Source organism: Corynebacterium aurimucosum (assembly GCF_046895345.1).
Taxonomy (GTDB): domain Bacteria; phylum Actinomycetota; class Actinomycetes; order Mycobacteriales; family Mycobacteriaceae; genus Corynebacterium; species Corynebacterium aurimucosum_G.
Genome location: NZ_CP160096.1, coordinates 625,142 through 855,827, shown reverse-complemented (window position 1 = coordinate 855,827; position 230,686 = coordinate 625,142). Strand labels below are relative to the sequence as shown.

204 protein-coding genes, 9 tRNA genes, 3 rRNA genes and 5 pseudogenes (2 of these 221 cut by a window edge) are annotated in these 230,686 nt (G+C 58.8%); 77 read left to right on the top strand and 144 right to left on the bottom strand.

Annotated elements, in window-relative coordinates; all coding sequences use genetic code 11:
• Positions 1-910, top strand: partial view of an MFS transporter gene (locus ABZS45_RS04170; protein ID WP_412100757.1) — the 3' portion only. The gene continues 461 nt to the left of window position 1, outside the view; 910 of the gene's 1,371 nt are visible here — the last part of the coding sequence; the start codon falls outside the window, past its left edge; its stop codon occupies positions 908-910.
• Positions 911-1,239: 329 nt separating this feature from the next.
• Here ABZS45_RS04170 and ABZS45_RS04165 read toward each other — a convergent pair.
• Positions 1,240-2,217 (bottom strand): annotated as a pseudogene (locus ABZS45_RS04165) (bile acid:sodium symporter family protein).
• Positions 2,218-2,326: 109 nt separating this feature from the next.
• Here ABZS45_RS04165 and ABZS45_RS04160 point away from each other — a divergent pair.
• On the top strand, positions 2,327-5,248 hold the full coding sequence (locus ABZS45_RS04160; RefSeq protein ID WP_412100756.1) for an FAD-binding and (Fe-S)-binding domain-containing protein: 2,922 nt from the start codon (positions 2,327-2,329) through the stop codon (positions 5,246-5,248).
• A gap of 69 nt (positions 5,249-5,317) precedes the next feature.
• On the opposite strand, the gene ABZS45_RS04155 is transcribed toward ABZS45_RS04160, so the two are convergent.
• The 6 genes from ABZS45_RS04155 to ABZS45_RS04130 all read right to left on the bottom strand — a co-directional run bounded on the left by ABZS45_RS04155 (position 5,318) and on the right by ABZS45_RS04130 (position 12,111).
• Positions 5,318-6,448 carry an ABC transporter ATP-binding protein gene (locus ABZS45_RS04155; RefSeq protein ID WP_412100755.1) on the bottom strand — a complete coding sequence of 377 codons (1,131 nt, stop codon included), beginning with the start codon at positions 6,446-6,448 and terminating at the stop codon, positions 5,318-5,320.
• Positions 6,449-6,474: 26 nt separating this feature from the next.
• Positions 6,475-7,785, bottom strand: a complete 1,311-nt coding sequence (locus ABZS45_RS04150; RefSeq protein ID WP_412100754.1) for an ABC transporter substrate-binding protein — start codon at positions 7,783-7,785, stop codon at positions 6,475-6,477.
• A 71-nt stretch (positions 7,786-7,856) separates the two neighbouring features.
• Entirely contained in the window at positions 7,857-8,828 is a 972-nt protein-coding gene (locus ABZS45_RS04145) for a carbohydrate ABC transporter permease (RefSeq protein WP_412100753.1), read from the bottom strand.
• Positions 8,829-9,803: a carbohydrate ABC transporter permease gene (locus ABZS45_RS04140; protein ID WP_070717805.1), complete on the bottom strand. Its 975-nt coding sequence runs from the start codon at positions 9,801-9,803 to the stop codon at positions 8,829-8,831.
• A gap of 234 nt (positions 9,804-10,037) precedes the next feature.
• Positions 10,038-10,760 (bottom strand): glycerophosphodiester phosphodiesterase, encoded by a 723-nt coding sequence (locus ABZS45_RS04135; RefSeq protein ID WP_412100752.1) that lies wholly within the window; start codon positions 10,758-10,760, stop codon positions 10,038-10,040.
• Between the two features lie 58 nt (positions 10,761-10,818).
• Entirely contained in the window at positions 10,819-12,111 is a 1,293-nt protein-coding gene (locus ABZS45_RS04130) for a class I SAM-dependent methyltransferase (protein ID WP_412100751.1), read from the bottom strand.
• A 186-nt stretch (positions 12,112-12,297) separates the two neighbouring features.
• Between ABZS45_RS04130 and ABZS45_RS04125 the strand changes: the two genes are divergently transcribed.
• Together ABZS45_RS04125 and thiD are read left to right on the top strand one after the other, a co-directional pair.
• The gene (locus tag ABZS45_RS04125) at positions 12,298-13,641 is read left to right on the top strand and encodes an NAD(P)/FAD-dependent oxidoreductase (protein ID WP_070730202.1); all 1,344 of its coding nucleotides are present in this window, start codon (positions 12,298-12,300) and stop codon (positions 13,639-13,641) included.
• Between the two features lie 98 nt (positions 13,642-13,739).
• A complete protein-coding gene (gene thiD / locus ABZS45_RS04120; RefSeq protein WP_412100750.1) occupies positions 13,740-14,576 on the top strand; it encodes a bifunctional hydroxymethylpyrimidine kinase/phosphomethylpyrimidine kinase in 837 nt (278 codons plus the stop codon).
• Here the strand turns inward: thiD and ABZS45_RS04115 are convergent.
• Positions 14,573-15,175, bottom strand: coding sequence for a class I SAM-dependent methyltransferase (locus tag ABZS45_RS04115; RefSeq protein ID WP_412100749.1), 603 nt, complete (start codon positions 15,173-15,175; stop codon positions 14,573-14,575). The genes thiD and ABZS45_RS04115 overlap by 4 nt on opposite strands.
• Positions 15,176-15,258: 83 nt before the next feature.
• Between ABZS45_RS04115 and corA the strand changes: the two genes are divergently transcribed.
• The gene (gene corA, locus ABZS45_RS04110; RefSeq protein WP_412100748.1) at positions 15,259-16,332 is read left to right on the top strand and encodes a magnesium/cobalt transporter CorA; all 1,074 of its coding nucleotides are present in this window, start codon (positions 15,259-15,261) and stop codon (positions 16,330-16,332) included.
• Between the two features lie 3 nt (positions 16,333-16,335).
• On the opposite strand, the gene ABZS45_RS04105 is transcribed toward corA, so the two are convergent.
• Positions 16,336-16,782 (bottom strand): PaaI family thioesterase, encoded by a 447-nt coding sequence (locus ABZS45_RS04105; protein WP_412100747.1) that lies wholly within the window; start codon positions 16,780-16,782, stop codon positions 16,336-16,338.
• A gap of 43 nt (positions 16,783-16,825) precedes the next feature.
• Between ABZS45_RS04105 and gndA the strand changes: the two genes are divergently transcribed.
• Positions 16,826-18,283 carry an NADP-dependent phosphogluconate dehydrogenase gene (gene gndA, locus ABZS45_RS04100; protein ID WP_412100746.1) on the top strand — a complete coding sequence of 486 codons (1,458 nt, stop codon included), beginning with the start codon at positions 16,826-16,828 and terminating at the stop codon, positions 18,281-18,283.
• A gap of 299 nt (positions 18,284-18,582) precedes the next feature.
• Complete coding sequence (locus ABZS45_RS04095) at positions 18,583-19,767, top strand: HNH endonuclease signature motif containing protein (protein ID WP_412100745.1); 1,185 nt, start codon at positions 18,583-18,585, stop codon at positions 19,765-19,767.
• A gap of 689 nt (positions 19,768-20,456) precedes the next feature.
• Here ABZS45_RS04095 and ABZS45_RS04090 read toward each other — a convergent pair.
• Entirely contained in the window at positions 20,457-21,266 is an 810-nt protein-coding gene (locus ABZS45_RS04090; protein ID WP_412100744.1) for a hypothetical protein, read from the bottom strand.
• Positions 21,267-21,381: 115 nt separating this feature from the next.
• Between ABZS45_RS04090 and ABZS45_RS04085 the strand changes: the two genes are divergently transcribed.
• The 3 genes from ABZS45_RS04085 to ABZS45_RS04075 are packed head-to-tail and all read left to right on the top strand — an operon-like array spanning position 21,382 to position 24,412.
• Positions 21,382-22,686: a DEAD/DEAH box helicase gene (locus ABZS45_RS04085; protein WP_412100743.1), complete on the top strand. Its 1,305-nt coding sequence runs from the start codon at positions 21,382-21,384 to the stop codon at positions 22,684-22,686.
• A complete protein-coding gene (locus ABZS45_RS04080; RefSeq protein WP_412100742.1) occupies positions 22,683-23,537 on the top strand; it encodes a 3-methyladenine DNA glycosylase in 855 nt (284 codons plus the stop codon). Before ABZS45_RS04085 ends, ABZS45_RS04080 begins: the two co-directional genes overlap by 4 nt.
• A 56-nt stretch (positions 23,538-23,593) precedes the next feature.
• Positions 23,594-24,412 (top strand): VWA domain-containing protein, encoded by an 819-nt coding sequence (locus ABZS45_RS04075; protein WP_412100741.1) that lies wholly within the window; start codon positions 23,594-23,596, stop codon positions 24,410-24,412.
• Positions 24,413-24,591: 179 nt separating this feature from the next.
• Here the strand turns inward: ABZS45_RS04075 and ABZS45_RS04070 are convergent, their stop codons facing one another.
• The 5 genes from ABZS45_RS04070 to secA2 form a co-directional block, all read right to left on the bottom strand.
• Positions 24,592-25,152 (bottom strand): MerR family transcriptional regulator, encoded by a 561-nt coding sequence (locus ABZS45_RS04070; RefSeq protein WP_412101135.1) that lies wholly within the window; start codon positions 25,150-25,152, stop codon positions 24,592-24,594.
• Between the two features lie 313 nt (positions 25,153-25,465).
• Positions 25,466-26,056 (bottom strand): bifunctional nuclease family protein, encoded by a 591-nt coding sequence (locus ABZS45_RS04065; protein WP_412100740.1) that lies wholly within the window; start codon positions 26,054-26,056, stop codon positions 25,466-25,468.
• A 136-nt stretch (positions 26,057-26,192) separates the two neighbouring features.
• Entirely contained in the window at positions 26,193-26,948 is a 756-nt protein-coding gene (locus ABZS45_RS04060) for a MerR family transcriptional regulator (protein WP_412100739.1), read from the bottom strand.
• A gap of 117 nt (positions 26,949-27,065) precedes the next feature.
• Positions 27,066-27,497, bottom strand: a complete 432-nt coding sequence (odhI, locus tag ABZS45_RS04055) for an oxoglutarate dehydrogenase inhibitor Odhl (protein WP_010186533.1) — start codon at positions 27,495-27,497, stop codon at positions 27,066-27,068.
• An 87-nt stretch (positions 27,498-27,584) separates the two neighbouring features.
• Complete coding sequence (gene secA2 / locus ABZS45_RS04050; protein WP_412101134.1) at positions 27,585-29,876, bottom strand: accessory Sec system translocase SecA2; 2,292 nt, start codon at positions 29,874-29,876, stop codon at positions 27,585-27,587.
• Positions 29,877-29,972: 96 nt separating this feature from the next.
• Here secA2 and ABZS45_RS04045 point away from each other — a divergent pair, with 96 nt between their 5' ends.
• The 6 genes from ABZS45_RS04045 to ABZS45_RS04020 all read left to right on the top strand — a co-directional run bounded on the left by ABZS45_RS04045 (position 29,973) and on the right by ABZS45_RS04020 (position 35,166).
• Complete coding sequence (locus ABZS45_RS04045; RefSeq protein ID WP_210386007.1) at positions 29,973-31,151, top strand: alpha/beta fold hydrolase; 1,179 nt, start codon at positions 29,973-29,975, stop codon at positions 31,149-31,151.
• Positions 31,152-31,158: 7 nt separating this feature from the next.
• Positions 31,159-31,557: a YchJ family protein gene (locus ABZS45_RS04040; protein ID WP_412100737.1), complete on the top strand. Its 399-nt coding sequence runs from the start codon at positions 31,159-31,161 to the stop codon at positions 31,555-31,557.
• An 88-nt stretch (positions 31,558-31,645) separates the two neighbouring features.
• A tRNA-Pro gene (locus ABZS45_RS04035) sits at positions 31,646-31,719 on the top strand.
• Between the two features lie 401 nt (positions 31,720-32,120).
• Entirely contained in the window at positions 32,121-33,239 is a 1,119-nt protein-coding gene (locus ABZS45_RS04030) for a FecCD family ABC transporter permease (protein ID WP_412100736.1), read from the top strand.
• Positions 33,239-34,333 (top strand): FecCD family ABC transporter permease, encoded by a 1,095-nt coding sequence (locus ABZS45_RS04025; protein ID WP_005325330.1) that lies wholly within the window; start codon positions 33,239-33,241, stop codon positions 34,331-34,333. The genes ABZS45_RS04030 and ABZS45_RS04025 overlap by 1 nt, the downstream gene beginning before the upstream one ends.
• A gap of 50 nt (positions 34,334-34,383) precedes the next feature.
• Complete coding sequence (locus tag ABZS45_RS04020; protein WP_019176090.1) at positions 34,384-35,166, top strand: ABC transporter ATP-binding protein; 783 nt, start codon at positions 34,384-34,386, stop codon at positions 35,164-35,166.
• Between the two features lie 10 nt (positions 35,167-35,176).
• Here the strand turns inward: ABZS45_RS04020 and ABZS45_RS04015 are convergent, their stop codons facing one another.
• Together ABZS45_RS04015 and rplE are read right to left on the bottom strand one after the other, a co-directional pair.
• Complete coding sequence (locus ABZS45_RS04015) at positions 35,177-35,815, bottom strand: DedA family protein (protein WP_412100735.1); 639 nt, start codon at positions 35,813-35,815, stop codon at positions 35,177-35,179.
• A gap of 210 nt (positions 35,816-36,025) precedes the next feature.
• A complete protein-coding gene (gene rplE, locus ABZS45_RS04010) occupies positions 36,026-36,598 on the bottom strand; it encodes a 50S ribosomal protein L5 (RefSeq protein ID WP_019176091.1) in 573 nt (190 codons plus the stop codon).
• Between the two features lie 6 nt (positions 36,599-36,604).
• On the opposite strand from rplE, the gene ABZS45_RS04005 reads away from it, so the two are divergent.
• A complete protein-coding gene (locus ABZS45_RS04005; protein ID WP_412100734.1) occupies positions 36,605-37,366 on the top strand; it encodes a siderophore-interacting protein in 762 nt (253 codons plus the stop codon).
• Between the two features lie 97 nt (positions 37,367-37,463).
• Here ABZS45_RS04005 and ABZS45_RS04000 read toward each other — a convergent pair whose 3' ends face one another.
• Entirely contained in the window at positions 37,464-38,480 is a 1,017-nt protein-coding gene (locus ABZS45_RS04000) for an iron-siderophore ABC transporter substrate-binding protein (protein WP_005291893.1), read from the bottom strand.
• A 65-nt stretch (positions 38,481-38,545) separates the two neighbouring features.
• Positions 38,546-39,490, bottom strand: coding sequence for a methionyl-tRNA formyltransferase (locus ABZS45_RS03995; RefSeq protein ID WP_412100732.1), 945 nt, complete (start codon positions 39,488-39,490; stop codon positions 38,546-38,548).
• 59 nt (positions 39,491-39,549) lie between these two features.
• Here ABZS45_RS03995 and ABZS45_RS03990 point away from each other — a divergent pair.
• Positions 39,550-40,248: pseudogene (locus ABZS45_RS03990) on the top strand (alpha/beta hydrolase-fold protein); the annotation flags it as partial.
• Positions 40,249-40,335: 87 nt separating this feature from the next.
• Here ABZS45_RS03990 and ABZS45_RS03985 read toward each other — a convergent pair.
• The 4 genes from ABZS45_RS03985 to ABZS45_RS03970 all read right to left on the bottom strand — a co-directional run bounded on the left by ABZS45_RS03985 (position 40,336) and on the right by ABZS45_RS03970 (position 44,372).
• Positions 40,336-40,527, bottom strand: a complete 192-nt coding sequence (locus tag ABZS45_RS03985; RefSeq protein ID WP_412101180.1) for a hypothetical protein — start codon at positions 40,525-40,527, stop codon at positions 40,336-40,338.
• Between the two features lie 79 nt (positions 40,528-40,606).
• Positions 40,607-42,277: an ABC transporter transmembrane domain-containing protein gene (locus ABZS45_RS03980; RefSeq protein ID WP_412100731.1), complete on the bottom strand. Its 1,671-nt coding sequence runs from the start codon at positions 42,275-42,277 to the stop codon at positions 40,607-40,609.
• A gap of 49 nt (positions 42,278-42,326) precedes the next feature.
• On the bottom strand, positions 42,327-44,144 hold the full coding sequence (locus ABZS45_RS03975) for an ABC transporter ATP-binding protein (protein ID WP_026022866.1): 1,818 nt from the start codon (positions 44,142-44,144) through the stop codon (positions 42,327-42,329).
• Positions 44,145-44,372 carry an MbtH family protein gene (locus ABZS45_RS03970; protein WP_011274127.1) on the bottom strand — a complete coding sequence of 76 codons (228 nt, stop codon included), beginning with the start codon at positions 44,370-44,372 and terminating at the stop codon, positions 44,145-44,147.
• Between the two features lie 359 nt (positions 44,373-44,731).
• Between ABZS45_RS03970 and ABZS45_RS03965 the strand changes: the two genes are divergently transcribed.
• Positions 44,732-45,924, top strand: a protein-coding gene (locus ABZS45_RS03965) for an IS3 family transposase (protein ID WP_412100657.1) whose coding sequence is annotated in 2 segments (ribosomal slippage) — positions 44,732-45,014 and positions 45,014-45,924 — 1,194 coding nt in all. Because the reading frame shifts where the segments join, the coding sequence is not laid out codon by codon here.
• 40 nt (positions 45,925-45,964) lie between these two features.
• Positions 45,965-46,213, top strand: coding sequence for a hypothetical protein (locus ABZS45_RS03960; RefSeq protein WP_412100730.1), 249 nt, complete (start codon positions 45,965-45,967; stop codon positions 46,211-46,213).
• A gap of 221 nt (positions 46,214-46,434) precedes the next feature.
• Here ABZS45_RS03960 and ABZS45_RS03955 read toward each other — a convergent pair whose 3' ends face one another.
• Together ABZS45_RS03955 and ABZS45_RS03950 are read right to left on the bottom strand one after the other, a co-directional pair.
• The gene (locus tag ABZS45_RS03955; RefSeq protein ID WP_412100729.1) at positions 46,435-47,844 is read right to left on the bottom strand and encodes a hypothetical protein; all 1,410 of its coding nucleotides are present in this window, start codon (positions 47,842-47,844) and stop codon (positions 46,435-46,437) included.
• A 240-nt stretch (positions 47,845-48,084) separates the two neighbouring features.
• Positions 48,085-48,291 carry an antitoxin gene (locus ABZS45_RS03950; protein WP_412100728.1) on the bottom strand — a complete coding sequence of 69 codons (207 nt, stop codon included), beginning with the start codon at positions 48,289-48,291 and terminating at the stop codon, positions 48,085-48,087.
• A gap of 572 nt (positions 48,292-48,863) precedes the next feature.
• On the opposite strand from ABZS45_RS03950, the gene ABZS45_RS03945 reads away from it, so the two are divergent.
• Entirely contained in the window at positions 48,864-50,069 is a 1,206-nt protein-coding gene (locus ABZS45_RS03945; protein WP_412100727.1) for a site-specific DNA-methyltransferase, read from the top strand.
• Positions 50,070-50,080: 11 nt separating this feature from the next.
• Here the strand turns inward: ABZS45_RS03945 and ABZS45_RS03940 are convergent, their stop codons facing one another.
• Complete coding sequence (locus ABZS45_RS03940) at positions 50,081-51,082, bottom strand: alpha/beta hydrolase family esterase (protein ID WP_412100725.1); 1,002 nt, start codon at positions 51,080-51,082, stop codon at positions 50,081-50,083.
• Positions 51,083-51,182: 100 nt separating this feature from the next.
• Here ABZS45_RS03940 and ABZS45_RS03935 point away from each other — a divergent pair, with 100 nt between their 5' ends.
• The 5 genes from ABZS45_RS03935 to ABZS45_RS03915 all read left to right on the top strand — a co-directional run bounded on the left by ABZS45_RS03935 (position 51,183) and on the right by ABZS45_RS03915 (position 55,594).
• Positions 51,183-52,025 carry a class I SAM-dependent methyltransferase gene (locus tag ABZS45_RS03935; protein WP_412100724.1) on the top strand — a complete coding sequence of 281 codons (843 nt, stop codon included), beginning with the start codon at positions 51,183-51,185 and terminating at the stop codon, positions 52,023-52,025.
• A gap of 106 nt (positions 52,026-52,131) precedes the next feature.
• The gene (locus ABZS45_RS03930; RefSeq protein WP_412100723.1) at positions 52,132-53,070 is read left to right on the top strand and encodes an ABC transporter ATP-binding protein; all 939 of its coding nucleotides are present in this window, start codon (positions 52,132-52,134) and stop codon (positions 53,068-53,070) included.
• A 13-nt stretch (positions 53,071-53,083) separates the two neighbouring features.
• On the top strand, positions 53,084-53,878 hold the full coding sequence (locus ABZS45_RS03925; protein WP_412100722.1) for an ABC transporter permease: 795 nt from the start codon (positions 53,084-53,086) through the stop codon (positions 53,876-53,878).
• Positions 53,875-54,969, top strand: coding sequence for a sensor histidine kinase (locus tag ABZS45_RS03920; protein WP_412100721.1), 1,095 nt, complete (start codon positions 53,875-53,877; stop codon positions 54,967-54,969). The genes ABZS45_RS03925 and ABZS45_RS03920 overlap by 4 nt, the downstream gene beginning before the upstream one ends.
• Before the next feature lie 16 nt (positions 54,970-54,985).
• On the top strand, positions 54,986-55,594 hold the full coding sequence (locus tag ABZS45_RS03915) for a response regulator transcription factor (protein ID WP_412100720.1): 609 nt from the start codon (positions 54,986-54,988) through the stop codon (positions 55,592-55,594).
• A 7-nt stretch (positions 55,595-55,601) separates the two neighbouring features.
• On the opposite strand, the pseudogene ABZS45_RS03910 reads toward ABZS45_RS03915, so the two are convergent.
• The 19 genes and pseudogenes from ABZS45_RS03910 to ABZS45_RS03820 form a co-directional block, all read right to left on the bottom strand.
• A pseudogene (locus ABZS45_RS03910) lies at positions 55,602-56,255 on the bottom strand (anaerobic C4-dicarboxylate transporter family protein); the annotation flags it as partial.
• A 213-nt stretch (positions 56,256-56,468) separates the two neighbouring features.
• On the bottom strand, positions 56,469-58,097 hold the full coding sequence (gene der / locus ABZS45_RS03905; RefSeq protein WP_412100719.1) for a ribosome biogenesis GTPase Der: 1,629 nt from the start codon (positions 58,095-58,097) through the stop codon (positions 56,469-56,471).
• The gene (cmk, locus tag ABZS45_RS03900; protein WP_412100718.1) at positions 58,090-58,800 is read right to left on the bottom strand and encodes a (d)CMP kinase; all 711 of its coding nucleotides are present in this window, start codon (positions 58,798-58,800) and stop codon (positions 58,090-58,092) included. The genes der and cmk overlap by 8 nt, the downstream gene beginning before the upstream one ends.
• Positions 58,800-59,717, bottom strand: a complete 918-nt coding sequence (locus ABZS45_RS03895; protein WP_412100717.1) for a pseudouridine synthase — start codon at positions 59,715-59,717, stop codon at positions 58,800-58,802. Before ABZS45_RS03895 ends, cmk begins: the two co-directional genes overlap by 1 nt.
• An 86-nt stretch (positions 59,718-59,803) precedes the next feature.
• The gene (gene scpB / locus ABZS45_RS03890; RefSeq protein ID WP_412100716.1) at positions 59,804-60,418 is read right to left on the bottom strand and encodes an SMC-Scp complex subunit ScpB; all 615 of its coding nucleotides are present in this window, start codon (positions 60,416-60,418) and stop codon (positions 59,804-59,806) included.
• A 16-nt stretch (positions 60,419-60,434) separates the two neighbouring features.
• Positions 60,435-61,232, bottom strand: a complete 798-nt coding sequence (locus tag ABZS45_RS03885) for a segregation and condensation protein A (protein ID WP_412100715.1) — start codon at positions 61,230-61,232, stop codon at positions 60,435-60,437.
• 9 nt (positions 61,233-61,241) lie between these two features.
• Positions 61,242-62,120, bottom strand: coding sequence for a ParA family protein (locus ABZS45_RS03880; RefSeq protein WP_201828169.1), 879 nt, complete (start codon positions 62,118-62,120; stop codon positions 61,242-61,244).
• Between the two features lie 164 nt (positions 62,121-62,284).
• A complete protein-coding gene (locus tag ABZS45_RS03875) occupies positions 62,285-63,400 on the bottom strand; it encodes a hypothetical protein (protein WP_412100714.1) in 1,116 nt (371 codons plus the stop codon).
• 45 nt (positions 63,401-63,445) lie between these two features.
• Positions 63,446-64,369, bottom strand: coding sequence for a site-specific tyrosine recombinase XerD (gene xerD / locus ABZS45_RS03870; RefSeq protein ID WP_412100713.1), 924 nt, complete (start codon positions 64,367-64,369; stop codon positions 63,446-63,448).
• Positions 64,366-65,004, bottom strand: coding sequence for an NUDIX domain-containing protein (locus tag ABZS45_RS03865; protein WP_412100712.1), 639 nt, complete (start codon positions 65,002-65,004; stop codon positions 64,366-64,368). Before ABZS45_RS03865 ends, xerD begins: the two co-directional genes overlap by 4 nt.
• Positions 65,005-65,964: a copper transporter gene (locus tag ABZS45_RS03860; RefSeq protein WP_412100711.1), complete on the bottom strand. Its 960-nt coding sequence runs from the start codon at positions 65,962-65,964 to the stop codon at positions 65,005-65,007.
• Positions 65,964-67,148, bottom strand: coding sequence for a putative cytokinetic ring protein SteA (gene steA, locus ABZS45_RS03855; protein ID WP_412100710.1), 1,185 nt, complete (start codon positions 67,146-67,148; stop codon positions 65,964-65,966). Before steA ends, ABZS45_RS03860 begins: the two co-directional genes overlap by 1 nt.
• 26 nt (positions 67,149-67,174) lie before the next feature.
• On the bottom strand, positions 67,175-68,851 hold the full coding sequence (gene recN, locus ABZS45_RS03850; protein WP_412100709.1) for a DNA repair protein RecN: 1,677 nt from the start codon (positions 68,849-68,851) through the stop codon (positions 67,175-67,177).
• A gap of 37 nt (positions 68,852-68,888) precedes the next feature.
• Positions 68,889-69,770, bottom strand: coding sequence for an NAD kinase (locus ABZS45_RS03845; protein ID WP_412101133.1), 882 nt, complete (start codon positions 69,768-69,770; stop codon positions 68,889-68,891).
• 26 nt (positions 69,771-69,796) lie between these two features.
• Positions 69,797-70,606: a TlyA family RNA methyltransferase gene (locus ABZS45_RS03840; RefSeq protein WP_412100708.1), complete on the bottom strand. Its 810-nt coding sequence runs from the start codon at positions 70,604-70,606 to the stop codon at positions 69,797-69,799.
• 39 nt (positions 70,607-70,645) lie between these two features.
• Positions 70,646-70,807, bottom strand: a complete 162-nt coding sequence (locus ABZS45_RS03835) for a hypothetical protein (RefSeq protein WP_412100707.1) — start codon at positions 70,805-70,807, stop codon at positions 70,646-70,648.
• Positions 70,798-71,781 (bottom strand): HAD-IIA family hydrolase, encoded by a 984-nt coding sequence (locus ABZS45_RS03830; RefSeq protein WP_412100706.1) that lies wholly within the window; start codon positions 71,779-71,781, stop codon positions 70,798-70,800. The genes ABZS45_RS03835 and ABZS45_RS03830 overlap by 10 nt, the downstream gene beginning before the upstream one ends.
• Positions 71,781-72,713 carry a hypothetical protein gene (locus ABZS45_RS03825; protein WP_412100705.1) on the bottom strand — a complete coding sequence of 311 codons (933 nt, stop codon included), beginning with the start codon at positions 72,711-72,713 and terminating at the stop codon, positions 71,781-71,783. The genes ABZS45_RS03830 and ABZS45_RS03825 overlap by 1 nt, the downstream gene beginning before the upstream one ends.
• Positions 72,714-72,852: 139 nt before the next feature.
• Entirely contained in the window at positions 72,853-73,437 is a 585-nt protein-coding gene (locus ABZS45_RS03820; protein WP_412100704.1) for a hypothetical protein, read from the bottom strand.
• A gap of 349 nt (positions 73,438-73,786) precedes the next feature.
• Here ABZS45_RS03820 and ABZS45_RS03815 point away from each other — a divergent pair.
• The 3 genes and pseudogenes from ABZS45_RS03815 to ABZS45_RS03805 form a co-directional block, all read left to right on the top strand.
• Positions 73,787-75,065, top strand: a protein-coding gene (locus ABZS45_RS03815; RefSeq protein WP_412100703.1) for an IS3 family transposase whose coding sequence is annotated in 2 segments (ribosomal slippage) — positions 73,787-74,070 and positions 74,069-75,065 — 1,281 coding nt in all. Because the reading frame shifts where the segments join, the coding sequence is not laid out codon by codon here.
• A 133-nt stretch (positions 75,066-75,198) separates the two neighbouring features.
• Entirely contained in the window at positions 75,199-76,041 is an 843-nt protein-coding gene (locus tag ABZS45_RS03810) for an IS3 family transposase (RefSeq protein ID WP_412100702.1), read from the top strand.
• A 566-nt stretch (positions 76,042-76,607) separates the two neighbouring features.
• Positions 76,608-76,892 (top strand): annotated as a pseudogene (locus tag ABZS45_RS03805) (transposase); the annotation flags it as partial.
• A 422-nt stretch (positions 76,893-77,314) separates the two neighbouring features.
• Here the strand turns inward: ABZS45_RS03805 and rrf are convergent.
• From rrf to ABZS45_RS03760, 9 genes are all read right to left on the bottom strand, one after another.
• Positions 77,315-77,432: ribosomal RNA gene (rrf, locus tag ABZS45_RS03800) — 5S ribosomal RNA — on the bottom strand.
• A 134-nt stretch (positions 77,433-77,566) separates the two neighbouring features.
• A 23S ribosomal RNA gene (locus tag ABZS45_RS03795) occupies positions 77,567-80,644 on the bottom strand.
• Positions 80,645-81,114: 470 nt separating this feature from the next.
• Positions 81,115-82,631, bottom strand: a 16S ribosomal RNA gene (locus ABZS45_RS03790).
• Together the 16S, 23S and 5S rRNA genes form the textbook arrangement of a ribosomal RNA operon.
• Positions 82,632-83,268: 637 nt before the next feature.
• A complete protein-coding gene (tyrS, locus tag ABZS45_RS03785; RefSeq protein WP_412100701.1) occupies positions 83,269-84,528 on the bottom strand; it encodes a tyrosine--tRNA ligase in 1,260 nt (419 codons plus the stop codon).
• Positions 84,529-84,578: 50 nt separating this feature from the next.
• On the bottom strand, positions 84,579-84,758 hold the full coding sequence (locus tag ABZS45_RS03780; protein ID WP_412100700.1) for a Trm112 family protein: 180 nt from the start codon (positions 84,756-84,758) through the stop codon (positions 84,579-84,581).
• An 11-nt stretch (positions 84,759-84,769) separates the two neighbouring features.
• On the bottom strand, positions 84,770-85,363 hold the full coding sequence (locus ABZS45_RS03775; RefSeq protein WP_412100699.1) for a hypothetical protein: 594 nt from the start codon (positions 85,361-85,363) through the stop codon (positions 84,770-84,772).
• Between the two features lie 36 nt (positions 85,364-85,399).
• Positions 85,400-86,965, bottom strand: a complete 1,566-nt coding sequence (locus tag ABZS45_RS03770) for a VWA domain-containing protein (protein ID WP_412100698.1) — start codon at positions 86,963-86,965, stop codon at positions 85,400-85,402.
• A 37-nt stretch (positions 86,966-87,002) separates the two neighbouring features.
• Positions 87,003-88,130: a hypothetical protein gene (locus tag ABZS45_RS03765; protein WP_412100697.1), complete on the bottom strand. Its 1,128-nt coding sequence runs from the start codon at positions 88,128-88,130 to the stop codon at positions 87,003-87,005.
• Between the two features lie 94 nt (positions 88,131-88,224).
• A complete protein-coding gene (locus ABZS45_RS03760; protein ID WP_412101132.1) occupies positions 88,225-89,235 on the bottom strand; it encodes an ornithine cyclodeaminase in 1,011 nt (336 codons plus the stop codon).
• A gap of 39 nt (positions 89,236-89,274) precedes the next feature.
• On the opposite strand from ABZS45_RS03760, the gene ABZS45_RS03755 reads away from it, so the two are divergent.
• A protein-coding gene (locus tag ABZS45_RS03755) for an IS3 family transposase (RefSeq protein ID WP_412099203.1) occupies positions 89,275-90,467 on the top strand; the annotation gives its coding sequence in 2 pieces (ribosomal slippage) (positions 89,275-89,557 and positions 89,557-90,467; 1,194 coding nt in all).
• Between the two features lie 127 nt (positions 90,468-90,594).
• On the opposite strand, the gene ABZS45_RS03750 is transcribed toward ABZS45_RS03755, so the two are convergent.
• The 19 genes from ABZS45_RS03750 to uvrA form a co-directional block, all read right to left on the bottom strand.
• Complete coding sequence (locus ABZS45_RS03750) at positions 90,595-92,022, bottom strand: amino acid permease (protein ID WP_412101131.1); 1,428 nt, start codon at positions 92,020-92,022, stop codon at positions 90,595-90,597.
• 302 nt (positions 92,023-92,324) lie between these two features.
• Positions 92,325-93,749 carry an argininosuccinate lyase gene (argH, locus tag ABZS45_RS03745; RefSeq protein ID WP_412100696.1) on the bottom strand — a complete coding sequence of 475 codons (1,425 nt, stop codon included), beginning with the start codon at positions 93,747-93,749 and terminating at the stop codon, positions 92,325-92,327.
• 32 nt (positions 93,750-93,781) lie between these two features.
• Entirely contained in the window at positions 93,782-94,996 is a 1,215-nt protein-coding gene (locus ABZS45_RS03740; RefSeq protein ID WP_010190050.1) for an argininosuccinate synthase, read from the bottom strand.
• Between the two features lie 75 nt (positions 94,997-95,071).
• Positions 95,072-95,557 carry an arginine repressor gene (locus ABZS45_RS03735; protein WP_412100695.1) on the bottom strand — a complete coding sequence of 162 codons (486 nt, stop codon included), beginning with the start codon at positions 95,555-95,557 and terminating at the stop codon, positions 95,072-95,074.
• Positions 95,558-95,561: 4 nt separating this feature from the next.
• Positions 95,562-96,479 (bottom strand): ornithine carbamoyltransferase, encoded by a 918-nt coding sequence (gene argF, locus ABZS45_RS03730; protein WP_412100694.1) that lies wholly within the window; start codon positions 96,477-96,479, stop codon positions 95,562-95,564.
• Positions 96,476-97,654 (bottom strand): acetylornithine transaminase, encoded by a 1,179-nt coding sequence (locus ABZS45_RS03725; RefSeq protein ID WP_412100693.1) that lies wholly within the window; start codon positions 97,652-97,654, stop codon positions 96,476-96,478. The genes argF and ABZS45_RS03725 overlap by 4 nt, the downstream gene beginning before the upstream one ends.
• Complete coding sequence (gene argB, locus ABZS45_RS03720) at positions 97,651-98,586, bottom strand: acetylglutamate kinase (RefSeq protein WP_412100692.1); 936 nt, start codon at positions 98,584-98,586, stop codon at positions 97,651-97,653. Before argB ends, ABZS45_RS03725 begins: the two co-directional genes overlap by 4 nt.
• Before the next feature lie 18 nt (positions 98,587-98,604).
• Entirely contained in the window at positions 98,605-99,762 is a 1,158-nt protein-coding gene (argJ, locus tag ABZS45_RS03715) for a bifunctional glutamate N-acetyltransferase/amino-acid acetyltransferase ArgJ (RefSeq protein ID WP_412100691.1), read from the bottom strand.
• Positions 99,763-99,844: 82 nt separating this feature from the next.
• Positions 99,845-100,888: an N-acetyl-gamma-glutamyl-phosphate reductase gene (argC, locus tag ABZS45_RS03710; RefSeq protein WP_412100690.1), complete on the bottom strand. Its 1,044-nt coding sequence runs from the start codon at positions 100,886-100,888 to the stop codon at positions 99,845-99,847.
• Between the two features lie 145 nt (positions 100,889-101,033).
• On the bottom strand, positions 101,034-101,486 hold the full coding sequence (locus ABZS45_RS03705) for a hypothetical protein (RefSeq protein WP_412100689.1): 453 nt from the start codon (positions 101,484-101,486) through the stop codon (positions 101,034-101,036).
• Positions 101,487-101,659: 173 nt separating this feature from the next.
• The gene (gene pheT / locus ABZS45_RS03700; protein ID WP_412100688.1) at positions 101,660-104,173 is read right to left on the bottom strand and encodes a phenylalanine--tRNA ligase subunit beta; all 2,514 of its coding nucleotides are present in this window, start codon (positions 104,171-104,173) and stop codon (positions 101,660-101,662) included.
• 29 nt (positions 104,174-104,202) lie between these two features.
• Positions 104,203-105,249 (bottom strand): phenylalanine--tRNA ligase subunit alpha, encoded by a 1,047-nt coding sequence (gene pheS, locus ABZS45_RS03695; protein ID WP_412100687.1) that lies wholly within the window; start codon positions 105,247-105,249, stop codon positions 104,203-104,205.
• Positions 105,250-105,345: 96 nt separating this feature from the next.
• Complete coding sequence (locus tag ABZS45_RS03690) at positions 105,346-106,146, bottom strand: TrmH family RNA methyltransferase (RefSeq protein ID WP_412100686.1); 801 nt, start codon at positions 106,144-106,146, stop codon at positions 105,346-105,348.
• A 117-nt stretch (positions 106,147-106,263) separates the two neighbouring features.
• Complete coding sequence (locus ABZS45_RS03685; RefSeq protein ID WP_412100685.1) at positions 106,264-106,716, bottom strand: NINE protein; 453 nt, start codon at positions 106,714-106,716, stop codon at positions 106,264-106,266.
• A 212-nt stretch (positions 106,717-106,928) separates the two neighbouring features.
• Positions 106,929-107,312 carry a 50S ribosomal protein L20 gene (gene rplT / locus ABZS45_RS03680; RefSeq protein WP_005323264.1) on the bottom strand — a complete coding sequence of 128 codons (384 nt, stop codon included), beginning with the start codon at positions 107,310-107,312 and terminating at the stop codon, positions 106,929-106,931.
• A 56-nt stretch (positions 107,313-107,368) separates the two neighbouring features.
• Entirely contained in the window at positions 107,369-107,563 is a 195-nt protein-coding gene (gene rpmI, locus ABZS45_RS03675; protein WP_039675593.1) for a 50S ribosomal protein L35, read from the bottom strand.
• Positions 107,564-107,599: 36 nt separating this feature from the next.
• Positions 107,600-108,121 (bottom strand): translation initiation factor IF-3, encoded by a 522-nt coding sequence (gene infC, locus ABZS45_RS03670; RefSeq protein WP_080550383.1) that lies wholly within the window; start codon positions 108,119-108,121, stop codon positions 107,600-107,602.
• Between the two features lie 252 nt (positions 108,122-108,373).
• Positions 108,374-109,354, bottom strand: a complete 981-nt coding sequence (locus tag ABZS45_RS03665; RefSeq protein WP_412100683.1) for an S-adenosylmethionine synthetase — start codon at positions 109,352-109,354, stop codon at positions 108,374-108,376.
• Entirely contained in the window at positions 109,354-112,191 is a 2,838-nt protein-coding gene (uvrA, locus tag ABZS45_RS03660) for an excinuclease ABC subunit UvrA (RefSeq protein ID WP_412100682.1), read from the bottom strand. Before uvrA ends, ABZS45_RS03665 begins: the two co-directional genes overlap by 1 nt.
• A 76-nt stretch (positions 112,192-112,267) precedes the next feature.
• Between uvrA and ABZS45_RS03655 the strand changes: the two genes are divergently transcribed.
• From ABZS45_RS03655 to ABZS45_RS03640, 4 genes are all read left to right on the top strand, one after another.
• Positions 112,268-112,870 carry an MBL fold metallo-hydrolase gene (locus tag ABZS45_RS03655; protein WP_412100681.1) on the top strand — a complete coding sequence of 201 codons (603 nt, stop codon included), beginning with the start codon at positions 112,268-112,270 and terminating at the stop codon, positions 112,868-112,870.
• Positions 112,871-112,965: 95 nt separating this feature from the next.
• Entirely contained in the window at positions 112,966-113,889 is a 924-nt protein-coding gene (locus tag ABZS45_RS03650) for a DoxX family protein (protein ID WP_412100680.1), read from the top strand.
• A gap of 180 nt (positions 113,890-114,069) precedes the next feature.
• The gene (locus ABZS45_RS03645) at positions 114,070-116,628 is read left to right on the top strand and encodes a HelD family protein (protein WP_412100679.1); all 2,559 of its coding nucleotides are present in this window, start codon (positions 114,070-114,072) and stop codon (positions 116,626-116,628) included.
• On the top strand, positions 116,586-117,335 hold the full coding sequence (locus ABZS45_RS03640; RefSeq protein WP_412100678.1) for an App1 family protein: 750 nt from the start codon (positions 116,586-116,588) through the stop codon (positions 117,333-117,335). The genes ABZS45_RS03645 and ABZS45_RS03640 overlap by 43 nt, the downstream gene beginning before the upstream one ends.
• 85 nt (positions 117,336-117,420) lie before the next feature.
• Here ABZS45_RS03640 and ABZS45_RS03635 read toward each other — a convergent pair whose 3' ends face one another.
• The 4 genes from ABZS45_RS03635 to ABZS45_RS03620 all read right to left on the bottom strand — a co-directional run bounded on the left by ABZS45_RS03635 (position 117,421) and on the right by ABZS45_RS03620 (position 121,111).
• On the bottom strand, positions 117,421-117,861 hold the full coding sequence (locus ABZS45_RS03635; protein ID WP_412100677.1) for a universal stress protein: 441 nt from the start codon (positions 117,859-117,861) through the stop codon (positions 117,421-117,423).
• Between the two features lie 139 nt (positions 117,862-118,000).
• Entirely contained in the window at positions 118,001-118,447 is a 447-nt protein-coding gene (locus tag ABZS45_RS03630) for a universal stress protein (RefSeq protein ID WP_412100676.1), read from the bottom strand.
• A 110-nt stretch (positions 118,448-118,557) separates the two neighbouring features.
• Complete coding sequence (uvrB, locus tag ABZS45_RS03625; RefSeq protein WP_412100675.1) at positions 118,558-120,651, bottom strand: excinuclease ABC subunit UvrB; 2,094 nt, start codon at positions 120,649-120,651, stop codon at positions 118,558-118,560.
• 97 nt (positions 120,652-120,748) lie between these two features.
• Positions 120,749-121,111, bottom strand: a complete 363-nt coding sequence (locus ABZS45_RS03620; RefSeq protein WP_412100673.1) for a DUF4259 domain-containing protein — start codon at positions 121,109-121,111, stop codon at positions 120,749-120,751.
• Positions 121,112-121,215: 104 nt separating this feature from the next.
• Between ABZS45_RS03620 and ABZS45_RS03615 the strand changes: the two genes are divergently transcribed.
• Positions 121,216-122,580, top strand: coding sequence for a DUF4185 domain-containing protein (locus ABZS45_RS03615; protein WP_412100672.1), 1,365 nt, complete (start codon positions 121,216-121,218; stop codon positions 122,578-122,580).
• Between the two features lie 14 nt (positions 122,581-122,594).
• Here ABZS45_RS03615 and coaE read toward each other — a convergent pair whose 3' ends face one another.
• Complete coding sequence (coaE, locus tag ABZS45_RS03610) at positions 122,595-123,197, bottom strand: dephospho-CoA kinase (protein WP_412100671.1); 603 nt, start codon at positions 123,195-123,197, stop codon at positions 122,595-122,597.
• A gap of 114 nt (positions 123,198-123,311) precedes the next feature.
• On the bottom strand, positions 123,312-124,772 hold the full coding sequence (rpsA, locus tag ABZS45_RS03605) for a 30S ribosomal protein S1 (protein WP_010190105.1): 1,461 nt from the start codon (positions 124,770-124,772) through the stop codon (positions 123,312-123,314).
• Between the two features lie 241 nt (positions 124,773-125,013).
• On the opposite strand from rpsA, the gene ABZS45_RS03600 reads away from it, so the two are divergent.
• The gene (locus ABZS45_RS03600; RefSeq protein WP_412100670.1) at positions 125,014-125,754 is read left to right on the top strand and encodes a class I SAM-dependent DNA methyltransferase; all 741 of its coding nucleotides are present in this window, start codon (positions 125,014-125,016) and stop codon (positions 125,752-125,754) included.
• Between the two features lie 60 nt (positions 125,755-125,814).
• Complete coding sequence (locus tag ABZS45_RS03595) at positions 125,815-126,285, top strand: RDD family protein (RefSeq protein WP_412100669.1); 471 nt, start codon at positions 125,815-125,817, stop codon at positions 126,283-126,285.
• A gap of 22 nt (positions 126,286-126,307) precedes the next feature.
• Here ABZS45_RS03595 and polA read toward each other — a convergent pair whose 3' ends face one another.
• Positions 126,308-128,959: a DNA polymerase I gene (polA, locus tag ABZS45_RS03590; protein ID WP_412101130.1), complete on the bottom strand. Its 2,652-nt coding sequence runs from the start codon at positions 128,957-128,959 to the stop codon at positions 126,308-126,310.
• 91 nt (positions 128,960-129,050) lie between these two features.
• On the opposite strand from polA, the gene ABZS45_RS03585 reads away from it, so the two are divergent.
• The 6 genes from ABZS45_RS03585 to ABZS45_RS03560 all read left to right on the top strand — a co-directional run bounded on the left by ABZS45_RS03585 (position 129,051) and on the right by ABZS45_RS03560 (position 133,015).
• Positions 129,051-129,124 (top strand) — tRNA-Leu (locus ABZS45_RS03585).
• Positions 129,125-129,191: 67 nt separating this feature from the next.
• A complete protein-coding gene (locus tag ABZS45_RS03580) occupies positions 129,192-129,467 on the top strand; it encodes a hypothetical protein (protein WP_412100668.1) in 276 nt (91 codons plus the stop codon).
• Between the two features lie 136 nt (positions 129,468-129,603).
• The gene (locus ABZS45_RS03575; protein ID WP_412100667.1) at positions 129,604-130,419 is read left to right on the top strand and encodes a DUF368 domain-containing protein; all 816 of its coding nucleotides are present in this window, start codon (positions 129,604-129,606) and stop codon (positions 130,417-130,419) included.
• 4 nt (positions 130,420-130,423) lie between these two features.
• Entirely contained in the window at positions 130,424-131,305 is an 882-nt protein-coding gene (locus ABZS45_RS03570) for an ABC transporter substrate-binding protein (protein ID WP_412100666.1), read from the top strand.
• Positions 131,298-132,251, top strand: a complete 954-nt coding sequence (locus ABZS45_RS03565; RefSeq protein ID WP_412100665.1) for an amino acid ABC transporter permease — start codon at positions 131,298-131,300, stop codon at positions 132,249-132,251. Before ABZS45_RS03570 ends, ABZS45_RS03565 begins: the two co-directional genes overlap by 8 nt.
• Entirely contained in the window at positions 132,251-133,015 is a 765-nt protein-coding gene (locus tag ABZS45_RS03560) for an amino acid ABC transporter ATP-binding protein (protein ID WP_412100664.1), read from the top strand. Before ABZS45_RS03565 ends, ABZS45_RS03560 begins: the two co-directional genes overlap by 1 nt.
• Positions 133,016-133,227: 212 nt before the next feature.
• Here ABZS45_RS03560 and nusB read toward each other — a convergent pair whose 3' ends face one another.
• From nusB to aspS, 16 genes are all read right to left on the bottom strand, one after another.
• The gene (nusB, locus tag ABZS45_RS03555; RefSeq protein ID WP_412100663.1) at positions 133,228-133,758 is read right to left on the bottom strand and encodes a transcription antitermination factor NusB; all 531 of its coding nucleotides are present in this window, start codon (positions 133,756-133,758) and stop codon (positions 133,228-133,230) included.
• Position 133,759: 1 nt separating this feature from the next.
• Positions 133,760-134,323 (bottom strand): elongation factor P, encoded by a 564-nt coding sequence (efp, locus tag ABZS45_RS03550; RefSeq protein ID WP_010190126.1) that lies wholly within the window; start codon positions 134,321-134,323, stop codon positions 133,760-133,762.
• Positions 134,324-134,417: 94 nt separating this feature from the next.
• A complete protein-coding gene (locus ABZS45_RS03545; RefSeq protein ID WP_412100662.1) occupies positions 134,418-135,509 on the bottom strand; it encodes a M24 family metallopeptidase in 1,092 nt (363 codons plus the stop codon).
• Between the two features lie 42 nt (positions 135,510-135,551).
• Positions 135,552-135,977: a type II 3-dehydroquinate dehydratase gene (gene aroQ, locus ABZS45_RS03540; RefSeq protein WP_412100661.1), complete on the bottom strand. Its 426-nt coding sequence runs from the start codon at positions 135,975-135,977 to the stop codon at positions 135,552-135,554.
• 18 nt (positions 135,978-135,995) lie between these two features.
• The gene (aroB, locus tag ABZS45_RS03535) at positions 135,996-137,066 is read right to left on the bottom strand and encodes a 3-dehydroquinate synthase (protein ID WP_412100660.1); all 1,071 of its coding nucleotides are present in this window, start codon (positions 137,064-137,066) and stop codon (positions 135,996-135,998) included.
• A gap of 75 nt (positions 137,067-137,141) precedes the next feature.
• A complete protein-coding gene (locus tag ABZS45_RS03530) occupies positions 137,142-137,651 on the bottom strand; it encodes a shikimate kinase (RefSeq protein WP_412100659.1) in 510 nt (169 codons plus the stop codon).
• Positions 137,648-138,859, bottom strand: a complete 1,212-nt coding sequence (aroC, locus tag ABZS45_RS03525) for a chorismate synthase (protein WP_412100658.1) — start codon at positions 138,857-138,859, stop codon at positions 137,648-137,650. Before aroC ends, ABZS45_RS03530 begins: the two co-directional genes overlap by 4 nt.
• 193 nt (positions 138,860-139,052) lie before the next feature.
• Positions 139,053-140,245 (bottom strand): IS3 family transposase gene (locus ABZS45_RS03520; RefSeq protein WP_412100657.1). Its coding sequence is split into 2 segments (ribosomal slippage): positions 139,053-139,963 and positions 139,963-140,245, totalling 1,194 coding nucleotides; the frame shifts between segments, so codons are not numbered across the junction.
• Positions 140,246-140,309: 64 nt separating this feature from the next.
• Positions 140,310-140,609, bottom strand: a complete 300-nt coding sequence (locus ABZS45_RS03515) for a prepilin peptidase (protein WP_412100656.1) — start codon at positions 140,607-140,609, stop codon at positions 140,310-140,312.
• Between the two features lie 59 nt (positions 140,610-140,668).
• Positions 140,669-141,475, bottom strand: a complete 807-nt coding sequence (locus ABZS45_RS03510) for a shikimate dehydrogenase (protein ID WP_412100655.1) — start codon at positions 141,473-141,475, stop codon at positions 140,669-140,671.
• A gap of 4 nt (positions 141,476-141,479) precedes the next feature.
• The gene (gene mltG, locus ABZS45_RS03505; protein ID WP_412101129.1) at positions 141,480-142,655 is read right to left on the bottom strand and encodes an endolytic transglycosylase MltG; all 1,176 of its coding nucleotides are present in this window, start codon (positions 142,653-142,655) and stop codon (positions 141,480-141,482) included.
• Between the two features lie 22 nt (positions 142,656-142,677).
• Positions 142,678-143,226, bottom strand: coding sequence for a Holliday junction resolvase RuvX (ruvX, locus tag ABZS45_RS03500; protein WP_070527428.1), 549 nt, complete (start codon positions 143,224-143,226; stop codon positions 142,678-142,680).
• A gap of 58 nt (positions 143,227-143,284) precedes the next feature.
• Positions 143,285-145,972 (bottom strand): alanine--tRNA ligase, encoded by a 2,688-nt coding sequence (gene alaS / locus ABZS45_RS03495; protein WP_412100654.1) that lies wholly within the window; start codon positions 145,970-145,972, stop codon positions 143,285-143,287.
• Between the two features lie 67 nt (positions 145,973-146,039).
• A complete protein-coding gene (locus ABZS45_RS03490) occupies positions 146,040-147,395 on the bottom strand; it encodes a replication-associated recombination protein A (RefSeq protein ID WP_412100653.1) in 1,356 nt (451 codons plus the stop codon).
• Positions 147,395-148,597 (bottom strand): phosphotransferase, encoded by a 1,203-nt coding sequence (locus tag ABZS45_RS03485; RefSeq protein WP_412100652.1) that lies wholly within the window; start codon positions 148,595-148,597, stop codon positions 147,395-147,397. The genes ABZS45_RS03490 and ABZS45_RS03485 overlap by 1 nt, the downstream gene beginning before the upstream one ends.
• 81 nt (positions 148,598-148,678) lie before the next feature.
• A complete protein-coding gene (gene aspS / locus ABZS45_RS03480; RefSeq protein WP_412100651.1) occupies positions 148,679-150,499 on the bottom strand; it encodes an aspartate--tRNA ligase in 1,821 nt (606 codons plus the stop codon).
• Positions 150,500-150,703: 204 nt separating this feature from the next.
• Between aspS and ABZS45_RS03475 the strand changes: the two genes are divergently transcribed.
• The 6 genes from ABZS45_RS03475 to ABZS45_RS03450 all read left to right on the top strand — a co-directional run bounded on the left by ABZS45_RS03475 (position 150,704) and on the right by ABZS45_RS03450 (position 157,694).
• Positions 150,704-151,597 (top strand): neutral zinc metallopeptidase, encoded by an 894-nt coding sequence (locus ABZS45_RS03475; protein ID WP_412100650.1) that lies wholly within the window; start codon positions 150,704-150,706, stop codon positions 151,595-151,597.
• Between the two features lie 315 nt (positions 151,598-151,912).
• Positions 151,913-153,523 carry an inorganic phosphate transporter gene (locus tag ABZS45_RS03470; RefSeq protein ID WP_412100649.1) on the top strand — a complete coding sequence of 537 codons (1,611 nt, stop codon included), beginning with the start codon at positions 151,913-151,915 and terminating at the stop codon, positions 153,521-153,523.
• Between the two features lie 135 nt (positions 153,524-153,658).
• Positions 153,659-154,381: a CBS domain-containing protein gene (locus ABZS45_RS03465; protein ID WP_412100648.1), complete on the top strand. Its 723-nt coding sequence runs from the start codon at positions 153,659-153,661 to the stop codon at positions 154,379-154,381.
• A gap of 45 nt (positions 154,382-154,426) precedes the next feature.
• Positions 154,427-155,533, top strand: coding sequence for an LLM class flavin-dependent oxidoreductase (locus ABZS45_RS03460; protein ID WP_412100647.1), 1,107 nt, complete (start codon positions 154,427-154,429; stop codon positions 155,531-155,533).
• Entirely contained in the window at positions 155,534-156,211 is a 678-nt protein-coding gene (locus tag ABZS45_RS03455) for an FMN reductase (protein WP_412100646.1), read from the top strand.
• 73 nt (positions 156,212-156,284) lie between these two features.
• A complete protein-coding gene (locus tag ABZS45_RS03450) occupies positions 156,285-157,694 on the top strand; it encodes an L-serine ammonia-lyase (protein WP_412100645.1) in 1,410 nt (469 codons plus the stop codon).
• On the opposite strand, the gene hisS is transcribed toward ABZS45_RS03450, so the two are convergent.
• From hisS to tpx, 3 genes are read right to left on the bottom strand one after another with little or no spacing between them, the layout of a single operon-like run.
• The gene (gene hisS, locus ABZS45_RS03445) at positions 157,691-158,968 is read right to left on the bottom strand and encodes a histidine--tRNA ligase (RefSeq protein ID WP_412100644.1); all 1,278 of its coding nucleotides are present in this window, start codon (positions 158,966-158,968) and stop codon (positions 157,691-157,693) included. The two genes, ABZS45_RS03450 and hisS, sit on opposite strands and share 4 nt — an antisense overlap.
• A 5-nt stretch (positions 158,969-158,973) precedes the next feature.
• Positions 158,974-159,618, bottom strand: a complete 645-nt coding sequence (locus tag ABZS45_RS03440; RefSeq protein WP_412100643.1) for an MBL fold metallo-hydrolase — start codon at positions 159,616-159,618, stop codon at positions 158,974-158,976.
• Positions 159,618-160,115: a thiol peroxidase gene (tpx, locus tag ABZS45_RS03435; RefSeq protein ID WP_412100642.1), complete on the bottom strand. Its 498-nt coding sequence runs from the start codon at positions 160,113-160,115 to the stop codon at positions 159,618-159,620. The genes ABZS45_RS03440 and tpx overlap by 1 nt, the downstream gene beginning before the upstream one ends.
• Before the next feature lie 107 nt (positions 160,116-160,222).
• Here tpx and ABZS45_RS03430 point away from each other — a divergent pair, with 107 nt between their 5' ends.
• From ABZS45_RS03430 to ABZS45_RS03420, 3 genes are all read left to right on the top strand, one after another.
• Positions 160,223-161,083 carry a peptidylprolyl isomerase gene (locus ABZS45_RS03430; RefSeq protein WP_412100641.1) on the top strand — a complete coding sequence of 287 codons (861 nt, stop codon included), beginning with the start codon at positions 160,223-160,225 and terminating at the stop codon, positions 161,081-161,083.
• Between the two features lie 288 nt (positions 161,084-161,371).
• Positions 161,372-161,758, top strand: a complete 387-nt coding sequence (locus ABZS45_RS03425) for a hypothetical protein (RefSeq protein WP_412100640.1) — start codon at positions 161,372-161,374, stop codon at positions 161,756-161,758.
• Between the two features lie 56 nt (positions 161,759-161,814).
• On the top strand, positions 161,815-162,069 hold the full coding sequence (locus ABZS45_RS03420) for a hypothetical protein (protein ID WP_412100639.1): 255 nt from the start codon (positions 161,815-161,817) through the stop codon (positions 162,067-162,069).
• Positions 162,070-162,210: 141 nt separating this feature from the next.
• On the opposite strand, the gene ABZS45_RS03415 is transcribed toward ABZS45_RS03420, so the two are convergent.
• From ABZS45_RS03415 to ruvC, 11 genes are all read right to left on the bottom strand, one after another.
• Entirely contained in the window at positions 162,211-162,786 is a 576-nt protein-coding gene (locus ABZS45_RS03415) for a DUF421 domain-containing protein (RefSeq protein ID WP_412100638.1), read from the bottom strand.
• A gap of 73 nt (positions 162,787-162,859) precedes the next feature.
• Positions 162,860-164,959 (bottom strand): bifunctional metallophosphatase/5'-nucleotidase, encoded by a 2,100-nt coding sequence (locus tag ABZS45_RS03410; protein ID WP_412100637.1) that lies wholly within the window; start codon positions 164,957-164,959, stop codon positions 162,860-162,862.
• Between the two features lie 171 nt (positions 164,960-165,130).
• Entirely contained in the window at positions 165,131-167,428 is a 2,298-nt protein-coding gene (locus ABZS45_RS03405; RefSeq protein WP_412100636.1) for a RelA/SpoT family protein, read from the bottom strand.
• Between the two features lie 34 nt (positions 167,429-167,462).
• A complete protein-coding gene (locus tag ABZS45_RS03400; protein WP_412100634.1) occupies positions 167,463-168,017 on the bottom strand; it encodes an adenine phosphoribosyltransferase in 555 nt (184 codons plus the stop codon).
• Positions 168,014-169,627, bottom strand: coding sequence for an ABC transporter substrate-binding protein (locus tag ABZS45_RS03395; protein WP_412100633.1), 1,614 nt, complete (start codon positions 169,625-169,627; stop codon positions 168,014-168,016). Before ABZS45_RS03395 ends, ABZS45_RS03400 begins: the two co-directional genes overlap by 4 nt.
• A gap of 3 nt (positions 169,628-169,630) precedes the next feature.
• A complete protein-coding gene (gene secF, locus ABZS45_RS03390; protein ID WP_412100632.1) occupies positions 169,631-170,794 on the bottom strand; it encodes a protein translocase subunit SecF in 1,164 nt (387 codons plus the stop codon).
• A gap of 2 nt (positions 170,795-170,796) precedes the next feature.
• Entirely contained in the window at positions 170,797-172,590 is a 1,794-nt protein-coding gene (gene secD, locus ABZS45_RS03385) for a protein translocase subunit SecD (RefSeq protein WP_412101128.1), read from the bottom strand.
• Positions 172,591-172,836: 246 nt separating this feature from the next.
• Positions 172,837-173,169, bottom strand: a complete 333-nt coding sequence (gene yajC / locus ABZS45_RS03380) for a preprotein translocase subunit YajC (protein WP_412100631.1) — start codon at positions 173,167-173,169, stop codon at positions 172,837-172,839.
• 39 nt (positions 173,170-173,208) lie between these two features.
• On the bottom strand, positions 173,209-174,294 hold the full coding sequence (ruvB, locus tag ABZS45_RS03375; protein WP_412100630.1) for a Holliday junction branch migration DNA helicase RuvB: 1,086 nt from the start codon (positions 174,292-174,294) through the stop codon (positions 173,209-173,211).
• A gap of 15 nt (positions 174,295-174,309) precedes the next feature.
• Positions 174,310-174,918: a Holliday junction branch migration protein RuvA gene (gene ruvA / locus ABZS45_RS03370; protein WP_412100629.1), complete on the bottom strand. Its 609-nt coding sequence runs from the start codon at positions 174,916-174,918 to the stop codon at positions 174,310-174,312.
• Between the two features lie 39 nt (positions 174,919-174,957).
• On the bottom strand, positions 174,958-175,569 hold the full coding sequence (gene ruvC, locus ABZS45_RS03365; protein ID WP_070446956.1) for a crossover junction endodeoxyribonuclease RuvC: 612 nt from the start codon (positions 175,567-175,569) through the stop codon (positions 174,958-174,960).
• Positions 175,570-175,709: 140 nt separating this feature from the next.
• On the opposite strand from ruvC, the gene ABZS45_RS03360 reads away from it, so the two are divergent.
• Positions 175,710-176,405: a nitroreductase gene (locus ABZS45_RS03360; protein WP_412100628.1), complete on the top strand. Its 696-nt coding sequence runs from the start codon at positions 175,710-175,712 to the stop codon at positions 176,403-176,405.
• A 5-nt stretch (positions 176,406-176,410) separates the two neighbouring features.
• Here ABZS45_RS03360 and ABZS45_RS03355 read toward each other — a convergent pair whose 3' ends face one another.
• Positions 176,411-177,166, bottom strand: coding sequence for a YebC/PmpR family DNA-binding transcriptional regulator (locus ABZS45_RS03355; RefSeq protein WP_412100627.1), 756 nt, complete (start codon positions 177,164-177,166; stop codon positions 176,411-176,413).
• Positions 177,167-177,270: 104 nt separating this feature from the next.
• A complete protein-coding gene (locus ABZS45_RS03350; protein WP_412100626.1) occupies positions 177,271-178,137 on the bottom strand; it encodes an acyl-CoA thioesterase in 867 nt (288 codons plus the stop codon).
• A 118-nt stretch (positions 178,138-178,255) separates the two neighbouring features.
• Here ABZS45_RS03350 and ABZS45_RS03345 point away from each other — a divergent pair, with 118 nt between their 5' ends.
• Entirely contained in the window at positions 178,256-178,738 is a 483-nt protein-coding gene (locus ABZS45_RS03345; protein WP_412100625.1) for a DUF3817 domain-containing protein, read from the top strand.
• Entirely contained in the window at positions 178,722-179,978 is a 1,257-nt protein-coding gene (locus tag ABZS45_RS03340; RefSeq protein WP_412100624.1) for a DUF2029 domain-containing protein, read from the top strand. The genes ABZS45_RS03345 and ABZS45_RS03340 overlap by 17 nt, the downstream gene beginning before the upstream one ends.
• A 13-nt stretch (positions 179,979-179,991) precedes the next feature.
• Here ABZS45_RS03340 and ABZS45_RS03335 read toward each other — a convergent pair whose 3' ends face one another.
• The 16 genes and pseudogenes from ABZS45_RS03335 to ABZS45_RS03260 all read right to left on the bottom strand — a co-directional run bounded on the left by ABZS45_RS03335 (position 179,992) and on the right by ABZS45_RS03260 (position 191,680).
• Positions 179,992-180,450 (bottom strand): hypothetical protein, encoded by a 459-nt coding sequence (locus ABZS45_RS03335; RefSeq protein WP_412100623.1) that lies wholly within the window; start codon positions 180,448-180,450, stop codon positions 179,992-179,994.
• Positions 180,451-181,551, bottom strand: coding sequence for a glycosyltransferase family 4 protein (locus tag ABZS45_RS03330; RefSeq protein WP_412100622.1), 1,101 nt, complete (start codon positions 181,549-181,551; stop codon positions 180,451-180,453).
• Positions 181,552-181,569: 18 nt separating this feature from the next.
• Complete coding sequence (locus ABZS45_RS03325; RefSeq protein ID WP_412100621.1) at positions 181,570-182,472, bottom strand: phosphatidylinositol mannoside acyltransferase; 903 nt, start codon at positions 182,470-182,472, stop codon at positions 181,570-181,572.
• Between the two features lie 63 nt (positions 182,473-182,535).
• Positions 182,536-183,171, bottom strand: a complete 636-nt coding sequence (gene pgsA, locus ABZS45_RS03320) for a phosphatidylinositol phosphate synthase (RefSeq protein ID WP_412100620.1) — start codon at positions 183,169-183,171, stop codon at positions 182,536-182,538.
• Positions 183,164-183,742: an HIT family protein gene (locus tag ABZS45_RS03315; RefSeq protein WP_070446786.1), complete on the bottom strand. Its 579-nt coding sequence runs from the start codon at positions 183,740-183,742 to the stop codon at positions 183,164-183,166. Before ABZS45_RS03315 ends, pgsA begins: the two co-directional genes overlap by 8 nt.
• Before the next feature lie 43 nt (positions 183,743-183,785).
• Positions 183,786-185,847: pseudogene (gene thrS, locus ABZS45_RS03310) on the bottom strand (threonine--tRNA ligase).
• Positions 185,848-185,940: 93 nt separating this feature from the next.
• Positions 185,941-187,212, bottom strand: coding sequence for a Dyp-type peroxidase (locus ABZS45_RS03305; protein ID WP_412100619.1), 1,272 nt, complete (start codon positions 187,210-187,212; stop codon positions 185,941-185,943).
• A 66-nt stretch (positions 187,213-187,278) separates the two neighbouring features.
• Positions 187,279-187,932 (bottom strand): copper chaperone PCu(A)C, encoded by a 654-nt coding sequence (locus ABZS45_RS03300; protein ID WP_412100618.1) that lies wholly within the window; start codon positions 187,930-187,932, stop codon positions 187,279-187,281.
• Positions 187,933-188,008: 76 nt separating this feature from the next.
• Positions 188,009-188,605, bottom strand: a complete 597-nt coding sequence (locus ABZS45_RS03295) for a copper resistance CopC family protein (RefSeq protein ID WP_412100617.1) — start codon at positions 188,603-188,605, stop codon at positions 188,009-188,011.
• A gap of 189 nt (positions 188,606-188,794) precedes the next feature.
• Positions 188,795-190,861: a vWA domain-containing protein gene (locus ABZS45_RS03290; RefSeq protein ID WP_412100616.1), complete on the bottom strand. Its 2,067-nt coding sequence runs from the start codon at positions 190,859-190,861 to the stop codon at positions 188,795-188,797.
• Between the two features lie 170 nt (positions 190,862-191,031).
• A tRNA-Gly gene (locus tag ABZS45_RS03285) sits at positions 191,032-191,107 on the bottom strand.
• A gap of 43 nt (positions 191,108-191,150) precedes the next feature.
• Positions 191,151-191,222, bottom strand: a tRNA-Val gene (locus ABZS45_RS03280).
• A gap of 32 nt (positions 191,223-191,254) precedes the next feature.
• Positions 191,255-191,325, bottom strand: a tRNA-Cys gene (locus ABZS45_RS03275).
• A gap of 31 nt (positions 191,326-191,356) precedes the next feature.
• A tRNA-Gly gene (locus tag ABZS45_RS03270) sits at positions 191,357-191,432 on the bottom strand.
• 39 nt (positions 191,433-191,471) lie between these two features.
• Positions 191,472-191,543, bottom strand: a tRNA-Val gene (locus ABZS45_RS03265).
• Positions 191,544-191,604: 61 nt separating this feature from the next.
• Positions 191,605-191,680 (bottom strand) — tRNA-Gly (locus ABZS45_RS03260).
• Between the two features lie 264 nt (positions 191,681-191,944).
• On the opposite strand from ABZS45_RS03260, the gene ABZS45_RS03255 reads away from it, so the two are divergent.
• The 4 genes from ABZS45_RS03255 (at position 191,945) to msrB (ending at position 194,402) form a co-directional block, all read left to right on the top strand.
• Positions 191,945-192,016: transfer RNA gene (locus ABZS45_RS03255), tRNA-Val, on the top strand.
• A gap of 117 nt (positions 192,017-192,133) precedes the next feature.
• Positions 192,134-192,784: a dihydrofolate reductase family protein gene (locus ABZS45_RS03250; protein WP_412100615.1), complete on the top strand. Its 651-nt coding sequence runs from the start codon at positions 192,134-192,136 to the stop codon at positions 192,782-192,784.
• A gap of 11 nt (positions 192,785-192,795) precedes the next feature.
• On the top strand, positions 192,796-193,992 hold the full coding sequence (locus ABZS45_RS03245) for a glycosyltransferase family 87 protein (protein WP_412100614.1): 1,197 nt from the start codon (positions 192,796-192,798) through the stop codon (positions 193,990-193,992).
• Positions 193,989-194,402: a peptide-methionine (R)-S-oxide reductase MsrB gene (gene msrB, locus ABZS45_RS03240; protein WP_412100613.1), complete on the top strand. Its 414-nt coding sequence runs from the start codon at positions 193,989-193,991 to the stop codon at positions 194,400-194,402. Before ABZS45_RS03245 ends, msrB begins: the two co-directional genes overlap by 4 nt.
• A 34-nt stretch (positions 194,403-194,436) precedes the next feature.
• On the opposite strand, the gene hemQ is transcribed toward msrB, so the two are convergent.
• Complete coding sequence (gene hemQ / locus ABZS45_RS03235; RefSeq protein WP_412100612.1) at positions 194,437-195,138, bottom strand: hydrogen peroxide-dependent heme synthase; 702 nt, start codon at positions 195,136-195,138, stop codon at positions 194,437-194,439.
• A gap of 176 nt (positions 195,139-195,314) precedes the next feature.
• Between hemQ and ABZS45_RS03230 the strand changes: the two genes are divergently transcribed.
• Complete coding sequence (locus tag ABZS45_RS03230; RefSeq protein ID WP_144656534.1) at positions 195,315-195,929, top strand: DUF3000 domain-containing protein; 615 nt, start codon at positions 195,315-195,317, stop codon at positions 195,927-195,929.
• A 1-nt stretch (position 195,930) separates the two neighbouring features.
• Positions 195,931-197,178, top strand: a complete 1,248-nt coding sequence (locus tag ABZS45_RS03225; RefSeq protein ID WP_412100611.1) for an HRDC domain-containing protein — start codon at positions 195,931-195,933, stop codon at positions 197,176-197,178.
• On the opposite strand, the gene dxs is transcribed toward ABZS45_RS03225, so the two are convergent.
• The 5 genes from dxs to dut all read right to left on the bottom strand — a co-directional run bounded on the left by dxs (position 197,175) and on the right by dut (position 202,717).
• Positions 197,175-199,067, bottom strand: a complete 1,893-nt coding sequence (dxs, locus tag ABZS45_RS03220) for a 1-deoxy-D-xylulose-5-phosphate synthase (RefSeq protein ID WP_412100610.1) — start codon at positions 199,065-199,067, stop codon at positions 197,175-197,177. The two genes, ABZS45_RS03225 and dxs, sit on opposite strands and share 4 nt — an antisense overlap.
• Before the next feature lie 114 nt (positions 199,068-199,181).
• Positions 199,182-200,474, bottom strand: coding sequence for a class I SAM-dependent RNA methyltransferase (locus ABZS45_RS03215; RefSeq protein ID WP_412100609.1), 1,293 nt, complete (start codon positions 200,472-200,474; stop codon positions 199,182-199,184).
• A complete protein-coding gene (locus tag ABZS45_RS03210) occupies positions 200,471-201,226 on the bottom strand; it encodes a DUF3159 domain-containing protein (RefSeq protein ID WP_412100608.1) in 756 nt (251 codons plus the stop codon). The genes ABZS45_RS03215 and ABZS45_RS03210 overlap by 4 nt, the downstream gene beginning before the upstream one ends.
• A gap of 54 nt (positions 201,227-201,280) precedes the next feature.
• Positions 201,281-202,195, bottom strand: a complete 915-nt coding sequence (locus ABZS45_RS03205) for a DUF3710 domain-containing protein (protein ID WP_412100607.1) — start codon at positions 202,193-202,195, stop codon at positions 201,281-201,283.
• 45 nt (positions 202,196-202,240) lie between these two features.
• A complete protein-coding gene (gene dut, locus ABZS45_RS03200) occupies positions 202,241-202,717 on the bottom strand; it encodes a dUTP diphosphatase (RefSeq protein ID WP_412100606.1) in 477 nt (158 codons plus the stop codon).
• Between the two features lie 113 nt (positions 202,718-202,830).
• Here dut and ABZS45_RS03195 point away from each other — a divergent pair, with 113 nt between their 5' ends.
• Positions 202,831-203,358 (top strand): DUF3093 domain-containing protein, encoded by a 528-nt coding sequence (locus tag ABZS45_RS03195; RefSeq protein ID WP_412100605.1) that lies wholly within the window; start codon positions 202,831-202,833, stop codon positions 203,356-203,358.
• An 81-nt stretch (positions 203,359-203,439) separates the two neighbouring features.
• On the opposite strand, the gene ABZS45_RS03190 is transcribed toward ABZS45_RS03195, so the two are convergent.
• Positions 203,440-203,730 (bottom strand): DUF4193 domain-containing protein, encoded by a 291-nt coding sequence (locus ABZS45_RS03190; RefSeq protein ID WP_070446770.1) that lies wholly within the window; start codon positions 203,728-203,730, stop codon positions 203,440-203,442.
• 335 nt (positions 203,731-204,065) lie between these two features.
• Here ABZS45_RS03190 and ppgK point away from each other — a divergent pair, with 335 nt between their 5' ends.
• Together ppgK and ABZS45_RS03180 are read left to right on the top strand one after the other, a co-directional pair.
• The gene (gene ppgK, locus ABZS45_RS03185; protein WP_412100604.1) at positions 204,066-204,863 is read left to right on the top strand and encodes a polyphosphate--glucose phosphotransferase; all 798 of its coding nucleotides are present in this window, start codon (positions 204,066-204,068) and stop codon (positions 204,861-204,863) included.
• A 201-nt stretch (positions 204,864-205,064) separates the two neighbouring features.
• On the top strand, positions 205,065-206,534 hold the full coding sequence (locus ABZS45_RS03180) for an RNA polymerase sigma factor (protein WP_412100603.1): 1,470 nt from the start codon (positions 205,065-205,067) through the stop codon (positions 206,532-206,534).
• An 89-nt stretch (positions 206,535-206,623) separates the two neighbouring features.
• Here ABZS45_RS03180 and dhaM read toward each other — a convergent pair whose 3' ends face one another.
• The 5 genes from dhaM to ABZS45_RS03155 all read right to left on the bottom strand — a co-directional run bounded on the left by dhaM (position 206,624) and on the right by ABZS45_RS03155 (position 211,259).
• The gene (gene dhaM, locus ABZS45_RS03175) at positions 206,624-207,334 is read right to left on the bottom strand and encodes a dihydroxyacetone kinase phosphoryl donor subunit DhaM (RefSeq protein ID WP_412100602.1); all 711 of its coding nucleotides are present in this window, start codon (positions 207,332-207,334) and stop codon (positions 206,624-206,626) included.
• Between the two features lie 3 nt (positions 207,335-207,337).
• Entirely contained in the window at positions 207,338-208,003 is a 666-nt protein-coding gene (gene dhaL / locus ABZS45_RS03170) for a dihydroxyacetone kinase subunit DhaL (RefSeq protein ID WP_412100601.1), read from the bottom strand.
• Between the two features lie 2 nt (positions 208,004-208,005).
• Positions 208,006-209,007: a dihydroxyacetone kinase subunit DhaK gene (gene dhaK, locus ABZS45_RS03165; protein ID WP_412101127.1), complete on the bottom strand. Its 1,002-nt coding sequence runs from the start codon at positions 209,005-209,007 to the stop codon at positions 208,006-208,008.
• Positions 209,008-209,114: 107 nt separating this feature from the next.
• Positions 209,115-210,905 carry a DEAD/DEAH box helicase gene (locus tag ABZS45_RS03160; protein ID WP_412100600.1) on the bottom strand — a complete coding sequence of 597 codons (1,791 nt, stop codon included), beginning with the start codon at positions 210,903-210,905 and terminating at the stop codon, positions 209,115-209,117.
• A gap of 102 nt (positions 210,906-211,007) precedes the next feature.
• A complete protein-coding gene (locus ABZS45_RS03155; protein ID WP_012715089.1) occupies positions 211,008-211,259 on the bottom strand; it encodes a DUF3039 domain-containing protein in 252 nt (83 codons plus the stop codon).
• 48 nt (positions 211,260-211,307) lie between these two features.
• Here ABZS45_RS03155 and ABZS45_RS03150 point away from each other — a divergent pair, with 48 nt between their 5' ends.
• From ABZS45_RS03150 to galE, 6 genes are all read left to right on the top strand, one after another.
• Complete coding sequence (locus tag ABZS45_RS03150) at positions 211,308-211,790, top strand: DUF3099 domain-containing protein (protein ID WP_412100599.1); 483 nt, start codon at positions 211,308-211,310, stop codon at positions 211,788-211,790.
• Between the two features lie 79 nt (positions 211,791-211,869).
• On the top strand, positions 211,870-213,411 hold the full coding sequence (locus ABZS45_RS03145) for a methyltransferase (protein ID WP_412101126.1): 1,542 nt from the start codon (positions 211,870-211,872) through the stop codon (positions 213,409-213,411).
• A gap of 99 nt (positions 213,412-213,510) precedes the next feature.
• A complete protein-coding gene (gene dtd, locus ABZS45_RS03140; protein WP_412100598.1) occupies positions 213,511-213,987 on the top strand; it encodes a D-aminoacyl-tRNA deacylase in 477 nt (158 codons plus the stop codon).
• A gap of 139 nt (positions 213,988-214,126) precedes the next feature.
• On the top strand, positions 214,127-215,122 hold the full coding sequence (locus ABZS45_RS03135; protein WP_046648202.1) for a sigma-70 family RNA polymerase sigma factor: 996 nt from the start codon (positions 214,127-214,129) through the stop codon (positions 215,120-215,122).
• Between the two features lie 287 nt (positions 215,123-215,409).
• On the top strand, positions 215,410-216,090 hold the full coding sequence (locus ABZS45_RS03130; RefSeq protein ID WP_412100597.1) for an iron dependent repressor, metal binding and dimerization domain protein: 681 nt from the start codon (positions 215,410-215,412) through the stop codon (positions 216,088-216,090).
• Positions 216,091-216,094: 4 nt separating this feature from the next.
• Positions 216,095-217,078 carry a UDP-glucose 4-epimerase GalE gene (gene galE / locus ABZS45_RS03125; protein WP_412100596.1) on the top strand — a complete coding sequence of 328 codons (984 nt, stop codon included), beginning with the start codon at positions 216,095-216,097 and terminating at the stop codon, positions 217,076-217,078.
• Here galE and ABZS45_RS03120 read toward each other — a convergent pair.
• Positions 217,035-218,183, bottom strand: a complete 1,149-nt coding sequence (locus ABZS45_RS03120) for a DUF4192 domain-containing protein (protein ID WP_412100595.1) — start codon at positions 218,181-218,183, stop codon at positions 217,035-217,037. The two genes, galE and ABZS45_RS03120, sit on opposite strands and share 44 nt — an antisense overlap.
• Before the next feature lie 352 nt (positions 218,184-218,535).
• Here ABZS45_RS03120 and ABZS45_RS03115 point away from each other — a divergent pair, with 352 nt between their 5' ends.
• From ABZS45_RS03115 to ABZS45_RS03095, 5 genes are all read left to right on the top strand, one after another.
• Complete coding sequence (locus ABZS45_RS03115; protein ID WP_412100594.1) at positions 218,536-219,555, top strand: PAC2 family protein; 1,020 nt, start codon at positions 218,536-218,538, stop codon at positions 219,553-219,555.
• 102 nt (positions 219,556-219,657) lie between these two features.
• Positions 219,658-222,231, top strand: a complete 2,574-nt coding sequence (locus ABZS45_RS03110) for a DEAD/DEAH box helicase (protein WP_412100593.1) — start codon at positions 219,658-219,660, stop codon at positions 222,229-222,231.
• 181 nt (positions 222,232-222,412) lie between these two features.
• Positions 222,413-223,438: a PTS sugar transporter subunit IIC gene (locus tag ABZS45_RS03105; protein ID WP_371325746.1), complete on the top strand. Its 1,026-nt coding sequence runs from the start codon at positions 222,413-222,415 to the stop codon at positions 223,436-223,438.
• Positions 223,439-223,466: 28 nt separating this feature from the next.
• Positions 223,467-223,844, top strand: a complete 378-nt coding sequence (locus ABZS45_RS03100; RefSeq protein WP_412100592.1) for a hypothetical protein — start codon at positions 223,467-223,469, stop codon at positions 223,842-223,844.
• A gap of 142 nt (positions 223,845-223,986) precedes the next feature.
• The gene (locus ABZS45_RS03095; RefSeq protein WP_412100591.1) at positions 223,987-224,697 is read left to right on the top strand and encodes a VIT family protein; all 711 of its coding nucleotides are present in this window, start codon (positions 223,987-223,989) and stop codon (positions 224,695-224,697) included.
• Positions 224,698-224,825: 128 nt separating this feature from the next.
• On the opposite strand, the gene ABZS45_RS03090 is transcribed toward ABZS45_RS03095, so the two are convergent.
• Together ABZS45_RS03090 and ABZS45_RS03085 are read right to left on the bottom strand one after the other, a co-directional pair.
• A complete protein-coding gene (locus tag ABZS45_RS03090) occupies positions 224,826-225,359 on the bottom strand; it encodes a carboxymuconolactone decarboxylase family protein (protein WP_070446750.1) in 534 nt (177 codons plus the stop codon).
• 44 nt (positions 225,360-225,403) lie between these two features.
• A complete protein-coding gene (locus tag ABZS45_RS03085) occupies positions 225,404-225,997 on the bottom strand; it encodes a peroxiredoxin (protein ID WP_010190254.1) in 594 nt (197 codons plus the stop codon).
• Between the two features lie 173 nt (positions 225,998-226,170).
• Here ABZS45_RS03085 and ABZS45_RS03080 point away from each other — a divergent pair, with 173 nt between their 5' ends.
• Positions 226,171-227,130, top strand: a complete 960-nt coding sequence (locus ABZS45_RS03080) for a hydrogen peroxide-inducible genes activator (RefSeq protein WP_412100590.1) — start codon at positions 226,171-226,173, stop codon at positions 227,128-227,130.
• A gap of 113 nt (positions 227,131-227,243) precedes the next feature.
• On the opposite strand, the gene ABZS45_RS03075 is transcribed toward ABZS45_RS03080, so the two are convergent.
• A complete protein-coding gene (locus tag ABZS45_RS03075) occupies positions 227,244-228,311 on the bottom strand; it encodes a hypothetical protein (RefSeq protein ID WP_412100589.1) in 1,068 nt (355 codons plus the stop codon).
• Positions 228,312-228,419: 108 nt separating this feature from the next.
• On the opposite strand from ABZS45_RS03075, the gene hrpA reads away from it, so the two are divergent.
• Positions 228,420-230,686 carry the 5' portion of an ATP-dependent RNA helicase HrpA gene (gene hrpA / locus ABZS45_RS03070; protein ID WP_412100588.1) on the top strand. 1,609 nt of this gene lie beyond the right edge of the window, so only the first 2,267 of its 3,876 coding nucleotides appear in the window; the start codon lies at positions 228,420-228,422; its stop codon lies off the right edge, out of view.

The window sequence follows — 230,686 nt, the reverse complement described above, 5'->3', positions numbered from 1 at the left end:
CTCCGAGACCGCGAAGGAAGGCAAACGAGCTTTTGCCGCCATGTGGCCGCAGTTTGGCGCACCCTTCGGCTTCCTACTGGCCAATGGCTTCTTCCTGACGCTCGTAGCCACCATGGATTACTCGCGCGGCGATACCACCGGCACCTTCATGGAATGGGGCTGGCGCCTGCCCTTCCTCGCCTCTGCTGTGATGGTGCTCATCGGCCTCTACGTCCGCTTGCGTCTGGAAGAAACACCGGTTTTCCAGCAGGCCGTTGATGAAGGCAAGAAGGTCAAGACCCCTATGGTGGAGGCTTTCCGCACAGCATGGAAGCCGATGATCATCGGTACCTTCGTCATGGTCTCTTGCTACACCCTGTTCTACCTGGTCACCACCTGGATCCTTTCCTACGGTATTGGCGATAAGACCAAGGGGCTGGGCTTGGGAATCCCCTACCTGGAGTTCCTGGAGATTCAGCTGATTTCCATCTTCATGTTCATCATCGGTATTCCGGTGTCCTCCATGCTCTCGGACAAGTACGGACGCAGGCCGATCTTGACAATAACCTCGCTTATCATGATTGCCTTCGGCTTCAGCTTCCCGTACTTCTTGGGCATTGCGCACGCTGACCGCAACTCCGTCCTTGGGTTCCTGGTCGTTGGCATGTTCATCATGGGCCTCATCTTCGGCCCTATGTCCGCCGTTCTCCCAGAGCTCTTCCCCACCAACGTGCGCTACACCGGCTCCGGCATCGCGTACAACGTCTCCTCTATCCTCGGCGCCGCCGTGGCCCCGTTCATCGCAACGTGGCTCGTAAGCACATACAACGTGAGCTACGTGGGCTACTACCTGGTTATCGTTTGCTTCATCTCCCTCATCGCTATCCTCATGATGCAGGAGCTGAAGGATCAGGATCTGTCCCAGGTTTAGGTCTTTAGGTACAAGCATCTCCCCGACTCTTTCTAGTGTGAAGCACCAAGGTCGGGGAGATTTTTATTGCGGCGTTGCGGGCTCTACTCACATCGCCTTCATCTGACACCGCCTGCGGGCGCCATTCATGGGCGGTTGTGCCCCACTGCTGCCAAAAGTGCAGACCTGGAAGTGCAGACACGCTGGTCGCCGCCAAGCACTGCCTGGCGCTTTACGACGCCCAACCTGCAAGTCTGCACTTCCAGGTCTGTACATATAGAAATAGGTGACCGGCAAAAATGTGCCAACCACCTATCACGAGCTCTTCATCCACTCAGCCTGCCTAGAAACTACGCAGTAACAGCAACTTCACCGGCCTTCGCATCATCCTCGATGGATTTACGGCGCACGATGGCGGAGAAGATCGCACCAGTAATGTTTGCCCACACCGCGGCGACCACACCCGGAATCGCTGCCTCAGGAGTGAAGAACTGCAGCGCCAATGCCGAGGCCAGACCGGAGTTCTGGGTCGCTACTTCAATGGCCGTAGTGCGTGCCGCTGCCTCGCGCTGGCGAGCAATTTTCGCCAGATAGTAGCCGAAAAGAAATCCGATGAGATTCTGGATAGCCACGCCCGCGAATACCACGAGACCAACGGTGACCAGCTTGTCCTGAGATTTCGACACCACCGCCATGACCACGCCGCCGATTCCGGCAATGGCCACCCACGGCAACGCCGGCAGAACCTTGTCCACAGCTTTAGTAGCAATCACGCGCAGCAACAGACCCAGGCCTACCGGAATGAGGACGGTCTGGACCAGCGACCACATCATGCCGGCACCATCGACCTCTGCGGTTTATCCCGCCAACCACAGCATGAGCACCGGCGTCATGATCGGCGAGACGAGGGTTGACACCGAAGTCATCGCCACCGACAACGCCACATCGCCCTTAGCCAGGTAGGCCATCACATTGGAGGCAGTACCGCCGGGCACAGAGCCAAGGAGGATGAGGCCGACAGTGGCGGCGTCGGAAAGCCCTAGCATTTTTGCCACGAGCACAGCACTCGTCGGCATGATGGCAAATTGACAGATAACGCCCAAGAAGATGGGCAACGGTCGCTTCGCCACCAGGGACAGGTCCGGAATAGTCAGGGTAAGGCCCATGGAAAACATGATGACCATGAGCAACTGCGAGGTGTACTGCCCCACCGGCTCAAAGGTGCTGGGGCTCACAAAGGCGACAATGGCGCAGGCAATGATAACGATGGGGAAGATGTAAACGGCAAGTTTCTCGCCGGTCTCCCCTTCTGTGCGCGGGTTCGTCATGGTGTTTCCTTTCCAGAATGTGTCTCATTATGTGAATTGAGTATCCCATATGATGAACCTCACGTACCCGGTTTGGCCGAGATTTACTGTCAAGCGATAGATTAGAAATATGTCCAAGCTTTTAAGCCCCGATTCCTCTCGTTTCTCCCGCCCAGCCGGCACCACGAGCCAGGCCGACGCAGTCCCCGCACGCTTCAAGAACGGCTCTCCCGCCGAGCTGGTTGCAGATATGGAAGCTATCGTCGGTCAAGAGAACGTGCACCGCCGACTGAGTGACCTCGTGCGCTTCTCCTCCGACGCCGGCCCTTACCGCTCCATCCCGAACATCGTGGTCTCCCCTCGCAACGCCGCGGACCTCGCTGCACTGATGAAGTACTGCGATACTCACGATCGCCACATGACCTTCCGCGCAGCAGGAACGTCGCTGAACGGCCAGGCCATGGGCGATGACATCCTCGTCGATATCAAAACCCACTTCGGCGGCATGGAGGTGCGCGAAGAAGGCCGCAAGCTGTGGTCGCGCCCCGGCGTCATTTTGGGCGATGCCCAGGCGGTACTCTCCCGCCACGGTTTCATGCTGGGGCCGGACCCGGGATCCACGTCCGTGTGCACCATCGGTGGCGTGCTGGCCGATAACTCCGGCGGCATGCGCTGCTCTTTAGAGCGCGATAGCTACCACAGCATTGAAGAGCTCATCTTCGTCTTGCCTTCGGGCACCATCGTGGATACATCGCGCGGTGATGAGGCCTTCCGAAAGAAGGAGCCGAAGCTCCACGCCGATCTACTGGCCTTCCGCGACAGGTTGCGCGCCAACACCGAGATAGTGGAGTTCCTGCGCACCAAGTTCTCCATCCGCAACACCAATGGACTGCGAATTGACGCCTTCCTCGATGAAGACGAACCCGTGCACATCCTCAAGCGCCTCCTCATCGGTTCCGAGGGTATCTTCGGTGCTATCACGGAATCCGTCATCCGCACGGTGAAGCTACCGCGTGTGAAGGCCACGACGTGGGTCGAGCTGCCTAACCTCCGCGATGCCGCAAACTACGTGCACCCCATCATGGAAACCGGCGCCGAGGCCTGCGAGCTTCTCGTCGCCCCCGTGATGCGCCGCTCGGCCGAGCATTATGCACACGCGCCAGAATCGTGGCGCAATCTCGACGATGACGCCGCAGCACTTCTCGTCGAGGTCGGCGGCAGCGACGAGGCGGATTTGGACAAGGCCATGGATCGCCTACGCACCGTGCTTGCCGACGCCCCACTACTCCGCCCCCTCGAATTCCTCACCACCGCAGAGGGTATGCGCGGTGCGTGGGAGCTGCGCAACGGCCTCTATGGCCTGCTGGGCGCGGACCGCCCGAACGGAACAGCGTATATCACCGAGGATGTCTGCTTCCCACCGTCCCAGGTTGGCGAAGCCGCAGCGGACCTGTTGGACCTGCAGGCTAAGTACGGCTACCCGGAATCCGTCATGGGGCACGCGGCTTTTGGCAACCTGCACTTCTTCTTCACTCCGCGCTTCGACGTTGAGGAGGAGCGCGAGTCCTATGCCGCGTTCTTGGATGAGTTGGCCGAGCTGGTCATCGATAAGTACCAGGGCTCGATGAAGGCCGAGCACGGCACGGGTGTGAACATGGCTCCCTTCTTGGAGCACGAATGGGGCACGGAAGCCTTCGAGCTGTTCTGGGAAGTCAAGAACATGATCGATCCCAAGGGCATCCTTGCACCGAACGTGAAGCTCACGCGCGACCAGACCATCCACCTACGCAACTTCAAGTCCTTCCCGAAGGTCGAGAATGAAATCAACCCGTGTGTGGAGTGCGGCTTCTGCGAGCCGGTCTGTCCCTCCCGCCACGCCACGGTGACCCCGCGCCAGCGCATCGTGCTGCGCCGCGAAATGGCCCGGCAGCAAGAAGGCTCGGAGGTCCTAGCGCAACTACAGAAGGAGTACCAGTACGACGCAGTCGACATGTGCGCTGCCGACGGCACCTGTTCTATCCCCTGCCCGATTAGCATCGATACAGGTGCGGTCATGAAGCAGCTGCGCGCGCAACAGGCTACCCCGGCCCGTGAGAAAGTAGCACTGACGACGGCACAGCGCTGGGAACTGGTGGAAAAGCTTGCCCGCGCTGGCATCATCTCCGCCAACAAGATCCCCCACAAGCCCCTCGAGCTGGGCGCCAACATGGCTCGCAACGTGGTAGCTCCCGACTTGCTGCCCACCGTCCCGGGGCCGCTTCCGAAGGCCGCATCGCGTCTTCCGGAAACCACGCGCGAGGGCGCTGGCGCACTCTACTTCCCGGCCTGCATCAACCGCATCTTCGGCCGTCCAGCGGGTGCGGCCAAGGATTCGGTGGATCTGCCGCGTGCCATCGTGGAGCTGGGACGCCGTGCTGGCCAGCCAGTGTGGATCCCCGACGATGTCGCGGGCGATTGCTGTGGCACGCCGTGGTCTTCCAAGGGCTACAAGGAAGGATTTGAGTACCAGGCTCAAAAGATTGTGCGTGACCTCTGGCACTGGTCGGAGCACGGCCAGCTGCCCATTGTGGTCGATGCTGCCAGCTGCACCCACGGGTTACTTGATTCCGTTCCTGAGGTGCTCTCCCCTGCTGACCGCAAGCTTTGGGAGGATCTGCGCATCCTCGATGTCGTGGAATGGCTACGCGATGAAATCGCCCCGCACCTGCCAATCGTGAAAAACATGGGCAGCATCGCCGTACACCCGACCTGCTCGACTGACCACATGGGGGTCAGCCAAGCGCTCGTTGACCTGGCAAACCTCTGTGGCTCTGCCAAGGTCCCGGAGGGCGCGATGTGCTGTGGCTCCGCCGGTGATCGTGTCATGCTGCACCCGGAGCTCGTCGAGTCCGCCACACGCGAGGAACGTGCTTCACTCGACGCGGAGCACTTCGACGCCTTCGTCTCCGATAACCGCACCTGCGAGATGGGCCTGGAGATGATCTCCGGGCGGACCTATGAATCAATCGCAGTGCTGTTGGAGCGGGCCTCCCGTCCGGTCGTCACTCCATAGCAACGCGCCGGTGGCAATACTCCTCGTCAGGAGCTCTGCCACCGGCGCAACAGATGTGGTGGAGCCGGTTTAGAGATAGTCGTAATTGATTTCGGTGTCCGGGGCGAAAAACACGCACCCGCCCTTCATTGGGCGCAGATAGATTGTGTCGCCCTGGTGCACGTCAATGCCGCGCGGCACCTTCACTGTGATCCGGTCACCGCGGACCACGGTTCCGTCATTGGCCGACTCTTCGCGGCCACCATAGACGTACAGCTCGGAGCCTAAGTGCTCCACAATATCCACCCGAACCGGTATCCCATACTGTTCACCTGGCTGGTTGACGCCAACGATGTCCCAATTCTCTGGGCGCACACCAACGAGGACGTGCTCCGACCCTACCTTCGCGGCCTGCTCCTGTGGCATGTAATAGTCCAGCGCGTGGTCTTTGCCGCTGACGACGCGGCCGTCAATGAAGGGGACGTTGTCGATGAGAGTCATAGCCGGCGAACCGATGAACGTCGCGACGAAGGAATTACCGGGGTTCTCATACAGTGTCTTAGGCGCATCGACTTGCTGAATAATGCCCTGTTTGAGAACACACACGCGATCACCCATGGTCATTGCTTCAGTTTGATCGTGAGTGACATAAACCGTGGTGGTGTTGAGCTCGCGCTGCAGTTGAAGGATCTGCGCACGCGTGGATACGCGGAGCTTCGCATCCAGATTGGACAGGGGCTCATCCATGAGAAAGACCTTGGGCTGGCGCACGATAGCGCGACCCATGGCCACACGCTGGCGCTGGCCACCTGACATTGCGGAGGGCTTGCGATCGATAAGATCTTCCAGCTCCAGCATTTTCGCAGCGAAGCTCACACGCTCTTCGATGGTTGCCTTATCCACCTTGGCATTTTGCAATGCAAACGCCATGTTCTGACGCGCTGTCATGTTGGGGTATAGCGCATAGGACTGGAACACCATGGCTACATCGCGGTCCCGCGAGCGGGTCTCGGTAACGTCGGCCCCGTCGATGAAGATCTGGCCTTCGTCGATTGGCTCAAGGCCAGCGAGCATGCGCAACGTCGTAGACTTGCCGCAACCAGACGGTCCGACGAGTACCAGAAACTCGCCGTCCTTGATATCGAGGTTAATGCGGCTGACCGCCGGTGGCTTCTTCGGATCATAAATCCTGGAAGCTTGACGGAATTCAACAGTAGCCATGGTGTCCTTTCAAACGATCCGAAGTGTTACTTGAGCTTCGGGGTGATGTCGCGGTCGATAACGCTCTGCGTCTCCTCTTGCAGGTCACCGAATGCGGACTCCACGTCCTCATTGCCCACAGTGATGCGGTCAAGAACGCCACCGATGCGCTGTCCACCGCCCGGTACGAAGACGCGAGCGTAATCCTGCGGCTTGGTGTTCTCGTTGAGCTGCTCGATTGCCGTCTGGGCGTTCGGATTCTCCTCCAAGAACTTCTTCTCCTCCGGATCATCCAGGGCGTCCTTGCGCACCGGCATGTAACCCGTCTTCTGGGAGAACTTGATGGTGTTCTCGGTGTTCGTCAGGAAGTCAATGAACTTGACCGCGTTAGCCTTGCGTTCGTCAGAAATTCCAGCCGGCACGGCCAGACCAGCACCACCGGTGGCTGCCGAAGGACCAGGGCCTGGCAGGTAGGTGGTGATGAATGGAATCGTCGCCGTCTCCTTCAGGCCGCCAAGGGAACCGGTGGACTCCAGCAGACCAGAGGCCTTGCCAGAGCCGAAGGCTACGGTCGGGTCAGTGGAGATTTCGATGTGACCGGCCTTGACCTGGTCCTGCAGGAATTTACCAGCCTCAATGGACTCCTTCGACGTAAAGTTCGGTTCCCACTCATCAGAGTAAGAGCCGCCGAAGGCCCAAATCATGCCCTGGAAGTACCAGTCGAGGTAGTTGGATCCATCCGGGACAGTGACGGCCGGCTTATCGAGCTTGTCCTTGATCTTGGTGGCCCACTCGTCGAATTCTTCCCAGTCCTTCGGGCCACGGTCGGTCGGAAGGCCAGCCGCCTTGAGGTCATCGGTGTTCCAGTACATCAGGTTCGTGGAGCGGGAGTACGGAACGCCGTAGTGCTTGTCCTTGTAGTTGTAGTCATCGCGCAGGGTGTCGACGTAGCTCTCATAGTCAATGTCGTTCATCTCCCACAGCTCATCGAGCGGCGTCGTGGCCTCATTCAGTGCAAAGTTGAACCACGTGACGTCAGAAGCAACGAGGACGTCGGGAAGGTCGCCACCTGCGAGGGCAGCGTTAAAGCGCTGTGCAACTTCCTCGTAGTTGGAGCCTGCGGTGACCAGTTCGACCTTCAGATCTGGGTTCTCCTTCTCGAATTCATCAATGAGCTCTTGTTCTATATCACGGGAGGAACCCGGGTGGTTGGACCAGAAGGTGATGGTGTTGGCGTCGCCGCCGTCCTTTGAGTCGTTCCCTGCGGTGGTCGAACCACCTGCACAGGCGGTCAAGGACATGGTGGTGAGAAGCGCCGCGCAAGCGGCAACGATACGAGTAGAAATCTTATGAGACATGGGGAGGTTCTCCTTGAGAAGTGAAGAGTTGGGTGGACTTGTTTGAGTTGGGCGTCGGTATGGCAGGCAGGCTAGCCCTTGACTGCTCCAGCAGTCAGGCCCTTAATCATCGGCTTCTGAAGTATGAGGAAGATGATGATCATGGGCAGGGTTGTCAGCACTGTGCCGGCCATCACCGGCGCCCAGTTGGTCACGCCTTCCGCATCCTGCAAGCGGGTCAGGCCCACCGGAAGGGTGGCTGCAGCCGGTGTATCCGTAATCAGGAAGGGCCACAGGTATTGGTTCCACTCATTGACCACGGTGATCAGGACGAACGCGGACAGCGTTGGCCACGACATGGGCAGGACCACTCGGAACAAGGTGGTGAAGAATCCTGCCCCGTCCATGCGCGCGGCCTCGAGAATCTCCGGCGGCAATGATTGGAAGTGATTGCGCATGAGGAAGGCACCGAACGCCACGCCCGCCAACGGGATGATGACTCCAGCGTAGGTGTCTCTCCAACCCCATGACGCAACCAACGAGTAATTGGAAATAATGGTGATCTGGTTGGGCACCATCAGCGAGGCGATGATGAGCAAGAAGAGCAGATTCCGGCCGGGGAAGCGAATGAATGCGAAGGCATAGGCAGTCAGCACTCCGAGGACTACCTCCACCACCGTGAGAATCAGCGTGATGATGATGGAGTTTCTCAGATAGCTCGAGAAGCCAGAAGTCTGCCAAACATAGGAATAATTTTCTGCCTTGAAAGGATTAGGCCAGAAGGAAATCGGGTCCGAGTACACATCCTGGAAGGACTTAAAGCTGGTGATGAAGATGAAGTACAGCGGCACCATAATCATCAGCACTGTCAGTACCAAGGCAATGTAGCCGACGACCTTCGTTGCTGGGTGACCATGATCAACCGGCTCACCTTTACGCTTGCGTTGGGCCTCGGTGATAACTGGTGCTGCGAGGGACTGCGAACCAGGAACCGGTGGCAGCTCTCCCTTCGCTTGCGGGAGCCCCACCTTGATGGAAGCCGGGGTTGCACGTTTTTCGGACATTTACTTGTCCATCCTTTCCTGCAACTTAATCTGCAACACCGTAATGACAAGCACGACGAGGAACATGATGGTGGCCACGGCAGCGCCATAGCCGGCACGGTTGTTGATAAACGTCTCTTGGTACACCTGGAAAACCATCGTGGAGGTTCCGTAACCAAACGGTCCACCGCCGGTCATCGCGTTGATGATGTCGAAAACTTGGAAAGAATTGAGCAGCACGGTGATTAACAGGAAAAACGTGGTTCCGCGAAGCTGCGGCAGGACCACGCGGAAGAAATGGCGCGCGGCCGGGGTGCCGTCAATCTCAGAGGCCTCATCGAGGTCGCGCCGGCGCCCCTGCAGGGCAGCAAGATAGATGACGAAAACGTAGCCGACGTTCTTCCACACGTAGGTCACCGTAATCATGAACAGTGCCCAGTTCTGCTGCTGGTAGAAGTTCGGCACATCGACCCCGATTAGGCCCAGGAAGTATTGGATAAGACCGTAGTTGGGATCGAAGACGAACTGAAAGGCAACGCCAATCGCTGCGCCCGCGATGACATAGGGCGCGAAAACAATTGAGCGCACAGCCGCACGGCCGAACAGCTTCTGGTCCAGAAGCAATGCCAGCGCTAGCCCCAGCACCATCGAACCGACCACCGCGAAGAAGGTGAAGACGACAGTGTTGAACACCACGCGTCCAGTATCTGGCGCCTGGAACCAGTCGATGTAGTTCTGCAGACCGACGAAGGTCATCGTCGGCGATGAAATATTCCAGTTAAAGAAAGAGATGCGGATGTTATCGACCAGTGGTCGATAGGTGAAAAGAATGAGAAGGAGAAGGTTCGGGCCAATCAGCAATGCCGCTAGGCCGATCTGGCGCCAGTCGAGCTTTCGCTTGCGTGGGTGGCGCGCGTACTCCTCGGAGACGATCGGCTTTTCGGTAACAGGAGGGATCGTAGCCGTTCGCCCGCTCGCGGGGATGGTTTTTGCCATGCAGAAGAAACTAGACCAAGGCAGTAAACAGAAAGTTTACTCAACGTTTTAATTGAATAAACAAAAAGCTAATTCCAGGGGCCTAGCCCTCCAAAAGCATTCCCTGCGCGTGGGGAACGTCACACGAAGCACGGCAGAAAGAACTCCACAGAAACTCCCGGGTGAGAGAGCGCCGCTATCTTTACAGCTAGACCTTTTTGCCATGAACACCACGGCTACGGGCGTAGTTGGGCGCTAACTCGCTGGGCACACAACGTCGAGTGCTAGCTCTGGCAAGTCCGTTGCCATGAGCTCTACCCCGTTGTTACGGCACCACTCCATGTCTTTCGGTAAATTCACCGTCCATACGTAGGACTGACTGTCGACGCCTGTAAAGAAGTCAGCTTCCAACCGCGCCTGGCGAATGGAAGGCCCGAAGCCCGAAGCGCCCTCGAGAGAATCTGGTAGTCCCGCATCCGGTTCCAAGAGAAGAAAGGATCGCAGGGATGGCAATAGGTTTCGGAATCGCACAATTGCCTCAGGGTTAAAGGAAATCAGGCTGAACCGTGGATCGGCATCGAGATGTCGGTTGCGCAGGACTTCGGCCACCGACTCTTCGAGTCGCGCCCCGAAAGGAGACGGGTGCTTCGTCTCGATAAGCAGCTGCTTTCCGGGGTACGACTCGATGAGGTCCACAAGTTCGTCGAGAAGCAGGATGCGTTGGGGATCCTCGTGGGTACCAAAGTTGAGTGTGCGCAGCTCCTCCAGTGTCATGTCACCGACAGAGCCGGTGCCATCCGACGTCCTATCCACAGTCTGGTCGTGGATAACCACTACCTCCCTGTCCTTGGTCAGGTTGACGTCGCACTCCACACCGGCCACATCAAGTTTGAGAGCCTCCTCGAAGGCACGATACGTGTTCTCCGGGTACCAACCGTTATATCCTCGGTGCGCGATAATTCCTATGCGGTCTGCCATGTTCTTTTCCTCCGGGCCGCAAAGTGGTTGTGCTTCTGGCACCGCCCAGTGTAGACCGCTAACGGCGGCCCCCGCGGTTGCGGTGGGTCGCCACCACGTGCACCGAATCCAGCATTCCTAAGGTGAGCAGCGCCTCACGGAGCGCAAATTGGAAAGTCCAGAGGCGGCGGAAGACCTGGTCAAAACCTGCCGCCCCGGCTTCGCGGTGCCGGCCGTCGAAGAAGCTGCGCTGGTAGCGAAGCGTCTCTAGATAGTGGCTTCCCGTGTGAGTTTGCGCCACGATCCGTAGATTGGAGCGTCTATCGAAAAGCTGGTGGGTCTCTTCCAACGTCGGATAGTCCAAGCCCGGCCAGATATACGCTCGCAGAACCTGAATCGCGGACCGGGCGGCCGGGGTCATCGCCTCGGTGGCAAAAAGCGAGCCCAAAGCCACTCGCCCACCGCTGACCAGCGAGCGATCCAGCATCTGCACGTAACGCCGGCGCTCGGGGGGCGATAGCGTCTCCAACTTCTCCACACTGACAATCGCGTCATAGCGCCCGCGCCACTGCTTCGGATTGGGCAACGCTGTTTCGATGCCCTGCACATGGACAGAGTCAGCGGCTCCTTCAAGGAGTAGTTGTTCGTCGAACAGCGCCTGCTGCTCAGCATCCCCCGTAAGGACGTCAACGGTGGCGCGCCGGGCAACGGCTTGAATTGCTACCTGCAGACCAGTCGCCGGATAAACCAGAAGATGTGTGCCGGCGCCGGTGCAGGTGGCGTCGAGAAGCCACTGTGCAGCGCGGCGCTGCGCATCGCCCAAGTCATCACGGTCGGTGTGCGTCGGCTCGGTCACGCTTGTCACATCGACGAAGTGCTCTTTGGGTTCTTTGCTCCCCACCCGCGCACTATAGCTGCGCACCGCTTCACGCACCGTTGTGGGAACACCGCTAGCAAAGATGCCGCCCGAATGGCTGAGGGAATCACCCGCGTACAGTTTCACCACATCAAGAGGCAGCTCGCCGGGGCTCGAAGTCTCCACCGCAAGCTCTTTCACTTTCGGCCGATAGCCCACCCCCAGCAGCCGCAGGAGAACCTTGACCAAACGATCGGAATCGGGCGTCGTCCACTCCCCTGCCATATAAGACTCGGCCAAGCCCAGCCAGCCTGAATCGGCGATGCGGGAGAAGAGGGCGTCATGAAGCACGGCTAGATCTGGGTCCTCGCCGTCCAACTCGACCCCAGCTTTGGAACACGCCTGCGCAAATTCCGCCTCCGACCGGTCGCTTTTGAAACGCAGCAAGCGTGGAGAAGGGACGGTGGCCACGCCCGGCCACGCCGCAGCGTCAATCGAAGCCAAGTGGGAATACACGCTCTAGCCAGCCTTCCTCATCGCACGCACGTATTTTCTTAGACTAAAACGGGCGGGCCACAAAAAGGTGGAGGCGCGGCCTAAAAAGCCAGTTAATAACCCATAAAGTATGCATGTACCGCTAGAAAGGTTTAGACTAACTCGGGTAAAATAATCTAGCTTTCTTAAGGAAGGTATTCAATCACCATGGCGCACACCCCCTACCGTCCTAGTAACGGCCGCCACCACGTCGTTGTTATCGGTGCCGGCTTCGGCGGCATCAACGCCGTTAAGAAGCTCAAGGACGCGGATGTTGAGATCACCCTGATCGACAAGAAGAACCACCACCTCTTCCAGCCGATGCTTTACCAGGTAGCCACCGGCGTTATTTCCGCCGGCGAAATCGCACCGTCCACGCGCCAAATCCTGCGCCACCAGGACAACGTCAACTTCGTCAACGGCGAGGTCACCGACGTCAATATCAAGGACCAGACCGTCACCGCAGAGCTTGACGGCGCGGTTCGCACCTACGGCTATGACTCCCTCATTGTTGCCGCCGGCGCTGGCCAGTCCTACTTCGGCAACGACCACTTTGCAGAGCACGCGCCGGGCATGAAGACGCTTGACGACGCCTTCGAGATCCGCTCTCGCATCATCTCCGCCTTCGAGAAGGCTGAACTGGAAGAAGATCCGGCAAAGCGTGAAAAACTGCTGACCTTCGTCATCGTGGGCGCTGGCCCGACCGGCGTTGAGCTGACCGGCCAGATTGCTGAGCTGGCACAGCGTACGTTTGCTGGCGAATACTCCAACTTCGGTTCCTCCTCCGCCAAGATCTACCTCTTGGACGGCGCCCCGCAGGTTCTTCCGCCCTTTGGCAAGCGTCTTGGCCGCAAGGCACAGCGCACCTTGGAGAAGCTGGGCGTTGACGTGCGCCTCAACGCCATGGTTACCGACGTTACCGCTGACGCCGTCACCTACAAGAACATGAAGACCGAGGAAGAGGTCACGATTGAGGCCGCGACCAAGATCTGGTCTGCCGGTGTCGCTGCTTCCCCGCTCGGCAAGCTTATCGCTGACCAGGCAGGCGTGGAGGCGGACCGTGCCGGCCGCGTCTCTGTCAACGAGGACCTCACGGTTGGTGAGTACAAGAACGTCTACATCGTCGGCGACATGATCTCCCTCAATCGCCTTCCGGGTGTGGCCCAGGTGGCCATCCAAGGTGGCAACCACGTGGGCAAGCTCATCGAGGCCAAGATTGATGAAGAGTCCACCGCTAACGAGGCCGAGCCGTTTGAGTACTTCGACAAGGGCTCCATGGCCGTCATTTCCCGCTTCAACGCAGTGGTCAAGCTGGGCAAGACTGAGTTCGCTGGTTTCCCGGCTTGGATTTCTTGGCTTGGTCTGCACATCTTCTACATCGTTGGATTCCGCAGCCGCACCCTCGTTGCGCTGCACTGGTTGCTCAACGCCTTCTCGCGCGACCGCGGCAATCTGGAGATCACCCAGCAGCAGCGCGTTGCTCGCAACGTGATTGACCGCGACCTCCACTAGGTCTTACGCGTCTTTTGAGGAGAGAGGAAATATCCTCTCTCCTTTCTCTTTGCCCATGTACGGTAGACGGAAGAAGAGCCTAGCTTAAGGAGAAAACCATGAGCCAACCTGCACTGCCTCGTGTCCTCAGCATTGCCGGCACCGATCCCACGGGCGGCGCTGGTATTCATGCCGACCTCAAGTCTTTTGAGGCCGCTGGGGCCTACGGCATGGCCGTGGTGACCGCCCTGGTGGCGCAGAATACGCAGGGCGTGCGCGCTATCCACACCCCACCGGTGGACTTTCTGCGCGAACAGCTGGAAAGTGTCAAGGACGACGTGACTATCGACGCCGTCAAGATCGGCATGCTGGGCTCTGTCGCCATTACTGAAACGGTGAGCGACTTCATTACTTCCCTCCCCGCGGGTGTGCCGGTGGTCTGTGATCCAGTCATGGTCGCCTCCAGCGGTGACCGCCTGCTCGAGCCGGAGGCGGAACGCGCCGTACGTGAGCTGGCTTGCCACGCGACAGTGGTCACACCCAACCTGCCGGAGCTTGCAGTCCTCGCGGGCGTAGCAGAACCGCGCACCTTTGATGATGCTCTTTCTGTCGCAACCAAGTGGGCCAACGAGAACGACACGTGGGTCGTAGTCAAAGGCGGGCACTTGGACGGTGCCCAGGCCGATAACGCGACCGTAAGCCCTTCCGGAGAAATCACACGCGTGCCCTGCCCGCGGATTGATACGAAGAACACGCACGGCACCGGCTGCTCGCTGTCCTCTGCCCTAGCGGCGCGTTTGGGCGCGGGCCAATCCCTCGACGAGGCACTGGTATGGGCAACTGAATGGCTCCACGAGGCGATCGAGCATGCGGATGCGCTCTACGTCGGGCACGGACACGGCCCCGTTGACCACGGCCACCGGCTCCGGCGCCTGGCCGCGGAGGCACAAGGTTAGCCCAGCAAATCGGCGCCTGGGCGGGTAAGCACAGCCACCATGAAGGTGGAATTCTCCTTAAAGACCTTCATGTCCCAGGATGCAAAGATGAAATCGACCCGATAACCCACTGAGCGAGCGAGGTCGAGGAAGTCCTCAAAGCCCCAGCCGCGGCCCTCACCAAAACCGACGACGAAGCGGCCGCCGGGTCGTAGCGCGTTACACACGTTGCGCAAGGCCGCCTCACGCCCTTCGGTAGCAATGAAAGTCATGACGTTGCCCGCAGCCACTGCGATGTCGAAGTTATCCTCCGGGATTTCCTCCTCGGAAAGATCACCTACCTCCCATCGGGCCTCCGGATAATCATTCACTGCATGCTCAATCAAAATCGGGTCGACGTCCACGCCCAAGACCGTATGCCCGCGTTTCGCCAACTCACCGCCAAGACGTCCGGAACCGCAACCGGCGTCGAGAACGCGGGAGTGGCGTTCACTCATGGCGTCGATAAGCCGGGCTTCCCCATCGATATCCTTGCCCTGGGCCCGTAGCGTCTTCCATTTCCGTGCAAAATTGTGGGAATGGGCGGGATTCGCTGCAGTTACTTCTTTCCAGGTAGGCATGACAACGAGTATAGGCCTTTAGCGGTGTAAGATTTAGCCGCTCTTATAAAACGCCTATACGAAGCGAAGGAGGCTGAGACACGATGCCATCTGTACCGTCACCATTCAAGCCACGCAAGAAAAACACCCCCGGCAATAGTACGCCGAGTTTTTCCGTGCCGGTCGAGCGCGCCATCGAGCACTGCCGAGTGTTTATCGACGGCGAGGCGCTGCCGGGTGAGTTCACTCCGCACAGCGCTCTGCAAACCGTGGAAGAATACGGCCGCGGCTTCGTGTGGGTAGGCCTGCATGAGCCTTTAGAGTCCCAGATGACGAAGGTGGCGGCTGAATTCCGTATCCACGAACTTATCGTTGAAGACACGGTCCAGGCCCACCAGCGCCCAAAATTGGAGCGCTACGATGACCAGCTCTTCGTGGTGGCACGATCCGTGAACTACCGCGACCACGATGAGGTTGCCGATAAGCGTCAAATCATCTCCACTGGTGAAATCCAGATGATCATTGGCGCTACGTTCATCATCACGGTGCGCCACTCAGCGAAGCTGCCCAACTTAGCCTACGTAATTCAGGATGAACAGGACCTCGTTGAGCAAGGCCCCATATCGCTGGCCTGGAAGATTCTGGACATGATGGTGGACCGCTATTCGGAGATCTGCCGCCTCATCGCCATCGAGGTCGACGAACTAGAAGAAGAAATCTTCACCCCGAATTCGCTGCCCAATATTGACCGTATCTACATGTTTAAGCGAGAGATTCTGGAGATGAAGCACGCTATCGTGCCGCTTTCCCCGGCGTTGCGCGCGATGGTCACAGACCACAAGGATCTCATTCCGAAGACGATTCGCTCCTATATCCGAGATGTCAACGACCACCAACTTGTGGTCCAAGACCACGTGGCGGGCTTCGATGAGCGCTTGACCTCGCTTATCGACGCCTCCGTGGCCAAAATCAGCATGCAACAGAACTCCGACATGCGCACAATCTCCGCGGTGGTTGGCATGTGGGCCGCTCCGACGCTCGTGGCGGGTATCTACGGTATGAACTTTGACGTCATGCCGGAGCTGCATTTTCCTTGGGGCTATTACGGGGCAATTGGCCTCATGGTCTTGGTCGTGGCCGGAATGTGGTGGTGGTTCCGGCGCAATAACTGGTTGTAGGGGCTACTGCACCACCATGGTGCGCAGTGTGGAAGCAGCGAGAAGTACATCGCCCTGGCTGATTTTTACTTCCCACAACTGCGTGCGGCGGCCCTTGTACAGCGGCGTAGCGACGGCGCTGACGGTGCCTTCGGCTACTGGCTTAAGGAAGTCTGTGTTGTTGTTCACGCCGACAACCGGCTTGCCCGCGAGAATGAGGCTGCCGACAGATGCAGTGGACTCCGTAATCGTGCAGAACAGTCCACCATTCGCCACGCCCCAAGGCTGGTGATGATCTGAAACGACATCAACCTCGGAGCGAATCTCATCAGCCGAGATGTGTGTGAAGCGCAGTCCGATGAGCCCAGCAAGCCCCTGTGGGTGAGAGTTGATGAGGTCGAGTTCCTCGGCGTTGAGCGGCCGTGTTTGGGATACCGCGACAAACTTTTCAAAGATTTCAGAGTGTTTCATGCCACACCAGGTTAGTGGATATCGGTGACGTAGGATGGTGGACATGACTCAAACTGCTGAAAAGACAGATCTTGCTCAGATCGGCGTTGTGGGCCTCGCTGTTATGGGCTCCAACCTCGCGCGTAACTTTGCCCGAAACGGAAACACCGTCGCGGTCTACAACCGCAGTCCGGAAAAAACCCGCGCGCTCATCAGTGAGCACGGTGATGAAGGTACCTTCATCCCGTCCGAAACTGTGGAGGACTTCGTCGCTTCGCTCGAGCGTCCCCGTAAGGCAATCATCATGGTGCAGGCTGGCGCGGCTACCGACGCCGTCATCAATCAACTCACCGAGGCGATGGATGAGGGCGACATTATTATCGATGGCGGCAACGCCTTGTTCACGGACACCATTCGCCGTGAGAAGGAGGTGGCGGCTAAGGGCCGTCACTTCGTCGGCGCGGGAATTTCCGGTGGTGAAGAAGGCGCGCTCAATGGCCCGTCCATCATGCCTGGCGGCCCAGCAGAGTCTTGGGAGACCCTGGGCCCAATCCTTGAATCGATCGCAGCAGAAGTGGACGGAACGCCGTGTGTGACTCACATTGGGCCGGATGGCGCGGGGCACTTTGTCAAGATGGTGCACAACGGCATCGAATACGCCGACATGCAGGTTATCGGTGAGGCCTACCAGCTTCTTCGCTATGGCGCGGGCATGGAACCAGCTGAAATCGCTGAGGTCTTCCGCGAGTGGAACGCCGGCGACCTGGACTCCTACCTCATTGAGATCACCGCCGAAGTGCTGGCACAACAGGATCCGGAGACAGGTGCCCCGCTTGTCGACGTCATCGTGGACGCCGCCGGCCAGAAGGGCACCGGCCGTTGGACCGCCATTAATGGCCTCGAGCTGGGCGTGCCGATCACTGGCATTGCGGAATCGGTGTTCGCGCGTGCGCTCTCCTCTGCCACCGCTCAGCGTGCAGCTGCCCAGGAGGGCCAGCTGCCCTCCGGAACCATTACCGAGCTCAACGTAGATAAGGCCGAGTTCGTCGAAGACGTTCGCCGTGCACTGTATGCTGCAAAGCTCATTGCCTACTCTCAGGGCTTCGATGAGATCAAGGCTGGCTCCGAGGAGTTCGGCTGGAACGTGGACCCACGTGACTTGGCTACAATCTGGCGCGGTGGTTGCATCATTCGTGCGAAGTTCCTCGACCGCATCCGTGAGGCCTACGACAACAATGCCGACCTGCCTGCCTTGATTTTGGACCCGTATTTCAAGGGCGAGCTGGAAAACCTCATCGACCCGTGGCGCCGCGTCGTCGTTGCTGCAACGCAGCTGGGCCTGCCGGTTCCGGTGTTTGCCTCTTCCCTCTCCTACTACGACAGCTTGCGAGCCGAGCGCCTCCCAGCTGCTCTTATCCAGGGCCAGCGCGATTTCTTCGGCGCCCACACATTCAAGCGTGTAGACCGAGACGGCACATTCCACATCGAATGGTCAGGTGACCGCTCCCTGACCGAAATGTAGCCGCCAAGCCCCTCCCCCCGAGGGGCTTTTTCATACCTGTTCCGCCGAACGTATTCTTCCCTTTCCGGCTGCGCCACCCTCACCGTTACTACGGAGCGCTCCTAGCCGCCACACGCCGCCGTTCCAGCCCATGGCTCACATCCTCCCGCCTGCAGCCGCTATTCGCCCAGCCCCCCCTTTCCCCTACCCTTAGTCAGCGTTAACCCCGCCTGTGGCCAACCTTCTTCCCGCACCCTTCTAAGCAGGAATTATGTTCTTCCGGTTGCGGGGTTGCGGGTGCTGTTTTAGTCTCTGTGGCCATGGGGGATATCGAAACCTACCTCCGCCTACGCAACTCGGGGATTGCGCTGGTGGAGCATATACCTGGCACACCCGATGAGCTCCGCGCGCTCGGCGCGGATCCTGCCGATGCCACCGAGCTTGCCGGCCTACACCAGGTGTACTTCGGCCCCACCCGCTTTACAGGTAAGCAGAAAAAGGCCCGCCAAGCAGCACTCGCCCAGAAACACAGCCTCGGCACCCTCACACTCATCGAGTCCTACACCGCACGCGTGAAAAAGACCCTCGATGCCTGGAACCTGCGGGTCAAACTCGCCGCCACCCCCGCACACCGCATCCCCACTGTGGCCGCCGCACGGCTAAAAGAACTCCGCGCCAAAAGAACCGCCAAACCAGGCGTGCGCATCACCTACAGAGCCGAAGGCCCCAACACCCTCTCCATTACTGATGACGCCACCACCATCGCCAACATGCGCGCAGTCTTAGAATCCACCAACACCACCGACCTACTTAAAGCCGCCAACGACGTCTTCTTCAAAGAAGGCACTGGTTCCACACCCGCGGTGCGCACCCAAGTCATCATCACATTGAATGAGCTCGACCAGATCATCAACGGCGACGGGGATGACATTGAGCTCAAGCTGACCAACGGCGCACGCATGACCGGCGCCGAGTTTCTCACCCACAAGTTTGCCGACATCGGCTACGCCACCATCGTCCACCCTCTTGACGGGCCCATCAACACCTGGCGCCTATCCCGTGGAGCAAACCTCAACCAACGCCTCACCCTCCACGCGGAATTCCACACCTGCTCAAGACCAGGCTGTAATAAACCAGCTGACTACTGCCAAGTCCATCATTTAGTCCCGTGGCAGGCTGGCGGATACACCAACATCAAGAACTTAACTTTCTTGTGTGCCTACCACAACGGCATTAACGACGATGACCCACACAGGCCTACCGGGCGCGGCTACATGTACCGGCTCAACACCGGGGTCAGCTTCATCCCACCCTGGGGAACACCAATTACCGCAATGCCGGAATACCAAGAAGCACTAGCCAGACTCAACACCGAACAAGCCTCCACACGAGGAGCTGAAAAGACACAGGCCACAGCCCAAGGAGCTGCAACAACACCGGGCACAGCCAGCCAAAGCCAAGCAGTACCAGAACAACCACCGGACCCACCACCCGACAGCAGCTAACACCCCCAGCCACCACACACAGCAACAGCAGAAAGGAAACGGCTCACTACCAGCGACAACACCGCCACCCGCCAACCGAGGGAAGGTTCGCGGGCACACCGGCGATCCTTCAAGACAACACCACCCACAAACCACAACAAGGTACGCGGGGATCCCTGACCACGGCTAATGGGCCACAACATGCTGCGGGGTGTACCAAGACTCTTAAGCACTTAAAGGAGAAACCCGCCACCCAGATGTAAGGCAGTGACAGTAAGGCCGGGTTTAAGCGCTTAAAGAGCGAAACCTGCCAACCGGATGAAGGTTTACGGGCACACCGGCGATCCTTCAGACAACACCACCCACAAACCACAACAAGATCTATAAGGAACTCAGCGATCCTGGTCGCGCTCCATGCGCTGCCGGCTACCGCAGGGACAGTGCACGGACAGCCGCGGCAAGACCCTAAAGACCTTAAAGAACGAGACCCGCCAACCGAAAGATTAACGGGATGCCCGTGGTGTGTGACGACAAGTCGGCCCACCGCAGCGAAACACTTTCAAGCCAGTTCTCGAAAGCAATCGACCTGAAGCAGGGGCGGCCGATAACTTTACTGCCCGCTATCCCGGCTATCCACACCGCCTGCGTATGACAGATGCGCACTCGCGGGTGTGCAGCCGGCGGATGGATGGGACGTGCGGAGCTAAAAGCTAGGCATCCAGCGGCGGGCCTCCCGGAGTCAGCTCAAGGATGCCCGCACCCACTAGATAGGTTGCTAGATCATTCAAATCAGCTTCGTCCCCATTGTCGTCATAACCATCCATGACGTACTCAATGACCGCGTCGCCATCCTCGAGAACTTCCGCAATCACGTACTCATCTGCCTCCCCAAAGGCAGCAATCTGCGAGCCACGGGCCGAAGTAATGTCCTCTACGGAATCGCTTAGCCCCACGCTTTCTGTATCGCGAATCGCATCCTTGTTCTCTGTGTACTGAGCCACGAACTCCCTGTCCGGGCCATAAATACAAGAGATCGTCGGAACCCACTGCACATCCAAGCTCAGATAGTCCGACTGCCCAAAGAAAGACGTGTCCTCATAGCACTCGTCCGAAAGCCCAGTAAGCGGTTCGGGCACCGGAGCAGATACCTCGGAGGCGCGGATCCTGTCGACATCATCAGCGTCGTATGTGCTATTCCAATACGCGTCATCAGAAGCCGCGACGTCTCGTGGTGCCTCGTCGAAGTCGGCTGCGACATCCTTGAAGAAGGAAACTGCAGCAAAGATTGCGACGGCTGCGATAATAGCGAGTACAAGGATTACTGCCAGTACAATCCACAGCACCTTCTTCGAGCTCGACTTCTTTTCCGGCGGCTGCGGCATTGCCGGTCCGCTGGCGTTAGGCCCTTGATTCTGATTGTTAAATCCAGGTGCTGCTTGGTTGTGCGCTGGGTGGCCTTGCTGTGGGTTCTGTCCAAATCCACCGGGCGGTTGTTGCGGGTTAGCGAAAGGGTTCGTCATGTCGATCAATCTAACAGAGAACCACGTCACAATATCGTGAAAAATGCAGGATGTGAGGCCCGTTCCCCGTCCTAGCTTTTCGGTCTGGCGGCGCAGCGCATTAGACTGCCATCCGATGAGTACTTTCGCCGATCTCGGCCTCCCCCGCGATGTTGTCCGTGTTCTAGAAAAGCAGGGCATCACGACCCCCTTCCCTATCCAAGAAGCCGCGATTCCCGACGCCCTCTCCGGCAAGGACGTCCTCGGCCGCGGCCCCACCGGATCGGGGAAAACCTTTACGTTCGGTCTTCCTATGTTGTCCCGGCTAGCAGAATCTGGTGTTTCCCGCCCCGCGCACCCACGTGGGCTCGTTCTGGCACCAACACGTGAGTTGGCAACCCAGATCCAGCAACGCCTGGAAGAACCGGCAGCTGCCCTCGGCCTGCGTGTGCTTGCGGTAGTCGGAGGCGTCAACATCAACAACCACATTCGCTCACTCGCGCGCCCGGTCGACCTGCTTGTTGCCACCCCAGGGCGAGCACAGGATCTTATCGACCAGGGCAAGCTCTTCTTCGACCACGTCGCCATCACTGCGCTCGACGAGGCCGACCAGATGGCGGACATGGGATTTCTTCCCCAAGTGCGCAAATTACTTAAGCTCACCCCACCAGACGGCCAACGCCTACTCTTCTCTGCCACCCTCGACGGTGAAGTCAACAAGCTGGTCGAGCAGTTCATGCACGAGCCCGTAACTCACTCCACCGCGCCTGTCGAGGCCGCCGTGGACACGATGGAACACCACCTGATATACATCGGCACCCGTGAGGCGCGCAACGACGTCGTCCTGCGCCTAGGTGCACGCAAAGGCAAGACCATCATGTTCATGCGCACTAAGCACGGCGTCGACAGGCAGGCCAAGAAGCTCCGCAGAGTCGGTATCAATGCGCTGCCCCTCCACGGCGATAAGGGCCAGGGCTCGCGGACGAAGGCTATAGAGGGCTTCGCCGACGGCAGCGTTCCGGTGCTCGTCGCCACCGACATCGCCGCGCGGGGAATCGACATCGCAGACGTTTCCCTCGTCGTCCATGTTGATCCGCCCGCGGAACACAAGGCCTACCTGCACCGTTCCGGCCGCACGGCGCGCGGTGGAGATTCAGGCACCGTTGTCACACTCGTCACTGATGAACAGCGCGATGAGGTGGCTAAACTCATCGCGAAAGCTGGGGTCAAACACACCGACCTCGACATCAGCGACCGCGCCAACCCTGCCAGCAGTCCTGAGCTTGCCCAGATGACCGGTGCACGCAAGCCAAAGGGCGAACCGCTCGGCCCACCACACCAGCAACCATCTAAGAAGCAGACATCGCGTCAGCGAGCGGGCAGCCAAGGCCAGCGCCACCGTAACTCGCGCCGCCGACGGGGCAACGCAGGTCAACGATGATTCTGCAGACCACAGACTGGCAAGCTCAGATGCGCAAGCATGAGGAAACAGCAGATGAGTTCCTCAAGCGCTTTCGGCACCCTGGTTCCTACCACCCTGTCTACGACTTTCTCTTCGAGTACTACCCTGTTCGCCCTTCGCATCTGCGGCGTTGGCACCCAGGGGTAGGCATCACCCTGGCAGGGGATGCTCCACACGGCGACTGGCGCTACTATCACCGCACTGCTGAGGGAATTGCGGTAGACACCGAGGCCTTCCTCGAGCGCCGCGGCGGTACCGTGCGCTACATCCTGGACCTACTGGAAAAGACCACAGGCAACCCCACCCAATTTGATTGTTTTGGGCTGCATGAATGGGCCATGGTCTACCGCACCGATTCTCCACGCCATGACCTGCCGTTGCGGTTAGGGGCGGAGGGGACGAACGAGGTCGTCGACAAGCACCGCATCAAGTGCACCCATTACGATGCCTTCCGTTTCTTTACGGAGCCCGCGCGTCCGCTCAATCTCACGGTGCTGAGCCGCGAAGACCAGCCGGAAAACGACCAGGCCGGGTGCGTCCATGTGAGCATGGATCTCTATAAGTGGGCGTGGAAATTGGGGCCTCTGGTGCCGGGTGAGTTGTTTCTTGACACCTTCCGTCTGGCCGTCGCCGCACGCACGCTCGATATGGAGGCCTCTCCCTACGATTGTCGCGAATGGGGCTTTGGTGTCGTTCCTATCGAAACGCCCGAGGGAAAGTCGGAGTACGTGCGACGCCAACGCGCGCTTGCCGACGCCTCCGAGCCACTCCGCGCGCGGCTTGTCTCCCAAATTAGAGCAGCGCTGAGGGCTACAATGAAAGACCATTGATGTGACCTGTCGGGACGCAGTGCGCGGCCCCGAGACCTCAGCGCGGAAGGAAAAAGATGGCCCGGCACTCGGATGGAAAAAATAACTACGCATTTGCACCGTGGGTCATCATCGTGGCCGTCCTGGCGGTGTTAGCGCTGGCCATCGGCGGTTTCTTCCTTTTCCGAGAGGGAGATTCCTCAAAATCTGAAACAGTGGCTGCGGACACAACCGCTGAGACTTCCACTGAGGACGCCCCCACCAGCACTGCTGCCAAGACTCCGGAATCCGCCACGTCTTCGGAACCAGAGCAGCCTTCTTCGGCCGCGCCCAGCTCGGATGACAAGGCCCCTGAAGATGTCGCGCCAAATACGCTGTTCCTGCTCGATACATCCGACAGCCTTGCGCCGTACTTCGATGCGGTCACTCAGGGCGTGGCGGAGGCGGCGACGGCGGTCGGCGCGACGGGAAGCCAGGTGGCTCTCTGGAACTATTCCTCCCCCATTTCCGCAACAGCCACCGTGGGCTTCCGTCAAAATGTGGCTTACGGCGACGCCGAGAACGTCGCCTTTGCCGTGGGGCAGTTCGGCACTGGCGGTGTTCCACAAACACGCAGCGCCGTCGTTGCGGCACTCAGTAATGCCACGGATCAAACAACTGGAAGCGGAGAGAACACTCGCGTCGTACTGATTACCACTGGGACCCAACAGGATATGGATGACGCAAGCTTTGCAGAGGCAGCCAAGAACGCTCGCGGTGAAGGCGTTAGTTTGAGTGTGGTCCATGTCGGTAATGCCGAAAAGGACACAGAATTGGAAAAACTCGCGGACGATTATTCCACTGTCTCGAATCCTTCCGATGCACAAGAGAGCATCGCGAGCGCCGCTGGGGCGTAATATTTGGGTACGCACCTGGAGGATGCGCGGCCTTGCTTGAAGCGGCGGTGTGCGGGCACGTGCAACCGCCATGTGGGTGCCGGGCTGCAGAGAAGAAAAGCCGCCGCATCCTCTACAGCACTGACGTGAGCTGCAGTGCGCAGGAGGAGGAGCGGCGGCGGCTTCCTGTAGCAGGCGTTCTAGGAGGTCTTGCGCTTGCGGCGAGCGGCCAGCTCGTCGAGGCCAATGACAACGTCGATGTCTTCTTCCTCTACAACACGCTCGGCCGGGAAGGAAGTAATGGTACCAGAGAGTTCCTTGAGAATACCCGGCACAGCGATGCCGAATACGCCTTGGCCGCCGGCCAGCAAGTCGATAACTTCGTCGTTAGATCGGCACTCGTAGACCGTGGTGCCATCCGACACCAAGGTGAGCTCAGCAAGATCGTTGACACCGCGGTCCCGCAAAGACTCCACGGCGAGGCGGATGTTCTGGAGGGAGATTCCGGTATCCAGAAGGCGCTTGACAATCTTCAGGACCAGCACGTCTTTAAAGGAGTACAGGCGCTGGGAACCGGAACCGCGAGCAGTACGGATCGAGGGCTTAACCAAGTCGGTACGCGCCCAGTAGTCCAGCTGGCGATAGGTGATTCCAGCTACCTGACACGCGATGGGAACGCGGTAGCCCAGCTCCTCATCAGGCCCTACATCGAAGAGAGATTCCTGAACGTAGGTGTTGGCGGCAACCTCGTCGAGCGGCAGGGCGCTGGACTCAGTACGATTATTCTTACTGCTCACGTAATTACTCCAGTGATACTTGAGGGGAGTTCTATTTTTCTATTAAAGGGCACGTCAGCGACGGCGTCAAGAGTCGTCCTCGGTGAACCTCTAGTAGAACTTTAGACTTTTTGATTCACTTTGTCATCATTAGTCACACGCGTGTCATTAAAAATTTTCACTGACAGCACGAGAAAAGCGGCGCCCGCAAGGGCGCCGCTCTGTCCATCAAAGATCGGTTTAGAACATATGTCCGCTATTGAACTACGCGGAACCTAGGCTCCTCGCAGTGAAGGGGCTAGTCCTCCTCTTCCTCTCCTCCGAGCAAGTCCTCCTCCGATATGCCAGAATCACGCATCATCTGCTCGAAGTCATCATGCTCCTGCGCATTCTGCTGAGCAGCTCGCTCCTGAAAGTCGCGCATGCGCTTCTCGGGAAAGGTTTCCGGGGATTCCGCCTCGCGCTCTAGGTCGTAATACTCTTTAAGGTCGTCGTCGCTAATGTAGATGGCCACCTCGTCGAGCACATCCTTGTCAAAATGGATGGGTAGCCCATAATGGTCTGCTAGGACGAGTGCATCGGACAAACGGGCATCATGCTCTTCGCCGGTTCCGTCCACAAGATCAACCATGAAAACGCCCTTGCGGTACTCGGAGACGCAGATGTGCTCGATGCCATCGAGCTGGTCCGCGAAGGCGATGAGCAGCTCGTAGGTACTTGGCCGCGCGTTGAAATGGCGCTCGAGGACTTGCAACACGCGCGCTCCATCAATCGGTGAGAGCCACACTGGCACGTGCCGGTCCGCTTCTTCCCAGTAGAAGAGAGCGCACAGATTGTTTTCGGGTCCGACGGGATGGATTCCTAAAAATTTCAGTACTTCAGTAGTCATGGGACCTACTTTTACACACTTTTCTTGCACATGGTTCTCGGGCCAGCTAGGCAGCGTAGAGATACGCGGAGTGACACGAGAAGTCGACACGAAACCTGGGCTATGCCACATCCCATCGCGAGCCAGACATCAGGTCTTAAGGCCGGAATTCGTCGCGAAGCTCGGTCTTGACCAACGTCCCGTGAAGCGATAGAACCAGGGCCGCCATCTGCTGTGACAGCTCCTCCGCCTGTTGCGGGGCGGTATCAGACTTCGAATGCGCAACCGGCGTTGCCACCTGCGAAATCATGTCCGCCTGGCGGCGGGCAGCATTGCGCAGCGATTTCAACTGCCGAGCCTCGAGCCCAAAGGACTCCAGCGCCACGGCCGCGGAGACAATGGACACGTCATCCGTGTCGAAGAAACCCGCCGGATCCGGCTTGATCAGGCCCACCGAGACCAGTTTCACGATGTTTTCCTGCGTTGTTCCGGCTTGGTCGGCCACGTCGGCGTCGGTAAGCCGGGTAACTACCGGCGCACGCAGCTGCTCAGCGCTGATAAGGGCCTCAGCCTGGGAGGAGACAATGGCGGTCACCTGCCCTGAGTCCATCGCATCCAGCTGCTCTCGAATGACCTTGAGCGGCGTGTAGTGATCACGCTGCGCCGTCAGAATGTAGCGCAGGCGGTCCAAGTCTTTTTGGTAATAGCGACGGTAGCCCTTTGCGGTGCGCTCCGGGGTAATCAGCCCCTCAGACTCCAAGAAGCGGATCTTCGACACCGTCACGTCGGGAAATTGCTTCTGAACGTGCTTCAGCGTTACGCCAATAGACATGGGCTTCTGCTTAGCAGGCTTGGTCTTCTTGGCCACGGAAGACGCTGCTGCGGCAGCGGCGGTGGACTTCTGCGCACTCACGATAGGACTACTACTGCTTTCTACACGGTTTCACTTGGACACAGCGGGAACGTGGGCAGGGTGCGAGATAAACCTACACCCCCTCGCACCCGTTAGTTCCTGCTAACTGGAACTGCTTTATTTAGGGGCAATAAAAACCAGGCGGAACTTACCGATCTGGATTTCATCGCCTACTTCCAGCACCTGCGCATTGCGCGGCTCACGGTTGACGTAGGTGCCGTTGAGCGATCCGACATCGACAACTTCAAATTGGCCGTCTTTGGCGCGGAACTCGGCATGGCGGCGGGACACCGTGACATCATCAAGGAAGATGTCTGCTTCTGGGTGGCGTCCAGCGGTAGTGGTCGGCTGATCCAGCAGGAAGCGTGCGCCAGCGTTGGGGCCGCGCTTTACGACGAGCAGCGCCTGGCCCTCTGCCAGGTTCTCAGCGCCGGCAACGGAGGCGTCAGAACCCGCCGCGGTGCCGTTTTCCATCTCCTTGAGAAGATCAGCGCGGAAGACAGAAGTAGTCTCTGCCTGCGGTTCCGGCGTTCCGGTATTCTCGCTCATTTTTACCTCCGAAGGGTCGGATCGATGTTGACTCATTCCATATTAGCGACTCCGCTGTCCGCGCGAGTCACCTCTGGCGCATTTACATTAGCGGAAAATGTTTCCTATGCCCTTGAGCACGGAGTTTCCGCCCCCAGATAGTGGGTTATCAGAGACCATATAGGTCCACGTGGCGCTCGGTCGGGCCAGCCCATGATCCTCGAGGTGGGCTCCCTCAGAATCAATAAGCACAGTCTTAAAAGTATCAAGAGCATCATCAACTGCCCGCTGCGCTAAGTCCTTAAATTCACGCACCGCGATGCGGTGGTATTCGTCGATGGGCGTCTCGCGAGCGATGGCGCGCAAGTGGATGGATTCACGAACGTCATCCATCAGCTCCAGGTGGTCGGCCCACGCCAAATCTAGGTGATACAGCATAATCTCGCGGGCAGCCCGCTCACGAGCTTCCGCGGGAACGTCTCCAAGCTCGGCTGCGCGTTCGGGCGCCCGTTCAGCCAGCTCCTGCCAGGCTTGGTCAGTGTCGAGCAGCTTGGCACGACGCTCATCGATAATGATGCGTTGGTCCGCGAGCAACTGGTTGTATTTCCAGGTTTGCGCGTGAATCTCCAGCAGTTGCCCTTCCGTCACGCGTTGGCAGTGTGCAATGAAGTCCCGGACGCGCTTGGAATCGATGAGCCCGTCGGCATCGGGGCGCGCGGACAAGGATTCATCTTCACCGCCCTGTTTGACCACGTCATCCTCCAAGGAAACGAAAAAGAGCGACATGCCCGGATCTCCTTGGCGGCCTGCACGCCCGCGCAACTGGTTATCCAAACGGGAGGAGCGGTGCCGCGAGGTGCCGAGCACTGCCAAACCGCCCTTTTCAACAACGGCTTCACGGTCAGACTCATCCGCGCCGCCCAGCTTGATATCGGTGCCGCGGCCCGCCATCTGGGTAGACACAGTCACTCGCCCCACGTCGCCTGCTTCCGCAACGATGCGCGCCTCGTCCTCATCATTTTTTGCGTTGAGGACGTTGACCGTAATCCCCTGTTCACGTAGGGCTTCGGCGAGGTCTTCTGATTCAGCAACATCGTGGGTACCCACGAGTACCGGCTGGCCAGTGCTATTGATTGCCACGATTTCATTGACGATGGCACGGGATTTTTCATCCACGGAGGCATAAATGCGGTCAGGTTCGTCGAAGCGCTGCAGTTCCTTGTTACGGTCGATGACCGAGACGTGCAGGTCATAGAACTGACGCAGTTGGTCTGTTGCCTCCACTGCGGTTCCGGTCATGCCGCACACCAGCGGATAGCGCCGCATGAGCTCCTGGAGCGTAATGGTGTCGAGGATGCGCCCTCCTTCTGACACCTCTAGGCCTTCCTTGGCCTCCACCGCGGCCTGGAGGCCATCCGGCCAGCGCTGCAGTTCCGCTACGCGGCCGCGGGAGGCGTCGATAAGCTGCAGTTTTCCGTCCGTGATGATGTAGTGAATATCGCGGATAAGCAATGCCTTAGCGTGCAGCGCTAAGTTAACTTTGACCAGCACGGAGCCGATGTTCTCCTCCGAGTAGAGCGAGTCGAGTCCCAATTCGTGCTCCACACGCGCCGCGCCCTCGTCGGTGAGCGCTACCGTGCGCCCATCCTCCGCAATAACGTAGTCCTGCTCCTCTCGCAGCCGGGACACCACGTTGGTGATGTGGCCCGTAGATTCCTCACCGGGGCGATTTCCGGCGAGGACGAGGGGGACGAGGGCTTCGTCGACAAGCACAGAATCCGCTTCATCCACCAACGCCACATCCGCGCGCGCTTGCACCGTTTGCTCGCGGGACGTGATCTGGTTATCCCGTAGCACATCGAAACCGAGCTCATTGACTGGTGCATAGATGATGTCGGATAAGTAAGCCGCGCGGCGTTCTTCCGGGCCGAGCTTCTCCGTTACCGGGGCCACCGTGAGTCCAAAGAACTCCACGAGCGGGCGCATCCATTCAGCGTCGCGCGCTGCTAGATAATTGTTCACTGTCACCAGGTGCACGCGCTTGCCGGTCAGCGCAAAACCCGTCGCGGCCATGGCTCCCACCAGCGTCTTTCCCTCACCAGTGGCCATCTGGATAACGTCGCCTTCAAGAAGACGCAGCACAGCTTGGGACTGGACAGTAAAGGGACGCATGCCAAGCTTGCGTTCGCTGGCCACGGCTAGGGCTGCGAGGAAGCGGGATTTATCCGCGATCTTGCCGTCCTTCACGCACTCCCGTGCGGTGGCGGCAACCTCTGCATCCGACAGGTTCGCGATATCCTCTACCGCGGAATCTGCGGCCGTCACAACGGCTTTCGACTTCTTGTTGTTGCGTTCGGACTGCGCGCCCATTGCCTTCCAGAACCAATCGAATGCGCCCATGAGCACTCCTCCATCCTTGTGCGTCATACAGGTCTTCTATCGACTCTAGTCAACCCCGGTTCGCAGGCGTGCGTTCGCCCTTATATCCTTATGGTCATGCAATCCGTGAACGTGTCGCTCCCCTCCAGCACCGGTACCACGATGGCCGGAACCATCGACTTCCCTGACTCCCCTCCGCAAGCCTTCGCCATCTTCGCGCACTGCTTTGCCGGCTCGCGCCATACCCCGGGCGCTGCCCGCGTGAGCAAACAGCTGACTAACTTTGGCATCGCTACCCTGCGCTTTGATTTTCCTGGCCTAGGCCAATCCGAAGGAAATTTTGCGGACACATGTTTCAGCCAGAATGTTGCCGATATCCAGGCCGCCGCTGACTGGCTAGCACAGAACTATTCCGCACCGCAGCTACTCATGGGCCATTCACTGGGCGGGGCTGCCGCTCTGGCCGCGGCCAACAACATTCGCTCCCTCAAGGCCGTGGCCACCATCGGCGCCCCCTTCGATCCTGCACACTCCGTGCTGCACTACGCCGACAAGATCGGCGAGGTCGACGCCAACGGTGAAGTCGAGGTCACCCTTGGAGGCCGGGCGCTGACCATTTCGCGTCTCTTCCTCGAAGACCTTGCTGAGACCAACCCGGAGGACTATCTTCCGCGTCTGCGCAAGCCCCTCATGGTGCTGCATTCCCCCATTGATCAAACGGTGGGCATTGATAACGCGCAAAATATTTTCCGGACCACGCGTTATCCCAAGTCCCTCGTCGCCTTGGATAAGGCCGATCACCTGGTGACTAAGCAGGGCGCGGCAGCCCGTGCCGCCGACCTCATCGGGGCGTGGGCGGAGCAGTTTATTGTTCCGGAGAACCTTCCCACCCCAGTTGCTGAGGACTCAGCGCTTGCAATCCCGGCAGTTGGAACCAGGATGGGCGTCGTCGTGCGCCACAATGACCGATCGGTGAGCGCTGACCGCACGAAAAAGAACGGCGGCAAAGGCCAAGGTTTCACCGCGGAAGGCCTTCTTATGTCCGCTGTGGCTGCGGCAAGCACCCAGGCCATCAAAGAAGCGGGCAAGGCGCAGAAAATCGACGCGAAGGTACTCGAAGCGGTATCTGTAAGGGTTAGCCAAGAATCCGAATCTCGTCTCACACGTACGGTGACGCTTCCTGCTTCTCTGAGTGCCGATCAACAACGCGCGCTTGCCGACGCCGCCGCTTCCACCACCATCGACTCCCTCCTCGCTGTGGACATCGCCACCGCCGTGGCAACCACTGCAGAATAAGCCGCCCATGGTTGTTCTTAACCCACTTGATCCTGCCGCCCGCTGCCCCTGCGGTACCGGCCTAAGCTTCGGCGAGTGCTGCTCGCGCTACCATGCCGGCACACCCGCCCCCTCAGCGGAGGCTCTAATGCGCTCGCGTTTCAGCGCTTTCGTCACCGGCGACGAGGACTATTTGCTGCGCACTTGGGACCCCGAGACTCGCCCGGAACGCCTCGACCTCGCCGAAACCGGCATTCGCTTTTACCGCCTCGACATTATCGACACCGTCGCGGGTGGCCCCTTGGACCAGACCGGAATCGTGGAATTCGAGGCTTTCTATAAGGGATCTGCCAAGGGCTCTCAACGAGAGCGCTCCTCTTTTCGCCGCCAAGGCGGGCAGTGGGTCTATTCCGCCGGAGAGTTTTAGCTGCCGCTAAAACAAGGGGTGGACTGGGATTTGTTGTGGCGAATACCCTTGGTGTAATCTGTAGCAGCTGCACCAAATGGTGCGGCGGCGGACTATGGCGCAGTTTGGTAGCGCACTACACTGGGGGTGTAGGGGTCGCAGGTTCAAATCCTGTTAGTCCGACAGCATTCGGGCTGGCCAGAACGATTCTGGCCAGTCTTTTCTCACGTTTTCCATTCCCATCCTGAGATGGGCTAGCGGGCTAGTCCACCGTAACTCAGAACTTCAAAGTGCCTAATGCGTCGTCGCCAAGCAGCGCTGTCCCTATGTTTCTCCCTCTCATGGGCTAAAGATGACCAGCCTAGCAACCAGCTAAAACATGTCCAAATCCCTGCTCACAAGCTTGGAGCTGAGGTGTAGGGTCGGCGCCACTCAGAGCCGATCCCGCCAGCCATATCCATGACTCACACACTCACCTGCACAGCTCCACAATCCCTCCTTGTAGGACTTTGATTAGGCTTACCTTGTTCATATAAGCTTGCTCACGTTAAGATCATGGACTTTCACGCGTCAAGGAGGGATGCATGGCTATCTCTACCCCGCATGCGCAATCCCCTTCTCAATCACACCTGGGGTCTCGCGCGGACGCTACTGCGGACGCTTCTGCCAGCGCTCCATCAGGTAAAATCCCGCGTCGCCTCGTCGGCCTCGGCGTCCTTTTCCTCCTATTGCTCGCCAGCATCGTTGCCAGCATCGTGTTTGGATCACGGCAGATCCCTTTTGGAGAAGTGTCCGCCGTGTTCCGCGATCTCGGCACGGCGTTCGGCCACGCGGAGGGGCTGAATGTGGATCAGCGCGTGATCGTCGAGCTCCGCATTCCCCGCACCCTGTTGGGCCTAGTCGCCGGTGCTGCCCTTGGCGCCTCCGGTGCATTGATCCAAGGGCACACGCGCAACCCTCTCGCGGACACGGGCATTCTCGGCATCAACTACGGTGCGTCCCTGGCCGTGGTTGCCAGCTTCTCCTTGCTGGGTGTGACGTCCGTGTGGGTTACCAGCATGTGGGCGTTCGGTGGGGCCATCGCTGCTACTGCGTTGGTGTTTAGTTTGGCGTCCATAGGAGGAGGACAGGCCAATCCAATGACGCTGGTCCTCGGCGGCGCGGCTTTGTCCGCGGTCCTCAGCGCCATCATCAGCGGTTTTATCCTCACTGACGATGCCAATCTGGATCGCATGCGCTTCTGGACCGTCGGCTCCATCGCGGGCCGGGATCTCACCGTGTTCTACGGCGTGCTGCCGTTTATCCTGGTGGGCCTCCTGCTGGCGTTCATCACGGCACCGCAGCTAAACCTCCTGAATCTGGGCGATGACATCGCCTCCGGACTGGGCATCAACACCCAGCGCGCCCGCCTGATTGGCATGGCTCTGATCGCACTGCTGGCCGGTGCCGCGACAGCTGCCGCCGGCCCCATCACCTTCATCGGCCTGGTGGTCCCGCACCTCGTGCGCGCCATCACGGGCCCTGATTACCGCTGGATCCTCCCTTACTCTGCCCTGACGGGTGCGGTGATGATGCTGTTCGCAGACGTGGTGGGCCGTCTGATCGCTCGTCCGGGCGAGTTGCAAGTAGGCATCATCCTCGCGTTCGTGGGCGCGCCGTTCTTCATCGCCCTTATTTATCGACGCCGGGTGGTGGCCATTTAATGAGTTCCCTCCTTGCCCGCCCTACCTCTTCCACTATCCCTGGGCGCCCGCCATTCCGCGTGGGCTCATTTTCTGTGGTCTGGCGCCCTCGCGCGTTGACGGTGTCTCTATTGCTGCTCGTGGCGATCGTCTTGCTAGCGGCGGTCTCCATCGGCCTGGGTGACTATCCTGTGTCCCCGGCTCGTGTGCTGGAGGTGCTGTTCACCGGCCAGGGCACCCGCATTGAGCGTCTGGTGGTTTTGGATTGGCGCATGCCTCGTGCGCTGACGGCCATTCTGGTGGGCTGTGCGCTGGGATTATCCGGAGCCCTCACTCAGTCCGTGACTCGCAATGCGCTGGCCAGCCCGGATATCTTGGGCTTCACTACGGGCGCGTCCGCGGCCGCGGTCACCGTCATCACTCTGGGTGGTGGCGCTGGTGGTTTCCTCGGCTGGCTCAGCAGCATCGGCATTCCCTTGGCCGCGGTGCTTGGTGCGGCTGTCACCGCAACGGTGATGTGGGCTCTGGCGTGGAGGAGATCGACTGATTCCTTCCGGCTAGTGCTGTTCGGCATCATCATCTCTGCTCTGTTGACCTCGTATATCAACTTCCTGATGATCCGCACGGAGTTGCGCGATGCCGCGGCCGCGCAGTTCTGGCTTACTGGCTCCCTGAGCACTGCGGACTGGTCCAAGATGTGGCCCATCGCCATTGTTGTGTTGGTGTTTACACCGCTGCTGGCCTGGATTGGTCACCAACTTTTAGCCACCTTGCTGGGCTCGGATACTGCACGGGCTTTGGGACAAAACGTCCAGGGTGTGCAGGTGCTTCTGCTCGCCGCTGCCGTGGCTTTGGCAGCAGTGGCGGTCTCGGCCGCTGGCCCCATCGGGTTCGTCGCCTTCGTGGCCCCACAGGTGGCGCTGCGCTTGTGCAACTGCTCTGCACCACCGCTTCTGGCCTCTGCGCTGACCGGCGCTGCGCTACTCCTGCTGGCAGATATCAGCACCCAAACTCTTCTGCCCGTAGAGCTGCCGGTGGGCATTCTCACCTCGGCAATCGGCGGTGCGTTCCTTATTTATTTGCTGGTCCAACGGAATAGGTCAACCACGGCATGAGAAAAGATCCCACCCTGGAAGTTAGCAGTGCCGCGAACAAAGAAGGACACATGACTCAGAAGCACAGCATGAGCGCACGCGGCCTCGCCGTGGGCTACGGCGACCGGACGGTCATCGAAGGCTTGGACGTGGACTTTCCTCGCGGGCAGATCACCACAATCATCGGCCCCAATGGCTGCGGCAAATCCACGTTGTTGCGAGCCATGTCTCGTCTCCTTCCGGCGAATGAGGGCGAAGTGCTGTTAGACGGCGCCGATATCTCATCCATCAGGCGCAAGGACCTCGCACGGACCATCAGCGTGCTGCCACAAACCCCTACCGCCCCGGAGGGACTCAACGTGGCTGATCTCGTCTCGCGCGGTCGGCACCCACACCAATCGTGGATCCGTCAGTGGTCGTCCACGGACGAAGCCGAGGTGCACAAGGCGCTGGAAATGACTGGCTCGATGGGGCTGGCGGAGCGCACCCTGGATTCTCTGTCCGGAGGGCAGCGGCAGCGTGTGTGGATCTCCATGGTTCTTGCGCAGAACACGGACATCCTGTTCCTGGACGAGCCCACCACCTACCTGGATCTGGCCACGTCGGTAGAGATTTTGGAGCTGGTGCAGCGTCTACGCCGAGAGCTGGATCGGACTGTGGTGATGGTGCTGCACGATCTCAACTTGGCTGTACGCTACAGCGATAATCTCGTGGTGATGAAGGATGGACAGGTCCTCGCCACCGGGCGTCCCAGCGAGGTCATTACCCCAGAGCTACTGCTCGAGGCGTTTGCCCTCAACGCGCTAGTCATCGAGGATCCTGTCACCGGCGGTCCGCTGATCGTCCCCAAGTGACGATCAGGGCTTAGTCCTCCATCAGCTCCTGGGCGGGAGTCTTCTTGGACTTCCGCCAGTTGATCATCGCGGAAATCACCACCGGAGTCACAGACACCAGCACGATGACGATGGCGATCATGTCGATGCGATCCGCAATGCCCGGGATATCCCCCAGCAGCACGCCAATGCCGACCATGCTGACAATCCTCAGCACTGCACCCGTGACGTTCCATCCCACGAACTTCTTGTACGGCATCTCCGCGGTACCAGCGGCCACGGGAATGTAGGTACGCACGATCGGGATGAAGCGCCCCAGTACCAGAGCCAACGGCCCGTACTTCAGGAAGAAAGCCTCGGCTTGTTCGAGGTGCTCGGTTATGAGGATCTTGGCGTCGGGCTTAAACAACTTGCGGCCAAAGCGGTGGCCGAGCCAGAAACCTACCTGGTCGCCCAAGAACGCCGCGACGATGGCCACGCCCACCAGAATCGGAACGTTCAAGCCCAGCTGATCGCGCAAGATTGCCGCGGTGACCAGCATGGAATCGCCGGGGAGGAACGGGAAGAGCACGCCGGATTCAATAAAGATAATCAGCGCAATGCCGCCGAGCGCCCAGCCGCCAAAGTTCTGGAGCAGGGTGGTGGCGTCCATGAGGTCGCTTAAGTGCACAGGGAATCCCTTCTAGAAAACAACTGGTCTATTCTTACCCCGGTTTCTGACCGGAATACAGGCAGGCGTGCCCGATTGCGCCTGGTTCATAGATAGTCAGCATGAAACGCAGGCATTGCACAGAAAAACCCGCACCAACTTCAACAAAGAAGTGTGCGGGTTTTCTAAGCCAAGTCGCCGAGAGGCCCGGCGTTCAAACAGAAGCGGGAATTACTCGCCGGAGTTCTGCTTGGACTTGAATGGGAAGCCCAGCTCGCGGAGCAGGGCGCGTCCCTCATCATCGTTGGTCGCAGTGGTGACCACGGTGATGTTCATACCGCGTGGACGGTCAATCTTGTCTACGTCGATTTCGTAGAACATGGACTGCTCGTTCAGGCCGAAGGTGTAGTTACCGTGGCCGTCGAACTGCTGGTCAGACAGGCCGCGGAAGTCACGAATACGTGGCAGCGCGACGGTCAGCAGACGGTCCAGGAACTCCCACTTGCGGTCGCCGCGCAGGGTAACGCGAGCGCCGATGGGCATGCCTTCGCGGAGCTTGAAGTTAGCGATAGCCTTCTTCGCAACGCGGATCTGTGGCTTCTGACCGGTGATCAGGGTGAGATCTTCGATCGCACCATTGATCAGCTTGGAATCGCGAGCAGCGTCGCCGACACCCATGTTGACGACCACCTTGGTGACGCCTGGGATCTGCATGACGTTGTCGTAGTTGAACTCAGAGTTGAGCTTCTCGCGGATTTCTGCACGGTACTCGGACTTGAGGCGTGGAGTGTAGTTTTCGCTCATCGTTAGATGTCCTTCCCGGGTCCGGATGAGTTTTTCGGTCTACTGATGCCGCCACCGAATCAGCCCTTTAGTTCTCCGGAGGACTTCGCCGCCACACCCATCGAGGGCCTGAACATACGGGCTGCCGTGGCAGCAATGCCTCCCGAAGTGCGGCCCAACCTGCGGTGGTACACCGTGCGCCACCTCGACAAAGCCCGCGGCTTGCTGGCGTTTGACGTCGCTACGCACGGGGTGTCTGCGGAAGATGTCCACTCCACCTCCGGCCCAGGGCTCTCGTGGTGTTTGTCCGCACAGCCGGGCGACCCTGCTGGCTTGTGGACTTGCCAAGGCCTGTGGCATCGCGAGCACCGCACACAACTACTGGTGGCAGATCCCACCTCCCTGCCTTCCATGCGCGCGATCCTAGAGTACCTCGCCACGCTCTATCCCGAACAGCTCGCTTCCACGCACGTCATCGCGGTCACCAGTACCGATTCCGATTCAGAGCCCCACCTGGAAGATTGGCGCAACCGTCTAAGCAGCCTCACCCGGATCTCCGCACCTTTTGACGGTTATGCGCAGGCCATCGCCGAGCATCTCGCCAACATTGACGTTGAGTCCTCGCGCAATCGACAGCACAAGCCCCACCCAGACGTGGACTATGTGTGGGTCGCCGGGGAGGGGGATTTCTGCAAGGTGGTGCGCTCCCACGCCATCAAGACTTGGCAGCTCAACAAGGACAACATCCTGTGGTGCCCTTATTGGTTCGTCGGCAAGGCTCGCCCCTAGCGTGCATCCGTTATCCCCGTGAGTGCCCGTCCCCTAGCCAACAACAGCAAAACCGCCCCAGCACGTTCATGCGGGGCGGTTCGGCGGTTGATTCAGACTACTTCGTGGCGTCTGCCAACGGCTGCTCGATCTTGTCCAGCAGGTAGTTCAGGCTCAGCACGGTCTGCCATCCGAAGGCCTTTTCCAGGTCGCCTTCCAGGTAGACACTGTGTCCGTCCTTCACGGCGGGCAGCTTGCCCACGATCGGATCCTCGGTCACAGAAGCCTTGCTCTGCTTCGGAGAGTAAGACAGTTGATCCCACACCAGCACGTCAGAGTTGATCTGGTCTGCGTTTTCCTTGGAGACCTCACCGTAGAACTTGTCCTTGGTGATGCCCGCGTAGGCCGGGTTGATCTTGAATCCCAGCTCGGTGAAGAAGCGGCTACGCGGATCGCCCTCGGCAAAGACAGCCAGGCTCTCGTCGGAGACAGTGGCCACGCCGAGTTCCTTTTCGGCCCATTCTGGGTGGCGGCCCTTGAGCTCTGCGAACTTCTCCTTGACCTGCTCCACCTGGCGCTTTGCCTCTTCAGGCTTGCCCACGGCCTGCCCGATCTCTTCCGTGGTCACGTCCCATGGTTGCTGTAGTTCTTCGTATTCGCCCTTTTGTACGACGACAGGGGCGATCTCAGACAGCTTCTTGTACGTGTCTTCATCGATGTCCGAGTACACGGCCACGATGAGGTCTGGATTGTCCTTGGCGATGGCTTCCGCGTTGACTTCTGTGTCCTTGTCGATCCGAGGAGTGTCGCCCTCGATCTTGTCATTGGACCAGTTGCCCGCAGCCTGACCATCCGGGGTCATTCCGTCCCAGTACTTCACGGAGACAGGAGTAACTCCCAGCGCCAGCAGTGCGTCCTGATCCGTGTAGCCCAAGGAGACCACGCGCTGCGGGGCTTCCTTGATTTCGGTGGAGCCGTAGCGGTGCTCGATGGTGGTGGGGAATGCGCCCTGCTCGGCGTTGACTGCCTGGGAGTCCCCGGAATTTCCGGACTGGTCATCAGTCGAGCAAGCGGTCAGTGCCGCGCCCAAGGTCAGCACAGCAGCGGTGCTAACGAGAATCTTCTTGAGTGTCATTTTTCTCCGTTGTTACTGGTGACGGATTTCCGCGCGAGGCGTGGCCCGTACACAAAAGGGAAAGGTCAAACCTTTGGTTGGATATATCCAGCCCTATGTCCAAAGAATTCGGTGGCGGTCAGTTCCGAGTTGTCGTCGAGACGAACACGATCCAGAACAATCGCCGGCGCCGGCACGTTGGCACGGGGCGATCCACAGACCACCGCGATTCCTCCCTCGTGAGGGATGGTGACTCGGCCGGGGGTTCCGCCGAAGCGGCCCTGCGAGACGTGCGCGGAAAGCACGCGGACGCGCTGGCCTCGGAATTCAAAGTAAGCATTGGGGTACGGGTCGGACTGCGCCCTGACCAGCAAGGCGATATCTTCCGCAGGTTGGGTGAAATCTATGCGAGATTCCTGCTCGCCGCGCTTGTGGAAGTACGTAGCGCGGGTGGGATCTTGAGGTTGCGCAGTGGCGGTGCCTTGGGCGACGTCACTCAATGCGCGTTCCACGAGGGGCTCGATGAGGTCGAGGGTCTTGGCCACGAGATCCGTGGTGGTGTCCTGCGGACCCACGGGGATCGCGCGCTGGGCAACGATGGGTCCGCCGTCCAGCACTTCATCCATCTCGTGCACAGTGACGCCCACGTGAGTTTCCCGGTTCAACAGCGCCCACAGGATGGGCGAAAATCCGGCGTACTCGGGCAGGAGACCATCGTGGACATTCAATGCGCCGTGCTTGGCCAGGCTGAAAACCTCGGGAGGAAGCCAGGTTCGCCAATTGTTGGCCACGATGATGTCTGGTGCAGCATCGCGCAACGCCTCAATGACGTCTTGACCCACGCGCTCAGTGACACACACCTGGAGCTCATGTTCGCTGGCGAGCTCCTCAACGGAGTCTGCCCACATTTGCTCATAAGGGTGATCGCTGGCAGGGTTCGTAACTACCAAAACTACTTCATGACCAGCATTGATGACCGCAGACAACGTCCGGTGTCCCCACGACTGATAGCCGAAAACAGCAACTCGCATGCAGGGGATGTTAGCTTAGGTTTACCTATGTAGTCAATGATGAAAGTGGCGCAATTTTCATGCCAGACTCCCCGGACGTGACCACCCTTCACCGAATCTCGGTGCCCGCGGATGCGGAAGCCCTCGTTTTCCCGGACCCCTACCGCTCGAACGTCGAGCTCACCGAATCGATGTCCACCGTCGATGTGCGCATCCCGGCGCACTCAGCAGTGACCTATAGCTTTCAATCCGGCGAGCTGAAATATCCCGATCCACATAACGCACACGGCGCAGGCCCACAGGCGAGCCTATTGAGCGGCGATTCTGTGGACCAGACACTCTGGCCGCCTCGCTCCCCAGAAGTCATCGCGGACTTGCCCGGCGCACGCCTGTCCATCGACCGGAAGGTATTCGGCAGGCGCTGCACCGCGCGCCTCGATGACCGCGGTGCGGATACCACCGTGGTGTTTTTGGATGGCGATGACTGGATCCATCTGCATGACCTCACGGGCGCACTGGACCGGGCAGTCACGGCAGGGCTTATCCCCCAGATCAACCGCGTCTTCCTGCCGGCAGCCAAAGACCGCAGCGAGGAGTACACCTCCCAAACATTCGCCAGCGCACTGGCCACCGAGCTTCCGCCGATCATCAACAGCAGCCACATAGTCCTGGTGGGGCAAAGCTTCGGCGGTCTCTCCGCCCTGCGCGCAGCTCTTACGGCTTCCACCGAAACCACGCCTGCAATCAAAGGAGCCATCGCCCAGTCCCCTGCCGTCTGGTGGTCCGCTGACCGTTCTGCAGAGCTCGCGGACACGCTCTCGGACGGGCCCGCAGGAGGCGACATTGCCGCACAGCTCACTGGCCCCTCACTCGAAAATCCTGCGGCTCACAGTGGCTCCGGTCTGGCACGCATCGTACTGACGTGCGGTGCAGAAGAGCCGCCCATGCAACGACACGTGGATGCAGTGGCCGATGCCGATCCCGACGATGTCGCGGACGGAATTTTCGTGGGTACTGCGCTCTGCGGATGTCTGAGCTTGACGATCGATGATGGTCACTATGGCCTCTCTGTAGGATGCGCCAACCAACTTCTTAGGGTAGGCAATGCAAAGGGTAGGCTAACCTATCTTCTATTGCTCAACAACCCCCTAGCGGGAATTGCTCACCCCGCGTCCGCAAACTCCCAGCTAGAGGCTTCACATCAACTACGTCCTCGGCTACCGACTGGAAGGCCCTCCCCACACACAGGACCACCGTGGTACGCCCGCGGCGAATATCTCTCACCGCACGCGCCACTTTCATGCCCGTCATTGAATCCACTGACGAGACCGGATCAACCATCACCAACATCTCCGGCTCAGCCAGTAGCGCTCGTGCCAATCCCAGCCGCTGCCGCTGACCACCGGAAAGATTGCGCGCACCTTCGGTCAGCTCGTGATCCAATACCCCGGCTGAATGAGCCGCCCCCGGCGCCAGTTCATCGAGCCCTAAGGCGTTAAGAATGTCTACTGCATCCTCCGCCCTGCCCTCTCCAGAGCTCCGCAGCACCGCCTGCCCCACTGTGTCCCCAAACAATGCCGGCTTCCGAGGCTCGGCAAGCACAGCGGAACGCACATCGTCTACCGAGATCTCGCAAATATCGCGCCCCCGGATCCACAGTTGTTGAGTTTGTGGCCTAGTCAGGGAGCCAAGCTCCATCGACTCCCCCGCGACCAACGCATCCACCAGAGCATCTGCCCATGCGGCTGAACAGTGCACCACCGTCAGTCGCCCCTCTGCGAACGCCACGGAAGCCTGCTCTGATCCCTCGACCTCGCCGTCTCCTTCGGCCTCACCGTCTCCACCGCGCATGGAAATGGCAGGCGTGCCAATCTGAGCAGATGGCACGCCCTGCCCCTCACGCAGCCGCTGAGCTTCCGCCACGCGCTGCAGCCTCCGAACGGAAGCCCTCGCCAATCCAATGAAGCGCGGCATTCTGCTGCACTGCCGCATCGGCTCCGCGATAAATTGTAACAGCGCCACCACGGTGACCAACTCCCCCAACGTCACATCGCCGGAAATGGTTCGATAGCCCGCGTACAGGCCCACCGCACTCAGCAACAGCACATTGCTGCCCATCGCCACGGCTTCATAACCTCCGCTGACCCACGCGAGCTTCCGAGCATCCGCACACGCCTCTTCAGATTTACGCGCATATCCACGGTAGGCCGGATGCGCGCCAGCCACTCCCGAGATCACCGGCAGCCCCTGCAGAATGTCGGTCATGCGCGCGGTCACTCGCGCGAGCAGAGTTTGTTGCCGCTCCGCGCGGCGTTCAATGATCTGAGACAGCCGGTGCAGGACTATCAACACCACCGCGCTGAGCACCAACACCACCACTCCCAGTGGCAGATCAATCAGCGCCAGAACAATCGTGCAGAAAATGGCTCCCACCAGCGCACTGATCCCCACCGGGACCACTTCGATGATGTCTACCGCCTGCACCACGTCTTCACCCACCACCGTGGGCAATTCCTGGCGAGGCAGACTGTCCGCATCGTCGGAATGCCCACCATGGCTCACCACCTGCGAGGTGATGCCTGCCCGCAATTCACATACGTTCCGAGCCGACGTAGCCTGCAGTATCCGGAACCCTGTCTGCCAGCTCACAGACACCGTCGCCAGCGTAGCGCCTAAGGCTGCGATTCCACCCACCAGGTGCCACACATTCTCGCTAGCGATAAGACTGTGCGCCAACCATCCCAGTAACACCGCAATCATGGCTTCTGCCACGTGGTAGATGCTCAGCAACAAGCCACTCAGAGCCATCGCGCGAGAATTTTTTCTGACCAGCCCGCGCAGCGTCACCACCTTGTTGTCAGACACGCGCCTGCCTCCCCTGCTCATTCCAGGCGGTCCACATATCGGCATATGTTCCGTTTCTTGCTGCCAGCTCCTCGTGCGTACCTGTTTCCACCACGCGCCCGCGCTCCATCACCACCACGCTATCGGCGGAGGTTGCTTGGCTGAGCCGGTGCGCAATCACCATCGCCGTCCGTCCGCGGATCGCCGCGCGGGCAGCGTCCTCCAAGGACATCGAAAAGGCCTCGTGTGATTGCTGTGTTTCCTCGAGGTCACCGTCATCTTCGGCCGTTGATTCGTCAAGAATGACGACGCCAGCCCGAGACAATGCCACCCTGGCCAGCGCCAGACGCTGTGCCGCCACCGCATCTACGTGCAGGCCCCCTTCGCCCAGCATTGTGTCTAAGCCCTGCTTGTCGCCATGGGACAAGGATGTGCACCAATCTTCCGCACCGGTTCGGCGCAGCGCATCCCATATTTCTGCGTCGCTGGCACCTTCGGCTGCCAGCAGGAGATTATCGCGCAAACTCATCGCGAAGACGTAGTTTTCCTGGGAGGCAACGCAAAAGATCGAGCTTCTTTCTTGCGCACTCATTCCCACCACGTCGCACCCCCCAACGGTGATCACACCCGGCTCTGCCATCTCGAGGGTTCCAGAGACAATTTCCGCAACCGTGGACTTGCCAGCTCCCGATCCGCCGACCACGCATACCGTGCACCCCGCAGGGATGTGGAACGCCAAGTCATGCAAGATCTCTGGGCCATCCTCGTACCGATAATTCAGGCCCTTGACCTCTACAGCTGGACTCTGCCGATGCGAGGAGTAGTCATCAATCGGCTGTGGCGTATCCGCACCCGCGGAGCGAATGAGTCCCACGATGCGCCCCAAGGCCGCCCCGCTGCGCTGCAGTTCATCAAAGGTGAACAGAATCGTGCCGATCGGCACGAACTGACGGTGGAACAGAATCAACGCTGCCGAGATCTCGCCCACCGTCACCGCATCTTCGCGGAAGAGCAACCAGCCTACGACAGACAGGGCTGACAACCCCATGAACTCCGCGAAGTTCTCCCGCGCCACCAGCCCGGAAAACACACGAAACGCAGCGATTGATTCGTCCCGCGAAGCCTGCGCGTAGCGCCTGGTGAGACCTTGGCGGCTATCCACCAGCCGATGCGAACGAACCGAACGAATGCCCTCCATAGAACCTTGCAAGGAACCGATGACACCGGCTTCTAATTCGCGTTGGCGTCGATACAAAGGGGCAGAACGAGGAAGATACCATCGCAACCCCAGCGCATAGAACGGAATCCCGCACAGCCCCGCCAACGCGAGGCGCCAATCCAACCCCGCTATTCCAGCGCTGGCCACCACGACCATCACCAGCGCGCTGAGGGTCGATGGAACCGACTTGCGGGCACTGCTCACCAGCGCGGCGACATCCGCACCAACTCGGCCCAGCACCTCTCCCCGGCCCAGGGACTCCACCGTGGTGGAAGGCAGATTCAGCACCGCGGCGACGGCGCGCTCACGCAACTTCGCAACTACCTGGGCAATCGTCACACCCGTCAGCGCCTCCGCAAGGCCAGCGACAACGGCAGTACCAACACACGCCACGGCAGCCCACACAATCACCTTCAGCACGCCAGACTTGCCGTCACCGGCGGCTACCGCATCGATGACGCTGGCCAGCAGATAAATGGGCGCCAGAGAGAGCAAGGCACCGGCGAAAGTGAACAGCACCGCACTAATTGCTGGAGTTGCGGTGCGACGGAGCAGGCGGCCAATCTCCGCAGCGGACTCACCAGGCGAAGCAGTGGGAAGTACGGCACTCACTTAAGCGTGAGACTTTCCTGCCGGTTGCAAGGTGGTCCACTCGCGGTCGATGAACTCCATCGCCTCGTCCCGCGATACCCCGCCGTCTACGCCACGGGAAGGGTCTCCCAGAGCCACGGTCCATCCGTCTGGCACGGCGGCGAACGTAGGCCACAACGAGTACTGTCCCTCGTCGTTGATAAGGGCGAAGAAGCTGCCCTGTTCGTCATCAAACGGGTTGCTAGACAACACGCGCTCCTTGTCTCATGATGCGGAAATAACGGGTTTATGGGCTGCGTTGGCCAAAGTGGTGGCACAAGTGCAGCAAGCGTGAATTAACTTAGCATAACCTAATATGCAGCTTTTGAGGGTTAAGTAAAGAAAAGTGTGTCCGCATGCCACCATAACCCCAGACCACACACCACAAATCACCAAAGAATAGCTCCCCGAAAGCTATTACCCACACCATCCCGCACCTCCGGCCACATTTGTGCTAACCGCACACCGGTTGGATTAAAGGATGACCACCAACCGCCGGACCTGACCCCTGTTTGGTAGACACCTGATATCCAGCCCTGTTGGGTTGGGAAGAAAGGTAATCTACCACCATGCCTAGGTACTCCGAACAGTTCAAACGTGATGCTGTGGCCCTCTACGAAAACAATGAGGACCTCTCACTTCACGCGGCTTCAGCAGAGCTTGGAGTCAATCGTTCCTCACTTTTCTCATGGCTCAAGCAGTACGGCACCGGCAAGCGTGCCCGCACGAAGACCATGCGTGACAAGGCGAAGGCGACGACTGATTCTGAACGGATCCGTCAGCTAGAAAAAGAAGTCTCTAAGCTTCGTGAAGAACGCGACATCCTGCGCAAGGCCGCGAAATATTTTGCCGAAGAGACACGCTGGTAATCCGCTTCCAGTTTGTCGATGACCACCGAACCGAATACTCGGTCAAGCGGATGTGCCACGTGTTAAAGCTCAATCGCTCCTCGTTCTACAAATGGGCCAACACCCGCGAAAAACGCAGGTTAAAGACGTGTTCCGATGCTCTTATTGGTGCACGAATCAAAACCATCTTCGATGATGAGCACGGGCTTTATGGTGCTAAACGCATCGCTGCAAGTCTCAACGACGATACGGACTTTCCTCCGATAAATCACAAGAAGGTCGCACGCATCATGAAATCCATGGGGCTGAAAGGCTTTACTAAACGCCGTCGATGCATCACCACCAGACGAAAGTTTGGCCACCGAGTCATGCCAGACTTAGTAGGCCGCAGATTCACAGCTGATAGGCCGAACCACGTCTACGTAGGCGATATCACCTACCTGCCGTGTAAGGGAGGCAAGAACATGTACCTGGCCACGGTCATCGACGTCTACTCGCGCAAACTCGTCGGACATGCACTCGCCGATCACATGCGGGTATCGCTGGTTATCGAAGCTTTATCTCATGCAAGGAAAGTCCGCGGAAGCCTGAAAGGGGCAATTTTCCATTCTGATCACGGCAGTGTGTACACCTCACAAGCATTTAGGGACCACTGCACCCAGCTTGGTGTTCGCCAATCCATGGGAGCGGTGGGAACGAGTGCCGATAATGCCCTGGCAGAATCATTTAACGCCACCTTAAAGCGTGAAGTGCTTCGTGATCGGAAAGTCTTTGACAATCCCATCATCTGTCGCCAAGAAGTCTTCCGATGGTGCATGCGCTACAACACGCGCAGACGCCACTACTGGTGTAACCTTCTAGCCCCCGATACCTTCGAAGCACTCACATCAGCTACACTGGCCCAAGCAGCATAGCTAACCCCCGACGTGTCTACTTTCCGGGGGTCAGGCCCACATGATCATGCTTGCTATGCCCGCCCAGCACGCGAACGTCGACGCAGTCAAGGAGATCTTCGCCTCCCATATCAACCCTAAGGAATGCACCATTAGCTCGCTGGCAATGTACCGCGAGGACGTAGAAGACCTCGAGGAACTCGGGCTTAACGTCGTGGTGCATCTGCAGGACGGTGCAGGCAAATCACTGGCCGAACGGACCTTCACCGAAAACCAGATGCGGCGCCTTCGCCTGGCTGGTGAGCTCTAGGTCTACGACGGCATCGGAGCGGCGCCTCCCCACCCCGGCGGGCTTTCTCCTCCTCCGGCCACACAAATGCACCTAGAAAATACGCATATCTCACCCGTCACAAAGTAACTTCACACGGAAGAACTAAGAAGAAAAATCTCCGGTTCCCCTTAAGGAAGCGGAGATTAGCCGTGATAAGCGTTGCGGCCAACTAGGAACGCTGCACCGTCACGAGAGTGAAACTAGTTTGCCATACCGCTAAGGCTTCGCATGATGCCGCCAAATTCGATATCCATATACTGAGTGAGGACCTCAAAAATAAAGTCTGAGTCATAACCACGCAACGGACCTTTAGTGCTCAGCATGGAAAGACCGTGAGCGCCGGACCACACGGAGATAACGAGGGTGAAAAGGACCCATGGGGTGCGCGGCCCATCAACCTCATCGATCACTTCGCGCACAAGAGACATAATGAAGCCAAAGGCTCGTCCAAATTCGCTAAAGTCGCGCTCGAGCTCGACCGCTTTGTTTGCATTCGGGAGGAAATTATCTTCGAATGACATGGGGACGATTGGCCCAGATGCAATCTTGATCAGCGTATCGAAACCTTGTGGGTCATACAGGGCATGTGAGACATACCCATAACCTGTGGCCTTAATCTTGGATACGGCACTAGCATCTTCAGGCAATGCAGCCACCTGGCGGTAAATGAACTCATAGTTGATCTTGTCCAGACAGCGCTCAAGGTAGTTAGCTAGTTCCTTATCACTTTCAATAAGGTGTTCCGCCTCTTGAACGCTGAGGCCTGCACGATTTGCAGCCCCGCCAATGTGAAGCCCGGTTACACCACGATCAAGAATCTCCTCAACAGCACCCCGAAGTAGCGCTGAACGCTGCTCTTCTTCTGTCGCGCGTGGGAGATCCTTAGCCTTTGTCGAAAGCGCTTCCGGCTGCTCCCCCACCAATCCATAAGGAAGGGTGCGTTCAACTCGCTCACCTCTAAAAAACGGGTAAAGACCAACGCTGAGAGTATCCATAACAGCACTAAAAGTCTGCTTCTTGGCTGCCGGCGAAAGGTAGCGCAAGATTCCTTCAGCAGCGAGCTGCGTTACGCCGTGCAGGTGTGAGAAGATAGACAACGCTGAAAGCAGAGTCCCCTTTGCACCGAGCTCTGGGCCGCCTGATTCCTTAATAGCTTCTTCGGTCAGCCCAAAAAGGATTCGCATAATAGGACACTTCTCAGCGTGCCCATCGGGATTGGCGAAATCCTCCGCTGTAAGCTCCAACCGCGGCGTTGCGTGGACTGCAGTAAATGCCGCGAAGGCAGAAGGATCCTCAACCGCAAAAGAAAAATATGACAGACCTGTGGCCCGAAGTTTATCTACTGCAGTTGCGTTTTCAGGTAGGCGTTCTAGATGCAAATCGACCACTGAGATCAATGCGTCATTGAGTGAGTGTTTAGTGGCTTCAACAAGCTCAGCCTCAGAGGCAAACAGCGCCTGAGCTTCCGCAAAGGGCACATCGACTTGGTCTGCTACCTCGCGAAGGCGGACTTTATCAACGCCCGCCTTGGTAATGACCCGGCCGGCCTGCTCAATAAGTAGCTGCCGAGAGGGCCGGTTACCGTGTTCCACGCCTACTGAAGTAATCACAGCGATTAGCCTACCTAGGAAATAGCGGTTTTTAGTTCCATAAACACAAGATAGGAATATTTATAGATTATTCACAGTTTTCGGCCCGGCGCTTATCACTCCATGACCGAGTCAAACGCGCTAAGAACTATGCATCACCATAAAGATTATACAGTCCTGTCCGCGAGGCGGACAGGACTGTATAATTTACATGACATGCCCAGCCACCTAAGGCTGTCATGCCGGAGAGTCGGAAAACCTTTACTTCCGCTCATCACCCTCGGGAGCCTCAGCACCCTGGTTGCCGATGCGCTCATCAAGCTGGTCACGCGCAGAGTCAATCTTATCTGCCTTGTCCTCGCCCAGCTTTCCCTTCGCCAGGTCTGCCCCCTTGTCCAGTGCGCTATCCGAAATCTGCTCACCCTTATCGGTGTTCAGCGCGTCCTTTGCCTTGTCAAAAATACCCATTTCTACGGTCCTTTCGTTGAATCACTATTTCTAACAGTGATAGCCGCCAACAGCCGAATGCATCAACGTCCGAGTGATTCCTGTTATCGTACGAAGCTTTCCTCAACTCCCCACGCAGCAAACAAATACACTATGGTCGCTACATTCGACCTTCGCGCCACCACGACATACCACCGTACCGACGCGCTAGACTCTTCGCCACAAAAGCTATTAATTGATAATGACAACATCGCTTGACGCTATTCAAACCCTAGACTCTGAGAACGTTAAGAATCCCTACACTGCCCCCACCCCCACAATCCACCCCTTTCGTTCAACAACTTGACGCTTGCCGTCACCTTCTCATTTGTGAAGGCTTGGACTCTGAGACACAATTCTCTATGTGCTCTTTTCGGTCATCGTCGTGTGAGGCGAATAGAGCATCAGTTCCTAACCGGCCCCTTTAGCCCTTAACCTCTATCACCATCACAGCAACCACCACGATGCCTTCGTCCCATTCCACGCCTGCTTCCCGTCCTGCCAGACACTCTCTTCACAGCTCACCTTTCTCCGTGGAGAGCGCTTCCACCAAGATGGATTCAGGATTCGGCCTTGTATGGCCGGGCAAGGAAGAAGCTGCTGCACTAGCTAAGGAAAAACTAGCGAGCAAGCGAACACTGATCAGCGGCGTAGGTTCTTCCCCCAACAGCGTTAACGTGGCAGATAATCTAGCAGCGCTGAGTGATTTTATCGGACGGGGTCTTCGCGCGGATGTCATCTACATTGACCCCCCGTATAACACTGGTAAAGACTTTGTCTATCGCGATAACTTCCGGCAGCGCCGCGACATGCGCTCAGAGCATTTTGGTCAATGGCATGCTGACTGGCTTTCCATGATGTTGCCGCGCTTGATTCTGGCGCGTGAGGTTCTTGCTGATACAGGCTTCATCCTGGTGTCCATCGGCGAATCGGAGTGCGCCCATCTTCGACTGATCCTTAATGAAGTCTTTGGGGAGGATTGCTTTGCAGGCCAACTCATTTGGAAGAAGGGTGGGACTGGCAAAAATGACTCGAAGTATGCCGTAATAGAGCACGAATATGTACTGTGTTACGCCAAGTCCCCAGCGAACAACGGGTTCAACGTGGATATTGAGGCGCAGACCTCAACCCGCTACAACCACAGCGACGAGAAGGGCAACTACTCCTTAGTCCGATTGGACTCTAAAACTTTGGGCTATCTACCCAGTCTGGACTTCCCCATCGTCGCCCCTGATGGCCGCGAGTACTGGCCTCATCAGCCAGAAGGAAAATCAGAGGTTGCCCGCTGGCGGTGGGGTAAGGACAAGGTCGCTGAGCACTACGATGAGTTGGTGTTCAGGCGCGGTTTTGTCTACACCAAGAACTACGAAAAGAAGGGTGCACGGCCTCGTTCCATTCTGGACGGGGAACGGTTCGGAGTCACACGCACGGGCCGCCGAGATGCCGAGGAGGCGCTTGGCACCACGGGTGTCTTTGATTTTCCTAAACCAGTACGGCTTATCAAACACCTCATCTCAATCGCCGGCGGTCCAGATGCGATAGTCGTGGACTTTTTCGCCGGCTCGGGGACCACCGCCCAAGCTGTCGTTGAGCTCAACCGCGAAGACGGTGGCCAGCGCTCTTTCCATTTGGTGCAAATACCTGCCCCCACAGATCCGTCCAGCGCCGCGCGCCAAGCGGGTTTTGAAACGGTTGCCGATATTTGTCTCGCGCGGGTTCGCTCACTCAATGTGCCCTTTGACCACTTCGCCTTGGCCTAGAGCCCAACACTTTATCGGTCCTGGGCCACTCCGTGCTCTTCGGTGCCTTCCGGACGGCCGGGAATGCCAAAGAAATCCAGTATTGCATCGGTGGCGAATCCTTGTCCGACTTCGATTTTCGTGTCATTGTTTCCGCCCGGCCATACGTGGGATCCGCCTTCAATGCGGATGTGCTGTAGCGGCGCTTCACAGGCAGTCCAGGTCTCTCTGGTGGCACCGTTTGTCAGGCGCACAGAGTCGACGTCGCCTCGACACCTATTGCGCCGCTGATCCTGCCCAAGCACCTCTGCTACTGAAGAATAGGCAGTATCGTGGCGCACTCCGCCCTCGTAATTAACCACGGGGTCTTTCGTACCGTGGATATCCAAACGGCCTACAGGTTTATCTGAACAATCTGTATGGATGCCTTCGTAATACGCCGCCGAAACTGTCGCTACAGAACGAAAGGTGCCCGGCATCCGGCAGGCCAGGAAGGCTGCGAACCCCCCGCCGTTGGACAGACCTGCGGCATAGATGGCGTTATCGTCCACCTCATAAGTAGAACGCAGACTATCCACGAGAGCGCTAACGAATTCTAGGTCTTCTTCCGCGCTAGTAGCGGCGTAAGGGGCTGGCGCCCATGCGGCCTTCTCCCCCGCTGGGTAGGCAACGATGGCGTGAGCGGCATTGAATTGACTGTACTGCTCCATATTTTCCGGGGAGTCCGTATATCCGTGGAAAGAAAGCAGCACCGGCCAAGAGCGCTCAGGCGTGTAGTTTTCGGGTACATGGAGGAGGAAACTCCGCCCAGAGGCCAACCGAAGTTTCTTCGTGTGTCCAGGCTCTGGGCCAACGAGCATTGGGGCTAATGGGATACCGAGGTCATTTGTCCACTCTGCTGGGGAGGTTGACGTTGGTGCTTCCTCTTCAGGTGAGCTGCACGACGCCAACGCCATGACAGTTGCCGCGACGGCGACAGCCCCAGCGAGCGCACGCAACCGGCGCAGCCGCGCTGCGGAATCTTCGCCCATCATTCCCCTCGCCACATTCATTATCGGAAAATATCCTCGTCCACCTTAAAACATCCCACCAACATCCACGAACCTGCAGCACCACGGTAAGTTTGAGGGCATCATGAGCTCTTTGCCTTCCGACCCATCCGATTCCTTGGGCACACCCTCTCCGCACCCACTTCCCGAGCATTACCCCAGCTACCGGCACGCATCCGGAAAGGAATCTCCTAACTTCGGCACTGCTCAACAGCGGGTGCATTCTGCCCGAGCTTTCCAACAAGGAGCCGACGTCTACCACGATGCTCGTCCTGGATATCCGCCGGAAGTATCGCAACTTGTTTCCTCTGCACACACGGTCCTCGACGTTGGGGCAGGAACCGGGAAACTGACCGAGTCTCTGACCAATCCCGTAATCTACGCCAGCGATCCTTCCCCTGATATGACACGAGTGTTGGCACGCCTGGGGATTCCCTGCTGGCGCGCCACCGCTGAGAACACAGCTGCGGATACCGCCTCCCTCGACGCCATCACCTGTGCTCAAACCTGGCACTGGGTTGATGTCGAGCAAGCATGTGCAGAGTTTGACCGAATTCTCCGTCCAGGAGGAAAAGTCCTTTTGGTGTGGAATACGCTGGACGTTAACGCTGACCCATGGATTCTCCGGCTCTCCCGCATCATGCATTCGGGAGATGTCCACCGTCCCGGTTTTTATCCTGCTTTTAGCGATCCGTGGTCTCTTCGCCAAGAGGTGCGCTTAACGTGGGAACACGAGTTGAGTCCCGAAGATTTACATGCGCTCATGCATACTCGCTCTTACTGGCTGCGCAATGGCAAGAAAATCCATGAACGTATGACGCACAACCTCAACTGGTACCTCTACGAGCACATGGGGTTTAGCTCCGGACAAGCGCTGAGCATCCCGTACCGTACGGATGCATTCTTGTTGGGCCGCCTTGGCGAGTAGTTCCGCCATTGCCAGGAGCGGGCCTTCGGCAGCCATGACAACTGTCATCACTGATTGGTGACACCTCTTCTACGCTGCGAATGCTTCACAGCCATAGCGTGAAGATATGAACACAACACGCACACTCCCACCAGTCGTAGATGTCAGAGGCGTCGGCAAGGTCTTCAACGCATCCTCCCGCGAACCTGTGTCAGCGCTTCACGACGTCTCCCTCACCATTCAACGGGGTGAAATCGTCGGTTTGCTGGGTACGAATGGCGCTGGCAAGACCACGCTCATTGACCTCATCCTTGGGCTCACGAGTCCAACTTCAGGGACAATTAACGTGCTCGGCACCTCGCCAAAGGAAGCAGCGAAGACTGGACGCATCGGCGCGGTCATGCAATCCGGCGGCTTACTCCCAGATATCACGGTGAAGGAAACCCTCGAGCTCCTTGGCGCGGCCTTCCCATCCCACCGCCCATTGAAGGACATTATTGAGCGCGCGAACTTAGGCAATATTCTCTCGCGCCGGGTGGGGAAATGCTCCGGCGGCGAGCAACAGCGTGTGCGGTTCGGCTTAGCGCTGTTGGGGGATCCGGAGCTGTTGCTTCTCGACGAACCCACGGCCGGCATGGATGCCGCGGCTCGGCGTCACTTCTGGGAGGCCATGCACCACGAGGCTGAATCCGGCCGGACCATCGTCCTTACTACTCATTACCTTGAGGAAGCAGATTCTTTTGCCCAGCGCATCGTCATGCTCAACAAGGGCGAAGTTCAAGCCGACGGCTCCACGGAGGAGATCCGCACATCTAACTCCACCCGGATTATCCGCGCCACATTTCCCGATGGGCTGCCTGATTCCCTCTTGAGTGCTGATCTTCCGGGAGTTGTCCGCCTAGAGCGCACCAAAACTGGCCTCACCATCACTACACGGGACTCTGACGCTGTGGCCCGCTTCCTGCTCACGGAAACTGCAGCTCGCGATATCACCATCGCTGGCCATAGCTTGGAGGATTCCTTCCTGGAGCTTTCGAACGCATCCCCGACTACCGCCGATCTTTAAGGAGACAACCACCATGAGCACACGCATGGCATCACCCAACCTTGCCGCTACGCTACGGTACGCCGGTCACGACCTCAAGCGATTGCGCCGCGACCTACCAACGCTCTTCTTTAGTATTGGGCTACCGATCATCTTCTACATTCTCTTCGGCGCCATGCAGGAGTACGGAGACATCGAATTCAATGGCGGCAACATTGCTGCCATGGTCATGATCGGCATGGCGCTCTATGCCGGTGCCACAGGTGCTGTAGGCGCTGCTGGCTCAATGATCGCAGAGAACCGCGCGGGGTGGGGCCGGCAATTGGCTCTTACTCCCCTGCAGCCTGTCCAGCTGGGAATTGCTCACTTCCTCAACATTGCGGTTCGAGCTATCTTGCCTATCCTCGCTGTTTTCATCACTGGGGCGCTGACCAAAGCCAACTTGCAGCCAGAGCAATGGGCGTTGAGCTTTCTCGCTACCGTCGCCTGCGCCATCCCCTTCGGCTTCTACGGCATGGCCTGTGCCATGCTCATTCCCTCGGAAAACACTGTGTCCATTGCTTCCTCTAGCATCGTCATCCTCGCCTTTGCCGGAAATGTCTTTATGCCTCTCAAGGAGAATCTCCTCGACGTAGGACGCTTCTCCCCCATGTACGGCGCGCAAGCCCTTGCTCGTTGGCCGCTGTCTGAAGGCGCTCAAATGATCAATGGCCAACGGCTTTTTATCGAGGATCCTCTCTGGTACGCATGGGTTAATATCGCGGTATGGACAGTGCTTTTCGTCGGGATGTGCTTGCTTCTTCGCAACCGCGACAAGAACCGAGCATGATGCGCAGTTTCAAGGCCCGCGACGCCACCTTCGCCGCAGTCTGGCTGATATTCCTCCTTCCGGTACTGCTGCAAATCCTCTTCCGGCCCACTACTTCCGCAGGGCAACGTTTCTGGGCGGTGGCAATCACCGTCGTCTTCTGCGTGGCCTATTCTCTTGCTTTCGGAACGTTGCATTCCTACCCACAGGAGTGGTCCTACCAGCGTCGCGTTGCTACGTGGTGGCTCATCCTCGCACTGCTAGCACTTTTAGCTATTCCATCTCACGGTGTTTGGGCTGTGGTCTTCGCGCCCTACCTTGGGGCCTTAGTGTCCTTCACACAACCGCTCAAAACAGCGTCCACCATCATTGCCCTGACCGGTGCCGTAGTTGGTATTCCTCTCTGGTTTTTCGCGGAACAGCGCTTTATCGATTTCGCACTCATCCTCTTCGGGTGGCCGCTGCTCATCTTGACGCTGGGCACTTTATCGCAGCGCGATGACACTGAAACCGCCCTGCGCCACGACTTGGATTTAGCTCAACAACGTGAAGACATCGCCGCAGATATTCACGATCTCCTCGGTCATACCCTCACGGCTATTAATCTCAAATCAGAAGTAGCCCGCCGCCTGATCGACCATGATCCGTCGGCAGCAGCCACTGAGCTCGAGGAAATTAGCGCTCTTTCAAGGATGTCCCTTGCGGAGGTCCGCTCGACAGTTACACGGATGAAGAACCCCACTTTTGCCGGTGAGATCCAGGCGGCCCGCCGCATCTTGGACACTGCCGGAATCACAACCCACCTTCCCGATACATTTACGCGGCCCCAGTCACATGAGGATCTTTTCTCCTGGGCATTGCGGGAACTCACCACCAATGTGGTGCGGCATTCTGGTGCCACGGAGTGCTGGGTGACCCTAGACGAAAACTCCTTGCAAGTGACGGATAACGGCGGCGGCTTCACGGAGGACGCTAAGCAGGCGCTTGCCGCCGGCGACACGGGCCTCGCCGGTCTGCGCCGCCGCGCTGACGACGCCGGTGGTGAAGTAATGATCCGGCGCAGTGACGGCTTAACCACCGTCCTGTTGACTCTTGAAGGCGCCCCGAGGTAAAGGAGTCTCACCAGCAATGACAGTTTCGATCCGAGTTCTTATCGCCGAAGACCAGTCACTGGTCCGCGGAGCGCTCACTGCGCTGCTCAACACCGAACCGGACATAGAAGTCGTAGCGGACTGCGCTTCCGGGACAGAGGTCGCTGCACTCGTCGCTGAGCACAGCGTTGACGTGGCTCTACTAGATATTGAAATGCCCGGCATGAACGGCATCGATGCGGCACAAACTATCGCGGATACTGGCTGCCGTAGCCTTATCGTCACCACGTTTGGCCGCTCTGGTTACGTCAAGCGTGCGCTCCAGGCAGGTGTCGATGGCTTTCTGGTCAAGGACACCCCTCCCGACGAACTCGCTGATGCCATCCGTCGTGTCCATTCAGGTTTGCGTGTTATTGATCCGCAGCTTGCTCAAGATATTCTCTTCTCCCCCGACAATCCTCTGAGCGAAAGAGAAGTAGAGGTCTGTCGCCTGCTACTCCGTGGACTCGGCTCCGCCGACATCGCTTCACAGATGCACCTCAGTGGTGGGACCGTGCGCAACCACGTCTCCGCCATCATGGCGAAGACGCGGGCAGGAAATCGCTTCGAAGCCGCACGGCGAGCCGAAGCTAACGGCTGGATTTAAGAGGGGCTTAGAGCAGGATCTGCGCGAGCACCGAACCAACCACGCAGGAGGTAACGAGGGAAATCGCGCCGGGGATGATAAACGAGTGGTTGACGACAAATTTGCCGATGTGTGTCTTACCGGTTCGGTCGAAGCCAATGCAGGCCAAATCGGAGGGGTACGTCGGCAAAATGAAGTAGCCGTAAGCAGCACCGTAGAAGCCCACGATGACCGCTGGGTCAATGCCTAGCTGGAGCCCGATGGGAGCAATAGCTACGAGTGCCGCAGCCTGGGAATTGACCAGCTTAGACACGATAACCAAGACGACAGCGTAGGCCCATGGAGCGGCTTCGACGACACTGCCAAGGTTGGATTCCAGGACATCGATGTGGGCTTGGAAAAAGGTGTCTGCCATCCAGGCCACGCCGAAGACTGAAAACACTGCAGTCATACCGGCCTTAAAGACCGGGGTCGAAGCGATCTTTGCCGGTTCGACCTTGCAGCTCAACAAAATAGTTGCGCCTGCGACCAACATAATCATCTGGATGACCAGGTTCATTGACAGCGGGCTCAGCTCCCCATCCTTGCCGGGGAATACCGGACGCAAGAACTCGAAGGCGCCGAGAACGACCACGCACGCGATAGCGACAAGGAACACAGCTACGGAACACTTAGCTTCCTTGGGAAGACCTCATTCATCAGCGAACCGGTGCTCTCGTTGAACAGCCTATCCATATGGGCACAATCGGACACAACCAAAAGGACGAGCAAATAATCAAACTCTCAAAAGGGTGGGATTTGCTCGCCCTTGCGGTATAATGCCGGCGTAACAGTCATACTGTTAAGAGCACCGTCCTACTCGGACACCGACCAGAATGTCAACAAACCGGACATTTTATCGGCGTTGGCGGCGCTCGCGCACGCGCACCGCGATGCGCACAGGCGAGCCATGGAAACCGAAGCGCTCACGGAACTTGCGCTCCAAATAGCGGCGATAACCCGCATCCAGAAAGCCGGTGGTAAACAACACGATGGTCGGCGGCTGCGTGGATGCCTGGGTAGCGAACAGCACGCGCGGGAGGCGGTTATTGTTCATCGGCGGTGGGTTGGCGGCGATTGCCTCGCGCATCCAGTTGTTGAGCTGACCAGTCGACACGCGCTGATCCCAGCTCTCGAGAGCCTCGATCATGGCGGGTTCCAGCTTCTGCAGAGCGCGGCCGGTCTCCGCCGAGATATTCACGCGGGTCACCCACGGCAGGTGACGCAAGTTCTCATCGATCTCGCGCTCCAAGTAGTAACGGCGATCCTCATCCACAAGGTCCCACTTATTGAAGGCAATGACCAGAGCCTTACCGGCTTCCAAAATCATGTTGAGAACGCGTTGGTCTTGCTCGGAGACTTCCTGGGAGGCATCGATAAGCATGATGCACACCTCGGCCGCGTCGATCACGCCGCGCGTGCGCAGCGAAGCGTAATACTCGTGCCCCTGCGCGTTCTTGACCTTCTTGCGCAGGCCCGCAGTGTCGATGAACTTCCATAGCCGCTGATCCAGCTGCACCAAGGAGTCGACAGGATCAACGGTCGTGCCAGCGGCATTGTCCACGACGGAGCGCTCCTCCGCCGTCAGCTTATTCAGAAGCGAGGACTTACCCACATTTGGCTTGCCCACTAGCGCTACGCGGCGGGGCCCGGAGGTAATCGAAGAATGGCGCGGTTCCTCGGGGAACAAACGCAGAATCTCATCCAGGACGTCGGCGCCGCCCCGGCCGTGCTGGGCGGATACCGGCCACGGATCGCCCAGACCCAGCGCGTAGAACTCGGCCATATCTGCATACATCGTCTCCGAATCAAACTTGTTCGAGACGAGAATGACCGGAACTTCGGAGCGCTGCAGCTTTCGAGCCATCACAGCATCGGTTTCCGTGATGCCCACCTTGGTGTCCACCACGAACACGATGACATCGGCAGTCTCCATAGCCTGCTCTGCTTGGCGGGCGATGGCAGCGTGGATGCCCTTGACATTCGGATCCCAACCACCGGTGTCCTGAACGAAGAAGCGCTGGCCATTCCAATCCGCCACGTAGGACACACGGTCACGGGTCACGCCAGGATGGTCCTCCACCACTGCTTCACGCCGGCCAAGGAAGCGGTTAACGAGGGAAGACTTGCCCACGTTCGGCCGCCCCACCACAGCCACCGTGCAGAGGTTTTCCTCAGTGTGTTCCCCGACTACTCCGAAGGCGTGAGATAGAGCTTCCCATTCCTCCTCGCTGAGCGGGGTGTCACCTTCGGCGATATCTTCTTCCTCGTCGAAATCGGCCTCACCGAACTCCGAGTCGTCGAATTCTGACTCGTCGAACTCGTAGTCGAAATCCTCGGAATCGAAATCTTTTTGCGCCCAGCCGCCGTGCGGATCGCGCACGACCTCTTCCTCGAGCTTGCCTACCGGGTAATGAAACTCCGTCTCGAATTCTTCCGGCTGCTGCTCGGGATTCAGGTCCGGATTCTGCGGTTCATTAGTCATTCGAGGCCTCCTTTGCAGCCGATTCTTTCACGACAGCGATGAGTGCGTCGAGGACTTCCCCACGGGTCATCTCGGACGTATCGACGAGCACCGCGTCCTCAGCGGGGCGCAGCGGCGAGGTGGCGCGGGAGGAGTCTGCGGCGTCGCGCCGTTCGACGTCGGCAAGCACGGTGTCAAAATCCGATTCAATGCCGGCGGCGAGGTTCTGGTCGTGGCGGCGCTGCGCGCGGACCTCGGCGCTGGCCGTCATGAAGGCCTTTGCGGGGGCAGCAGCGAGCACCACGGTGCCGATATCGCGGCCTTCCACAATCGCGCGGTGGGCTTGGGAGGCAAGCTTGCGCTGCAGCTCGACGAGGTTCTGGCGTACTTCCGGGATTGCCGATACCGCCGAAACATTGCGAGTGACCTCATCCTCACGGATAACGCGGGAAACATCTTCACCATCGAAGATAACCTGAGTGGAATCAGGGTCATCGGAGACCTCAAGGGGAAGGTCTGCAGTCGCGGCAATCACCGCTTCAGTATCTGCCGGGTCCACCCCTGCGCGCAGTACAGCCAGAGTAGCTACGCGGTACATCGCCCCAGTGTCGACATACTTCGCCTCAAGCCGCTTGGCCAGCGCACGGCACGTCGTGGACTTACCGGTCCCAGAGGGGCCGTCAACAGCCAAGATGAGGCCTTGATCAGGCATATTTGAAATCATTACATCCCCACCGCCTTGTACAGGCTGGTCAATTCATTGGAGTTCAGAGCACGCAGCGAGCCAGGCTTCATATCGCCCAGCTGTACTGTGTGAAGCTTAGTGCGCACGAGGCGCTGGACTGGGTAGCCGGCTTCCTTCAACATGCGGCGAACGATGTGCTTGCGCCCCTCGTGCAATTCGACACGCACCAGCGAATAGCCCTGGTTCTTGTCCACGATTTGCACATAATCTGCCTGTGCCAGGCCATCTTCCAATTCGATGCCCTCGCGCAGTTGGCGAACCAGCTTCTTATCGGCCTCCCCCAGCACGGTAGCCAGGTAAGTCTTAGAAACCTCGTACTTAGGGTGCATGAGGCGGTTAGCAAGCTCGCCATCATTAGTCAGCAAAAGTAAGCCCTCGGTGTCAGCATCGAGACGCCCGACGTGGAATAGGCGTTGACCTGCCACGACGCGATCAGCCACGACATCACCCACACAAGGCCGGCCCATGTCATCCGACATGGTGGACTGCATCCCGCGGGGCTTGTTGAGCACGAAGTACTGTGTTTCTTCGTTGACGTTGATGCGGGTGCCATCAACTCGGATGACGTCCTTGTTGGGGTTCACACGGGTGCCCTGCTTGATGATGACGTGACCGTTAACTTCGACTCGGCCCTCATCGATCAGGATCTCAGCGTGGCGGCGCGAAGCAACGCCGGCCTTGGCCAACACCTTTTGGAGGCGTTCGCCCTGATTCAGGGAATTCTTCTTGTTGTTGCCGGCTACCAGCCAATCCGCGCCTAGGTCTCGGGCGATGGAATCTGCGGTGGCCTTCTTCTTTACATGCTGGTGGCGAGCCGGCTTAGCGTTCGAGACGATCATGTCGCTGTCACGCTTTTTCTTTTCCGGTGTGCCGTCGCGGCGAGCGGGTGGAGTCACGGGAGTGTGTCCTCTCAATAGTTCTTCAATTTGCTGGGCGCGAAACACGCCTCTGTCCGGCCGCAATCCTACCGCAGAGTATGCCCTTATGAGTAGTCCTCCTCGATCTGCTCGATGTCTGGCAACAGCGGAGCAAGATCCGGAAGGCGCTCAAGAGAATCAATGCCGAGTAGCTCGAGGAAAAGCTCAGTGGTTTCATACTGGTGTGCATGTCCCACGGAGGGCTCAGGGCTTTCTATCTCCCGAATAAGTCCACGCAACAATAGCGTCCGGACGACTCCATCAACATTAACGCCGCGAACACCTGCGACTTGAGCTCGAGTTACCGGCTGGCGGTATGCAATAACCGCCAAGGTTTCCAGGGCGGCGCGGGAGAGTTTGGTTTGGGTGCCATCGAGAACAAACTGCTCGACGGCATCTGCGTTCTCTCTACGCGTATAGAAGCGCCACCCCTCAGGTGTCTCGCGCAGGTCGATTCCGGAACCACGCTCGGTCAGTTCTCGTTCCACAGCCCGCAAGGTATCGCTGACAATAGTCGGCTCCGCGTCCAACACGCGGGCCAACTCTTCCACGCTTGCAGGCGAGTCAACGACGAGGAGTATCGACTCGAGGCGCGAGCGCAGCTGCGGGATGAGGGGCAAAGCTCCCTGTCCGCTGGAGGGGGCCGCTTCGCTAGGTGCCGGGGATGACGTGTCGTCCATGTCTCGGTAGCGTACCTTAATCCCAGTTCGCTGCTGCGACGACGGCCGGATCTACGTCGAGTCCAGTCCACGATAGTTCGAGCGGCCCCAAAGATTCCGGCTGGGAAGCATCCACAGCCTTGGCTTTATACAGCTCCAGCAACGCCAGGAAGCGGCCGACGATTTCCATAGAGACAGTACAGTCCCTCGTTAAGGCATCGAAGCTCATCCACTGCCCGGTACCCAGCAGCTTGAGCGTAGTGAGGATCTTTCCGGCTTGCTCCGGCACGGAAACGGCAACTTGGTGGATGTGCCCCGTCGCGACCTCCTCCGGCGGCTTAGGCCGGAAAACACCTGCGGCCAGCTCTGCGAAGCTAGCTGGAGTGTGCCCAAGCTTCACCGGCGGGAGGAGATCACTAAAGCATTCCTCCATGGCCACCGCGCGCGGATAGCGCCGCTGAGCAGCACGCTGCCACTGCGCGAACTGGTCGGCGACTTGTTTATAGGCCTTATACTGCAGCAGACGCGCGAAAAGAAGATCGCGGGTCTCCAAAAGCTCTAGGTCCTCCACGTCATCAACCTCGCCGCGCGGTAGCAAACGCGCCGCCTTCAGGTCCAGGAGTGTAGCCGCGATAAGGAGGAACTCCGTAGTCTCATCCAAGTCCGCAGTTTCTCCCAGTGCACGTGTATAAGCCACGAACTCGTCAGTAACTTCAGACAGCGCCACTTCCGTAACGTCCAGCTTCTTTGCCTGAATCAGCTGGAGCAGCAGATCGAAAGGGCCCTCGAAGTTGCCCAGCGCGATGCGAAAGCCGGTGATCTCCGGTTGGGTCATAGTAGGCGGCTAGCCGTTAGCCCGCTCAATGACCTCTTTAGCTAGGTCGCGGTACTGCTTGGCTGCCTGGGAGCTCGGGGCCCACGTAGTAATGGGCTCACCGGCGACAGATGTCTCAGGGAAACGCACGGTGCGGGTAATCACCGTATCGAAAACCTTGTCACCGAAGTACTCCACCACACGATCCATGACCTCGCGCGCGTGACGGGTACGGCGATCAAACATGGTGACCAGAATGCCCATGATCTCGAGGTCAAAATTGATTCGGTCAGCCACCTTCTCCACAGTATCGGTCAACAAGGCGAGACCACGCAGGGAGAAGAACTCACATTCCATAGGAATGATGACGCCCTGAGAACAGGCCAAGGCGTTGACGGTCAGAAGGCCCAGGGAGGGCTGACAGTCAATGATGATGAAGTCATAGTCCTTGCGCACAGGGCGCAGCGCGCGGGCCAGAGTGTGCTCGCGGCCTACCTCGTTGACCATCTGGATCTCCGCGGCGGACAAGTCGATGTTGGCTGGAACAAGGTCGAGCCCAGCCACACCGGTATGCACAATCGCCGAATGCACCGAGACCTCGCTGTCAAGCATGACGTCATAGATGGTGTCCTGGATCTGGTCGTGAGTCAGGCCCAGACCAGCCGAAAGAGCACCCTGGGGATCCAAGTCAACGAGGAGGACTTTACGCCCGAGCTCCGCCAAACATGCGCCCATGTTAATGGTGGACGTGGTCTTTCCCACGCCACCCTTCTGGTTGCACATGGAGATAATCGTCGCGGGACCATGCTTTTCCAACGGCTCTGGTTCCGGAAGCTCCCGCAGTGGGCGGCCGGTCAACCCGACCTGTGCTTCTGAGGCCTCAAACAGTCCCTCGTCGCTCACAGTCACACCTGCTTCCTTGACCTTACGGCCTCTCTGCGGCCTTTCCGCTTCGACACTGCAGCCCCGACCGGCGCTACATTCTTACATCCTTGTGATTATAGGGTACCCCTTGGGTGCCCGCGCCGCGATTATAGCTAGCACAAACCACAGAATAAAGCGTGCAGCCTAGATTAAGAAAGCTCTTCCTTCGATATCGAACGGCGCTTCTTCACGATAAACCCGACGATGAGAGCGATGATCCCGATGCCCACAATGCCCGCTGCGAGCACGCCAGCTCCCACTTTCGAGCTATTCTGATCCTCGCTGTCAGACCCGTTAGCGCCATCAGAATCGAGCTGCTGCTCCGGCGGTACCTCACTAGTGTTCTCACGAGTCGGATCCGTAAGCGTCACTACCAGCTCCGCGGCCTGAGTGTCCTTATTAAAGAACTGCATGATGAAAGGATTGTCAGGCTCCGTACCTTCTGGATAGGTCAACGTCATCGTGCGCGAGCCTTTATCAATCTCGCGCTTCACGCCTTCCACAAACTCGCCCTCCGCATTGAGGTAGCGCAGCGTGACCCCTTCATCCTCGAGATGCTTGAAGCGGTTGTACAGATCTAGAGCCTGCTTGAAGCCAAGCTTGGCGGTCATTGTCTGCCCGTCGATCGTGGATTCCAGGTTGACATAGGCCGTGTGGGAATCATCGACACCCTCCCAGCCGCGGCCAGTGCGCGGAGGACGTTCTTGGCCTTTTCCACCGCCATCCGTGGCAGGTGCCGAGCCGCCGGTGGCAGGATCATTTCCGCCTTCTTTTTCATCTCCGCGTATGCCACCCTGAGGTTCTCCATTATCTCCAAGGCTATCCGCACCACCTGGGTTCTGCTGTCCCCCTCCGAGGCTGTCCGGATCACCACTTTCAGCCGCGTCATTGAGTTCCTCGGCAGTTACCTCAGCATCTGCCACGAGCACGATAGTCATGCTCACGCCCTGGTAGGTAACCGGAACACTGATTTGTCCTCCAGCTGCCGGCGCGGTCACCGTTGCCGTACCACCAGAAGCGCTCACATTCCATCCATCGGAGGCCACGTTGACATCGACAGGCACAGGCAAGGAGACGGTTGTCGTCTGACCAGCCGGCACCGGGATGGTGGCATCTTGCGCGTGCGCAACCGCCGACCCAATCCCAGTTATTCCACCCTTCCCGCTCACGGGGCCGGCGACGATACCGGACAGCGGGGCTACGGTGATCGCGAAGGCCAGAGCCATCCCGCGATAAGCTCGGGAGAAAGATGCGGTTGAAGCCATAAGAATCCTTTTCATTGGTAGACGTCGTGATGATTCTAGGTGCCTTTAGGCACGTGGGTGCGCAGTGCGCCATACTTCGCGGAGCGAATCCGCGGTCACGTGCGTGTAAATCTGTGTTGTCGTCACGGAAGAATGTCCCAAGAGCTCCTGCACGGTACGTACATCCGCCCCGCCTTCTAGCAGGTGGGTAGCAAAGGAATGCCGCAAAGTGTGCGGAGAAATTTTAGTGCTCAAGTGTGCGCGCTGCGCTGCGGTCTTGATCGCGGCCCAGGCGCTTTGCCGTGACAAAGCCCTTCCCCGAGTGTTGAGGAATAAGGCGTGGGAGGCCCCCGTTGCCAAAACCGGTCGGGCACGCACCAGGTAGTTCTCCACCGCTTTCACCGCGTGCGAGCCCAGCGGAACCAGGCGCTGCTTATCTCCCTTGCCGCTCAGCAGGAGAATATCGCGCACCGACGTCGGTCCCTCACCCGTCACATCATCCATGCTCAGCGAAATCACTTCGGAAATACGGGCTCCCGTTCCGTACAGCATTTCCAAAAGGGCGCGATCCCGAATATCAATGGGTGTTGCGGATTCATTGGTGGGGATAGCGTTGAGGAGAGCCTCGACGTCGTGCACGCTGAGTGTTTCTGGCAACGCTTGCGCCCGCTTGGGTGGGGTCACTTCCGCAGCCACATTCTCCTCAATCATCCCCTCCGCTAGCGCAAACTTGTGCAAGCCGCGCGCCACAATCAGTGCGCGGCTAGCAGAGGACTGCGCCAAAGATTCTCGGAGAAAAACGAGGTAATTTTCCACGTGCGCGCGGGTCACCCGGCACAGGTCCGTGATACCGGATTCCGCGAGCCAATCAACATAGCGATTGATGTCTCGGCGGTAGTTGCTCACCGTGTTCTTTGAGGCACCTTTTTCCACCATGAGGTGCATCAACCATGCTTCTCCCGCAGCTGCGGCGGAGCTTGACTGCGTCACAGCTTCTTCAGATCCGGTCCGGGGCGCCGTTGCGCTAGGGATTGCGGGCGCAGCTCGAAGGGCGCATCGACCGAGCGCGCTGCGCGTCCCTCTTGCACGCAGGCATAAGCTGCGAGAATTCCCGCCACCGCAATCGAGTTCACGATCTCCCCTGCGAGGATTCGCTCGACGGCCTCTGCGAGGGGCACCCAGGCAAAACCCATGTCGGCTTCTTCGTCGCCTTCGGCTGCAAGCTTCTCCACAGGGGACAGGCCACGCGCTAAGAAGACGCGCACGGCTTCCTCACAGAAGCCCGGGGAGGTCACCAGATCGGTCAACACTGCCCATTCCTCGGCGGCTAACCCGGCCTCCTCCTGGAGTTCGCGTTGCGCGCCGCTGAGCTCATCTTCACCCTTGACGTCGAGCAATCCGGCTGGTAGCTCCCACAAGCGCTGGGCGACGCTATGGCGGTACTGCTGCACCATGGCGACCCGGTTGTTCTCATCCAAGGCCACAACGGCGACAGCGCCGAGGTGCTCTACAATCTCGCGTTGCGCTACGACCTCCCCTGGCATGATGACGTCATCGCGACGAACGGCGATGATGGGGGCGTCGACAAGCAGCTCGCTACCTACCGTGCGAAAATCGTGTGACATCTAGAGGTCCTTCGGCAGTGCCGGCGCTGCGCCTTCAGCATTCGCCGCAGAACCGTAGACGCCCTTCCCGCCATCCAGCTGTTCCTTCACCGCCAGGACTGTCGCCATCTGGGACACTGGGTGATCGATAGAATCCACAGTGCTGATTCCTGTCTTGGCGGCACGAAGCTTATCCAATACTCCATCATCGCCGGCAGATTGCACACGACCGGCATAGACCATAGCGGTGTCTACGGAATCAAAACCTTCGAGGAATTTGACGGTGGTATCGATAGCGTACTTCTTAGCAGGGCTGTCCTCAGCATCCCCTGGGACCAAGCCGCCTCCCACGACAACGACTGCTTGGGCGGGAAGAATAGTCCCGTCTTTGTAGTCGATATAGCCGGCATCGCGCAGGGCACGCAGCAAGGTGGCCCGGTCCTCAACGCTGGCAAGAGGCTGGGTGGTTTTAGCATCCATCAGCAGGCCCGCGGCGAGAGCTTGGCCGGAATGAGTACCGGCGTCGACTTTCTTCTTGTCGAGCTTCGCGCCGGCCGGCAAGGTAGAGGTGACGAGGGACAGGAGCTTGTCTGCCGAATCTTGGGCAAAGAATTTGTCGGTCAGCTTGATGCTTCCGGCATCGGTGGAATCCGCCGAGCCCAGCAGATCCTTCACAGCCTTAACATCGGCATCATCAGCATCAGGCATGCTCAGCACCATGACTGGGCGCTGGACTAGGGTTCCATCGACTACGAAACGGCCGAGTTCGCCCATGACGGAATCCGCAGAGTCCAGCTGAGCTTCTGCAATATTATTGTCCAACACTAGCTCACTGTACTTTTCCCGCACCTCATCTGTGGATTCACCGCCGGGGCCAGGGGCGGAATCCATGTTGGGGGCAATCACCAATGTGCCAAGTGCAATGCCTAGTGCTGCGCCGAAACCGAGCCCGGCAACGACGAGGGATTTAGGCGACATCATCACTTGAACCACCCCTGCACGCTCAGTGCGAAGTTATTCCAGGTATCGATCAAGTTCTGGAGGAAGGATTCATCGCCGCCCAAGCCGACGATCAGAATAACCACAGCAAGCGCCACGAGAATGCCGAGCAGCGCCCACAGCCACCCCATAGCGCCGGAATTCGGCGCAGTATAGAGGTTAATAACAGCGTCCGCATCCACGAGGCGCGTTCCTGCCTTCATGTGGCACAGCAAGGCTGCCGGCGTAGCATTCGGCTCATTGGCGAAGATGTCATCAAGGTCGAGAGCTCCCCCTACCTGCACGATCATCTGGGCCTCGTGGTAGTCCGCTAACAGAAGGGCAAGGTCGGTGGCTGAGTCCGTAGCTGCCGGGAAAGTCATCGCCCCGATCCCCAGATCCTGAATGCGCTCGAGCCCTTCAGCGGTTCCGTCTGGCTCAGCGGGAAGAATGACCTGGGCGCCGCTGCGCAAGGTTTCCGAGCTCACCTCGGAGGGGTTTCCCACGATGAAGTGAGGCTGGTAGCCCAGCTCTACCAACGTATCGGCTGCAGAATCCACGCCGATGATGATGGGTTCATACTCGCGGATGAAATTGCGCAGAAGTGTTAGCTTCTTACGGTGTTCCTCGGAGGGCGAGACCACGAGTACTTTACGGCCAGCCATGTCGGAACCCGCATCGGGTACGCCTAGGCCGTCGATGAGCAGCGGCCCCTCGGAGTGAATGAACTCGATGGAGTTGCCGAAATATGCCTCCATGTGATCGATGAGTTCCTGTTGGGCAGAAGCGAAATTCTTCTCCGCCCGGTCACGAGTCACTACTGTTCCGGAGGACAGCTGGGTATCGCCAGAATAAATCGATCCGTCCTCAGTGAGTCGAGCCTTCTTTCCATCCTTGAAGTTGCTCACGAAGTCTTGACCGACGCCTTCAACGAGGGTGACATCGGCGTCGAGAAGCATATGCGGGCCATAGTTCGGGATAGAACCAGTGGAAAACTCTGCGACGTTGATAACGGCGGCCGGCTTCATGTCCACGAGGGTCTGGGCCTCTTGGCGGGAAATATTGGCAGCGTTGATGACGGCGAAGTCACCAGCGCTAAACTTCTTCATACCTTTGCCACCCGGGGTGCAATCACGCAGCGCGCCGTGTTCTCCAGGCAGATCGGTGTTACGGGAAAACAGACTCATGTCTGACAGTTTCCCCTGTTAGGGGCTCAATGTGTGGAAGGCGCGCGGAAAGTCTCCACTTCTGCTTGAGCTCTATCGAAAAGCTCCTGAGCGTGCGCGCGACCGGTCTCGGTGTCATCGAGACCAGCGAGCATACGAGCGAGCTCCTCGACGCGTTCCTCAGGGGTCAAATCCGCCACGCCTGACGTGAACTTCTCTTTGGACACATGCAGGTGCGAATCTGCATAGGCAGCTACCTGTGGCAGGTGGGTAACGCAGATGACCTGGTTGGTGGTCGAAAGCCGTGCTAGGCGACGCCCAATTTCCACCGCCGCACGCCCTCCGACGCCGGCATCCACCTCATCGAAGACCAGCGTGGTGCCGTCGCCACTGGCCAGGACCACCTCCATAGCGAGCATGACGCGGGAGAGCTCACCTCCCGAGGCCGCGGAAGCTAGCGGTTTGCCGTTGAGTTGGAACTCAACCTCATCCGCGCCAGTTTTGGAATATTTGGCCTTCTTTACGGCGGCCGTCAAGGTGGAGTTTGGCATCGCCAAGCCGTGGATCTCTTCGGAGACCTGAGTACCCAGTTTCTTCGCTGCCTTAGTACGGGCAGCAGTGAGTGCTTCTGCCTTGGCCACCATCGTCTTTTCGGCCTCCATTACTTCCTTCTTCAAGGCTTCGAGGGCCTCGGTGGAGGTATCCAAGGTCGCAAGTTTCGCTTCAGCGGCGTCCCGCCAGGCCAAAACTCCATCGATGTCAGCGGCATACTTGCGCGTGAGGAGCTTAAGCTCCTGCTGACGTTGCAGAGATTCCTCAAGGAGGTTGGGATCCGCGGGCAGATCGCTTAAATACGTGGTGAGCTCGGCAGCGATATCGGTCAGCTGCGCGGTGACTTCACTCAACCGCTCTCCCAGCCGGTTCAGCTCGGCATCGCTCGCCCCAGTTAATGCCGATTCAGCTGCGCCGACAAGGTTGACAGCAGTATCCTCATCACCAAAACCTTCACCACCGTCCAAAGCACTCAGAGCAGTAGCTGCGCCTTCACGCAAAGCATCGACGTCCTGCAAACGCTTAATCAAGGTCACGAGCTCAGCATCCTCACCAGGCTCCGGCTCGAGATCAGAAATCTCCTTGATAGCAAACTGCAAGCGGTCCACCTCTTGGGCCATCTCACGTCGGGACTCCATCCGGTGCTGGTAGTCCTTGGCCAATGCGCGCCACTGCCTAAAAGCCTCGGTATACGCAGTACGGAACTTCTCGATGGAAGGCTCGAAGCGATCGATGGCGGCCAACTGTTGATCAGCCGACAGCAAGCGCAGCTGGTCATTTTGCCCATGCACAGTGATGAGGTGGGAAGCGAATTCCCCCAATGTCGCCGCCGGTACCGAACGCCCACCCAGGTACGCGCGTGAGCGTCCCGCCGCAGACACCGTGCGGGAGGCGATATACTCACCGTTTTCATCTGGCTCTCCCCCTGCGTCCTCTACCAACGCCGCCACAGGCAGTGAATCGGAGGAAAAATGACCTTCTACAGCCGCCTTCGAGGCCCCATCGCGCACACGTGATGCATCAGCGCGACCGCCAGCCAGCAGGCGTAGTCCAGTCACAACCATGGTCTTACCGGCACCAGTTTCACCGGTAAGCACGGTAAGACCCTCCGAAAGCTCCGCTGCGGAGCTTTCGATAACGCCAAGGTCAGAGATGCTGATATCTACGAGCACAGTGCGGTATCTTCCTTCCTGAAACGCGCTAAGGCGGTTAATGCCGCGGTCCGCGCCAACCTTCCACGGGAAGGCGGAGCTTGGACACGAGGCGGTCGGTAAAGGGCTGCTGGTCCAACCGAACCCAACGCACGGGCCTTTCACCACGCACGATTTCCACGCGCGAACCCGGCGGCATAGAAATCTCACGGAAGCCATCGAGGATTACCACGGCCGGAGTCGTAGCCGAGGCCGATTCGACCGCCACCTGCGAATCCGGAGAGACTACGAGTGGCTTAGTAAACAGTGCATGCGCATTGTTCGGAACCACCAAGATGGCATCGAGAGAGGGCCACAAGACTGGACCACCCGCTGAAAAGGCATAGGCCGTGGACCCCGTCGGAGTGGAGATAAGAACACCATCGCACCCAAAAGCTGAGACTGGGCGCCCATCTACCTCGAGGATGGCATCGAGGACCCCCGAGCGGTTGAGGTTCTCAATGGAGGCCTCATTGAGCGCCCAACTACGCTCCCGCAGCTCGCCTTCCGAATCAAAGACGCTCACGTCGATGGTCAAGCGGTCTTCGACGTCATAGGACTGCTCGATGACGCGCACAAGCGCACGGTCTAGGGACTCCGCTTCCCATTCTGCGAGGAAGCCCACGTGTCCCAAATTGATGCCCAAGACGGGAACATCCACCGCACGCGCCATATCCGCAGCGCGCAAGAATGTGCCATCGCCGCCGAGCACCAGCACCAGCTCACAGCCTTCGGCCGCCGCCGGAGTGTGTCGCACATGCTGCAACCCGGGAAGAACGGTATCCGCTGCGCAGACGCGTACCTTGATGCCTGCCTCTTGCAGCAATTCCGCCGCGCGGTGCGTGGCCGCAAGGTTATCCTCACGGCTGGCGTGCGGGACAAGGAGAATTTCGCGGCGCATGGTGCCCTCCGCGGCATTGGTACTGCTCACTGGGGTCCTTCCTTTATTGCCGTGTCGATCAATACATCGAGCTTATCTTCTGAAGTAGACAAACCATCTTTCACCAGCCACAGGAAGTATTCGACATTACCGCTTGGTCCAGGTAGTGGGGAGGCAACCACGCCTTTCACACTCAACCCAAGCTCTTGGGCAAAGACGGCCACATCCTTGGTAACTTCTGCGCGAAGCTCAGGCGAGCGCACAACGCCGCCGGCCCCAATCCGGTCCTTGCCCACTTCAAACTGCGGTTTGACCATAGGCAAAAGCCACGCGCCGTCCGCCATACATTTAACGATTGCCGGAAGTACCAGCTTCAGGGAGATAAAGGAAAGATCCCCCACCATCGCGTCGCAAGGCCCATTCGTCTGTTCAAGAGTCAGGTTGCGAATATTGGTGCGGTCAAGCACGGTCACGCGCTCATCATTCTGCAGACGCCACAATAACTGCCCATAGCCCACGTCGACAGATAGCACCTCCGCGGCACCGCGGCGCAAGCAGACATCGGTAAAGCCACCGGTAGATGCCCCCGCATCCAGAACACGCTTGTCCTTGAGATCCACGTCGAATGCTTCGAGAGCGCCTAAGAGCTTGTGCGCGCCTCGCGACGCCCAATCATCACCTTCGCTGGCCTCAACCTTGATTGACACTTCAGGTTCCACCACAGTCGCCGGCTTGGTCGCCTTGAAGCCGCCAACCGTCACCCGACCAGCCTTGATCATCTCGACGGCTTGCTCTCGTGAGCGTGCAATCTTACGGCGTACCAATTCCGCGTCGAGACGGCGACGTTGCGGTGGCATGATTAGGTCCTCTTTCCCCTTGGTTCCTCGGCGTTTGCGCTAATTGTCTTGAAGCGCATCCCGCAGCACAGTATGAGCGCGATCCAGCTGAGCGAGCTCTTCTTCTAGAGTCTCTGCAGGCTCGGTGAGAATCTCAGCGATAGACTCATCAAGCTTTTCCGGAGCCAACACGGCGCGCGGGTCATGGGGTTTTACCGCCATGTAGATACAACCCTCTCCGCAGCTTCGCTCCGCGGCTGGATGTAACGCGGCGGTTCGGAACCGGACCAGGCCACTTCAAGCACGGTACGAAGTGCCTCGACGGACGTCGATTTCTCAGTACCGCCCTGGAGAACAATGTCATAACCGTCGAAGCGTGCCTTGAACCCGCCCTGGGCTCCCGGACGTGCTTGGGCCTCAGACAACGAGAGCTCATGGAATCCGGCACCGATGAAATTCGGGCGCTCTTCTGGCTTCGCTTCAATGAGTGCCAGCTCACGCGATACACCTGTAAGCACGTGGAAGGTATCCATAGCCGCGTTGTTGCCGCCAACGATATCGGTGTCAAGACGGTCCCCTACAGCAAGGGGCTTCGACGAGTTCACCAGCTTGGCTGCCTGCGTAAACATAGCGGGCTCAGGTTTACCAGCCGAAATTGGTTCCACCCCTGTCGTGGAAACTACGGCTGCGACGAGTGAGCCATTACCCACCGCCATTCCGCGCTCCGTCGGAAGTGACGTATCAAGGTTTGAGGCATAGTACTTCGCACCTTGGTTAATAGCGAGCGCGCCTTCAGAGAGTTGTTCCCACCCCACTGATTTATGCATGCCCTGCAGTACAGCAGCAGGCTTGTCATCAGCACTATCAACAACGACGAAACCGGCATCGCGCGCTAGCGAGCGGAAGGAGTCCGCACCAATGACGAGGACCTTGGCGCCAGCCGGCAGATCCTCACGAGCAATCTTGACTACCGCTTGCGCTGAGGTAACAACGCGATTGGCATCGGTCTCAAGACCGATCTCTTCGAGCATATCGGCTACGGTTTGGGGGCTGCGCGAAGCATTATTCGTGACATAAACAGCAGGGACGCCGCAAGAATTGATCACGTCAACCACGCACTGAAGGGCTTGTCCGCCCTCCCACACAGTTCCGTCAAGATCCAGCAACAGTGAATCGTGGGTTTTGAGAATACTCATTATTTACACTCGGCCAGACGCTCTGCGGCGTCGGTCCAGTCTCCTTCATCAATGTCGATCGCGTGCTGGAACCATTCCTGTGCCTCGTCTTTACGGCCAGCTTCCAGCAAGGCGTTGGCATAGGCATAGGAAAGGCGGCACGCGGACACACCCGTGGCATCCTTCGTGGGTTGCGCACGCTGAATCGTGACCACTGCGGAATCTGCCTGGCCCATGTCCAACCGCGCGCCTGCAGCGACGATGGCCAATTCGACGGCATCCTCTGGACTAAGCTCCTTAGCCTCCTCGCTACGCCACAGCTCGACAGCTTTCTCAGGGCGCCCAAGTCCGCGCTCGCAATCAGCCATGACAGCCATCAAACCAGGGCCACCGGAAATGCGGCGTGCTGCGCGCAGCTCCGCGAGTGCTTCCTTCCACTCGCCGGCGCGGTACGCAGCGATTCCGTTCATCTCACGAGCAACCGAAACACGGCCTGCACGGTCTTTGGCAGCACGGGCATGGCGAAGTGACAGCTGTGGATCGTCATCAAGCCACGTCGCCGCCATGATGAAGTGCTTAGCCACTGCTTCGGAGTTTTCCTTCGAAAGCGAAGAGAGGTCCTGCAAAACCGAGGGATCGAGATCAGTGATATCGATATCAGAAGGCAGGTCCGGGTCCGTCATGCGGCGGTTGATACGCTCCTCACGGTAGCCCGAACGCTGCGGATGCGAGGCTTTGTTCTTATCGCGACCATGGCGCTTTCGATCATTGCGGCGCTCATCACGGCGATCACTGCGGCGCTCATCACGGCGATCACTGCGGCGCTCTTCACGACGCCCCGATGCGCCACCACGTTTTTCAAACTTGCGGCCCCCAGAGCGGTTGTGCCCACGGTTGCCTTCCGAGGAACCTTCGCGGCCACGGCGGTGGTCGCGGGAGTTGGATTCAGACATTAAAGCTATGCACTTTCTGCGGTTGACGCGTCCGTATGTACCGAACCAGTCTACAGGTCAGCGAAACAAAACCGGCAATACACCGGCTAGTAAGTGAAACGGCCCACAACCACCGATTGACGTCCAAGACTCACGAGAATTAAAGAGAAAAATCTAACCCGTTCAGTGGCCAACAATGCCTCACGCGGTCTAAGCCAGCAGTCACCTGGGAAGCGGATAGTCCATGTTCCACGCTTCCATGCTCCAGTTGCTTCCCGCGGACAACGGCCCAGAATGTCCAGCCATTATTATGAATGGCGTCAAGACGAATCCTATGGCGATCCTTCGCCATGACCGCGCCTTCCTCAATCAGTCGGTCCGGGCGCAGTCCCTCTACGGTCACGTCAAGCATGCGCGATTCGCCGTTTGGCGCCACAACGAGAGCTTTCGTGGCATAAAAATGCCCCTTCTTTCCAGCCTTTGCACCTTTCTCTTCGTGGAAAAAGCTCCCGAGGAGGACTGGGTAGAAATCTATCCAACCATTCTTCCAAGCCTTGCTGATCCTCAAAGCGAAGAAGATATGCCGAGCTACAAGAAAAAGGAAGTAAAGCAACAACCCGCCAAGGAGAAACGCCAATAATCCTGGAATCTGCATGCTGTTCAGCAGTAAACCGAAGAAGAAGATAAAAGCTGCTATCAAGACCATCGCACCGAAAAAGACTAGCCCGTCGCGGATAGCACGCATCTGAGGCACTGGTTCCTCTGCCTCAAAGACGCGACACAGGCCATAGGGAGAAGGACTATCGTTCTTTCGCCTAAAGGGCACAGCCTTCAAGTCCCTCAGGAAGGTCGCATTATAAGCATGCGTAAACAGACTCGATGATTGTGAAAACCTCATCTACTTCTCCTCAGCGGCCCCTCAGAACGAAGTGCATATACGGAAATCATTCTAGTTCGCGGGCGGATGAAGGTCCGCTATCTATAAGTGCAGACCTGGATGTGCATTCATCCAAGTTGCTGGTCCTGTGCTGTTTGCGGTGTGGTGTGAAGCGTCCTGGGTTTAGTTCCTACCTCAGCTAAGGAAGGATTGAACTATGCCTAGAAAGTATTCCGTCGAGTTCAAGGAGAAGGCGGTCCATCAGATCATCGAAATGGTCCGCTTGGAGTCCTGCTCGCTGCAACGTGCCTACACGGAGGTCGGTGAGCTGCTTGGGGTGTCTCACCATACGTTGCGGGCTTGGTATCGTGACAGCGCTTCAGTACGTGATGACTCTGACGCGTCTGGCGGCGAAACAATGGAAGAAGAGCTCAAGCGTTTGCGCCGCGAAAACCGTGAGCTGAAGCGAGCAAACGGGATTCTTAAGACTGCTTCGGCTTTTTCGCAGCGGAACTCGACCGACCCACGACCAAAAGATCTCCTACATCGACGCATACAAAGATCAGTTTGGGGTCGAGGCCATCTGCCGAGTCCTTAAACAAGCAGATCGTGGATTCATTACTTCACGCGGCTACCGCAAAGCCACTACACGTGTTCCCAGTGCAAGGGCCTTAAGCGATAGCCTTCTCATCCCAGAGATACAACGTGTGCATGCGCAGAATTTCTCGGTCTACGGCGTCCGCAAAATGTGGCACGCGATGAACCGTGAAGGTTTTCATATCGGCCGCGACAAGACTGCACGACTGATGAAGCTAGCAGGTGTTTGCGGCCGCAGACGTGGACGAACGCCCGTGACAACGATTAGCCCGAAGACACCGGATCAACGCCCAGACCTAGTGCAGCGAGACTTTCGTGCACAAGCACCAGGAAGGCTGTGGGTTGCCGACATTACCTACGTTCGCACCCTGTCAGGATTCGCCTACACCGCGTTTGTCGTGGATGTCTACAGTCGAAAAATTGTTGGTGTTGCTACACGCTCGACGATGCGTACCGATGCGCTGCCCATGGAGGCTTTGGAGCATGCGTTAACGACTGCTGGGCGAATCCATGGAAACCAGCTGATTCACCATAGTGATCGGGGCAGCCAGTACGTGTCACTGAAGTATTCCACCGCTCTCGCGGATTCCGGAATCCGGCCGAGTGTGGGAACAGTCGGCGATTCTTATGACAATGCTCTAGCCGAAACAGTCAACGGTCTCTACAAGGCGGAACTGATTCATGCCCAAAGCCCGTGGACATCGGTCGGAGAAGTCGAACTGGCCACCTTGCGGTGGGTGCATTGGTGGAACACCAAGCGGCTTCAGCAGAGCTTGGAGTCAATCGTTCCTCACTTTATTCCTGGCTTAAGCAGTACGGCACCGGCAAGCGTGCCCGCACGAAGACCATGCGTGACAAGGCGAAGGCGACGACTGATTCTGAACGGATCCGCCAGCTAGAAAAAGAAGTCTCGAAGCTTCGTGAAGAACGCGACATCCTGCGCAAGGCCGCGAAATATTTTGCCGAAGAGACACGCTGGTAATCCGCTTCCAGTTTGTCGATGACCATCGAACCGAATACTCGGTCAAGCGGATGTGCCACGTGTTAAAGCTCAATCGCTCCTCGTTCTACAAATGGGCCAACACCCGCGAAAAACGCAGGTTAAAGACGTGTTCCGATGCCCTTATTGGTGCGAGAATCAAGACCATCTTCGATGATGAGCACGGGCTTTATGGTGCTAAACGCATCGCTGCAAGTCTCAACGACGATACGGACTTTCCTCCGATAAATCACAAGAAGGTCGCACGCATCATGAAATCCATGGGGCTGAAAGGCTTTACTAAACGCCGTCGATGCATCACCACCAGACGAAAGTTTGGCCACCGAGTCATGCCAGACTTAGTAGGCCGCAGATTCACAGCTGATAGGCCGAACCACGTCTACGTAGGCGATATCACCTACCTGCCGTGTAAGGGAGGCAAGAACATGTACCTGGCCACGGTCATCGACGTCTACTCGCGCAAACTTGTCGGCCATGCACTCGCCGATCACATGCGGGTATCGCTGGTTATCGAAGCTTTATCTCATGCAAGGAAAGTCCGCGGAAGCCTGAAAGGGGCAATTTTCCATTCTGATCACGGCAGTGTGTACACCTCACAAGCATTTAGGGACCACTGCACCCAGCTTGGTGTTCGCCAATCCATGGGAGCGGTGGGAACGAGTGCCGATAATGCCCTGGCAGAATCGTTTAACGCCACTCTAAAGCGTGAAGTTCTGCGTGATCGGAAAGTCTTTGACAATCCCATTACCTGCCGCCAAGAAGTCTTCCGATGGTGCATGCGCTACAACACGCACAGACGGCACTCCTGGTGCAATCTTCTAGCCCCCGATACCTTCGAAGCATTCACATCAGCTACACTGGCCCAAGCAGCATAGCTAACCCCCGACGTGTCTACTTTCCGGGGGTCAGGCCCTTACTACCCATGAAGATAGTTGGAAGGAAGTTGAGTGATATTCATGACTGGTTCAAGTTATCGATCAAGAGTATTTGGATATAATTTTAGTCGGATCGTACTTATCTTCGCAGTACTCTTATTGTGTGTCTACTTCTTGACCAGAAGAGATCAAACCGCCTTTATCACATGCGGTCTTTTAGTGTCTCTGGCAATTTTCTTTAATGTCGGGGTGTTGCTGAATGATGAAATCCTTCGGATTTCAGTTCTTGGCATTCCAGTTAGCAACGTTCGTTTGGAATCTCTGAAGGGGGCGGAGATCCTTCCCTCGGGCCCCATACTCGAATCCCAAACGTTTGGGGTTCACTTCCTGGATGGCACTATTTCATTCCATGCCGGTTCTGCAAATATCCTCCTACACCGCAATATCGGAAGACCCATTCGCTTGACGGTTAAAGACCCAGAGGAATTTTTACACCTCCTAGCGGAGAACTCCGCTATTCGACCCGCTTCTCACAGTTAAGCCCCCGGTGCCGACACAACTGGCAACCAAAAGCATACCTCGAAGAGCTACTCACTCAAGCATCACCCGATCTGACGCGTCAGATGCTCGGTGATTTCATCAACCAAATTCTATCTTCCCAAGACGATACTGTCGGCAGCGCTGACTACGGCACCACCAGCGACAACCGCGTCAACCACCGCAACGGCTACCGCCACCGACTACTGGATACACGGGTCAGCACCGTCGATGTGGCTATCCCGAAACTACGCCACGGTTCCTTCTTGTCTGACTGGCTGTTAGAACGACGAACCCGTAGCGAACGTGCCATGTAGATAAGCCTCTGGGCACTAAAGTACCCAGAGGTACTATGCAGTTGGTATGGACTGCGGAAGCTGCATTGACTGTCAGTAGCGCGAATACGAGGAGTGAAACATGGTAAATAATTGGAGCATAGCGTCTTTTGCCCATTACATGAATTCGCTTTTAAAGCGATATTTTGCTCAAGAAAACCTCATTTCTTCCGGAGCTGTCGAGCTACGGGCAGCTTGGAGAACGGCTCAGTACGTCTACTGCGTATTCTCAGTAATGAAGCGTCCTGTTACTTGGGGGTCTGTACTTTCAGGTCTGTACTTTTAGCATTTTCGGGTCTGTGCTTGTAGGCTGTGTGCGAAAAACGACGACGAAGCCCGTCACCGTTGAGTGGTTGCTCAAAGGTGACGGGCTTGGTGTATTGAGTTGTTGTTTTGTTTGGTGTCGGCGGTTTCTTACTCTCCCACAACCTCCCGGTTGCAGTACCATCAGCGTTAGCAGGCTTAGCTTCCGGGTTCGGAATGGGACCGGGCGTTTCCCTGCTGCTATAGGCCACCGACAAACACGCGGAGCAACTGTTTGTGTCTGGTTGCTGGTGTTGTGTCAGATACTGTGTAGTGGACGCAAGCGACAGTGATATTTTCTTTGTCTTTGTGGTGTTTGTTGTCAACACACCCGTCAATATGGGGTGTGTGTGTGTTTGTTTTGGTCTATTAGTACCAGTAGCCTTCACACCTTGCGGTGCGTCCAGGTCTGGCCTATCAACCCCATCGTCTTTGGGGGACCTCAAGTGAAACCTCATCTTAAAACAGGCTTCCCGCTTAGATGCTTTCAGCGGTTATCCCTTCCGTACGTAGCCAACCAGCGATGCTCCTGGCGGAACAACTGGCACACTAGAGGTACGTCCGTCCCGGTCCTCTCGTACTAGGGACAGCCTTCTTCAAGTTTCAACGCGCGCGGCGGATAGAGACCGAACTGTCTCACGACGTTCTGAACCCAGCTCGCGTGCCGCTTTAATGGGCGAACAGCCCAACCCTTGGGACCTACTCCAGCCCCAGGATGCGACGAGCCGACATCGAGGTGCCAAACCATCCCGTCGATATGGACTCTTGGGGAAGATCAGCCTGTTATCCCCGGGGTACCTTTTATCCGTTGAGCGACACCACATCCACAAGTAGGTGCCGGATCACTAGTCCCGACTTTCGTCCCTGTTCGACATGTCTGTCTCACAGTCAAGCTCCCTTGTGCACTTACACTCACCACCTGATTGCCAACCAGGCTGAGGGAACCTTTGGGCGCCTCCGTTACATTTTGGGAGGCAACCGCCCCAGTTAAACTACCCACCAGGCACTGTCCCCAACCCAGATCATGGGCCAAGGTTAGACATCCAATCCGATCAGAGTGGTATTTCAACAACGACTCCACAACCACTAGCGTGGCCGCTTCATAGTCTCCCACCTATCCTACACAAACCGAACCGAACACCAATACCAAGCTATAGTGAAGGTCCCGGGGTCTTTTCGTCCTGCCGCGCGTAACGAGCATCTTTACTCGTAGTGCAATTTCACCGGGCCTGTGGTTGAGACAGCAGAGAAGTCGTTACGCCATTCGTGCAGGTCGGAACTTACCCGACAAGGAATTTCGCTACCTTAGGATGGTTATAGTTACCACCGCCGTTTACTGGGGCTTAAATTCTCAGCTTCGCAGCCAAAAGACTACTAACCGGTCCTCTTAACCTTCCAGCACCGGGCAGGCGTCAGTCCATATACATCAACTTAACGTCTTCGCATGGACCTGTGTTTTTGATAAACAGTCGCTTCCCTCTATTCTCTGCGACCCCACAACCCACCACACTCGTAAAGAGTGCTTAAGTCGTGTGGTCCCCCTTCTTCCGAAGTTACGGGGGCATTTTGCCGAGTTCCTTAACCACAGTTCACCCGAACGCCTTAGTATTTTCAACCTGACCACCTGTGTCGGTTTAGGGTACGGGCCATACATCCACATCGCTAGAGGCTTTTCTCGACAGTACTAGATCACCAACTTCACCCACATTTGGGCTACGCATCACGCCTCAGGCATTACGGTGTGCGGATTTGCCTACACACCACCTCACACGCTTACACCAACAATCCACTAAGCGGCATGGCTACTACACTGTGTCACCCCATCACTTGAACCACACATCAGGCCCCACGACATCAACAACCAACATGTTCAAAGAACACATCAATTATATCCGCGGTGGTTAGTATCAGTGCTTTATCATGGGCGCGGATATACGGGTACCAGAATATCAACTGGTTATCCATCGACTACGCCTGTCGGCCTCGCCTTAGGTCCCGACTCACCCTGGGAAGACGAACTTGACCCAGGAACCCTTAGTCATCCGGCGGGAAGGATTCTCACCTTCCAATTCGTTACTCATGCCTGCATTCTCACTCGCACACACTCCACGCCTCCTTACGGTAACGCTTCAACACATGCACGACGCTCCCCTACCCAAACAAAAAAGTTTGCCGCGGCTTCGGCGGTGTGCTTGAGCCCCACTACATTGTCGGCGCAGGACCACTCGACCAGTGAGCTATTACGCACTCTTTCAAGGATGGCTGCTTCTAAGCCAACCTCCTGGCTGTCTTCGCGATCCCACATCCTTTTCCACTTAGCACACCCTTAGGGGCCTTAACCGGCGATCTGGGCTGTTTCCCTCTCGACTATGAAGCTTATCCCCCACAGTCTCACTGCCGCACAACACAAATTGATGGCATTCGGAGTTTGGCTGACATTGCTAAGATTGTAGTCCCGCTCAACCAACCAGTAGCTCTACCTCCACCAAGCTAATGCGACGCTGCACCTAAATGCATTTCGGGGAGAACCAGCTATCACGGAGTTTGATTGGCCTTTCACCCCTACCCACAGCTCATCCCCGCAGTTTTCAACCTACGTGGGTTCGCGCCTCCACAGCATCTTACTACTGCTTCACACTGGCCATGGGTAGATCACCCCGCTTCGGGTCCAGGACATGCCACTTAAAACACCCCATTAGGATTCGGTTTCCCTACGGCTACCCCACACGGGTTAACCTCGCGACATGCCGCTGACTCGCAGGCTCATTCTTCAAAAGGCACGCCATCACACCATAAAAAGGTGCTCTGACGGATTGTAAGCACATGGTTTCAGGAACTATTTCACTCCCCTCCCGGGGTACTTTTCACCATTCCCTCACGGTACTCATACACTATCGGTCACACTGAGTATTTAGGCTTACCGGGTGGTCCCGGCAGATTCACAGCAGATTCCACGAGCCCGCTGCTACTCGGGCAACCCAACAACCCATGCATTGCAGCCTTCAACTACGGGACTATCACCCTCTACGGTAGGCGTTTCCACACCACTTCACCTAACAACAACACACAAGCAAACCAGTGGTAGCTGATTCACATTGGGGCCCACAACACCGCACACACAACCCCTACCAAGTATCACATGCACACGGTTTAGCCTCATCCACGTTCGTTCGCCACTACTAGCAGAATCATAAATTTTATTTTCTTCTCCTACGGGTACTGAGATGTTTCACTTCCCCGCGTAAACCCCCACAACAGCTATGAATTCACTGAAGGGTAACACCCCATAACAGGTGCCAGGTTTCCCCATTCGGACATCCTCGGATCAACGCTTTATTGACAACTCCCCGAGGCTTAACGCAGCCTTACACGTCCTTCATCGGCTCAGCATGCCAAGGCATCCACCATGCGCCCTAAATAACGAACACACAACCACCACCAACAACCACCACACAACAAGCAGCAATCATCAACAGTGGCGTGAACACACAAAACACAAAAAGAACAAAGAAATCACACAAACCACACACCCACCACAACAACCAACTATAAAAAGCCAGCTGCCACAAGGTAAAAAGCATGCGGTTTAATGCTCGCGTCCACTATACAGTTCTCACACAACACCCCACACAACCCAACAACCACAACCAACAAAGGCCTACACACGGTCATTACCATCATGTGGGTTATACAACCAGGGAACAATGCCCCAGACACCCAACAATGCACCACGTACTTTTAAAAAAAATGTTAGTCAACCATTCTGGTTAAGATGTATCTCCACCCGATTATCATTCGATGGCAGTAGAACAATCGCCTACATCAACCACCACACACATGAGAACAAATACTCACATGCTCATAGCACCAACTGGTGCTTAAAATTAAAGCTCCTTAGAAAGGAGGTGATCCACCCGCACCTTCCGGTACGGGTACCTTGTTACGACTTCGTCCCAATCGCCGATCCCACCTTCGACAGCTCCCTAACAAGTTTAGGCCACTGGCTTCGGGTGTTACCAACTTTCATGACGTGACGGGCGGTGTGTACAAGGCCCGGGAACGTATTCACCGCAGCGTTGCTGATCTGCGATTACTAGCGACTCCGACTTCATGGGGTCGAGTTGCAGACCCCAATCCGAACTAAGGCCGGCTTTCAGCGATTCGCTCCACCTCACAGTGTCGCTGCGCGTTGTACCGACCATTGTAGCATGTGTGAAGCCCTGGACATAAGGGGCATGATGATTTGACGTCATCCCCACCTTCCTCCGAGTTAACCCCGGCAGTCTCTCATGAGTCCCCAACCAAATGCTGGCAACATAAGACAAGGGTTGCGCTCGTTGCGGGACTTAACCCAACATCTCACGACACGAGCTGACGACAACCATGCACCACCTGTACACCAACCACAAGGGACACTACATCTCTGCAGCAATCTGGTGTATGTCAAGCCCAGGTAAGGTTCTTCGCGTTGCATCGAATTAATCCACATGCTCCGCCGCTTGTGCGGGCCCCCGTCAATTCCTTTGAGTTTTAGCCTTGCGGCCGTACTCCCCAGGCGGGGCGCTTAATGCGTTAGCTACGGCACAGAAGACGTGGAAGCCCCCTACACCTAGCGCCCACCGTTTACGGCATGGACTACCAGGGTATCTAATCCTGTTTGCTACCCATGCTTTCGCTCCTCAGCGTCAGTAACTGCCCAGTAACCTGCCTTCGCCATCGGTGTTCCTCCTGATATCTGCGCATTTCACCGCTACACCAGGAATTCCAGTTACCCCTACAGCACTCAAGTTATGCCCGTATCGCCTGCACGCCCGAAGTTAAGCCCCGGAATTTCACAGACGACGCGACAAACCACCTACGAGCTCTTTACGCCCAGTAATTCCGGACAACGCTCGCACCCTACGTATTACCGCGGCTGCTGGCACGTAGTTAGCCGGTGCTTCTTATACAGGTACCGTCACTTGCGCTTCGTCCCTGTCGAAAGGAGTTTACAACCCGAAGGCCGTCATCCCCCACGCGGCGTCGCTGCATCAGGCTTCCGCCCATTGTGCAATATTCCCCACTGCTGCCTCCCGTAGGAGTCTGGGCCGTATCTCAGTCCCAATGTGGCCGTACACCCTCTCAGGCCGGCTACCCGTCGACGCCTTGGTAGGCCATTACCCCACCAACAAGCTGATAGGCCGCGAGCTCATCTTGCACCGAAAAAACTTTCCAACCACCACACTAAAGACGGTTCATATCCGGTATTAGACCCAGTTTCCCAAGCTTATCCCAGAGTGCAAGGCAGATCACCCACGTGTTACTCACCCGTTCGCCACTCGAGTACCAGTGCAAGCACTGGCCTTTCCGTTCGACTTGCATGTGTTAAGCACGCCGCCAGCGTTCGTCCTGAGCCAGGATCAAACTCTCCACAAAAAAGGCCGTGAAAAGCCCAAACCTAGACAAACAGACAAACCACACCGCGTGATGCGAACGCATCACGCACACACCACACGGACTGGCTATCCAAAAATTACATAAAGAAAAAATCCAAAAACCAACCCCCAACCCGACGGGGCAAAAAGGAGGCTGGCCCGTTAGAAGATTTATATCAATATGCCCAAACAACTTAATATTATTTACAATGACGCCGCTTAAAGGAAAAGCGCCATCCGGCATACACCAACCGCAACACACATACAACGCATCACGGCCAAAATGATAAAAATCAACCAACACAAAAAGTACATTGGCACACTATTGAGTTCTCAAACATCATCCGCACACTCTTTGCACTGAATCTGTTTATTCATTGCTCTGAGCGGCTGGAGTTCATACTCTAGCCAACAAGTTTAAATCTTGTCAACTGGGAGTTAATCTCCTTGTCACCGGCGTCTTGCGGCGACTCGAATTAATATACGCACACCCCCATACTTGAACAAATCCGCAGTTCATACCATGTTTTTGCGACTTCCTTAACTGCTTTGCCGTTTGCCCCACGGTAAAACGACGAATCCCGCCGCAGTACGCGACGGGAATGACCTAACTCAGGTCCACAGTGGACACCCACTAGCTAGTTGAGTTTGGCACCAGCAAAATTCTTCTTGCCACGACGAAGCACAAGCCACGCGCCGTGCAGCAAGTCCTTGGCAGCCGGCTCCCACTCATCAGATTCGATTCGCTGGTTATTGACGTATGCACCGCCCTCTTTGATGGTTCGACGAGCTGCGCCCTTGGAATCGGCAAGGCCCGAAGCAACCAACAGGTCCACAATGGTGCGCGGTTCACCAGCAGCAATATCAGCGACGGTGGTCTCAGACAGCGCGCCAACCAGGGTTTGCTCATCCAAGTCAGAAAGCTCTGCCTTGCCGAACAGCGCCTGCGCAGCGAGCTCGACGGACTTCGTGGCTTCCTCGCCGTGTACCAAGGTGGTCATTTCCTGCGCCAGGCGGCGCTGCGCCTCGCGGCGGAAGGGTTCATCAGCAACCTTTTGCTCGTACTCGGCGATTTCTTCCTGGCTCAAGAAGGTAAACCACCGCAGGTAGTCGATGACCACAGAGTCACCCGCGTTGAGGAAGTACTGGTACCAGGAGTATGGCGAAGTCTTTTCCGGATCGAGCCAGAGCTTGCCACCACCTGTGGACTTACCAAACTTCTGTCCTTGGGCATCCGTCACTAGTGGAACCGTCAGGCCATGCACCTTGGCACCCTTGACGCGTCGGTTGAGATCAACACCGGAAACGATATTTCCCCACTGGTCGCCACCACCAATCTGCAGGACACAATCAAACTCATCGTGAAGGTGAACGTAGTCATTTGACTGCAGGAGCATGTAGGAGAACTCGGTGTAAGAAATGCCGTCAGACTCCAAACGGCGCTTGACGGTGTCACGGTCCAGCATGGTGTTGAGCGAGAAGTTCTTTCCCACATCACGCAAGAAATCGATGACGGTCATCTTGGAGGTCCAGTCAGCATTGTTGACCATGGTGGCGGCGTTGTCGCCCTCAAAATCAATGAACTGGCGCAGCTGCTTTTTAATGGCAACCATGTTCTCATTGATGGTCTCCTGCGAGAGCATGGTGCGCTCCCCCACATCGCGCGGGTCACCGATCTGCCCCGTCGCCCCGCCAGCCAGAGCGATCGGGTGGTGACCAGCTTTCTGGAAGCGGCGCAGCATAATCATTGGCACGAGATGGCCCGCATGGAGGGAGTCACCAGTCGGGTCGAAACCACAGTACAAAGTAATGGGCTCTTCACAGGCCTCACGCAATGCGTCGAGGTCGGTGGATTGGTTAATAAGGCCGCGCCACTGCAGCTCATCGATGATGTTCATGAAGGCTCCTTTGAAAGTCGATTCGATTCTGGAGAACTAGTCTGTGCAATCTATTTACCGTCAGGCCACGGCGTTGCGTGGTCCACAAGCATGACGGGGATGTCGTTCTCAATGGGATAGGCCACGCCAAGGCGTTCGTTGACCAAGAGCTGTTCCTCGGCCAGATACTTCAACGGACCTTTATCCTGCGGACACACCAAAATGTCAAGCAGTTGCGAATCGAGACTCATAGCCGTTTAGCCTACACTTCCCTTGATTCGATGGATGGAAGGGTCCCACCATATTCGAGTTTGAGGGCCATGGAATGATTCCTCAGTTTGCGTACGGAGTTCTGGGAGATGGCGTCCTTAATCTCTTCCATTTCTCGGCCCAAGATTCCGAGCGATTGACTCATTTCCTCGACGGCGACCGGATCATTCAGGTCCGTTACGTCAAGGTAAGACTTCACCAGTGCTGGTGAGTGTTCTTCAATCATGTCGCGCACAAGGGTTTGTTGGTGCGGGGCTTCATCGAGCCGTCGCCAATTCTCGAGCACCCACACTGCTGACTTATCGAACGAGTCCCACGCACGCTGGACTGGACCAGGAAGCTGATGGGCTGTAAAGGTGTACCGGACTTCCTGCAGGGTATGGGCAAGTTGGTCTTCTCCCGCTTTGGGAGGCTCAAGAACCTTCTCTTGTTTAGGTGGCGTCACGAACCCAGCGGCTATACCCGTGCAGACTGCGACCACCGGCCACAAGAAGCCCAATCCGCCGCCGCTCAACACGTGGAGGACAACAACGAGGGCGGTAACCGCAACGCCGACGACAACTTTTCGCGAGTTCAAAGCGTTCATGTAGTGCAGATACTCCTCGAAATAGATGGACTTGTTTTACTGGTACGCACGGATTTCTTCGAAGGCCGCAGCGAGATCACCGTTGAGGGCGTCGAAGGTCTTACCACCAGTGAGCTGGGCAAGCTCCTTCATCTCTTGGATATTGGCTTCACCATACAAGATGACGAAGACCGGAATTTCCTTTTTGTCCTCAGGAAGTTGCGAATAGGCATCCTTGAACTGTGCAAATGTACGTCCGCGGGTCACCTCGCCGTCGGTCATGAGCACCACTGTGCCAATATCGCCACTGCTGGTATCTACCTCATCAAGGGCGTTAAGCACGGCCTCAAAGGTGGCGGTATCGCCATCTGCGACTAGTCGTTCCACGCGGTCCGCGAGTTCCTTGGTGGTTGCCGGGTTGGCTTTGTCTACGCGCGCACGCGTCGGCTGCTGCGGCTCGGAGGAATACGGGATCAGTTTTATCTGCTCGCGGTTACGGAAGGCCACTTGACCTTCACCTTCTGGGCTGCCATCTGCCGAACCGTCGATGAGCGGGAGCAAACTGCTCTTGAGCAGGTCAATGCGCTGGCCCTCCATGGAGCCGGAGGTGTCGAGAACCAAGGCCGTATTGCCAGGATTGCGCAGTTCGTGGGCAAAGGCATCTTCAAGTGCAGCTACGGTCTGCTCATTTGCCGGGTAGGGCAGCTCAAAAATGGTGCCGGGCAAGTCAGAATTATCTACCCGCAAATGGAAGTTTGTGAGCTTGTCTGGATGCTCTGCAAACCACTCAGCTAGCGCCTGTACTTTTGCTTCTGCATCCTTATCCGGAGAGCTTGCCAAAGAAGACAACGGATAGTCAGCCGAAATCACTCCATCGGAGGGGATGATTACTTCAAGGTCTGCTCCCTCGTCCTTAAGCTGGTAGAGCACCGATTCATAGTTGAAGATGGCATCCGCTTGTTCAGGATGCTCACGGAAGCGATCCGCCAACCAGCCAGAGGATCCCGACGTCAAGGTCTGATTGCCGAAGAACTTCTGCACTTTGCCTGTGGCCTGCCGGATGTCCTTCTCCGTGAGGGCCCGCCCAGTATCCGCAAAGGCGGTCGTTGCGGCGGATAGCGCGGAGAAGCCCGAGTTGGAGGTGGAAGGATCGGTCATGCCAAAGGTAATTCCAGAGTCCGCGATTTCTTGCCACGTCGGCTGCTTATTGGTCCAGCCTTGTTCCTGTGCCACGGAGGTCTGCACGCCAAGTGCCACAGGGGAACGCGCTACGCTGTGCTCTCGTCCCAACTGGCCGTCTGCGCCGATGATGCGCGCATAACGGTTAGTGGCAAACCAGGTCGCGTCATAGTTTCCCTCGAAGCCACCTTGCTTCAGGGTGCGGGAATTTGCCAAGGTGCCGTCCTCGGTGGTCATGGTGATATCGAAGCCGAGGTCTTGGGAGGCGTCGGCAAGCACAGGCTCCAAGGGTTCGAGCTCCGTTGCCGCCACGATTCTGAGACCCCCGCTGAATGAATTCCCAGCGCCGGGCTTCTGAGAGTCATCGAACAGATCACCCATCGAACAGGCCGTCAGCGCCATGGTGCCCAGGATGGCGACCAGCACTCTTAAAGACCGAAACATTCCCTCACTACCTTCCAGATGCTTGTGCTGCGGAGCCTTAGCCGACTACCCGCAAAATCTCCTCGTAATCAGCCCACCGCAGCTGGGTATATTCTCCGCCATCCACGGGGATACTGTGATCGCTGGATGGATCAAATTTCGAGCTGAAGCCGGAGCTCTGTGCGCTGAGCCCGAGCTCCTCCATCACCGCAGGGATACCGTCCTCATTCATTGCTTTAGCAAATAGCGCTCCCTCCTCAGTGCGAGGAATGACGATGCTGATCAACGTCGTCGGTGGATCCAGGGCTAGCGGTGTATAGCGGGAAAGATCCTCGCCCTCGTGGAGCAGGCGTACGTACTGATTGGTAGTTGCCAAGACCATGGGCATCTCCCCCTTATCCACCCGAAGAAAAGCCTCGAGAATTCCCTGCTCGGTGGTCTCACCGTAGCCCTGTTCCGATACGAGACGCCGCATGATGTCATCAGCTTCCGCATCAATCTTCGCCTTGTCATCGCGTCCTAGCTCCTTCTCCGCGTAATCCTCCCCAACGGTGCGAAGAAGACGTGCGTAACGCAATGCCGCAAAAGACTGACTTACCTGGGGCACTGCAACATCCACGACGCGCGGCGAGCCGAAGGCTGGGCTAATGTCACGCCAGCGAGTGTTTTCCTGGGACATGTCCACCAAGGTCTCTACGTTCAACGAAGCTAGGTTGCCGGATTCCGTGACCAAGTCGTGGTTCTTCATGTCCTCTACAAGCTCGCTATGCACCAGCACCAACAACTGATTGCCAAATACCATCGGAGAACCTTCATCCAGTTCCGCCAACTCCGGGTTGGTATTGCGTAGGTCAGACACCCACGCAGCGCCATTGGGGTCCGTCAGAATGAAGTCGTAGTCCTTGTCCACGCTGCTGCTGTGTTCAACGAAGTCCCCAGCCGGCACCACATCGAGTTCGACCTCAATGTTGTGTTTCTCTAAAGCCTCGAGCATGGCAGGGTCTTTAAAGGTAGATTCCAGTTCTGGACTAACTGCGCCGGTGACATGGATTGTGTCCTTGAAAAGGTTGAGCTTCGACAGGGAACCACCTCCACGCCCTACCGCGAGGGAGGCCACGGCGAGGGCGATGAACACTGCGGCGAATACGAAGGATTTAGTACGCTTCGTCGACGATGTGCTGCTCATGTTCTAAATCATAAAGTGATCTTCTTCTCATTGCTGGGTAAAGGAAGGGTGAGGGGGTAAGGCGGGAGCCCGCTGTCCTGCCTCACCCAGTTCTTTAAAGAAGAGAAGGAACGTTCGCTACCAAAGAGTAGAGGTCCTTCGGGTCCTCAGGGTTAGCGATGATATCAATCTCGGACTCTAGGTCGGTGCCCCGAACAGAATCGCGTAGATAGCGCAGTGCAGAGAAGTCATTGATGGCGAATCCGACATCGTCGAAAAGCGTGATCTGCTCCTCGCTTTCGCGGCCCGTGGCCTGTCCTGTCAGGACTTGATAGAACTCGACTACGGGGAAATCATCCGGCTTCTGCTGAATCTCTCCCTCAATGCGGGTTTGTTCGGGAAACTCAACAAAGACTTTTGACTTGTCCAAAATCGAGCTTTCCAGCTCCGTCTTGCCGGGACAATCACCGCCAACGGCATTGAGGTGCACGCCCGGGAGAACATGGCGATCAGCCAGAATTTGGTTCTGCGCTTTATCCGCCGTGCAGGTGGTGATGATGTCCGCACCCTGCACCACCTCATCGACGCTCGTGCAGGCAGTGATACTAAAGCCCAGCGGTTCAAGGTTGCGCCTGAACTTTTCTACGGCCTGTGGGTCAATGTCGTAGATGGCTATGTCATCGATCCCCATGACTCCGCGGAAGGCCAGTGCTTGAAACTCGGATTGGGAACCAGCCCCGACCATGGCCATCCTTTTCGAATCCTGCCGGGCCAGGTGTTTGGCAACCATGGCCGAGGTAGCGGCCGTGCGCAGCGCTGTGAGCAGAGTCATCTCTGCTTCGAAGGTGGGGTAGCCATTGTCGACGTCGGCAAGCACGCCGAAGGCCGTAACCGTTTGGAATCCGCGCGCGGGATTGGAGGGGTGACCGTTGACGTACTTAAAGGAATACTCCTTGCCATTGGAGGTGGGCATGAGTTCGATGACACCGAACGGGGTGTGAGAAGCCACGCGTGCGCTTTTGTCGAATCGCTCCCACTCGCGGTAGTCCGCCTCAAGGTAGTCCACCATTCCGGTAATGATGTTTTCTACTCCGGACCTGACCCCTGTTTGGTAGACACCTGATATCCAGCCCGGTTGGGTTGGGAAGAAAGGTAATCTACCACCATGCCTAGGTACTCCGAACAGTTCAAACGTGATGCTGTGGCCCTCTACGAAAACAATGAGGACCTCTCACTTCACGCGGCTTCAGCAGAGCTTGGAGTCAATCGTTCCTCACTTTATTCCTGGCTTAAGCAGTACGGCACCGGCAAGCGTGCCCGCACGAAGACCATGCGTGACAAGGCGAAGGCGACGACTGATTCTGAACGGATCCGTCAGCTAGAAAAAGAAGTCTCTAAGCTTCGTGAAGAACGCGACATCCTGCGCAAGGCCGCGAAATATTTTGCCGAAGAGACACGCTGGTAATCCGCTTCCAGTTTGTCGATGACCATCGAACCGAATACTCGGTCAAGCGGATGTGCCACGTGTTAAAGCTCAATCGCTCCTCGTTCTACAAATGGGCCAACACCCGCGAAAAACGCAGGTTAAAGACGTGTTCCGATGCCCTTATTGGTGCGAGAATCAAGACCATCTTCGATGATGAGCACGGGCTTTATGGTGCTAAACGCATCGCTGCAAGTCTCAACGACGATACGGACTTTCCTCCGATAAATCACAAGAAGGTCGCACGCATCATGAAATCCATGGGGCTGAAAGGCTTTACTAAACGCCGTCGATGCATCACCACCAGACGAAAGTTTGGCCACCGAGTCATGCCAGACTTAGTAGGCCGCAGATTCACAGCTGATAGGCCGAACCACGTCTACGTAGGCGATATCACCTACCTGCCGTGTAAGGGAGGCAAGAACATGTACCTGGCCACGGTCATCGACGTCTACTCGCGCAAACTTGTCGGCCATGCACTCGCCGATCACATGCGGGTATCGCTGGTTATCGAAGCTTTATCTCATGCAAGGAAAGTCCGCGGAAGCCTGAAAGGGGCAATTTTCCATTCTGATCACGGCAGTGTGTACACCTCACAAGCATTTAGGGACCACTGCACCCAGCTTGGTGTTCGCCAATCCATGGGAGCGGTGGGAACGAGTGCCGATAATGCCCTGGCAGAATCGTTTAACGCCACTCTAAAGCGTGAAGTTCTGCGTGATCGGAAAGTCTTTGACAATCCCATTACCTGCCGCCAAGAAGTCTTCCGATGGTGCATGCGCTACAACACGCACAGACGGCACTCCTGGTGCAATCTTCTAGCCCCCGATACCTTCGAAGCATTCACATCAGCTACACTGGCCCAAGCAGCATAGCTAACCCCCGACGTGTCTACTTTCCGGGGGTCAGGCCCTCCCTCACGCTGAATCCAGCGCGTCATATTTTCTACATCAACAAACTTGACGGCGTGGTTCATCACAATCTCCATTTCTGCTTCTTGTCTTAGTTCTTGGGGTGAAGGTCTGTCTGCGGCGCGGCCGGGAAACGCGAGGTGGGCAGGTGCTTGGCCTTCCTTTCTGCCGCGATGGTGTAAATGCGCTCACGCCAGGCAAACCACATGGCAGCGAATACCGGAATGAGCAAGAGCGTTGAGGCTAGGGCGAATGTTCCGATTGGGTAATCAAAGGCCATGAGAATGATGACCACAGCGATGAACGCCAGCACCGACCAGTCACCGGCTTGCCCGAATGGTGAGCGGTACTTCGGACGGGTATAGCGCCCTTTCTTTGCCAGCTGCACAAATTTGATGTGTGACATGGCGACAGCTGCCCACGACGCCAGTGTGCCCAGCGCGGCCAGATTCAATACGATTTCAAAAGCCATTTCCGGGACGACATAATTAAGAAACACACCGGCCAAACCGACAAAAGCGGCCATCACAATGCCGCCATAAGGGACGCCCGACTTAGACATGCGGGCACCGAATTTGGGGCCAGAGCCGGCGGTGGACATGTTGTACATGATGCGGCCCGTGGAATACAGGCCGGCGTTCAGAGAAGAAATCGCTGCAGTAATAACCACCAACTGGAAAATCGGCGCCGCATAGCCAGCTCCGAGGGACTCGAAGAAGGTGACAAAAGGCGATACTTCCGCCACGTAAGTCGTGTACGGCAGCACCAGGGTCAGGAGTAACACGCTTCCGAAATAGAAGACCACGATGCGGAACAAGACGCTGTTGACCGCGCGCGGAATGTGCTTCTCGACGTCCTTGGTCTCACCGGAGGTAGTGCCGACCAGCTCGATGCCGGCGTAGGCGAAGACCACGCCTTGAATGACGATCACCGCAGGAAGCAGGCCATTCGGTAGGCAACCGCCTGCATCAGCAATGAGGTTGAACCCGGTCGGATCGCCGTTGGGGTGGCCTAGTATGACCACACCGATCGCCACGACCATGAAGATGATCAGCGCAACGATCTTGATCATGGAGAACCAATACTCCAGCTCGCCAAAGATCTTCACTGAGAGCATGTTGAACAGCAGGATGCTGCACACCACACCGAGAGCGAGCAACCATTGCGGGACGGCGTCAAGCCACGAGGTAAATTGCCCAAACCACTTGATGTAGATGGCCACTGCGGTGCCATCTGCCACCAACGTCGCCGCCCAATTTCCCCAGTAGAGCCAACCGGTCACGAAGGCGGTCTTTTCGCCATAAAACTCACGCGCGTAGGAGACGAAAGAACCTGAGCTCGGGCGGTACACGATGAGTTCACCAAGCGAGCGCAAAATGATGTAGCCGAAGAATCCACACACCAAGTACAAGACGGCCAAGAAGGGTCCCGCCGTTTGGAGGCGCCCGCCGGTGCCGAGCAGCAACCCAGTGCCGATGGCAGAGCCGATGGCAATCATCTGCAGCTGACGGTTGCTCATCCCCTTCTGGAGGCCGTGGTCTTCCGAAGCATAGACCGCTTTCTCTTTCTCCTGAGACTCCGCGTTGGGTGGCCGAAGTGTTTCAGTCATAAGGGAGATAGTCCTATCCGAATCCGGAACGCGATGGAGCTTCGCATTCCCTAAGGAAACGTTATAGGAACCTTATGAGACGCACCTCACTACTACCCCCGTGCTGTGATGTTCGACAACTATACGCAGTGGAAAAAGCGCGCTGCGTCACCCCCATATAAGAAAAGAACCGCATGGCCAGAAGGACCATGCGGTTAAAGAAGCTAGCGTGTTTAGCGCAGCGGAGTCTGCGCCCATTCGCGTGCGCCACGAGCACGCTCGCGAACCTTTTCGCGCTGCTCCACCACGCGGACACCGGCGGTGCCGCCCTTAGTAGAGCGCGATGCCACTGCCCCATCAATGGTCAGCACCTCACGGACCTCGGGGAGCAGACGCTTGTCGACGCCCGCCAATTCCTCATCCGTGAGATCCACCAGGTCAACGCCGCGGGACTCTGCGATCTGCACGCACGCACCAGAAGCCTCATGAGCCTCGCGGAAAGGAACTCCTTGACGCACCATCCACTCGGCCAGATCAGTGGCCAAGGTGAAACCGCGCGGGGCGAGCTCACGCATGCGGTCTTCGTGGAAGGTCAGGGTTTCGACCAATCCGGTCATCGCCGGCAGCAAGAGGTTCAGCTGCGCCACTGAGTCGACGATAGGTTCCTTATCCTCCTGCAGGTCACGGTTATAGGCCAAGGGCTGCGCCTTAAGCGTTGCCAGCAAGCCGGTGAGGTTGCCAATGAGCCGGCCGGTCTTACCACGGGTCAACTCCGGTACGTCCGGGTTCTTCTTCTGCGGCATGATCGACGAGCCAGTGGACCAAGCATCATCCAAGGTGACGTAGCCGTACTCCGGGGTGCACCAGTAGATGATCTCTTCCGACAGGCGGGACATGTCCACCGCAATCTGGGTGAGTACGAAAGCCGTTTCGGAGGCGAAGTCACGCGCTGCCGTACCATCCAACGAGTTCTCCGCGGAAGAATCGAAGCCCAGCTCCTCGGCAATCGCCTCCGGATCCAGGTGCAGCGAGGAACCAGCGAGTGCACCCGAGCCATAAGGGGACACGGCCAAGCGCTTGTCCAGATCCTGGAGGCGCTCGATATCACGCAGCAACGGCTGGGCGTGTGCGAGTAGCTCGTGCGCTAGCAGAACTGGCTGCGCTGCTTGGGAGTGGGTCTTGCCCGGCATAATCGCATCCGGATGAGCTTCGGCCTGACCGGCCAGAGCTTCCACCAAGTCGGTGACTTGGAACGCGATATCGCGGATGGCATCGCGGATCCACATCCGGAATAGGGTGGCTACCTGGTCGTTGCGGGAACGTCCGGCGCGCAGGCGTCCACCAACCTCGGGGCCTACAATGTCGATGAGCCCGCGCTCCATCGCGCCGTGGACGTCCTCATCCGTCGGCAGCGGGGTGAATTCACCAGAGGCAACCTTCTCCCCTAGTTCGCTGAGGCCGTTGAGCATGGTGTCCAAGTCGGCGTCGGACAGCAATCCGGCCTTGTGCAGGACCTTAGCGTGAGCCTTGGAGGCCAGCACATCATAGGGGGCTAGGACCCAGTCGAAGTGGGTAGATACGGACAGGGCAAACATCGCCTCGGATGGGCCGCCCGAAAAGCGGCCTCCCCACAACGCGCCCTCGTTAGTCTTGTGCATCGTTTCCTTACCTTGACCTTGGCTGAGCTTGCTTACTTGCCGGTGGGGAAACCGCCGTCGCGGTCACGCTGGTTGGAGATCTGCGTCGACAGGCCGTGCAGCTGAACAAAGCCCTTGGCCGCAGTCTGATCGAAGGTATCGCCGGTGTCATAGGTAGCCAGATCGAAGGAGTACAGCGATTGGCCAGAGCGACGGCCGTTGACGGTGGCGGTGCCGGCATGCAGAACCATGCGGATATCACCAGTAACGTTTTCCTGAGTGGACTCGGTGAAGGCATCGAGCGAACGCTTCAGCGGCGAGAACCAGAGGCCGTCGTAGACCTCTTCGGACCAGCGGGCATCCGTGAGACGCTTGTAGCGGGCCAGCTCGCGTTCCACAGTGACATCTTCCAATGCCTCGTGGGCCTTGATGAGAACCATGGCGCCAGGTGCCTCGTAGACCTCGCGGGACTTGATGCCCACCAAGCGGTCCTCCACCATATCGAGACGGCCAATACCCTGTGCACCGGCGCGGCGGTTGAGCTCCTCGATGGCCTGAAGAACGGTAACCGGCTTGCCATCGATAGCGGTGGGCACACCCTTGTCAAAGGTGATGGTCACCTCATCTGGGGCATTGCCCAGGTCCGGCTGCTCGGTATAAGCGTAGAGATCCTTTGTCGGCGGGTTCCACAGATCTTCCAGGAAGCCGGTCTCGACCGCACGGCCCCACACGTTCTGGTCAATGGAGAACGGGGAGGCAGCGGACTGCTCGATGGGAAGGTTGATTTCCTCAGCGAAGGCAATCGCCTTATCGCGGGTCCAGGCGTAGTCACGCGCCGGCGCAATGATTTCCAGTGCAGGATCCAATGCTCGGAAGGAGACCTCGAAACGCACCTGGTCGTTACCCTTGCCGGTGCAGCCATGGGATACGTGGGTACCACCGTGCGCCTGGGCCGCCTCGACGAGGTGCTTGACGATGAGCGGGCGCGAGATAGCAGACACCAGCGGGTACTGCTTCATGTACATGCCGTTCGCCTTGATGGTGGGCAAGCAGTACTCTTCTGCGAACTCATCCTTAGCGTCAACCACGATGGACTCGACAGCACCGCAGTCGAGAGCACGCTGGCGCACAGATTCCATATCCTCGCCGCCCTGACCAAGGTCAAGGGACACGGCAATAACTTCGCCGCCGGTCATCTTGGCCAGGTAGGGAATGGCGACGGAAGTATCCAGACCGCCAGAGTAGGCAAGCACAACGCGTGCAGTCATAGTAGTTTGCTCCTTTAAGACAGACAGGTGCTAAAAATTGAACTGATTTATATTATACAGACTTACGTATAAATGTTAAATGCTACGGTTGGTGAGCTTTTCCGCAAGCTCACGGCCTCCTAGTCCTTCACGGGCAAGGACAAAGATAGTGTCATCGCCAGCAATACAACCCACCACATCTGGCAGGCCCACGCGATCAATGAAGGATGCTAGGTACTGGGCAGCGCCCGCGGGAGTACGAAGCATCGCAATATTGCCGGAGAAGTCGTGGGAGACCACGAGTTCATCGAGCATGCGACGCAGCTTCTCGCGCGGACCGTTGAGCTGGTCTTCGAATTGTTCCAACTCGCCGCCCACCACGTAGAAGGACCGGCCACCATCGCGTTTCACTTTCTTGGCGCCCAGCTCATCGAGGTCACGCGACAAGGTGGCTTGTGTGATGTCGATTCCCTCATCGAGCAAGAGCTCGGAGAGTTGGACTTGGCTCGTGACCCGCGTGCGGTCAAGAATCTCCAAGATCTTTGCTTGGCGGGCATTGCGCGTAGTTGGTGTTGTCGTCATGCGCTTAGTTCTCCTCCTGAGCTGCAAGAAGCCACACGAGCAGTGCCTTCTGAGCATGGAGGCGGTTTTCCGCCTCGTCGAAAACACGGGACTGTGGTCCGTCAATCACCTCAGCGGTCACTTCGTTGCCGCGGTAAGCCGGCAAACAGTGCAAGAAGATTGCCTCTTCCGTGGCACGGGCCATGACCTCCGAGGTGACCTGGTAAGGCAGGAACGGGGTGCGGCGATCCTTGCCATCATTCTCCTGCCCCATGGACACCCATGTGTCGGTAATAACAACGTCGGCACCGTCGACGGCGTCGAGAGAATCAGTCACGGTCACCGTGCCGCGCGTGCGGGCACGTTCTACAAACTCCGGCTGCGGCTGGAAACCTTCCGGCGCAATGATCGTCATCTCCATGCCCGCAGTGGCAAAGCCCAACATATAAGAGTTAGCCATGTTGTTGTTGCCATCACCCAGGTAGACGGCCTTGCGGCCAGCGAGGTCACCGAAATTCTCGCGGCAGGTCACCAAATCCGCCAGGATCTGGCAGGGATGCAGGTCGTCGGACAGAGCGTTGACGATAGGGACCGTCGCAGTTTCAGCCATCTCCAACAAATTCTGGTGTGCATAGGTGCGCCAGACAATAGCTTCGACAAAACGTGAGAGCACGGCTGCGGTGTCCTGGTATGTCTCGCCTTTGCCCATCTGGGTGGACTTAGTCTCCGTGACGATGGCGTGGCCGCCTAGGTGAGCGATTCCTGCCTCGAAGGAGAAACGCGTGCGCGTCGAGGTCTTGTCAAAAAGAACCGCGACTGACTTCGGTCCCTCCAAAGGACGCTCGGCAAAAGGGTCCTTCTTTAACCTCAGCGCGAGGTCAAGGACCTCCGCTTGCTCCTGCGGTGTGAGGTCATCATCGGCCAAGAAATGGCGCACGCTCATCCAATATCCTCCAGTACCTTATGCAGGCGTTCCACAGCCTGCGCGAGTTCTTCATCGGTAATCACTAGCGGCGGGGTCAGGCGCACGACCTCGCTACTTGGGGCGTTGAGAATAAGACCGTGTTGCAGGCCCGCAGCCACAACGTCCTTAGCCACCGACTTATTTAATACAACTCCTAGCATAAGCCCTCGGCCCCGGACAGACTGCACAGCCGGGGATTTAGCCAGCTCTGTGCGTAACCACTCGCCCTTGCGGCTAACGTCGGCGAGGAAGGGGTCGTCGACAAGCTCCAGTACCGTCGCTGCCGCCGCACAGGAGACGGGATTTCCGCCAAAGGTCGTGCCGTGCGAACCCGGAGTAAAGAGGTCTTTGGCCTGCCCACGAGCAATGGTGGCGCCAATCGGCATCCCCGCGCCCAAGCCCTTGGCCATGGTGATGACATCCGGAAGAACGTTCTCATGGTGGAAGGCAAAGAAATCGCCGGTGCGCCCCACACCAGTTTGCACCTCATCGACAATCATGAGGATCCCATGCTTGGTGCACAGCTCCCGCACAGCGCTCAAGAATCCATCGGGTGCTGGAATCACACCGGTCTCCCCTTGGATGGGCTCCAAGATGATGGCGGCGGTATCCTCCGAGTTCTGCTCCACCAAGGTGGTCAAGTATTCAATGTCGCCATAGGAATAGAACTCCACGCCACCTGGGAAAGGTTCAAAGGCCTTGCGCTTGGCAGGTTGCCCGGTCATGGCAAGAGATCCCATCGTTCGGCCATGGAAACCGTGGTGCGCGGCGAGGATGCGGCGGCGGCCGGTCAAGCGCGCCAGCTTAAAGGCAGCCTCATTGGCTTCCGCTCCGGAGTTGGAGAAGAAGACACGGGCGTCGCTATCCCCCACCTTTTCCAGGAGCTTTCCGGCAGCCTCGACGACAGGTTCGCTGGCAAAGAGGTTGGACACGTGCCCAACGGTTGCCACCTGAGTGCTCACCGCTTCAACGATGGCCGGGTGGGCATAGCCCAGCGAGTTCACCGCAATGCCGGCGAGCATATCGATGTATTCTTTACCGTCTTCATCAGTAACCGTGGCTCCCTTGCCGGATACGATGGCCACGGGTGGGGTCCCGTAGGTGTTGCTCAGCACCTGTCCCCACCGTTGCGTCAGTGTGGTCTGCGCAGTCACTTGTTATCGTCCTTTCTAAAGATCGTGCCTTCTGGGTAGTCCTCACGGTTGTAATCAGTGGGCAGCACCATCGTGCCGATACCGCCCGTAGTGAGCAGCTCCAGCAACACGGCGTGAGCAATACGCCCGTCGATGACATGGGCGGCGCTCACACCACCCTCGACGGCCATGAGGCAGGACTCCATCTTCGGAATCATGCCCGAATCCAAGCCCGGGAGCAGAGCATTGAGCTTGTCAACCTCAATTTTCGATACTAGGGAATCGCGGTTGGGCCAATCGGTATACAGACCCTCCACGTTGGTGAGGATGATCAGGCGTTCGGCGCCGAGGGCTCGTGCCAGCGCGCCGGCAGCGATATCCGCGTTAATGTTGTAGACTTCGCCGTCATTTCCGGGAGCGATAGTCGAGACCACCGGGATGCGCCCGGCCTCGATGATGTCCATGACAGCAGAAGGTTCGACGCTAACAATGTCTCCCACCATGCCGATATCGGTGGGCTCACCGTCGACGTCAACGAGCCGCTTGCGGGCTTTAAACAACCCAGCATCCTCACCGGACGTTCCCACGGCATAGGGACCATGGGAGTTGATGAGGTTGACCAACCCACGCCCCACTTGGCCGAAGAGAACCATGCGGACCACGTCCATGATTTCCGGGGTGGTCACCCGGAAGCCACCTTTGAATTCCCCTTCAATGCCCAGCTTGCCTAGCATCTCATTGATCTGCGGGCCGCCACCATGTACCACCACGGGCTTAGCGCCCACGGTGCGCAGGAAAACCATGTCGGCGGCGAAGGCGGCCTTGAGCGAGTCATCCACCATCGCGTTACCGCCGTACTTCACGACGACGATCTTGTCGCGGTAGTGCTGCAGCCATGGCAAAGCTTCCGCGAGTACCGTGGCTCGGTCAGCGTTGCTTAATCCCTGAAGCATTCTTCCTCCCTGTGAGAACTAAGAGCTATACGCGGAGTTAATCTCCACGTAGTCATGGGACAAGTCGGTAGTACGCACGAAGGCAGTACCGCTTCCTCCGGTTCCGAGGTCCACGCGCACGTCAATGTCGGCGCCAGAAAGGTCAACATCGCGCGCGCCGGGCGCGCCGGTGGACCCAATGCACACAGCCTGGTCATTGAAGAACACCGAGATGTTCTCCGGATCCATATCAGCATCTGCCATGCCCACTGCGGCGAGCACGCGGCCCCAGTTGGGATCCGAGCCGAACATCGCGCACTTAAAGAGGTTGTCGCGCCCCAACGTCCGCGCGGCGTTCAGCGCCTGCTCATCGGTACTCGTTCCCTCCACAGTGATCTTTACGCGCTTGGTCACGCCCTCAGCGTCTGCCTGGAGCTGATCCGCGATATCGGAGCACACGGCCAAGACCGCTGCATCCAACTCCTCCTGGCTCGGTTCTACGCCGGAAGCACCAGAGGACAGGATGATGACGGTGTCATTCGTTGACGTCGAACCGTCCACATCGAGAGTGTTGAAGGTCTGATCACTAGCGGCCTGCAGGGCGGAGTGCAATGCTTGCGGGGAGGCCACGGCATCCGTGGTCACGCATACCAGCATGGTGGCCAGCGAGGGAGCCATCATACCCACGCCCTTGCCCATCGCGCCCATGCACCAGCCGTCGGACTCGACGACTGCTTCCTTAATTAAAGTATCGGTGGTCATGATGGCCTCTGCCGCAGCCTGACCGTGATCCTTATCCGCACCCAAGTTCCCGGCAACCACCCCGATGCCCGCTAGGGCCTGCTCCATGGGCAGTGGCTCTCCGATGAGGCCCGTCGAGCACGCAGCAATGTTGGCTACAGGAATACCCGTGTGTTCGGAGACAGCGGCAACCATCGCCGCGGCATCCTTATCCCCCTGCTCGCCGTTGCAGGCATTAGCGTTGCCGGAGTTATAAATAACTGCTTGAAGTGTGCCATCGGCTACAGCTTCGCGGGAAAGCTTCACGGGTGCGGCCACCACGCGGTTGCGGGTGAACACCGCTGCTGCGTCGAAATTCGGCCCCTGGTTAACCACGAGTGCCATATCAGGCTTTCCCGAGGGCTTAATCCCAGCCCTCGTGGCCGCTGCCAGGAAACCTGCGGGTGCGGTGATCATTTCTATTTTCTCCTTGTCTTAACAGAACGGAAGTCTCAGCGGAATTGGATAGCGCGGGAACGCGCGCGATTAATTTGAGTGCTTAAGGTGCGACGGCCGCTTGCGGCAGACCCAAGGTTTCCTCCCAGCCCAAGGTCAGGTTCATGCATTGGACAGCTGCACCGGCGGTGCCCTTGCACAGGTTGTCTAGGGCCGCGGTTATCACCAAACGTTGAGCGCGCTCGTCCACGTGAGCCTGGATGTGGACCATGTTGGTGCCCACTACGTTCTGTGTTTCCGGCTGCTGACCTTCCGGCAGAACCAGACAGAACGGCTCTTCCGCATAGAACTCGCGGAAGGCTTGATCAACGCTGTGCTTGTCAGCGTCCCCCTTCAGCGGCGCCGTAATCGTCGCCAGGATGCCACGCGGCAAAGGCGCGAGCACCGGAGTAAAGCTCACCGAAACCGAAGTCTGGGTAAAGGGCTGTAAGTTTTGCAAGACTTCCGGAGTGTGTCGATGGGTACCGCCCGGCTTATAAGCCTTGAGATTGCCCATTGTTTCCGCGCCTAGCTGGGCCACGGAGGCCTTCTTTCCCGCTCCGGAAACACCGGTAATCGCAATGACGGACAGATCCGGTTCAATCAGCCCTTTCGCCACGGCAGGCAGGGCGCCGAGGGTAATCGTGGTGGGGAAGCACCCAGGGACCGCCACACGGTTGCTGCCTTTAAGCTTGTCCCGGTTACCGGGAACTTCAGGAATTCCATAAGGCCATGAACCGGCATACTCCCCGCCATAAAATGCATCCCAATCTTCCTTGTTGCGGAGGCGGAAATCGGCGGCGCAATCAATGACAGTGACGGACTCCCCCAGCTGACGACCAATCTCCGCAGAATGCCCATGTGGCAAACCGAGGAAAACGATGTCATGGCCCGCTAAAATTTCCGGAGTCGTGTCCTCGATGACGCGATCTGCCAACTGCGGCAGGTGCGGCATGAGTTCGGAGACTCGCTGACCAGCATTGGAGTGCCCCGTCAGCGCGCCGATGTGCAGGTCACCTGAAAGGTACGCTGGGTGCGATAGCAAGAGGCGCAGAATCTCGCTTCCTGCATAACCCGTGGCTCCGGCGATAGCTACTGAAATAGTCATGCAGCCACCGTAGCAAATAATGCAGTCCACCGTATGTTATTCAATCAAATTGGAAGCACTTTTCTTCATTCCGCAGAGAATACGGCTCGGATCTCCGCAGTTTCCTGCGAAAATCCGAGCCTTGCAGTAGGGATTGGAGCAAAACCTACATGACGCGGGATGATACCTGTCCGAGGCCTTCGGTGCCTGACACGGCCTTCTTTCCTGCGTAGCCCAGGTAACCCTGTGGGCCAACGAAGTGGATACCACCTTGGGCGTCCGCGATGGCGGTGACCTCATTGAACTGGTGAACCTGGCCAGGCTGCAAGCGCTTGAAGCTGGAAGGCGTAAGCCCCTGGTTGAAACAATCAGCCTTGGAGCGGCCCGCATGGTAGAAGAAGCGTGGTGCCAACTGCCCCGGTGGGTTGCATTCCGGACTGGTGGCGCGAGCGCCATTCGACAAGCAGGCGACGTAAGTGCCATCAATATTCGCGGCCTCGCAGTTGACGGTGCCATCCGCATTGGAGAAACCCTGGGACAAGTCAGCGGAAGCATGTGGCGCGATGGTCAGTGCGCCGACGGCCGCGGCGGTAGCTGTAAGACGAGAAATCAAACGCATGGTGTGAACAATCCTTTCGGTGTGGAAACGCTGCCCCCTTGAGGTTATGAGCCAAGCCACACTACTTCCAGTGCCAGGGGATCTGTCCCCACCCCTTCGCTCCTTGCAGCATAAGAAAACCCGGCTCACATGGTGCGTGAGCCGGGTTAAGGAACCAAAGGTGCCAGTAAACGCTAAGCGCGCATCTCCGCACCAAGACGCTGCTTGGCTAGGTCTGCGGCAGCGAGTCGGTGCTCGTTAGCTTCTTCATCAGTCAGCGTGCGGTCATCTGCGCGGAACAAGAGCTGGAAGGCAAGGGACTTCTTACCTTCACCGAGCTGCTCACCACGGAAGACATCGAAGAGCTCCACAGATTCCAAGAGCTCGCCGGCGCCTTCCTCAACCACTCGGCGCACTGCCTCTGCCGGGGTATCCTCATCCACCACCAGTGCGATGTCTTGGTGCAAGGCCGGGAAGGAGGAGAGGACCGGTGCTGGGAACTTCTCCTCCAACGGCAGCGCAGTGACATCGAGCTCCATGGCGCACGTGCGGGCTGGAAGCTCAAGAGCCTCCAGCACCTGCGGATGCAGCTCGCCGGCATAGCCCACGACGATCTCCTCGTCTGCAGCGAGGACCAAGGCGGCACAGCGGCCCGGATGCCACGGGAGCTGCTCGGCCGCCTTGACAGTGATGTCAACACCGGCGGCGCGGGCGACCTGGCGCGCGGACTCAATGGCATCTGCGTAACTATAAGCACGACCAGAGCCCCACGGACCCTCGTGCTCAATGTTGCCGGTAGCGACCGTGGCCACGTGCAGCGGCTGTAGCGGCAGCGACTCCAAAAGCTCGCTCACCACGGAGTCCTCCGGGCGCGTCTCCACCGACGGCATCGGGGATGCATCAGCGCGCTTGAATGCCACCTGCTGGAGACCGAAGAGGGCGAGGTTGCTTCGGCCACGAGCCACGTTGCGGGCGATGGCTTCAAGGAGATTCGGAAGCAACGTCGTGGACAGAACGGCCTTATCCGATTCGAGAGGATTTTGCACAGCAACGGTCCGGCGGCGCGGGTCTTCCTTATCCAGACCCCAGGTGTCGAAGGTGTCGTTGGCAATGAACGGCGAAGGCAAAACCTCGGCATAGCCTGCATAAGCCAAGCCGTGTCCGATTGCACGGCGACGCTTCTGGGCCGGAGTAAGGCCGCGACCTCCCACCGGGGTAGGCAGAATGGTCGGAATATCTTCGAGGCCCTCTAGACGCAAGATCTCCTCGATGAGATCCACATCCATGTCGATGTCGGTGCGCCAAGACGCGGGGACGACGGAAAGTTCTTCTTCGCCAGAGACCTCGCAACCAACCTCAGTAAGGCGCTTCACCACGGTCTCGCGGGAGTACTCAACGCCGGCGTATTCGCCGGGCTTGGCGGCGCGCAGCGTGATGGGATCGCGCTTGGCGACGTCTCCCACGAGCGTCCTGCCAGTCTCGATGGTGCCGCCAGCAATCTGCTGCAGCAGCGCACACGCAACATCGAGAGCAACCTCTACGATGGCCGGGTCGACGCCACGCTCGAAACGGCGGGAGGCTTCCGAGGACAGCTTGTGGCGGCGCGACGTGCGGGCCACGGTAATCGGATCCCAAATGGCCGATTCGAAGTACACGTCAGTGGTCGTCTCAGAGATTTCAGAGGTCGTGCCGCCCATGACACCCGCCAGGGACTGAATTCCGTTGCCATCGCAAATGACCACGTCACCCGCCGAAAGCTCACGCTTGACATGGTCGAGGGTCTCAAATGTCTCCCCCTCGCTAGCATTGCGCACCACGAGGTTGCCGTTCACGACGTTGGCGTCGAAGGCGTGCATCGGTGCTCCGAGGAGCAGCATAACGTAGTTGGTGATGTCGGTCGCCAGATTGACGCTGCGCTGGCCGGACAGCATGAGCTCGCGCTCCATCCAGAAGGGTGTGCGGGCAGCGGGATCAATGCCGCTAACCTTGCGCAGACCAAAGCGCTGGGCCTTGGTTTCTTCCCTCAGGTCAACGTCGATCAGCTCGCCCTTCGGCGCCGGAACCGCGGAGGTGTCGACTCCAGCAACGTTCGGATCCTGCGCCACGTCGGGGAAGGCGAGGTCGAAAGCGGAGGCAATTTCACGCGTCAGGCCACGTGCCGACAAAGCATAGCCGCGGTCTGGGGTGATGTTGACGTCGAAGACGGTATCGGACAGCCCAATGAGGGGGCGAGCGTCCTCACCGACCTTGTCGGCGACTTCCTCTCCCAGCACGATGATGCCATCAGCCTTCGCACCAAAGCCCAGTTCAGCCGCGGAGCACATCATTCCGTTGGAGATGTGATCATAGGTCTCACGGGCAGCAATCTTGAAGCCTCCCGGCAACTCAGCACCCGGAAGGGAAACCACGACATAGTCATTGAGACGGAAGTTACGCGCGCCGCAGATAATGCCCTGTAGTTCGCCGGTGCCATTGGCCTTGCCAACATTCACCTGGCAGTAGCGGATTGGCTTCTTGAACTGGGTGAGCTCTTCAATCTCCACGACTTGGCCAATAACAAGCGGGCCCGTGGTCTCCGGAAGAGCCTCATAGCCCTCGGTTTCGAATCCGACGCGGACAAAACCGGAGTCTAGCTCTTCGGCGGATACGTTCCAGCCAGAGTTTTCGGTGCCGAGGAGGCGGGTAACCCAGTCTTGGGAAATAAGCATTGTTTTCTTTCTATCCTTTCTCTGGGTTCCTATGCCTGCACGCCGAATGGCAAGGTAAAGCGGACATCGCCTTCCACCATGTCGCGCATGTCGGTGAGACCATTGCGGAACTGCAGGGTGCGTTCAAGGCCCATGCCGAAGGCGAAGCCGGTGTACTCCTCCGGATCGATGCCGACCGCACGCAAAACGTTGGGGTTAACCATGCCGCAGCCACCCCACTCGATCCAGCCGGCACCGCCCTTCTTGTTCGGGAACCACACATCGACCTCAGCAGAAGGTTCGGTGAACGGGAAGTAGTTCACGCGCATGCGAGTGGTGGTATCCGGACCGAAGAGAACTTTGGCCAGGTGCTCCAGAGTGCCGCGCAGGTGGGCCATGGTCAGTCCCTTATCCACGGCAAGGCCTTCCACCTGGTGGAAGACCGGCGTGTGGGTCGCGTCGAGCTCGTCGGTACGGAAAACTCGGCCTGGGCAGGCGATGTAGAGCGGTACATCACGCTCGAGCATCGTACGCACCTGCACCGGCGACGTGTGAGTACGGAGAACCTGCTTCGAGCCCTCCTTACCCACATGGAAGGTGTCCTGCAACGTACGTGCCGGATGGTCGGGCTTGAAGTTCAACGCATCGAAGTTGAAATACTCAGCCTCGACCTCTGGGCCGTCGGCGATTTCCCAACCCATGCCCACGAAGATGTTGGCAATGCGCTCCGACAGCGCAGTAATTGGGTGTAGTGCACCGGTCTGCGCCCGGGTAGTTGGGACGGTGACATCGACTTTCTCCGCCTTGAGCTGCGCGGCGCGAGCCTCCTGCTCGAGCACTTCACGAATTTGTGCAAAGCGCTTCTCCATCTTGCCGCGCGCGATATTCACCGCACGCCCAGCATCCTTGCGCTGATCCTTTGGCAACTGCCCCAGCGACTGGCGGGCCTGCGGGATATAGCCGCCATCACCAAGGTGCTCACGGCGGGCGGAAGTGAGCTCGTCGAGGTCGGATGCAGCCTCGAAGGCGGCAATGGCCTTCTGCGCGGCGGCCTCGAGGGCCTCTTCGGTCAATTCGATCTGAGGTGTGTCGGACACGTGCCTTGATTACCTTCTTCTCGCACAAAAACTAACGCGAGCTATCTTACCGTGCTCCCCGACTTCTGTGGCCACCAACCCCAACCCAAGGAAAGGCTAGCGGTTCTGCTGCTTGGCAGATTCGTACAGGCAGATGCTCGCAGCCGTGGCAAGGTTCAGAGACTCTGCACGGCCCAAAATCGGAATGCGCACGCGCATATCGGCTTCATCCAACAGCTCTCCTAGTCCATGCGCTTCGTTTCCAAACAGCCATGCGGTGGGTTGGGAAAGGTCAGCCTCGGCCAGATCTACTTCACCGTCGGCGGCCGTTGCCAGCACCTGCATGCCGGAGGAGCGCAGCTTACCCAAGACATCTTTGATATTGGGATCACGCGCCACGGGAATATGGAAGAGTGAGCCTGCTGATGCACGCGCGACTTTACAGCCCAATGGGTCGACCGTCTCACCCGCGAAGATGACGCCATCGGCGCCCATGGCATCCGAAGTCCTGATCAAGGTACCTGCATTGCCCGGCTCGGAAGTAAGCACTGGGACTGAAACCAAACGCGGGTTGCCCGCCAGAATTTTACCTGCAGTCCACAAGACAGGACGGCACACAGCAAAGAGGCCTGTACTCGTCGCCGTATCGGAGAGGTGTTTGGCTGCCTTGTCGGTGATGGGATGAACATAGACGTCCATATAGCCGCAGGTTTGCACAATATGTGCAAAGCGTTCGGCGGCATTCTCCGTTAAGAAAACGTCCGTGGCTGAGCCTGTCGACACCGCTGCATCGACAGCATTCTCACCCTCAATAAGGAAACGCTCTGCCTTCCGGCGGCTAGCGGCGCGATGCAATTTGGCGGCATTGACTATGCGCGGCGTGCGCTCGGTGAAGGCATTCTCAAAGTCCAGTTTCATGGTCTCCACCCTACCGAGGCCGCCTACGAGCTCGCCGATCGCGTGGGTGCACCACAATGCAGCTAGCCCACCTCTTCCAAGCTTGAGAGAGGTGGGCTAGAAAATATGTGCAAAAGACTACTTCTTCAGCGGGATGCCATTGGAATCCTTGTCGTAGCCACCTGCACCCGCGATGATCATGATGAACTCGATGAGTACCCAGGCCGATAGGGCAAAGGCCGTGAAGACACCGATACCGAGCCACGACGTTAAAATACTAAAAGCACACAGCGATAGCTGGCCGATAGCGCGACCCGTGCGGCCAACGTAAAAGTTATGAGCGCCGAAGCCACCGAGGAAGAAAGCCAGCAAAAGGGCGACCAGCCAGGACTTCTGGGGTGCATTGACCGGGGTCTGCTGAGAGTAATACTGGCCTTGTCCTTGGTACCCGCCCTGCTGGGCCGGCAGGTTCTGGCCGTAGTTGCCGCCCTGGTACTGATTTCCGTTGGAGTCGAACGGATTGGAATACTGAGGGTTATTGCCCGAAGCATTCGGGTTGTTCTGCTGGAAACCGCCATTGGGGTTCGTCATGAAAAAGACTCCTTTTTAAGCCTGTAAGCACAGGAAGAGAACGTGGGAACTTGATTAAGGTAACACAAAGCACACGCCATGTCCCCTTTTTCTTCATCTAACCGGGGCCTATTCCCCATTGGATGCTGTACCCATAATTGAAGCTTGGAACGCCAAACGCCCACCGTTTCCTTGATGCGGGAAGCAGTGGGCGTGGGCGGGTTAGTGAAAGCTTAAGCAGCCTTCGGAGCGTTAACGTCCTCCGGCAGTGCAGCCTTGGCGGCCTCGCACAGTGCGGAGAAGGCCTCGAAGTCATTAACGGCAAGCTCAGCCAGGATCTTGCGGTCAACCTCGATCTCAGCCAGTCGCAGGCCGTGGATGAGGCGGTTGTAGGTGATGTCGTTCATACGAGCAGCAGCGTTGATGCGCTGGATCCACAGCTTGCGGAACTCAGACTTACGGGCGCGACGGTCGCGGTAAGCGTAAGTCATGGAGTGCAGCCACTGTTCCTTGGCCTTGCGGTAGAGGCGGGAGCGCTGGCCGCGGTAGCCCTTAGCGGACTTCAGGATCGCGCGACGCTTCTTCTTGGCGTTAACTGAGCGCTTTACTCGTGCCACAGTAATACTTCCTTATCTTGATTGTGGTGTGTGGAAATGGAGTGTTTCGGCGCTGACTATGCGCGGCCGAGAAGGCGCTTGATGCGCTTGGTGTCTGCCTTGGCAACGTCCTCGGTGCCCTTCAGGCGACGGGTGCGCTTGGAAGGCTTGCCCTCCAGGAGGTGGCGGCGGTTGGCCTGCTCGCGACGCAGCTTGCCGGAGCCGGTCACCTTGATGCGCTTGGCGGTGCCCTTGTGAGTCTTCTGCTTCATGAGAATTAAATCCTTAAATCCTAAGTGGAGCGTGGTCTACTTCTTGCCTTTGCGGACGGGCCCAAGAACCATGGTCATGTTGCGACCATCCTGCTTGGGGCGCGACTCCACGACGCCAACCTCTGCGACGTCATCAGCCAAACGCTCCAGCAGACGGAAACCGAGCTCCGGGCGCGACTGCTCGCGACCACGGAACATGATGGTTACCTTTACCTTGGAGCCCTTCTCCAGGAAGCGCACCACGTTGCCCTTTTTGGTCTCGTAATCGTGATCATCAATCTTCGGACGGAACTTCTGTTCCTTCACCACGGTTTGCTGCTGATTCTTACGGGACTCGCGGGCCTTCTGGGCCTGCTCGTACTTAAACTTGCCGTAATCCATGATCTTGGCTACGGGCGGCTTCGCGTTCGGGGCAACCTCGACCAAGTCAAGGTCTGCTTCGTACGCGAGCTTGCGAGCATCGTCTGTACGAACGATGCCCACCTGTTCACCACCGGGGCCAACAAGACGGACCTCGGGTACTCGGATGCGCTCATTAATGCGAGCTTCAGCGCTGATTGTGGTTCTCCTCGATTGTGGGGGCTAGTAGTGTGCCTACCGTGACCACAAACGAATAAATCCCGGTGCCATAAGCATCCGGGAGTTTCTTTTCAAGCACGCGCCATAAATGGCGCCTACTCTTAACCTTTATCCTGCACCGGATAATTCATCCTGCGCGGCATCGGGTGGGAGAAACTCCGCTTGCGGCCCAAGTACCTCCTGGAGGAGGCGCTACGGGCGGTAGTGGGCACTACTTTAACACCGCATGCATCAATCACCAAATCGGTGTGCAGGTGAGTTAGTTGTTGGTTGAGCCGACGCACCTTGCCTCTTAGACGCTGCGCTTGCCGACGACTCCCCAGCCCTCGGTGCTGCGCCAGCCGGCGCACAACCAATTATGGGCTTGAGCGCGCCCTCCTCCAGCGCCTCGGTAACAACACGGTCCACGCCGGTGGCGAGCAGGTTAAGAGCGGGTATTGCCTCCTCGGCGTAGTCGCCGGGCATGGTGACCTCGATGGCTAATCCCACCGTGCCATCGGCATCCTTGCCGGTCCCCTCGGTTTCCCGAACCCCAATCTGGCGGTGGGTATACCCGTTGTCCTCTTCGGAAAGCCCCCAGCCGCCTTTCGCCCGGGTATGTGGAAGGCGGTCGAGTCCATTGTCTTGCCATTCCACGATGTCATCCATTGCGTCATACACCTGCTCAGCTTCTGGTATGCACGGCAAGTGCGCGCCGAACTTAGCTTGTTCTTCGAGCAACCACGTGGAATAGCCAAAGGGCTCGGCAAATTCGCCGGTTGAGTCATACTCCTTCAACAGGGATTTCACCGCACTGCCAGCATCCCCCTCGGTCCATTGGACGTGGGACCACAGTGCATAAGCTGCATCATTATCAGATTCTTTAATTGCGAGGTCCACGAGTTCAGGGCTGGCTCCATCACGCAGAGCGGCAATGGCGATGGGAACCTTCACGGTCGACCATGCGGGTTCATCGCCCTTTAGCCCAGCGTTGAACGTCTCCTTTTTATCCGCCACGGACACACCGGCACGAACGTCAAACTCGCTTTCTACATCGGCGATAACGGCGCGCAGCTCCGAGGACACGTCGAAGTTCGGCGTATCACCCTCCCGTGCTTCTTCAGTAGATGGATGCTTGATGTTCTGTTCAGGGCTCGAACAGCCAGTTACCGTTGTTGCCACTGCGAGGCAGAGAGCTAAAGCAGCCGTGGGTGTGTTCTTCTGCCCCACCATCACACCAGTTCCTTGAGGAACCCTCCCGTATAGGAGCCTTCTACCTGCGCCACGTCCTCCGGCGTGCCTTGGGCCACGACATTGCCGCCACCGGAACCGCCTTCTGGACCCATATCCACGATCCAGTCAGCGGCCTTGATGACGTCTAGGTTGTGCTCAATGATGATGACCGAATTGCCCTTGTCTACCAGCCCCTGGATGACGAGCATAAGTTTGCGGATGTCCTCAAAGTGCAAACCAGTCGTCGGCTCATCCAAGATGTAGACCGTGCGCCCGTTCGTGCGCTTCTGAAGCTCGGATGCCAGCTTTACGCGCTGTGCCTCACCACCAGAAAGCGTCGTGGCGGCCTGACCCAAGCGGACATATCCCAGACCTACCTCCACCAAGGTGTTGAGGTAGCGATGAATTGAGGTGATGGGTTCGAAGAACTCGGCCGCCTCCGAGATCGGCATATCGAGAACCTCTGCGATATTCTTACCTTTATAGAGGACCTCCAGGGTCTCGCGGTTATAGCGGGCACCGTCGCAGACCTCGCACGGCACGTAAACATCGGGCAGGAAGTTCATCTCGATCTTGATGGTGCCATCGCCCTGGCACGCCTCGCAGCGTCCCCCCTTGACGTTGAAGGAGAACCGGCCTGGCTTGTAGCCGCGAACCTTCGCCTCCTGGGTTTCGGCAAAGAGGTTGCGGATCTTGTCAAAAACACCCGTGTACGTCGCCGGATTCGAGCGCGGGGTGCGCCCGATGGGGCTCTGGTCCACCTGCACCAGCTTGTCCAGGTGCTCCACGCCCTCCACGCGTTTGGCACGACCGGGCACTTGGCGAGCACGGTTGAGCTTGTTGGCCAAGGTCTTGGCCAGGATTTGGTTGACCACCGTGGACTTTCCTGAGCCAGACACACCGGTGACGCAGACGAGGACGCCCAGTGGAATCTCGACGTCAATACCCTTGAGGTTATTCTCGCGCGCGCCGACCACCTTGAGCATGCGCTCGGGGTCAATGTCACGGCGCGTATCCGGGACCGCAAGCTTCTTCTTTCCTGACAGGTACTGCCCCGTCAGGGACTCCTCCACCGATTCGATACCGGCGGGTTCTCCCTGATAGACCACAGTTCCGCCAAATTCGCCGGCGCGGGGCCCAACGTCGACAAGCCAGTCCGCTTCCCGGATGGTGTCCTCGTCGTGTTCCACCACAATCAAGGTGTTTCCGATATCGCGCAGGCGCTTCAACGTGGCGATGAGGCGCTGGTTATCGCGCTGGTGCAGGCCAATGGAGGGCTCATCCAGCACGTAGAGGACTCCCGCCAGACCAGAACCAATCTGGGTGGCGAGTCGAATGCGCTGTGCTTCACCGCCGGACAACGTGGAGGCGCCGCGGTCAAGGGTGAGGTAGTTCAGGCCGACGTCGAGAAGAAAGCGCAGGCGAGCCTGGATTTCTTTGAGCACGGCACCGGCGATGATCTCCTCGCGGTGGCCCAACACGAGCGAGTCGAGAAACTCCGCCGCCTCCTCGATGGACAGCGCCGTCAAGCCAGCGATGGACTGCTCGCCCTGTGCGGTGGAGGCTAAGCGCACCGCCAAGATTTCCGGCTTCAGGCGGGTACCGCCACAAGCGTTACAAGGCACGCGGCGGGTGTACTGAATCAGACGGTCCTTCTGGGATTCAGAATCCGCCTGATCGAGCTTGCGTTCCAAGAAGCCGATGGCGCCCTCGAACGGCGCGGTCCAGTTGCGCTGGCGGCCATAGCGGTTCTTGTAGCGCACGCTGACTTCCACATCCGTGCCATAAATCAGCGCGTGGCGCTGCTCCTTGCTCAGCTCAGAAACCGGGGTGCGCGGATCAAAGTCCAGGGCTTTCGCTAGACCTTCAACCAGTTTGACAAAATATCGCGCATTGGGGCTCGACGTCCACGGTTGGATGGCTTCGACAGCCGGGGCATCCGGATCCGGGATCAACAAATCCACATCCACTTCAAGGCGCGTGCCCAAGCCATCGCACACCGGGCAGGAACCGAAAGGCGCGTTGAACGAGAACGCTCGGGGCTCGTATTCCTCAATGGTGAGCGTGTGTCCGTTGGGGCAGGCCGCTTTCTCCGAGTAGGTGTGCGTGAGCTCTTCGCGGTCTACGAAATCCAGGGTGACTAGGCCGTCTGCCAAGCGCAGTGCTGTTTCCACCGAATCCGTCAGCCGCTGCTTTTGGGAAGCCTTCACCTGCAGGCGGTCCACAACGACATCGATGTCGTGTTTGATCTGCTTCTTCAGCTTGGGCGGGTCACTGAGCTGGTAAAGCTCACCATCCACCCGAACGCGGGAATAACCCTGCGCCGCGAGATCTGCGAAGAGGTCAACGAACTCGCCCTTACGGCGGCGCACCACAGGGGCAAGGACTTGGAACTTCAGCTTCTCCTCGTGACTTAAGACTTCATCAACAATCTGCTGCGGGGTTTGGCGTTCAATGACGGCATCACACTCAGGACAGTGCGCAGTGCCCGCGCGGGAGAAGAGCAAACGCAGGTAGTCATAGATTTCGGTGATAGTTCCCACCGTCGAGCGCGGGTTGTGGTTGGTGGACTTTTGGTCAATGGACACCGCTGGGGATAGACCGTCGATGAACTCGACGTCCGGCTTATCCATTTGGCCAAGGAACATGCGCGCATAGGAGCTCAAAGACTCCACGTAGCGCCGCTGGCCCTCGGCGAAGATGGTGTCAAAGGCGAGTGAGGACTTGCCGGAGCCTGATAGACCGGTAAACACCACCAGGTTATCGCGCGGAATGTCGATATCCACGCCCTTGAGGTTGTGCTCACGCGCACCTCGTACGACCAAACGATCAGCCACTAGTTGCTGCCTTCCTACACAAAAGAATGTGTGTTCAGAGAGTTCTCACTCAGAATGTACCCGTATGGTTGGACTTATGAACAACGCGCTTGAGCTTCATAAAATTTCCGTGTCCGAGATGGACAACAATTGCTACTTGTTGTGCGCCGGTGACGAGGCGCTGCTTATCGACGCCTCCGCTGACACCCCTGCACTGCTCTCCTTGGCCGCCGACCATGGGGTAAAGATCACCGCCGTTCTCACCACACACCGTCATTGGGACCACGTGCGCGCACTCAAAGAGGTTCTGGATAAAACCGGTGCCGTGCACTACTCCTCTTTCCTGGACTCCCCTGCCTTGCCGGCGCCAGTCGACGTCGAGCTAGAGCACGGCGATACGCTCCCATTCGCCGGCTACGAACTACCCGTTATTATTCTGCGCGGACACACCCCCGGCGGGGCGGCCATTGCCGCAGAGATTGATGGGGTTACCAACCTTTTCGTTGGTGATTCACTCTTTCCTGGCGGAGTGGGCAAGACCACCTCGGAAGGTGACTTCGTGCGTCTGTACAAGGATGTCACGCAGCGACTCTTTGATGTCTACCCGGACGAAGCGATCGTCCGCCCTGGGCACGGCGCACCCACCACGCTCGGCGCAGAGCGCCCGCACATGGACGAATGGTGGGAGCGGCGTTGGTAACTACTTATTAACTGCTGCACTGACAGCGGCACTTGTTTAACCCGCGTACTATGGTGTGACGAACGTCTTTAAAGATCTATTGAATGGAGCACGTTATGATTCGTAAATTTGCCCGTCCTATGCTGGCCTCCGTATTTGTCTGGGATGGTGTGGATACGCTCCGCAACACCTCGGAGCACGTCGCGGACACAGAGTCCGTGCTCAAGCGCCTGCGCAAGGTGCTGCCCCGCGAATATGCAGGCTACATCCCAAATGACCCAGAGCTCGTTACCCGCGCACTCGGCGGTGCGAAGACCGCTGCAGGTACCACCTTGGCACTGGGCAAGGCCCCGCGCACCTCGGCTGCAGTGCTCGCGCTGACGCACGTCCCTAACCTGGTGGGCAACGCTTTCTGGACCGCCGATTCCAAGAAGGACAAGGAAGCACAGCGCAACAGCTTCATTACCAACACTGCCCTACTTGGTGCCTTGGCCATCGTTACGCAGGACACCGAGGGCAAGCCCTCCGTGCGTTGGCGTGCTGCCAAGGCCTCGGAGCGTGCCAACAAGAAGATCCAGCAGGCGCTGCCGGGTAAGTCCGAGCAGCAGAAGTTCGCAGAAGACTTCTCCAACCGCGCCAACGAGATTTCTTCCGACGTCACGGCCAAGGCCAATGACTGGTTCGAGACCGCCAAGGACTACGTCGAGGACAACCGCGATGACTGGGAGTCCACCGGCCGGGACTTCATCGACTCCGCTCGCTCCTTCGTCGAGGACACCGCTGAGACGGCACGCGAGTTCTTTGAGGAGAACAAGGATGACTGGCTCGACGCGGCCCGTGACAACACCGAAACCGCCCGCAAGGGTCTGGTAAAGGCAGCCGGCAAGGCACAGGACCGCGCTGACGAGGCCCTAGCCAAGGCGGATTCGCTCGACGGAAAGCGCGCCCAAAAGAAGGCTCGCAAGCGCGCTGAGAAGCTCCAGAAGGAAGCCTCCAAGAAGCTGGATAAAGCTTTCAAGAAGTTTGGTGACCGCTTCTAAGCTCTCCTTCTTACGCTGCGGAAAGCCCCGCAATGCACCGCGATAATCACCGCGGTGGAGACGACAACGGCTCAGCTAGTATGCTGGGCCGTTGTTCTTTTTCCTGTCCATTCTTCCTTTATCTCCCTTCTTACTTCCCGTCTGTTCACGAGAAGCCTTCATACGCACCCAAGGAGCCTTGTGTCTGAATCTTCACCCGCGACTCACACCGGGAAAACCGGCGCTCACGCGAGCGAGCAAAGCGCCGAAATAGCTAGCGAACAAGCCTATGTCGACGGCCTCTTTGAGCGTTTGGACAACGAGGTCCACGCGGCCAACGTGCGCTTGAACGAAGTGCAAGCTGCCGTCGATCCGCATACCCCGGATGCCGATGCACTCGTTCGGCGAGAGACCGAGTACCACGGCCTGCAGGCCAAATTGGATCGCCTCAACGTGGCCCAGCTCGGCTTAGTTTTTGGGCGCATCGACATCGTTGCACCCGGCGATAACCCCACCCCGGAAGGCCTGGACCGGCGCTACATCGGCCGCATGGGGCTCGACGCCAGGGAGGAGAACTACCGGACGCTCCTTCTGGATTGGCGTGCGCCGATGGCGCGGCCCTTCTACCTGGCAACCACTGCGCACCCTGAAGGGGTTCACGTCCGCCGGCATATCCGGACCACCGGACGCACGGTTACTGGAATCAGCGACGAGGTCTTGGAGGGAGAGTCCTCTGCTGACAGCAGTGATGTCGCAAGCGAGTCCGCCCTCCACCACGTCATGCAGCGTGCCCGCACTGGCCATATGCCCTCCATTGTGGAGACCATTCAGCGCGAGCAAGACGAAATCATCCGTGACAGCACGCGCGGCGTCATGGTCGTTGAAGGAGGACCAGGAACCGGCAAGACGGCGGTGGCGCTGCACCGTGTGGCTTACTTGCTCTACACCTACCGCGAACAACTAGCCGCCACGGGCGTGCTCATCGTCGGCCCCAATTCCACCTTCCTGGAATACATTTCCCGAGTGCTCCCGGAACTTGGTGAGACCGGCGTTGTGCTCTCCACCATTTCTTCCCTCTTCCCTGGCATCGAAGCCACTCACCCAGAATCCCTACTCGCTCGCGAGATCAAGGGCTCCGCAGCCATGGTGGAAATCCTCGGCAATGCGGTCAAGGACTACCAGCGTCTACCGGAGCAGCCGCGCACGCTGGAGATCGACCGGCTCGAGCTCACCGTGGACCCCCAGATGGTCAAGGCAGCACGAACCCGCGCACGGCGCTCGCGCAAGCCACACAACGATGCTCAAACGGCATTTGCAGAGCACCTCATCGAGTCATTGGCTCAGCAAATGGCTGACCGCATTGGCGCAGATCCGCTCGGCGGGGCCAACCTGCTCTCCCGCGCAGATGTGGACCAGCTCCACGATGATCTCGCTGAAGAACCGCAGGTCCTGGAGCTCATCGACGAGTTCTGGCCCCATCTGGCGCCTACAGATGTGCTCGCCGAGCTCCTGAACAGCACCGAACGCATCGATTCAGCGGCCAGCGCCTACGATGAGGAAACCCGGGGTGCCCTCTACCGGGAGGATGGCCGGGCTTGGGCGGCGTCCGACGCTGCGCTTCTCGACGAGCTCGCTGTCCTCATCGGCATGCCAGACCCAGAAGCGGAACGCGCTGCAGAGGAGAAAGAATGGCGTGAGCAGGTAGCTGAGGCAGAAGATGCCCTCGATATTCTGAGCTCATCTGATTCCACCGACAACGATGATGACATGTTCGAAGCGGAGATTCTCTCTGCCCACGACGTCATCGATGCCGAGCACCTCGCTCGACGCCACGAAGTTCGGGATTCCCGCACCACCGCTCAACGTGCCCGGGAGGACTACACATGGGCTTACGGGCACGTCATCGTCGATGAAGCCCAGGAGCTGACCCCGATGGAGTGGCGCATGATTTTCCGGCGCAGCCCTTCCCGGTGGATGACGCTCGTCGGCGATACCTCCCAGACTGGAGCTCCCGCCGGGGTTGATGATTGGGGAGAGACTCTCGAGCCTTTCGTCGGCCAGCGCTTCCGATTGCACGGTCTGAGCGTTAACTACCGAACCCCGCGCCCGATCACGGAGCTGGCCAACCAGCTCCTTCAATCCATTAACCCCGAGGCCACGCCAGGCATCGCGGTGCGCGACGGTGTGGACGTTATCTGGCAGGACGGTGAGAGCGACCTTCAGCCAGCAACCTTCCACGACGCTGACGGGCGCCTGCGCGCTGTGATCACCGCAGCCAACGTTGAGCAGATCAAAGGACTGGAGTTTGACCACGTCACCGTAGTCAATCCGGATGACATCGTGGAAGCGTCCCCGCAGGGCTTGCACAATCTCTACGTGGCGCTGACGCGAGCGACGCAGTCCCTCACCATCGCCGGCCGCTACGCGGAGGTTTTTCCGTTAATCTGGTGCGCATGGCACTTTCCGATATCGCCCGCAAAGTTGAATCCACCGCGAATGCTTACTCACTCAAGCGCTCAGCACGCAAAGGCTGGCGCCCCAGTGTTACTGGCTATGCCGGCTACGGCAACGAGGAATTCGTCCACGTGCTGGGGCGGGTCCTCATGCATGACCCTGCCTCCGAAGAGCGCGATACGTGGGCTCAACGCGGTTACCGCCAGTTCTTCACCATTCAGGTCACGCACCACGAGGTTGAAGTTACGGTTGGCGGGAAAACGGTGGCGGGCACCACGAACGACAACGGCTATATCGACGTGCTAGTCCATGACCACGGGCTAGAACCCGGTTGGCACGAGGTCACCATCCGCGCCAAGGGCGCCGAGGAAGCCAGCGCGGAGGTCCTCATCGTGGATAAGGACACGATCTTCGGTGTCGTCAGCGATATCGATGACACCATCATGGTGACGTGGCTGCCACGCGCGATGATTGCGGCGTGGAATTCTTGGGTCAAGCGCACCAATACGCGCAAACCAGTAGAAGGCATGGCCAGCTTCTACCGAGAGATCTCCCAGCAGCACCCAGAAGCTCCCTTCATTTACCTCTCCACCGGCGCGTGGAACACCTATGACACGTTGGTGAATTTCATGGCGGAAAACGGATTCCCCCGTGGCCCGCTACTCCTGACGGATTGGGGGCCTACACCTACCGGCCTCTTCCGCAATGGTCTGGAGCACAAGCGCGTCCAATTGCGAAACCTGTTCATCGCTTTCCGCAAACTGCGCTGGCTACTTATCGGTGATGATGGCCAGCACGATCCCTTGACCTATGCGGACGCGGCAGCGGAGCATCCTAACCATGTGGCAGCAGTTGCGATTCGCAATCTCACACCGCAGGAGCAGTTGCTATCCCACGGTTCGCTCGCCCCTTTGGTAAAGGTCAACGAGCAGTCTTCTTTCGATATTCCGCTCATTCAAGGCACCGACGGTAATGCCCTTGCCCGTGCCTACCGCACGCTTCCTTCCAGCTAGGAGGATAAGAAAAGGCGCGCAGCGGCCCAGGTAACTCCTTCTTTGAAGGTCTCTGGGCGCTGCGCGCCGTGCACGCAATAAAGCGTTAGTTGACGGTGTGAACAATCATGACGTCGCAGTCAGACTGGCGTGCGACATCCGCAGGGACCGAGCCCAGAAGGCGGCCGGTCAGAGAATTGATTCCACGGTTACCTACGATGAGCAGGTCTGCCTTGTTGTCGTTGACAATGGACATCAGGGCCTGAACCGGGGTGCCCGGACGCACAGCGGTCTCCACCTTCGTCACGCCGAACTTCTCTGCGTGCTCCTTGCCGGAGGCGAGGTTGACCTGGGCCTTCTCATCACCGAGAATAGTTACGGAATCCTGGCGCAGGGTCTTGGAAGCCTGCTCCTGGTTCTCGTAGTAGGCGCAACCGATGATGAGGGTGGCATCGAAGGCTGCGGCGATCTTGGCGGCGCGCTCCACTGCAAGCAGGGAGGACTTGGAACCGTCGGTGCCGACCACGATCTTGTTGTAATCGCTCATGATGACCTTTCTTCGCTGGCCCCAACCATGAGGCCACCGCTTGACAAAATTTTAAAGCTTTTGCGCACCCGCTAGTCTAACAACGCTGGCGCGTTCACGTCGATCAGCGCGCACGAGGCTCAGCGCGCCATGTTCTGCCCTAGTCAGTGGTGTTGACCACGACGACGTCAGTGTGGGCTTTACGAGTAAGCTCCGTCGCCACGGAGCCGAACACGCGACCACGCACCGAATGAATTCCCTTGTTACCCACAACGAACATATCAACGTCGTGGTCCCTGCCGACCTCGAGGAGCGAATTCACAGGGTCACCGGACTTAGCGATGATCTCAATCCGCTCCGCCCCCTCGCCGTGTGCGATCTCCGCAGCATTGTTGAGGAAGCTTTCCGACATCTCTTCGCTCACCACTGGTACTCGGGCGTCCTCTGAGTTCGGGGCGCCGAGCATCGAACCCGAGTGGTTGTAGAAAGCAGACACGATAATCAGCGTCGCGTCATAAGCGCGCGCCATGGACGCGGCAGAACGGACAGCGCGCATGGACGTCTGAGAACCATCGGTTCCGACAGCGATAACGTTGTAGCTCAGCATAATTCTCCTTATAAGTAGCGATTAATCCTTAACAGTATGACACGGTCTGCTATGCAGAGACGGGTTTTACCCGCACATTGAGTTAGCAAATTTCAGGACTAGGCGCGTCGTCAAATGCCGGCTTCCTTAAGACCGCGTTGCTCCTTTTTCAGATCAGCGATCTCATCGCGCAAGCGCCCCGCCAACTCGAATTTGAGCTCCCGGGCTGCCTCGCGCATTTGGGTCGTCAGGTCGTCGATAAGCGCCTGCACCTCGTCGGCAGCCATGGAGGACACATCCGGCTTGTCGATGATGGCCGTGGGATCCGCGTCCTGGCCCTGCTCATCGGCGTTCTCATAAACCTGGTCCAAGATATCGGCGATCTTTTTGCGTAGCGGCTGCGGGTCGATGCCGTGCTCCTTGTTATAGGCAATCTGCTTCTCACGGCGCCGCTCAGTCTCCTCGATGGCCTCCTGCATCGAGTCCGTAATCTTATCGGCGTACATGATGACCTCACCGGACACATTTCGGGCGGCGCGGCCAATAGTCTGAATAAGCGAGGTGGTGGAGCGCAGGAAACCTTCCTTATCGGCATCCAAGATGGCGACAAGTGAAACTTCAGGAAGGTCGAGGCCCTCACGCAGCAGGTTGATGCCCACGAGAACGTCGAACTCACCCAAGCGCAATTGACGCAGCAGCTCCACGCGCTGAAGCGTGTCAATATCCGAGTGGAGGTAGCGCACCTTGATACCGTGTTCCAGCAAATAATCCGTGAGGTCCTCTGCCATGCGTTTGGTCAAGGTCGTGACTAGGACGCGCTCCTGCTTCGCGGTGCGGGCGCGGACCTCATCGATGAGGTCATCGATCTGGCCCTTGGTGGGCTTGACCGTCACCTTGGGATCAACCAGACCGGTAGGGCGAATGACCTGTTCCACGAACTCACCGCCGGAAGCCGTCATTTCGAAATCACCGGGCGTCGCCGACATGTACACCGCTTGTCCCACGCGTTCTTCGAACTCATCAAAGGTCAATGGCCGGTTGTCTACGGCGGAAGGAAGACGGAATCCAAACTCCACGAGGTTGCGCTTGCGGGCCATATCGCCCTCAAACATGCCGCCGATCTGCGGGACGGTCACGTGAGACTCGTCGATGATGGTGAGGAAGTCCTCTGGGAAATAGTCCAAGAGCGTCGCCGGCGCGGACCCAGCGGGACGACCATCGACATGGCGCGAATAGTTCTCAATGCCGGAGCAAAAACCCACCTGCTCGATCATCTCAAGGTCATATTCGGTACGCATGCGCAGGCGCTGCGCTTCGAGCAACTTGCCGCGGTTCTCCAGCTCCGCGAGGCGCTCCGCGAGCTCCTCCTTGATGTCCTCGATGGCACGGGTCATGCGCTCTGGCCCAGCTACATAGTGCGTTGCGGGAAAGATTCTTACCTCGTCGACCCGCTCCAGCACGTCGCCCGTCAAGGGGTGGATGTAATAGAGCTCGTCCACGTCATCGCCGAAGAACTCGATGCGCACCGCGCGCTCTTCATAGGCAGGGATAATGTCCACGGTATCGCCCTTGACGCGGAAGGTTCCGCGCGTAAAGCCCACGTCATTGCGGTCATACTGAATATCCACGAGCAAGCGGAGGAAGCGATCGCGGTCGATCTCCTCCCCTTCCTCTAGCACGACGGAGCGATCAAGATAGGACTGCGGCGTGCCCAGACCGTAGATACACGACACAGAAGAAACAACAACCACATCACGGCGAGAAAGAAGAGCTGACGTGGCGGAGTGGCGGAGGCGCTCCACGTCCTCATTAATAGAGGAGTCCTTCTCAATGTAGGTATCCGTCTGCGCGATATAGGCTTCCGGTTGGTAGTAGTCGTAATAGGAGACGAAGTACTCCACCGCGTTGTGCGGGAGAAGCTGGCGCAGCTCATTCGCCAGTTGCGCCGCCAGCGTTTTATTCGGCGCCATCACAAGTGTTGGGCGCTGCTGCTTTTCGATGAGCCAGGCGGCTGTCGCGGATTTACCGGTACCCGTGGCACCCATGAGTACCACGTCGCGCTCGCCGCGACTGAGCCGCTCATCCAGTTCCGCGATGGCGGAGGGCTGGTCGCCAGCGGGCTGGAATTCGGACTCAACACGGAACTCGGCTGAGCGCCGCTCGATTTCGCCAACAGGGCGATGTTCGGAGACGGGCAGGATGGGGTGTTCAGCAGCAAAAGCCATGCTGACCAGTCTAACGCGGCCCGCACGAAACCTGCTAGGTCCCATCTGCTGGCCAATCGAGGGAAGATGAATCTGCAGGGCAAAATCCTAGTCCGAGCTAGGGAAGCACCGCGCGCGTCCTGCGCAACCACAGTTCAAGCTCACCCGTGGTTTCCCACAACGCATAAATCGGGGAACTGTTGGGCTCCATCGCTGTATTGATTTTCTTGCGCAACCAGGCCCGGGTCTGCGGTGTGCGCAAAGCTTTGACAGCGGCTGCACTTACTCCGAGTGGAAGCCTATCTTCCGGCGTGGTGGCCAAGGCCCCCAAAGCAATGATTACCTCGGCATCGTCGACGTCCATGGGAGAATCCACGCAGCTTTTCTTAAACGTATCAAGATCGAAGGAGCCATCACGGATTGCCGCGAGCACTTCGCACGCGGCGTGATTATCAAAAGGCCCAACATCCCACGTTCCCATGGAGGTGCAGATTAAGCAGGGAATGTGAACGGGATGCGAGCACAAGGTAAATTTTAGCCGCCATATCCTTTAAAAGTTGGCGCTCTCCTTTAGAATCTGCTGACATGAAGTTTCGTTCTCTTGCCAGCGCATTGACCATCGCCGGGCTGGTACCTGTAGCTATCGTGACCCACTCCCCCGCGGCCCACGCCTCTCCGTGTACGGCCTACTCAAGGTCCGGCAGCTTCACGTCGAAGCCCGAGACTTCCGGCTCTTCGCTCGGTGGGCTCGACGCCCTACTCGGCAGTTCTTCCCGGTCCAGCAGTTCGGGCAATACTGAGGCACCACAGCGCAGCAATTATAACCAGCGCCAGATCAAAGGCGGGCCGACCCAAATCATGCAGCTCATCACTGGTTCCGGTTCTCCCAACCGCACCGACCGGAAGTTTGATATTTCCGGAACTGACCTCGGCATCGCCTACTCGGATGGCGCGGGCAAATCCTACTATGTCTTCGGCGATTCCATGGATTGCTCAAGCGAGGGCGACGGGTGGCGTTCCAACCTCCTTTTGCGCACGAGCGACCACGACTATGGTGATGGCCTGCGCTTGGAGGAAGCACTAACTAGCTCTGGATGGTCGGCTCAAGGCCGGGCTAAGGAGTTCATCCCTTCCCAGAAGGTGGGAGATCTAGACACCAACGGCGAGCGCACCACTATCCCCACGGCCGGCATAGTGGTCGACGGCGTGCACTACATCGACTACATGTCGGTGCGCTCATGGCACGATCCGAAGACCGGCTGGTCCACCAACTTTGGTGCGACCGTGAAGTCGACTGATGGCGGGGTCACGTGGCACGCGGTGCCAGAGGCCACCCGCACCAACGCTAGCCACGGAGCGAACGCGCCGATTCCCGGCGGCGCCAACTACCGTCAAGGGTTTGAGAAGCTTCAGCAATCAGCCTTCATCGAGCACGGCGAGTACATTTACCGCTTCACCACCGGCAACGGCCGCCGCGGCCCAGCATATTTGTCCCGTGCGCTGAAATCGGAGTTTCCTAACGAGGAAGCCTTCAGCTACTACTCTGACGGCTCCTGGGTGAAGAATCCGGCTCGCGCCACCGAAGTACTCGACGGCAAGGTATCCGAACTCTCTGTGGCTTACAACCACTACTTGGGCAAATACATCACTATGTACGGGGTGGAGGGCGAAGGCATCGTCATGCGCACGGCCGATAGCCCCGAAGGCCCATGGTCGCCGCGCCGCATGCTGGTGAGCGAAAAGACCACCAAGGTTGTCAGCGGCCAGCCGCTCAATGACACCTATGCTCCCTTCGTTCTGCCGAATCAGGACGATCAGCACCTCTATTACACTCTGACGTCCTGGCATGACTACAACACCATGCTCATGCGCACAGACCTCGACTTCGTGGGCGAAGACATGGAAAACAACGACCACGTTGAAGTCTCTGACGTCGTAGCGACGCGTTAGTTAATTGCGCATTCCTAGGTGAACCGGGAGCGGAGCTTTTCGACGACCCCGTCAACCTGCGCATCGAGCTTATCGCGAGCGCCGTTGTTATCAATGATGAAATCAGCAGCGGCGCGGCGCACATCGTCCGGGACCTGCGCGGCTACCCGGCGGCGCGCATCCCCCTCATCCAGCCCGCGATACTCCACGAGGCGGCGAACCCGCTCCTCCACATCGACGTCAACGACGATGGTGGCGTCCATATTTTTGTGTAGACCCTTGTCCACGAGGAGCGGCATGTCATACACCACGAAGTCGGCGCCAGCGCGGCGCGCGGAGTCGAAGCGAGCCTGGGTTTCCTCCTGAATACGCGGGTGTGTAATAGAGTTGAGGAGATCGGTCTTCTCCCGGCTAGCGAAAGCGCGGGAAGCCAGCAGCCCACGAGCGAGACTTCCATCGGCTTGAAGGATATCCTCCCCGAAGGCGTCTGCTAACTCAGCGAGCGCTGGTTGCCCCGGTTCAACGATGTCCCGGGCTATCTGATCGGCATCAACCAGCTCCCATCCGTGGTGCAGGAGGAGCTGCGCCACCGTCGATTTTCCACTGCCAATGCCGCCGGTTAATCCAATGAGTTTCATACCGGCTTAGGATACGCGAAAGGCCGCCCCTCCCACAGTGGGGAGAAGCGGCCTTCCTCAAGAATGAGACCATCTCGGACTTATCGCTAGGAGCGAACCGAGACAGCGCCCTTCTTAGTTGCCAGCGAGCTTGTCGCGCAGAGCAGCGAGCTGCTCGTCGGATGCGAGGGAGCCACCAACCTCTGCCTGAGAATCGGATGCCGGAGCTGCATCCTGAGACTCGGAAGAGTAGTTGGAGTTGGCAGCGGACTCAGCGGCCTCAGCAGCTGCAGCACGGTTGCGCTCGATCTGAGCGGTGTGCAGGTTGAAGCGACGCTCGGACTCGGCGTAGCGAGCCTCCCAAGCCTGACGCTGCTCGTCGTAGCCCTCGAGCCACTCGTTGGTCTCCGGGTCGAAGCCCTCCGGGAACACGTAGTTGCCCTGCTCGTCGTAGGAGTCAGCCATGCCGTACTTGGACGGATCGAACTCGTCGGTGTAGTCCTCGTCTGCCTGCTTAACAGACAGGGAGATACGGCGACGCTCGAGATCGATGTCGATGACCTTGACCATGACTTCCTGGCCAACGTTGACAACCTGGTCCGGAACCTCCACGTGGCGCTGAGCCAGCTCGGAGATGTGGACGAGGCCCTCGATGCCCTCCTCGACGCGAACGAAGGCACCGAACGGAACGAGCTTGGTGACCTTGCCCGGGACGATCTGGCCCACAGCGTGGGTGCGGGCGAAGACGCGCCACGGATCCTCCTGGGTTGCCTTCAGGGACAGGGACACGCGCTCGCGGTCCAGGTCAACGTCGAGGACCTCGACGGTGACCTCGTCGCCCACGGTGACAACCTCAGACGGGTGGTCGATGTGCTTCCAGGACAGCTCGGAAACGTGAACCAGGCCGTCGACACCGCCGAGATCGACGAAGGCGCCGAAGTTGACGATGGAGGAGACAACGCCCTTGCGGACCTGACCCTTCTGCAGCTGGTGCAGGAACTCGGAGCGGACCTCGGACTGGGTCTGCTCGAGGTATGCGCGGCGGGACAGGACAACGTTGTTGCGCTGCTTGTCCAGCTCGATGATCTTGGCCTCGAGCTCCTGGCCGATGTACGGCTCCAGGTCGCGAACGCGGCGCATCTCAACGAGGGAAGCCGGGAGGAAGCCACGGAGGCCGATGTCGAGGATGAGACCACCCTTGACAACCTCGATGACGGTACCGGTAACCGGCTCTTCCTTGGCGTGCAGCTCTTCGACGGCGCCCCAAGCGCGCTCGTACTGTGCGCGCTTCTTGGACAGGATCAGACGGCCTTCCTTGTCCTCTTTGGTGAGAACAAGTGCGTCGATCTCGTCGCCGACCTCGACAACCTCATCCGGATTGACGTCGTGCTTGATAGAGAGCTCGCGGGACGGGATGACGCCCTCGGTCTTGTAACCGATGTCGAGCAGGACCTCGTCGTGGTCAACCTTGACCACGGTGCCCTCGACGATGTCACCATCGTTGAAGTACTTGATGGTGGCGTCGACAGCTGCGAGGAAGTCCTCTGCGGTTCCGATGTCGTTGATCGCAACCTGAGGGGTGTTAGAAGTTGGCATGTAGTTATGCTCCGAATAAACGTAGGAGATCGTAATTGGACAGTTACGCGTCTCTTGAAAAGCGTCTTTAAGCAGCGCAAATGCGCAAGGCTTAAGATGGATTTCAATCCCGACTCGCAGCCGTGCCGAGCTCTCCTACAGTAGCCCAGCGCGTCCCGAGTCATAGACACGCCCGTACAACCCTACATCCTCGCAGCTAAAACGGCAAATACAACACGAAAAAGAAATTGGAAAAGTGACAATGTCTTCTGCAGCTTTTTCTGCTTCCTCAGCCAATCGCATTTTTTGGGATCGTGACGCCGATTCCTACCACGCGGAACACCCCGAATATCTATCCTCTTTCTACTGGTGTCCAGAGATGCTGCACGAGTCTGAAGCGCGGCTTCTGGGCGATGTCGCCTCCGCTGCCGTTCTGGAACTCGGTTGCGGCTCCGCGCCCTGCACGCGGTGGCTACAAGGACGCGCGCGCTTTGCGACGGGCTTCGATCTCTCGTCCGGCATGCTTTCCCATGCGGAGGGTGGGCTACCGCTGATTCAGGCTGATGCCCTAGCACTTCCCTATCGTGATGCAGCCTTTGACATCGCCTTTTCTGCCTTCGGGGCCCTTCCTTTCGTGGCCGACCTTGACCAGGCACTGCGCGAAGTCCACCGTGTTCTGCGCCCTCATGGCCGCTTCGTCTTTTCTGTGCCGCACCCCATGCGTTGGGTTTTCCCTGATGATCCACAGAACCTCACCGCGGAGCTGCCCTATTTCGAGCGCGCCTACCTAGAGCAGGATGACTTTGGTGAGCTCAGCTATGCCGAGTTCCACCGCACGATGGGCGATTGGGTGCGAGCGCTCCAAGTGCGCGGTGCATTTGAAATTCGCAACCTCATCGAACCCGAGTGGCCGGAGGAAAACACACTTACGTGGGGACAATGGTCGCCTGAACGGGGAGCCATTTTCCCCGGCACCGCCATCTTCGTGTGCGAAGCACGGTAGGTCAGACACTACCTCCCCTGGTATCGAATCAATCGGCTGCAGCGAACTAAGCTGATAGCCATGCTTCTAGAACGCCTCGGGATTTTCGTGCGCCGTGCAGTGGCCTGGTGGATTGATGCCTTTCTCGCCGCCGCCATCATCGTGGCGCTCAAGTGGCTTATCAACCTCCTCGCCGATGGAGTGCTGAGCGGTCGAGCAGGCGCTGTCTATGACATCGTTGCCCTCGCCCTCGTCTTTTACGTTTACCGAGTGTGGGCAGAGGCTACAAAGCAGACCTCCCTGGGCAAGTGGTCGCTAAAGCTAGAAGTCATTGCTGAGCATCCCGGAATCGGCAGCGCAGCCATTCGCAACGGCTGGCTCCTTCTCACGCTTCTCGCGTTGACAGGACTCCCCTTCGTGGAGGAAACCATCCTGGGCATCCTCGGCCTCAGCGTCCTCCTACTGGGGCAAACCCCTTTCGACCTACTCGCTGGATGCTTGGTCGAACGCCGCACGCCCACCGAAGACGAGCGCGCGGTGGGCTTGACCTAAGACCAAGTACTCGGCAGCAGACCTAGTGCGCTGCGGCGTCCCAGTTCTTGCCCTCCCCTACGGAGACCTCGAGAGGAACAGTCAACTCGATAGCCTTGTCCATCTCGCGTTCCAGGATCCGGTGTACGTCCTCTGCTTCGCCAGGCGCTACCTCCACCACGAGTTCATCATGAACCTGAAGCAGCACCCGCGAGACCATACCTTCCAGGGCTTTATCCACGCGGATCATGGCAACCTTAATGATGTCTGCTGCAGTTCCCTGGATCGGGGCGTTGAGCGCTGCGCGCTCGGCGTTCTCGCGAGCAACACGATTATCAGAGTTTAGCTCTGGCAGGTAACGGCGGCGCCCAAAGACCGTAGAGGTGTAGCCGTCCTTACGGGCTTGCACGACAACCTCGTCGAGGTAGCGCTTCACGCCACCGAAGCGTTCGAAGTAGCTCTCCATGATCTCTTTGGCCTCTCGCGCCGGAATTCCCAGCTGTTGCGACAAGCCGAAGGCGGATAGCCCATAGACCAAGCCATAGGACATGGCCTTGACTCGGCGGCGCAGCTCTTGGGTGACCTCATCGACAGGAACATCGAAAACCTTCGAACCAACGTAGTTATGGAGGTCTTCACCCTCCCGGTAAGCCTCAATAAGCCCAGGGTCGGCAGAAAGGTGCGCCATGACTCGCATCTCAATCTGCGAGTAATCGGCCGTAATCAAGGTTTCATAGCCTTCACCGACCACGAAGGCCGAGCGGATCTGGCGGCCTGCCTGTGTACGCACCGGGATGTTCTGCAGGTTCGGCTCTGTCGAGGATAGGCGGCCGGTTGAAGTCACCGTCTGGTTAAACGTGGTGTGAATGCGGCCATCCGGCTGAATGGTCTTGATGAGTCCCTCCAGCGTCGTCTTCATTTTCTGATACTCGCGGTGCGCCAGCAGGTGGTCTAAGAAGGGATGCGGATGCGTGGCAGCAAGCTGCTCAATTTCCTTAGCTGCGGTCGAATAACCTGTCTTAGTCTTCTTCGTCTTCGGCATATCGAAAGTATCGAAGAGCACCGCTTGCAGCTGCTTCGGGGAGTTCAGGTTAAGTGAATCATCACCAGCCAGCTCGCGGGCGGCGCGTTCCTGTTCATTGACCTGCTCAATGAAAGCATCACGCTGCGTTTCCAAGACATTGCGGTCAACTGCGATACCAGCGGCCTCCATCTGGGCCAGAATGCCCACGAGCGGCAACTCAAGATCTGTATACAACTCGAAGGAGTCAATCTCTTGGAGTTGAGCAGTCAGCTCTGCGGCAAGCTCCATAATCGCACCGGCTTGATCCACCAGCGGGTTCTCATCCAAGATAGAAAGCTGCTCCGTCGCCGCTCCCAGGGACTTCTGCAGATGGCGCTGGTACACGTCCGTCAGCGCATACGTGCGCTGACCCGGGCGCAGGAGGTAGGCAGCGAGGGCGGTGTCATGGGCAATTCCGCGCAGCTCAATACCTCGCCCCGCCAGCATGTGCCAGGCAGCCTTAGCCTCGTGCAAATACTTCGGCGCATCTGATGACAACCACGCGGCCAGGGCGGCGTCATCTTCTGCATCCAGGTCCGCCAATTCAATCTGGAGTCCCTCAAAAGCTGAATCGACCAGTGCTAGCGCTGCCGCATCTCCTGCACCTGGGGTTCCGTCACCCTGCACGAATACCGCGACATGCTCCTTGCCCTTGAGCCACTCAGCCAGCGGTGTATCCACCACAGTCACCGCTACTTCTGGGGCTTCTTCTATCGCAGCAGCCTCAGCGGCGGCGTCATGAGGAACAGCGTTAAGGACCCGCTCGCGCAGGTTGGTACCGAACTCCAGCTCATCAAAACGTGCCGCGACTTCGCTGGCCACCGCACCCTTGAATTCCAAATCTGCCGGGCCGACCTCGAGGTCCATATCCGTCACCATCTGGGTGAGCTTCCGGTTGAGCTTGACTTGCTCGATGCGATCTCGGAAGTTCTGCCCCGCCACACCCTTGATTTCTTCGGCATGCTCGATGAGGCCATCGAGGGAGCCATACTGGGTAATCCACTTCGTGGCGGTTTTCTCCCCCACCTTAGGGACAGACGGCAAGTTATCGGAAGGGTCGCCGCGCAAGGCTGCGAAATCCGGGTACTGCTCGGGGCTCAGGCCGTACTTCTCCTTCACCGCCTCCGGCGTAAAACGATGCAGCTTGGACACCCCGCGCATGGGATAAAGGACGGTCGTGGAGTCGTCGACAAGCTGCAAATAGTCGCGGTCACCGGTGACCAGGAAGGTCTCATAGTCCGCGCCCGCCTGGGTAGACAACGTGGCCACGATGTCATCGGCTTCGAAATTCTCACGCGACAGCGTGGTGATTCCCAGTGTTTCTAGCACTTCTCGGATGAGCTCAACCTGGCCGCGGAATTCTTCAGGAGCAGCCTCTCGCTGCGCCTTGTACTCGGGAAACATCTCGGTACGGAAGGTCTTGCGCCCCACGTCGAAGGCAACGGCGACGAAATCTGGCTTCTCTTCGGCCAGGATATTCGCCAGCATGGAAAGGAATCCGTACACAGCGTTCGTGTGCTGACCGCCTGAAGTGGAAAAGTTCTCCGCGGGCAGTGCATAAAATGCGCGAAAGGCCATGGAGTGGCCGTCAATGAGCAAGAGTCGGGGCTGAGAAGTAGTCACCCGGCCCATCCTAACGTGTTGCACGGAGCGGCACCGTTGAGGGCCGTAGGCAGGCAATTAGGTTCACATTGGTCGGCTGCGCTAATATCGTTGCTTGTGCGCCCCTGTAGCCCAATTGGCAGAGGCAACGGATTCAAAACCCGTGTAGTGTGAGTTCGAGTCTCACCAGGGGCACAATTCCACCCCGCAACAGAGCCTGTTGTGGGGTGTTAGCGTTTTCAACCGAAAGGAACCCGTTACTATGCGTCGCACTATCATCGCCGTGAGCACCGCCGTTGCCCTCACCTTGGGCGGTACCACCGTGGCTACTGCCGCAGAATCGAGCACCGACAAGGAGGTTTCCTCCAAGGTGGAAGGTTCCTCCTACTACCAGGAGCTGCGTAAGTCTGCGGCGTCCTCAGATGATCCGCAGCTCAACACTTTCTACACCGTGCTTCTCGACGGCCTCGTAGGCCTCGCTGCCTTCGCCATCCTGGGTTCGATCTACGGCGAGGTGGCCAAGCGCCTGCCAATGTAAAAGTCGTATAACCTTCCGCAAATTGAATAGTTTGCATAAGCCTGTTGTGCGGTGAGAGAATAAAAAGTCATCTGCTCACCCACTCTTCCCGGCACGGCAATCCCACCGGGTAGACAGTCAAGGTTACTTTCGGTTTATGCATTATCTTTTTAACGCCATTCGCGGCGCCCTTATTGGCATGGCCGAGTTAGTCCCCGGAATCTCCGGCGGCACCGTTGCGCTCATCGTCGGTATCTATGAGCGTGCTTTGCATAACGCCAATGATCTCATCTCCGGCCGTTTCAAGAAGGTCGAATGGGGCTTCCTCGTCTCCGTAGCCGTCGGCATGTTCGCCGCCGTTTTCGGCTTCTCCACGATCCTTCACAACTTTGTGGAGGGCCAGGTTTCGCTATCCAGCGCCCTCTTCCTCGGTATGGTCGCCGTCTCTATCATCGTGCCACTGAGCATGATGTCGCGTTTGTCTCCCGCGTCCATCGCTGCGCTTGTCATCGCCGCTGTCGCAATCTTCTTCGTCACCGGCTTTACCTCCACTCCCGTAGAAGATCCCAACCTGATCGTCGTCTTCCTCGCCGCGATGGTGGCCGTGTGCGCGCTCGTTCTCCCTGGTGTCTCAGGCTCCCTTATCTTGCTGACGATGGGCCTCTACGCGCCGATCATCGGTGCAGTCTCGGACCGCAACATGATCGTCGTGGGTGTCTTCGCACTTGGCGCGGTGTGCGGCCTCGCAGTCTTCGTCAAGGTGTTGAACTACCTTCTGGATAATCACCGCGATATCACCCTCGCGGCCATGGCTGGCTTCATGCTCGGCTCCCTGCGTGCGTTGTGGCCATGGGGCGCTGACCAAGATGCTTCCACGCCGCTCATCCTGCTTATGATCGCGCTTGGTGGCATCATCGTGGCCATTTTCATCGTTGTGGACCGGCGCAAAGCCGCAAGCTACCAAGAGAGTTAAAAGCATGAATAAGAAGACGGCCATCGTGGGCGTGACCGGAGTGCTGGCTTCGGCTGCCCTCTCCGGCTGCGTCACGAACGAGGAACCAGCACTGCCAGAAGGCTGGTCCGCACCCAACGTGGACGAAGTACCCGAGATTGCCTCGATGTATGAGGACGCCGACGGTGTCCTCACCGTGGGCACAAACCCACCGTTTGCACCTTTCGAATTCAAAGATTCCGATGGCGCACTCATCGGCCTCGAAATGGACCTGGCCAATGCAGTTGCCCAAGTGCTGGGGCTCAAATTCCAGCCGGTGGAGCAGGATTTCTCTATGATTCTGCCGGCGGTCCAGTCGGGACAGATTGACCTTGGTGGCTCTGGGTTTACGGATACCGAAGAGCGCCGGGAAAACTTCGATTTCGTCGACATCCTCTACGCCGGCATCCAGTGGGCAGAACTCACCGACGGCCCCCACAAGGTCGATCCATCGAATCCCTGTGGCCTTACCGTCGCGGTGCAGCGCACGACGGTGTCGGAAACCGACGATCTGCGTCCCAAGCAGGAAGCCTGCGATGGTAACTTGACCATCCTGCCCTATGACACGAGCGATAACGCCGCGCTAGCGGTCTTGATGGGCCGAGCGGACGCGCTCTCAGCGGATTCACCAGTCTCCGCATGGGCGGTCAACCGCTCGGATGGCCGTATGTCCATGGTCGGCGAGATGTTCGACGCAGCACCCTACGGCTTCGCTGTGCCAAAGGATTCCGACCTAGGCCCAGCCGTGGCAGCGGCGCTTCAACACCTCATCGACACCGGAGCTTACGCGGAGATTCTCGATAAATGGGGTGTAACCGAGGGACTCGTCGAACACGCAATGATTAATGAAAGGCCGATCAATGACTAACTCCTCTCTCCCGGCTGCGCCCGATTCAGCGGCTTCGACTCCCCCGGAAAAGATTGAAGCTCGCCCACTGCGTCACCCCTGGCGCTGGCTCTTCGCCACCCTGCTCGCCCTGCTTGCCGTATGGTTCATCATCTCTTCGGCGCGCAACGAAGCCTTCGGCTGGGGCACGTATTTCCAGTATCTTTTCGATACTCGGATTGCCACCGCAGCACTGCACACCATTGCCATTACGATTCTGGCGATGATCATCGGTGTTGTGGGAGGCGCAGCCCTCGCGGTGATGCGCATGTCCCCTAACCCTGTGCTAGGTGGCGTGTCGTGGGTATTCCTGTGGCTCTTCCGTGGCACCCCAATCTACGTGCAACTCGTCTTCTGGGGTCTGCTTTCAGCCCTCTACCAATCCATCAACCTTGGATTCACAGAGATTTCCCTCACCGAGGTGCTCAATAACGCTTTCCTTCTTTCCGTCTTAGGTTTGGGACTCAACGAGGCCGCCTATATGGCGGAAATTGTCCGTTCCGGTATCTCTTCTGTTCCCGAGGGACAGAAGGAAGCCAGCAAGGCCCTGGGAATGGGATGGTGGATGACCATGCGCCGCACGGTGCTCCCGCAGGCCATGCGCATCATCATCCCGCCGACCGGCAACGAGTTTATTTCACTGCTCAAAACTTCTTCTCTTGTGGTTGCTATTCCCTACACGGCGGAGATTTTTGGCCGCGCCACGGACATTTCGGCTGCGCTCTTCGAGCCCATCCCCCTGCTTATGGTCGCGGCGACGTGGTATTTGGCCATCACCTCTCTGCTCATGGTGGGCCAGTACTTCTTGGAGCGCCGCTTTGAGCGCGGTGCCACCCGCGAGCTCACCGGCCGCCAGTTGGCCGCGCTGGCGGATGCCGAAGGAACCATTCCCCGCAACGTCTCTGTCATCCCGGAGGTAAAGAACTAATGCCGACTCCCATGATTTCCGCACAAAATGTGCACAAGTCTTTCGGCCAACTTGAGGTTCTCAAGGGCATCGATCTCACCGTCATGCCCGGCGAGGTCACGTGCCTACTGGGCCCCTCCGGTTCCGGTAAGTCCACCTTCCTGCGCTGCTGTAATCACCTGGAGAAGGTCACGGCCGGCCGCCTCTACATCGACGGCGAACTGATTGGCTTCCGCGAGCGCAATGGCGTGCTCTATGAAATCTCCGAGAAGGAAGCCGCAGCCCAGCGCCAAGACATCGGAATGGTCTTCCAGCAATTCAATCTGTTTAGCCACCGCACGGTCCTAGAAAACATCATCGAGGCCCCCATCCAGGTTAAGAAGCAGAACCCGGAGCAGGCAAAGAAGAAGGCCATGGAGCTGCTGGAAAAGGTTGGCCTCGCACACAAGGCGGACGCCTACCCAGTCCAGCTCTCTGGTGGTCAGCAGCAACGCGTCGCCATTGCCCGCGCGGTTGCCATGGACCCGAAGCTCATGCTTTTCGACGAGCCCACCTCCGCCCTCGACCCCGAGCTCGTCGGTGAGGTGCTCCGCGTTATGAAGGAACTCGCCGCCGATGGTATGACCATGCTCGTCGTCACTCACGAGATGGGCTTTGCCCGGGAGGTCGCCGACACCATCGTTTTCATGGACGGCGGCAGCGTCATCGAAACTGGCACCCCCGAGCAAGTCTTGGACAATCCTCAGCACCAGCGCACGAAGGATTTCCTCTCTTCGCTGCTCTAGCGCGCTGCACCACCACGCACGCAGCACCGCCGCACAGCCCTAGTTGCCAAAGTTTCTCGTCCCGCCTTTAAGATCTGGCCAGATCTTTGGCAACTAGGGCAGTTTTCCATGTGAACCCGTCCAAAACAAAACTCCGGCCAGTCCGCAAAGGGTAAGTGGCCGGAGTTTTTCTGAAAAGGGCTGGCGAAACAATTAACGCTAGCGGTGGGGTCCTATTCGGTGGCCCCTTCTGTTTCCGCAGTCTCAGCGGGCTCCTCGGGCTCTTCGGCAGAGGACGAGACCATCGGGCTATCCGCAGACTGTGATTGGATGACGTCATCCAACACCGCATGGATATAAGGCGCTGCCTTGTCATTGGAGTATTCCGAGGCAAGCTCAACACCTTCGACAAGCGCGGTAGCGTTCGGAACATCCGCGTTGAAGAGGATTTCCCATACCGATACTCGCATGATCGCGCGGTCAACGGCGGGAATGCGCTCGAGCGACCACTCGCTGGAGAGATAGCGAGCAATGGCATCATCGATGGCGTCCAGCTCTTCAGCTGCTCCGCTGACGATTTCGCGGGTGTAGTCCGCGATCGGCGCCACGCCGTTTTCCGGGTCGCGAGCAAGCTCGACGCGGTCTTCCACGATGGCTACCGGATCAACGTCGCGTGATTCTGCCTCGAAGAGAATATCCGCAGCTCGGCGGCGCGCGCGGTAGCGCGCGGTGTGCCGCTTATAGTTAGGCTCTGGTCGGGTCATCTTAGTTGTTGACGCGGGAGAGGTACTCGCCAGTGCGGGTATCGATCTTGAGGGTGTTACCGGTCTCGATGAACAGCGGCACCTGGATCTCGGCACCGGTCTCGAGTGTCGCCGGCTTGGTGCCGCCGTTGGAGCGGTCACCTTGCAGACCCGGCTCGGTGTGCTCAACCTTCAGGTCAACGGAGATCGGAAGCTCACCGAACAGAGCCTCGCCGTCGTGGAAGGAGACCTGGACACGCATGTTTTCCAAGAGGAACTTACCGGCGTCGCCGAACTTATCAAACGGCAGCTCGTACTGCTCGTAGGTTTTATCATCCATGACCACGTAGTTCTGGCCATCGTTGTACAGGTAGGTCATGTCGCGGCGGTCAACATTGGCGGTCTCCACCTTCACACCAGCGTTAAAGGTCTTGTCAGTGACCTTGCCAGAGACCACATCCTTGAGCTTAGTGCGCACGAATGCAGGACCCTTGCCAGGCTTGACGTGCTGGAATTCAACGATCTGCTGCAGCTTGTTGTCGATCTTCAGAACGAGTCCGTTCTTGAAATCAGTGGTATCTGCCATGAAATGACTCTCCCAAATAACTTGTAGTCGAAACTATGAAAACAGTGTCTAAGCATACCGTACGCGGCTGCTGCACGGTACGAAGGGGTGCTGGCTACAGCACCTGAAGTTCCTTCGGATAGGCCGTGATGATCTTTGGTGCCCCTGAGGTGATAAACAGGCTGTCCTCGATGCGCACACCGCCCTTACCAGGAACGTAGATACCCGGCTCAATGGTCAGCGTCATCCCTTCGGCGAGCTCGCCCTTGCCGGCTTTCGCAGCGGAGGGCCCTTCGTGCACGTCGAGGCCGATTCCGTGTCCAGTCGAGTGAACGAAGTACTCACCATAGCCAGCCTCAGTGATGAGGTCACGGCAGGCCGCGTCGACGTCGACAAGCTTGGCACCTGGCACCGCCGCCTTCACACCCGCTTCCTGGGCGCGCAGGACAATGTCGTAGATTTCACGGGCGAAGTCAGTGACCTCACCGATAGCGAAGGTGCGTGTGCAGTCGGAGTTAAAGCCGCGCAGGTGGGCACCGAAGTCGATCGTAACCAAATCCCCCTCGCGCAACTCGCGGTCATCCGCACCGTGATGGGGCTTAGCGGAATTTTCACCGGAAGCCACGATAGTGTCGAAGCTCACGCGCTCCGAGCCGAGCATACGCATGCGGTACTCCAAATCGGCAGCGACTTGGCGTTCCGTGCGCCCAGCGGCGACCTCCCCAGCCTCCACGAGATCGGTGAGTGCCTGGTTGGCTAAGGCCGCGATCTCTTCGAGCTTCTGGAGCTCAACGTGGTCCTTGACCAGGCGGATCTTCTCAATCACGCCGGTGACCGGTACCAGAGTCACGCCTTCCGGCTTTGCCTTCTCCAGACGCTCCAGTTGTGCGACAGTGACGTAGTCGGCTTCATAGCCCACCCGCAGATCTTGAGAAACCTGCCCCAGCAAGTGGGGGCCGACATCGCGGCCGAGGCTGGCTTCGATGTCCGGAACTTCTTCCGCGATCTGCGTGGTGTAGCGACCGTCCGTTGCCATGAGCGCGGAGAGGTCCTTGCGCAACAGCAGTCCACCATTCGATCCCGAAAAGCCGGTCAAGTAACGAACGTGCGTCAGGTGGGTAACGATAATGGCGTCAATGCGCTGACCAGTCAGCTCAGTCATGAGCTTGCGGCGGCGATTGCCATAACGTGTATCGGCTAATGCCATGAGAGAACCACTCCAATCAATTCAAGCGATACTCCATGATAGCTAATCTGCCAGGAAGTACCCCAGTGCCGCGACATAGCCATAAGAGCCAAGGCCCGCGATAACACCGCGAGCGATAGGGCTCAGGTAAGAGTGCTGCCGAAATGCTTCCCGCGCATGCACATTGGATAGGTGCACTTCGACGAATCCGGGGCCATCGGCTACCTCCGCCAGGGCATCACGCAGTGCCACCGAGGTATGGGTAAAACCGCCCGGGTTGATGATGACAGGCCAGCCTTCGTCGGCGGCGCGATGCACCTGCTCGATGAGCTCGCCCTCGTGGTTGGACTGGAAGAAGACGATCTCTTCCTCCCCTGCCGCCGCGCGGAGGCGAGTCTCTATATCCTCCAAAGTTTCGCTGCCATAGATTTCTGGCTGGCGTTTGCCCAAGCGGTTCAGATTCGGGCCGTTGAGGACGAGAATGGTCATCGCAAACTCCTTGAATTCCTATGCGGTCAGCTGCGCGTAGGCTGCGCGCAGCTCCTCATCGGTGGCGTCTTCCAAGCGCGTGGTTTCCCCGATCCCGGTGAGCGCTACAAAGCGGATGTGGCCGCCGCGGTTCTTCTTGTCATGGCGCATTGCATCCAGCAGCTCCTCGAAATGGCCCTGCTCATAAGTGGTCGGCAGCCCAATCCTGGTCAAGATGTCGCGGTGCGTGGCCACGAGGTTGGCATCGATAAGCCCGCGCGCGTGGGATAGGTGGGCAATGAACATCATGCCCACCGCTACAGCGCGGCCGTGTCGCCACGAATAGTTCTCCCGACGCTCCACGGCGTGGCCAAAGGTGTGGCCGTAATTGAGGGTCTCGCGCAGCCCGGATTCCTTTAAGTCCTGACCCACCACGTGTGCCTTGACCGCAATAGAACGCTCGATGAGCTCCGGCAGCAGGCCGTCGGGCTCAAGGCATGTGGCGGGATCCTTCAGGTAGTGCTCAATGATCTGCGGGTCATGGATGAAGCCAGTCTTGATAATTTCTGCAGAACCGGCGACGATTTCTTCAGTCGGCAGCGTGCGCAAATGATCCAGATCAACAAAGACTGAGTCCGGCTCATGGAAAGCCCCAACCAGGTTCTTTCCCGCGGCTGTGTTGATGCCGGTTTTGCCGCCCACGGCGGCATCCACCATGGCTAGCAACGTCGTCGGCGCCTGAATCACCGGGATACCGCGCATCCACGTCGCCGCAGCAAACCCAGCCAGGTCTGTTACCGCACCGCCGCCTAGGCCAATGACGGCGTCGCGGCGACTAAATCCTGCCTCTCCGAAGATATCCCACAAGCGGGCGAGCACGTCGAGCTGCTTTGCGGCTTCGGCATCGGGGACCGCAACCGCGGTGGCCTCAATCCCCTGTATGCGAGCCTGTTCAACTAGGTCACTGGCAGCCTGTGCGAGCGGCGGCTGATGGATGATTGCCACCTTAGCCGCGCCAATCGCCGCGGCGCGCTCCATCATGGCGGTACTCAGGCCAGTGCCAAGAGTGACCTCATAAGGTGATGGTCCATTAACAGCAATGGTGTGCATGGGTGGTGCTCCTTCGGCTGGGGTGGCAGGGTTTGTGAGGCGGTGTCATGAAGCGGGTAAAGAAGTTTCGTCTTCCTAGAGGGTTTCGAGGAAGCTCAAGATGTCACCCACCACCTGCTGCGGGGAGCGCACACCAGTGCGCACCTTTAAGTCAGCGACCTCGCTGTAGAGGGGCCGGCGCGTTTCCAAAAGTTGGGTGTAGTGCGCCAGCGGGTCCGCAGACTCCAGCACGGGACGGTTACTGTCCCCCAGCGTGCGGGTTACGCCTTCTTCGGGGGTGATATCAAGGAATACAACAGTCAGGCCATCGAGCAGCGCGCGTGTGGATTCGGTCAGCACTGCCCCGCCGCCTAGACTCACCACACCAGTAGTGGCGAGTGCCTCGCGCACCACTTCGGCTTCGACCTCACGGAATGCTGGTTCACCCAGCTCAGAGAAAACCTCGCCGCAAGCCTTGCCGTAGCGGGCCTCGATGAGGGCATCAGAGTCAACAACCTCGCAGTTCAGCGCGCGGGAGAGGCGCCGGCCAATCGTGGTCTTTCCGGAGCCAGGAGGCCCTACAAGAACGACGTGCGGGGAATTCATGCCTCGCCCCAATCCAAGCGGCTAGCCACGTAATCCTGGTAGGCAGCAATGTTTCGCTTGGTCTCGGCTAAGCTATCGCCACCAAATTTCTCCAATACTGCGCGTGCTAGCACGAGGGCGACCATGGCTTCGGCCACCACGCCAGCCGCTGGAACTGCACAGACATCAGAACGCTGATGGATGGCAGTGGCTGGCCCACCCGTGGCCATATCAACGGTCTTCAGGGCGCGCGGGACGGTAGAAATCGGCTTCATCGCCGCACGCAAACGCAGCGTCTGGCCATTAGTCATGCCGCCCTCCAGGCCACCAGCCCGGTTACTCTCCCGGTCCACTCCCTCATCGGTGCGCACCATTTCATCGTGGGCCTCGCTTCCGCGACGGCGCGCCTCAGCGAAGCCGTCGCCCACTTCAACGCCCTTGATCGCCTGAATACCCATCAAGGCGGCGGCGAGCTGCGCGTCGAGACGGTCCTCCCCCGAGGTATGGGAGCCTAAACCAATCGGCAGGCCCTCCACGATGACCTCTACAATGCCGCCGAGGGTATCGCCCTGCTTCTTGGCGGTCTCGATTTCTGAGATCATCGATTCCTCTGCGGCCTTATCGCAGGCACGAACCGGTGAAGCATCAATAGCCTCAAGGTCCGCAAAACTAGGATGCGGGCCTTCATAGGGTGCGGAAGCTCCAATAGAAATGACGTGGGACAGCACCTCGACTCCCAGGGTTTCGCGGAGGAAGTTGCGGGCGACCGTGGCCGCGGCCACGCGAGCAGCGGTCTCGCGCGCGGAGGAGCGCTCCAGAATGGGACGGGCCTCTGCATGATCAAACTTCACCATGCCGGCGAAATCGGCGTGCCCAGGGCGTGGACGAGTCAGCGGGGCACCGCGACCGGAAGCCATGGCTTTAGCGACGTCTGGGTCCTCAAGATCCACGGCCTTAGGCGACATGATGGTTGTCCACTTTGGCCACTCCGTGTTGCCAATCATGATAGCGATGGGGCTACCCAGGGTAAGGCCGTGGCGGATGCCGCTGAGCAGGGTGAGATCATCAGCCTCAAACTTCATGCGGGCGCCGCGGCCGTAGCCGAGGCGGCGGCGAGAGAGCTGGAGAGCAATATCGTCTTGGGAAACGGGAACCCCGGCGGGCATGTGCTCAATGAGTGCAACGAGTGCCTGGCCGTGAGATTCACCTGCGGTAGTCCAACGAAGCATGCGGACCATTATCACACGCCGGGGGTTCCTTCGGGGCCACTAGGCCTACTATCACACCATGTCGGGGCTAAATAACACAACAAGTCCTGCGGCAATCAACATCCCGGGTCCATGCGCAGGTGTCCTGTCCCTGGTTATACAGCCCCAGAGCACCGGGGCCTGACCCCCGGAAAGTAGACACGTCGGGGGTTAGCTATGCTGCTTGGGCCAGTGTAGCTGATGTGAGTGCTTCGAAGGTATCGGGGGCTAGAAGGTTACACCAGTAGTGGCGTCTGCGCGTGTTGTAGCGCATGCACCATCGGAAGACTTCTTGGCGACAGATGATGGGATTGTCAAAGACTTTCCGATCACGAAGCACTTCACGCTTTAAGGTGGCGTTAAATGATTCTGCCAGGGCATTATCGGCACTCGTTCCCACCGCTCCCATGGATTGGCGAACACCAAGCTGGGTGCAGTGGTCCCTAAATGCTTGTGAGGTGTACACACTGCCGTGATCAGAATGGAAAATTGCCCCTTTCAGGCTTCCGCGGACTTTCCTTGCATGAGATAAAGCTTCGATAACCAGCGATACCCGCATGTGATCGGCGAGTGCATGGCCGACAAGTTTGCGCGAGTAGACGTCGATGACCGTGGCCAGGTACATGTTCTTGCCTCCCTTACACGGCAGGTAGGTGATATCGCCTACGTAGACGTGGTTCGGCCTATCAGCTGTGAATCTGCGGCCTACTAAGTCTGGCATGACTCGGTGGCCAAACTTTCGTCTGGTGGTGATGCATCGACGGCGTTTAGTAAAGCCTTTCAGCCCCATGGATTTCATGATGCGTGCGACCTTCTTGTGATTTATCGGAGGAAAGTCCGTATCGTCGTTGAGACTTGCAGCGATGCGTTTAGCACCATAAAGCCCGTGCTCATCATCGAAGATGGTTTTGATTCGTGCACCAATAAGAGCATCGGAACACGTCTTTAACCTGCGTTTTTCGCGGGTGTTGGCCCATTTGTAGAACGAGGAGCGATTGAGCTTTAACACGTGGCACATCCGCTTGACCGAGTATTCGGTTCGGTGGTCATCGACAAACTGGAAGCGGATTACCAGCGTGTCTCTTCGGCAAAATATTTCGCGGCCTTGCGCAGGATGTCGCGTTCTTCACGAAGCTTAGAGACTTCTTTTTCTAGCTGACGGATCCGTTCAGAATCAGTCGTCGCCTTCGCCTTGTCACGCATGGTCTTCGTGCGGGCACGCTTGCCGGTGCCGTACTGCTTGAGCCATGAGAAAAGTGAGGAACGATTGACTCCAAGCTCTGCTGAAGCCGCGTGAAGTGAGAGGTCCTCATTGTTTTCGTAGAGGGCCACAGCATCACGTTTGAACTGTTCGGAGTACCTAGGCATGGTGGTAGATTACCTTTCTTCCCAACCCAACAGGGCTGGATATCAGGTGTCTACCAAACAGGGGTCAGGTCCCCGTGCTCAGCGACGCCCCCATCATCGCCAACGCAACCCCCGGCACGCCCGCCACGTGTGCGGTCACCATTCCCAGCGGCAGCGCCAGTTTGAGGTCTCCCCCGCCGATGCTTCCGACGCGGCTTAGCAACGCCGCCACCACGTAGATACCCGGCCACAGCAGCCCGGCCAGGCTGAACCAGCACAGCGATAAGGCGGCGGCCGGCAGAGTCAGATAGTTAGGCAGGCGTTTGAAACGCAGGTCATAAATAATTAAAGCGCACCCCCACGCCAAGAAAAGCAGTTCCCCCATGGTCCCGCAGCCTACCGCGTGGGCGGACAAGACGCACACGCTAAGCTGCGAGGGATTTCTTAGGGCAGCTTGAACGCCTTGTTGAGCGCCGCCAGCATCTCTGCCCGCGGCGCAGTATGCCCGGTAAATTGTTCAAACTGCGAATAGGCCTGATTAGCCAGCATGATGTGCCCGCCGACGGTCGGGTAGCCATCAGCGGCCGCATGCACAGTGAGCGGAGTCGGCCACGGATCATAAATAACGTCAAAGACCGGAGCCTTGGCCAGCTGCGTCAGGTATCCCTCCAACGCAGCAGAGGGCACGGTGGAGACAAGGAGATCTGCTGCTCTCGCAAGGCCTGCTAGATCATCCTCGAAGGTTGCCGCATGGAGCGCGAGACCGAGGGCGTCAGCGAGCGGGCGCAGTTCAGCTAAACGGTCGGAGCGATTCAACACGGTAACGTCCTTCACACCGCATTGAGCCAGCCCCCACAGGACCGGCCGCGCGGTTCCGCCGGCGCCGATGAGCAGCGCCGAAGACGGCTGAGACGAGCCCAGAAGCTCATCGAGCGCGCCCAGCACGCCTTCGGTATCCGTGTTATCCGCGCGCCACCCTTCCGGGGTGCGCACCAAGGTATTCGCGGAGCCAATGAGCTCAGCTCGCTCGCTGACGATATTGGCACAGGCGAGGGCGTCGAACTTAAGCGGCATGGTGACGGAGAAACCACAGTACTCCTCGCCTACTTCGGCGAGGAAGGCTGGCAAGTCCGTCACCTCATGCTTGGTATAGTCCCACTCCTTCAGGCTCAGGGCCTCATACCCTGCGTTATGCAGGACTGGTGAGAGCGAGTGGGCAATGGGACTGCCCACGACTGCGGCGCGCGGCATTGGTTTACTGCTCCTCGGCTGGCGGCGCACCTTCGTCCTCGCGCTGGCTGTCCAGGATGCCAGAGCGCACCGCATCATCGACGTTGGCAAGGTGCTCATCGTAGTTATCGGTAAACACCGTGGTGCCCTTGTCATCGACGGTGACAAAGAAGAGCCAGTTACCTTCTGCAGGGTTTTCCATGGCCTGGATAGCTTCCTCCGAAGGCGAGGCAATCGGCGAATCAGGCAGACCGTCCTTGGCGTAGGTATTCCATGGCGTCTCGCGGTGGCGGTCCTCATCGGTGGTGGCCAGCTCCACGTCCTCGAGGCCATAGTTGACCGTGGAGTCCAGCTCGAGGCGCATCGGCTCAGAAAGGCGGTTGAGGATTACTCGGGCGACCTTGTCGAATTCACCGGCCGGGGACTCGCGTTCCACCAATGAAGCCGCAGTCAGAAGCTCATAGGGCTTCAGACCAATTGCTTGGGCTCGGTCAACGATGTTGGTGTCGTTGTACTTCTTCGTCGAGCGGGTGATCAGATCCGTCAGAATCTCCTGGGCATCCATGTTCGGATCCAGCACGTACTGGCCCGGGGCAATCAGCCCCTCAAGGCGCTTCGGGTCCTCGCCTCGCGCGCGAACCTCTTCCAGAGCCCACTCCGGTGCGCCCAGCTCAGCTGGGTCCACGGTGGCTGCAATCTTCTCGAGCTCTTCAGCGGAGACGCAGCCGCCTTCCTTGCACGAGACCTGGGAAATCAAGGAGTAAATGCCATAGCGAACATCACCGCCAAGCACGTTGACGTCGAGCAGCGTGGCACCGCCTTGGACGTCGAGGAGGTCCACCATATTGGCTTCATCGAGCAGCGCTTCGACAGCGGCCTTCGCGCTCATCTCCTCCTGGAGACGGTAGAAGCCGGGTTTGATTTGGCTTGCGCGTGGGTTCGAGTTGGCCGCTGAGGAGAAAGCTTCGGATGTCTTCACCACGTTCTTTTCTGCCAGCTCGGGTGCTAGTTCACCCATGGACGAGCCTTCTGGGACCTGAACGAGCTGTGTGACACCGTTGCCTTGCCCCTCGTAGTCCAAGGTACTGCCTCCTCCCAACAGGCGGAAGCCGATGTAGCCGAGTCCGCCAATGATCAGGACCAAGCTGGCGATGAGCACGGCCATGCCGCGCTGACGGCGCTTGACATATTGAGGTTCCATCGAGCGTCCGATGCGTGAAGGTTTACGGCTCACGTACTTCGTCTCCTACGTTTGAAGGGCTGTGGCCGTTCAACGCGAAATGGCGCGCATCCAGCCAGGACTGCAAAATTTCCACCGCGGCAGCTTGGTCAATGACCGAGCGACCACGCTTCTCTGACACGCCAGAGGCCCGCAAAGCAGAGGTTGCCACCACCGTAGTGAGGCGCTCATCCACCATGCGTACGGGCGGAGGTTCCTTCATCCTGTCATCTTTTGCCAAGCGGCGGCGGATACGAAACGCGATTTCCTTGGCATGTTTAACACTTGATGAGCCGTTGCCTTTGAGATCACGCGGCAAACCAACGGCCACCTCGACGGCGTCATACTCATGGATCAGGTCGAGCAAACGGTCAATATCGCCCTTGTCGCGGTCCTTAAACCCGGTCTCACGCCGGACGGTTTCGACCGGCATGGCCAAGCGCGCGTCTCGGTCAGATACCGCCACGCCGATGCGGACGGTACCGACGTCGAGGCCCAAACGGCGCCCCGGGCCGGGATCGTCGACGCCTGGTTTGTCAGGCTCTACGGCCATCGTGCTCCTCCTGGTTCTGCGAGTCGGCTACAACTGCACGCCAACTAGTGCGCGTTCGTTAGTGGGCTTCGAGCTCATCGCGGACGGCGTCGAAGGCGTGTTGGAGACCTTCGGCGTTGGCGCCGGAGCCTTGAGCCATATCGGGCTTACCGCCGCCCTTGCCGTCAACGTAGCTGGAAACCACCTTAACCAAGTCACCTGCCTTGACACCACGTTCGTTGGCAGCCTTGGTAGCGCCCACGATGAATGGCAACTTGCCGCCCTCATTCTCCGACGCCAAGACCACCACAGCAGCGACATCGCCGAGGCGGTTCTTGATATCAGAAGCCAGCGTGCGCAGGTCACCGCCGTTCACACCCTTAGGAAGCTTGACAGCCACGAGAGTGAAATCGTTGACGGTCTTCGCAGTAGAAATCATCTCCGCGGTCTGAGACATGAGCTGGGCCTTGTGAAGCTCGGCGATTTGCTTCTCAGCGGCCTTGAGTTTGTCTGTCAGCTGCGCGATGCGCTCCGGCAGGTCCTCAGTCTGGACCTTGAGCTCGCGGGAGACACCCTCGACGAGGGCGGTCTCCTTCGAGTAGTAGCGGAATGCATCCAGGCCCGAATAAGCCTCGATGCGGCGCGCTCCCGAACCCACGGAGGATTCGCCGAGGACAGACACCGGGCCGATCTCTGCAGTGTTCTTCACGTGCGTACCACCGCAGAGCTCGATGGAGAAGGGGCCGCCCATCTCCACGACGCGGACCTCGGAACCGTAGTTCTCACCAAAGAGGGCCATCGCCCCCATCTCCTTGGCCTTCTCCAAGGAGGTCTCGATGGTATTGACCGGGAAGTGCTGGTCCACCGCCTGGTTGGTCACCAAGGCGATCTCATCGAGCTGCTCCTGGGTGAGCTGGTCGGTGTAGTTGAAATCAAAGCGCAGGTAGCCCGGACGGTTCAAGGAACCAGCCTGGACTGCGGTCGGGCCCAACACCTGGCGCAGCGCGGCGTGGATAAGGTGCGTTGCGGAGTGCGCCTGCACGGCGCCGTGGCGCCACTTCTGGTCAACTGCGGCGGTCACGCCATTGCCCAGCTCAAGGCCGCCGGCAGTCACCGTAGCCTTGTGAACCCACAACTTCTTGCCAATCTTCTGGACATCCTTGACCTCCAGCAGGGTCTCGCCCGCGATAATGCGGCCGCGGTCGGCGGTCTGGCCACCGGCTTCGGCGTAGAGCGGCGACTGGTCCAGGATTACCTCAACGGTGTCTCCTGCCGCGACCTCAGTTACCTTCTCGCCATCGCGCACAAGACCGATGACCTTGGCGTCCGACTCCAAGGTTTCATAACCCGTGAACAGCGTCGGGTGGTTATCCACCCACTCGCGGTAGAGCGACAAGTCAGCATGACCATGCTTCTTGGCTTGGTTATCAGCCTTGGCGCGGCGGCGCTGCTCACCCATGGCGGCGTCGAAGCCTTCCATGTCTACGGTCAAACCGGCTTCCTGCGCCATTTCCAGGGTCAAGTCGATGGGGAAACCATAGGTATCGTGCAGCTCGAAGGCCTTTTCACCGGATAGGACCTTCGGGGTAGCTGCGCGGGAGGTGTTCTTCAGCTCGGTCACGGCTTCGTCGAAAAGCTTGGTGCCCGACTCCAGCGTCTTCAGGAAGGCCTTCTCCTCTGCCACGGCAACGCGCAGAATACGCTCACGGTTTTCTGCGATCTCCGGGTAGGACGGCGTCATGGTGTCCATGATGGTGTTCATGAAGCGCTCCATGGTCTCGCCTTTCGCGCCCAACAACTTGGCGGAGCGAATGATGCGACGAAGCAGGCGACGCAGAATGTAGCCGCGGCCCTCGTTACCAGGGGTAACGCCATCCAAGATGAGCATCATGCCGGTGCGCGAGTGGTCCGCCACCACGCGGAAACGGATCAGGTCTTCCTTCGGCGCATCCGGAACGTACTTCGCACCGGTGAGCTCTTCAGCTACGTCGATGACCGGGCGCAGCAGGTCCGTCTCATACACATTGTCCACGTCCTGCAGGATGCAGGCGACGCGCTCGATGCCCATGCCCGTATCGATGTTCTTCTTGGGCAGCTCGCCCACGATCTCAAAGTTGCCCTTGCCAGTGCCTTCGCCGCGCTCATTCTGCATGAAGACGAGGTTCCAGATCTCCATGTAGCGGTTATCATCCGCGATCGGGCCGCCATCCTGGCCGTACTCTGGGCCACGGTCATAGTAAATCTCCGAGCACGGTCCACACGGCCCGGGAATCCCCATGGACCAGTAATTATCCTCCATGCCGAGGCGCTGGATGCGCTCGCGAGGAACACCAATCTTGTTGTGCCAGATATCGGCTGCTTCATCGTCATCGAGGTAGACCGTGACCCACAAACGCTCGGGGTCGAGCCCCAAGCCACCATCCTCTACCGAGTTCGTCAACAGGTTCCAAGCGTGGGTAATGGCCCCCTCCTTGAAGTACTGGCCAAAGGAGAAGTTGCCTGCCATCTGGAAGAAGGTGTTGTGGCGGGTGGTAATGCCCACTTCCTCGATATCCAAAGTGCGCACGCACTTCTGGATAGAGGTCGCCGTACCGTTAGCAAAAGGCGGGTTCTGCTGGCCCAAGAAGTAGGGCTTGAAGGGAACCATGCCGGCGTTGACGAAGAGCAGGTTCGGGTCATCCAGGATCAGCGATGCGCTGGGCACAGCCTCGTGGCCGGCCTTGACGAAGTGCTGGGTAAAGCGTTCCCGGATCTCATGAGTCTTCACGAGCAAAAGTCCTTCACTGTTGAATGATTTCTAGTCAGCGCTCAACTTTACCCGTCCAGTGCTCTGCTTAGCGACGCCGCCCCCGGATGATGTCCCGCAACCTTCCCAGGTACTCGCGCACCCGTTTTTCCGCGCCGTGGTCGGTGGGCTGATAATACTCGGCATCGGCCAGCGTCTCCGGTAAATACTGCTGGGCTAGCACACCTCGTGGATCATCATGCGGGTATCGGTAGCCGACGGCGTTTCCCAAGCGCTTGGCACCCTCGTAGTGGCCGTCGCGCAGGTGCGACGGGACGTGCCCACTCTTACCGGCCTGGACATCGGCTTGAGCAGCGCTGATGGCATTAATAACGGAATTCGACTTCGGCGCCGTGGCCAGGTGGATCGTGGCCTGCGCCAGCGGGATGCGCGCCTCTGGCAGGCCAATCAGGGCCGCAGCCTCCGCCGCGGCCACGGCGGTGGGCAAAGCGGTGGGATCCGCCATCCCAACGTCCTCAGAGGCATGCACGATGAGCCGGCGCGCGATGAAACGCGGGTCTTCGCCGGCCTCAATCATGCGGGCAAGGTAGTGCAACGCGGCGTCCACGTCGGAGCCGCGGATGGACTTAATAAAGGCGGAGACAACGTCATAGTGTTGGTCCCCGTCACGGTCATAGCGCACGACCGCGCGGTTGACGTTGTCTTTGAGAATGTCGACGGTGAGCTCGCCGCCATCCGGCACCGCTTCGGCAGCCGCTTCGAGATAGGTCAGCGTGCGCCGAGCATCGCCGCCGGCGAGCAGCACCAGCTGTTCCAAAGCGTCTTCCGTGGCAGTGATTCGCCCCGCCAAACCGCGCTCACTCCTCAGCGCCCGCTCCGCGAGGCTGCGGAGGGAGGCATCGTCAAGCGGCTCCAAGTGCAGCAACAGCGAACGCGAAAGCAGCGGCGCTACCACAGAAAACGAAGGATTCTCGGTGGTCGCGGCCACGAGAAGGACAGTACGGTTCTCCACGGCCGCCAGCAACGCATCCTGCTGGGTTTTGGAGAAGCGGTGTACCTCATCAATGAAGAGCACCGTGCGGCGGCCTTCAATGAGTTCGCGACGCGCATGAGTAATCACTTCGCGGACTTGCTTAACACCCGAGTCCAGAGCAGAAAGCCCAATGAAGTTATCCCCCAAGGAGGAAGCGATGAGGGAGGCTAGCGTTGTCTTTCCGGTTCCCGGCGGGCCATAGAGGATGACTGAGGCTTCCCCCGAGCCCTCCACCAACCGGCGCAACGGAGTCCCCGGCTCCAGTAGGTGCTTCTGCCCCACCACTTCATCGAGGCTCTGCGGCCGCATGCGCGCAGCAAGGGGTGAGCCTGAATGAGTTGCAAACATATCGAGGCCACCCGGCAGGCTGGGCGCTGACTGGTCATCGCCGAAGAGTGACTCCTGTCCCATCAGGACTCCCGGAGACGGGAGGCCACAGCGTGGCCGAAAGCGGCAACAGTCGAGCACCCATCGTTCTTGCACTGCGCGGCAAAGCGTGAGAGCGCTTCGAAAGTTTCATAAAGGTCGCGCCGAATCAGGAGCTCATCCTCGCTGAACGGGCCGTGATCGGAGCGGCGCAGCAGCGAGCGATGGGGGTCACGATAAATTTCGGCGTTGCCTTCCGCCAGAGCTACAACACCTTCGATCCCGCCGGCATACATGGTGGTCACACTCGACAGGGCCCAGCCGATGAGGCACGCCACGAGCAATTCATGCAGCGTCTTCTCATCAGCAAACTGGGGCCACACATCGACGATGCGGCGCTGCCAGGCTTGGATGAAGATTTCCGCTTCGCTATCAGTAATCGGCCGTGAGAATAGGAATTGTGGGAAGCCAGCAACAACGCAGGCCACGTCAAAGCCAACGTTACGGAAACCAGCCCATTCATAATCCAGGAAGGTTAACGCTGTCCCCACGATGATGTTGTCTGGGGACAGATCGAAGGGAGTAAAGGCGCGGTTGCGGCCAGAACTAAAGCTCTGCATGGCGGTGCGAGCCAATTCACGAACGTGTTCCGGCGGTTCCAGTCCGGCCTCACTGAGAATGTCAGCGCCGATCATGATGGAACTCTTCAGCGAATCATCACGCAGCGCCTGGTGCTCAGCGTATTCGGGATGCCGGCGCAGCTGACGGTTCAGCAGGGCCTCGTAATCCTCCTCGCGCCCCGCGGTTCCTGCGTGCATCTTGCCCAGCGCGCTACCCAGGGATCGGAGCAGCTCGACGCGGTCTTCATCGCTACTGTGGGCGAGGGTATCCGCCAAGGTGTCGCCATCGCCCGCGTCAGTGAGCACGAGGATGCGCTTTTCCACATCGTGCGCAAGCAGGACTGGGCCTGGGCGGACCTCTTCAGACAGCGCTGTGGTGAATTGATAGGCCACCACTTCGCGTAGAAGCGCAGCGTCATCAATAGTGTGTCCGGTGACCGGGTTGTACTTGATGACGACCGACCGATGTGGAAAGAAGGCACTTGGTGTCGTGCGGGCACGAAGCACCACAGCATTGCCCGAGCCGGTGAGCTGTTGAATGTCACTCAGCTCAGGCTCGCCGCCATAGCGGCGGGAAATCATCAGCGATGCTTCCGCCACCACGGCATCAGCCGCAGAACTATCCATGGACTCGTGTCCCATCGAATTCACTTGCTTGCCTGCCTCCACTTGTCGTAGGCCCAACTACCTTACCGGCGCTGCGCGGTTTTAAGACTCCTTCCCAGCCTTTTCACCCTGTGCAGCCTTAGCGGCCTTTTCCGGCTTGAAGTCCACGCCGGTCTCCTTGCGCTGCTCAGCAGGGATGGTGCCCGGAGCATCGGTCAGAGGATCAACGCCGCCGCCCGACTTCGGAAAGGCAATGACATCGCGGATGGAATCGAATCCGCCCAGCAGCGAGACAATGCGGTCCCAACCGAAAGCAATGCCGCCATGCGGCGGGGCACCGAACTGGAAAGCGTCGAGCAGGAAGCCGAACTTCTCCTGCGCTTCCTCTTCACCAATGCCCATGACATCGAAGACGCGCTTCTGCACGTCCTGGTCGTGGATACGGATGGAGCCGCCGCCGATCTCGTTGCCGTTGCAGACGATGTCATAGGCGTAGGCCAAGGCCTCTCCCGGATTCTCATCAAAGCTATCCAGGTACTCCGGCTTCGGCGAGGTAAAGGCGTGGTGGACAGCCGTCCACTTGGAGTGGCCCAGAGCCACATCACCCGAAGCGGTGGCATCGGCGGCCGGCTCGAAGAGCGGTGCGTCCACGACCCAGGTGAAAGCCCAGTCGCCGTCCTTGATGAGGTCCAGCTTCTTTGCGATCTCACCGCGCGCTGCGCCCAGCAAGGCACGGGAAGACTTTACGTCACCGGCGGCGAAGAAGATGGCGTCGCCCGGCTTAGCACCGACGTGCTCGGCAATGCCCTCGCGCTCGGCGTCAGTAATGTTTTTGGCCACTGGGCCGCCCAGGGTGCCGTCCTCGGCGATGGTGATATAAGCCAGGCCCTTCGCACCGCGCTGCTTTGCCCATTCCTGCCACGCATCAAACTGGCGGCGCGGCTGGGAGGCTCCGCCTTCCATGACGACAGCACCGACGTATTCGTTCTGGAAGACACGGAAGGTGGTGTCCTTGAAGAAGTCGGTGCACTCCACGATCTTGATGTCGAAGCGCAGGTCCGGCTTGTCAGAACCGTAGTACTTCATGGCATCGGCGTAGGTCATGCGCGGGATGGGCGTCTTAATCTCATAGCCGATGAGCTTCCAGAGAGCGGATACAATTTCTTCCGCAAGAGCGATCACATCGTCTTGGTCCACGAAAGACATCTCGACGTCGAGCTGCGTAAATTCAGGCTGGCGGTCCGCGCGGAAGTCCTCATCGCGATAGCAGCGAGCAATCTGGTAGTAGCGCTCCATGCCGGCCACCATGAGCAGCTGCTTAAACAGCTGCGGGGACTGCGGGAGTGCGTACCAGCTACCCGGCTTGAGGCGGGCGGGCACGAGGAAGTCACGAGCGCCCTCCGGGGTGGAACGGGTCAGGGTCGGGGTTTCAATCTCGGTAAAGTCGTGGTTGTCCAGAACTTCGCGGGCGGCGCGGTTAGCGGCGGAGCGCAGGCGCAGAGCCTCGTGCTGACGCTCGCGGCGCAGGTCCAAGTAACGGTACTTCAGACGGGTCTCTTCACCGACTTCACCGGAAGAAGACGGATCATCGATCTGGAACGGCAGCGCTGCGGACTTGTTGAGCACCTCCAGATCCGAGACGTTAACCTCAATCTCACCAGATGCCAGGTTTGCGTTAGCCGAGCCTTCTGGGCGGGGCTCCACTACACCGGTAACCTTGACGCAGTATTCGGAACGCAGGTCGTGGGCGCGTTCAGCTACTTCAGATTCGCGAAAAACCACCTGGGCAACACCAGAGCGGTCACGCAGGTCAATGAAGATAACACCGCCATGGTCGCGACGGCGAGCGACCCAACCCGTCAGGGTGACGGTCTCCCCTGCCATCTCCTTGCGCAGTTCGCCTGCCAAATGTGTACGCAGCACTCTCGTTCAATCCCTTCTCATCGTTGACGCTCGCACCCACACACGCCACGCGTAGACAGCACGCGCCGAGGGATGCAAGTACTTGAACGGCCCAAGTCTACCGCCCGCACCGGACTTGCTCAGCGCTAGGGTGAGCACCGTGCGCTTGACAGCAGTCCACTTATCGAGCAGACACCACCTACAGCTTGTGGCAAAATCTCTGACATGACTTTTAAATCTGGCGCCAATTTTGATGGAAAGCGAGCTAGCTCCGGCGGTGGAGGCCGCGGCGGCATGATCGCTACCGGCGGCGGCATTGGCTCTCTCCTTCTTATCGGTCTCTATCTACTCCTCGGCGGCGATCCCGGCGCCATCACCGGAAGCGATCCCCAGACCGACCAGACCCAGGTGGGACCAGAGGAAAGCGGCGAAGACGCATTTGCGCACTGCCAAACTGCTGAGGACGGCAATAAGTACGACGATTGCCGTGTCATGTTCGCCGCCCAGTCCGTCGACAAGGTCTGGGCACGCGAACTGCCCGAGCAAGCAGGTATTGACTACGTTGAGCCCGGCCGCGTCATCTTCGACAACACCACCATGTCGGGCTGCGGCCAGGCTTCAGGCGCTACGGGCCCGTTCTACTGCCCGGCAGATGAGTCGGCCTACTTCGACACCGCCTTCTTTGATCAGCTCCGCAATTTCGGCGGCGAGAATGCCCCTCTGGCCCAGATGTACATCGTGGCCCACGAATTTGGCCACCACATTCAAAAACTGGAAGGCACGCTCAGCTTGTCCAACTACAACGAGCCCGGCGAGGATTCCAACGCTGTGAAGATTGAGCTGCAAGCTGATTGCTATGCCGGTCTCTGGGCACACTACGCCGATGAGGGCGAAGACGCTCTGCTCGAAACGATTACTGAACAACAAGTAACCGATGCCGTGAACACCGCTCGTGCTGTAGGCGATGACAACATCCAGCGCCGCTCGGGCGGCGAAGTACGCCCGGACACGTGGACGCACGGCTCCTCCGAGGACCGCGCCCAGTCCTTCCTCGCTGGATATAACTCCGGAAAGATGGAACAGTGCGACACTTTAGGTCGAGGCGTATACAAGTCTTAATACTGAGCTTAAGAAGTGATAGTGCGGCCGACGAAAGGTCGCACCACCCCCAAATGTGCCACAAAAGTGCAGATTAAATTCAAATACATGAAGTGTTTACCTGCCGGCAATCTTGATGCTTTACCCTGATCAAGTTCCCGCCGGTTTGAGGTGGGATCCGCTCTGTCTTTAAAAGCATAAAAGAACCGTGCGTGATGCCATCACCCTGCACCGCGACAGGCACATTATCCCCTGCTTTCACGGCGCATTCGCCCTGCCTGAGGCAGTCCGCGCTTCCTCATCACGCAGCGTTCTCTTCATGAAAGGAACGACGTTTTGAGCACCGCCACGCCGACGATGCCTGACCTCGAATCGATGAATGGCAAGAACAAGGACTGGATTTGGCACTTGTTCTTCGGCGCCATCACCGCTGTCACGCTGATCTTCTTCATCATTTGGAGCAACGGAGAAGTTGCTGAGGGGGCTAATCACGTAGTCCTGGTTACAGCGATCATCTTCGCCCTATTCATGGCCTTCAATATTGGCGGCAATGACGTCGCCAACTCCTTCGGTACCTCCGTGGGTGCAGGAACCTTGTCGATGAAGCAGGCCCTCGCGGTAGCTGCAGTCTTTGAGGTATCCGGCGCCATCCTCGCTGGCGGTGAGGTGACGGATACCGTCCGCTCCGGCATCGTGGACCTAGAAGCGATTGACGGTCTCGACCCCATGGAGTTCGTCTACATTATGATGGCGTCGCTGCTTGGCGCTGCCATCTGGCTGCTCGTCGCTACCCGCATGGGCTGGCCGGTTTCTACGACGCACTCCATCGTCGGCGGTATCGTCGGCGCCGCACTAACCGTCGGCTTCATCACCGGCAAGGGCGGCATGGACATGGTGCAGTGGGGTGGCATTGGCACCATCGCTTTCTCTTGGGTCCTTTCCCCTGTTCTTGGTGGTGTTACCGCCTTCCTTCTCTTCAAGTGGATCAAGACTTCCATCTTGGTATACAACGACGCTGCGGACGAGCGCCTCCGTGAGATCAAGGTTCGCCGCGCCGCGCTGCGCAAGGAGCACAAGACCCGCTTCGAGCGCATGAACGAACTGCAGCAGATTTCCTACACCAACGCCATGGCTCGTGATGCTGCTCTCACAGCGGAAGATGACTATGACCCAGAGGCCCTCGAGTCCGACTACTACCGCGATCTACACAACCTCAACAAGGATCTCGAGGACATCAATGCGCACCGCGCGCTGGAGAACTGGGTCCCGCTGCTGGCTGCTTTGGGCGCCATCATTATCTCCGCGATGATGCTCTTCAAGGGGTTGAAGAACACCGGCGTTGACTTCTCCACCCTGGAGAACTTCTTGGTCATGGGCATGGTAGGTGCTGTGGTCTGGATGGCTGTGTTCATCTTCGCCCGCTCCCTGAAGAAGAAGTCCCTGTCGCGCTCGACCTTCCTTCTCTTCTCGTGGATGCAGGTCTTTACTGCTTCGGCCTTCGCGTTCTCGCATGGTTCGAACGATATCGCTAACGCTATTGGCCCCTTCGCCGCCGTCTTCGACGTCCTGCAGACGAACCAGATTTCCGATGAAGTCACTGTCCCTCTCCCGGTCATGGTGGCCATGGGTATCGCCCTAATTTCTGGCCTCTGGTTCATCGGCCGCTTCGTTATCCAGACGGTCGGTTCGGGCCTGACTCAGATGCACCCCTCTTCCGGTTTCGCCGCTGAGCTGGCCGCCGCTGCCGTCGTCATGGCAGCGTCCCTCCTGGGCCTGCCGGTCTCCTCGACCCACATCCTCATCGGCGCTGTCCTCGGTGTCGGCATCGTCAACCGCGCCGCCAACTGGAAGCTGATGAAGCCGATCGCCCTCGCGTGGGTTATCACCCTCCCGGCAGCAGCAGCCATCGCAGCCGTGACGGTTTCTATCCTGCGCGTCGCTTTCTAAAGCTTCAGCGCATCACACGCGCACAGCACATAGTGCCCTATCGCCGCGAGTGCCCCAACAACCGGGGTCCTCGCGGCGATTGTGCTTTAGCGACCGGGCACAGCACGCACTGCCAGATCCGTACACTGGGGCTTCATGAGCGATAACTCCCTGGCCAGATTCTTTTCCGCCTTCAACGACATTGAACAATTTCTCCGCCAGGCAATTGGGGCGAAGAATTCAGATTCTTTCTGGTGGATTGTTGATCGCGCACACGACAAACATCTGTTGGGCAAGCGCCAAGCGGAACAGTTGAAGGACTTTGGTAACCTGCGCAATGCCCTTGCCCATGGCCGCTACTTCGACGGCGCACCCATCGCTACCCCACACCCACAGGTCATCACGCAGCTGGAAAACCTGCAGCGCCTTCTCACGGATCCGCCTACGGCGCAGTCCCTTCTTTCTGACCGTGACGTGACCATTCTTGCCCCCGAAACCCCAATCATGGAGGCCTTGCGGCTCATTAACCAGACCGGCTATTCGCAGATCCCTATCTATGATTCGGGGACATACCAGGCGCTGCTCACGACCAACGTCATTGCCCGGTGGATTGCGGCCGATTTGGGAGACGATGGCGTGGTCAATGCGGCGTCGATTAGCGCCGTCTTGGAATTCGCCGAGAAGAAGGACCGCGCGGAGTTTCTACCCCGCACCGCGAGCGCGCAAGAGGTTATCGATGCTCTCACAGAGGCCACCGTAGATGTCGTCCGTGCCAGCGCAGTCCTCCTCACCGAGCACGGAAAGCCTTCACAGCGTCCGCTGGCTATCGCGACGCCGGGGGATCTCGCCGTGTTGGTCGACGCCCTCGAATGGAAATAATCTCCAGGTACATTATTGTTGACACGTCACAGATAGGAGATTGGCATGCAATTTGGAGTTTTCAGCATTGGTGACGTCACGCAAGACCCCACCACTGGCCGCACCCCCACCGAGGCAGAGCGCATCCGCGCGATAACGGAGATCGCCCTCAAAGCGGAGGAGGTAGGCCTCGACGTTTTCGCCACCGGCGAGCACCACAACCCACCTTTCGTCCCATCGGCACCCACCACTCACCTGGCCTACATCGCGGCGCAGACAAAGAGCCTTCAACTCTCCACTGCCACCACGCTGATCACTACCAACGACCCCGTCCGCCTCGCGGAGGACTACGCCTTTCTCCAGCACCTCGCCGACGGGCGCATCGACCTGATGCTGGGCCGCGGTAACACTGGCCCGGTCTACCCGTGGTTTGGCAAGGACATCCGCGAGGGCATCCCACTCGCGGTGGAGAACTATCACTTGCTGCGCCGCCTCTGGCGTGAGCCCGTCGTCTCCTGGCAAGGAAAGTTCCGTACCCCGCTCCAGGGCTTCACCGCCACACCGGCGCCGCTCGACGGTATCCCGCCCTTTGTCTGGCACGGCTCCATCCGCTCCCCGCAGATTGCCGAACAGGCTGCCTATTATGGCGATGGCTTCTTCCACAACAACATCTTCTGGCACAAGGAACACACCGCTAAGATGGTGAACCTCTACCGCAACCGCTATAAATCCTATGGGCACGGCCGTGCCGATCAGGCCATCGTGGGCCTCGGCGGACACGTCTTCATTGGTTCTACTGAGCAAGAGGCGAAAGATTTCTTCCGCCCCTACTTCGATAACGCTCCGGTCTACGGCCACGGGCCTTCCCTGGAAGAATTCACGGCTCAAACCCCCTTAACGGTAGGCACCGTGGAGCAAGTGGTGGAGCGTACGCTGCAGTTTGCTGATTGGGTCGGTGACTATCAGCGCCAGCTTTTCCTCATCGATCACGCTGGACTGCCGCAAGAGGTGGTGCTGGAGCAGATCGAAATCCTCGGCACCCAGGTAGTGCCGGAACTGCGCCGCCGCTTTGAGCAGCGCCGCCCGGATCATGTACCTTCTGACCCACCGACGCACGCCTCACTTGGCTCCTATGCCCCGCACGCCCAGGTCAACCCCGGAGAGGAGAACTAAATGCGTTCACTCGTAGTTGTGACGGCCGGGCTATCCTCACCGTCCTCGACGCGGGCGCTTGGCGACACCCTCTCATCCGCCACCTCTGCCCACGTCACCGCCCGAGGTGAAGGTGTGGACATCACCGTCGTGGAGCTACGCGAACTCGCGGGTGAGCTGGCAGAGGCCATGACCAACTGGGTCTCGCCCACGCGTCGTCTGAAGGCGGCACAGTCCGCCGTGCTGAATGCCGACGGTCTCATCGCAGTCAGCCCCGTCTTCCAAGGAAGCTACTCGGGCCTGTTCAAGATGTTCTTCGACACCTTGGAGCCGCATTCCTTAGAGGGGCTTCCTACACTTATCGCGGCCACGGGCGGCTCCAGCCGACATGCGCTGGTCCTGGACTATGCTCTGCGGCCTCTACTCAACTACCTGCACGCCACGGTGGTCCCCACCGGCGTCTTCCAAGCCACGGAGGATTATGGCACCGCGGAGGGCGCGCGTAATGGAAGGCGCATCGAGCGTGCCGCTAGGGAGTTAGCGGACCTCATGGTGCGCCCGCTCGACCGGGTCGCTGGGCTTACGGGCACCCTCAGCGAAATGCAGGAAACGCCGCAGGACAGTTCCGAAGACATACTGGATTCGGATCCTGCCGGTTTCCGCGAACTCCTCTCCCGCCACGACGGCCAACCGGACTAAGCAGCTATGGAGGCCTCTCGGTACTATCGTAAAGCGTAACTTATTTAACGCTTCTAAGGAGGTTTGACCCCACATGACAATTAGCGTGACCGATATCTTCTCCATCGGCATCGGCCCTTCCTCCTCTCATACCGTCGGCCCCATGCGCGCCGCCAAGGCTTTCCTCGAGACACTGGATGAACACCCTGCAAAGGTCCACGTCGTGCTGCGCGGCTCGCTCTCTGCTACCGGCCGCGGCCACGCTACAGATCGCGCCGTAATTTTGGGCCTTGCTGGTTGGGACCCGCTGTCGGTGCCGCTCGACGCCGAGCCGCGCGCTGATGCCTTCATCCCCAGCGAGGGCTCCATCTCAGGCCCTGCAGGTAAGGTGCAGTACAGCATTGAGTTCAACAACGAGCCGGTGCCAGAACACCCGAACTGCCTGATTTTCACTGCCTGGGACGAAGACGGCTCCATCCTCGCCGAGAACACGGAGTACTTCTCCGTCGGCGGCGGCTTCATTCTGTCCCGCGAGGAGTACAACGCCCAGCTCGAAACCGACACTGGCGTTCCGGCCGGTGTCGCTGCAGCGACCGCCGAGGACGCTGTTCCTTATGAATTCCAATCTGGTGAGCACCTGCTTCACCTGTGCGCGGCCAACGACATGGCCATTTGGGAAATCGTCGCCGCCAATGAGGCAGTCCTGCACCGCGAAGAGGGCGGGCTCGACTACGTCTACCAATACCTCGACCTTGTGTGGGACATCATGCGCGAATGCGTGACCGAGGGAATTTCTACCAAGGGAATCTTGCCTGGTGGCCTCCGTGTCAACCGCCGTGCGCCGCAGATGTACCAACAGTTGTTGGCCAAGCAGGACGACGAGTCCTGTGGCTTTTCCGCAATGGAATGGGTAAACCTCTACGCGCTCGCCGTCAACGAGCAGAATGCCGCCGGCGGCCGCGTCATTACTGCACCGACGAATGGCGCCTGTGGCATCATCCCGGCGGTGCTCCATTATGCCCGCGACTTTATGGCGGACTTCACGCGCGCCGATGCCCGCCGCTACCTGCTCACTGCGGGTGCCGTTGGCATCATCATCAAGTCCAATGCCTCCATCTCCGGCGCCGAGGTGGGCTGCCAGGGTGAGGTGGGCTCCGCCTCCTCCATGGCGGCGGCCGGTATGGCTGAACTGCTCGGTGCAACCCCGGAGCAGGTGGAAAACGCCGCCGAGATCGCGCTTGAGCATAACCTCGGCCTGACCTGCGACCCTGTTGGCGGCCTGGTGCAGATCCCCTGTATCGAGCGCAACGCCATTGGCGCCGTCAAATCCATCAACGCCGCTCGCCTAGCGCGTATGGGTGAGGGAACGCACCACGTCACCCTCGACAACGCGGTGCGCACCATGGCCGAAACCGGACGCGACATGCTCTCCAAGTACAAGGAGACCTCGCTCGGCGGCCTAGCGAAGACGATGGGCTTTACCGTCTCCCAGGTGGAGTGCTAAACCAGCTGACGGAGCTGGTTGACGATGTCCCCCACAGGGACGTCGCGCTGCTCGTGTGCGCGCAGGTCCTTGAGCGCCACGGAGCCAGCCTCTAGCTCTTGGTCACCGAGGACGAGTGCGAAGCGGGCGTTGGCACGATCGGCGCCCTTCATCGCTCCCTTAAGGCCACGGTCGCCGAAGGACATATCGGCAGCAATGCCGGCCTTGCGCAAGTCATTAATGATGCTGACCATCTTCTGCTTCGCCGCAGCACCCAAGGCCACACCGTAGACGGCCACGCGCTCGTCGACGCCCTCGAGCTCCACGCCCTCAGCCTCGAGGGCCAGAATGGTGCGGTCTACGCCAAGGCCATAGCCGATTCCGGACAGTTCCTGCCCACCAAGCTGGGCCATGAGGCCATCATAGCGGCCGCCGCCACCGATGCCGGACTGCGCGCCAAGGCCATCGTGGACGAATTCGAAACAGGTCTTCGTGTAATAGTCGAGGCCGCGGACCATGCGCGGGTTGATGGTGTAGGGCACGCCCATGTCATCAAGCAGGCCGGTGACCGTTTCAAAGTGCTCGCGGCACTCGGCATTGAGGTGGTCAAGCATCAAGGGGGCATCAACAAGCTGCTCTTGGACCTCTGGGCGCTTGTCATCGAGCACGCGCAGGGGATTGAGCTCCGCGCGGGCCTTGGTTTTTTCATCCAGATCCAGCTTGAACAGGAACTCCTGCAGCTTCTCGCGGTAGGCCGGGCGGCATTCGTGGTCACCCAAGCTGGTCAATTCAAGGCGGAATTGGCTTAGTCCCAGGCTGCGGTAGGAGCGATCCGCCAAGGCAATAATCTCGGCATCCAGCGCCGGATCATCCACGCCGATAGCCTCCACACCGACCTGCTGCAGCTGACGGTAACGGCCCGCCTGCGGGCGCTCGTAACGGAAGAAGGGGCCGAAATAGTTGAGCTTCACCGGAAGCTGGCCGCGGTCGAGGTTGTGTTCAATGACCGCGCGCATGACACCCGCGGTGCCCTCTGGCCGCAGCGTCACGGAACGATCACCACGATCGGCGAAGGTGTACATCTCCTTCGACACCACGTCCGTGGACTCCCCTACACCACGGGCGAAGAGCGATGTGTCCTCAAAGACGGGGAGTTCGATGTGCTGGAAGCCGGACAGGTGTGCCTGATGTACGAAGGCCTCACGAACCTTGGCAAAGATGGCCGATTGCGGCGGGACGTAGTCCGGCACACCCTTAGGCGCGGACAGGGCTTTGAACTGCTTCTTATCACTCACGCCCTTTAGAGTACATCCCCTGCTGCGCGTAGAAACGGATTAGTCGCACGTTCGCGGCGCATGGTCGTCGTCGGGCCATGGCCCGGCAAGATGGCGAGGGAGTCTTCGAGGCCCCACACCGGGCCGCGCAAGGAACGCTGCATCGCGGCGTGGTCGGAGTGTGGCAAGTCGGTGCGTCCGATGGAGCCTTTAAAAAGCACATCACCGGTGAGCGCAACGTCCTCCGCCACGAGCATGACGCACCCCGGCGAATGGCCCGGTGCATGGAGCAAGTCAAGTTCAAGGCCGACAAGACTCAACGTTTCTCCGCCGATCAAGTCGCGGCGGTCCGCTACCTGCTTCATGGAGGCGGCAGCAAAGAGCATCTGCGACTCGGGGGACACACCGGAGCCATCCACGAGCATGAACGCATCATCCGGATGAATGTAGACCGGCAAGTCAAATTCGCCAGCATCGCGCGTGTGGTCAATGTGCCCGTGGGTGAGCACGACAGCTTCAAACTCCAAGGACTTCTCACGCGCGAGCTGCTCAAGCTTCTCGCGCGTGTGCATCCCTGGGTCCACGATGAACGCCCGGGAACCGTTAGCAACCACATAGGTGTTGGTCTTATAAGGCCCAGCGGCGAAACCGTAGATTTCGGGAGCGCTCATTACTTGAGGGCTGCCAAGGCTGCGTCGTAGTCCGGCTCAGTCGTAACCTCCGGAACCAGCTCGGTGTAGGTCACCTTGTGCTCGGCGTCGGTGACGATGACCGCGCGGGCGAATAGGCCCTTGAGCGGGGAGCCTTGGAGAACTAGGCCCAGCTTATCCGCGAAGTCAGAACGGAAGTCAGATGCGCTGACGACGTTCTCGATGCCTTCAGCAGCACAGAATCGCTCCTGAGCGAAAGGCAGGTCGCGGGAGACGGACAGGACAACAGTGTTCTCTAGACCAGCTGCCTCTTCGTTGAACTTGCGCAGCTGTGCCGCGCACACACCAGTGTCCACGGACGGGAAGCAGGACACCACTAGGCGCTTGCCTGCGAAGTCAGCGTTAGTCAGCTCTGCCAAGTCGGTTCCCACGAGGGTGAAGTCCGGCAGGGCGTCACCAACTTTGGGAAGCTCTGCGTTGGTTTCGACGGGTTCATTCTGAAAATTCGTTGTAGCCATGGCACCCAAGCGTACTGACCCGCGGGGCGGCTCGCCACGGTGAACAACGGTGCGGTTAGGATGAGTGGGTCGAAAGTTTGTGAACCACCACAGTGAAGGAAACATAGGTGTCTACTAACAGCCAGCGCTTGGATGATACGCTCAATCAGCTCGATCGCGAGCTGAAGTCCCGTGACCGCAAACAAAAGAGCCGACCGCTAGGCGTTGTTCTCATGGCGGCCGTGGTCATTATCGCCCTCGTTGGCGGTATCTGGTTCCTGTCCACACGCTCACCAGAAGAAGAGGAAATTCAGGCTGAGGAAAGCTCGGCTGCGAACACCACCACCGAAGCCCCCACTGCCGAGGCTTTAAGCGGCAAGCGTGCTAAGCCGCTCGGCGAGACCGTCACTTGTGAATACACAGAAACCGGCGACGCTTCCCGTGAGGTCCCCACCCCGCAGGGCAAGGACATTCCTGCCAAGGGTGAGGTGACCGTCAACTTCGCCACCAAGCAAGGCGATATTGAAATGACTCTTGATCGCTCCCTAGCTCCGTGCACCGTCAACGCGATTACAGACATGATTTCCGCGAAGTACTACGACGACACAGTGTGCCACCGCATGACGGAAGGCACCCTCTCCGTCCTGCAGTGCGGTGATCCGACCGGCAAGGGTTCTGGTGGACCGGGCTTCCAGTTTGCCAACGAGTACCCGACCGATGAGGCAGACGACGCCTCTATGTCGCAGCCTGCTCTGTACCCGAAGGGTTCCATCGCCATGGCTAATGCTGGCGAAGACACCAATGGTTCCCAGTTCTTCATTAACTACAAGGACTCGCAGCTTCCGCCCGCCTACACCTATTTTGGCGACCTGACGGAGAAGGGACAGAAGACCATCGACGCCATCGCTGCCAAGGGCGTCAAGGATGGGCAGTCCGACGGCGCTCCCGCTGAGGAAGTTCGCATCACCAAGGCAACCGTCGAGAGCTAAGTTTTACCCCCTTTACGGTGGCTGGCCCCGCTCACATTCAGTGAGCGGGGCTTTTCCTTTCTCAACCCTCACCATCCATCGTGGTCTAAGATTTTCTTAGCCTTGAGCTGTTCATTTGGCAAAGCATTTTTCGCCCGATGGTGTCCTATCGTGATAAACCCAGCTCACATGCGACAGTCAGCAGACCTTCAGACTCGCTATTCGAATGATAGAACCCTTGCAAAACGCACAATGCCTCAGTAGCATCTGTGAGGTCTTTGAAATTCCCGAGATACCTAAGGAACGAGAATGAAGCTCTTCTCCCGTAAGGCACTTGTTGCTGCCGCTACTGCCGCTACCGTTTCCCTGTCCGGCGTGACCGTTGCTACCGCTGAGACCACCAACGATGACACCAACGCGGTCAACGAAACCACCAACGACACCAACACCAACGAGGACGCCGGCAAGGACGCTCCTGAGTCTGAGGGCGACGACAACGGCAAGGACGGGGACTCCGACAACGAGGGCAACTCCAACGAAGAGTCCTCCTCTTCTTCCTCTTCTGATGACTCCGAGGGTTCCTCCATCTCCGACATGAAGCCGTCTGAGATCCGCGACTGGATCGCTGTCTTCACCGCCATCATCGGCGCTCTGGGCACCGTCTTCGCTTTCTACAACAAGAACTTCGCTAAGTAAGTCAGACCACATAAGTCAGACTTTCCGTTCACATTCGAATCAGATTAGGACACACCATGAAGTTCTTCTCCCGTAAGTCCATCGTTGCTGCTGCTACCGCTGCAACCATCGCTTTCTCCGGTACCGCAGTTGCTTCCGCAGCTCCGGTTGAGGATGACAGCTCCTCCAAGGCTTTCTTCGCTCTCTCCTCCGACGATGAGGGCAATGTCAGCCCGAAGGAGATCCGCGAGTGGATCAAGGTTGTCACCTCCATCATCGGCGCCATGGATGACGCTATGCGTCTCGGCGACAAGCTCGCTGGCACCAAGTAAGCCACGAGCACCCTACTCTCCCCTTGCGCAATCCGCGCAGGGGGAGAGTTTTCGTTTTACCGGACAGGGCGGCTTCAACGGCCCAAACAACCTTATCGCGGCTTCTAAGCCCGGCTACTCTTGCAACCTAGAAGACTGTTCCTAGTCCTGTTCGTCTACTTCCTCGATACGCTCAGCGCCAAGGACGTCCTGGAACACGGAAGAATCGATAAGCTGGCCTCGACGGATGACGGAAATTTGGCCGGTTGGCTCCAGAATCATCAACTGCACGTCGCTGCGCCGGCCCAGGCCAGCTTTGCGTACTGCGGAGTTCACGTCCCTTTCCGTGATGTGCGCAAAACTCATGTTGTCTTCTTGCAGCTGGCCCTTGTAGACGAGCAACACGGGCTTGCGATCGATGAACCGTGACCATGTGACTAATTGCCGGAAGGTACCGAAGGCGGCTTCCAACAACATGAGCGTAAACAGCCCGATGATGCCGGCGGCGAGCGTCGGCGGGTTTCCCACGATGACGCGGCCGGCGACCGCGCCAAACATAATGATGATGACGGCGTCAGAGGCAGTGATGGACGTCAGAACACGGCTGCCGAAAAGCTTGACCAAGACCATGAAGGCCAGATAAATGCCCAGCGTTGCAAGCATCACGAGTGGGATGCGGTGAGGCTCGATGCCGAGCTGGTACATTGCCTCGCGTCCAAAAAGCCTCAGTGTATCCACACCCTACTACCCTACCTTCCGGAGGAAAAAGCTAAAGCCCGCACCGTAGTGCGGGCCTGTGCATCAGAAGTGACTAGATGTTGAACTGCTTGCGCAGCTGCTCAATTAACTGCTGTACCGGCGCTGGGAGTGCACCAACCGGCATATTAATGGCACCGATAGCTGCCGCGATGGCAGCAGCGATTGCGGCAGCGATACCTACGCCCAAGCCGATGGAGGATCCGGCGTTCTTGGCAGAACCGCCGTCCTGAGAGCCGTCATTGCCGCCAAGGGACAGCGGCAGGACTGCCTCAGTACCAGCATCGGTAGTGATGATCAGCTTCTCATCACCCGCCAGCTCCTCCGGGAGTGTGAGCTTGACGGTCGCGCGGCCGCGCTCACCGAACTGCTCGTCACCGGGCTGTGCTGCGTTGTCAATGTCTGCCTCGGCCTTAGCGTCACCCAGTGCAACGGTGACCTTCTTAGCCTGTGGCTCTTCTGCGTTGGAGTAGTTCAGGGAGGAAAGGTCGACTGTGATCTCCTCCCCCGGCTTCAGGTCACCAGACACGTGGGCACCAATCTGGCCCTGGCCGGTGCGGACCTTGGACTCGCCGGAAGCGATGTAGTCAATCATCGCCTGGGTGTCCATGTAGCCAACGTCATTGCGGTTCTTGATGGAACCGGGCTCGAAGAAGCCATCGCCGCCGGCCTCCGTCTCGCTGGAGGCAAGGAAGGAGGACAGAGCAATGCTGTAGTTCTTCTCCGGGTCGATAGGCTCACCATCGATAGTGACAGACTTGACGCGCTCGCCCTGCTCAGCCTTCTGGTCGTAGACAACGGTGACGTTGTTGGACAGGCCCAGAGCCAGGCGCGGGCGGGCCTGACCCGGCTTCCACTGATTCTCCAGTGCCTTGATGAAGTCTTCGCCGCTAACCTCAGCCGTGATGACGGAGTTGCCGAACGGCTGGACGGCGAAGATGTCCTTGTAGGTGACGTCGCCTTCCTTGAGGTCAGCGCGAACACCACCGGCATTCATGACACCAAGGTCGATTTCCTTGTTGGTCTGCTTCGACAAAGCGTAGCGCTGACCATCAGCAATGAAGTTGTTGAGGGTGGACTCCACGCCGCGGTTGGTACCGGTGTCCTTGCCCTCATCAGAACCGCGGTACATGGCCTTCTCGGTGGTACCAGCAGTCTTGGCACCCTCAATCTCCGCTACCTTCTTTGCTTCCTCGACAACCTTAGCTACCTCGGGGTCGTCTTCGAGGCCCTGCAGCTGAGCGAAGACATCTGCGTCGGCCACGTCGTACTGCTTGAGATCAATCTTGGTGATCTTCTTCTCGGCCTTGTCGTAGGTGATGTCGGCGTCGTTAAGCACCTTGCCGTACTCGTAGCCCTGTGCCCAGTACAGCGGCAGTGCGCCCTCACGAGCAACCTCGCCCTGGGTCTTGACGTGAGTATCACCGCCAAAGAGGATATCCACATCCTTGTTGAAGCCCTGCGCGAACTGCTGAGCATCCTCATGCATGAGCGCCACTACAACCTCGGCCTCGCCGGATTTCTTCAGGCGGCTGGCTTCCTTATTGGTGGCCTCGACGGGGTCGGAGAACTCGACACCTGGGATGGAGGCGGCGGACACCTTGTACTTGGTGTTGGTGGTAACGGTGCCAACGAAGCCGACCTTCACACCGTCTACCTCCTTGACGAAGGAAGCATCGAGCAGGGGCTTGCCATCCTTGGTGACGTTGGCGCCCAGGATCGGGAAGTTAGACTGGTCCTTGATACGGCCCATCAGGTCATCGGTGCCCTTGTCGAACTCGTGGTTGCCCACAGCCGTGACGTCGAGCTTCATAGCATTCAGAGCCTCGTTGGTGTACTTGTCTTCAGAAATTGCAGACACGAAGGCGGAGCCGCCAACGTTATCACCGGCGGAGGTCAGGGCGTACTCCTGATCCTTGTTGACGGCCTTGATGAGCGCAGCCATGCGAGCAGCACCCATCTCGGTGTAGCCGCTCAATTCCTTAGTGTCCTTGTCGAACTCCTCAGCCAGCTCAAGGTGGCCGTGGAAGTCGGTGAAGTTAGTGACGGAGAAGGTCACCTGATCAGCCTCGGCGGCGAAGGCAGGTGCGCCGGAGATAGCAACGGCGGTAACGGTAGTGGCGGCCAACAGCTGGCCAAAGCGACGGAAGTTCACGTAGGTCTCCTGAGAATGAGAGGAATCTTGTCCACGTGTTTATAACGCATGCATCACGAAGGCGCAGCGCATGTTGAATCCGTCACCAGCGCGTTCATCAAAGATCTTTCACAGTTTCACCCACGCGCAACCTTGAGTTCAGCCACACACCCCCGAATCAGGGGTGGCGGCTTAGGCGGTGACGCGATAAACGTCGAAGACACCCTCCGTGTTGCGCAACGTTGTCATGAGCTGACCCAGCTGCTTGGTATCGGAAACCGAGAAGGAAAAGCGCACGGTCGCGATGTGATCATCACCGCGATTGGACGTCATCGACAGCACATTGAGGCTCTGCTCGCTGAAAATTCGCGTGAGCTCAAAAAGCAGGCCTTGGCGGTCGATGGCCTCCAATTGCAAGGTTGCGGCGAATGCACCGGAGGACTTCGGCCCGCCGGCCCACTCCACCTGCATCATGCGCTCCGGCTCGGACTTCAACTTTTCGGCATTGGTGCAGTCCGCGCGATGGACAGACACGCCACCGCCGCGGGTGACGAAACCAAAGATGGCGTCACCAGGCACCGGCTGGCAGCACTTCGCCAGCTTGGCCATGACGTCTGGGCTACCCTCCACCAAGATGCCGGTACCGGTTGCGGAATCTTTCGTGTGCTGAGCACGGGAGTTCTCCAGTTCGCTCAGCGGGGTACGCGAAGCCAAGGCATCGACGGCATCGTCTTGGTCCCCGAACAGGGCCATGAGCTGGTTGGCAACGTGCTGTGCCGACACGTGGCCCGCGCCAATAGCGGTGTACAGCGCGTCCACATCTGGATAGTGCAGCTGCTCAGCCACCTGCTTCATGGAGCTGGCGGTAAACAGGCGGTGCATGGGCAAGCCGCCGCGCTGCACCTCAGCAGCCAAGGCATCGCGCCCAGCCTCAAGGTGCTCTTCACGGCGTTCTTTGGCAAACCACTGCCGCACCTTCGTCTTTGCCCGAGGCGATACGAGGAATTCCTGCCAATCCCGCGAGGGACCAGCACTCGGATCCTTTGAGGTAAAAATCTCGACCTTATCGCCGGACTTCAGCTCCGATTCTAGAGCCACGAGCTTGCCGTTAACCTTTGCGCCGATGCACCTGTGGCCAACCTCGGTATGCACCGCATAGGCGAAGTCCACAGGGGTGGAACCCGCGGGCAGATTGACCACGTCGCCCTTGGGGGTAAAGGCAAAAATCTGCTTGGCCGTAAGGTCATAGCGCAGCGAATCCAAAAACTCGTTGGGATCTGCAGCTTCCTTCTGCCAATCCAGCAGCTGACGCATCCACGCCATCTGGTCCACTTCTTCTTGGTGGCCTGAGTTCTTGCCCTTAGTTTCCTTATAACGCCAGTGGGCGGCCACGCCGAACTCCGCGTTATAGTGCATCTCGTGCGTTCGCACCTGTACCTCAAGGGTGGAGCCACCCGCCCCAATCACGGTGGTGTGCAGTGACTGGTATACGCCGAATCGCGGCGAAGAAATATAATCCTTGAAGCGCCCTGGAAGCGCTTGGTACAGCGAGTGCACCACGCCAATGGCCGCGTAGCAGGAATTGATGTCATCGACGAGGATGCGGATTCCCACGAGGTCAAAAATCTCCGCGAAGTCGCGGCCGCGCACGATCATCTTCTGGTAAATCGACCAGTAGTGCTTCGGGCGCCCCATGACCTCGGCCTCAATACCATTAGCCTTGAGGGCCTGGCCTACCTGGGCCTTGATTTCCTTCAACGCTCGATCGCGTGAGGGAGCACGATCCGCCACCATGCGCACGATTTCGTCGTATTTCTTTGGGTACAGGATGGCGAAGGCCAAATCCTCAAGCTCCCATTTGACGCTCGCCATTCCTAAGCGGTGAGCCAGCGGCGCAATGACATCGAGGGTCTGGCGCGCCTTCTTTGCCTGCTTTTCGGGCGGTAGGAAGCGCATGGTCCGCATGTTGTGCAGGCGGTCGCACACCTTGATAACGAGCACGCGCGGGTCGGTGGCCATGGCCACGATCATCTTGCGGATAGTTTCTGCTTCCGCGGCGGCACCGAGGGCGACCTTGTCAAGCTTCGTTACGCCGTCGACCAACCGGGCTACTTCGGGACCGAAGTCCCGGGTGAGGTCCTCCAGCGAATAGTCAGTGTCTTCCACTGTGTCGTGGAGCAAAGCCGCCGCGACAGTCGTGGTGTCCATACCAATCTCAGCCGCAATGGTCGCTACCGCCAACGGGTGCGTGATATAGGGCTCGCCGGATTTGCGGAAAACGCCTTCGTGCAGACGCTGTGCCGTGGTGTAGGCATTGTTGAGCAGCTCCGCATCCGCCTTCGGGTGAAATTCCCGGTGGATCGACATCAACGGGTCCAGAGCCGGATTGATCTTTACTCGGCCACCTGTCAGGGAGCGGGCCAAGCGCGCGGACATGCCGCGCACGCTGCCTGGCCGCCATGCAGTCTTGTCCTGCTTTTCAGTCGTCATGTCTGCCTCCGCGAAGTAGCTTAGGCATACAACCTTAGTCCTTTGGCCCCATCTGATTGAGCACAATCAGCGGAGAACCTTGCAGGCGCTCGCGGCCCTCAAGTCCTTGAACCTCTAGGACCACGACGTTGCCCACGACTTCAGCTCCAGCGGATTCCAAGAGCAAGGTGGCGCCGTGGAGTGTGCCGCCGGTGGCTAGGACGTCGTCGACAAGCACGATGCGCTTGCCCTTAATATCAATGCCGCTATTGGGGATTTCCAGTGCTGCAGTGCCGTATTCCAGCTCATACTCCTGGGTCAAGACGGGCGGTGGGAGCTTACCTTTCTTGCGGATAGCCAAGATTCCTAGTCCCAGCTTGTAGGCTACGGCTGAACCGAGTAGGAAACCGCGTGCATCGAGGCCGCCGATCATGTCAGCGCCGAGCTCCTTGCAGGCCTCTGCCAAACCATCGACAACGGCGGTGAAGGAATCAGCATCAGCCAACACCGGGGTCAGATCCTCGAAAAGAATTCCCTCCTCTGGGAAATCCTGGACAAGGCGCACTTTATCCTTCAAGGCTTGTGCTGCTGCGACGTAAATCTCGCTCACGACTCTTCCTTTGTTTCAGTTGCTGTTGTGGGGTTATAGCTCCAACGGTCGAGGTTCCACCCGATACCCGCAAGGCCAGTGTAGGGCACCACGCCGGTGACAGCGCGGTCGACAATGAATGTGCGAGGCTGCGCGGCGATGGGAATAGAGGGCAGCTCCTCCCACAATTCCTGCTCCAGATTCCGCAGCGCCACCGCGTGCTTCACGCTAGAGGACGGCGCGGAATGCTCACGCATCGGGTCCACGGCGCCGAGGTAGACATCTATATCCGGCAGCCCAGTTGCAGGATCCGCGACCAATTGCGCACGGGAAACCCGCTCGCCGGAACGGTCCTCCACCGTGATTCCCGCCGGTTCGCACGCCGAGCGGAGCTCCTCCACCATCGCCTTATAACGCGGGTTAGGCGCGAGGTAACCCACTCCGATGGTGTAGCCGGATAGCCCGGATGCCGTTGCATTGTCTACAGGAACGGTTGTCAGCGAGGACATGTGCGCCGCGACCGGATCATCATTGCGCACGGTACGGACGGTAACAGCGGGGACGTCCACGGCTGATTCCTTCGATGAGACCTGTGCCAAGTGTTGTGCATCCACACAGGCCGCAAAGGCAGCGCGTGCCCACGGCTGAGAAAAGGTTCCAGCCTCGGAGAATACTAAGGTGTCTGTCAGGCTTCCCGCTAAAGATGTCACTTCCACTGGCTTGCCCTCTGCATCCCGGTCGAACCACGATGGTGACGCGGTGGCGGCCTCGGCAACGCGGAGCTCGTCTGAGGCGACAAACGCGGCGGCGTCTGCGCTTCTCGGAAGCATGAGGATCTCGCGCAACGTCGGCTTATCGCCGTAATAGTTATCGTTGGCGGTCAGCACAATGGCACCGTCATCTTCAACGCGCTCGATTTGATAAGGACCGAAGGAAACCTGTAACTCTGGATCAAAGCGTCCAGGTTCCGTAGAGAAACCATAGCGCCACGCCTCTGCGACCGGCTGCAAAGTCGCTACGTCCTGGGAATGCAGAGCTGCATTGAGTTCTTCGATGCTCATATCAGCCCGCTTGGCTAACGCATGTGCTGGGACAACCGAACCTGGCCCAAACAAGTAGCGCCACCGCGAACCGGACTCGGGCGCAAACCATACGGTGAATTTCTTGCTGTGGGGCGCGCATTCCACTTCCGTCACTTCCTCCATCAGTGGAAGGTGGGAACCGAAAGTCTCGCTCAACTGCCCGGCGGTGAAGGCCAAAAGGTAGTCATCACAGGTCACGGGTTCGCCGTCGGCAAAACGCGCCTGCTCGGTGAGCGTGAAATCCACGTGCGCCCCAGCGTCCTCACCCTCGGCCGCGAAGAACTCAGCATCGGCGAGATCTGAATTAGGGACCATCTGCCCCGCCGGGCCCGGAACGTAGAGTGCCGGGAAAACACGGCTTGCCAGCTGGGCTGCCCCCACCGCTTCCCCCCACGCCGTGGCTGCATTGCTGGTGGCAATGGGGGCGTCGGCCAGCACCGCAAAACGCGATGGCGGCGTGTCTTTGTCAAGGCCGCCCTCCTGTGCCCCGCATCCGGTCACAGTAAGAGCTACCGCGGCACACAGCGCCGCGAATAATGAACTACGCACGGCTTAGCGCCCAGGGCGCCAGGACGCCCCACCGGACTCATCGCTACGCGGCCCGGATTCGGTCTGTGTTGCGGCGGGTGCAGAAGCTGCGGCCGGGGAAGCCACGGTGCGTGTAGCCTTCGGCGCATCCTCATCCTCTGCTTCTGCGCTCCAGCCCTCGGCGCGGTAGGCAGCGACCACTTCATTGTGCTTCTTAACGCTCTTGCGCTGATTCGACAACGTCACCAGCAACGTGGTGGCCAGGAAGATGGAGGAAAAGACACCTTCAATAACGCCAATGAACTGAACCAATGCCAGATCGCGCAAGGTACCAATGCCCATTAACCACACAGCGACTATGAACAGCGCGATGATAGGCAAGGCCGAAATCACCGAGGTGGAGATGGAACGCATCACGGTCTGGTTGACAGCCAAGTTAGTGAGCTCGGCGTAGGTCTTCTTGCGTTGGCCTTCCAGCCCCGTTGTATTCTCATCCACCTTGTCGAAGACAATGACGGAATCGTAGAGGGAGAAGGTCAGGACTGTCAGCAGACCGATGATGACGGCCGGGGACACCTCGAATCCGAAGAGCGCGTAGATGCCCGCGATGAAGACGCCGTCAAAAATGAGCGCGAGGATAGCGGCAAAAGCCATATCGCGCTGCAGGCGGACCGCCACATAGATGGTGGCCAATACGAGGAAGACAGCCATGGCAATAACCATGCGTTGGGTGATCGACGAACCCCAGGATTCCGACACCGTCGAGGAGCCAATTGCATCCGGGCTCGGCTTGCCGTTGTCGTCCTTGACTTGGTACGTCTCAAAGATAGCCTGGCGTGCCTGGTTAACCTCATCCTGCGACAGGCGCTCGGAGGTGATCTCCAGAGTCTCCGAAGAACCGGCGCCCACAATCTGCACCAGCTCCGGGGTGACACCGGTGGCTTCCGTGAAGGTTTCCTCTACCAGTTCAGTAGAAAGATCGCCTGCAGGCATGTTGAGCTTCGTGCCGCCCTCGAAATCAAGGGACAGATTGAAGCCACGAAGTACGATAGCCAGGATCGAGGCAATAAGCAGCACGCCGGCGATGGTGTACCAGGTCTTAGCCCGGCCCACGAAGTCAAACCCACTGCCGTCCACATAGAGACGGTCAAAACGGGAAATCTTGCGGTTAGTAGTTTCGACAGCCATGGTTACTTCTCCTCATCCGTAGCAGTAGCGACGGGTTTCTTGGCCGGTTTGGCATAAAAGCCGCGTTCACGGCGCTCCTCCACAAGGTTGTAAATACCGCCCAGGCCGTTCATCGACGGCTTGGCAAAGGCTGGGCGGCTACCAAGAAGCTGCATGAGCGGTGCCATGATCAGGAAGGATACGACGAGGTCGAAGATGGTGGTGAGGCCCATGGTGAAGGCAAAGCCCTTGACGGCGCCAATGGACAAGAAGTAGACCACGACGGAGCCGATGAGGGTCACGGCCTTACCTGTGACAATCGTTGCTCGCGAACGCTCCCAACCAGTGCGGGTGGCGGAGCGGAAGGTACGTCCGCTCAAGAGCTCATCCTTCATACGCTCGTAGTAGACGACGAAGGAGTCAGCCGTGGCGCCAATACCGATAACCAAGCCCGCCATGCCGGAAAGGTCAAGCGAGTAACCAATCCACCGGCCCAGCAGAACCAGTGCGCCATAAAGCAGAACGCAGGTAGCGATGAGGACCAGCAGCGCCACCGCGGACAGGGCACGGAAGTAGTAGATGGAATACAGCGAAACCAGGATGAGGCCCACGATGCCCGCGATGAGCGCTGCCTCAAGAGCTGCCTTACCCAGCGATGGCGGAACGGTTTCTACCGTGCCACCCGGCTCGCCGTTAGCACCAGTAAAGGACAGCGGGAGCGCACCATAACGCAGATTATTGGCCAAGTTCTGGGCCTCCTCCTGCGTGAAGTCACCGGTGATGGAAGTAGCAGAACCAACCGGGGTCGGGCCTTGGATTACCGGCGCGGAAATCACGGCGGAGTCGAGGGTGATAGCCACCTGCTTTTGGAGATACTCCTGGGTCAGGGTGGCCCAGGTTTGCGAACCATTGGGGCCATCGCCGGTCTTGAAGGCGAAGTTAATCTCCATCTGACCAGTCTGGGAATTAAGCCCGCCCTGAATCGGGGCGTTGTTATCAATCTCGTTACCGGTCAGGCGAGTTCCGTTCGGATCTTCAATGCCGTCCAGCAGCGGAGCCGGGTTAAGAATGTAGGGCTGCTGATTCGAGTAATCACAAGCCACCAAGGGCTTTGCAGGGTCGTCGGTACCCGCCAGCGGATCGGACTCCGCATCACAGGTCATCAGTCCCAAGGCTGCGGTCTGCACGGTGGGGTCTTCGGACTGGCGGTCCGTGAGCAGAACCTCAGTAACCTTGTCGCGGCGATCAGTTTCCTCAAGGGAGTTCGCTGGGTCCGGAAGCGGCTTTTCGCTCACAGTCGGAGCCGGTGACTTGTCATCCTTCTCCTTGTCCTTCTTATCACCGTCCTGGGCGGCGTCGGCACTCTGGTTGAGTGCCTCATGGATGGAGGCCAGCGACTGATTAGCATGCTCCGGAGTTACCACCCCGTACTTAACCCACCGGTTAGCCATATCCGTCATGGTCTTCTCAAGCTTGCCCATGTCTGGCATCGGCTGCTCGCCCACTGGGCGGAACAGCAGCTGGGAGGTTTGGCCCACGGCCTGCGCCTGGGAGGCATCTTCACCGGGGACGGTAATGACCAAGCTGTCGCCGCTGATGACGACCTCAGAACCAGACACGCCCATGCCATTCACGCGCTGCTCGAGGATGGTGCGCGCCTGCTGCAGCTGTTCCTGGGTGGGGTCTTCGCCCTGCGGCACCAGAGTTACGCGGGTTCCGCCCTGCAGGTCAATGCCGAGCTTGGGTGTTGGTGATTTATCACCGGTCAAAAATATCAGCGCATAAACCGCGATGACAATGAGCGCGAAAAGCGCCATCGCACGCTTGGGCCATTGCCGTTGACGGCTGCTAACGCCACCACGTTTCGAAGCGGACACAAAGATCTCCTGTGTTGTGAGGAACAGGGCTAAAAATCATAGGTCATGGCAGCAACCGCCGCGCACGCACTGGGCGGCGCGGTGCCACCACGACTAAAGCACAGTCCACCATGGTACGTCATGGACCGTTGTTTTCCTTAACAGACTTAAGGTACGCGCCCGCACTGTGACGAGCGCAACGCAATCTTAGAGTTTCGGGAAGCGCTCGTCGTTCTCATCCTCCGTCTCCACTGGCGCATCAGTGTTTGCGCCGGCTGCGTCAGCGGAGCGAACGATGGCCATCGTGTCGAAGGTCATTACCGTGCCATCCTTCACCTGCAGATCAACCTGCTCGCCGCGGGCCTCGACGACGGTGCCGTGGAGGCCGCCGGCGGTAATCACTTCCTGCCCCGCCTGCAGCGAGGATTGGAGCTTCTGCATCTGCGCCTGGCGCTTGCGCTGCGCTCGCATCGACATGAAGCTCGGCAAGATGACGAGGATGGCGAGGACAAGGAGAAGAAGAAGTTGAGTTCCGTTCATAAAAGGCCAGTGTGCCAGACCGCCCTGCCTCCGGGCCAATTAAAAAAGGGTCCCGCCAGCCGCCCCCTCGGGCGCCTCCAGTCCTAGGTGTTGCCATGCGGCGGCTGTTGCCACACGGCCGCGGCCGGTTCGTGAGATCATGCCGGCGCGCACGAGATAGGGCTCACAAACCTCCTCCACCGTCGATGGTTCCTCGCCCACCGCGATGGCTAGGGTATTCACTCCTACGGGGCCACCGCCGTGGCCTTTGATCAAAGCCCCGAGCACCGCGCGGTCAAGGCGGTCCAATCCGCGCTCATCGACGTCGAAGACCCGCAGCGCTGCCTGGGCAGCTGCAACATTAATATGTCCATCCCCGTTGACTTCGGCATAGTCGCGGACTCGACGCAGAAGGCGGTTAGCGATACGCGGCGTTCCACGCGAGCGGGAACCAATCTCTACCGCGGCATCCTGATCGATGTCTACCTCCAGAATCCGCGCTGCACGGCTAATTACCCGGGTGAGATCCTCAGTATCGTAATACTCCATCTGCGCGGTGAAACCGAAGCGATCACGCAACGGACCAGTCAGCATGCCCGCACGAGTTGTCGCTCCTACCAGTGTAAAAGGCGGGATTTCCAGCGGGATGGACGTCGCTCCTGGGCCTTTGCCCACGATGACATCGATGCGGAAATCCTCCATTGCCATGTAGAGCATTTCCTCGGCTGGGCGGGCGATGCGGTGAATTTCATCGATGAAGAGCACATCCCCCTCCATCAAATTAGACAACATCGCTGCCAGATCCCCGGCCCTCTCCAGCGCTGGGCCCGAGGTCATACGCAAGGAGCTTCCCAGCTCTTGGGCGATGATCATCGCCATGGTGGTCTTGCCCAGCCCAGGTGGGCCGGAGAGCAACACGTGATCCGGGGTGACACCACGGTTTTTCGCGCCATTGAGCACGAGCGATAGCTGCTCGCGCACCTTGGGTTGGCCAATGAATTCATCGAGGGACTTCGGGCGCAGCGAGCGCTCAATATCGTGCTCGCCCTGTTGCTCTGTGGCGTCCACATCCTGGTTACGCTGCGGAGGCGAGCTTAAATCCATCCCCTCCGGAAGCTTAAATTCAGTGCGTTCTACGTCTGACATGTCACCCACTCTCCCCTATTTCTTGGCGCCAAGCTGGCTCAGCGCTGCGCGCAGCACCACCGGCGTCACCGCATCGGGTTGCTCTGCCACCACGGATTCCACCACTGGGCGGGCCATTTTATCAGTAAAGCCCAACCCAATAAGCGCCTCGACGACATCCTCAACCACCGGCCCGGCGGCAGCTGGTACAGCAGCCGAGAGATCCGCGCCTTCTGTCGGGGCGAAGGCCTTGACCTTATCTTTAAGCTCCAGAATCAACCGCTGTGCAACGCGTTTGCCCACTCCCGGGATTTTCTGCAAGCGTGCGGCCTCCTCCCCCGCAATCGCCTGAGCCAAATCGCCCGCGCTCATCACGGACAGAGCGGCTAGAGCTAGTTTTGGCCCCAGCCCCGAAACCGTTTGGAGGACGTGGAACATATCGCGGTCATCCTGACTGGTGAAGCCGTACAGCGTCATCGAGTCTTCCTTCACCACGAGCGTGGTCATGACCCGCGCTTCCTCGCCGCGCTGTAGGGTTCCCAGCATGGCCGGGGTGGCCAGGACCTTATAGCCCACGCCAGCGCATTCCAGCACGGCATGGTCAAGCTGGATGTCTAGGACGGTTCCGCGCAAAGATGCAATCATTAATAGGGTTCCTTGGTGTGAGTGGTTGTGCCAGTTAGCTTAGGAGGTCGTCTTCGCCGCCCGGGAAACGGATGCAGTACGCGGCGAGGTGCCGCGTACTCCGCTCGTTCGTGCCCCGGCCCCGACGCCAGCGCTCGCATCACCGCCGGTCATCCATGCCAGGGCTGGCGCACGCCAGCAGTGACACACGGCTAGGGCTAAGGCATCCGCAGCGTCGGCCGGCTTAGGCGCCTCACTGAGCCCCAAGATTCGAGTAATCATGGCGGTCATTTGCTTCTTATCAGCGCGCCCATTGCCTGAAATTGCCTTCTTGACTTCGGAAGGGGTGTACATGTGCACCGGAATATCCCGCTCTGCTGCAGCAAGGACCAATACCCCAACTGCGTGTGCGGTCTGCATCACGGTTGAGACTTGACCGCGTTCGAATACTCGCTCGAGGGCCACGACGTCCGGCTTATAGTCATCCATCCATTCCCGGACCGCCACCGATAGTCGCTTCAGGCGCTCCCCCAAGTCCTTGTCACTGGGGGTGCGGACGACCCCGACGGCGATGGGAATGACCCCACGCCCACGCCCGGCTTGGACAACTGACAGACCGCAGCGCGTCAGACCGGGATCAATGCCCATGACGCGCAGCCCCTCCAAGTTCACGGCCGCCTCCTCGCCCTTGTTGCACGCGCCCTTGTGAAGCGCTTGTTTATCTAGGAACAGTGTACACACATGTGTTCTAGTCTAGGCAGTCCCCAAGCCGCTTACTCGCCTCTCCTACCGCGCGGCGTAGAGTGGCGCGCATGTCTCAACATCCTAATGACTATTCAGAGTTTATTCGTTCCCGCCATTCACCGCGCGCATTCCTTCCAGAGCCGCTCCCCGCTGATGTCATAAAGCAGGTGCTTATCGACGCCCGATCCGCCCCCTCCAATTCCAATACCCAACCATGGAATGTGCACCTCGTCGGCGGTACGGCACTGCAAGAACTAAGCGCTGCTCTCATATCCGAATTCGATAAGAACGGCATCAACCCAGATTTCACGATTGACTACGGTCAAGGCGTTCACCCGCAGCGCTCTCAGCAACTGGCGGCCAAAATGTATGGGCTCCTCGGCATTGCGCGCGAGGATAAAGAAGCCCGCACGGAATTTATCCGTGAAAACCTTCGCTTCTTCGGCGCCCCGCACACCGCACTGCTTTTCATTCCCCCGATGGGTGACCGCATCCGTGCAGCTTTTGACCAAGGCACCTATGCGGGGAATTTTTTGCTCTCGCTCCAGGCGCACGGCTATCACGGCGTCCCGCAGGGCATGATTTCGCTGCTCGCCCCAACCGTCCGTGAGTTCCTGGACGTAGACGAGGAGCTCAAACTCGTCACCGCCCTAACCTTCGGCGTAGCAGACCAGTCCAGCCCCGTGTTCAAGACTGCCCCGGGCCGCGCACCATTGTCAGAGACGGTGACTGCTCATGGCATGGAAGGCCTCGAGCTCGACTAGTCTTCTTAGTCCTCGCCCAGGTCGGCGAGGACCTCTTCGCTTAAGTCCATGTTGGTGTAAACGTTCTGGACATCATCCGAATCCTCGAGAGCATCGATGAGGCGGAAGATCTTGCGGGCATCATCTGCCTGCAGCGGCACCTCAACGGAAGCACGGAAGTCGGTATCGGTGTCATCGACCTCGATATCGGCAGCAACGAGCGCCTCACGCACGGCAGGAACATCGCCCGGTGCGCAGGTGATCTCGAACTTCTCGCCATTGTCGTTGACCTCTTCGGCACCGGCCTCGAGGACGGCGAGAAGGATGTCATCTTCACTGAGTTCGCCTTTCTCCACCATAACCAGACCGGTGCGGGAGAACATATATGCCACGGAACCGGACTCGCCGAGGTTGCCGCCATTCTTGGTCATCGCAGTGCGGACATCCGTCGCCGCACGGTTACGGTTATCCGTCAGGCACTCGATGAGCATGGCCACGCCGTTCGGGCCATAGCCCTCGTACATCACGGTTTCCCAATCGGCACCGCCGGCCTCTTCGCCGGAACCGCGCTTGCGGGCGCGCTCAATGTTGTCGTTGGGAACGGAGGCTTTCTTAGCCTTCTTGATCATGTCATCGAGGGTGGGGTTGGCTGCAGGGTCACCGCCGCCGGTGCGTGCTGCCACCTCGATATTCTTGATCAGCTTGGCAAATTCCTTGCCACGCTTGGCATCGTTCGCCGCCTTCTTGTGCTTCGTTGTTGCCCATTTAGAGTGGCCTGCCATGTCATCCCTTTCGATGTGGCTTAAAAGACTTGTGTGGAAACTGTTGTAATTATACGGCCTCACCGAGCCTCCACCAGCACAGGGGGCCGTGCCCCGCCTGCATCCTAGACGTTTTGCCAATTGCCATTGGCACTGGAGCCTTCGCTGTCGGGATGCAGGGTGCGTGTCAATCCCTCCTGCATCGCCACGGCCAGTAGCTCGCCGCGCTGATTGAAAATCTTTCCTTGGGCAAGCCCCGTACCAGTTTGTGCCGAGGGACTGGACTGTGAATACAGCATCCACTCATCCACCCGCACTGGCCGCAAGAACCACAGCGAATGATCCAAGCTGGCTAGCTGAATCTTTTCGCCTTGGTGCGGCAGAAGCGCCGTGCGAATCAGCGTCATGTCAGACATATACAACAACGCCGCCTGATGGAGGGACTGCTCGGGGGTGGTAGTAAGCAGTTCACCGGTATTGCGGAACCAGATATTCCTAAACCCCGCCCCAGTGGTTTCGGCAGCGACAGCATCGCGGTCCGCGTCCGGAACGAGCCGCACATCCCAGTCTTCCCACTCCTTCAAAATGATACGGGTGGAGTAAGGCGAGTCCTTAATACTCTCCGGTGTCGGTACATGTGGCATTGCGGCCTGATGCTCAGGACCAATATCCCCGGTCGCGTGGAAACCGGCACTGAGCATGAAGATCAGGCGATCGTCCTGAAAGACGCGCACGTGGCGGTGCGCAAAAGAACGGCCATCCCTGATCCGCTCGACTTGGATGGTGGTGGGTGCGCTCGAATCGCCCGGCCCCACGAAGTAACAGTGCAGGGAGTGCGCTAACTTGCCCTCTACCGTCAGCTGCGCTGACCTCAGTGCTTGCGCCATAGTTTGTCCGCCAAAGGTGCGCTTAATCCGCGATGGAACCACAGGGGCGCGGAACTCATCTGTGCCGATCCGCTCAATATCGACCGCCTGGGCCACCGATGCCATGCCCTACTCCCTTCCTTTAGCGTTGTGGCCTACGCCGTGTTATGGCGCCCGCCACACCAACCTCGACCATCCTACTCACATGCTGATCCACGCCCAGAGGTTGCGTACTATATTCCGCATGACTTCCACCACCCCGCACAGCGTGCACCGCGTGGCCGCTTACCTGGAAATGTTCACTTGGGCCCTACTGATCTTCTCGATGATCCTCAAATACTCCGGCGCCACCGAGGCACTCACCCCCATTGCGGGAGGTATCCACGGCTTCGGTTTTCTCTGCTTCTTGCTTATGACGGCGCTGGTATGGATCAACAACCGATGGTCACTCGGCGTGGGGATTCTAGGCTTGGTAGTCACCGTGATTCCCTTCGCGGCCTTGCCCTTTGCAGTGTGGGTTTCGCGGCGCGGACTCGTCGCCGGCCCATGGCGGTTTAGCGATGACGCTCAGCCACGGGGATTCTTCGACAAGATCCTGGCACAGGCCATCCGCCACCCAGTGCGCACCGCAATCATCGCGCTGCTCGTTGTAGCTGTAGTCTTTAGCGTTCTGCTCATGTTGGGTCCGCCCGTCGATGTCGAGTCCACCATTGAAAACAATCGCTAAGGCTCCCAGTATCTGGGCCGGCTGGGTGCTGGCACGTCTTTTCCTTATCTACCTACTCGTCAACGAGAAGGGACCGCTGGGGGACGTTCGGTACTACCTGGAGGGCGTCTATGGCCCGAACCCGAGCGACATGACGGAATATCCCCAAGTCGGCACGTGGCCAAGCGTCCTGCTTGCGTGGCTTACTGGCTACGACTTTGAGCGCTATGCCATCGGTTTTACGGCAATGATGCTGCTTGCTGACGCCACTTTCCTCGCCCTCCTCCTACGCCATCACCGTTCCACCCCAGGGGCGTATAGCGCTGGGTGGTTCTGGGTGTTCTTCGGCACCGCGGCGGGTCACGTATTCGCATGGCGACTCGATCTTTATCCTGCCTTGCTTGTCGCTGGCGCGGGCGCGCTTCTGGCTACCCGCCCGAGACTTGCCTCGGTTTTGTTGGCTTGGGCCACCGCCGCGAAACTGTGGCCGGGGGTCCTCGCTGCTGGGCTTGTCGGGCGAGCAACCTCTCGCGATACCTGGCAGCGACTAGCCGTGTTCTTTGGAAGTCTCGTTGCCCTGTCCCTCGGCGTGGCTGCAATGACCAGCGTGGATCGAGTTCTCTCCCCATTGACCTATCAAGGAGAACGCGGCCTCCAGATTGAGTCTCTAGCCGCCACCTGGTTCGTCTACCAAGCTCATCACCAGCCTGATGTGTGGACGATGGGATATGCGGCGTCGAAAAGCTTTGAGATCACCGGCCCCGGCGTCGACACAGCGATTGCGTTGAGCAGCATCGCCATGGGAGCGGCCCTCGCGTGGATCGTGGGAGTGGCACTCGTGCACTTTCTGCGCGGGAATTGGAGCCCGCACTCTTCCCTCGTCTTCTTCATCGCGGCGATCCTCCTTCTCATCGCGACAAATAAGGTCTTCTCCCCGCAATACATCGTGTGGCTTGGGCCGATACTAGCGGTGGCGCTTCGCTCCCCTACTCCCACGGCGGCCACCACCCCACGGAAGGTGGCCGCTGACATTAAAGGGGTACGCGCCATCATGGCGGTGCTCGCTGTAGGAACGGCGGCCTTGGGAACCGTCATCTACCCCTATGGGTATAACTACATCTGGTTCTTTGTGGGCGAAAACCCCAACCCGGTCTACGCTCTCGTGTTGCGCAATCTACTCATCCTGGCGATGACCGCATTTGCGGTCTACTGGCACCTGCTTGAGTACCGTGTGGCAAAAGCGAATCAGGCGCGGGTGTGACAGGGCAGGTGAATCACACGTCGATCTGACTGAGCTCAAAGTACTCCGGCAATTTCGCGGTTCCTCCCAGACGCAGCAGCTTGACGGCTGGCCGCAGGCGCAGCGCGCGGGTATCGCTGACTGCCTCGTTATAGAAGCGATGCGCTAGGTGGATGCGGCCTTCGGCGTCGGCAAGCACGGCCGGGCGCGCTTCAAAGCGCTGCGCAATAGCCGCCGAGAGCTCCCGTTCCCGGGTGGCTCGTTCATCGAAATGCCCTTGCGCAAGCTCCGTTGACTCTGCGCGCGCCGCGATGGCCTCAAGCTCAGGAGCCAAGGCACTTATCACTGCTGCGCGGCGATCCAGAGTGGCTTCGAGCTGCGCCAAGGCTGCGTCCGTGCGAATGTGGAGCGAGTTGAGCCGCTGCGCCGTGTACAGCGCCCACATACCTAGTACGAGGAGCACAGCGAGGACGATAACTATCTCGATAGCCATTTATGACACCCGGACCTTTGTGCCATCCGCCACCGTCTCGTACACGCGCATGACGGCAGCGGCCACATGATCCCAATCGTATTCGCGGGCACGCTCCACTCCTGCCTTGATCAAGGCCTGTCGCTTGTCCGTATCGTTTACTACATCCTGCAGCACGCGCGCCAAGTCCGTGGCATCACCGGTTCTGAACAAGGCACCAGCAGGTTCCTCCGAGTCGGCGTTGCACACCGCAGCGAAGGCCTCCAAGTCCGAAGCCACCACTGCACAGCCAGCTGCCATTGCCTCAACCAGGACGATGCCGAAGCTCTCGCCGCCGGTGTTGGGAGCCACGTAAATATCGGCACGCCCCAAAATGGCTGCCTTTTCGGCATCGCTGACGCGCCCCACAAAATCGACTCCGGGAACGCTTCGCAGATGGCCGCCGCCCATGACCGTCACCCGCACCTTCTCTGAAAGCAAGGTGAGGGCCTTAAGAAGAATATCCAGGCCCTTGCGCGGCTCATCGAGGCGGCCCAAGAACACGATCTCAATCTCAGAATCTTTCGGCGCATGTCCAGCACGAGCACGCTCGCGCGCATACACAGAGGTATCAACCCCATTGGGAATGAGCACGGGGTCACCGCCCAACTGCTCTACCTGCCAGCGGCGAGCCATCTCTGAGACTGCAATGCCTCCCCGGATCTTTTCCAGGTAGGGGCGCAGGAAAGGTTTGGCCAGGGTCAGCGCCATGGAGCTTGATGCCGAAGCATGGTACGTCGCCACAATAGGGCCACGTGCCGCTGCCAGCGCAGCCATGGAATAGCTCGGGGAATTCGGCTCGTGGATGTGAAGGATGTCGAAGTTTCCCTCGCGAATGAAGCGCTTGATGTTGCGGCGCACGTGCGGGCCGATAGACAGGCGAGCCACCGAGCCGTTATAGGTAATTGGCACGGCCCAGCCACCCTTGCGCACAAAGCTAGGCACCTGCGTGCTTGTCGACGCCGGCCCCAGCACCTCCACGTGGTGCCCCTGTTCGATGAAGACAGTAGCTAGGTCAAGGATGTGGGCCTGAACTCCGCCGGGTTCGTCGAAGGAATAAGGGCAGATAATGCCTATGCGCATGGTCTGTGTTCTGCCTTTCTACTTTTTCTGGCGAGCAGCTCGCCGCCGCTCCACGTCGGCGTTCCAATGCGGCTGCAACATGTGCCAGTCTTCTGGATGTGCCCTGATGTTCTCCGCAAAGCCATCCGCAAGGCGCTGGCACGTCTCCTGCAGGTCAGTGACCTCCACCTCGGGGCTGACCGATAGCCCCCAATCCTTACCGTCAAACCACGAGTGCACGACATGGAGTGCAGCTCCTGTCTCGATGGCCAGCTGGGCGGGGCCGGCGGCAACGTTAGCCTCTTCGCCCATGAAGTCTACCGCCACACCGGTGCGCGTGAGGTCCCGCTCAGACAACAAACACACCACCCCACCGCGTTCCAGAGTGTCCTTCAGACGCGGGTAAGGAGAAGAACTGCCACCGGTCAGTGGCAGGACAGTGAAGCCAAGGCTCTCGCGGTAGTCCACGAAGGCGTCAAAAAGCACCTCTGGCTTCAAGCGCTCAGCCACCGTAGTGAAGCCGCCATAGTGCCCCACACAGAACACACCCGCCATGTCCCAATTACCGGAGTGCGGAAGCGCAAAAATCACCCCACGCCCGGAAGCCACGGAGGCATCAGCATGTTCCTTGCCGCGCAGACCTGCCAATAGATGCCGCTGCAGATCCGGGTCCGAATGGATAGCAGGCAGACGGAAAGCCTCGAGCCAGTAGCGCATATAGGAGCGCATCGAATCCCGCACCAGCTCCCGTGTGACGTTTTCCGCCCCCACGACCCGGCTCAGGTTCTGGCGCAGCTGTTCCATGCCTTGGCCGTTGTCACTTGCCAGATCCGCGCCGCGTTCGAACAGCCAGGCTGCCAGCGACTGGGGAAGGAAGCGCACAACCTTCCAGCACGCGATGTATGCGGCGGCGGTCAGCCGGTCACGGTCCAGTAGAGCCACGGTTCGGGAGCCTTTCTGTGTGGGCTGAGGGCGCGGTACCTTCCGGTAGAAGAAGGTATCGGACTAAAGGTGCTTCAGATCCTTCTTGAAACGCGCCTTGGTGTCCTGACGCGCTGCTTGGCGCATGCGCTGGTAAATGGTGAAGACAGAGCCCACGGCCAGTAGCCACAGGGCAACCTCGAGTGCATAAGGCACGCCCAATCCTTCCAGCCCCACGCCGCCGAGGCCCAAGATGAGGCGCTCGGGGCGTTCGACGAGTCCGCCGACCATCTTAAAACCGGAGGCTTCGCCGCGCGCCTTAACATAAGAAATGACCTGGGAGCTCACAAGCACCACCATGCAGGCGGCGAAGTTGAGAGGGTGGGTGTTATCGACGTACACCATCCAATAGGCGATCGCTGCGAACAAAGCACCATCCGTGATGCGATCGCAGGAGGCGTCGAGAGTCGCGCCGAAGTTGGATCCGCCGGTGGTCAGGCGCGCCATGGTGCCGTCGAGCATGTCGAAAGCAGCGAAGAGTCCCGACAGCAGCGCAGCCGCAAAGAGGTGATCAAGTGGGATGAGGATGACCGAAATAGCGATGGTAACGATCGTGCCCACGACGGTGACGACATTGGGTGTAAGCCCCATCTTCAGGAAGAGTTTGGCCACTGGGACCACAACCACGGCGGCGGGTTTGCGCCCATGAACACTAAGCATGCGCTTCTCCTGAAATGATTCCCTCAGCGGCGAGCTCCGCCCACCCCTGCGCCAACAGGGACCGGGTGTCTTTGAGGAGCTGCGGCAGCACTTTGACGCCGTCCACAATAGTCATGAAATTTGAGTCTCCGCTCCAGCGCGGAACGATGTGCATGTGCAGGTGCTGCCCCACCGAGCCGCCCGAGGCACGTCCCAAGTTAAAGCCTGCGTTGACAGCATCGGGGCCGGAGACCTTTTTAAGAACCCGAATAGCAGCCTGCGCGAACTGAAAGAGCTCGCGAGATTCTTCCTCGGTGAGGTTTTCCAGCTCTGATTCCTGACGGTATGGGATCACCATCATGTGCCCGGCGTTATAGGGGTAGAGGTTGAGAACACAGTAGACAAACTCGCCACGAGCAACGATGAGCCCGTCCTCGTCCGACATCTGTGGAATCTCCACGAACGGATTATGGGCTTCCTTGGGCACGTCGCCGGCGCCGCCCTCACGCTTGATGTAGCTCATGCGGTACGGCGCCCACAGGCGCTCTAAGCGGTCGGGGGTTCCCAGGCCGGTATCGACGTACTCTCCCACTCTTAGTGTTCTCCCTTTCTAGCCTCTGTCTAGATGCCTGCATCTAGACGCGCTCGGCGATGCTGTCCTTAGTCGGTTGCTCGTTGTTGCGCTCACGAACCCACGCTTCGATAACGTTGATTGCCGCCTCGACCGGCACACCATTGACCTGGGTTCCATCGAGGAAGCGGAACGACACCGCACCTGCTTCGACGTCACGCTCACCGGCCAGGAGCATGAATGGCACCTTGCCCGTGGTGTGGTTGCGGATCTTCTTCTGCATGCGGTCATCGGACGTGTCCACGTCAGCGCGCAGGCCGCGTGCGCAGCTGCGCACAGACTTCCTCGAGGTGCGGGGCGAAGGTATCGGCGACCGGGATGCCCACCACCTGGTGCGGAGCCAGCCACGCCGGGAATGCCCCCGCATAGTGCTCCAGTAGCACGCCGAAGAAACGCTCAATGGAGCCGAAGAGCGCACGGTGAATCATGATCGGGCGCTGCTTCGTGCCATCCGATGCTGTGTATTCAAGCTCGAAGCGCTCAGGCAAGTTGAAGTCCAGCTGCACGGTGGACATCTGCCAGGTACGGCCGATGGCATCGCGAGCCTGAACAGAAATCTTCGGGCCGTAGAAGGCCGCGCCTGCTGGGTCCGGAACCAGCTCGAGGCCGGACTTCTCCGCCACTGACTGCAAGATAGCCGTCGAGCGCTCCCAAATCTCATCTGAGCCGACGTACTTGTTCGGGTCCTTGGTGGACAGTTCAAGGTAGAAGTCATCCAAGCCATAGTCCTTGAGCAAGGAAATAATGAACTCCAGAACCTTGGTCAGCTCGTCTTCGAGCTGCTCCGGGGTGCAGTAAATGTGCGAGTCATCTTGGGTAAAGCCGCGGGCGCGGGTCAGGCCGTGGATAACGCCAGACTTCTCGTAGCGGTAGACCGTACCGAACTCGAAGAGGCGCAGCGGCAATTCACGGTAGGAACGACCACGAGAAGCGAAAATGAGGTTGTGCATCGGGCAGTTCATCGGCTTGGCGTAGTAATCCTGCGGCTGCTTAGTGCAGTTGCCGTCCTCATCCCACTCGCCGTCGAGCTGCATCGGCGGGAACATGCCATCCGCGTAGAAATCCAGGTGACCGGACTTCTTGAACAGGTCGCCCTTGGTCAGGTGCGGGGTGGATACGAAGGAATAGCCGTCGGCGATGTGGCGGCGGCGGGAGTGCTCTTCCATCTCCATGCGCACGGTGGCGCCATTGGGGTGAAAGACTGGGAAACCAGAACCAATCTCATCTGGGAAGGAAAACAGGTCCAGCTCAGCACCCAGGCGGCGGTGGTCACGCTTTTCGGCCTCTTCGACCATGGTCTTGTAAGACTCCAGGGCTTCCTTGGATTCGAAGGCGGTGCCATAAATGCGCTGCAGGCCAGCCTTGGACTGGTCGCCGCGCCAGTAGGCAGCAGAAGAACGCGTCAGCGTAAATGCCGGGATGTACTTGGTAGTCGGCACGTGCGGGCCGCGGCAGAGATCAAACCACTCCACCTCGCCGGTACGCGGGTTCACGTTGTCATAGTGAGTCAGATCCCCGGCACCGACCTCGGCAGCCTCATCGGAATCAGGATCCACGTTGCCCTTATCCTGGACCAGCTCGAGCTTAAACGGCTCGGCAGCAAGCGCCTGCTCTGCTTCCTCCGTGGAGGAGTAGACGTGGCGCTCGAAGCGCTGGCCGCCTTTGATGATCTTCTTCATACGCTTCTCAATGGCCTTAAGGTCCTCCGGGGTGAAGGGCTCAGCGGTCTGGAAGTCAAAGTAGAAGCCATTCTCGATGGCCGGGCCAATGCCCAGCTTGGTGCCGGGGAATTCCGCCTGCACTGCCTGTGCCATGACGTGTCCGCAGGAGTGGCGGATAACAGCGCGGCCGTCTTCCTCGCAGGCAGCAACCGGGGTGAACTCGGCGTCCGTGTCCGGAGTGTGGGAAAGGTCGTAGAGGGTTCCATCGGCGCCGCGGACGACGACGACAGCTTCCGGGCCCTTGTTGGGCAGCTCATGCTCACGCATCGCTGCTCCCACGGCAGTACCGGCTGGGACCGTGATTGGTTCGTAGTTCACCGGGACTGCTGGAATCATTTCCGCCATGACTTGGTGCGCTCCTTTGCGCTCACGCGCCGCTCGACATACCTGGCCGAGCAGCACTCAACGAGAAAGTTACAGCGGCTTAGTCTACCCCTCTTAACTGCGTATGAGCGATTCGCCCCAGAAGGTTTCGCCCTCAGTTCCGGCCGGCATGTAGTACACGGCCGAACCAATGTGGCGAATCCACTCATTGAGGCGATCCGCTTCATCAAGGCGCGCTTGAATAGGCTCAAACTGCCTCGTCGGGTCCTTCTGGTAGCAGATGAAGATCAATCCGGCGTTGCTAAGTTCACCGCGCTGGGTGGTCTCCGGAGTCGGCGGCAGGTTGTAGCTATACGGGCGACGCAAAAGCTTTTGTTCTGGATGCTCTGCCGGCGGATGCGCTCTGGCGACATGCGAGTTTTCATCAATGGCTTTGAGCCCAAACTCGTTACGGGCATCCAGATCCACCGGGTCGAACTCGTCCTTAGCGCCTAGAGGAGCACCGGTTTCGAGCGTGCGCCCAGTCGCGTTCTCACGTGCCGCGCGATCAAGCTGCTCCCATGTGTCCAGGTTCATGTGGATGCGGCGTACCACCATGGCGCTGCCGCCGGCGAAGGGGCCGTCTTCGATCCACACCTGCTCGTCGAAGTCTTCATCGCTTCGGGGATTGACCGTTCCGTCCTTTTGCCCAAAGAGGTTGCGTGGGGTCTCCCCCTTCGGTGCGGAGCCATAGGCATGGCTGAACCCCTGCTGGATCCACGCAACGTCGGCGTAATCTTTGCCCGCGCGGGTCATATGCCGCAACACGAAGGCGGCAGTGAAAGGGTCATCGCTGCAGATCTGCAGGACGATATCTGTCTGGCCCCATTCCGGGCGGAGGTCATCATGGTCAAAAGCCTGGATATCGCGCAGCCAGCTGGGCTTGGCGACGTCCACCGTGTCGAAGAATCCCTCTCCCCAACCGCACGTGACGGTGAGGTTTGCTGGGGTAGTAGACAATTCGGGCTCGAGGCTACCCAGCGGGTTCTCACCGGTGCACAGGCGGCGGGCGTCTTCCGTCCATAGGCGCATGAGCGCGGTCGCCCCGCGTGCAGTAGTCCCCTTTTTCAGATTGAAGCCCACCAGCTCCACATGCGCCTGGACCGGGGTTTGGATGCCCGCCTGGTGCTTGCCGTCGAAGGCGACGATATCGCCGCCCATGGTTTCCTCGCGGCGCTCCGGCCCAGTGCTCCCAGCGTCACCAGCCTGCGCTGCGCGGGAGGCATCCGCAGATGCCTGTCCAGGTTCATCCCCTTTCGCACAGCTTGCAAGCGCTACCGCGCTTGCCGCCACAGCACTTCCGGCGAGTAATCCACGCCGGCTGACAGGTTCCGCGAACCCGTTCATCCTTGATTTCTCCCTATCTCGTGAGAACTGATTTCTTGCCTACCTTGGCTCGGAACACGCTGGTTTCTAGTGCGCGTGATCTTCCTTCTTCATGTCAGACATGTCTGCGGATTCCGAGTGGTCCATGTCTCCGTGGTTCATGTGGCCCATGTCGCCGTAGTCTTCATCGCCGGCACCAATGGTGCGCACCGGGATGTCACCGAGCTCGACCGTGGAACCGTCAGCAAGCTCCAGCGTCAGGATTGCGGTCTCGCCGGCCATGACGGGCTCGGTCACGCCCATCAACATGAAGTGGAAACCGCCCGGCGCGAGCTCAATGGATTCGCCGGCAGGGATATCGAAACCGCCCTCCTTCTCCTGCATGACGCCATCGACAACCTCATGGATCTCGTAGTGCTCCGCCTTCACCGAAGAGCTGAAGCCAACCACGTTGATGTTCTTGTCCGTGTTGTTGTGGAGAGTGCCGAAAATAGCGGTCATATCGGAGTCCTTCTCCATGGCGCGCACAACAGCATCCTCGAAAGTTACGCCAGACTCAGCGGAGGAAGAAACCGAAGTACTGGCCTCTGCGTCCTTGTCGGCACCATTGTCAGCGCCAGCGGCAGCGCTCGACGGGGCTGCGGTGGAATCCTCTTCGCTCGGAGAGCAAGCCGCCAAGGTAAGGCTGCCAGCTGCGAGAGCTGCCACGGAGACACGGAGGAAAGAACGAGTATTCAGCATGAAACATGCCTTTCTGCAGTAACAGTAGTTAAGGAAAGTGCGGATTGGCTCTCGCCTCATCAGAGCCGCGTGATGTTTAGATTTCTGAGTCTTCTGAGCCTTCTTCACCCGAGCGACGTGTTTTCGCCCCGAAGGCGAAGACTGCCGCGCCGACGACGAGAACTGCTCCTACGCCAATGATCCATTTGGCCGCGGCGGGCAAGGAACTCAGCGGATCCTGAGACTCCTGTGCCTCTTCGCCTTCCTTGGCACCATCGGCAGAAGCATCTGCGTCCTCATGCCCACCGGCCCCAGAGCCCACGCTAAACGGCACGGAACCGAGCGTGGAGTGGCCATCGGAAGAGGTAATGCGGAAACCTACCTGGTATTCACCATCGCCAGGTTCGATATCCTGAGGAACCTCAACGGTGAGATTGCGGCCATCAATGGTTGGGGTGGCGTCAAAGAGCACCTCGCCGCTTAACTTATCGCTTACGGCAAAAGTATTGAAGTCATCCCGGGGAATACCAGAGAACTCCAGCGTGATTTCACGCGGAAACTCTTCCAGCGGTGCGTCACCCACCACGTTGCCGCCAATGACTGAGTCATGTGCCACCGCTAGCGGCGCGGACAATCCAATCGCAAGGCCTGCGGCCCCAGCGGTAATTCCCGTAGTGACCTGACGCAGCTGCATTTCCCGGACTACTCCTTGATGGTCGGATGAAACTTTTGGTTGAAGGTTCCCTCATCCTATCGCCGGGAGGGATCCTCGAGCCAATCCTTCACCCCGCACGGAATGTGCGAGGTTACCAAGTAGTCGTTGCACGCGGCGGAAAAGTTCCCAGCCTTCTCCAGCAGCAAGGTCGTGCTTTCTGTAAGACTTCTAGTGGCTACGTCCGCGCAGAAGGATAACTGCCAGGATGATTACGGCAACAGCGATGATGCCCAAGGCCGCAGCTAGGAAATAACCGAGAGCGCCAAGGCCGAGGCCTTTATCCTCATCGGCGCTTGCTGCTTGGTCCACATTTCCTTCGTCACCATCACTCTCCGGTGCCTCAGTCTTCTCCTTGACAGGCTCATAGATGGGCCCTTGGATTGGCTCCCCCAAGACCTTGGTGGTGAGGACATATTTCACCGTGTCTCGCTTACTATCAGACGCCTCATCTTCCTTTTCGGACCCCGTGCCCGCGTCCAAGGTGACCAAGATGTAATAGTCCCCCTCCAACCAGTTAGCTTGGGCTTCTTGCCCGTTTGCCTGACTTTGACCGAAACGGTTAGCGAATGCCGTCGGTGTAACTGAGTGTGCCGCAAGTTCTTGGCCCTCGTTCAACGCCGACATAGAATCGTTGTCACCAGCTCGCTCGCGCGCTGGGTTAAGAATCTCCAAGTTGAGGGCCGAATACTTCAAGGCATTCTCATCAGACATCTCGCCTACTTTCAAGGCGGCGGCAAGCTGCTGCCCTTCCTTCATGGGAACCTTGAAGACTTGCGCCTCACCGCGCACGATATCGGTCTCGATGGTGTCTCCGCTTTTCAGCTCAATGGCATCGCCGAACCAGCTAGCCGCACGAACTTTCTCAGCACCTTCAAAACTGGCATGAAGCTCGCCCTCAACCTCACTGGTCAACCCACTCACCAGCTCATCCATATTGGACACAGGGTCAATGCGGTGGAGGAGGACTTCCACGTCTAGGGGCTCCTCTGGCTTATGGTCCAACGCTCGCATCGCGGTCAAGACAATCTCGTCATCTGGACACGTTTCGGAGCCCATTTCTCGCGTAAAAGCGCTTGCGCTCGGCAAAGCATCTGTGCGAATGGAGGTATGGAACGGGTCCCGATCAGCAGTGCACTCGATGGAACCTTGCTCACCTCCATGATTTCCGGTGGGTGGCTCGGAACCGTCACCAAAGAAAACCGACATACCGAGACTTTGTGGCTTAACCACTGCGCCGTCCAGAGTCTTGTATATCGTCGCCACATAGCGCTCACCCGGTTTAACGGGAATAGACCATGACTCAGCGTGGAAATCCTTGTGAGTATCCTCGCCACCGTTCGGCGGGGCATCCAACTTAGCACGGAAGATGAAGTCCTCTCCAGATTCCCAGCGTGGAAGCGGCGTTGGTTGGCTGATGTCTTCGCTGCCTTCGATCTGCTCGACAACGGATTGATAGATGTCCGCGGCGCGCCCAGCGGCCTTCTTAATCATCGCTGCCAGTGAGTCAGCATCATCGGCGTCGAGATACTCACCGCCCGCGGCATCTGCAATGCAGGAAAGCTCCTTGCGGGCTTCCTCATCGACGTTAAAGCCAATGGTGTTGATGACCAGGTCAATGCCCTGCTCGTGGAGTTCCTTAGCCACCTCACATACTGGCGGCGGCGCACAGGTATCGATTCCATCAGAGACAAGCACAATGGTGCCGTGCTGACCACCCAATTCCTCGGCGGCCTTCTTCAGAGAATCACCAATCGGGGTATAGCCCTTCGCCTGGAGTGCATCAATAGGACCGGTGAAAGAATCCCCTACATCCTCTTTGGTGCCACTGACCACGTGGATGTCCTGGCACCCCGCTTCTTGGTTCTCTGGGGCCTCGTCGACCGTGCCGCCATAGGTAACTAGGCCGAGAGGAATGGTGCCACCAAGTTCAGATACGAATTTCTTCGTTGCGTCTTTCGCCGCATCGAGACGGGTCTGCCCGCCGGCGTCTTGAGCATTCATCGAGCCAGAGGAGTCGAGGACGAGCATCGTTGCGCCGCTCTGGGAATCGGCCGCACCCCCATTGGAGGTGGCTTCGGAGCTCGGCTCGGCGCTCGGCGTCACCCCGGTGGGATTCTGCGCAAAAGCTGGTATCGACGCCACGCCGAGAAACGCGATGAAAAGCGCTGCGAGAATAGCAAAGACCCCGCGTGACAGGCCCTGCGGGAAAGACGAAGGTGGAGAAAAGGCTTTCATGATGTCTACTTCCTTGGGACGACAAGACTGTGAGAAACATCATAAACAGCTGAATGGAAGTTCTCTCGTCGACGGGGAAGAGCCCCTTTCCACCCCCTTAACCCTAGAAGTCGACCCGGGAGACGGAAAAACTAAAAAGTGCCCCTCCAGTTTAGGAGGGGCACTCGATGTGGAGCGGATGACGAGACTCGAACTCGCGACCCTCACCTTGGCAAGGTGATGCGCTACCAACTGCGCTACATCCGCGTGACGAGCTCTCGCTCGTCGCAGGCTCCTAGTGGAAACCCTGTGCGCGATACTGGGATTGAACCAGTGACCTCTTCCGTGTCAGGGAAGCGCTCTCCCGCTGAGCTAAACGCGCTCACTGCACCCAGAATTGGGTGCCAGCTCTTGAGGTGGAAACGGGAATCGAACCCGTGTGCACGGTTTTGCAGACCGTTGCCTCACCACTCGGCCATTCCACCGTGGCGATACCGCCTCACACACTACATGTGCTGGAGCGGATGACGAGACTCGAACTCGCGACCCTCACCTTGGCAAGGTGATGCGCTACCAACTGCGCTACATCCGCATTCGAAACCAGGCCCGGTTTCTAGGACTTAAGTCCGTGTGCGCGATACTGGGATTGAACCAGTGACCTCTTCCGTGTCAGGGAAGCGCTCTCCCACTGAGCTAATCGCGCTTATATATTTATCAAGACCTTCTGTTCATCAATACCAATAAGCTTGATATCAAGAAAGTCTTGGAGCGGATGACGAGACTCGAACTCGCGACCCTCACCTTGGCAAGGTGATGCGCTACCAACTGCGCTACATCCGCATTGCACGTTCCCGGCCGGTATGCCGTGGTGCGAGAAGAAACTTTATCGTGCGCCGCCGCAGTTTCCAAATCCGCAGCCCACAGCACCATTCGCAAGCCACCCTGCAGCAGATGGATTACATCGATGTCATTGAGACTTCGACAACACAGCACAACGACGTGCCCCACCTTGAGCTACAAGCTCCGCGAAACTCTGCTCACCCTGGTTGAGCTGGACGATTAGGGGGTTGTCATCACTGCGGTGTACTTTAAGTTCTGCACCGAGGTTCTATAGCTCAGTGGGAGAGCGTTCCGTTCACACCGGAAAGGTCGCTGGTTCAATCCCAGCTAGGACCACTCATTGAGACCGCAGTTCATCTGCGGTCTTTTTCTTTTATCCTAAATGCGCTTGGCTTGGCTTAAGGGACTTGAGCCTATGCCAGGGTTAGGACTTAAGCCACGTACGCTGGCCACATGGATAACACCGCACTCATCGACACCCTGCTCGGCCCTGACAGCGAAGGTATTCGACTCAACGCCGTCAGCACGCTTCACGGCTCAGCCACCATCGATGGCACCTCCGGCCCCATGGGCAACGACACTGATGCCAAGCTTTTCGCGGCCTTACGCGACTGGGCCGAGGTTACCGTGGTGGGCTCAGCCACGGTGAAGGCAGAATCTTATGGGCCCGCGAGCAACACCCGCCTTGCCATTCTCAGTCACTCGCTAGACTTTTCCGGATTCGAGGACCTTATGGCCTCCGGCCCCATCGTGCTCACCCCGGAATCGCGCGCATCTTCGCCCGAGGCACAGCACCTCATCGAGGCAGGCGCCGAAATTCTAAGCATTGGCACCGGCACCATGAGCGAGGCAATCGCAGCCCTCCGCGCACGGGGCGCGCGCCGCATCAGTTGCGAGGGCGGCCCTTCCGTGTATTCCGCCTTTATCGCCGAAGGGCTTGTGGACAAGCTCTATTTGACGCTCGATCCGCACTTATCGCCTTCCGTCGACAAGCCCGTCGTCGATGGTAAGGCCACCTCCCCTGCACTCAAGCTCGAGTTGGAGAACGTCGACACCGTCGACAGCACGGTGTTTCTGCGCTACCGGCGCGCACAAACACCGTAAACTGTGCTGCCGTGACTTCTCCGGCTCCCTCATCCCCAGCTTCCGCGCGACTGTGGACGGCCGCCGCGTGGCCCGCCGCCATAGTCTTGGTTTTCCATCGCATCTTCGTGCTCGCCTTCAACGGCACGGTGACTGATGATTTCGGCACCGTCTACCGCGCGATCCGGAGGTTCTGGGAGGGCAACCCGGTTTATGAGCAGAACTATTCCTTCGTCGAACCGCTTTATCTCTACAACCCTGGGGCCACCGTCCTTCTGTCACCCTTGGGGATCGTGTCCGAGGAACACGCGCGCATCGCCTTCATTCTGGCCAACGCTGCTGCCATCATCGCTGCGCTAGCCGTGTTGACCCGCTTCGTAGGCCACAGCCTGCGGGGCCCGCTGTGGCCGGTCAGCATCGCCGCAGCCTTCGCTACCGAATCAGTCATCAACACGTTGGTCTTTACCAACATCAACGGTTTATTGCTACTCGCGATGGTGGCGTTCTTGTCCTTGTTGGATAAACACGGCTGGGCCGCCGGCTTGTGCATCGGACTGGCGATTCTGGTCAAACCACAATTTGCCCCGCTGCTTTTCCTCGCGCTGGTGCGCAAGCGCTGGCTCACGATAGGTCTGGGCATAGCTGTACCTTTGGCGGCTAACCTTGCGGCCTGGCCGTTGGTTCCTGGCGTGGAGGGCTTCCGCGCCAACCTTCTGCCCTACCTGGCCACAACGCGCGATTATGCCAACGCCTCGTGGCCGGGCGTGCGCGCCTACTTCGATCTCCCCGGCATCATCTACTGCCCCATCTGGTTGCTCTTCGCAGTACTTGCGGCAGTGGCGATCCTCGGTCTGCTGCGCTGGCGCGACAGCGAGCCGACCTTCTGGGCGCTGAGCACCAGCGGTGCCATCATGGTCGGCATCTTCTTCCTTTCCTCCCTGGGTCAGCAGTATTACTCCATGTGGCTTATCCCCATGCTGTTTACGGTGGTACTTGCGCGCTCGGTCTTCCACACGTGGGGAGCATGGTTGGCCGCATTTTTATTCTTGGCGCCGCTCGAGTGGACGTCGTCCAGCATGCCCACCGCCGCGCACTGGATGAGCGTCTTCATCGCTACCCTTGGGTGGGGACTGCTCATCGTCGTGACCACCGCCTCGGTGGCCGGCTGGTGGAGCGCGGAGCGAGGCACTAGCCCCACACCTCAAGCGAGCGATAAACTCCCTGCATGACTGATTTCAAGCTCATTGCTGATACTGAATGGCGCAAGCGCCTAAGTCCGGAGGAATACCACGTCCTGCGCGAGGCTGGCACCGAGGCACCGCACGTCGGCGAATACACCAACACCACCACCGAAGGCGTGTACTCCTGCCGTGCCTGCGGTACCGAGCTCTTCCGCTCCACGGAAAAGTTCGAGTCGCACTGCGGCTGGCCATCCTTCTTCTCCCCCTTGGCCGGCGACGCCATCATTGAGCGCGAGGACAATTCACTGGGCATGCGCCGCATCGAGGTGCTGTGTGCTAACTGCGAGTCCCACCTTGGACACGTCTTCGAAGGCGAAGGCTACGATACGCCGACGGACCTGCGCTACTGCATTAATTCCATCTGCCTCGACTTAGAAGAAAAGCCGGTCGAGGACTAAACCCTCAACCGGCATCCGGTGCTATCGCGACTCTTTAGGGCAAAATCGCGATGAGCTCAGCCACGTCCTTCACACGGCGTCCGGTGTGGAAGGGAATCTCCTCTCGCACGTGGTGGCGCGCCTCCGTGTAGCGCATGAGGTACATCAGGTCCACGATGCGGTGCAGATCCGGAGCCTCAAAGGCCAGAATCCACTCATAGTCACCCAGCGCGAAGGCCGGCACGGTGTTGGCGCGCACATCCGGGTAGTCGCGTGCCTGCATACCGTGCTCCATGAGGATACGGCGGCGCTTTTCCTCATCCATGGTGTACCAGTCATAGGAGCGCACGAAGGGGTAGACAGAAATCCACTCGCCGGGTTCCTCGCCCATAATGAAAGACGGCAGGTGGGATTTGTTGAACTCAGCCGGGCGGTGCAGAGCATTGCCCACCCAGGTCACCTCAGAAACCTGGCCCAGGACGGTCTCGCGGCGGAAATCTGCGAAAGCCTTTTGGATGTCGGCGAATTCTTCCGCGTGCCACCAAATCATGTAATCAGCGCTCTCGCGCATTCCGGAAAGATCGTAGATACCGCGCACGGTAACCACGCCTGCTTCCTCGAGCTCAGAGAAGAACTTCTGTACTTGTGCCACGATCTCCTCGCGCTCCGTGCCCAATGCACCCGGGATCACCTGAAATACCGCGTGCTGCGAATAGCGTTGGACCTTGTTGAGCTCGGCGAAGTTGACCTTCGACATGCCTTTCTCCTTCTTTCAACCGACAGAGTTTCTTATCCATCATAAGTTGGAGGCGCCCCCGCGCGCCACTAGCCTTTCGGCGCGCCTTCCACCGCCACACGGGCGGAGCTTATACCTTGATCCCCGTGAGCAATTCCGACGTTTCTTCGCGCAACCTCGCAGGGGCACCGACCAACCTGCACGATCGCGCCGCCGCCTCTTCCGCCGAATCGCGCCCTGCGGAGCCGAGCACTCCGACCGCCTTCACGGAGGCCGTCGAGTCCCTCCATGCCGCACAGCTGCGCCCCGAAATCACCTTGGGCACCATCCGCCCACCGCAACGCCTGGCTCCATTCAGCCACGCCATCGGCCTCGAGGTTGAGCGCACAGAACACGGGGACCTTATCCCTACTGACTCTGAAGGCGATGCCTTCGGCCGCCTCATCCTGTTGCACGACCCAGGCGCTGAGGAAGCATGGGAAGGTGCGATGCGCCTGGTGGCCTACATCCAGGCAGACTTGGACGATGCCGTCGCCGGGGACCCGCTGCTTCCCGACGTCGCCTGGGAATGGCTCACTGAATCCCTCGACGTGCGCGAAGCTACGCATACGAACTTGGGAGGCACCGTCACCTCGACCGCTTCCGTTCGTTTCGGCGAAATTGGCGGACCACCGCGCGCCTACCAATTAGAAATGCGCGCCTCGTGGACTGCATCCGGCCTGGATCTCGCCCCACACGTCGAAGCTTTTGCGCAAGTCCTCTCCCTCGTCGCTGGTTTGCCGCCAGAGGGCGTAGCCGAACTCGGACGCTAAGATGAGCGAATTGCGCCAGGTACCGGTTGATGGGACGCCGAAAGTCCTCCTTTCTCCCCGTCAGTTTCAGGCCGGTGCCGCCCGCTTAGCTGCGGGCACCGGGCCGTTTGCCATCGACACCGAACGCGCCTCGTCCTACCGTTTTGATGACCGCGCCTTCCTCGTGCAAATCCGCCGAGAGGGTGCAGGCACGTTCTTGTTCGCCCCGGAGCATCACCGCGATGAGCTCCGCGCAGCACTCGCACCGGTGCTCAATGGGCAAGAGTGGGTGGTCCATGCCGCCCCTTCCGATCTCCCAAGCCTAGCGTGGCTGGGCCTATATCCGGGCATGCTGTTCGATACCGAGCTAGCTGCCCGCTTCGCCGGTTTCGCACACCCTAACTTGGCCGCAATGGTGCTGGAGCTTTTCGACGTTGAACTGGAAAAAGGCTACGGCGATTCCGACTGGTCCGAAACCCCCATCCCGCGGAAGTGGCGCAATTATGCGGCGCTCGACGTGGAGCTTCTCAACGAGCTCGCCGTGACACTGCGAGATATTCTTGCGGAACAGGACAAGCTCGACTGGGCCTATGAAGAGTTTGAGCGGATTGTCGAAGACCACGCCCGCATCACTGGGCCTGAGCCCAGGTCGTGGCGGGCCCTCAAGGGTATCTCCTCTCTGCGCTCCCGAGAGCAACTCGTGGTAGCCCGTGAACTGTGGCAGCGACGCGAATCCATCGCCCGCTCCCAAGACATCGCCCCTAACCGAGTGCTATCGCACCGCGTGCTCATCGAAATCGCCCGCCGCGTACCCCGGTCGCCGCACGAAATCAATCAAGTTAAAGGCTTCCCCCGCCGCCGCGGCGGCGCCACCTTACGCTGGTTCGATGCCGTCGAGACCGCCCTTGCTAGCCCGCGCCAGCAGTGGCCGAAGGCGTTGCGCAGCCCACACCCGGTTCCTTCCAAATCAGCTTTTAACCGAGATTTCCCCGAGCTGTGGCAGCTCTATACCGAGATCCGTAGTGATTTCGAGGCTCTCGGTGAAGAGCTGGGTATGAGCTACGAGCTGATCCTCAAACCCAGCTTGGTCCGCGCAGTAGTCTGGGCGGCCTGCGGACCTGAAGGCGGTGTGGCGGGCGAGATCGCAGCAGACGCCGATATCCCCGATTTCCTGCGTTCCCAAGGTGTGCGCGAATGGCAGGTAGAGCTGTCCACGCCGCTCCTGCGTCGCGGTCTAGCGCGAATGCGCTCTATGCCACCGCGCCTCTAGCTCCGAGCAGCTACCCACTCATTCACGGATTCCGCGATTCCCTCCGGGGTCAACCCGAATTCCTCAAGGATTTCTCCGCGGCTGGCATGCTTAGGGAAGCACCCAGGAACACCAAGGCGGTGGACTGGGGTATCCACATCCGCGGCGTCGAGTGCTTCCGCCACCATGGACCCCACGCCGCCCCGCAAGAGGCCATCCTCCACCGTGACCACAAGATCATGATCAGCAGCGAGTGCAACGATGGATTGCGGGACCGGCACCGGCCAGCGTGGGTCCACGACCGTCACGTTGAAGCCTTGGGCTTCGAGCAGCTCAGCTGCACCCAGGGAACGCGCACTCATGGCACCGATAGCGACGATAAGTACATCAGTGGCTTCCGCCGCGGCAGCATCGGAATAGCTCAGGATATCTACCCCGTCATCGAGCCGCTTGAGTTCGTCGCGGTCATCAAGGAGGTTGCCCTTGGGGAAGCGCACCACCGTGGGGCCATCCTCGATAGCGATGGCCTCATTAAAGAGCTCACGCAGGCGTGCGCCATCGCGCGGCGCGGCAATGCGCATGCCCGGAACGATGCTCATCAACGCCATGTCCCACACTCCATTGTGCGAAGGGCCATCAGACCCCGTGACACCGGCGCGGTCGAGCACGATGGTGACGGGCAGCTTGAGCAGCGCGATGTCCATGACGACTTGGTCCACTGCACGGTTAAGAAAAGTGGAGTACACCGCCACTACCGGATGCATTCCGGCCAGCGCCAGACCAGAGGCGGAGGCCATGGCATGCTGTTCCGCGATGCCAACGTCGAAGAATCGCTCCGGGAATTCCTCCTGGAAGGGCGCAAGGCCCGTCGGCCCCGCCATAGCAGCGGTAATAGCCACGATATCCTCGCGCGCATGACCGGCCTTGATGAGTTCCTCGGAAAAGGCCGCAGTCCATCCCGGCTGCTTTTGCCCCTTGGAGACACCGGTGACCGGGTCGATAGCTCCGGTGGAGTGCATCTGGTCCTTCGGCTCATTAACCGCCGGGGCAAAGCCATGCCCCTTCTCCGTGACGGTGTGCACGATGATGGGACCGTCATAGTCCCGGGCATAGCTCAGTGCCCGGACCACCGCGTCGATATCGTGGCCATTGATGGGGCCAATGTACTTGATTCCCAGCTCTGGAAACATCTCGGTGGGCAAAACGGTAGACTTTACGCCCTCCTTGACCGCGTGCAGAGCATCAAAGGTACGTTCGCCCACCCAGCCCATCGACTTCAGGCGCTTCTTGCCCAACTCCATGAACTCGTCATAACCATGCTGTGCACGAATACGCCCGAGGTTCTCCGAAAGGCCGCCAATGGTCGGCGAATAGGAGCGGCCATTGTCGTTAACGATGATGACGACGTTGCGGTCTTTATCCGCAGAGATGTTGTTCAATGCCTCCCAGCACATGCCACCGGTGAGGGCACCATCACCGACGACTGCCACGGCATTGCGGTGCGATTCACCGCGAATCTTGAAAGCCTTGGAAAGGCCGTCCACCGTGGATAGCGCTGCCGAAGCGTGCGAGGATTCAGTCCAGTCGTGTTCCGATTCCCCACGGTCCGTGTACCCGGATAAGCCGCCTTTCTGACGCAAGGAATCAAACTGGTTGGCACGGCCGGTGAGCATCTTGTGCACATAAGACTGGTGCGAGGTATCGAAGACGATGGGGTCCCGCGGGGAATCGAAGACGCGGTGGATCGCCACCGTGAGCTCCACAACACCCAGGTTGGGCCCAAGGTGACCGCCCGTGGCGGACACCTTCTCAATCAAACGCTGGCGGATATCCGCCGCGAGCTCAACCAGTTGCGTCTTGCTCAGGGCTTTGAGATCGCCTGGTGATTGAATGGAATCCAAAATGCCCATAGAGCTTGCCTTAAACCCCTTCATCGATCGTTTTCTTCTCTACCACCGTACCCGCTTATACGCGTGACACGTCAATCATTACCCCGGGATCTTTCGCCACGGATGCATCCTGCCTTATGCCGCAGGAACTAGCAGCGCCAAGGTCTCAAAATGGTGTGTTCCGGGAAAGGCATTCACCATAGCTAGGCGTTCCATGCGGTAGCCGCACTCGGACCATGCAGCGATATCACGCGCAAACGTAGCGGGATCACAGCCGATGTGGAGGACGCGCTGCGGCGCCGCGGCGGCAATGGCCTCCACTACCTCAACACCCGCACCGGTACGCGGAGGGTCCAAAATGACCGTTGTTGGCCGCGGCAGCTGGCTTGCAGCCTGCTCCACCTTAGCCGTCCGGAAGTGCACATCAATTTCTGAAAGGCCCGGCTGCGCTGCCGCAGCCGCCGGCGAGTAATCGACGGAATACACCGTGGCGCGCCCACCCTCAGGTGCAGTGACTTCAGCCAGCGCGGGAACGAATAGCCCTACTCCTCCGTAGAGATCCCACGCTACTGCAGTGACCTCGGATTCCTTCGTTGCTTCGTGTTCTTGGGCCTCGTCCTCGGCCGCGAGCCACTGACGTGCCAGACGCGTGTAGACATCAGGTGCGCCGATATGCGCCTGCCAAAAGGCGGTGGGTGGGAAATGAAACTCGTGGCCATCAGCGCGTTGAACTACGTCTTGCGCCGGCGCCTCGATGGTCTCCCGAATAGTCTCGATCCTCCGGCCGCGCGGCGCCTTCCGGGTTTCCACGACGTGGCGGTTCCCGTCACTGTCCATGACCGCAATGACCTCCGCGCCAGGGCTAAATGTGCGGGCTCCAGGACCGACCAGACCGCTGACAAGGCCCGGTACTAGCTGGCTGCACGCCGTGTCCGTAATCAGTTCTGTGGATCCGCGCTTGCGCACACCAGCACGGCCTTGCTTGTCGACGCCCAACCGGACCCGCGTGCGCCACCCTCGCTGGGGCGCCACATCAATAGGCTCAATTTCTGGAATACTCTCAAGGCGTCCCACCCGGCGCAGCTGATCCCGCAAGACTGCGACCTTGATTCCTGGCTCCGCCGCTGGATCTAGCTCAGCGAAGTCGCAGCACCCGGCACCCCGCTGTGCCGCCGGGCAGGCAGATGCAACGCGGTCAGGGCTTGCCTTGAGCACAGCATTGATTTCGGCTTCCGTGAAAGACTTCTTCACCTTGGTGGCCGTCACTGTTACCTGGTCTCCAGGAAAAGCGCCGGGAACGAAACACACACGCCCGTCGGGTGCTGCGCCGATTCCGACACCGCCGTGCCCCATGCGCTCGATGGTGGTACCGAAAGACTGGCCTTTGGTGATGGCTGCGCTCTCAGCGTTCCGCTCAGTCTTAGTCATGAGTTTTCTCCTTGAGTAATTCCGGAGCCCTGCGCTTCCTCAACAGCAGCGTTGGCGCGGCGCACCATCCAAACAGTCAGGATGGTGACGATACCGGTCAGCGGCCAGCCCATGAGGATGCGGACGATGCCGAGGGTGGTGGTCTCGTCGGCGTCGTACAGCGCGCGCTGCACTATAAACCGGGCGATGAAAACAGCGGCCCACCCCGCTGTTGCTAAAGCATAGGCCCGCCGCGCCTTCGGTACTGTGCGCCACCCCATGTCATCGCCGTTCAGGCCCTTCCAGACCACGCCCACGAGTGGCCAGCGCGCGATGATAGAAACCACCGCCACGATGAACAGCACGAGCGACATCCAGATTCCATAAAGGAAGTAGCCCTTGGCATCCCCTGTAAACCAGGCAATGGCGGCGCAGATGGCCACGCCCAACAGGCCGGAAATAGCCGGCTGCAGGGTCTCTTTGCGGGCCAAACGCCACACGCTGATGGCCAATGCCACGCCGAGCGCCGCAACCAGAGCTGGTCCCAGCCCCCAGACGTTGTTGACCGGGATGAGAACCAGCACCGGTAGGGTCGCGGACACGAGCCCAGTCAGGCCTCCCATCTGTTCGAGCAACGATGGTTCCGCCTCGGCATCCGGGACCACAGCCGTTTCCTGCGGTGACGTATCGGTACTCGGCCCCGCGGTATCTGCGGGGCTAGGGGCGGCGCCGCGCTCAGTGAAATCGTGCTCTTCAGGCGTAGGGGTGGTCACGTGTTTTAAGAATCCTTTTCGCTAGTGCCGGGAGAGAAAACAACGTTTAAAGTTTTAGTTCTTCTCGTTGTCTTCGAGCTCCCGCAGCTGTTCGCGGGCTTGGGCCTCCGCGGCGTTCTCGGCGTCCTCGGTAGCTGATGCGGCCTCCAGTGCTGCAGTGTTGTCGGCATCGGCGGCCTGCTGCTGGCGCTCCTTCAGGGCCTGCTGAACTTGCTCAGCTAGTTGCTGCGGCAGCATAACAGGAAGCGAACTTCCGGCCAGGATAGGCTCCTCACCACGGTAGATGAAGGTACGGGCGACGACTTCACGCCCCAGCTTTGCGAGCTCTTCTTCCTTGCCCGCCGGGGCGGCCAGGGTCAATCGGTACATCCACCGCGGCCCCTCCACACCGATAATGCGGATCCCGCCTTTGTCGCTGGATCCAACAATCTCAGATCCCCAAGGCCCGTCCTCTGGGTGCGCGGCAAAACCATCGGCTTCCAAGCCTTGGACGATATCCTCCGCAGATTCCGCCCATTGCCCTGGCGTGCGCGGCGCGGCAAAGGCTACGGGGGTCATGCGGCCGTGCGGCGTAAGGATGTGGAGCATGCGCGGGCCGTCTTGGCCCATCTCCACCTGGACCTGCGAGCCCTTCGGCAGCGGGATGCGCATGGAACCCAGGTCCAGCAAACCAACCGAGAAGTCTTCAAAGTTGAACTCGGCAATATCAACGTTATCGCCGTCGTAGGGCCCCATTTCCCCGTTGATGGCATCATGTGCCACGGCCTTAATCCCGGTAACACCATGAGAATCATCGTTGTCTTCACGGACTAGGCCCGCGCTGGATTCGGCAGGAGCCGAGGCAGCGGTATCGGCTACGGTCTCTGCTGCCTCCGGAGCAGCCTCGTCCTGACGGAGATCCGGGTTCTTCCCCGCGTCCTCGGTCTTATTGTCGTCCTTCTTCTTTTTGCCAAAGGGCCACATCGCCATGGTTTATACCTTCCTTAATTCGTGTGTGTTGCTGATCTATTCGAGTCAGTTAACGCCAGTGGAGCCGTAACCGCCTTCACCGCGAGCGGTCTCATCGAGTTCCTCAACCTCACGGAAACCGACCAACTCCACGCGTTGCACAAGGAGTTGGGCAATACGCATCCCCCGCTCAACCACAAAGGTCTCTACTGGGTCGTGGTTAATAAGGCAGACTTTAATCTCACCGCGATACTCCGCATCGATAGTGCCTGGTGTGTTGACCACGGAAATCCCATGCTTGGCTGCCAGGCCGGAGCGAGGGTGGACCAAGCCGACCGTGCCCATCGGCAGGGCAAGGGCTATACCCGTGCCAACCAAAGCCCGCTCGCCGGGACGCAGAGTGACATCGTGAGCAGCATAGAGATCCGCACCGGCATCGCCACGGTGGGCGCGCTGCGGCAGCGGAAGCTCCTTATCAAGGCGCTTTACCTGAATCTCACCAAAAGGACTTACCGGTTGTACGAGGGGATGTTGCTCATTCACGCGGCCTAGCCTACCTTGCCCCCACCGTGCCGCACCCACGGGCTGGGGCCTAGAGGCTATGTCTACTCGGCGCGTTGGGTTCTCCCCTCCCCAGACGACTAGACTCTGATGCCATGTCTTCGAGTTCTTCGTCTGCTTCCCCCTCGGCGGCTGCCGAATCCCCTGTCATCCTTTATCGCGAGCGCCAGTGGGTGCCGTGGCACTGGTGGTTGATGGCGGCCGCCGTTGTGGCGATCTGTACAGCCACGGTCAGCCTCAACCGCGGAATCATGTGGGTCATCATCCCCGCAATTCTGCTCAGCGCCATCGCCGCGTGGGTCCTCTTAGCATGGTCCAACACGGTGGTGCAGGTGGAACAGGATACCGACGGCACGCGGTGGCTCACCGTGAAGGATGCGCAGCTGCCACATGATGTTGTCGCCCGAAGCACCGCAGTGCCGTCCACCGCGCGTCGCAATGCGTTGGGCCCACAGCTCGATCCCGCTGCATTCCTTGTGACACATGGCTGGGTGCCAGAACATGTGATGCTTGTCCTCGATGACCCAGAGGACCCGACACCTTATTGGCTCATTGGCTCAAAGAACCCCGACGAGCTACTTGCGGCCTTCGTGCCCGAACAGGCCGCTGCTGCCAAGGCTTAAACGCCGCGTGCAGAATCAGGAAGTTCATTAGCCAAGAAGCTCATTAGCTCAGTAAATCAGCTAGGCGGCTGAACCTATGAGCTAAGCGCAGTCCATACAGACGGGCTGCCCGTCTTCTTCGTGGTCCAGGCGCTTATTGGACTGCACCAAGTAGCACACGGAACAGGTGAACTCGTTTTCCTTGCGCGGCACGACAGTGACGTTGAGCTCCTCGCCCGTCAGGTCTACTGACGGCGGCTCAAAAGCCTCGACGATTTCACCATCGTCATCCATGCCGTTGTTGTCATTTTCAGCCGCCTTCAGGCCCTCGAGGGAATCAGCCTCGAGCTCATCTTCAGCGCGGCGACGCGGTGCGTCATAATCGGTGGCCATAATGCTTGCCTCTGTGAGTCAGATAGATAGGTACGTGTATTTATCGACGGCATCCTAAACCACACAGGCCCGCGTGTCACACTCGCCCCGCCACGGGGGCACCATGCGGCTCACCCTATTACCCCCTCCGCTCCCGCTTTCATAGTTCTAAGCTGTGCGTTTGCACCTTTCGTAGCGTGGAAAATTTTTTCTGGGTAAAGCTCCTCACACCCCACTCAATATGCATTGGGGCACGATGCATCGGACAGCAAAAATCGGAGTATTCTCCCCCACACCTTCGGCTTAAATGCTGAAGTATCACCACATCATCGGGCGGCTAAACATAGACTGTCAGTATGACCGCGCAAGAATCACAGCAGCAGGACACGAATTCGAACCCCCAGCACCATGGCCATGCCTTTGGCATCGATGTTGGAGGCTCCGGTATCAAGGGTGCCGTAGTAGACCTCGCGACAGGAGAGTTCGTCGGCGACCGCCTCAAGATCGCCACGCCACAGCCTGCCACCCCCGACGCCGTGGCCACGGTAATCGCGCAGATCGTCGCTGAGAAGAACTGGGACGGTCCTGTCGGAATCACCATGCCCGCGGTGGTCAAAGAACAGATTATTCGCAGCGCAGCGAATATTGATAAGTCATGGATCGGGGTCGATGCACAGGACTTGCTGGGCAAGTACCTCGATGCTCCTTTTACTGTCCTTAACGACGCCGACGCAGCCGGCCTCGCCGAGGTGGCCTACGGCGATGACGTCGCGCGCTCCGGCCCCGTTATCTTCCTTACCCTAGGCACCGGCATCGGCTCTGCCTTCCTGCTAGATGGCCAGCTCTTCCCCAATACAGAGATCGGCCACCTCATCGTCGGGGAAAAGGAGGCAGAGCACCAAGCCTCGTCTGCGGTCAAGGATCGTGAAGGGCTCAAGACTAAGCAGTGGGCAAAGCGCGTCAACCGAGTACTCCATGAATACGAGACGCTTTTTAATCCCTCAGCTTTTGTCATCGGCGGTGGAATCTCTCGAAAGTTTGACAAATGGGGCGAGCACCTGAGCGTCGAAACCCCAGTCGTTGCAGCTCAGCTCCGCAATCGCGCGGGCATCGTCGGGGCCGCAATGGCAGCGAAAGAAGGCATTCGCCCATAAACCGAGCAGACCCTATCTTCCCCAGTCGACCCCAGTCACCGCCTAGTGACAAAAATGATCTATACTGGGCTGTCGATTATCGAATATCCAGCGGCGCGCCTCCCCTGCTCATTACGGAGGCGGGCTAGCATCGGGGACTAGTCGCGATAAACTTGCGCGTCCCCATAGTTTCCACTCAAAGAGCAAGTCGAAAGGGCGTACGTGGCAGCCACTGATTCTTCAGACCAGGTACTCGGTGAGGGCGAGAGCACCTCCGAGGCATCTGCACCTGCACAGAAGACCGCCAAGAAGACGGCAAAAAAGACAGCCAAGAAGACGGCTAAGAAAACCGCGAAAAAGACTGCGAAGAAGACGGCTAAAAAGGCGGCTAGAAAGACCGCCAAGAAGGCTGCTAAGAAGACAACTCGCAAGTCTGCGCAGAAGGCGACGAAGAAGACCGCCAAGAAGACTGTGCGCAAGTCGGCAGCCAAGAAGGCAACCTCGCCTGAAAACTCTGAGTCGGCCGAAGAGCTCGCAGAGGATCAGAACGACGAGTTGGATGCCGAAACCAACGACGATGCCGATATCGACTTCGATCCGGACAACGCAGAGTTGGACGAGGACGACGAGTTCGGTGACGACGATGACGACCTCGAGGGCGAGGACTCTGAAGAAGAAGATGACGGCTCATCTGTCTGGGATGAAGATGAATCCGCAGCCCTGCGCCAGGCTCGCAAGGACGCAGAGCTAACTGCCTCGGCAGACTCTGTCCGTGCCTACCTAAAGCAAATCGGCAAGGTCGCCCTGCTCAACGCAGAGCAGGAGGTATCCCTGGCCAAGCGCATCGAGGCCGGCTTATACGCTCAATACCGCATGGATGAGATGGAAAAGGCCCGTGCCGAGGGCGACAAGGCCGCCAAGCTCTCCCCCATGGAGAAGCGCGATATGCGCGCCATCGCCCGTGATGGACGCAAGGCAAAGAACCACCTCCTCGAAGCGAACCTACGCCTCGTAGTGTCCTTGGCTAAGCGCTACACAGGCCGCGGCATGGCATTCTTGGACCTCATCCAGGAAGGCAACTTGGGCCTGATCCGTGCCGTTGAGAAGTTCGACTACACCAAGGGCTATAAGTTCTCCACTTATGCCACGTGGTGGATTCGCCAGGCCATCACCCGCGCCATGGCGGACCAGGCTCGTACCATTCGCATTCCGGTGCACATGGTGGAGGTCATCAACAAGCTGGGCCGTATCCAGCGTGAGCTGTTGCAGGACTTAGGCCGCGAGCCTACCCCTCTGGAGCTGGCGAAGGAAATGGACATCACCGAGGAAAAGGTGCTGGAGATCCAGCAGTATGCCCGCGAGCCTATTTCCTTGGACCAGACCATCGGTGATGAGGGCGACTCCCAGCTCGGTGATTTCATCGAGGATTCCGAGGCAGTCATTGCCGTCGACGCTGTGTCCTTCACTTTGCTGCAGGACCAGCTCCAAGATGTGCTCACTACCCTTTCTGAGCGCGAGGCCGGCGTGGTTCGCCTGCGCTTCGGCCTGACTGATGGCATGCCGCGCACTTTAGACGAAATTGGCCAAGTCTACGGCGTTACCCGCGAGCGTATTCGCCAGATCGAGTCGAAGACCATGTCTAAACTGCGCCACCCATCGCGTTCCCAGGTGCTGCGCGACTACCTGGACTAAGCAAACTGAAGAAAATAGAGTGGCGAGGAGGTTTATCCCTCTTCGCCACTTTTTCTTTGCCTCATACAGCCGACCAACCCATGGGCTATCTAGCCTTCGATCCCCAGCTCAATGGCTGTGGCTATCCGATCGATAACGTCTTTATCGGAAACATCTCCGCTGATGGTCACCGAAGCGCCCTGGGATACCCCGAGAGACATCAGCATCATTGCAGAGTCTGCCTCTGCCGACTCTCCGTCACAGGAGAGAGTGACATCCCCTGCCGCTTCCGCTGCCAACTCTGCAATCCTCGACGCTGGACGGGCATGCAGACCCGCCTCATCGGCCACAGTCACTGTCAGCGAGTACCCATCAGCGTTTGTTGCTAGGTCATCCTCGTCCACAGACGCAGTGGCTGAGGGCTGCTTCGAAACGAAGACCTCGATGGCGCGTTCCGCGGCTTTGATCACAGCGGCGAGTCCATCGCCCTGCTGAGCGGCGGTGGCTGCTGCAATAGTGGCTTCGACCAAGGGGGCATCAACAAACGTCACCGTGTCTTCGTCAAGGAACTCGAGAACGGACTCAACGGTCATCGTGGCCGAGCCCAAATCGGTGAGGACAACCACGCTAAGGCCTTGGCCACGTGCGTGGCTGATAGCCCCTTCGACGAGGTCGAAGGACGTTCCGATGCCGCCCTCCTCCAGACCACCGGCAGGAAGGATGGTCACGTCGGGAGCCATCTGAGCTGCAAGCTCAGCCAGTCCTTCAGCGAGCTTTGCCGAGTGTGATACGAGAACGAGTCCAACGCGGGGCTGTGCCATATTCTATGCTTCCTCCTTGAGGGTTTCGGCGGCGTCGGCAGCCGCAGCGATGAAAAGTGCCGAGGATGTAGCGCCCGGATCCTTGTGTCCAGCAGAACGCTCCCCTAGGTAGGAAGCGCGGCCTTTCGTGGCCACCATCGGGATAGTCGCTTCCGCGCCTGTTGCTGCGGCATCGGCAGCCGCGCGCAGCACTTGAGCGGGGCTCTGTGCGGCATCCGCCGCAGCGCGAGCGGCCCGTGCGGCCGGCGCCCAGGCATCGACCATTGTCTTCTCCCCTTCAGAGGCCTTACCACGGGTGGCTATTCCCTCAAGCGCGGCCTCAATGAGAGCGGCCGTCGTAGGCGCATCGATCTCTCCAGAGCCTGCGGCCTTAGTCGCGCGTAGGAAAGCGGTTCCCAGCAATGGACCAGAGGCGCCACCAACGGTGGACATAAGCGTCTTTGCTGTCAGCTTCAACACATCAGCAACGTGAGAAGTCTCCGGTGAGATATCCGAATCCACTTTCTCCACGACAGCTCGGAAACCGCGGTCGACGTTTGCGCCATGGTCACTATCCCCGATGGCGCGGTCAAGCTCGATGAGTTCCTCGCGGTGTTCGTGTGCCGCTGCGGCGCAGTTTTTCATCCACGCCTGGGCCCACGCTGTTGACAAAGTTGCATTGTCGGTCATATCTACATTCCTTGTCGTAGTGCAGCGGTGTGGCACGGGGCATCAAAAAGCTCAAGGTCTTCCTCGTCCGCGCGCATGACTGTAACGGAGCATCCCGCCATGTCCAGGCTGGTGACGAAGTTACCCACGAGGGAACGCTCGATCCTCACGCCCGCCTCCTGCAGGCGCTGGGATACACGGCGGTAAACCACGTATAGCTCGGAGGCCGGAGTGGCTCCCATACCGTTAACGACGACGATGGTTCGTTCGCCGTCGCTCAGCTTGAGCTCTGCCAGCACGGGGTCGAGTAGGTGGTCCGTAACATCATCGGCAGAGACCAGCGGAATCTCCTTGCGCCCCGGCTCACCATGAATACCCACGCCCAGCTCAACTTCGCCCTCCCCGAGGTCGAAAGAGGGCTTGCCCACGTGGGGCACGGTGCAGGCAGAAAGCGCTGCTCCCATAGTCGCGGTATTGTCCACTACCTTCTTCGCCACAGCGGCCACCGCCGCGAGATCATCACCGCGCTCGGCTGCAGCACCCGCTAGCTTTTCTACCAACAGAGTTCCGGCAACGCCGCGGCGGCCGGCGGTGAAGGTGGAGTCTTCCACCGCAACATCGTCATCGACAACGACCTGGCGGACCTCAATGTCATCGAATTCTGCCAGCTCCGCCGCGGTATCGAAGTTGAGGACGTCGCCGGTGTAGTTCTTGACAATGTAGAGCACCCCCGCCCCAGCGTTCACTGCTTCGGTGGCGGCTTGGATGGCGTCCGGCGTAGGCGACGTGAACATGGCACCTGGCACTGCCGCATCCAACATGCCCTGCCCAACGAAACCGGCATGCAGGGGCTCGTGCCCAGATCCACCGCCGGAGACTATGGCAACCTTGCCATTGTCCTTCTTCTGCTTGCGGGCAATGAAGAGCGGATCGGTAGAGCGAGTGACGATGTCACCGTGGGCTAAAGCAAAGCCCTCTACTGATTCGGCTACTACGTTGTCCGGTGAGTTGATGAGCTTTTTCATCATCCTTCTCCTTAGGTTTTCATTGGCCTAGAGCACTCTTCACGGATTGCTGCCGAGCCTACCCTCGCTACCGGATACTGTGCCGAATTCTACTGCGACCGCGCACGCTACCACTTGCGCAGGTAATCGATCCGCTCTTGGAGCTGCTCGGCGTCGCACAACGCGGTGGGAGGACCGCCGCAAGCCTTGCGGGCTTCAGTGTGAATAGCGCCGTGTGGGCGGCCGGTGCGTTGAGCAGTGATAGACACTACTGTGTTGAGCTCCTTGCGCAACGCGGAAATCTCATCCACCACACCTGACTGGGAACCGGTGCTGCTTGCCGATGCCTCCGCCCCACGCTTGGGCGCATGTGGGGTGCCGTAGAGCTTACGGCGTTGTTCCTCCGCTGCTTCCGCAGCCCGGCGCGCCTTCTCTTCTGCCTCGCGGCGGTCCAGCTCATCGGACTGCTTCTTGCGCAAGAGGTCCTTGACCTGGTCGGCGTCGAGAAGCCCGGGGATGCCGAGGAAATCCTCTTCTTCATCGGTGATAGTGCCCGTAGTGAACTGCGAGCCGTTGTAAAGCAGCCCCGAGAACTCTGCTTCCGCACCTAAGGATTCATAGGAAGGCTCGAGCATGTCCGGCTCGGACTTCTTCTTATTGGCGTCCTCGAGCAGCTCGTCGTCCCAGCCATCCTTGTCGGGGTTCTTCTCCCCTCCCAGGACGTGGTCGCGCTGCTTCTCCATGTTCTCGGCAAGGCCCAAGAGCACCGGCACGGAGGGCAGGAAGACGGAAGCCGTCTCGCCGGGCATGCGGGAGCGCACGAAGCGCCCGATGGCCTGCGCGAAGAAGAGCGGTGTCGACGCAGAGGTGGCATAAACGCCTACGGCGAGGCGGGGAACGTCGACGCCCTCCGACACCATGCGCACGGCCACCATCCACTCATCGGTGGATTCGGAGAACTCCGCAATACGCGCCGAGGAACCTGGGTCATCGGAGAGGATGACGGAGACAGGGGTATTGGAGATCTGCTTGAGGATCTTCGCGTAGGCGCGCGCGGTTGTCGTGTCGGTAGCAAGTACCAGACCGCCGGCATCCGGCATGTTGCGGCGCATCTGCATCAGCCGTGTGTGCGCCGCCTGCAGGACGGTGGGAATCCACTCGCCTTTCGGGTCAAGGGCCGTGCGCCATGCGCGGGCGGTCTGCTCCGGATTGAGAATATCGCCGAGCCGGGCCGCATGTTCCTCACCGGCGCTATCACGCCAGCGGGATTCGCCGGAGTAGCTGAGGAAGACGACGGGGCGCACGACACCGTCGGCAAGCGCATCGCCATAGCCATACGTGTGATCAGAGCGGGATACGAGGTGACCTTCCCCATCCTCTTCATAGCGCACGAAGGGAATTTGCGAGTCATCGGAGCGGAAAGGGGTACCGGTCAGCGCGAGGCGGTGCTCTGCATCATCATAGGCTTCCCGCACGCCATCGCCCCAGCTCTTAGCATCACCGGCGTGGTGGATCTCATCGAGGATTACCAGGGTGCGCCGCGCTGAGGCCACCGCGCGGTGCTTGTACGGGTGCATGCCCACCTGCGCATAAGTCACCACGACACCGTCCATCGCGGGGTTGACTCCCGAGGAGTTTGTGAACTTGGGGTCGAGCGCTAAGCCTACGCGGGAGGCGGATTCCGACCACTGCACTTTGAGGTGCTCGGTGGGCACCACCACGATGACGCGCTCTACGGTGCGGTCCGCCATGAGCTCTGTGGCCACCCGCAGGGCGAAGGTGGTCTTACCTGCACCCGGCGTTGCCACCGCCATGAAATCCTTCGGCTTGGTGGCTAGGAACTTATCCAAAGCAGCGCGTTGCCACACGCGCAGCGAACCGTTATTGGCAAATCTTTGTGCTGGAGTCTGTGTAGACACGGTCAGCGACTATCCCCCTCTAGTTATCCCAACATCCCGCTTCTGTGAAGTTCTCTATCCCTAATGTTTGGCATCAACGCAGGATGAACGTCGATGCACAGCTTAACGGCGGCGCAAGCTCTTATAGACGCGCTCGCAGTCAGGGCACACGGGCGAACCAGGCTTGGCTTGCTTGGTTACCGGGAAGGTCTCTCCGCACAGGGCAACGACGTACTTGCCGTTGACCGCGGAGTCGAGGATCTGGTTCTTCTTCACGTAGTGGAAGAACTTCGGGGTGTCGTCGTTGGTCGACGTATCCTCGCGGACATCAGGGCGCTCAATAGTCTTAGTCGTCGTACTCACGCCCACTATCATGCCGCATCAGTATCGAAGTTGGCGAGTCCTCCAGCTACGCTGATAGGCATGACCCCTTCGAACTCGCGCGATAACGCCCGCCATACCCCACGATCGGGGCAGCGGCGCGGACGCCGATTCGGGCGCGAAACTCACCTCATCACCACGGCAAAACTCGCCCCCGGTCAGGACCGGCATCGCCGCGAGATCATCTACTCCATACTGCAGTTTCTACGCGTTCCATCCCTCCTGATAGCCGGAGCCATGGTTTATGTCTGGCAGTGGTGGATCCCCGCCGCCCTTGTCGTGGCCGTCACCTTCCCCCTCCCCTGGATCGCTGTGGTTATTGGCAATGGCCGGGGTCAAAAGAAAGACAAGCGCGAAAAAGCTGTTTATAAACCAGCCCTGGCCCGGCAAATGGCGCAAGCACAACGTGAAGAACTCACCAGCGGTTCCCATGGTCAACTGCCCGGCACGCCTGGGCAGCACAAACCCTCGTCAGGAGCAGACACAAACAGTACTGCAGCTGACACTATTGACCACGAAGATTAGAACATCACTGTAATCCCTCCCCGATTCACTTAAGGATTCTCTTGTGAGCACCCAGCAGCCTTCTTCTTTTGGCCCAGCGATGAACCCGGAACACCCCATCGCGGACGTTGCGGCAGAACTTTCCCGAGTCTTTGCGGACGCAGGGTTTAGTGCGGATGGCATCGCAGGCCACTTGGGACCCGAGTACACCGAAGCCCTGCATCGCGGCGAGCCCGCCGCAGTTGCGCTAGGAGCGAGCGGTGATTCCCGCCTGGACCATCTCATCCGTATCTTCTTGCTGCATGAACACGTACCAGCCACGCTACTTTCCGACGTCCTCGGCGCACGCCTAGCCGCCCAACTCATTGATTGCGGTGTCGTGCTCAGCGACGAACACGGCACCGCCTACGTGGCTTATGACATTCGACCGCACATCATCGTGGGCAAGAACCGTGTCGTGTTCTCCGATGTTGATGCATCGCTGGTGGATCACGTACCTGGCCCCGAGCATGTGTTGGGAGTGGGCTCGGCCAGCCTGTCCTTGTTGCATTCAACGCCAACGACACCAGTGGAATCAGTACTAGATTTGGGCACTGGTTCAGGCGTCCAGGTTCTTGGGCAGCTGGATTCTGCGCAACGCATTGTGGCTACCGACGTCCATGAGCGAGCCCTCGAACTCGCCCGCGCCACCGTCCTCGCGGCCGAAGCAAAAGACCGCGTTGAGCTACGCCACGGCTCCTGGTACGAACCCGTTGAGAATGAGCGCTTCGACCGCATCGTGGCTAACCCTCCATTCGTGGTTGGCTTGCCTGAAGTGGGGCATGTCTATCGAGACTCTGGCCTCAACCTGGATGGAGCAAGCGAGCTGGTAGTCTCCCAGGCAGTCAAGCATCTCAACCCTGGGGGCACAGCGCACGTACTCGCAGCCTGGGTGCATCAAGGCGAAGAATCGTGGCAGCAGCGCGTCGCCTCATGGCTACCGGATACCGGCGTCGCCGCATGGATCATTCAGCGCGATGTGGCGGACCCAGCGTTATATGTCTCAACCTGGTTGAGCGATGAATCCGTGGATGTTCGCAGCCCTGAAGGCCAAGAGCGGTCTCGCCGGTGGCTGGAGCACTTCCGTGAAAACGAGGTCACCGGAATCGGGTTTGGTTTCGTGGCCATCCAGCGCATCGGTGAAGACGAGCCCTCGGATATCTTGGCGGAGACCATGGCGCAGCCAGTTATCGATCCGCTCGGCCCGGAAGTGGAAGAATACTTCGCGCGCGTCGAATGGCTGCGCAACCTAGTGCCGGGTGAATTGGAAACTAAGCATGTGCAGCTGCGCCCCGGGGTGGCCCGTGAGGACGTTGCACTGCCCGATGGGGACCTGGGCATGGGTTTTGAGCGCGCGGCACTGCGGCTCAGCCGCACCGATGGCCCCCGCTGGCAGCACGATGTCGATGAGCATCTCGCGGCCATTGTCGCCGGACTTAACCCGAATGGTTTGAGCATCGGTGAAACCATCGAGCTCTACGCCGCCGCGCAGGGTTTTGAAGAAGCCGAGTTGGTCAGCGCAGCACTTCCGGCCATCGTGGATCTTATCCGCCACGGGCTTCTCATCCCGACCGAGCTGCTAGCTTTTAGCAACACTGAGTAGCCTCGCGCCCCCACTAAGAGCCTCTTTCCTCCTTCAATCCCCGCGTAATTCTCATCCGAGAAAGAACTCCTCTACAGAAAGGTTGTGTACTTCCCTGCCATGCGTGCTGTTTTAACCCGCGTTTCTGAAGCCTCTGTCACCGTGGACAACGACGTCGTTGGGTCCATTACCTGCCCCGACACCGGCGGAGTCCTAGCACTCATTGGTGTGTCGCGGGAGGACGTCGAGGCAGGTGGTGACGCCACCGCTAGCGACGGCCCGACTTTAGAGGAGAGGATGGACACGATGGCGCGCAAGATCGCTGAGCTGCGCATCCTCGAGGGTGAGACCAGCGTGGTCGATACAGGTGCGCCAGTTCTGGTGGTAAGCCAGTTCACCCTCTACGGACGAACCGCGAAAGGCCGCCGACCTTCGTGGTCAGATGCAGCCTCGGGCGAGGCCGCGGAGCCGGTGATCCAGGGTGTAGTTGCGCGCCTGCGCGAACGCGGAATTACCGTGGAGGAAGGCCAGTTCGGAGCGATGATGCGCGTCTCCTCGGTCAACGAAGGGCCGTTCACCGTGCTCGTGGAGGTCTAGGTGCGGCGCGCCTCCCCCAAAATGGCCTAAAACCTCACTCTTCCCTCGGGGTGTTAGAACATTTTTCGGGCCACGGGAACTAACTGCGCCGAAAGCTCGTTGTAGGAGATGAACCAAGCCGCAACTTAGGAGGCATGAGATGGCCACATCATCCGCTGCTAGCGTCCAGGACGAGGACGGACAGGAAGTTGACCGCGGCTCACGCCGTAACCAAACAAATGACAATCCCTCTGCGGACTTGGTCCGCGTTTATCTCAACGGAATCGGCAAAACTGCGCTGCTGAGTGCTGAGGACGAGGTTGAGCTCGCACAGGCCATCGAGGTAGGCCTGTACGCCGAATACAAGCTCGCTAATGCCGAAAAGTTGACCCGCGCTGAGAAGCGCGACCTGAAGATTTTGGCCCGAGAAGGCAAGAAGGCTCGCTCCCACCTCTTGGAGGCCAATCTGCGTCTCGTGGTCTCCCTGGCTAAGCGTTATACCGGCCGTGGCATGCCGCTACTGGACCTCATCCAGGAAGGTAACTTGGGCCTGATCCGTGCGATGGAGAAGTTTGATTATGCCAAGGGCTTCAAATTCTCCACGTATGCAACGTGGTGGATCCGCCAGGCCATTACCCGCGGCATGGCTGACCAGTCCCGCACTATCCGCCTCCCTGTGCACCTGGTTGAGCAGGTAAATAAGCTTTCCCGGATTAAGCGCGAGATGTACCAGTCCTTGGGCCGCGAGGCCACGAATGAGGAGCTCGCTGAGGAATCCGGAATCGAAGAGTCCAAGATCGAGATGCTGCTGCGCCAGTCCCGCGATCCTGTTTCCTTGGACATGCCGGTCGGCACCGATGAGGAAGCCCCGTTGGGTGACTTCATTGAGGATGCAGAGGCAACGGATGCTGAGACCGCTGTGGTGGCCTCCATGCGTCACTCCGATATCCGCTCCGTGATTGGTTCCCTCGAGGAACGCGAACAGGATGTCATCCGCCTGCGCTATGGCTTGGACGATGGTGTCCCGCGCACCCTCGACCAGATTGGCCGCAAGTTCGGCCTCTCTCGTGAGCGTGTTCGCCAAATCGAGCGTGAGGTGATGGCCAAGTTGCGCGAGGGCAACCGTGCGGACCGCCTCCGCGAGTACGCGCTCTAAGCCTTAGCTGACTTCCCAGCCTTAGCCATTGAGGAATGCCTTTGCTACCCAGTTGAATTGTGCTGCTGGGCCGCAAAGGACGTTGCTCGGTAGCTTTTGTCTTTCCTCACGATGATCCTTACGGCTTTTAAATCCCGCCCCTCTCCCCCTGCCAGACGCACAGTGCTGCGCGCTCTCAGCTGTCGAAAAATGCGCTATTGTTTAAGATATTCTCTTAATACACTTTTATTACCGCGCCTAAACCTATGTGGCTACGGACCGCCGACAACGCAGAAAGGTAAGCCCACGTGAGGGACCTAGTTGACACCACGGAAATGTATCTGCGAACCATCTACGAGCTCGAAGAGGAAGGCATTACTCCTCTCCGCGCTCGAATTGCAGAACGTTTAGAGCAGTCCGGACCGACCGTCTCCCAGACCGTGGCCCGGATGGAGCGCGATGGACTTCTTCACGTGCGCACCGACCGCAGCCTTGATCTCACTCAGCAGGGCCGCGAATTAGCTACCAGCGTCATGCGCAAACACCGCTTGGCTGAGCGGTTGCTCACGGATGTCCTTGGCCTTGATATCCACAAGGTCCACGACGAGGCCTGCCGGTGGGAACACGTCATGAGTGAAGAGGTGGAAAAGCGAGTCGTCGCGGTGCTGGAGGATTCCTCCCGCTCACCATTCGGCAACCCAATCCCCGGTTTGGCACAGCTGGGTATGTCTCCGGTAGAGCTCGACTTGGGCACCCGCGCCATCGACCTTCCCACCGGGCAAGAAACCGAGGCCACTATCGTGCAAATCAATGAGGTCTTGCAAGCTGATAATTCCACCTTCCACGACCTGTATGCCTGCGGAATCCAGGTTGGCTCGCACGTCACCGTAGTCAATGAGAGCGGGACGATTAGGCTGACAACGAAATCAGGGCACACTGTCGAGCTTGTCGACGACCTCGCTCACGCTATCCGCGTCAAGGAGGACTAAACTGATGAAGCTGTTAGTTACCGGCGGCGCCGGCTATGTCGGCAGCGTATGCGCAGCCGTCCTCGTTGAAAAGGGCCACGATGTCACCATCATCGACAATTTCTCTACAGGCAACCGCGAGGCCATCCCGGAGATGGCGCGCCTTGTCGAAGGCGACGTGGCCGATGTCGCTCGTGAGGTGTTGTCTGAGGGCGGTTTCGAAGGAGTCTTGCACTTCGCGGCCCGCTCCCTCGTGGGCGAATCTGTGGAGGCCCCAGCTGACTATTGGCAGCACAACGTGGTCACAACTCTAAAGCTGTTCAACGCTATGCGTGAATTCGAGGTCACCAACCTCGTCTTTTCCTCAACCGCTGCCACCTACGGTGAGCCGGCGCAGGTGCCGATCACGGAGACGATGCCCACCCAGCCGACGAACCCTTATGGCGCATCGAAGCTTGCCATCGACTACATGATTACCTCTTATGCCCAGGCCTATGGCTTGGGGGCGACTTCCCTGCGCTACTTCAACGTCGCCGGCGCCTACGGCGATATCGGAGAGAACCGCGAGGTGGAAACCCACCTCATTCCGCTTGTCCTGCAGGTAGCGCTGGGACATCGCGAAAAGATTTTCATCTTCGGCGATGACTACGACACCGCCGATGGCACCGCAGTGCGCGATTACATCCACATTCGTGACTTGGCCGAAGCCCATGTCTTAGCGCTGGAGAGCAATACCGCTGGCACCCACCGCATCTACAACCTCGGCTCTGGGGACGGTTACTCCGTCAAGCAGGTTATTGAGGCCTGCCGCGAAGTCACTGGACACCCCATCCCAGCAGAGCTTGCGCCGCGCCGCGCTGGTGACCCCGCGACGCTCGTGGCGTCCTCAGACAAGATTAAATCCGAGCTCGGATGGAACCCAAGCCGCACCGACTTGAAGACCATCGTCACGGATGCTTGGAATTTCACCCGGCAGCTCGGCGAGCGGGCTCATTCCGCTCGGTGCTAAGCGTCTTTTCTTTAGGCTCCTCCCCTAGGGCGGTGTCATAAGCCTTGAGCGCCCCTGTATGAATCGAATCACGTATCTTTTCATGCAGGCCATGGCGGTACGCTTGGCACAGCAGCGCCCCGAGGCGGTGGCTGGGAAACTCCTCCGTGACGAGCTGCAATGCTGGTCCGGCAAGGATATCCCACTCCTGCTCCAACTGCGCTAATGCGAAAAGGGTCAGCGCATTCGCCCGCAGCTCCCCGCTGAATGTGCGGGCCGCTGCGAGGAGAAGGTCCGCCCCGGTTTCGCCCGCCTTCGCGCAGATATCTACCACGAGGTCACGCGTCCACGTCGTCGCGAGCCACACTGCGCAGGTTTCCAGGAGCTTGCTGTCCTGTTCTGCTTCTTCCACCGATGCCACTTGGTCAAGTGCCCACTGGGCATCCTCAAGAAAGTGATCCAGCAGGTCTTTGCGCTTCTTTCCTTGTGCAGCGGCCACCTGCTCGCGATACCGCGTCGCCGAATCGCGGGCTCGCTGCGCTAAGACTTTAGCTTCCTCAGCGTCGAGGTAGCTATTCCCCGGCGCAAAGACGGAAAAGAAATCCTCCCGGTTTAGCTCAGGTACCACATTGTGGTCGACACAAGAGCGCATCGAGGGGGCGTCGGTTAGCGCCGGTATAGTCCCCTCAACCCACTTCTTCATCGGCCCGCTACCATCTGCGTTGACGGTTCCATGCAGCAAGATATAAGGCGCATTCTGGGTGATTTCGTGGGCATACCACGCGGCGTCGATCTCCACCCCATCCTCAGCGCGGTCCAGGCCATAAAGCCAGTGGGACACTTCCCGCAGTTCGGTGAGAGGCTGCTTCGAGATGAGGAAAGCAAAGACACCTTCGCGGGCATGCTCCGCTAGTAGTGGTGCGATGTCTGTGATCGCTCCTTGAGCATCCGTGATGTCGACGCGAGCGAGCGGTCCCATGGCTGGGCCGCGTGGAGTGGTGTCGATGGCCATAAACACCACCGATTCGGTGGGATAGAAGCCTAAGAGCCCGGGGATGTTAGCGAGAAGATGACCTGGAGTTGTTATCGGTGGCGTACGGTCTGTGTGCGTTGAAAAAGTGTTCATACCCTGTAGCCTGAACCACCAGCGGTAGCCACCGCTAGGGATACCCCGGCGCGCACGGCATATCTGTGGATAACAAGTCCGGACTGCCGCTCAATCCATGGGAATCCACTGGGTTATCCACACCTTGGCAAAGGCAAACCTGGAAGAAGTAATGACTATATGGCATGCTTGTACGATCACCACCAGTTTCCGCAGGCAGTCCAACATGGGCAGCCTCCCGGGTTTGTGTTCTCCTTGGAACACCATTTCAGCTGGGAATAGGCAGCAAACCTTAAGCGTTGCATGAAACAGAACGCTGATGAAGTCCGTACGCTCGTTAAGAAGCGCACGATGAGAAGGAGGAGTCACTACCATGCAGGAAGAACAGCGCCGCATGTATGAGCTGGAGTATCCCGCTCCAGCGGTCAAGGATGATTCGACTCCAGACAACGGCCCCACAATGATCGTTGCTATGAATGGTTATGCCGACGCCGGACAGGCCGTCGAAGCCAGTGCCGATCACCTCAAGGCTGCTTTGGAAAACCGCCAGCTAGCCTCGTTTAACAATGACGAGCTCATTGATTACCGCTCGCGCCGCCCCGCCGTCACCATCGATCATGACCGCACGGTGGAGATTGAGAACACTGACTTGGGCATTAAGGTGCTGCGGGATAACTCTGGCACTCCATTCTTGCTTCTTTCAGGCCCAGAACCGGACTTGCGGTGGGAGGCCTTTACGGATGCGGTAGTGAACCTGGTGGAGAAATTCGATATCAAGAACACCATCATGCTCTACTCGGCCCCCATGCCGGTGCCGCACACCCGCCCCACTGTGGTAACGGCGCATGGCAATTCCCCGGAGCTCCTTAACTCAATGGTGCGCATGGAATCCACCATGATGGTCCCCGGCGCCGCCGCCCTGTATATCGAGCGAGCCTTGGACAAGAAGGGCCGCCGCGTCGCCGGGTACACCGCCCATGTTCCGCACTACCTGGCCGCCTCCCCGTACCCGTCGGCCACGCTGCGTCTTTTGGATTCGGTGGCAACCGCAGCTGGCCTCAACATCCCGCTGGGCAGCTTGGAGGCAGACGTGACTCGCGTTAACCAGCAGTTGGAGGAGCAGGTTACCAACTCTGAGGAAATTGCAGGCGTGGTCCACCAGCTGGAGGAGCAGTACGACGCTTACATGGAGCGCTACCGCTCCCGCCACCCGCAGGCCATCATGCCTGGCGAAGAGCACATGCCTACTGGTGAGGAGATCGGAGCAGACTTTGAAGCTTTCCTGGCGGGCCTCGACGACAATCCGGATATCCTCTCCGAAGATATCGATGACCGCGAAGACAACTATGGGCGGGAGCAAGGACCCGGCTCGGATATGGACGATGACGTCTAATCGCGGTTAGATCTACCGCACGAACACAGGCACCGAGTACAGCCATCTGGGACTCCGGGGTGGAGGCCTAGTCCGCGGTGCTTTTCGCCTAAGGTGGGACGGGTGAACCTTTCTCAGATGTTGCCCGATCTCGCCGAAGTCCCCGAGTCGATGGTTGATGAGGCCATCTGGGACACATTTTTGTCCTGGACTTCTGGCCGTGGTATTTCGCTTTACCCAGCGCAGGAAGAGGCCTCCCTCGGCATTCTTGCCGGGGATAACGTCATCCTGGCAACTCCCACTGGTTCCGGCAAGTCCATGGTGGCCAACGCCGCCCACTTCATTGCTTTGGCGCGCGACCAGCGCAGCTTCTATACCGCACCCATCAAGGCCTTGGTGAGCGAAAAGTTTTTCGCGCTCTGCGAGATTTTCGGCCCCGAGAACGTCGGCATGATGACCGGTGATGCCACGGTCAACGGCTCCGCTCCCATCATCGCCGCGACGGCAGAAATTGTGGCGAATATTGCGCTGCGTGATGGCACGGAAGCCGCCATTGATCAGGTAATCATGGATGAGTTCCATTACTACTCCGAGCCTGATCGCGGCTGGGCCTGGCAGGTACCGCTGTTGGAGCTACCGAAGGCCCAGTTCTTGCTCATGTCCGCCACCTTGGGCGATACCGCCTGGCTGGAGAAGGATTTGACGAAGCGTACCGGCCGCACGACGACACTGGTGGCGGGAACAACGCGCCCGGTCCCCCTCGACTTCTCTTATGTCTTTTCCGCGGTCCACGAAACCATCGAAGAATTGCTCGCCGATGGCAAGGCGCCCGTCTATGTCGTCCACTTCTCCCAGCGCGAGGCCTCAGAGCGCGCGCAGGCGTTGACTTCCCTATCGAAGATCATCACCTCCGAAGAGAAGGAGGCCATTGCAGCTGAGCTCGCGGGCTTCCGCTTCACCACGACGTTTGGCAAAGATCTCTCTAAGCTTCTGCGTAAGGGAATCGGTGTGCACCACGCTGGTATGTTGCCGAAATATCGGCGCTTGGTTGAGCGCCTGGCCCAGAAGGGCCTTCTCAAGATTATTTGCGGCACCGATACTTTGGGCGTGGGCATCAACGTCCCCATTCGCACAGTCCTGATGACCGGCCTTGCCAAATATGATGGAACCCGCCAGCGCATTCTGAAGTCTCGCGAGTTTCACCAGATTGCCGGCCGCGCTGGCCGCGCCGGTTATGACACGGAAGGCACCGTCGTCGTGCAGGCGCCGGAGTATGAGATTGAGAACGCCAAGGCGCGGCGCCGTGTGGGCGATGACCCAGCAAGGCTCAAAAAACTGAAAAAGAAGTCTGCGCGCGACGGTGAAGTGTCGTGGTCGGAACAGACTTACGCACGGCTTATCGACGCCGAACCGGAGCAACTAACGTCCCAATTCCGAGTGTCCAATTCCATGTTGCTCAACGTGCTCGCCCGGCACGGCAACGGCTACGAGCATCTCAAGCACCTGCTGCGCACGAGCCACAACACGCGTGCCCGCCAGAACGAGGACATCCTCACAGCGTTGAGTCTGTTCCGTGGCCTCCTTAATTCGGGCGTGGTGCAAAAGTCTACGAAGGGACTCGACATCTACGGCCGCCCCTACCACGTGGTGCGCGAGATGCCGCGCGATTTCGCCCTCAACCAGCCTTTAGGGCCCTTCGCGCTGGCGGCGCTCACCTTGCTGGATCCCGAGTCCGAGACCTATGCCCTCGATGTCATCTCTGTCTTTGAATCGGTGCTGGATGATCCTCGCCAGGTACTCATTGCCCAACAGAAGCAGCGGCGCGGTGAGGAGATCGCGGCGCTCAAGGCCGAGGGCGTGGACTATACCGAGCGCATGGCCATCGTGGAAGACATCACGTGGCCAAAGCCTCTGGAAGAGCTCCTCGAACAGTCCTATGAGACCTTCTGCCAGACCAACCCATGGGCGAAGGAGTTCGAGCTACGGCCCAAGTCTGTAGTGCGCGACATGCTGGAGAGCGCCATGACTTTTTCCGATCTCGTCGCCACCTACGGTCTTGCCCGCTCGGAAGGCGTCATTTTGCGCTACCTGACCGATGCCTGGCGCACGCTCAAGCAGTCTATCCCTGCGGAGTTCCTCACAGAGGAACTCGAGGACATTATCGTCTGGCTCGGGGAGCTTATCCGCCAAGTCGATTCTTCGCTTGTCGACGAGTGGGCTGAGATGGCTGGCGAGGACTCCCCCATTTCCCAGGAGGATTTGGACCGCGAGTTGGCCTTCGGAGTCGAGGATCCCACCGCCTTGACCGCGAATCAGCGGGCTTTCAGCATCATGGTGCGCAACTACTTCTTCCGCCTTGCCCAACTCTTTGCGTTGGAGAAGGAAGAGCGCTTGGCAGACTTGTTGGACTACTTGGAGGAGATTCCTGACTTTAGCCGTGCCCTCGATGACTACTTCGATGACTACGATGACATTGACACTGGGCCAGCGGCTAGGGGCCAGGAATACTTCCTCCTGGACAAGGGCGACGCAGGCTCGGGCGCTCGTGGCGTTGGCGGCTCGCGGTCGTGGACCGTGCGTCAGATCCTTAAGGACCCAGAGGATGATAATTCCTATCAGCTCGTTGGCACCGTAGATCTCGATGCCTCCGATGAAGCCGGGGAGGTACGGCTATCCGAGTTACGCGTGGAGTACTAGGGTGCATAAGCAGGGACTATTAATACCCCCTTTTCTGAATTAATATTTTCTACACACCGCATATTATGCGTATGATTGGGGAATGAGTACGCCACAGCAGATAGACGAACGCAAGCTTTCCCCTATCCCTCACGCCAGCGCAGCGCCTGCGGCCGAGCGCCTCACCCCCGGTTCCTTCACCATGAAGGTCCTCAACGGTATCTCCATCGCCGTCGTTGTGTCGCTCGTCCCACAAGCACTGCTCGGTGAATTAGCCAAGGCGCTACTCCCCTTGTGGTCCGGCGCAGCCACGGTCATTGCATTGACGGGCTTAGCAGCAAGCCTCTTGCCGGTAATGATTGGTGTCCTCGTGGGCATCGAATTCAAGATGACCCCCATCCAGACTGCTGCGGTCGGCATTGCTTCCTTCTGCGGCTCAGGCGTGGCCACTGTTAATCCCGAAGGCGGCTTCTTCCTCAAAGGCACCGGTCTTGTTATCAACTCAGGCCTTACCGCAGCCATAGCAGTGGGATTATTGCTCTTTATCGGCGACAGGCTGAAAAATTACTCTATTTTGTTGCTATCCACCATCGTGACGCTGGTGGCGGGCACCATCGGTTGGGCTGTCACCTTCCCCATCGTCAAGGTCTTCACTCTTTGGCTGGGCAACTTGGTCAATGGGGCAACTACCTTGCAGCCGGTTCTCATGGGTGTTGTCCTCGCCGTCCTTTTCGCCATCATGATTGTCTCTCCAGTCTCCACAGTCGGCATTGCCACTGCCATCTTCATCGACGGCATCGCCTCCGGTACCGCGAACCTGGGCGCCGTCGCCGCTGGGTTCACACTCCTCGTTGCTGGCTGGCGCGTCAACGGCTTCGCCACCTCTATCCTGCATGTTTTGGGATCCCCGAAGGTGCAAATGGCCAACATGCTGTCCAAGCCAGTCACCTTCCTGCCCGTGATGTGCTCCGCTGCCGTGCTTGGCGGCGTCGGTGGCGCTTTAGGAATTTCCGGCACCCCTATCTCTGCTGGCTTCGGTATCTCCGGTCTCATGGGCCCACTGGCAGCCCTCAATTACGAAGGCTGGGGTTGGAGCGCCAGCAACGTGATGATTATTACCTTCGTCTATGTCATCCTTCCCCTCGCCCTTGCGCTGCTCTTTTGCTGGCTCTTTGAAAAGGTTCTGCACCTGACTAGGGCTGAGTACTTTTCTCTCGACTTTAAGTAGGTATCCGGGGAGTACAGTGGGGGCCGCTATGAACGAACAGAACTCCCCACCTACCGGCATCCGCCTCGCAGGCGTTCATTTTGAGACGCACGAAGACGCCGTCACCGTGCATTGGCTCCTTGGAGGAATGCCCCATCACCGTAACACCGTGTTCACCCTGCACACCCTTGATCTGGAGCTCACCGCTCATTTCGAACAAGACCAGCTCACGTCGATGAAAATCTCTTCCTTCGGCGAGGACACCAGGGATGCCCACCGCCCGGTTGATTACCCCTACGAGTACACCCCGGAAGAGTTGGCCGTTACCCTCCCCACCGCTCATTTCAACCTCTCGGAAGAAGTGTTCACCATGGCTCTTTTTGTGGACGGTGCGGCCTGTGGCGACTGGACCGGCACTATTATCTAAGCCTTCACTCCCTGCATTCAGCTAAGCCTACACACGCTTTACAAGGCCCTGACCAGCGGCGATACTGGAACATAAGAAGTTCTCTAGACAACTGCGAAAGCACTAGAGAGCCACACATATTCTGGTATCCAAGGAGCTGGCAATGCCACAACATATCAACGAACCCCACGGAGCCTCACACAACGCTCGTCTGAACTCTCTTCGCGCAGGTGTACTTGGGGCTAACGACGGCATCGTCTCCGTCGCGGCACTTCTACTTGGCGTCGTTGGTTCTGGGGCGTCGGCAAGCGCCATCCTCACCGCCGGCCTAGCCGCAACGGTATCGGGCGCTGCTTCCATGGCACTCGGAGAATATGTCTCTGTTTCGGCACAACGCGACTCCGAGCGCATGATGATAGACAAGGAGACCCGCGAGCTGGCAGATCTCCCCGAACAAGAGCATGCCGAACTCGTTTCCATGCTCGCCAGCTACGGCATGCATACCGAAACCGCGGACACTGCCGCCCGCGAGATCGCTGCCGAAGATAGCCTTCTCGAGGCACACCTTCGACTGGAGATGGGCATCGATGGCGAAGACCTGACAAATCCTTGGCACGCCGCGTTGTGGTCGGCCGTATCCTTCCTTGCCGGCGCCGCGCTCCCCCTGTTATCAATCTTCCTCGCCCCCATGAGCATGGCTGCAGCAACAGTCGCCATTGTTACCCTGATCGCCCTGGCAATCACGGGCTACGTTTCGGCACGCCTCGCTGACACGGATGCCGCGCGCTCCGTCTTCCGCCTGGTCATCGGTGGCGCACTCGGCTTAGCCATCACCTATGGCATCGGCGTAGCCTTCGGCGGGGTCATTGGCTAGCCCATGCTAGGACATTTTCCTCTGCCCCAGGTCCGGGCCCAAGCCGACAATACACAAAGTCCCACTCACCGCAGTGCGAGCGGTGAGTGGGACTGTTTATCTGCGCTTGGGAAAGCGCACTGAGTCATTTACTCAGCGGAGCGTACAGCTTCGGCCTGGAGCGCTTGTGCAACGGCCTCAACCACACCAGCGACCTTGATTCCTTCCCAAATCTGCTCCTTGGTCACGCCTTCCTCGAGGAGAGTATTAGCGTGTGCGGACAGGCAGTGCTCGCAGCCGTTGATGGCGGAGACCACGGTGCTCCACAGCTCGAACGTAGCCTTGTCTACGCCAGGCTTAGCAATGATATTCATGCGCAGACCAAACTTGACCTGGGCAAAATCATCGCCCAACCAGCTCTTTGCACGGTAGGCCACGTTGTTCATAGCCATCACCGTGGCGGAGCCGAGAGCTGCGTCAATTGCCTCCTCGCTGAGGTGCTCGCGGGCTTCCTCAAGAATCTCCGACAGCACCAGATCATTGCGGGTCGCAGCGGCGGCAGCAACCAAGCTGCCCCACAGCTGCTCCTCATTCAGCTCGGTGCTACGCGTAAGGGAACCAATGTTGAGCTTCTGATCCTTGGCATATGCCGGAAGCGCGGACTTCAGGTTTTCGATGGACACTGATGTAACTCCTTTAAGGTTGGGCGGTTGTGCTTAGTGCCGGTTTACAGAGCGGACTTAACAACCTCGAGCTTGTCGATGTTCTTGGTCGGGTCATTAGCCTCCCAGTTGCAGGCACAGACCTCTTCAGACTGCAGGGCGTCCAACACGCGCAGAACTTCATCTACGTTGCGGCCGACAGCATCCGGAGTCACGGACACGAACTGGATAACACCGTCCGGGTCGATGATGAAGGTAGCGCGGTCAGCAACACCGTCGGCGTTTTCCACACCGAGGGCACGGATCAGGTCGTGGCGAATATCAGAGAACATCGGGAACGGAACTTCCTTCAGCTCCGGGTGGGTTGCACGCCAGTTGAAGTGCGCGAACTCGTTATCGGTGGAGCCACCAAGAACCTGGGTATCGCGGTCCAGGAATTCCTCGTTCAACTTGCCAAAGGCCGCAATTTCCGTCGGGCACACGAAGGTGAAGTCCTTCGGGTAGAAGAACACAACCTTCCACATTCCCTGGTACTTGTCCAAAGAAACCTGCTCGAAGTAGTCCTCCGGCTGGTTAGCGTTGACGTCGTGGAGGTCGCCCCCCTTCAGCGCGGTCAGCTCGAACTCTGGGAACTTCTCACCAACGGTCAAGATAGGCATAGAAGACTCATCTCCTTCAATAGTCACAACAATACACAAAAGTGATGCAAATCTCTACGACCGCACACCACTTTGCCTTTTAGCTGGTACGCAGTCGCTCGCTTGTTAAGTATGCCACGGAAGGCTTCGGCCGTCAATAGGCTCCACGAATTAGACATGTTAGAGTTATAGGCATGAACAATAAGGAGTATCGCCCAACCCTTGCCCAGTTGCGTACCTTCGTCACGATTGCGGAAAACAAGCACTTTGGAACCGCAGCCGCCAAACTCGATATCTCCCAACCTTCGCTCTCCCAGGCCCTCGTCGCACTCGAGCAAGGTTTGGGAGTACAGCTGATCGAACGCTCGACCCGCAAGGTCATCGTGACGTCGACAGGTGAAGCGCTACTGCCTTATGCCAAGGCAGCACTCGAAGCTTCCGATGCTTTCCTCGGCCAAGCGCGCGGCGCTAGCGGCACACTTACCGGCCCCCTCACTATCGGCATCATCCCCACCATCGCGCCCTATATTTTGCCGGGGTTACTGCAGTCCATCAGCGAGACCTATCCCGATTTAGAACCCCGCTTCGTCGAGGAACAGACCCAGCACCTGCTGGACAAACTGCGCGAGGGCAACCTGGACCTGGCCATTGCTGCTCTGCCCACCGAAGCCCCCGGAATGGTGGAGATTCCTCTCTACAGCGAAGCCTTCACCGCAGTCACCCCGGCAGAGCACCCACTTGCGGGTCGAAAGGATCTCACGCTCGAGGATCTAGGGCACCTTGATCTGCTCCTGCTTGACGACGGCCACTGTCTCCGCGACCAAGTCCTCGACCTGTGCCGCCGCGCGAAGGTCAATCCCTCCGAAGCCACCAATGCCGTCACTCGAGCCTCATCGCTGACTACTATCTTGCAGCTGGTCATGGGAAACCTAGGCACCACTCTCGTCCCCGAGTCCGCGCTGGCAACGGAATGCCAGAATCCGCGGCTTTCCGTCGCACACTTTGCCCCTTCTGTCACGGCGGAACGACACGTGGGGCTTGTCTTCCGCTCTTCCGCTGCCCGTGCCGATGAGTTCAGCGCTTTCGGGACCTTAGTCACCGCTGCCTTCCACGACGCCGCGGAGCGTTCCCGAACACTTTTCACGGCCTCCTAACTGTTCCCCAGCTCCAGCACCGGGTTTCGGGTTTAAAGAAAACGACAAAGCCGCCCCTAACTCACCTCATGAAGTCAGGGGCGGCGCTGCGTATCGATTCGACAGCTTAAGCCTTAGGCCGCGGGAGCATAGCGACCCTGGCACTGGCGGCACAGGTGTGCGGTTGCCAGCTGCAGTGCCGGCGCGATGATGATCAGTGCCAAGCCCAGGGTGATGAGGGAGGCGAAAGCCATCAGACCGGACAGGACAATGAACAGCAAGATGTGGCCGTAGTTTTCCTTACCCAGCTTGAGTCCCTGAGAGAAAGCCTCACCAACGGAGGAGCTATCGGCTGCCAACCACGGCATGAGGGTGAAGAAGGGCTGAATGAACAGCGCAATCAGCATGACAACGATGACTCCGCCGAAGATAGAGCCAACGAGTGCAAAAATATCATTTTCACTGAGCTGCTCTGGGTTCTGGAGGTCCATACCTGCTACACCGCCGAGGCCCACCATCAACAGGCCAACGATGACGATCACCAGGACAATCGCAGCAAGAATGCCCAAGACAAGGTTCACCACGAGCGGCGGAACCCAGCGAACTCCCTGGAACAGGGTTCCCCATGTGGGGCTCGGCTTGTCGATTTCACGGTAGGCCAAACGATAAACAACCAGAGATACAACAAAGGACAGGATGGACACCGCGAAGGAGAAGAGGTCCAACATGACGGAGGTCTCCGCCCCATCGGCGCTCTGCGCACCAAAGCTGATTCCAATTTGCGGGATAAACTGAATAGCAAACACGACGACGGCGCCCAACACCCACAAAAGTGCGTTACCGAGCGCGGCCTTGAATCCCCATTTGATCGCTTCGATAGCGCTGACCGGGCCCGTGTAGGCCGGGCCGGCGCCTGGGCCTGGGCCTTCGTAGCTGGAATCGCCTCCATAGCCCGCACCAGCGTAGCCCGGCTGACCAGCCTCGTACCCACCATAGGATTGGGAGCCGTAGTCGCCGCCGCCATAATTGCCGTAGCTGCTGGACTGGCCGAAGCCAGCCTGATCTTCTGGGTGAGAAGTAGGCTCGTATTTGGGAAGTTCGCCGTTGTTTCCGGAGGAGTCGCCGGAGTTATGAGCCGGGTTGCTGCCAAAGCCCCGGTTGGAGTCGTTATCCTCCGGCTTCGATTCAAAAGGATTAGTCATAAACTATGCCCTTCATTGATTAGTGTTCGTGCAGTAAACACGAGGGTACCAATATCCTCACCTCAATCTGTGAGCACATAGCCTTCCGGGTAAACTTTTAGGTCGATTATGACTGCTACTCGCAAAGACCTTTATGACGCTCTCGCTTCGGTCTCCTTAAGTGATGAACGCACATTTCGCCGTCGCCTGCGCAAGGCCCGCTCCCCCAAGGCCCTGGATGCCATTGGAGCCGATATCGCAGCCGCCCAAGACAAGGTGCGCACCATCGATGCACATGTACCACCCATTACCTACCCCGAACAGCTTCCCGTCACTGGGTGCCGCGATGATATCGCCGAAGCTGTCGAGAATCATCAGGTAGTCATCATCGCCGGTGAGACTGGTTCGGGAAAGACCACCCAGATTCCCAAAATCTGTTTGGAGCTCGGCCGCGGACGCCGAGGGCTCATTGGGCATACTCAGCCACGACGTTTGGCAGCGCGCACGGTTGCTGAGCGCATTGCAGAAGAGCTTGACCAGTCCATCGGGGACTCAGTCGGCTATGCCATCCGCTTCGATGACCGAGTCTCCTCCACCACCGCTGTAAAACTCATGACGGACGGCATCTTGCTGGCAGAAATGCAGCGTGACCGCTTCCTCAACGCCTATGACACGATCATCATCGATGAGGCTCACGAGCGTTCGCTCAACATTGACTTCCTTCTCGGGTACCTCAAAAGGCTGCTGCCCAAGCGCCCCGATCTGAAGGTGATCATTACCTCCGCCACCATTGATCCAGAACGCTTCGCCAAGCACTTCGCTGACGCTCACGGTGAACCAGCGCCGATCATCGAGGTATCGGGGCGTACCTACCCCGTGGAGATCCGCTACCGCCCGCTCGAGGTCGAATCAGGTGGAAAGACCATCGACCTCGATCCTTTGGACGCCCTCTGCGAAGCCATCGAAGAACTCATGGCCGAAGGCGAAGGAGACATTCTGTGCTTCTTCCCGGGCGAGCGCGATATCCGCGATGCCATGGAAGCCATCGAAGGGCGCCATTGGCGCAACGTGGAGGTCACTCCGCTCTTCGGACGCCTGTCCAACCAGGAACAACATCGTGTCTTCCGCTCGCACCGCGGTCGCCGAATCGTGCTCTCTACCAACATCGCTGAGACCTCATTGACGGTGCCTGGCATTCGCTATGTCGTCGACACGGGCACCGCGCGTATCTCGCGCTATTCCACTCGCACCAAGGTGCAAAGACTGCCCATTGAGCCGATCTCCCAAGCAAGCGCTAACCAGCGCTCAGGCCGATGTGGTCGCGTTGCCGACGGCATTGCCATCCGCCTCTACAGTGAACAGGACTTCCTCTCCCGGCCAGAATTCACCGACCCCGAAATCCTGCGCACCAACCTGGCCAGCGTCATCCTGCAAATGATCTCGTTGCGCCTCGGTGATATCGCCGACTTCCCCTTCGTTCAATCCCCCGAGCCGAAGGCCGTGCGTGATGGCCTGCTCCTCCTCCACGAATTGGGCGCACTCGAGGGCAAAGAAAAAGATGGGCTGCCGGTACTGACCCGAATTGGACGCAATCTTGCCCGCATCCCCGTGGATCCGCGCATGGCCCGCATGCTCGTTGAAGCCAACACCTCCGGATGCCTCCACGACGTCATGGTCATTGTTGCCGCGATGACAATCCAGGATGTGCGCGAGCGGCCTACCGACAAGCAAGCGCAGGCTGACCAAGCCCATGCTCGTTTTAAAGACAAGTCTTCAGACTTTATGGCAATGCTCAACCTGTGGGACTTTGTGCAAGAAGCTCGCGAGGAGATGAGCGGCAATGCTTTCCGCAAACGGATGAAGGCCGATTTCCTGCACTATATGCGCATCCGTGAGTGGTTCGACCTGGTGCGGCAGCTGCGGGACGTCACCAAGCAGCTCGGGTGGAACGCTCAAGAGGGCACCGAACGGCGCCCCGATGACATCCACATGTCGTTGCTCTCTGGACTGCTGTCCAACATTGGCGCACGTGACGGTAACTCCAAGGAGTTCATTGGCGCACGCAATACCCGCTTCCTTGTTTTCCCGGGATCAGCGCTCGCAAAGAAGCCACCAGAGTTCCTCATGGCAGCCGAGCTGGTGGAAACCTCGCGCCTGTGGGCACGCGATGTTGCCGCCATCGACCCGGCCTGGGTGGAAAAACTGGCGAAGGATCTGTTGAAACACAACTATTCCGATCCAACATGGTCACGGAGGCGTGGCTCAGCGGTCGTTACCCAACGCTCGACGTTGTACGGCGTCACCGTGGTCGCAGACCGGACGGTGCCCTACCACCGCGTCGATCCTGCGGCGGCACGCGACATGTTCATTCGCAATGCGCTTGTCGACGGCGAATG

What these genes read in the sequence shown, in the direction of transcription:
- ABZS45_RS03860 (WP_412100711.1), bottom strand. Translation starts at nt 65,964, where the DNA reads ATGATGTCGCCTAAATCCCTCGTCGTTGCCGGGCTCGGTTTCGGCGCA.
- ABZS45_RS03665 (WP_412100683.1), bottom strand. Translation starts at nt 109,354, where the DNA reads ATGGTGGGGCAGAAGAACACACCCACGGCTGCTTTAGCTCTCTGCCTC.
- ABZS45_RS03630 (WP_412100676.1), bottom strand. Translation starts at nt 118,447, where the DNA reads ATGCTGAGCTACAACGTTATCGCTGTCGGAACCGATGGTTCTCAGACG.
- ABZS45_RS03485 (WP_412100652.1), bottom strand. Translation starts at nt 148,597, where the DNA reads ATGGATAGTTCTGCGGCTGATGCCGTGGTGGCGGAAGCATCGCTGATG.
- ABZS45_RS03120 (WP_412100595.1), bottom strand. Translation starts at nt 218,183, where the DNA reads ATGAACACTTTTTCAACGCACACAGACCGTACGCCACCGATAACAACT.
- ABZS45_RS03685 (WP_412100685.1), bottom strand. Translation starts at nt 106,716, where the DNA reads ATGACGAACCCCAATGGCGGTTTCCAGCAGAACAACCCGAATGCTTCG.
- ABZS45_RS03570 (WP_412100666.1), top strand. Translation starts at nt 130,424, where the DNA reads ATGAATAAGAAGACGGCCATCGTGGGCGTGACCGGAGTGCTGGCTTCG.
- ABZS45_RS03135 (WP_046648202.1), top strand. Translation starts at nt 214,127, where the DNA reads ATGGCCACATCATCCGCTGCTAGCGTCCAGGACGAGGACGGACAGGAA.
- ABZS45_RS03845 (WP_412101133.1), bottom strand. Translation starts at nt 69,770, where the DNA reads ATGCGCCGCGAAATTCTCCTTGTCCCGCACGCCAGCCGTGAGGATAAC.
- ABZS45_RS03655 (WP_412100681.1), top strand. Translation starts at nt 112,268, where the DNA reads ATGAACAACGCGCTTGAGCTTCATAAAATTTCCGTGTCCGAGATGGAC.
- rpmI (WP_039675593.1), bottom strand. Translation starts at nt 107,563, where the DNA reads ATGAAGCAGAAGACTCACAAGGGCACCGCCAAGCGCATCAAGGTGACC.
- ABZS45_RS03690 (WP_412100686.1), bottom strand. Translation starts at nt 106,146, where the DNA reads ATGAAACTGGACTTTGAGAATGCCTTCACCGAGCGCACGCCGCGCATA.
- ABZS45_RS03575 (WP_412100667.1), top strand. Translation starts at nt 129,604, where the DNA reads ATGCATTATCTTTTTAACGCCATTCGCGGCGCCCTTATTGGCATGGCC.
- ABZS45_RS03750 (WP_412101131.1), bottom strand. Translation starts at nt 92,022, where the DNA reads ATGAGCAACCGTCAGCTGCAGATGATTGCCATCGGCTCTGCCATCGGC.
- ABZS45_RS04065 (WP_412100740.1), bottom strand. Translation starts at nt 26,056, where the DNA reads ATGACTACTGAAGTACTGAAATTTTTAGGAATCCATCCCGTCGGACCC.
- ABZS45_RS04105 (WP_412100747.1), bottom strand. Translation starts at nt 16,782, where the DNA reads ATGAAACACTCTGAAATCTTTGAAAAGTTTGTCGCGGTATCCCAAACA.
- cmk (WP_412100718.1), bottom strand. Translation starts at nt 58,800, where the DNA reads ATGATTTCAAATATGCCTGATCAAGGCCTCATCTTGGCTGTTGACGGC.
- argC (WP_412100690.1), bottom strand. Translation starts at nt 100,888, where the DNA reads ATGACTATTTCAGTAGCTATCGCCGGAGCCACGGGTTATGCAGGAAGC.
- ABZS45_RS04125 (WP_070730202.1), top strand. Translation starts at nt 12,298, where the DNA reads ATGGCGCACACCCCCTACCGTCCTAGTAACGGCCGCCACCACGTCGTT.
- ABZS45_RS03350 (WP_412100626.1), bottom strand. Translation starts at nt 178,137, where the DNA reads ATGGCATCGGTGGCCCAGGCGGTCGATATTGAGCGGATCGGCACAGAT.
- ABZS45_RS03490 (WP_412100653.1), bottom strand. Translation starts at nt 147,395, where the DNA reads ATGGGACAGGAGTCACTCTTCGGCGATGACCAGTCAGCGCCCAGCCTG.
- ABZS45_RS03810 (WP_412100702.1), top strand. Translation starts at nt 75,199, where the DNA reads ATGTGCCACGTGTTAAAGCTCAATCGCTCCTCGTTCTACAAATGGGCC.
- ABZS45_RS03650 (WP_412100680.1), top strand. Translation starts at nt 112,966, where the DNA reads ATGATTCGTAAATTTGCCCGTCCTATGCTGGCCTCCGTATTTGTCTGG.
- ABZS45_RS03995 (WP_412100732.1), bottom strand. Translation starts at nt 39,490, where the DNA reads ATGCGAGTTGCTGTTTTCGGCTATCAGTCGTGGGGACACCGGACGTTG.
- mltG (WP_412101129.1), bottom strand. Translation starts at nt 142,655, where the DNA reads ATGGAACCTCAATATGTCAAGCGCCGTCAGCGCGGCATGGCCGTGCTC.
- aroQ (WP_412100661.1), bottom strand. Translation starts at nt 135,977, where the DNA reads ATGACCATTCTCGTCCTCAACGGCCCGAATCTGAACCGCTTGGGCAAA.
- tpx (WP_412100642.1), bottom strand. Translation starts at nt 160,115, where the DNA reads ATGGCTACAACGAATTTTCAGAATGAACCCGTCGAAACCAACGCAGAG.
- dhaL (WP_412100601.1), bottom strand. Translation starts at nt 208,003, where the DNA reads ATGACCGACAATGCAACTTTGTCAACAGCGTGGGCCCAGGCGTGGATG.
- pheT (WP_412100688.1), bottom strand. Translation starts at nt 104,173, where the DNA reads ATGCTTATTTCCCAAGACTGGGTTACCCGCCTCCTCGGCACCGAAAAC.
- ABZS45_RS03080 (WP_412100590.1), top strand. Translation starts at nt 226,171, where the DNA reads ATGAACAATAAGGAGTATCGCCCAACCCTTGCCCAGTTGCGTACCTTC.
- ABZS45_RS03635 (WP_412100677.1), bottom strand. Translation starts at nt 117,861, where the DNA reads ATGAGCGATTACAACAAGATCGTGGTCGGCACCGACGGTTCCAAGTCC.
- thiD (WP_412100750.1), top strand. Translation starts at nt 13,740, where the DNA reads ATGAGCCAACCTGCACTGCCTCGTGTCCTCAGCATTGCCGGCACCGAT.
- efp (WP_010190126.1), bottom strand. Translation starts at nt 134,323, where the DNA reads ATGGCAGATACCACTGATTTCAAGAACGGACTCGTTCTGAAGATCGAC.
- secA2 (WP_412101134.1), bottom strand. Translation starts at nt 29,876, where the DNA reads ATGGGCGCATTCGATTGGTTCTGGAAGGCAATGGGCGCGCAGTCCGAA.
- ABZS45_RS03215 (WP_412100609.1), bottom strand. Translation starts at nt 200,474, where the DNA reads ATGACTAAGACTGAGCGGAACGCTGAGAGCGCAGCCATCACCAAAGGC.
- ABZS45_RS03865 (WP_412100712.1), bottom strand. Translation starts at nt 65,004, where the DNA reads ATGTCACACGATTTTCGCACGGTAGGTAGCGAGCTGCTTGTCGACGCC.
- ABZS45_RS03740 (WP_010190050.1), bottom strand. Translation starts at nt 94,996, where the DNA reads ATGACTGCACGCGTTGTGCTTGCCTACTCTGGCGGTCTGGATACTTCC.
- tyrS (WP_412100701.1), bottom strand. Translation starts at nt 84,528, where the DNA reads ATGAACATCATCGATGAGCTGCAGTGGCGCGGCCTTATTAACCAATCC.
- ABZS45_RS04025 (WP_005325330.1), top strand. Translation starts at nt 33,239, where the DNA reads ATGAGTTCCCTCCTTGCCCGCCCTACCTCTTCCACTATCCCTGGGCGC.
- ABZS45_RS03355 (WP_412100627.1), bottom strand. Translation starts at nt 177,166, where the DNA reads ATGGCAGGCCACTCTAAATGGGCAACAACGAAGCACAAGAAGGCGGCG.
- ABZS45_RS04145 (WP_412100753.1), bottom strand. Translation starts at nt 8,828, where the DNA reads ATGTCCGAAAAACGTGCAACCCCGGCTTCCATCAAGGTGGGGCTCCCG.
- ABZS45_RS03600 (WP_412100670.1), top strand. Translation starts at nt 125,014, where the DNA reads ATGTCTTCTGCAGCTTTTTCTGCTTCCTCAGCCAATCGCATTTTTTGG.
- ABZS45_RS03335 (WP_412100623.1), bottom strand. Translation starts at nt 180,450, where the DNA reads ATGGCTATCGAGATAGTTATCGTCCTCGCTGTGCTCCTCGTACTAGGT.
- ABZS45_RS03420 (WP_412100639.1), top strand. Translation starts at nt 161,815, where the DNA reads ATGAAGTTCTTCTCCCGTAAGTCCATCGTTGCTGCTGCTACCGCTGCA.
- coaE (WP_412100671.1), bottom strand. Translation starts at nt 123,197, where the DNA reads ATGAAACTCATTGGATTAACCGGCGGCATTGGCAGTGGAAAATCGACG.
- ABZS45_RS03580 (WP_412100668.1), top strand. Translation starts at nt 129,192, where the DNA reads ATGCGTCGCACTATCATCGCCGTGAGCACCGCCGTTGCCCTCACCTTG.
- dhaM (WP_412100602.1), bottom strand. Translation starts at nt 207,334, where the DNA reads ATGGCACAGCCCCGCGTTGGACTCGTTCTCGTATCACACTCGGCAAAG.
- ABZS45_RS03330 (WP_412100622.1), bottom strand. Translation starts at nt 181,551, where the DNA reads ATGCGCATAGGCATTATCTGCCCTTATTCCTTCGACGAACCCGGCGGA.
- ABZS45_RS03840 (WP_412100708.1), bottom strand. Translation starts at nt 70,606, where the DNA reads ATGCCACCGCAACGTCGCCGTCTCGACGCGGAATTGGTACGCCGTAAG.
- rpsA (WP_010190105.1), bottom strand. Translation starts at nt 124,772, where the DNA reads ATGCCAACTTCTAACACCCCTCAGGTTGCGATCAACGACATCGGAACC.
- ABZS45_RS03115 (WP_412100594.1), top strand. Translation starts at nt 218,536, where the DNA reads ATGCAGGAAGAACAGCGCCGCATGTATGAGCTGGAGTATCCCGCTCCA.
- ABZS45_RS03875 (WP_412100714.1), bottom strand. Translation starts at nt 63,400, where the DNA reads ATGGCTTCAACCGCATCTTTCTCCCGAGCTTATCGCGGGATGGCTCTG.
- ABZS45_RS03950 (WP_412100728.1), bottom strand. Translation starts at nt 48,291, where the DNA reads ATGGGTATTTTTGACAAGGCAAAGGACGCGCTGAACACCGATAAGGGT.
- ABZS45_RS03190 (WP_070446770.1), bottom strand. Translation starts at nt 203,730, where the DNA reads ATGGCCACCGATTATGACGCACCGCGTCGCCGCGCTGAAGATGAGCTC.
- argH (WP_412100696.1), bottom strand. Translation starts at nt 93,749, where the DNA reads ATGCACAAGACTAACGAGGGCGCGTTGTGGGGAGGCCGCTTTTCGGGC.
- ABZS45_RS04095 (WP_412100745.1), top strand. Translation starts at nt 18,583, where the DNA reads ATGGGGGATATCGAAACCTACCTCCGCCTACGCAACTCGGGGATTGCG.
- ABZS45_RS03565 (WP_412100665.1), top strand. Translation starts at nt 131,298, where the DNA reads ATGACTAACTCCTCTCTCCCGGCTGCGCCCGATTCAGCGGCTTCGACT.
- ABZS45_RS03770 (WP_412100698.1), bottom strand. Translation starts at nt 86,965, where the DNA reads ATGTTTCGGTCTTTAAGAGTGCTGGTCGCCATCCTGGGCACCATGGCG.
- dtd (WP_412100598.1), top strand. Translation starts at nt 213,511, where the DNA reads ATGCGTGCTGTTTTAACCCGCGTTTCTGAAGCCTCTGTCACCGTGGAC.
- ABZS45_RS03100 (WP_412100592.1), top strand. Translation starts at nt 223,467, where the DNA reads ATGAACGAACAGAACTCCCCACCTACCGGCATCCGCCTCGCAGGCGTT.
- ABZS45_RS03095 (WP_412100591.1), top strand. Translation starts at nt 223,987, where the DNA reads ATGCCACAACATATCAACGAACCCCACGGAGCCTCACACAACGCTCGT.
- argF (WP_412100694.1), bottom strand. Translation starts at nt 96,479, where the DNA reads ATGAGCGTGCGCCATTTCTTGGCCGATGATGACCTCACACCGCAGGAG.
- nusB (WP_412100663.1), bottom strand. Translation starts at nt 133,758, where the DNA reads ATGACCCGACCAGAGCCTAACTATAAGCGGCACACCGCGCGCTACCGC.
- ABZS45_RS03940 (WP_412100725.1), bottom strand. Translation starts at nt 51,082, where the DNA reads ATGATGGGCGAAGATTCCGCAGCGCGGCTGCGCCGGTTGCGTGCGCTC.
- ABZS45_RS03155 (WP_012715089.1), bottom strand. Translation starts at nt 211,259, where the DNA reads ATGATAGTGGGCGTGAGTACGACGACTAAGACTATTGAGCGCCCTGAT.
- ABZS45_RS03595 (WP_412100669.1), top strand. Translation starts at nt 125,815, where the DNA reads ATGCTTCTAGAACGCCTCGGGATTTTCGTGCGCCGTGCAGTGGCCTGG.
- ABZS45_RS03925 (WP_412100722.1), top strand. Translation starts at nt 53,084, where the DNA reads ATGAGCACACGCATGGCATCACCCAACCTTGCCGCTACGCTACGGTAC.
- polA (WP_412101130.1), bottom strand. Translation starts at nt 128,959, where the DNA reads ATGGGCCGGGTGACTACTTCTCAGCCCCGACTCTTGCTCATTGACGGC.
- ABZS45_RS04160 (WP_412100756.1), top strand. Translation starts at nt 2,327, where the DNA reads ATGTCCAAGCTTTTAAGCCCCGATTCCTCTCGTTTCTCCCGCCCAGCC.
- ABZS45_RS03075 (WP_412100589.1), bottom strand. Translation starts at nt 228,311, where the DNA reads ATGACTAATCCTTTTGAATCGAAGCCGGAGGATAACGACTCCAACCGG.
- steA (WP_412100710.1), bottom strand. Translation starts at nt 67,148, where the DNA reads ATGAGTCTGTTTTCCCGTAACACCGATCTGCCTGGAGAACACGGCGCG.
- rplE (WP_019176091.1), bottom strand. Translation starts at nt 36,598, where the DNA reads ATGAGCGAAAACTACACTCCACGCCTCAAGTCCGAGTACCGTGCAGAA.
- ABZS45_RS03250 (WP_412100615.1), top strand. Translation starts at nt 192,134, where the DNA reads ATGGATAACACCGCACTCATCGACACCCTGCTCGGCCCTGACAGCGAA.
- ABZS45_RS03545 (WP_412100662.1), bottom strand. Translation starts at nt 135,509, where the DNA reads ATGGCATTAGCCGATACACGTTATGGCAATCGCCGCCGCAAGCTCATG.
- ABZS45_RS03425 (WP_412100640.1), top strand. Translation starts at nt 161,372, where the DNA reads ATGAAGCTCTTCTCCCGTAAGGCACTTGTTGCTGCCGCTACTGCCGCT.
- ABZS45_RS04085 (WP_412100743.1), top strand. Translation starts at nt 21,382, where the DNA reads ATGAGTACTTTCGCCGATCTCGGCCTCCCCCGCGATGTTGTCCGTGTT.
- uvrB (WP_412100675.1), bottom strand. Translation starts at nt 120,651, where the DNA reads ATGGCTTTTGCTGCTGAACACCCCATCCTGCCCGTCTCCGAACATCGC.
- ABZS45_RS03530 (WP_412100659.1), bottom strand. Translation starts at nt 137,651, where the DNA reads ATGAATTCCCCGCACGTCGTTCTTGTAGGGCCTCCTGGCTCCGGAAAG.
- ABZS45_RS04140 (WP_070717805.1), bottom strand. Translation starts at nt 9,803, where the DNA reads ATGGCAAAAACCATCCCCGCGAGCGGGCGAACGGCTACGATCCCTCCT.
- ABZS45_RS03205 (WP_412100607.1), bottom strand. Translation starts at nt 202,195, where the DNA reads ATGGCGATGTGGCCCTTTGGCAAAAAGAAGAAGGACGACAATAAGACC.
- ABZS45_RS03105 (WP_371325746.1), top strand. Translation starts at nt 222,413, where the DNA reads ATGAAGGTCCTCAACGGTATCTCCATCGCCGTCGTTGTGTCGCTCGTC.
- aroC (WP_412100658.1), bottom strand. Translation starts at nt 138,859, where the DNA reads ATGCTTCGTTGGACTACCGCAGGTGAATCTCACGGCCAGGCACTCGTT.
- ABZS45_RS03360 (WP_412100628.1), top strand. Translation starts at nt 175,710, where the DNA reads ATGTCTCAACATCCTAATGACTATTCAGAGTTTATTCGTTCCCGCCAT.
- galE (WP_412100596.1), top strand. Translation starts at nt 216,095, where the DNA reads ATGAAGCTGTTAGTTACCGGCGGCGCCGGCTATGTCGGCAGCGTATGC.
- ABZS45_RS04090 (WP_412100744.1), bottom strand. Translation starts at nt 21,266, where the DNA reads ATGACGAACCCTTTCGCTAACCCGCAACAACCGCCCGGTGGATTTGGA.
- ABZS45_RS03510 (WP_412100655.1), bottom strand. Translation starts at nt 141,475, where the DNA reads ATGCCGCGCGCCGCAGTCGTGGGCAGTCCCATTGCCCACTCGCTCTCA.
- ABZS45_RS03885 (WP_412100715.1), bottom strand. Translation starts at nt 61,232, where the DNA reads ATGACCCAACCGGAGATCACCGGCTTTCGCATCGCGCTGGGCAACTTC.
- ABZS45_RS04030 (WP_412100736.1), top strand. Translation starts at nt 32,121, where the DNA reads ATGGCTATCTCTACCCCGCATGCGCAATCCCCTTCTCAATCACACCTG.
- ABZS45_RS04150 (WP_412100754.1), bottom strand. Translation starts at nt 7,785, where the DNA reads ATGTCTCATAAGATTTCTACTCGTATCGTTGCCGCTTGCGCGGCGCTT.
- gndA (WP_412100746.1), top strand. Translation starts at nt 16,826, where the DNA reads ATGACTCAAACTGCTGAAAAGACAGATCTTGCTCAGATCGGCGTTGTG.
- dxs (WP_412100610.1), bottom strand. Translation starts at nt 199,067, where the DNA reads ATGGGCATTTTGGATTCCATTCAATCACCAGGCGATCTCAAAGCCCTG.
- ABZS45_RS03560 (WP_412100664.1), top strand. Translation starts at nt 132,251, where the DNA reads ATGCCGACTCCCATGATTTCCGCACAAAATGTGCACAAGTCTTTCGGC.
- ABZS45_RS03440 (WP_412100643.1), bottom strand. Translation starts at nt 159,618, where the DNA reads ATGAGCGCTCCCGAAATCTACGGTTTCGCCGCTGGGCCTTATAAGACC.
- ABZS45_RS03620 (WP_412100673.1), bottom strand. Translation starts at nt 121,111, where the DNA reads ATGGGAACGTGGGATGTTGGGCCTTTTGATAATCACGCCGCGTGCGAA.
- ABZS45_RS04080 (WP_412100742.1), top strand. Translation starts at nt 22,683, where the DNA reads ATGATTCTGCAGACCACAGACTGGCAAGCTCAGATGCGCAAGCATGAG.
- ABZS45_RS03775 (WP_412100699.1), bottom strand. Translation starts at nt 85,363, where the DNA reads ATGAACGCTTTGAACTCGCGAAAAGTTGTCGTCGGCGTTGCGGTTACC.
- ABZS45_RS03345 (WP_412100625.1), top strand. Translation starts at nt 178,256, where the DNA reads ATGACTTCCACCACCCCGCACAGCGTGCACCGCGTGGCCGCTTACCTG.
- ruvA (WP_412100629.1), bottom strand. Translation starts at nt 174,918, where the DNA reads ATGATTGCATCTTTGCGCGGAACCGTCCTAGACATCCAGCTTGACCAT.
- ABZS45_RS03450 (WP_412100645.1), top strand. Translation starts at nt 156,285, where the DNA reads ATGACAATTAGCGTGACCGATATCTTCTCCATCGGCATCGGCCCTTCC.
- ABZS45_RS04115 (WP_412100749.1), bottom strand. Translation starts at nt 15,175, where the DNA reads ATGCCTACCTGGAAAGAAGTAACTGCAGCGAATCCCGCCCATTCCCAC.
- ABZS45_RS03295 (WP_412100617.1), bottom strand. Translation starts at nt 188,605, where the DNA reads ATGCAGCTGCGTCAGGTCACTACGGGAATTACCGCTGGGGCCGCAGGC.
- ABZS45_RS03305 (WP_412100619.1), bottom strand. Translation starts at nt 187,212, where the DNA reads ATGAACGGGTTCGCGGAACCTGTCAGCCGGCGTGGATTACTCGCCGGA.
- corA (WP_412100748.1), top strand. Translation starts at nt 15,259, where the DNA reads ATGCCATCTGTACCGTCACCATTCAAGCCACGCAAGAAAAACACCCCC.
- ABZS45_RS04000 (WP_005291893.1), bottom strand. Translation starts at nt 38,480, where the DNA reads ATGACACTCAAGAAGATTCTCGTTAGCACCGCTGCTGTGCTGACCTTG.
- ABZS45_RS03195 (WP_412100605.1), top strand. Translation starts at nt 202,831, where the DNA reads ATGTCTTCGAGTTCTTCGTCTGCTTCCCCCTCGGCGGCTGCCGAATCC.
- pgsA (WP_412100620.1), bottom strand. Translation starts at nt 183,171, where the DNA reads ATGCTTAGTGTTCATGGGCGCAAACCCGCCGCCGTGGTTGTGGTCCCA.
- argB (WP_412100692.1), bottom strand. Translation starts at nt 98,586, where the DNA reads ATGCTTCAGGGATTAAGCAACGCTGACCGAGCCACGGTACTCGCGGAA.
- ABZS45_RS03145 (WP_412101126.1), top strand. Translation starts at nt 211,870, where the DNA reads ATGAACCCGGAACACCCCATCGCGGACGTTGCGGCAGAACTTTCCCGA.
- ABZS45_RS03300 (WP_412100618.1), bottom strand. Translation starts at nt 187,932, where the DNA reads ATGCTGAATACTCGTTCTTTCCTCCGTGTCTCCGTGGCAGCTCTCGCA.
- ABZS45_RS03980 (WP_412100731.1), bottom strand. Translation starts at nt 42,277, where the DNA reads ATGGCTCTGAGTGGCTTGTTGCTGAGCATCTACCACGTGGCAGAAGCC.
- ABZS45_RS03935 (WP_412100724.1), top strand. Translation starts at nt 51,183, where the DNA reads ATGAGCTCTTTGCCTTCCGACCCATCCGATTCCTTGGGCACACCCTCT.
- ABZS45_RS03930 (WP_412100723.1), top strand. Translation starts at nt 52,132, where the DNA reads ATGAACACAACACGCACACTCCCACCAGTCGTAGATGTCAGAGGCGTC.
- ABZS45_RS03225 (WP_412100611.1), top strand. Translation starts at nt 195,931, where the DNA reads ATGAGCGAATTGCGCCAGGTACCGGTTGATGGGACGCCGAAAGTCCTC.
- ABZS45_RS04040 (WP_412100737.1), top strand. Translation starts at nt 31,159, where the DNA reads ATGGTTGTTCTTAACCCACTTGATCCTGCCGCCCGCTGCCCCTGCGGT.
- ABZS45_RS03290 (WP_412100616.1), bottom strand. Translation starts at nt 190,861, where the DNA reads ATGAAAGCCTTTTCTCCACCTTCGTCTTTCCCGCAGGGCCTGTCACGC.
- odhI (WP_010186533.1), bottom strand. Translation starts at nt 27,497, where the DNA reads ATGAGCGAGAATACCGGAACGCCGGAACCGCAGGCAGAGACTACTTCT.
- ABZS45_RS04020 (WP_019176090.1), top strand. Translation starts at nt 34,384, where the DNA reads ATGACTCAGAAGCACAGCATGAGCGCACGCGGCCTCGCCGTGGGCTAC.
- argJ (WP_412100691.1), bottom strand. Translation starts at nt 99,762, where the DNA reads ATGATCACCGCACCCGCAGGTTTCCTGGCAGCGGCCACGAGGGCTGGG.
- ppgK (WP_412100604.1), top strand. Translation starts at nt 204,066, where the DNA reads ATGACCGCGCAAGAATCACAGCAGCAGGACACGAATTCGAACCCCCAG.
- ABZS45_RS03820 (WP_412100704.1), bottom strand. Translation starts at nt 73,437, where the DNA reads ATGCGTGCTATCCGCGACGGGCTAGTCTTTTTCGGTGCGATGGTCTTG.
- ruvB (WP_412100630.1), bottom strand. Translation starts at nt 174,294, where the DNA reads ATGTCAGACGTAGAACGCACTGAATTTAAGCTTCCGGAGGGGATGGAT.
- ABZS45_RS03455 (WP_412100646.1), top strand. Translation starts at nt 155,534, where the DNA reads ATGCGTTCACTCGTAGTTGTGACGGCCGGGCTATCCTCACCGTCCTCG.
- ABZS45_RS03825 (WP_412100705.1), bottom strand. Translation starts at nt 72,713, where the DNA reads ATGTCTGAATCCAACTCCCGCGACCACCGCCGTGGCCGCGAAGGTTCC.
- ABZS45_RS04075 (WP_412100741.1), top strand. Translation starts at nt 23,594, where the DNA reads ATGGCCCGGCACTCGGATGGAAAAAATAACTACGCATTTGCACCGTGG.
- ABZS45_RS03835 (WP_412100707.1), bottom strand. Translation starts at nt 70,807, where the DNA reads ATGGCGGTAAAACCCCATGACCCGCGCGCCGTGTTGGCTCCGGAAAAG.
- secD (WP_412101128.1), bottom strand. Translation starts at nt 172,590, where the DNA reads ATGGCGCTTTTCGCGCTCATTGTCATCGCGGTTTATGCGCTGATATTT.
- ABZS45_RS03150 (WP_412100599.1), top strand. Translation starts at nt 211,308, where the DNA reads ATGACCCCTTCGAACTCGCGCGATAACGCCCGCCATACCCCACGATCG.
- ABZS45_RS04155 (WP_412100755.1), bottom strand. Translation starts at nt 6,448, where the DNA reads ATGGCTACTGTTGAATTCCGTCAAGCTTCCAGGATTTATGATCCGAAG.
- yajC (WP_412100631.1), bottom strand. Translation starts at nt 173,169, where the DNA reads ATGAACGGAACTCAACTTCTTCTTCTCCTTGTCCTCGCCATCCTCGTC.
- hemQ (WP_412100612.1), bottom strand. Translation starts at nt 195,138, where the DNA reads ATGTCGAAGGTCAACTTCGCCGAGCTCAACAAGGTCCAACGCTATTCG.
- ABZS45_RS03465 (WP_412100648.1), top strand. Translation starts at nt 153,659, where the DNA reads ATGAGCGATAACTCCCTGGCCAGATTCTTTTCCGCCTTCAACGACATT.
- ABZS45_RS03915 (WP_412100720.1), top strand. Translation starts at nt 54,986, where the DNA reads ATGACAGTTTCGATCCGAGTTCTTATCGCCGAAGACCAGTCACTGGTC.
- dhaK (WP_412101127.1), bottom strand. Translation starts at nt 209,007, where the DNA reads ATGAAAAAGCTCATCAACTCACCGGACAACGTAGTAGCCGAATCAGTA.
- ABZS45_RS03780 (WP_412100700.1), bottom strand. Translation starts at nt 84,758, where the DNA reads ATGAGTCTCGATTCGCAACTGCTTGACATTTTGGTGTGTCCGCAGGAT.
- secF (WP_412100632.1), bottom strand. Translation starts at nt 170,794, where the DNA reads ATGGCTGTCGAAACTACTAACCGCAAGATTTCCCGTTTTGACCGTCTC.
- ABZS45_RS03945 (WP_412100727.1), top strand. Translation starts at nt 48,864, where the DNA reads ATGGATTCAGGATTCGGCCTTGTATGGCCGGGCAAGGAAGAAGCTGCT.
- ABZS45_RS03830 (WP_412100706.1), bottom strand. Translation starts at nt 71,781, where the DNA reads ATGAGTATTCTCAAAACCCACGATTCACTGTTGCTGGATCTTGACGGA.
- ABZS45_RS03085 (WP_010190254.1), bottom strand. Translation starts at nt 225,997, where the DNA reads ATGCCTATCTTGACCGTTGGTGAGAAGTTCCCAGAGTTCGAGCTGACC.
- ABZS45_RS03705 (WP_412100689.1), bottom strand. Translation starts at nt 101,486, where the DNA reads ATGCGTTTGATTTCTCGTCTTACAGCTACCGCCGCGGCCGTCGGCGCA.
- aroB (WP_412100660.1), bottom strand. Translation starts at nt 137,066, where the DNA reads ATGCACACCATTGCTGTTAATGGACCATCACCTTATGAGGTCACTCTT.
- ABZS45_RS03615 (WP_412100672.1), top strand. Translation starts at nt 121,216, where the DNA reads ATGAAGTTTCGTTCTCTTGCCAGCGCATTGACCATCGCCGGGCTGGTA.
- ABZS45_RS04005 (WP_412100734.1), top strand. Translation starts at nt 36,605, where the DNA reads ATGTCCTTCCCGGGTCCGGATGAGTTTTTCGGTCTACTGATGCCGCCA.
- ABZS45_RS03460 (WP_412100647.1), top strand. Translation starts at nt 154,427, where the DNA reads ATGCAATTTGGAGTTTTCAGCATTGGTGACGTCACGCAAGACCCCACC.
- scpB (WP_412100716.1), bottom strand. Translation starts at nt 60,418, where the DNA reads ATGGACGACACGTCATCCCCGGCACCTAGCGAAGCGGCCCCCTCCAGC.
- ruvX (WP_070527428.1), bottom strand. Translation starts at nt 143,226, where the DNA reads ATGGCCGTAGAGCCTGACAAACCAGGCGTCGACGATCCCGGCCCGGGG.
- ABZS45_RS03920 (WP_412100721.1), top strand. Translation starts at nt 53,875, where the DNA reads ATGATGCGCAGTTTCAAGGCCCGCGACGCCACCTTCGCCGCAGTCTGG.
- ABZS45_RS03515 (WP_412100656.1), bottom strand. Translation starts at nt 140,609, where the DNA reads ATGGGGGAACTGCTTTTCTTGGCGTGGGGGTGCGCTTTAATTATTTAT.
- msrB (WP_412100613.1), top strand. Translation starts at nt 193,989, where the DNA reads ATGACTGATTTCAAGCTCATTGCTGATACTGAATGGCGCAAGCGCCTA.
- ABZS45_RS03765 (WP_412100697.1), bottom strand. Translation starts at nt 88,130, where the DNA reads ATGAGCAGCACATCGTCGACGAAGCGTACTAAATCCTTCGTATTCGCC.
- der (WP_412100719.1), bottom strand. Translation starts at nt 58,097, where the DNA reads ATGACTAATGAACCGCAGAATCCGGACCTGAATCCCGAGCAGCAGCCG.
- ABZS45_RS04135 (WP_412100752.1), bottom strand. Translation starts at nt 10,760, where the DNA reads ATGGCAGACCGCATAGGAATTATCGCGCACCGAGGATATAACGGTTGG.
- ABZS45_RS03735 (WP_412100695.1), bottom strand. Translation starts at nt 95,557, where the DNA reads ATGACGACAACACCAACTACGCGCAATGCCCGCCAAGCAAAGATCTTG.
- ABZS45_RS04045 (WP_210386007.1), top strand. Translation starts at nt 29,973, where the DNA reads ATGCAATCCGTGAACGTGTCGCTCCCCTCCAGCACCGGTACCACGATG.
- ABZS45_RS03405 (WP_412100636.1), bottom strand. Translation starts at nt 167,428, where the DNA reads ATGACGACTGAAAAGCAGGACAAGACTGCATGGCGGCCAGGCAGCGTG.
- ABZS45_RS03475 (WP_412100650.1), top strand. Translation starts at nt 150,704, where the DNA reads ATGACTTTTAAATCTGGCGCCAATTTTGATGGAAAGCGAGCTAGCTCC.
- ABZS45_RS03960 (WP_412100730.1), top strand. Translation starts at nt 45,965, where the DNA reads ATGATCATGCTTGCTATGCCCGCCCAGCACGCGAACGTCGACGCAGTC.